Genomic DNA, 176,957 nt, shown 5'->3' on the forward strand with positions numbered 1-176,957 from the left:
GTACGGGCTCCGGCCCGTACCGCCGCCGTCTCGTGTCAGGACGCGCCCGCCCGCTCGGCCGGTGGCCGTCATATCCCGGTGGCGCCGGGCGAATCGGGCCGGGTGCGGGCGGGTGGGGGTGCGGGTCAGGGGATGACGACGACGGGGCGCTGGGCGCGGCGGGCGAGCCGGCCCGCGACCGAGCCGAAGATCCGCCCGACGATGCCGTGTGTGGAGCCCACGACGATGGCGTCGGCCGAGTACTCCCGGCCGACCTCCTCCAGTTCGTGACAGATGTCGCCGCCGCGCTCCACCAGGATCCAGGGGACCTCGGCCAGATAGTCGGCGCAGGCCAGCTCCAGGCCCAGGACCTCCGTACGGTGGTCGGGCACATCGACGAAGACGGGAGGCTCGCAGCCGGCCCAGACCGTCGTCGGCAGCCGGTTGGCGACATGGACGATGATCAGGCCGGAGCCCGAGCGCACGGCCATACCGATCGCGTAGGCGAGCGCCCGCTCACTGGAGGTCGAGCCGTCGAAGCCGACGACGACACCGTGCCGGAACGCCGGATCGCAGGAAGGGCGCGTTTCTTCCGCCGCTCGCAGATCCGACACGGGGTCGGTTACCTGCTTGCGGTCAGCGGGTTCGGGGATCTCGTGACCGGCCATCGGTGTCTCGGCGAAGAAGGTCCTCTATGGGAACGACGGGAGGGGAGAACAACAGGACAGACTGTGCGGTGCTGTGTCCGGGAATCATCTTCCCTGGCCCATACCCGTAAGGGTACGGCGACACTCCTCTCCTGCCCAGGGGCCACCGCCCCAATCGGGCGTTCCCCGGAGCATGCCTGAGGCCGTCCCGCTTGGCAATGCCGTGTGGCGTCTACAGCAGACCGGAAGTCGCCGTACGCCGGTCCCCGCCCGGACCACCTGCGACGCGGCGCGGGGTCGGCGCCGGGGGCGGGACGACCGGCGGGCGAAGGGGTGCGTTCGATCCGGCCGCGCGCTCCGGAATCCGACGTATACCAGGTCACGGCCGGGGGGCGCCGGGCGTACGGACGGCTCCCGTTCGGGTGCGGCCCATGCGGCCGAGGCACCGCGTGCCGCAGTGACCGGAAGGCGGCGGTCCTCGTTGGCTCCTCGGACACCCGCAGCCGTTCCCGCCGCCCGGAGGAAGCTTTTCGTGCCGACGCCCCCGTCCGCCGCCCAGCAGACCGCCCCGTCCGGCCCGTCCGGCGGGGAACCGGGTCCCGCGGACGTCCCGCCCGCCGCGGGCCCCGCCGATTCGGCCGACGACGTCGTCCGGTGGGCGGCCTTCAGCTGTCTGCTCGTCCCCGTCGTCCTCGTCGTCTACGGCGCGTCCGTCGGCGGCGCCGCGGCGGCGGCCCTCGGTCTGGCCGCGGTGACCGCCGCCTGCCGGATCCTGTTGCGCCGTTCCGAGCGCAACGCCGCGCGCGCAGCCCGTGAGAACACCCCGGACCACCGCGCACGCCCGGCGCGCGGGGCATGGACGGGCGTACGCCGGGGCACCGGACCCACCTCCGGACGTACTCCCGGAGAGTGAGCGGGATCCGGCCCGTTCTCATCGCCGGACCCGTATGATTTCAGCCAAGTTCGCGCGGGCGTACATCCCTTGGGGAAATGGCCTGCCAACCCCCTTGTCAGCAGGCAGGAAAGGGTCTTCGGCGAGATGCGCACCCTACGGGGACGGGCCATGCGCGACAGGCGCACTTCCCTGCGGGCCTTGCAGATGGAACGCTTCGTGATCGAATGCTTCGCGCCAAGTTGCCGAGCAGACATAGCGGGGCATGCCGAACCTGTCTCGTCGGCACCACGGGACGCAGTAGATTCGATCATGAGTATCGAAGGGCTCGGGTACTCGTGCAAAAACGAGGGGAACAGTGCAGAAGCGAACGGCCCGAAAAGAACGGGGAGACGCGAACACCGAGGGGGGCTTAGCGTCATGAGTCAGGACTCCGCCGCACCGGAGGCAGCACGAAAGCTCTCCGGGCGCCGGCGCCGGGAAGTCGTCGCGGTACTGCTGTTCAGCGGCGGCCCCATTTTCGAGAGTTCCATACCGCTCTCGGTGTTCGGTATCGACCGCCAGGACGCCGGAGTACCCCGCTACCGACTGCTCGTCTGCGCAGGCGAGGAGGGACCGCTGCGGACCACCGGCGGCCTCGAACTCACCGCGCCGTACGGGCTGGAAGCGATCAGCCGGGCGGGGACCGTCGTGGTCCCGGCGTGGCGTTCCATCACATCACCGCCTCCGCCCGAGGCGCTCGACGCGCTGCGCCGCGCGCATGAGGAGGGCGCCCGGATCGTCGGACTGTGCACGGGGGCCTTCGTGCTCGCCGCGGCCGGTCTGCTGGACGGCCGGCCGGCCACGACGCACTGGATGTACGCGCCGACGCTGGCCAAGCGCTACCCGTCCGTCCACGTCGATCCGCGGGAGCTCTTCGTCGACGACGGCGATGTGCTCACTTCGGCCGGAACGGCCGCCGGGATCGATCTGTGTTTGCACATCGTGCGCACCGATCACGGTACGGAGGCGGCCGGGGCACTCGCCCGCAGGCTGGTCGTACCGCCGCGGCGCAGTGGTGGGCAGGAGCGCTATCTGGACAGGTCTTTACCAGAGGAAATCGGGTCGGACCCGCTGGCCGAGGTCGTCTCGTGGGCGCTGGAGCACCTCCACGAACAGTTCGACGTGGAGACCCTGGCGGCCCGGGCGTACATGAGCCGACGGACCTTCGACCGGCGATTCCGTTCCCTGACCGGCAGTGCGCCGCTCCAGTGGCTGATCACGCAGCGGGTCCTCCAGGCCCAGCGGCTGCTGGAGACCTCCGACTACTCGGTGGACGAGGTCGCGGGCCGCTGCGGCTTCCGGTCGCCGGTGGCGCTGCGCGGCCACTTCCGGCGCCAGCTGGGTTCGTCTCCGGCCGCCTACCGGGCCGCGTACCGGGTCCGGCGTCCGCAGGGCGACCCCGCTCCGCCCTCGGTGGTGGAGTCGGTGGTTCCGTCGCAGGCCAGACGGGCCCCTGGTGGTCCGCCGGGGCTGCCGCCGGAGCTGGGGAAGCCTCCTCAGGGGATCTATGCGACCGGTCCGGGACGCCCGAGTCTGCCCGGCCAGCGGAGTGCGCCATAAAGTGGACGCATGAACGATCGCATGGTGTGGATCGACTGCGAGATGACCGGGCTCTCGCTGGACGACGACGCACTCATTGAGGTGGCCGCTCTGGTCACCGACTCGGAACTGAACGTGCTCGGCGACGGGGTGGACATCGTGATCCGCCCGCCGGACGCGGCGCTGGAGACGATGCCCGAGGTGGTGCGGCAGATGCACACCGCCTCGGGCCTCCTCGACGAGCTGGCGGGCGGTACGACGCTGGCCGACGCCGAGGCCCAGGTCCTGGCGTATATCCGGAAGCATGTGAAGGAACCGGGGAAGGCCCCGCTGTGCGGGAACTCCGTCGGCACGGACCGGGGCTTCCTCGCCCGGGACATGTCCGCCCTGGAGCAGTACCTCCACTACCGGATCGTGGACGTCTCCTCGGTGAAGGAGCTGGCCCGCCGCTGGTACCCGCGGGCGTACTTCAACAGCCCGGAGAAGAACGGCAACCACCGGGCGCTGGCGGACATCCGCGAGTCCATCGCCGAGCTGCGGTACTACCGCGAGGCGGTCTTCGTACCGCAGCCCGGCCCGGACTCCGACACGGCGAAGGCGATCGCCGCGAAGCATGTGGTGCCGGCGGGCTGAGAAACCTGGCACGAGCACCCCCCAGGACCCTGTACACTTTTTCTCGGCCGGTAGGGAAAGCTACCGGTCATGGTGGGTGTAGCTCAGCTGGCAGAGCACCTGGTTGTGGTCCAGGATGTCGCGGGTTCAAGTCCCGTCACTCACCCTGTGGGATCCAAGGGCCCCGGTCGAAAGACCGGGGCCCTTGGCGTTTCCGGGAGAGCGGTCGCGTCCGGGAGGGCGAGTGCTCACCGAGGGCACTCGGCAGGAGATCCAGGGGCGCGAGGAACTGCGCGACAAGCCCACGACGGGGTGCGGTCGGGACTCCGCATCGACCCCTACGGCGAGGCACCGCCCCCCGGAAAACAAAAAGGCGCGCGTCCCGGTCGGAGTGTGGGGGGATGAAGCCGACCGGGACGCGCGGTGGGGGGTGTGGTGCGATGGAACGTTGTGTACCGCCGGGGCGGTGCACAGCACGTTACCGGGCCATGAAGAAAAGAAGCGGACATTCCGGGCGGAGGCCCGTGTTCTTAGGGCGGCGTTAAGGGCCTCATCGGAACCCGTTAACCCGAGGGGGGAATCAGGGCCCGGAAAGGGCTCCCGGGGGCCATCACCCGGGGATCACGGCCGGGGCCCGACAGAGCCGGAGGGGGCTCAGTAGCCGCCGCGCGCCCGGCGGCCCGCCGGGATCAGGGTACGCGCCCGGCGCTCCTGGACACGATGCCCCCGGCGGCGCTCCTCCGGGTCGGCGGCCCGGATGTCGAGCCCGATCCAGATCCGTACCTCGGTACCGCCGAGCACCGAGCTGCCGATCCGGACGTCCCCGCCGGTGGACTCGGCGACCCTGCGCACGATGTCGAGGCCGAGGCCGGTGGAGCCGTCGCGGGCGCCGTTGTTCCCGCGGGCCAGCGCGGCGGCGGGGTCGGCGATCCCGGGGCCCGCGTCGGAGACCAGGATGATCACCGCGTCCTCGCCGTTGTGGACGTCGACCGAGAAGGCGGTGCCCTCGGGGGTGTGCCGGAAGACGTTGCCGAGCAGGGCGTCGAGGGCGGCGGCCAGCTCGGGGCGGGCGACCGGGATGCGTACGGGCCTGGCGATGCCCGCGACCCGGACCCGGCGGCCCTCGTCCTCGGCCAGCGCCGACCAGAAGTCCATCCGCTCCCTGACCACCTCGGACGCGTCGCAGCCCGCGCCGGGACCGATCGCCGTGGTCTGCGGTTTGGCCTCGCGGGCGGTCCTGATGATGATGTCGACCTCGCGCTCCAGCTGTTCCACGGCGGCCCGGGTCTGCTCGGCGGCGGGGCCCTCGCCGAGGGACGCCGCGTTCAGCCGCAGCACGGTCAGGGGGGTACGCAGCCGGTGCGAGAGGTCGGCGGCGAGTTCGCGTTCGTTGGCGAGGAGCTGGACCACCTGGTCGGCCATGGCGTTGAAGGCGATGGCGGCGGACCGCAGCTCGTTCGGCCCTTCCTCGGGTACCCGGGCCGCCAGCTTGCCCTCCCCCAGCTCACGGGCGCCGCCCGCGAGCTTCTTGGCGGAGCGGACCATCCGGACGCCGAGCCGGTCGGCGACGGCGACGGAGCCGACGATCAGCGCGACCCCGACCCCGGCGAGCATCAGCCAGGCGGTCACCACGCCCCGGGTCATGTCCGCGTTGGGGACGAACACCTCCACGACGGCGACCTTGCTGTTCCGCAGCAGGGTGGGCTGGAGGAGGGCGGAGCCGCCGTTGACCTTGGTGGTGGAGACCCGGAGCAGCCGCTGGACGAGTGCGAGGTCCGCCCGCCCGGCCCGGGGGGTCCCGATGTCCACGGCGGGCTCGTCGCCGTCCGCCGGGACGTGTACGGACATCTGCCCGGCGGTACCGGCCTGGGTGGCCTGGACGGCGACCTCCAGCGGGGCCCGCTGGGTGGTGATGGACAGGATCGGAGCGATGGCGGCGGCCTGGCGCTCGGCGTTGGAGAGCGCCCTGTCCCGCGCCATCTCCTTGACCACGAGTCCCAGTGGTACGGCGAAGGCCACCACGACCATCGTGGTGACGGCCAGCGCGACCTTGACCAGCGCCCATCTCATCTCTGATGACCTCGTTGGTGTTCCGTTGGTCCAGTGGGGGGTTCGAGCTTGACTCCGACTCCGCGGAGCGTATGCAGATAGCGCGGCCGGGCGGCGGTCTCTCCGAGTTTCCGCCGCAGCCAGCTCAGATGGACGTCGATGGTCTGGTCGTCGCCGTAGCTCTGCTGCCAGACCTCGGCGAGCAGTTCCTTGCGCGGGACGACGACGCCGGGGCGGCCGGCGAGGAAGGTCAGCAGATCGAACTCGCGGCGGGTCAGATCGAGGGGGGAGCCGTCGAGTTCGGCCTGGCGGCGCAGGGGGTCGATGGAGAGTCCGCCGACCTGGATCACCCGTGATGGCGGGACGTCCCCCACGGTGGCGCGGGATCGCCGCAACACCGCCGCCATCCTGGCGGACAGATGCTCCACGGAAAAGGGCTTGGTGAGATAGTCGTCGGCGCCGTCGTTGAGGAGCCGGACGATCTCGCTCTCGTCGTCCCGGGCGGTCGCGATGATCACCGGTACGTCGGTGATACCGCGGAGCATCTTCAGGGCCTCCGACCCGTCGAGGTCGGGCAGGCCCAGATCGAGAATGACCACGTCGAACCGGAAATGAGCAACCTCACGCAGCGCCTCCAGAGCCGTACCGACGCTCCGGACCGTGTGGGACGCCTCGGTCAGGTGCCGGATCAGGGCGGAGCGTACGAACTGGTCGTCCTCGACCACGAGCACACTTGCCATGGGCGGCAACCTACGCCATGCGGAGTACCCCGGTCCTCGGCACGCGGCCCTTCGGCCGCCGCTCCGTCCCCACCGGGGGCGGGAGTTGGCGGGATCCGGTGATCCGGTGCTACCAGGTCCCGTTGGGGACACGAACGGGGTACGTGGTGCAGTATGGCCCCGATGCGTAGAGGACTTGTACATGCCATGGCGTGGACGCTGTCCACCGGGGCGGCGGTGACGCTGTCGTGGTGGGGCGTCCACACGGTGATGTCGGGAACCGCGTACGACCGGCCGCGCGCCGTGCCGATCAACGCCGGGGAGGACCCGACCACCCAGGCGAAGCCTCAGGTCTCGGAGACCCACCGGACACCGTCGCGACCGGTCAAGAACCCGTCGAAGACGACGGACGCGCCGGAGCGCCGTACCTCGGCGGGCACCTCGGACCGGGGGGTGACGTCCGCGGAGCCGGCCGGCACCACCGGCGGCGGGGGCGGCGACACCGGCACCCGTCCGCCCGGTGTCACCGGTACGCCGGACATCGAGACGACGGGGAATCTGAAGGGCGTCACGGTCGACGGGGGCCGGGTGGTGTTCGACATGGGCCCGACATCGGCCGAGCTGGTGACGGCGACACCCAACGAAGGCTGGCGGATGCAGGTCTGGCCGGAGTCGACCTATATCCGGGTGACGTTCACCGACGACGAACGCGAGATCTCGGTCTTCGCCATCTGGAACGGCCACCCGCCGCGCCTGGACTACGACGAGCGCAAGGCCCCGTAGCCCCTGCCCGACAGGCTTGCCGTGGACACGTGTCCGTACGGTTCCTCAGTCGAACGCGCCCGGCGGCGGGGGCGGGGACGGGCGGGCCGTCGCGTCCGTGACCGGGGTCGCGCCGCCGGTGAAGCCGGCCAGGGCCCGGCCGTGTTCGACCCGGCCGGGGTGGGGGTCGCTCGCCACCCGGCGGGTCAGTTCGGCGACCGGCAGTTCGACCGCCGCGCCCACCAGGATCGCGTTCCCGAAGCGGCGGCCGCGCAGGACCGCCGGGTCGGCGGCGATGGCGAGTTCGGGGAAGACCTCGGCCGCCGTGGCGATCTGGCCGCGCAGATGGGCCAGCGGGGCGCCGTCCGTGATGTTGGCCGCGTACCAGCCGGCCGGGGCGAGGACCCGGCGTACCTCCGCGAGGAATTCGACGCTCGTCAGATGCGCCGGCGTGCGCGCGCCGCCGAACACGTCCGCGATCACCAGATCGGCCCAGCCGTCCGGGATCCGGCCCAGGGCGGCGCGGGCGTCCGCGGTCCTGACCCGGATCCGGGCCTTCGGGTCGAGGGGGAGACGGAGCCGGACGAAGTCCACCAGCGCCCCGTCCACCTCGGCCACCTGCTGGGTGGAGCGGGGGCGGGTGGCCGCGATGTAGCGCGCCAGGGTGAACGCCCCGCCGCCCAGGTGCAGCGCGTGTACGGGCCGTCCCGGCGGTGCGGCGAGATCGGCGACATGACCAAGCCGCCGCTGGTAGGCGAACGACAGCCGCGCCGGGTCGTCGAGGTCCACATGGGACTGCGGGGCGCCGTCGACCCGCAGCTCCCAGGCGCGCGGGCGCTCCGGGTCGGGCACCAGCTCGGCCGTACCGCCGTCGACGGGCGCGGCGGCCGGGCCGGTGTCCCCGGGACCAGCCGCCGCGTCGCGCCGCCCTCTGTTTCTCGCCATCCGGTCATTATCGGCCCTCCCCTCCGAAGAAGCGTTTCCTCAGAAGGTGGGCCCCGGGTCGCGCGCCGAACGGTACGCGGTGGCCCCGTACGCCGGGCCGTGGCGGGGGTACGACGGCGGGGGCGCCGTCAGCTGCAGCGGTCCACGACCTCGATCAGCCGGGCCGCCTCGCCGAGCGCCTCCCGGAGCACCTCGGGGTCGGTGACCTTCTCGGACCCCGTGGGGGGCAGCAGCCAGCCGCCGCCGTCCGGCCCCGGGGTCTCGGTACACGCGCTGCCCGGGACGTCCCAGTCGTCCGCGGTGCCGGGTGGTACGAGGAATCCGAGGGTGTCGCAGTCGTTGTCGTGCAGCACCGGGCCGACCGAGGGCACGGCCGACCGCCGCAGGATGTCCACGGCTTCGAGGCCCTGCCGGGTGGGAACGGTCACCAGATCGCACGGCTCCGGGCCGGGACCGGCGCCGGGACCGCCGGGGGCCGTGGCCCGTCCGGTCTCGCCGGTGGTCTCCGCGATACCGCGGACGTCACCGCCCCGTGCGCCGTGTCCACCTCGTCCGTCACGTCCGTCGTATCCGTCACGCCCGCCGCGCCCGTCACGGACACTGCGGACACCGCCGACCCTGGATTCCATGCCGGCTTCCAACAAGAGGATCCCCTCCTCGTACACCACGAGACACGGATTGCGCCTCCAAGATGTTCAACGCCCCGGGGCGTCAAGGGCTACGGCAACACTCCGCCGCAAAGGATGGCAGTTCATGGCAGATCCGGGGTGAGTTATCCCTTTTGCTGCCAAAGTCCCGGTGAACCACCCCACTCAGCCGGTACGTTCGGCCTCGCCGGGATCAGCGGTGCACGAGAGAGGGTCGGCCATGGCGTCGTCGGCACGGACATCGCGGCAGGCTTCACCGGTCCCCAACGACACCTTCAGGCGGCTGCGCGGACACCGCTCCCCCGGCGAGTTCGCGGCGGCCGTACGCAAGGCCGCACGGGAGATCGGCGAGCAGGTGTCCTGCGACGCCCGGTACATCGGGCGGGTGGAGGCGGGCGAGATCCGCTGCCCGAACTACGCCTACGAGCGGGTGTTCCTGCGGATGTTCCCGGGGCTCGGTCTGACGGACCTGGGGTTCACGGCGCGGGAACAGGTACGACGCGGCAGGTCGCCGGGCCGGGCGGCCCTCCCGGAGCGGGGCCGGGACCGGGACCGGGATCCGGGTGCGGCCCGGACGGCCGGAAGCGGGGACGGGAACGGGGGCGGCGCCGCGGTCGGCGCAGGCGGGGACGGGGGCGGCGGTACCAGGATCAATGACGGCAAGAACGACGAGGAGAGCGACGTGTTGCGTCGCGCATTCATGACGGGCGGCTCCGCCACGGTGGCGGCCGCGACCTTCGGCCCGGTGCTCGGTGCCGTGCTCGGCGCCCTGCCGGAGCAGGGCGCCGTACCGGGACACCGCCGGGTCGGCGAGACGGAGGTCGAGGCCGTCGAGGACGCGGTACGGCGGATCCGGCTGCTCGACGACCGGCACGGCGCCGACGGGCTCTACCAGCGGGCGGCCCAGCCGCTGCGGGCCGCGTACGCCCTGCTGGACTCCGGGGTGACCGCGCACCGCGAGACCTCCGACCGGCTGCACGCGGGCGCGGGCGAGCTGGCCATCTCCGTCGGCTGGCTGGCGCACGACTCGGGTCGGCTCGACGACGCCCGCTCCCACTACGCGGAGGCGCTGGCGACGGCCCGGATGTCCGGGGACTCCGGTATCGAGGCGCACGCCTTCTCCAACGCGTCCTTCCTCGCCCGGGACGCCGGACGCCACCGGGAGGCGGTCCGCTCGGCGCAGGCGGGCGGCCGGGCCGCGCGTGACCTGGGCTCCCCCCGGCTCCGCTCCCTCCTCGCCCTCCGCGAGGCGGGCGGCTGGGCCGGGCTCGGCGACCACGCGGGCTGCGAACAGTCCCTGGGGCGGGCGCACACCCACTTCGCGGGGGGCCCGGCGGACGCGGACCCCGAGTGGATGTCGTTCTTCGGAGAGCCCGAGCTGGAGTTCCTCCAGGCGCAGTGCTGGGCCCGCCTCGGGGACTGGCCCAGGGCGGTGCACCACGCCCGCCGGGCCGCCGCGGTCCAGGACCGCCGCTTCGCCCGCAATCTGGCCCTCTACCGCGCCGAGTTGGCCACGTCCCTGGCGCACGCCGGGGAGTACGACGAGGCCGCGGCGGCGGGCCGGGCGGCGCTGAGCCTGCTGGACGGGGTCAGATCGTCCCGTATCCAGTCCATGATCAACACAACGGCGGCACTGCTGGCCCCGTACCGGGCCGCGGAGACCGTCGGCGCGTTCCTCGACTACCGGGACGAGCAGGCGCTCAAGGTCTGAATCCGGGCCGCTTCAGCGGGGAGAGGGGGGACCGGGGCACCGGAGGACGGCGGCAGCGCTCTCGCTCGTCCGTGCCAGGATCCGAGGATGGAGACCACCGACATCACAAGCGCGACCGCGGCCGCGACATCGGTCGCCGCGTCGCTCGGCCTGCGGGCCGACGACGCGATCGTTCTCCACGACTCGAACAGGCTGACCGTGCGACTGACGCCGTGCGACGTCCTTGCCCGGGTCGCACCCGCGCGGCACGGGACCGCGCGGTTCGAAGTCGAGCTCGCTCAACGGCTCACCCGAGCCGGATGCCCGACGGGCCTCGTGGAACCTCGGGTGGACCCACTCGTGTACACACACGACGGCTTCACCGTGACGCTGTGGACCTACTACGAACCCGTGGCACCTCACACCCCACCGGTCGACTATGCCGAGGCGCTGGAGCGGCTGCACGCCGGAATGCGCGAGGTCGACGTGCCGAGCCCGCGGTTCACGGATCGGATCACGGAGGCGGAAGACGTCGTCGCCGACCCGGACCTCTCGCCGGACCTCACCGACGCGGACCGCGCGTTCCTCAGCGGCAGGCTGGGAAGCCTGCGACGGGCGATCGAGGACCGCGGCACTGCGGAACAACTGCTCCACGGCGAGCCGCATCCGGGCAATGTGCTCGGCACGAAGATCGGCCCGCTCTTCATCGACCTTGAGACATGCTGCCGCGGACCCGTCGAGTTCGACCTCGCCCACGTCCCCGAGGCGGTCTGCGAGCACTACCCGAACGTCGACCGAGGACTGCTGGACGAGTGCCGGCAGCTCGTCCTCGCGATGGTCGCGGCCTGGCGCTGGGAACGTGGCGACCGGCTCCCGAACGGGAGGCGATTCGCGGAGGAGTTGCTGCGCTCGCTGCGCGAGGGTCCTCCCTGGCCGACACTCGACACGATCACCAGGCGGCTGGACGGTCCGCGGGAATCACCGAAGGTCACCTGAAGCGGAGGTCAGGGACGCCACACCACCCGGTGCTCCGACAGGTGGTCCCACGTCGTCATCATCGCCTCCCACCCGTCGGGGAACTTGACGGTGACGCCGAGTCTGACCGGTTCGGTGGAGGGGTGGGCGTCGAGGAGTTCCGGGACGCCCGCGCGGCAGACCACGATGCAGGCGTGGCGGTGCCGCGAGGTCAGTACGCAGAGCCTGCCCGTCTCCAGATGGAACGCCGTGGCGTCGGGGCGGCCCGACAGCGGGTGGAGGACGACCGTGACGTCGAACTCACGGCCCTGGAGCCGGTTCGCCGTGTCCACGGTCACGTCGTGGACGCCCAGTTCGGCGAGGGCGGCGCGGACGGCCGCCGCCTGGTCGCGGTGGGCCGTGCCGACGGCGATCCGGTCCGCGGTGACCGGGGTCGGGTCCGCCCCGGCCACGGCGGTCGCCGCGCCCCCGCGGTCCAGCACCCGGCGGACCACCAGGGCCACGGCCCGTACCGCCTCGGGGTCCGTACGCGGTGTGCGGCGCGACGGCAGCTCCAGCAGCCCCCAGCCGGACGCCGCGGCCTCGTCGACGACCCGGTCGGCGGCCGAACCGTCGGAGGGGACGCCGAAGGTCAGCAGCCGGTCCCCGGGGCCGGTGCCGCTGCGGAAGGGCGCGTACGGATAGAACGCGTCGGAGACCAGCGGCGCGGCGGACGCGGGCAGCCTCCAGGACACCGGGAGCCGGTGCTGGGGCAGGTCGGGGTTGTGGGCGAGGAGCGTCGAGACGGCGCTCGCCGACGGGTCGTACGACAGCCCGGCCCACTGGTCGGCGCCGACGATGGAGAAGGGGTCCAACTGGCCCGGGTCGCCCACGAACAGGGCGCGTTCGAAAAGCCCGGCGACGGCGAGCAGCGCGTCGGAACGCATCTGGTACGCCTCGTCGACGATGGCGTGCGGCCAGGGCTCCACCCCGCGTACATGGCCCCACTTCGCGGCCGTGGAGACGACGACGTCCAGCCCGGCGAGATCCGCCGCCTTGGCGGACTTCCGTACGGACGGGAGCCCGTCGAGCGCCTTGTCGTACGGGTCGGGGTCGTTGCTGTGGAGCCGTCCGACGGGCAGGTCGGGGTCCTTCTCGGCGAGCCGCAGCACCAGATCGTCGACCTGGGCGTTGGTCTGGGCGATGACCATCAGGGGGCGCCCGGCCGCGGCGAGTTCGCGGGCGGCGCGGACCACGAGGGTCGACTTGCCCGCGCCGGGCGGGGAGTCCACGACGACGCCCCGGGACGTGCCGTGCAGGGTGTCCGCGAGGATCCGCCCGGTGGCGCGGGCGGCGGCGGCGCCGGGGTCGAAACCGGGGGCCCCGGGCCGGTCGGCAACGGTCGTCACAGCAGGTCCTCCGGGGTCACGGGGTCGGGGTCCTCCGCCGAGGCGGCCGGCGGTCCGCCGTGGGTCCACGGTGTGTCCTCCGGTTCGGGCAGCTGCGGTCCGCCCCGCTGGTCGTGTTCGAAGAGGGTCCAGGCGAGGAGGTCGCCCTTGTCCGGTACGGAGCCGGGCGCGGGGTCCTTGGAGCGGCCCATGCGGTCCAGCAGCCGCAGCACCAGGGATCCGTCGGGCTCCCGGGCCACCAGCTCGGCCGACTGCGGGCGGCCGTCGAGCGACCGGTAGACCTTGATCCGTTCGCCCAGGTGGGGGCGGTCGTCGGTGCGGACGGTGACCAGGGGTCGGGGGGACGGGCGCTTCGACTCGGACCAGGCCATGACGACCTCGGTGACCTCGCCGGTGAACGCCTCGCCCACGAGCCGCCGCCCGGCCAGCACCAGCGGGTCGTCCAGCGCCTCCTGGGCGTCCAGCTCGGCCTGGGCGGTCTCCCGGGTGACGAGTTTACGGGCGGCGGTCACCGCGTCGTCCCGGCGCGGCTGGGGCGGCTCCCCGGCCCTGACCCGGTCGCGGTGGCCGGTGAACGACCAGCGGTCCCGCGTCCAGCGGTCGGGCACCCGGGCGCCCTCGGGCAGCTCCCGCAGCAGGTCGACGGCGTGCCACACGGCGTGCCAGGTGGGCTCCAGCTGGGTCAGCAGCAGTCGGCGGATCTCGCGCTCGGCGACGGCCAGTTCACCGAGCCAGCCCTCGGCCCGGGCGCCCTCGTCGGCGGCTTGCAGCCGGAGCCTGAGCCGGTCGTAGCTCTCGACGGCGGGGGCAAGCAGCCGGTTGTCGAAGACCGGGTCGGTGGCGGGGCCCGCGGGCGGGCACAGCAGCTGCCCCCGGTCGTCCCGGCCCAGCTCGGCCAGGAGCGCCGCGTCGGCGCCGGACCGGTCGTGCGGCGGGTCGATCCAGGCGAGCAGCGCGCCGAGGTGCTGGTCCTCCAGGGACGACTGGCCGGTCGCCCAGTGCCGGTTGAGCAGATCGGTCGCGGCGAGCAGCAGCGACGAGCCGGGGACCCGGGCCCGCTCCGCGTAGTGGGTGAACCAGCGGCCCAGGAGGGGGACGCGCGGGGGCGCGGGGTGGGCCGCGTCGGGGTCCTGCTCGGCGGTGCGGCGGAACCGCATGGACCGCCCGAGCAGCCGTACGTAGTCGACCGCCGCCCGGCCGGGGACGAGGATCTGGGGCGCGTCGACGCAGAGTTCGGCCTCGACCTTGGTGCGCTTGCCGGTGCCCGGGTCCGTAGCGGCGCGCTCGACCGGTTCGACGTCGTCGGCGTACTCCTCCAGATACGGCAGCACGATGTCCGCCAGCTCGGCGAGGAACGCGAACCGGAGGTCGCGGTCGCGGGGCTGGGAGACGGTGAGCAGCCGGGGCGCGTCCCGGTCGGTCCCGACGAGCGCGCCGAGCGGGGCGCCCGCCTCACCCGCGGTGGTCAGCGGCACCAGGACGAGGGGCCGTTCGCCGAGCCGCCGGTGCCGCACGGTCGCGGCGGGCTGGGCCCGCCCCGACTCCAGCGCCTCCAGCCGGGCGAGAGTACCGATCAGACTCATCGCACCCCTCCCGCGCGACGTGCCCGCACCCGTGCCGACCCGGCCCCGTCGGCGCGCGGGACGTATCCGGTGGGGCGGGTGGGCGTGGCCCACGAACCATCGGTGTCCGGGCGCTCGCGTCCGGGCGCGACCGGGCGTCCGGACGCGGTCGAACGCACGGGCGTGATCGGGCGCACGGGCGTGGTCGAGCGCACGGGCGCGGACGGGGTCATCGGAGGGCTCCCGCGAGGGCTTCGGCGCGCAGGGCGGCGGCGCGGCGCAGGGCCGCGACCGCCGGGTCCGCGGGGTCGCCCGCCGTGCCCCGGGCCGCCGCCAGGACGTCGGCGACCGTCGTGAGACCGCCCAGCTCACCGCGGACCGAGCGCCCCAGGGCCTCGACCGCGCCCGCCTCCCGGGCCCGGTCCCGGCAGTGGAACGCCAGCTCGCACGCGGCCAGACATTCGGGGGCGTACGCCGCCGGGACGCAGGCGACCGCGGCCGACAGCTCGTCAGGCGACCGGTCGGGATCGAAGGTCGTCCCCTCGGGCAGCGCCGCCGCGATGTCCTCGACCCGGGTCAGCCGGGCCAGCTGGCGGCGGGTGACCGCCAGTTGCTTGCGGATGTCGACGGCCGAGCCCGTCGGCAGGTTCGAGAAGTCCTTCGGGCAGACGAGCAGCACGCTCTCCGAGATCCGCGCCCCCGGCGTCGCCGCGGCCGTGTGCTCCAGCGCCAGCGCGTACACCGCCGCCTGCCGGGCCGCCGCACCCACCTTCGCCGCGTCGGCCGAGCCGTCGAGCATCGGGAAGGACTTGATCTCCACGACCGTCCAGTCGCCGTCGGGGCCCACGACCACCGCGTCCGGTTCCAGATAGACGGGCGAGCCCGCCACCTCCAGGGCGAGCAGCGGATGCCTCAGCAGGGTCCAGCCGCCGTCGGCCGTGGCGGCGCGGAGCGCCAGCGCCGTACGGGCCGCGCGGCCCTCGGGGCCCGCCGCGGTCAGCTCGGGCAGCCGGAACCCGGTGTCGTCCGCCACCCCGAGCAGCCGCATCAGCTCGGCGCCCCCGTCGGAGACGACCCTCGCCTCGAAGGCGTTGCCCCGCATGAAGGCGAACTGCGACTGGCCGAAGGCGGCCGGGGATCCCAGCGCCGCGGCGAGGGCGGCCTTGTCCACCCCGGCGCCGTCCAGCAGCGCGCGGCGGGCACAGCCCGGATTGGCCGCGAGGGCGGCCAGCGCGCGGGCGTCGAGCGGCCTGGGGCGGATCGCGGGGCCGCGCAGCTCGGCCAGCCGCCGCCGCAGCGGCGGCGCGGACGCCTCAGGCCCGGCCGGAGCCGGACCCCGCGGCGGATCCTGCGGCGGCACCGGACCCGTCCACCGCGGCGCCGGAGGGGTGCCCCCCGAGGTCGGCGGGGCGGCTCGGGGTGTCTGCGGTGCTTGCGGTGCCTGCGGGCGAAGAGGTCCGCTGCCCTGGGATGCGCTCACCCGTCGAAGTGTGGCATCCGCCACCGACAACGGGGGTCACGACGGGGGAAGCCACGGTACGGCGGAGGTCGTTCGCCGCGCCGGTCTCCCCGGCTCCGACCGCACCACGGGTCGTACCGCCGGTCGTACCGCCGGTCGTATCGCCGACCGCTGAGGCGGCCGTGCCGACGGCCGTGACCCGCGCCCGGACCCGGTCTGCGAACCGCATCGCGGGCTTCGCCAGCAACGCGCCCAGGATCATCACGGCCAGCCCCGCGACCGCGTCGAGGAAGTAGTGGTTGGCCGTGCCCATGACCACGATCACGGTCACCGTCGGGTAGGCCACGCCGAGGGTCCGCATCAGCGGCGTACGGCCGAGGCGCCACAGGATCACACCGCACCACACGGCCCAGCCGACGTGCAGGCTCGGCATCGCCGCGTACTGGTTCGTGAAGCCGCCCATCCCGCGCGGCGCGCTGGCCTCCGCGCCCCACCAGCCGTACGAGCTGTACTGCGCCATCGTGTCGACGAAACCGTGCGCGGCGTCCAGCAGCCGCGGCGGACAGGTCGGCATCAGGGTGAAGCCGACGAGACCCAGGAGGGTCGAGACCATCAGCCACGTCCGCGCGGCGCGGTAGCGCAGGGGTCGGCGGCGGAACAGCCAGACCAGGACCACGGGCGTGACCAGGTAGTGCAGGGACGCGTAGATGAAATCGGCGGGGACGCCGATGACCGCGTGCTCCGTGAAAAGGCGGTTGAGCGGTGTCTCCAGATCGAGGGAGACCGCCTTCTCCGCCCTGAGTATCGCCAGGCCGTTGTCGACGGCGGTCGTGACGTCCCCGCGGGCGAGGAGACGGCCGGCCGAGTACGCGACGTACACCAGCGCCAGCAGCAGCAGCTCGGTCCACCAGCGCGGCCGGTGAGCCGTGGTGGCGGCCGTGGTGTGCGTCATCCGTACGTTCCCCCTCGTGCGCGTACTACCGGTGGGCCGTCGTCCGGCCACCGGCTAACCGTACGGTGTACGGACCGGTGCCGGGTCGGCGGGTACCGGCCTAGGAAGGGACGCGCGCGAGGGGGCGTCGGTTGCCTCCGGAGCGGGGACGTCCTCCCAGGGCATATGCCCCGACCATGCATGATGTGAGGACCACTGCCGATCTTCAGGGGGTCACCGCACCATGGCACCGCGCATTCTGCTCGTCCGGCACGGCCAGACCGAATGGTCCTTGCTGGGCAAGCACACCGGCCGTACCGACATCCCCCTCGTCGAAGAGGGGCGGCGCGGGGCGAAGCTGCTCGGCGAGCGGCTGCGCGGGACCCCCTGGGACGGGCTGCCGGACGTCGCCGTCCGCACCAGCCCGCTGGCCCGCGCCGCACAGACGTGCGAACTCGCCGGGTTCGGCGACCGGGCCGAGCCGTGGGACGCGCTGATGGAATGGGACTACGGCGCCTACGAGGGCCGTACGACCCCGGAGATCCGCGCGGACGGGCGGCCCGAGTGGGTCATCTGGCGCGACGGCGTCGAAGGCGGCGAGACCCTCGCCGACGTGGCGCGGCGCGTGGACGAGGTCGTGGAGTCGGTCCGCTCGGGCGACCGCGACACCCTGCTCTTCGCCCACGGGCACGTACTGCGGGTGCTGTGCTCGCGGTGGCTGGGCCTCGGACCGGAGTTCGCGGCGCGGATCGCGCTGGCCCCGGCGTCGCTGTCGGTACTGGGATGGGCGTACGGGGAACCGGCGCTGGAGGCCTGGAACGACACGTCCCACCTGGAGGCCGCCCGCTGACGGACCCGGCCTGCGGTGGCGCGGCGGACTGTATGGTGGCCCGGTGGTGGGTGCGGGGGTCGACGGCGGCGGTGCGAAGGGTCGGCGGATCCGTGGCCTGGACGCCGGGGAACGGCGGGCCAGACGCCGCGACGACCTGCTGGACGCGGCGCTGGACCTGTTCTCGGCCCAGGGCTACCAGGACACCTCGATCGAGCAGATCTGCAAACACGCCTACGTCGGGACCAAGAGCTTCTACGAGGTCTTCACCGGCAAGGAAGCCCTGTATCTGGCCCTGCTCGACCGGATCGTCGCCGATGTGACGGGCCGTCTCGCGTCGGCGCTCGACGCCCTGGAAGAGGGCGGCGACGAGCGGGAGGCCGCGCGGTCGCTCCTCCGGCTCTTCGCCGACGCCTTCGTGGACGATGTGCGAGTGGCCCGGGTGACCTTCGGCGAGGGCCGGGCCGTGACGCCGCTGGCCGAGATGCGCCGCCGTAGCAACCGCCGGATGGCGGCGTCGTTCGTCGAAGCGGTCTGGAGCCGGCTCGGCATGGCGACGGGTCCGCGGACGCGCGCGGTCGCGATGGGGCTGATCGGCGGGCTCTTCGACATCATCGCGGACTGGCTGCTGGACGCGGACGGCGACGGCGGTGTCGGTGTCGGTGTGGGCGACGCGGCGCGGCCCGCCGATCGGGGCGCCCTCGAAGAGGGCCTCGACCGCTTCTACACGGTCGTCAGCGCCGGGCTCACCGCCCCCTGACACCCTCTTTCCCCCACCGAACGGGACGGAGCGGAATCCGCGCGAGCTTTTTGGAAACGATGCCTTGTTCCTAACAAGGGCCCGTGCTGTACTTCCGGGTAACTTTCCACGAACAGGGAGTTGCCCCATGGCCAGGCTCCGCACGTTCCTGACAGCGCTTCTGCTGTCCGTACTCGCATCGACCACCCTGATCCCGACGGCGTCGGCCGCCTCGGTCGCCCCTGCCGCCGCTGCCGCCGCTGCCGCCTCGGCGTCGGCGTCCCCGCCGAGCTCGGGGTGGAACAACTGGTCCTGCCGGCCCAGCGCCGCCCACCCCGAACCCGTGGTCCTCGTCCACGGCCTCGGCGCCAATGGCACGGTCAACTTCATGACCCTGGCCCCCGCGCTCAGCGCCGCGGGCTACTGCGTCTTCTCGCCGACGTACGGCAAGACCGTCCTGGGCGGCCTGTCGGGCGGGCTCGCCCCGATGGCGGAGAGCGCCGCCGAGGTGGGCGCGTTCGTCGAGCGCGTACGTGCCACGACCGGCGCGGCGAAGGTCGACATCGTCGGCCACTCCGAGGGGACCACCGTCCCGGCGTACTACATCAAGTACCTGGGCGGAGCCACGAAGGTCGACGACTTCATCGGCTTCGGGTCCAACTTCCGCGGCACCACACTCAACGGCCTGGCGTCCCTGGCCGCCGCGCTGGGGCTCCAGGACCTGCTGACCGGCGTCGGCTGCGGGGCCTGTACGGACTATCTGCCCGGCTCCGCGTTCCTCGCCGAGCTCAACGACGGCCCCATCGCCGTGCCTGGGCCGAAGTACACCAGCATCGTCACCCGCTACGACCGCGTCGTCACGCCCTACACCAGCGGGCTGCTCACCGGGGACGGCGTCACCAACATCGTGCTCCAGGACAAGTGCAAGCTGGATTCCGCGGGCCACCTCGGGCTGGCGGTCGACCCGAATGTGACACAGCTCGTGCTGAACGGGCTCGACCCGGAGAACGCGAAGCCGTTCCGCTGCCGCCCCTTCACTACGTTCGGTATCTAGGGGCCCGGTCGCGGACGCCCCTGACACGGTCCTGCCCCTCCGGGGGTGGGGCCGTTCGTCGTCCGCGGGGCGGTGGCCGGCTTGTCGCGCAGTTCCTCGCGCCCCCGCTGTCGTGATCCATGTTGCTGGTGGGGTGCAAGGCCTTGGGGCGTCTTGTCGGCAGGCCGCGCTCCAGGACCCTGCGGGTCGCCCGGGCGGCGCGGGGCGGTCGGTCGGTCCCGGGGTCACCTCCTCGCCGCCGGCGGTGCGCGGCTTCTTGGAAACGGTCACCGCTTCCGTACCGCCGACGGCTGCGGGGGCGACCCCACACCCGCCCTCCCCACGCAGAGGGACATGACCCGTCGGCCCGGGCTCGGGGGAGAATGGGAGCCGCACGGGCAGAGATCGCGACGAGGAGAAGGAACCGCAGATGACGGACCCGCACGAGCCGCGCAAGCCGCGCCCCGCCGCCCTGCTCTTCGAGCCCGCGGAGGCCGTGGCCGATCCGGAGCGGTTCTTCGATCTGGAGGCGATCGAGGACCCCCGCGCCCTGCTCAGCCGGGCGACGGAGCTGACGCTGGCGTTCCGCGCCGCGACGGACCGGGCCGTGGAGTACCAGGCGCTGGCCGCCGCGCAGCTCGCGGATCCCCGCCGGTTCGACCGGCTGACGCCGCGGGACATCGCGGAGCGCGCGGGGTGGACCGAGGACTACACGAAGAAGATGATCGAGTTCGGTCGGGGACTGGCCCGGGACGGCGACCGCTCCTGAGGGACGCGCTGGCATATGCCGGGTGCGTAAGATACCCGCTTCCCGACCCGCGTGTCCCCGTTTCGCCGACACTCTGGAATCACTCGGTCACCGCCGGTAGACCTGGAGTCATGACCGCCTCCACGCGCGCATCGTCACGGGACGACCACCACCCATCACCGGCCGCCGGGTTCCTCGCCGGGCTGCGGGAGGAGACCGCGCGGGTGACCGCGGCCGGGGCCGACTGGCTCGCCGCCGCGAGGTCGTACCCCCGGGCGCACGGGGAGCGGCGCCCCGGCCACGGCGCGGTGCTGCGGTGCGGCACGCTCTTCGACGTGGTGAGCGCGCCCGCCGTGTTCGGGCGGCTGCTGCTGGACCGGATCTGGGCGGAGGGCCCGGGTTCGGGCCCCGTCGTGGCGCACCGGGGCAGGCTGCTGGTCTTCGCGGCGCCGGGCGCCGCCGCCCGGCTGCCCGCCCTGCTGAGCTGGGAGGAGTGGGGCAGCTTCGTACCGCCGCTGATGTACCACGGCACGGGCGACGCCGTGACCGTGCCGCCCCCGGCCGGGCCGGAGGCCGGGAAGGCCGGAAACGACAGGGACGGGGCGCCGCCGCCGCGCTGGCTGGTGGCGCCCGCGTCCCGGCATCCCTGGCTGCCGGGGCCCGATGTGCTGCTGTGGGCCTGTGTACGGGCCGCGCGGGCCGCCGGGAGCGCTCCCACAGCCTTCGCGGAGGGCTCCGGCGGACCGATTTTTCCCGGCCCGGATCCTGGTGCTAAGGTCTACGACGTCAGCAGGCGCCGCTAGCTCAGTTGGTTAGAGCAGCTGACTCTTAATCAGCGGGTCCGGGGTTCGAGTCCCTGGCGGCGCACCGACGGAGCAGGGCCCCTCGCGCGAGCGGGGGGCCTTTCTCGTACCGTGGAACAGGCCGTGGCTCACCCGGCGGCGATCCGGACATTCCATGCCCCCGTGGACGTCCGGTCCACCACCTCGATCCGGATCCGCTCCCCCGACGCCCCGGACAGGGTGAAGGTCTCCCCGACGCCCAGCGGGGCGTCCGCCAGCTTCGGATAGACGGAGCGGTCCCAGCACGCCTCCGTCTCCGGGTGGGTGTCGACGACCTCGACCGGGCCGCCGCCCGAGACCGTGTCGGCGCGTACCCGGTAGAGCAGAACGCCCTCGGCGCAGGTGTTCCGGTCGTTGCCGAAGGCGCCGCGCGCCTCGACGGCGAGTACCGTGCCGGGGCCGGTTCTGACGACGGCGAGCCGGGTACCGATCCCGCCGCCGGGCGCGGGCGCCGCGCCCACCGGGTCGAGGGTGATCAGTTCCGGCCGGGTGACGCAGCGGACGTGCCGGGACGCCAGCCAGCCGAGCTTCCACTTGTGCCAGGCGAAGAGGTCGGGGGCGAGTCCGAACTGGCTGCCCATGACGTCCCAGTCCCCGACATGGGTGTCCCAGTCGCCCTTGCCGTCGGTCGGCCGGTGGTAGAGGTCGGGCAGGTCGAAGACGTGCCCGGTCTCGTGGGCCAGGACGTTGCGGTCGGGCGGATGCCGTTCGAAGACCGTGACGACGCGCCGCAGCCCGGTACCGTCGTAGGTCATCGGCCGGTCGAAGTTGACGACCTTGGTGGCGTCGGAGTCCACTCCGGGGGCGTCGGGGTCGGCGACGAGATAGACGATGTCGTAGCGGGAGAAGTCGACGGTGCGGTCGGCCGCGCCCAGCGCGTCCCGCAGAAAGGCGCGCCGCCGGTCGGGGGCCCAGTCGCGCCGTATGGCGTACGCCGTGGAGTCCCGCGGCATCCGGACCCACGCACGTTGCGGATGGGGCCTGAGGGTGAACCGGCCGTACGAGGCCCGTTCGAAGAAGGCACTGGTGGCCGGGAAGTGGTCGGCGGCGATCCGCTCCGGTGTGGTGCGCGGTACGTGGTCAGGGAATGAAAGGAACACCATGACCGCGTCGAGGTCGCGTACCGGTTGGGGGTAGCCGTTGTTCCAGGTGTCGAGGCCCAGGGAGTGGTGTGCCGGCGTCCGGGGCAGAGCGCAGGAGAAGGACGGTGTCTGTGCGACCGCCGGCCCCGCCACCAGCGATGTCGCCGCGAGCGCCAGCAGCGATGTGACGGCGGCGGCGACGGTACGGGCCAGGCCGCGCTCGCCGCCCGTACCCCCGTTCGGCCCATCGCCCGGTCCGTCCGGGCGCGGTGGGCCCGCGCGGCCCGGTCCTCCGGTGTCGCCCCGTCCGTACAGACGCCCGCCTTCCACACTCCCGGGTGGACCCGTGGGGAACTGCTGACGCGCCACGTCGACCTCCGGCTGCGGAATGGGAGACACCTCGACCACCTTGTGGTGATTTCCTGGTGTACGACCAGTTCCGGTGCCCCAGTCGGGTGACCACACCGACACCCGTCCGCGATCGAGCCGAGACCGGCCGGCCGGCGCGCGGGTGCGGCGGCGCGGCCCGGGTGTCGGATCCGATCGAGGAGGGATCAGACCGTGTCGCAGGACCGAACGGCATCGGCCAGGCTCGCGCAGAAACGATCTGGCATTCTGCGCCGACGCGGTGCGCCCCGGTGGCGGAGGTGGAACGGCCCCGGGGGCAGCCTCTATGATCGGCACACTTTCCCCAGGTCCGTTTCCTCAGCGTTCCTGAGCTTTCCTCAACTTTCCATATCTATACCTTGCTTCCGCTGTTTGCATTATTTGCATGAGTTTCATCGGTTTCCTTGCTTTCAGGTTGTTTTTGGATCTCCGGGGATCGTTCCAGCGGCGGCGCCCCGTCCGCTGTGAACGGTCGCCGACTCGTCTGACGTATTCCGACCACATCCACGACACAACTGCACTGCGGGAGTGAAAGCGGTGAGCGGAACCCCCGAAGGAACCGGGTCCGGGCGGGACTATCGGGCCGCGTTCGACGCGGCACACCACCCCATGGCCGTGATCGGCGCCGACGGTCTCGTGACGGTGGCGAATCCGGCCTTCGCCGGGCTGTTCGGCGCCGATCCGACGGGTCGGCGGGCCGCCGATCTGGCCGGACTCACGGCCGACCACGACATCCGGCGGACCTACCGTGCCGTACTCGCCGGACGGGAGCAGCGGCTGTGCTGTACCCGGCGCGTCAAGCGGGCCGACGGCCGTACGTTCTGGGCGGAGATCGTGCTGACCCCGCTGCCGGGCGGTGCGGACGGCGGGGAGCGCGGCGCCCTGATGTGCGTCACGGACATCAGCGACCGGCGTGAGCTGGGGGCCCGGCTGCGCCATCTGGAGATGCACGACGCGGTGACCCGGCTGCCGAACCGCGCGCTGTTCTTCGAACGGCTCTCGGCCGCCGTGGAGTCGGCGGGGTACGAGCGGGGCGCGACCGGCCGGATCGGGCTCTGCTATCTCGATCTCGACGGGTTCAAGGCGGTCAACGACACCCTGGGGCACCGGATCGGCGACCGGCTGCTGATCGCCGTCGCGGACCGGCTCACCGAGTGCGCGCGGAACGCCGGCGGCGGCGCCCGGGGCGGCGGCCCGCTGGTGGCGCGGCTCGGCGGTGACGAGTTCGCGGTCCTGGTGGAGGAGTCCACGGGTACGGAGCAACTCGCCGATCTCGCCAGGTCGCTGCTGGCGGCGTTGCAGCGCCCCTTCGACATCGACGGGCAGCGGCTCGCGGTGTCAGCGTCGATCGGGGTGGTGGAGCGGTCCGCGGCCGGGACGTCGGCGACGGGTCTGATGCAGGCGGCGGACACCACCCTGTACTGGGCGAAGGAGGACGGCAAGGCCCGCTGGACGCTCTTCGATCCGGAGCGCAACGCCCACCGGATGACCCGGCAGGCGCTCTCCTCGTCGCTGCGGCCCGCCCTCGAACGGGGCGAGTTCGCGGTCGAGTACCAGCCGCTGGTGGGGCTGGCCGACGGGGTGACCAGGGGGGTGGAGGCGCTGGTCAGGTGGCACCATCCGCGGTTCGGGACCCTGCCGCCGAATCGGTTCATCGGGATCGCCGAGGAGGACGGTTCCATTGTGGAGCTGGGGCGCTGGGTGCTCCGTACGGCCTGTGAACAGGCCCGGCGCTGGCAGTTGGACCATCCGGCGGCCCGGCCGTTGTTCGTCAGCGTCAATGTCGCCGTACGGCAGGTGTGGGACTCGGACCTGGTGGCGGATGTGGCCCGCACGCTGGAGGAGACGGGGCTCGCGCCGCGGCTGCTCCAGCTGGAGCTGACGGAGTCGGCGGTGATGGGCTCGGCCGGGCGGCCGTTGCAGGCGTTGCAGGACCTGAGCGATATGGGGGTACGGATCGCCATCGACGACTTCGGTACCGGGTACTCGAACCTGGCCTATCTGAGCAGGCTCCCGGTGTCGGCGCTGAAGCTGGACGGCTCGTTCGTCCGGGGCTTCCAGGACGAGGCGCATCCGAACCCGGCCGACGAGACGATCGTGGCGGCGCTGGTGGAGCTGGCGCACCGGCTGGGGCTGACGGTGACTGCGGAGTGCGTGGAGACCGCGGGGCAGGCGGCGCGGCTGCGGCGGATCGGCTGCGACACCGGGCAGGGCTGGCTCTACTCCCGGGCGGTCCCGCCGGAGCGGATCGCCGAGCTGGTGGGGCTGACGGCGCTGCCCGCGTGACGCCGGGGTAGCCCTCACGGGCCGGGTGCCCCGGATATGGGTACCGCCCCCGCCCGGGAAGAACATCCGGGCGGGGGCGGTGTTGTGGGGGGAACACGGTGGATCTCTTGGTGGTGCTCGGGGGCCGTGTCGTGCCGTGGGGGGCGGCCCCCTTCACCGGCCGGTCAGCCGGCCGGGGTCAGCAGGGGCCCTGGTCGCGCCAGACGCCCCACTCGCCGCCGGTCCCGGGCTCGCTGCCCTGGTTCCACCACTGGGCCTTCCACTTGCGGCCGTTGTGGGAGACGACGGAGTTGGTGTTGTAGACGTCGGCCGCGGCCCAGGGGCTGCCGCAGGCCGGGGTGGGGGTCGGCGTCGGGGTCGGGGTGGGGGTCGGCGTGGGCCGGACGCTCGTACCGACCGCGGCGACGACGTCGTTCAGCAGCTTGGTCTGCTCGTCGAGGCCGATGAGGGAGTACATCATCGCCCCGCCCAGGCCCTTGCTCTTGGCGTAGGCCGCGCGGGCGTCGATGGCCCGCTTGTCCAGACCGGTGAAGAACTCGCCGTTCTTGTAGAAGTACGCGGCCTTGGCCTCGTCGTCCCAGAAGGTGGTCGCCGGGTTGTCGACGATGCCGCCGAGCTCCTTGTAGTTGGCGATACCGGCCGCCTGGCTCAGCGGACGCGGCGCGCTGCCGCCGTTGGCGGTCTGGGCGAGACCGTTCTTGGTCCCGGCCGGGACGTTCTTCCAGCCGCGGTAGTACATCTCGTACCCGAGGGTCAGCTTGTTCGCCGGGAAGCCGCCGGTAATGCCGTAGGCGGGGCTGCCGTCGATCCAGGCGCGGACCGCGTTGTCGACCGAGTACTTCTCGGTGCCGGGCGCGATCGGGTTGGTCGGGTCCGACGGCGGCGAGTACAGCGGCGACTGGTGGTACGTCGGTCCGCTGCCGTTCCAGGCGCCGTGCATGTCGTACGTCATGATGTTCGCGTAGTCGAGGTACGCGCCCACCTTGTCCGTCTCGATGTGCTTGATCTTGTCCTGGCCGGCCGGCATGGCGGCGGTCAGCAGGTACTTCTTGCCGCCGTTGGCCGCGCCGTAGGCGTCGAGCTGCTTACGGAACTCGGCCAGCAGCAGGGTGAAGTTGACCTTGTCCTCGGGCCCGTAGTGGTTGCCCAGGTGGCCGCCGTTGGAGCCGGGGTACTCCCAGTCGATGTCGATGCCGTCGAAGATCCCGGCGGCGGTGCCGGGACCGCCGTAGCCGTCGGCCTTGGGCACGTCACCGGTGAGGTACTGCTTGATACAGGAGGAGACGAGCTTCTTCCGGGACGCGTCGGTCTTGGCCGCGTCGTGGAAGTACTTGGAGAACGTCCAGCCACCGAGAGAGATGTTGATCTTCAGGTGGGGGTGCTTGGCCTTCAGCTTCTTGAACTGGTTGAAGACACCGGCGATCGGCTGGTCCCAGCGGTCGGCGACCCCGTCGACGCTGTCGGCGGCCGAGAAGGTCTTCTGGTAGTCGGCGTACGAGTCGCCCGCGCCGTCACCGGCGTTGGGGTTGTTGTCGTCGCCCGCCGCCTTGTTGGCCTGGAAGCAGGTCAGATCGGTCTGGTGGATATTGCCGAACGAGTAGTTGATGATGTCCAGCTTGTCGGCGATGCCCCGGGTGTCGAGGTGCTTCGGGTAGAAGGCGTTGCCGTACACGCTCCACTGGTCGTAGTACGCGATCTTCACGCCCGGCTGGGTGGCGGCAGCGGCGGCTGTCTTCTGGGGTGTCGCTGCGTTGCCCGTCGTGGCGAAGCCGGCCAGGACGCCTGCGGCGACTGCCGCGGTCGTCAGAGCCGCGATCAAGGGTTTGCGGGAGCGCACGAAATGCCTCCGGAGTGGGGGGAACAGGGGGTGCGGGCCCGTAGGTCGGCGTAACACGGGCCGGAGAAAGAGATAGCGATCCGGCCAGTGCCGCGTCAATGGTCTCGACCAACCTCCACCCAAAGAAGGACTAGACCAATTCATAGGCAAAAGCCCTCGTCAGAGCCGTGCGGCGAGAAAGATGAAGGTTTTCTCACCGCAACTGACGAGGGCTTTAAGTGCGGGATAAGGATGGTTTAAGGAATGGATGATCCCGGCCAATCGGACAGTTCAGGGATGAACCATCGGAAAGAAATCATCGGTCGCCGAGAGACCGGACCCGCCGCTTCCGCCCCGGCCGAGCCCGTGCTGGGAGCGCGTCCGGAGAGCGTTCGGAGCGCCTTCGGAGCACCTTCGGAGCGCGCTTGGACCCGTGCTCGGAGCGTGCCCGGCCGGCCTCAGACCGTCTTCGGCAAGTCGTAGGCGTCCGCGACGAGTTCGTACGAGCGCAGCCGCGCGGCTTCGCCGTGGACGTTCGACGTGAGCATCAGCTCGTCCGCCCCGGTCCGCTTCCGCAGCGCGTCGAGCCCGTCCCGGACGGCGTCGGGCGTGCCGTGGACGATGGTGGAGAGCCAGTCCGCGACGAACTCCCGCTCCGCGGGGGTGAAGGCGTACGACTCCGCCTCCTCCGAGGTCGGGATCAGCCCCGGCCGCCCGGTGCGCAGCCGCAGCATCGACAGCGCGCCGGTCAGCACCTGGCGGCGGGCCTCCCGCTCGTCGTCGGCGGCGAGCGCGGCCACCCCGATCAGCGCGTACGGCTCCGTCAGCAGCGCCGAGGGGCGGAACGACTCCCGGTACAGATCGAGCGCCGGGACCGTGTTGCGGGCCGAGAAGTGGTGCGCGAAGGCGAAGGGCAGTCCGAGGGCGCCCGCGAGCCTGGCGCTGAAGCCGGATGAGCCGAGCAGCCAGACCGGCGGGCGGGCCACCGGGCCCTGGACGGGGCCGGGTACGGCGTGGATCCGGGCGTACGGATGGCCGTCGGGGAAGTCGTCGTCGAGGAACCTGGTCAACTCCGCGAGCTGCTGCGGGAAGTCCTCCGCCCCCTCCCCCGGCCGCGCGGTGCGGCGCAGGGCGGCGGCGGTCGCCCCGTCGGTGCCCGGGGCCCGGCCGAGCCCGAGGTCGATCCGCCCCGGCGCCAGCGCCTCCAGCGTGCCGAACTGCTCGGCGATCACCAGCGGGGCGTGGTTGGGGAGCATCACCCCGCCGGAGCCGAGGCGGAGCCGGTCGGTGTGCGCGGCGAGATGGGCGAGGATCACGGCCGGGGAGGACGAGGCGACCCCGGGCATGGAGTGGTGTTCGGCCACCCAGTGGCGGTGGTAGCCGCGGCTCTCCGCGAGCCGGGCGAGCGCGACACTGGTCCGCAGGGCGTCGGCGGCGGTCCGCCCCTCCCCCACGGTGACGAGGTCGAGCACGGACAACGGCACGCCCGCCGAGCCGTGCGCCGTGCCCCTGACGGGGTCGGGGTCGGGGTGATGGGCGTCCTGCCTCGCGTCGTCCAACGGTTCTGCCCTTCGCACTCGGACGGAGCAAGCTGTCGCAGGAGATCAACAGGAGGTTTACTCCGTTTGTTCCCGTGACGGTGGGGGTTGTTCCCCGTGACGGCGGGGTCCGGACGCCCGGTGCGGCGGTCTCCGGGGGCGCCATCCGGCCGATGAACCGCCCGGGGCATCACGGGATCGATCCGCATATCCGCGTACGGTCCGGGTAGCCGCGCGGGCATGGCCCGACGACGACATCCCCAGGAACAACATTCGACACACCAGTCACCCATGAACCGCATGCCGCGACAACCCCGCGAACCCGGGAGCGGCCCCGGAGAAGGCCCCGGGGGCGGCCCCCCGGACGGCGGCAGACGCGGCATCGGCCGCAGGTCCCTGCTCGCCGGGGCCGCCGCACTCGGCTCCCTCGCCGCCGTGGGCGGCGCGAGCGCGTGCAGCCGGGTGGCCACCGCGGACGCCGGGGACGGCGGCAGCCTGCTGGAGCAGCTGCGCGCGAAGGGCACCGTACGGCTGGGTCTCGCCGGGGAGCAGCCGTTCGGCTACATCGGCCGGGACGGCGAGATGACCGGCTCGTCGCCGGTGATCGCCCGGCGGATCTTCCGGGCGCTGGGGGTCGAGGAGGTCCAGCCCTTCCCGACCGAGTTCGGGTCCCTGATCACCGGGCTCAACGCGCTCCAGTTCGATGTGGTCGGCGCCGGGATGTTCATCACGCCCGCCCGCTGCGACCAGGTCCTCTTCTCCGACCCCGAGTACCAGATGCTCAGCGGTTTCCTGGTCGCCAAGGGCAATCCGAAGAAGCTGCGCACCTTCGAGGACGTGGCCGAGTCGGGTGCCAGGTTCGCGACCGGGGTCGGCTACGGGGAGATCGACCACGCGAAGGAGGCGGGGGTGAAGAACATCGTCACCCTCCCCGACCAGCTCGCCGGGCTGCTCGCGGTCGAACAGGGCCGGGTCGACGTCTTCGCCGGGACCTCCGTCGCGGTACGGAACGTCGTGAAGGGCAGCCGACGGGCCGAGGTGACGCCCGAGATCACCCCGCTCCGCGACGGGGAACCGGTGATCGACGTCGGCGGCTTCGCCTTCCGCACCCCCGAGACCCGGCTGCGGGACGCCTTCAATCGCGAGCTGCACAAGCTGAGGCGCACCGGTGAGCTGCTGGATCTGATGCGGCCCTTCGGCTTCCGCGAGACGGAGATGACGAATGTACGGGCCCGGGAGAGGTGCGCCGCATGAGCGACATCACCCCGGGGCTGTGGGAGCTGCTCCTCAAGGGCGTGTGGGTCACCGTCCAGCTCACCGTGTTCAGTGCCGCCCTGGCGGTGGTCGTGGCCTTCGTCGTCGGCCCGGCCCGTACCCACCGCCGGTGGATCGTCCGGTTTCTGTCCGGGACGTATGTGGAGATCTTCCGGGGCACATCGGCACTGATCCTGATGTTCTGGATCTTCTTCGTGCTGCCGATGGGCTTCGGCTGGCAGCTGGTGCCCATGTGGGCGGCGGTGCTGTCGCTGGGCCTGACGTACGGCGCGTACGGCGCCGAGGTCGTCCGCGGCGCGGTCGCCGCGGTGCCGCCGGGGCAGCGGGAGGCCGGGGTGGCCCTCGGCTTCACCCAGGGGCAGCAGCTGCGGAAGGTGGTCGTCCCGCAGGCATGGCCGGAAATGATCCCCCCGTTCGGCAATCTCCTCGTCGAACTGCTCAAGGGCACGGCCCTGGTCTCGGTGATGGGCGTCGGCGACATCGCGTTCGGCGCGGCACTCGTCCGCAACGCCACCGGCGACAGTGCGCCGGTGTACACCGTGGTCCTGCTCATGTACTTCGTCCTGGCCTTCAGCCTCAGCCGCGGGATGCGGTCGCTGGAGCGGCGAGCCAAGGCGGGTCTCGGCCGGGAGGTCGAACCGTCGTTCACGGACCGGGTACGGGCCCGCCACCGCCGCCGGGCGGTGGCCGGTAACGACCAGGTCCCGGCGACGGGTACCGGTGCCGGAACGCCGGCCCCGGAGACACAGGCGACCGCCGGAGCCACGGCGACCGGAGGTGAGCGCTGATGACGTGGGACTGGTCCGCGGTCGGGGACTTCATGCCCCGTTTCTGGGACGGACTCCTGGTCACCCTGCAGGCCCTGGGCCTGGGGGCGCTGCTCGCCTTCGCGCTCGGCCTGGTGTGGGCGCTGGCGCTGCGTTCGCCGTACCGCGCGGTGCGCTGGCCGGTGGCGGCCGTGACGGAGTTCGTCCGCAACACTCCGCTGCTGGTGCAGCTGTTCTTCCTCTACTACGTGCTGCCGGAGTGGGGTATCACGCTCTCCGCCCTGGTCACCGGGGTCGTCGGGCTCGGGCTGCACTACTCGACGTACACCGCCGAGGTCTACCGCGCCGGGATCGACGGGGTCCCGGTGGGCCAGTGGGAGGCGGCCACGGCGCTCGGCCTGGGCCGGGTGCGCACCTGGCGTGCGGTGATCCTGCCGCAGGCGGTGCGCCGGGTCGTCCCGGCGCTCGGCAACTACGTCATCGCGATGCTGAAGGACACTCCGATGATCTTCGTGATCGGAGTGATGGACATGCTCGGGCAGGCGCGCCAGTTCGCCGCCGAGACCTTCCTGACCGTGGAGGCGTTCACGGTCGTCGGTATCGCCTTCATCGTCCTGTCCTACCCGGCATCCCTCCTTCTGCGAGCACTGGAGCGTCGTCTTGTCCGCTGACCGTCTGCTGAACAAGCCCACCGATCCCACCGATCCCACGGACACGGCCGGTCCGGCCGGTCCGGCCGATCCCGCGGGGCCCGCGGGTCCCGCGGGGCCCGGGGATCCCGCCGCCCCCGACGCCTCGGGCGGGGCCGCAGGCGCCGGCGGCACACCGGTGGCCGATCTGATCACCTTCGACGGGGTCACCAAACGGTTCGGGGACCGTACGGTCCTCGACTCCCTCGATCTGTCGGTCCACCCCGGCAAGCACGTCACCCTCATCGGCCCGTCGGGCTCCGGCAAGACCACGATCCTGCGGCTGCTGATGACCCTGCTGAAGCCCGACGACGGCACGATCACCGTCGGCGGGCGGCGGCTGTGGCCGGCGCCCGAGAAGCAGGTCCGGGAGGTCCGCAAGGACATCGGGATGGTGTTCCAGCAGTTCAACCTGTTCCCCCATATGAAGGTGCTGCGGAACATCACCGAGGCGCCCGTACACGTCCTGGGACTCTCCAAGGACGAGGCCGAGGAGCGCGGCCGGGAGCTGCTGGACCTGGTGGGCCTCGGCGAGTACACCGACAGCTATCCCAGCCGGCTCTCCGGCGGGCAGCAGCAGCGGGTGGCCATCGCCAGGGCGCTGGCGATGCGGCCGAAGGTGCTGCTGCTGGACGAGGTGACGTCGGCGCTCGACCCCGAGCTGGTGACCGGCGTACTGGATCTGCTGCGGGACATCGCCCGGTCGACCGATGTGACGATGGTCTGCGTCACCCACGAGATGAGCTTCGCCCGTGACGTCTCGGACTGCGTGATGATGTTCGACGAGGGGCGGGTACTGGAGTACGGGCCGCCGGAGAAGATCTTCTCGGACCCGGAGCACGAACGGACCCGGGAGTTCCTGGGCGCGATCCTCTGACCGGGCGGCGTCCGGGCACCGCGGGGGCGCCCGGACCTGCCCGCGGGGGTGCCGGGACCCGCCGCGGGAGGTATCGGGACCCGCCCGGGGGTACCCGGGAACGCCCGCGCGAATCGTGGACGCGCCCCTACCCCAGACCATGCCTCTGGCATATGCCAAAAACAAGAGCCCCAGCTTAGGGGGGTGACAACACCCGGCATTCCGGCCAACAGCCGTGCTTCTGACGGTTATTGCCCGCTATCGTGGTAATGGAAGCTGGCGGAGACGACCTGCTGAGGGGGAGACCGTGGCACTCAGGCCCGAGCCGGCTGTGTCGTTCCAGTCGGTGCAGTACGTGCTGCGCGTACTCGAAACCGTCTCCCGGCACGGCGGCGGTGTCACGGACGACCAGATCGCCCGGGAGACCGGACTGCCCACCGCGCATCTGACGCCGATGCTCGACATGCTCCGCCGCGAGGGGTACGTCGAGCGGCTCACCGACGGCGGCGCCTATGTGATCGGCGACTCGCTCGTCCTGCTGGGCTCGGGCCCGGTCCGCGAGCGCGCCGTGGAGGAGAAGGTCCAGCACGCCCTGGCCCTGCTGCGCGACACGGTCGGCGCCGCGGTGTACGTCAGCCGCTATATCGACGGCGAGGTGCGGATCACCCAGTACGCGGACAGTCCCCTCGCGCCCAAGGTGAACGAGTACGTGGACTTCCGTTTCGCGGCGCACGCGAGCGCCGTCGGCAAGTGCCTGCTCACCCAGCTCGACCCGAACGGCCGCCGGGACCATCTCTCCCGCCACAAGATCACCCGCTTCACCTCCAGGACGATCACGAGTGAGCGGCTGCTCTTCTCCAAGCTGGACAGCCAGCCGCCGACCGTGCCGGTCCTGGACCTCCAGGAGTACGCGGTGGGCACGGTCTGCGCCGCGGTCCCACTGACGGCGGGGGCGACGGTGGGCTGTCTGGCGCTGTCGATGCCGGTGGAACACGCCCACCGGCTGCGCGCCGCGGCCGACACGCTGAACCGCAGCGCCGCCCCGATGGCGCTCTCCCTCACCCTGTGACCCGGCCGGCCCCCGGGGTGGTCCCCGACCGGTCCCTGGTGGTCGTGAGCATCGCCGGGGACCGGGTAGTATTTTTCTCGTCAGGCGCCGCTAGCTCAGTTGGTTAGAGCAGCTGACTCTTAATCAGCGGGTCCGGGGTTCGAGTCCCTGGCGGCGCACAGATGATCACCCGAGGCGTTCCGGTTCCGGCCGGGACGCCTCGGGTGTTTTCATGCGTTCCGGGGCTCCGTCACCGCGTCCGTCCATTTGCGGGGTCCCGGGGCCCGGGGTCTCCTGGAGGGGTGGTCGCCGCGCGCCCGTGCCCTTCGGCAGACCCAGGCCCCGACCCCCGACACCGAGGTGGCGACGATGACGGCCGAGGAGAACATGCAGCTCATGCAGAGCCTCGACGACGCGTGGAACGCCCAGGACTGGGACGCCTTCGACGCCCGTCACACCCCGGACACCGTCGTGTACTGGCCCGGACAGCCCGAGCCGACCCGGGGGCGGCACGACCACCGGGCGGAGGCCGTCGAATTCTTCGCGACCTTCCCCGACAATCATGTGACCAACCGGCCGTACAAGGTCCTCATCGGCCGGGGCGACTGGACCTGCTCGGTGGCCCGCTTCACCGGCACGATGACCGGGCCGATGAAGGGCCCCGGCGGGGAGATCCCACCGACCGGCCGAGCCTTCGCCGTCGACTTCTGCACGGTGGCGCACTGGGTGGACGGCATGATCGTGGAGGAGAACCTCTTCTACGACCTGGTCGGCCTGATGCGCCAGATCGGCCTCAACGACTGAGCGGCTGCGGCACCCCGGATATCCGGGGGAGCCAGGGGCGCGGGGAACCGCGCGACAAGCCACCCACCGGGCCCCGGACCGAAGAGCACCCGCAGGCGCCGGACGGGTCCGGCCCCCGGCTCCACGACGCGGCGGCCCCCGGGAAGGGGCCGCCGCGCCGTCAGGCGTCATGCGTCAGGCGTCATGCGTCATGCGTCAGAACTGGACGTCCGAGCAGGCGTAGAACGCGTTCGGTGTGTCGTAGACGGTCCAGACCGCCACGATCACGTGCTTGCCCGAACGGGACGGCAGCGTCCCGGTGTGCGACAGGGTCTCCGGCGGCTGGACACCTCCGTAGGGGACGGTCAGGAAGGGCTGGGAGTCCAGGGACGCGCGGGTCACCTTGGAGTTCGGGTTCCAGCCCTGCTTGGTGATGAAGTACTTGAAGTCGGTGGCGCGGTGCCGTGCCGTAAAGCGCCAGCTGAAGGTGTAGCTGCCCGAGTTGACCTGTGTGGCGGGCCAGGCACCGCCGCGCGGGTCGTCGAGCTGCGAGAAGCGGCCGTTGCCGCCCGCGCAGATGGTTCCGTCGGCCGGGCCCCCGGCGGGGAAGACCTTGAGGCCCTCGACGCTCTGCGGCTCCCACTGGATGTCCCCGCAGTTCTTCACCGTGCCGTTGGCACAGAGCTTCTGGCGGCTGACCGGGGACTCCGTGTAGCCGTGGCTGTTGGCGCTGCCGGTCGCGAAGACGGTGGCGCCGGTCATGAGAAGACCGATGGCGGCAGCTGTGGTCCGTTTGCGCATGCTTGCTCCAAGAAACGTGGGGGGGGTTCGAGTGAGCCGTGCTGCACGCGTGCGTGGGGTGTGGGGGGTTGACCGTGCGATCGCGTCGTGGGGATTCCCGTGGGGGGTTCTTCCGCGAGAGGCGCTCCTTCTGCGCCACTTTCAGGTCTAGACCAACACCCAATGTATTGACCAGAGTTCGGCCTGTCCAGACCCTGAGATGCCTTCGCTTTCCGGGCCCGTAACGGGTATAGCCACCGGAAGCATGCCGTAGTTCCCGCTTCCCCTTCATCACGTGCGGCGGTACGGATCCGGCGGCACCGGGCGCCCGATGGCGGCCGGTGCGGAACTCAGTGCTCCAGGGGCGTGGACCGGCCGGTGTAGAACGCCACGGTGAGATCCTTGACGAGGGCCTTGCGCTCGTAGTCGTCGAGCTCCACCAGACCGCGCGCGGTGAGCCGGGTGACCGTGTCGTCCACCGCGTCGACCACCGAGGTCAGTACGGAGTCCCGGTGCCGGGCGTCGATCGCCGCGACCCGGCGCCGCTGGAGCGCGGCGGCGACATCGGGGGCGTAGTCGACCGCCGTCGGCTGGGCCGAGAAGACCTCGATCCCGGCGGGCGCGCACTCGGCCGCGAGCATCGCCGTCAGCGCGCCGCCCAGACCCTCGGCGCCGGCCGTGGCGGTGGGCCCGGGACCGTCCGGGCGGTCGTCCGCCGGGAACCGGGAGAGCACCCGGGCGGTCGAGGACTCCACCCGCTCGGTCAGATACGCCTCGTGGCGCTCGACCCCGAGGGCCGCGCGGGCGGTGTCCCGTACCCGCCAGACCACCAGCACCACCACCCGCAGCGCCGTACCGTCGGCGTCGACGGCGGGCATCGGCAGGCTCCGCCAGTGCCGTAGCCGTACGTCGACGCGACGGCGCCGCAGCAGCGGGTTCAGCCACATCAGGCCGGTACGCCGGACCGTGCCGCGGTACTCGCCGAAGAGCGTCAGGACGAGGGCGTGCCCCGCCCGGCCGCGGGCGACCCCGCCGAAGGTGAAGAGCGCGAGTACGACCCCGAGACCGATCAGCGCCCACAGGAGGGGGCCGAGCCCGGCGTACGGGGCCGGGGGCAGCCCGAGAAGACGGGTCGCCACCGCGGGTGTCACCCCGGCGCCCCACAGGACCAGGCCCGTTCCGGCGACCGCGCACATCCCCGCGAAGACCCCGGTCCAGCCGGGCAGCGCCGGGCCGGGGCGCTCGGTGAGACCGGGATCGGCGGTGGGCACGGGCCGGGCGGGGACGGGGACGGACGCGGGTCCTCCGGCTCCGAAGCCGGAGCGGGGGCCGAGTCCCGGTCCCGGGGCCGTGCGCGGCTGCTCGCCGGTGCCCCGGCGGCGGGAGACCACGGCCGGGCGCACGGGGAAGGTCCGGCCGACCACGTCGGTGGCGGTGTCGGTATCGGTGCAGGTGTCGTCGCGGAAGAGGAGGTGGACCGGGATCTCCGTGGTCGCCTCCGCGGCGATGACCGGGACATGGGCCCCGGGGAGCCGCGTGGGGCCCGGGCTCCCGTCGGGCTCCGATGTGGTGGTGCTCATCGTGCTGCCGCCTCCGCTGCGGGGATCGGGCGAGTGCCGGATGGGGGATTCGGGGGTGGTACGGGGGCGGTACGGGGGCCCGCCCTCAGGTCGCGGCGAAGAGGCGGCGCCAGGTCTCGGGGCCCGGGTAGCCGTCGGCTGCGGCGCCGCGCCAGCCCTGGGCCAGCTGGAACGCCTCGACATTGCGCCGGTCCGCCTCGCCCCAGACGGGCCCGGGGCCCCGGGTGTAGTGCCGGCCGAAGCCCCGCAGGACGAGCCGCTCGCCGAGCCGGGTCACGTACGGACTGGACACCCCGGGCCGGAAGACCCCGACCCCGGGAAACGGCGGCACGGCCGGAACGGCGGGCGCGACGGCCGGTACGGCGCCGACACCCTGGGCGGGCCCGGGCGCCGGGGCGGACCCGAGGGCCGCCTGGGTCACCGAAGTCACCGGCGTCACCGGGGCGGCGGGCAGGGCCTCCGCCGCGGGGATGGGCTTCCCCGTCCCGGTGGTCAGCAGCTTCCACGTCTGCGCGCCGGGGATGCCGTCGGCGGCGGTGCCCCGCCAGCCCTGCGCCTGCTGGAACGCCTGGGTTGCCCTGCGGTCGGCCTCGCCCCAGCGGGGCCCGGGCCCCTTCGCGTAGAACCGCTTGCCGCCGCGCTGCACCAGCATCTCCCCGAGCCGGGTCACATGCGCGTTGTTCGCCCCGGGGCCGAAGTGCTGCGCCCCGGGGAAGGCGTCGGAGTCGGCGGGGGCGGGCGGCGCGGGGACGGCCGGCGGGGGCGCGGTGACGGGCTCGGCGGGCTCGGCCGGGGTGGTGGCGCCCGTGATGCCCTTGTAGCGGTAGGCGAGGTACTTGGACGAGTTGTTCCAGTACGCCATCGGCGTGGTCTGCCGGCGCGTGGCCGGCTTGGTCTGCTCGTACGCCGTGTACTCGGCATGGGTGTGGTCGGTCCAGCCGCCGAAGAGCGTGACATGCGATCCGGTAGTCGGATTGTCCGGGTTGTGGAACAGCAGCATGTCCCCGGGCTGGAGCTCCTCCCGCTTGATCTCCGTACCGAACTGGGCCAGGCTGCCGGTCCACTCGTTGGCGGTCAGACCCCACGCCATGGAGACATAGCCCGAGCAGTCCTGGCGGTATCCGTCGGTCCAGTACTTCGACATGCTGTACGGGACCTTGGCCTCCACCCAGATCTTGGCCCGGTTGATGATCTCCGCCCGGGTCGTCTTGGGGATGACGGGCGCCGCCGGCTGCCCGGTCGGGCCGGGCAGCGGTCGGCCGTGCAGCTCGCCGCGTCCGCCCTGCTCGTTGTCGGGTTCGGCGGCGGTGGCGTCCGTACGGCCCGGGGCGCTCAAGGCCGCCCCGGCCGGACTCGCGGCGGTCCCCGGCGCGACGACGGAGACCGCGCCGACGGGCGCCACCGCACCACCGCCGAGCACCGCGCCCGCCGCGGTGACCACCACCAGCGCGCGCCGGCAGCCGTGGGCCGCCGGGTGCTCCCCCGCCGCGAACGCCCGGCGCTGCCGGACGCAGCCGGGACAGTCGCAGTCGGGAGCGGGTTCGTACTCCTCGAATACCGGCAGCGCCATCGGCTGGCCCCTCCACGCGTGGCTGGATCGTGATGTGTGTGGGCGGGTGAGAACACCTGCGATGGAGTGCAGTCTGGCCCATAAAAGGGACAAAAAGACCATCCGACAGGCCGGGAACGATCAGATGGGCCGGATATTGGTTCGGAGCACCCCATGCGATCCGGTAGAGTTTTCCCGTCAGCAGGCGCCGCTAGCTCAGTTGGTTAGAGCAGCTGACTCTTAATCAGCGGGTCCGGGGTTCGAGTCCCTGGCGGCGCACGCACACCGAGGCCCCCTCGCCCATGGCGAGGGGGCCTCGGTCATGCCAGGACATGCCAGGACATGCCAGGACCTGCCCGGACCGGCCGAGGCGCCGCGCCGACCGACGTCCGCGAGACCCACGAGTCGCACCCGCGGACCTAGGCCATGTCGCTCCGCGCGCCTACAGTGGCAGAAAGGCCGTCCCGCCACTGGTCCGGGTTCCCGCGTCACGACCATCCCCCTCCTCCCGCTCCGGTGCCGGGCTTCTCCCGCAGCCCGTGCCCCGCGGTCGAGGACCGGCCCGGCGGGTGGCCCGGATGAGACGGCCGCCCGCCGGGCCCGGTCGCGGACCGGAACGCAGATCGGAGCACGGACCGGAGCGCGGCCCGGCTCAGTGGCCGTCCGTGCGGCGGCGGCGATGCGCTCCCCGTACCGCGACGACGACCGCGGCCACCCCCGCCAGGACGAGTCCGACGACGGTGTGGACGGTGCCGGGCCCGGTGTCCTCGGCGGCGGGCTCACCGGTGGCGATTCCCGCGCCCGTCCCCGTACCCGCACCCGTACCGGTGCCGGTGCCGGTGCCGTCGACCGCGCCCACACCCCCGCCGACACCACGGGCCTCGACGGCGGGCGCCGGATCCGGGGCCGCCCGGGGGGTCAGCAGGGACGGCGCCACGGGCGCGGCGGCCGGGATCCGGGCCGCCGCCGCGTCGGAAACCCCGCCCGCCCCGCCCGCCCCGCCGGGCTCGTACACCCCGGCCGTCTCGCGCGCCGAACCGACGGCGGACTCCGCGGGCGCGAGGACGAGGGCGGTCGGCACCGCGGCGAGGACGGCGGCCACCCCGGCCGCACGGAGCGCGATCACAGCTGCACGCATGGTGACACCTCCTGCTGTGCCACAGCGTCACGCCTGTCGCGGCCCACCGCATCCCCGGCGCCGGGACCGCACCCCCGGCACCGGTTCTGACGTGGCACGACGCAAGCGGGGGCCGAGGTGTTCGGGTGACGCGACGCACGCCACGTCACCGGCACCGGCACCGCCGCGGGCGCCAGGGCGGCGCGCGGTCAGATCCGCTCGACGAGATCCGCGATGGAGTCCACGACCGTCGAGGGCCGGAACGGGTAGCGGTCGATGCCTTCGGGGGTCGTCACCCCGGTGAGGACGAGGAACGTCTCCATCCCCGCCTCAAGACCGGCCAGCACATCCGTGTCCATCCGGTCGCCGATCATGGCGCTGGTCTCGGAGTGCGCCCCGATCGCGTTCAGCCCGGTCCGCATCATCAGCGGGTTCGGCTTGCCCGCGAAGTAGGGGTCCTTGCCGGTGGCCTTGGTGATCAGCGCCGCGACCGAGCCCGTCGCCGGGAGGGGGCCCTCCGTGGAGGGACCGGTCTCGTCGGGGTTGGTGCAGATGAACCGGGCCCCGCCGTTGATCAGCCGGATCGCCTTGGTCAGCGCCTCGAAGGAGTACGTACGGGTCTCGCCGAGCACCACGTAGTCGGGGTCGTGGTCGGTGAGGACGTACCCGATGTCGTGGAGCGCCGTGGTGAGCCCGGCCTCGCCGATGACGTACGCCGTACCGCCGGGCCGCTGGTCGTCGAGGAACTGCGCGGTGGCCAGGGCGGACGTCCAGATGTTCTGCACCGGGACGTCGAGGCCCATCCGGTCGAGCCGGGCGTGCAGGTCCCGGGCGGTGTAGATCGAGTTGTTCGTCAGCACCAGGAACGGCTTGCCGGTGTCCCGGAGCTTGCGGATGAAGGCGTCGGCGCCCGGGATCGGCACGCCTTCGTGGATCAGGACACCGTCCATGTCGGTCAGCCAGGATTCGATCGGCTTGCGCTCTGCCATCAAGGGGGCTCCTGCCGTGCTCGGGGCGTACGGTACGGTCCCGGACCCCGCTCCGGCCGGCGGCCGGCGGTTGTCCGTGTCCCGTACGCGATGTGCGGGATGCCGGAGGCACGGCCTTGTGGCACCCCGACACGGACAGCCTAGTCAGCCGGGGGCCGGGTGTTCGAGTCCTGACCAGCGACGAACGGGTTTTACGGGGGTGTCAGAGCCGGTGTCGGGGCGGGACCGGCACCGGGACCGGCACGGATCCGTACCGGTCCCGGTGTCCGAGCGCGGGCGGCGTCAGTCCCGGGCCCTGCGCACTCCCCGCGAGATCAGGAGGAGCACTCCGCCGGCCGCCAGGACCATGCCGAGCGCCGCGGCCAGCCGGAGGGTGGAGCCGGTGCCGGTGGTGGCGAGTTCGTCGCGGGTGACGGTGGCCCCGGGCCCGCGGTCCTCCAGGACGGCGAACCGGTAGTCGCCGGACTCCCCGACCCAGTCGCCGTCGTCCCCGCGCCGCTGGACGACGGCCGCGTTGACGGTGACCTGGTTGGGCGGGGTCTCGCCGGTGAGGGCGAGCCGCACCCGGACGGTGACCGCGGACTTCGCCCGTACGGTGAAACCGCCACCCTCGGCCCGCTGGGCGCCCAGCACGCCGACGACCTCGTCGTCGCCGCTGGTCTCCAGCTGCGCGCCGCGCCAGCGCGCGGCCCCCGGATCGTAGAACTCCAGCATCATCCGGTCGGGGGTCAGCCCCCGGTCGCGGGCGGCGAAGACGAGGACCGGGTGGACCTGCCGGCACTCCCGGCCGGTGGTGTTGGTCAGCTCGACGCCCCAGGCCTCGAAGCCGCCCCCCGGGTGGTGGACGTCGGGCCCGCCGACGATCCGGGTGCCGATGGGGAAAGCCCCGCCGGACGCGCTCCCGCATCCGGCGGGCAGCCGCTCGCCCCCGGTGGCGCCGTCCGCCGGGACGGACGCGGCACCGAGGGCGACGGCGGTCCCGGCGGTGCCGGCGGAACCGGCCGCCGGGGTCACGGTCAGGGCGACGGCCGCGACCGTGGTCGCGGCGACGACGGCGAAAACGGTGCGCGTTCGCATGTCGATCGTTGGCCTTTGCGTTCGGAGGGGGCCTGCTCCCCGCCCCGGGGGACGGATCCGGCCTCGGCCCCGACGATGGCACGCGCGGCGGGGAAGGCGACGGCGCCACGACCCGCCCCGGCCGGGCGGCCCGGCGATTCCGCCCCTTCAGCGTATTGTCCGACTTTCATACGGGTTCCAACCCGGTGAACCCGGCCAGGCCCCCCGAAACGGACCCCCGAAACCGGCCCCGCTGTCGCCGATACCTCTGATGCGCGCCTCACCCCGCCGCGCCGCCGAAGAGGGGGGCGAGGACGAGTTCCGCCGCTCCCCTGGCCACCAGATGGGGGCCGCCGTTCGCGAGGGCGGCCGGGATCCCGGCCCGGCGGCCCACCTCCCGTACGAACATCTCTCCCGCGCCGGCCTCCTCGACTATCCGGCCGCCCAGCAGGACCCGGTCGATATCGAGCAGAGCGACGAGGTTGGCCGCCCCGGCGCCGAGGACGCGGGCCGCCTCCGGCAGATCGCCGCCGGCGACGGCGGCCAGACAGAGCGCCTCGATACAGCCGCGCCGACCGCAGCGGCAGGGCGGCGTGTCGGCGTCGAGCCGGATCACCTGGTGACCGAACTCCCCGGCCCCCGTCCGCCCGCCCCGGTACACGGCCCCGCCCAGGACGAGACCGGCGCCGAGGCCGGTACCCAGATGGAGATAGGCGTACGACTCCCCCGGCGGCGCGCCCGGCACCAGGCCGAGCGCGCCCGCGTTGGTGTCCTTGTCGAGCACGACGGGCATCGCGAGCCGGGCGGCAACGGCGTCCCGGACGGGGAAGCCGTCCCACTCGGGGAAGCCGGTGATCCGGAGCGTGACCCCGGCCGCGTGATCGAGCGGCCCGGGCATCGCGACCCCGGCCCCCAGGACCTGCCCCGGCCCCTCGTCCGCGAGCAGCGACTCCACCTCGGCGGCCGCGGCCTCCACGACCGCCGGGGCGCCGGTGCCGAGATCCAGCGGGGCGGTCCTCGCGGCGACCACGGCCCCGTACAGATCCACCAGGACCGCGGTCACCTCGTCCCGGTCGATCCGGAGGCCGATCGCGTGGCGCGCCCCGGGAACCAGCCGCAGGACGGTCCTGGGCTTCCCCCCGGTGGAGGCGCGCCGCCCGGCCTCGGCGACCAGCCCGTCGGCGCGGAGCCGGGCGATGATCTTGCTGACGGCCTGGGGGGTGAGCCCGGTGCGCCGGGCGAGACCGAGCCGGCTGATCCCGTGGTCGCGCGCGTCGCGGAGGTGGGCGAGGAGCAGGGCCGTGTTGTGTCCGCGCAGGGCGGGGAGGTTGGCGCCGCCGGCGGGTGTGCCGGGGAGGGTGGCCGTACGGGTGGGCTCGGCGCCGGGGGCCGGGGCGAGCCGGGGTCCCGTCCGCCGGAACGGATCGGCGCCCGACTCCGTACCGCCGGAGCTTTCCCCCCCGCCACCGATACCGATACCGCCACCGCCACCGCCACCGACCCCGATACGAGCGCCGTCACCCGGTCCCGGACCTGCGGCGGTCTCGTCGGTGCCGTCGGTGTTGTCGTGTCCCATGTCTCCCACACCCCCATTCTGACGTCCGCTTGCGCTTTGGCAACAGCGTTGCTTAAGTGACGCCATGACTGGTAACGGCACCGATACCCCCCTCGCCGTGGGACTCGTCGGCTATGGAGTCGCGGGTTCGTTCTTCCACGCGCCGCTGATCGCCGCCGCCGACGGACTGGTCCTCGACACGGTCGTCACCTCCGCTCCGGCCCGTCGTGAGCAGGCGCGGGCCGAGTTCCCGGGGGTACGGCTCGCCTCCTCCGCCGACGAGCTGTGGGGCCGCGCGGACGAGCTGGACCTCGTGGTCGTCGCGTCGCCCAACCGGACCCATGTCCCGCTGGCGACGGCGGCGCTGCGGGCCGGGCTCCCGGTCGTCGTCGACAAGCCGCTCGCCGGGACCGCCGCCGAGGCGCGGGATCTGGCGGCGCTCGCGGCGGACCGCGGACTGCTGCTCTCGGTCTTCCAGAACCGCCGCTGGGACAGTGACTTCCTGACCCTCGCCGAAGTGGTGGCCAGGGGTGATCTCGGGGTCGTACAGCGTTTCGAGTCCCGGTTCGAGCGGTGGCGGCCACGGCCGAAGGGCGGCTGGCGGGAGTCCGGTGACCCGCAGGAGATCGGCGGACTGCTGTACGACCTCGGAAGCCATGTGGTCGACCAGGCGCTGACCCTGTTCGGCCCGGCGGTCCGGGTGTACGCGGAGTCCGATGTACGGCGCGGCGGCGCCGAGACCGACGACGACACCTTCATCGCCCTCACCCACGCGAACGGGGTCCGCTCGCATCTGTGGGTCAGCTCGACCGCCGCCCAGCCGGGGCCCCGTTTCCGGGTCCTGGGCTCACGGGCCGGTTTCGTCACCTACGGCCTCGACCCGCAGGAGGCGGAGCTGCGGGCGGGCCGGCGGCCGGGGCGCGGGGAGCCGTGGGGTGTGGAGGACGAATCGCTGTGGGGCCGGATCGGGGCGGGGGACTCGCCGCCGGCCGGCGGGGGCCGTCCGGTGCCGTCCGTACCCGGCGACTATCCCGCCTACTACGACCTGGTGGCCCGCGCGCTGCGGGACGGCACACCGCCGCCGGTCACCGCCGAGCAGGCGGCGGCGACTCTGGCCATCCTGGAAGCGGCCCGTCGTTCCGCCCGAGAGGGCATCACCGTGGAGGTGCCGTCCGTATGACCCCCGCCGCCGCTCCGTCCGGCCAGCCGTCCGCGAACCCTCCCGTACCCGCGGCCGTACCCCCGGCCGGGCCGTCCGACGGGCCGTCCGCCGGGGCGCCGGTCCCCACCGTGACCGAGCTGGCGGCCCAGGAGCGGCGGCTGGTGCTGGACCGTTTCACCCATGCGGACGCGTGGGCGCTGGGCACGCTGCTGATGGAGATGGCCCGGCTGCGGAACGCGCCGGTGGCGATCGACATCCGCCGCGGCGGACAGCAGCTCTTCCACGCCGCCCTGCCCGGGTCGAGCCCGGACAACGACGCGTGGATCGACCGCAAACGGCGGGTGGTGGAGCGGTTCGGCGAGAGCAGTCTGCTGGTGGGCGCCCGCCACCGGGCCCGGGGGGCGGACTTCGGTACGGCGTCCCGGCTCGACCCCGCCGGGTACGCGGCGCACGGCGGCGCGTTCCCGCTGGCGGTGACGGGCGCGGGGGTGATCGGGACGGTCACGGTCTCCGGTCTGCCGCAGACGGAGGACCACGCGCTGGTGGTGGAGGCGCTGGAACGGTTCCAGGCGACGACCAGGACGCCGTCGGGGGTGTGACACGGCGCACACCCCGCGCGTACCCGGCGGCTACAGGGGCTGGGCCAGGGCGCCCGCCGTCGGCATGTCGCGGTAGAGGAGGACGCGTTCGACGAAGCTCCAGGTCGTACTGGTGACGATGTAGAGCGCGGCGGCGAGCGGGACGACGGCCACGGTGATCAGGGTGCCGAAGGAGAGCAGCGGCAGGAACTTCAGCATGGGGGCCATCGCCGCCGCGCCGGGCGTCGAGGGGTCGATCGCGGGGCCGGCCGCCATCTGCCGCTTCGTACGCCGGTAATTGAGCACGGCGACCACGGTGACGAGGGCGAAGAGCGCCAGATAGACGAGGCCCGCGTCGCCGAGTACACCACCGTCGTCGAGGGCGTGGGTCCAGCGGTCGCCGAGGGGCGCGGCGAAGAGGGTGTGGGTGAGCAGGGCGTTGGGCTCGCCGCCGATCGAACCGCTGGAGAACAGGTGGTAGAGGAGGAAGAACGCGGGGATCTGCAACAGGCTCGGCAGACAGCCGGAGAGGGGCGACGCCTTCTCCTTCGCGTACAGCTCCATCAGCGCCTTCTGGAGCCGCTCGGGGTTCTTGCCGTGCTTCTTGCGGAGTTCGGCGACGCGGGGGGCGAGCCGGGCGTTGGCCTTCTGGCCGCGGGCGGCGGCGCGGGACAGGGGGTGGACGGCGAGCCGGACGAGCGCCGTGAACAGGACGATCGCGGCGGCGGTCGCGGAGGTCTGGAAGAGGGGTTCGAGGAAGTCGGCGAGGCGCTCGACAAGCTGGGCGAAGACGGACAAGGGAGCCCTCCGAAGGGTCTCGTACTGCCGGGAATGTCATGACATGCGAGACATGCGGCGGGGTACGGAGAGCCTGCTGGAGTGCTGGATTCCGCCCTACGCTACCGCCGCGGCGAGCGCGCGGCCGGGGGCTCGGGGCCGGGTGCGGCCCCGGGCGTCGGGGTCGCGTTGCGGCAGGAAGGCGGTACGGCGCTCACGGTCGCGGATGGCGGTACGGACCCGGGTACGGGGTACCGGGGGCGCGCAGCGGGCGCTGATCACGGCGCCGACGACCAGGGCGGAGCCCACGGCTCCGGTCGCGGTGGCGGCGAGCGCGAGGGCGGCGACGAAGCCGCCGCCGATGCCGCCGGTGCTGTCGGCGACGAGGATCTCGAAGGCCGTGACGGCGACGACGAGGGCGACGGCGAGCGCACGGACGAGGCGGGCGGTACGGCTGCCGGCGTCGGTGACCGTCATCCCCGCTCCCCCCTCTCGTCAGCTCTCGTCGACGGGTATCGGCTTCAGGGTACCCGGACGGCCGTCACACTATCGGGCCCGGGCGGAGACCAGTTTGCCCCACACGATCAGGCGATGGGTGGAGCTGAACTCGGGGGTGCAGGTGGTGAGGGTGAGATAGCTGCCGGGTTCGCGGTATCCGGCGCCGGGGACCACGAGGGACCGGGGTACGGGCCGGATCACCCCGATGTCGCGGGGCGCGGTCCGCGGCAGCTGCTGGTCGACCTCGTAGACGTAGACGCCGTCCCGGGTCTCGATCCGGATGTCGTCACCGGGCCGGAGCCGGTTGATGTACCGGAAGGGTTCGCCATGGGTGTTGCGGTGCCCGGCGAGGGCGACGTTCCCGGGCCTGCCGGGCCGGGCGGTGCCCGGGTAGTGGCCGATGTACCCCTTGTCGAGGACGTTCCGTTTGCCGACGCCCTCGGCGACGGGGGCGGTGACGCCGAGGCGGGGAATGCGCAGAACGGCGTACGCGCGCCCGGACTCGGGCACGGGCCCGGCCCGCCGCTCCTCGGGAACGGTCACGCCCGGCGGCCCCGCTCCCTCCCCTCCCCTCTCCCCCACTTCCACCTCCACCTCCCCCGCACCCCTTTCCCTCTCCCCCTCCCCTTCCCCTTCCCGCCCCCACTCCCGTTCGAGGGACGTCACCATGCGCTCGGCCCCGGCCCGGGCCTGCCGGTTGGTCCACCACAGCTGGTGTACGACGAGGAGCAGCAGGACGACCCCGCAGGTGACGGCGGCCTCGGCACACCCCCACAGCGCCCGCGCGGCCCGGGCGCGACGACGGGACCGGCGCCCCTGGACGACGACGGGCATCCGGTGGGGCCGCTGCTGCCGTATCCGCACGGGCGCACGATAGGGCCGGCCGCCGGAGGTCACCAGAGCCGTGCGGGCCCGAACCGCCGTGCCGTCCGGTGCGGCCGCGGCAGTACGGTGTCACCCATGCGCCCCGACACGCCTGCCGCACACACCGCCGAAGCCGAGCGTCTGCTGCGTACCGCGTCGCAGTACCCCGAGGACCACGAGCCCCTGCTGCTGCGCGCCGCCGCCCATCTCGAACTGGCCGGCGACCGCGAACGCGCCTCCACCCTCTACGACGGCCTCCTCGCCGCCGACCCCGAGCACCCCCTGGCGATCAAGGCGCTCCAGGCGGCGAACCTCTGGGAGTACGGCCACGAGGCGGAGGCCCGGGCCCTGATCGCGGGCGTCCGCGCCGCGTCCCCCGCCGAACCGGCCCCGTGGGAGACGATCGCCGAGACTTTGGAGTCCCACGACGAGCTGGAGGAGTCGCACGCCTGCTACACGGAGGGCATCGAGCGGCTGCTGCCCCCCGGCGACGACGACGTCCCCTACGGCGTCCAGCCCCTGCTCACCGGCCGCCACCGGGTCCGCCGCCTGCTGGGCCGCCCCCACGACAACTGGGACCGCCTCGCGGACAAGGTCCACACGGCCCGCTCCCCGATCTCCCTCGACGAACTCCACGACCCCAACCGCCTGTGGTCCCTGGGCTCGGACAACCCGGCCGAACTCCGCGCCGAGATCGCCCGCCTCCGCTCCGAACTGGGCTCCTACCGCTCGGCGCTCTCCCGCCCCTTCCCGGTCGCGGTCCTCCACTGGCCTTCGGCGGAGCTCACCGAACTCCTCACCGCGTACCCCGCCCTCACCACCGAGTACCCCTCGCACCCGGCCCACCTGACCTCCATCGAGTCGGCCCTCCGCGAACTGTCGGCCACGGGCACCGAGAACCTGGGCATCGTGACGGCGACGGTCCCCTCGTACGAGGCGTTCGCGGCCTCGGAACAGTCCTCCCCCACCAACCCGGCCCTGCTCCCCCAATACACCACCACCCTCGCCTCCCGCGGCCGCGCCCTCCCCTGGCCCCCGCCGAAAAGCGGCCCGTGCTGGTGCGGCTCGGAAACGGCGTACCGGGACTGTCACGGCGGCCCGGCCGCGGAATGACGAGACCCGCCCCGCTCATGGTCCCGTCGTCGGCGGCCAAGTCGGCCCAGATGAGCCGGCAGAAGTCCGAGGACACCTCCTGCGAGAAGGCCGTACGAAGCCTGCTCCACGCGCAGGGACTCCGCTATCGACTCCACACCGCCGTCCCGGACATGAGACGGCGGAAGATCGACATCACGTTCGGGCAAACCAAGGTGGCCGTCTTCCTCGACGGCTGCTTCTGGCACAGCTGCCCCGTCCACGGAACGCTCCCCAAGTCGAATGCCGCGTGGTGGCGGGAGAAGCTCGACCGGAACACGGAACGGGACCGGGAGACGACGGCACATCTGGAGTCCCGGGGCTGGACGGTGCTGCGTTTCTGGGAGCACGAGGCTCCCGAGGACGTAGCCGGTCGGGTGGCCGAAACCGTACGACGACTGCGTGCGGCCCGGTCCAAGCGCGAGTGATCATGCAAGGCTTGCGGAACGCAGAGGGCGGAGTCGCACGTCGAAGCGGGTAGGGCTCCGTCGGTCGCACCGAACGGAACGTGGGGAGTGCAACGTGGGGAGACTGACGTCGGTCGAGGTGTGCGCCGGAGGCGGAGGTCTGGCACTGGGGCTGGAGCGTGCCGGGTTCGACCCGGTACTGCTGCTGGACGACCGGGACGTCGCCTGCGAGACGCTGAGACTCAACAGGCCTGCCTGGAACGTCCTGGAGATGGACCTGGTGGACTTCGACCCCGTCGACCACCCGATCAGCTACGACGTGGACCTCCTTTCGGCCGGTCTGCCGCGTGTGAAGTCGTCCGCGACGGTCAACCGCGCGGAGACGGGCAAGGAGGCGGACCTCCTGAAGGTCACCATCCAGCTGGCCTCCGCCGTGCAGTCGCGCGCCGTGCTGATCGAGAACGTGCCGGAGCTGGTGGAGAAGCCGCAGTACGCGGAGGTGCGCGAGTACGTCCGTGCGGAGCTGGAGCACCTGGGCTACCGACTCAACTGGTTCGTCCTGGACGCCGCCGACTACGGCGTACCCCAGCGGCGGAAGCAGGGGATCCTGATCGCCTTGAAGAATCCTTACGCCGATGCCTTCGAACCGCCGGTGCCCACCGTCGACGATCACATCACGGTCGGCGAGGCCCTTCGGGAGTCCATGGGGGAACGAGGCTGGACGGGGCTGGAGCAGTGGGTGGCCGGAGCCGTCCATGTCGCCCCTACCCTGGTCGGCGGATCGTACGGCAGGGGCGGCGGCGATCTCGGGCCCCGCGGGTCCAAGCGCGCCTGGGAGCGGATGGGGATCAACGGCGGCGCGCTCGGCGACGAGGTTCCGGGCCCGGACGGGGCACAGGAATCGGATAAGTCGGGCTCACCTCACAAGAAGCTCACCGTGCCACAAGCCGCCCTCCTCCAGGCGTTTCCACCGGAGTGGTCCTTCGCGGGCGGCAAGACGAATCGGTACCGCCAGATCGGACAGGCTTCCCCGCCCCTCGTGGCGGAGGCACTCGGCAGGGCCGTCGCGGCGGCCCTGAAGTCGTGATCCGACGGTCCGGGCGATCGGCCGGAGAGGGCTCCGGCCATCCCGTCCCCGGGATAGACTCGCGTCCCATGACCACCCCCGATACGCAGCAGGTCGACGCTGCGGATTTTCGTATTGTCGATCTCTTCGCGGGACCGGGTGGACTCGACGTCGCCGCAGCTCATCTGGGTCTTCCCGTGGTGGCGGGCATCGAGATCGACAAGGACGCGCGGGCCACCCGCGAGGCGGCGGGGCTGGCGACGCACGACAGGGGTGACGTCCGCGACTCGGGCCCCGACGACTTCCCGGACGCGACCGTACTCACCGGCGGCCCCCCCTGCCAGACGTATACCGTCGCCGGCTCGGGCGCCGGACGACAGGCCCTCGACGCGGTCGTGAGTCTCGCCAAGCGCATGGCCGCCCGCGAGAAGGGCCTGGCCGAGGACTTCGCGAAGTTCGGCGACGAGCGCATCGGCCTGGTACTGGAGCCCCTGCGATGGGCTCTCGCCGCGATCGACGCGGGTCGCCCGTACGAGGCGATCGTTCTGGAGCAGGTGCCCGGCGCCATGCCGGTGTGGACGGTCATGGGGAACGTCCTCAGCAGCGCCGGGTACGACGTCGCTCCGCCCGCCGTGCTGCAGACGGAGGAGTTCGGTGTACCGCAGACACGGCGCCGGGCGATCCTGGTCGCGCGGTGGCAGGGACGGGCCGAGCTGCCCGAACCGACGCACCGCCCGTACCGGAAGGGCGTCGCTCGCACGGAGGGCGACTCGCGGCGCGCGCCCTGGGTGACGATGGGCGATGTGCTCAGGAACCGCCCGGAGTCCTTCTACGTGGTCTCCAACTACGGCACCGGCGGTATCCCCACCAACCGGGGCCGTCGCGACTCCGACATGCCGTCCGCCACCGTCACCGGGAAGATCTCCCGCAATCGGGTGTATCTGCCGGACGGTACCGAACTGCCCCGTTTCACCCACGCGGAGGCGGGCCTGTTGCAGACCTTCCCCGCCGTTCACCGATGGAGCGGCAACGCCGTCGCGCAGCAGATCGGCAACGCCATTCCGCCGCGGCTCGGCGTCCACGTCCTGGCCGCGGCCCTCGGGCTCGGGGACATCGCCCTGAAGGAGGGGCTGGCCGCGGTGGACCGTTCCATGGGCCTGACCTGATCGGCCCCGCCGATCACGCCTCCTCTTCCTCCTCCTTCATCCGCCCTCTGACGGGGGCGGTCTCGAAGTACTCCGCGAACCGTTCGACGAGCAGCTCCACGGAGTCCGAGGGCACGGGGCCGTCGTCCGGGCCGTCGGGCAGCCGTCGGCGGGAGACCGGCGGCGCGGACTCGGCCTCGTCGATCCACTCCGCCAACGCATCGCCGTCGCGTTCGTCGTCCGGCGCGATGACGTCGTAGAGCAGGGTGCTGGCCGCGGTGTTCACGGCGCCGGCGAGGGCATTCACTTCGCGTCCGGTTCTCACGGAACCCCGTTGCATCAGCCGGACGACGGCCTGGACCGTGGGCCGGTGGTCGATCACGTCGAGCCTCAGAACCGTATTGAGAACGTCCTGGTTACCGCACGCGACCGCGACCGGCTCGTAGTCCGCCCCGTCCCGGAACAGCTCGGCGACCCACCACAGTCTGGCGAACGCCTGGGTGTAGTGGGCACCACTGAAGCGGGCGGGCGCCACCCGCGGCAGCTCTGCCGCGACCGGCAGATGTCTCCACAGGACGTAGTCGGGAGCGACGCAGAGGGCGAGGTGATTCCACAGACGCCGGTCGGCGGCCTCTCGGCGGGTGAGCCGCATGGTCGCGTGGAGACGGGGAGCCAACCACGCGTCGGCGTCGGTCCTTTTGTCGCCGGCGTACGTCATGGCGTCCTCCACCAGAGCTCGGATCGGCTCGACCGCGAAGCGGGCGCCGGTGCTCTCCAGAGGTATCGCGTCCTTGCCGAGCGCGATGAAGGGGGGGTTCTCCCGGCCGGACAACACCTCGGTGGTCAGATTCGTCGCGGCGTTGATATCGGCGAGCAGCGCCAGCCGAGGGGGCAATGGATCGGGCTGCCGGGTCAACGACTGTTCTCCCTCTGGGACGCTTCGAGAACGCGAACGGTGCGGCCGAGGCTCTTCGCCACCTTCGCCTTCCGCAGGGCGGCATAGTTGATCTGTGTCTGGAGCCGGCTCCACGCCGCCGGCTCGTTCCGGCGGGCGTGGACCTCGCGCAGGGCGTCGTCCTCGGACCTGTCGGGCATGACGTCGGCGAGCATCCCTCTCAGGACGTCCTCGCGCCAGTCGCCCGGCCAGGTCGGGTTTCCTTCCGGGTCCACCTCCGTGGCACCGACCGCGGCGTGGAACGCGGCCGTCCAGACATCCGTGGCGATCCGTGCGGAGAGCAGATCCCCCACCGCCCTCTCCATACCGTCGCCACCGGGTCGCAGAAGCTCCGCTATGCCGTCGAAGCCCGTGTTCACATGGACGACGGGCAGCTCGCCGGACGTGTCGACCACCCAGGGCGAGTCCTTGAGGGAGCGCAGCCATTCGTACGGACCGTCGCGGAAGTCCACTTCGTTGACTTCGAGGCCCCGCCGCCGTACCGGGCTCGGGGCGGTGAAGTCCACGATCCAGTCCTCGTCCGAACGGGCGACGACGCGGCCGGGTACGCCGCCCACGGTAGCGACGACCATCACGGAGAGTTCCGCCCGACCGCGGTGGTCGGACCGCCACAGACGTAGTTGGCCTGTCCGGTCGCCGCCGGCTCCCGGCGCGAGACGCACGCTGGTACGGGAGTTGGTGGCGGCCTCCGTCAGTACGGCGACGACCACGACGTCCGTCCAGGGCCCCTCTGCCAGCTCCTCCTCGGGCAGGGTCGCGGCGACGGTCAGCCTGGCACTCCGCCACGCACCGCGTTCGGCATGGTCCAAGGCCACCACGCGCTCGCCCTGCGAGAACGCCGACGTCTCCAGGTCGGTCCCGTCCTGCCGCACGGCGGTCACCCGGAACGTGACCCTTCCCGCGGGAGTCCGATACGGAAGGACTCTCATTCGGCGGCCCCCTTCCCCTTCTGCAGTTCGACGATCAATCCGGCGAGGTCGGCGCGGACGGGGTGGGTGGACACGTCCGTGGTCCCGGTGAACACGGCGGTCGTGGCTCCCGCGTCGAAATGCAGGGCGCCGTCCACGAAGCGGCAGTTCTCCACCGCGACGATCTCGGACCAGCCGACCGTGGGGCGCGGCCCGGAACGGACGTCGAACTTCGCCACGAGCCCCATGACCCAGGGGTCCTTGCGCCGGGGCAGTCTGACGTCCGCCCTGATCCGCCACGCCCCGGAGGCGTCGATCTCGGCGTCGAGGTCCCGGATGGCGGGGAAGCCGCCGCTTCGACCGGACCGGGGTTTGCGGTCGTCCAGAATCAGCAGGTCGCGCAGGACCGCGGGGCCGGCGGTCGGCCGGTCCGGACGCCTGCCCGTCAGGTCCCGCACCGTGGCGTAAGCGGCCGTGGTGAAGGTGGAGATCCTGCGGTGCGCGGTACGGGAGTAGACGGACAACAGCTCTTCCGTACGCCCCCACTTGTTGTGCTCGGGAGGTTCGGACGCGCGGAGGAATGCCTCGGCCTCCGCCGCCCCGGCGTCCGGCCCGGCCGCGTGACCGGCCAGGAGGACGGCCTGAAAAGCGTCGGCGCCGAGGCCGAGATCCGGTACGCGGGCCGCGCGCACGACCATGAGACCGCCCCTCATGGTGACGAGGTGGTTGGACGGACCGTCTTTGTCCTCGGCGGCGGTCACGAGCAGGGCGGCTCGGTGTTCGACGGTCTCGCGCCCGCCCCCGGGCACGGGAACCTTCAACGGGACACGGGCCAGGGCTACCTGCCCGACCTCGGTGATGCGTTCGACCGTCTCGCCGTCGAAAAAGGCCTTCAGGGCCCGGGTCCTGGAAGGCTGCCTCTTCTCGGGATCGACCCGCTCCTCCTCGACGACCACTTGTCCGTTGCGCAGCGTGCGTACCGACGCCTCCAGCAGGGGCGCGCGATCCCGCCCGGCGGTCATCGCCGCCCAGAAGTTCTCGGCGAGCCCGTCGACCAGCCGGCGATGGATCGCCTTGACGGGCTGCTCGTCCCCGTCGTCCCTCCCGTCGTCCTGCGCGGTGTCGACCGAGCCCGCCACGTCGTGGGCACCGACCACGAGAAAGGACGTGCCGGGTTCTGAGTTCTCCCGGGTCAGATGCAGCCGGGCGACCGTCTCGTCGTCGGCCCACCACGAGCGGGCGACCCCCTCGTTCCCGGGTGAGGTGTCGACCTGCCCGAACCAGGCGGGGCCGGCCCACGCACCCCCCTCGGCCCGCCGCCAGGGCAGGTCCAACCTGCCGACGACCCGCTGCCGGTAACGTCCTTCGTGGGACTCGGAAAGGGTGGAGTTGACGAGGACCATGCCGAGTCGACTGGTCGCCCACAGAGTCGCCTTGCCCAGGCCGTACGAGCCGCCCGCGGCCCGTCCGGGCGCTTCCGACTTCCGGCTCTCGAGTTGCCGTCGCACCACCGCGGCGAAGCGGCCGTCCTCGTAGTCGTCGCCCGTGAGCCCCGTGGTGTTGTAGTCGTCGACCCGCAGCAGGAGCAGTCGATCGCCCCGGGTCAGGTCCTTCAACCCCTCGGCGACCACCCGTCCGACCTTCTGGTCCTGGGCCGCCGCCGCCTCGTAATGAGGCTGCAGCTCCGCCCAACGGACCGCGGTCAGGAACTCGGCGAGCATCTCGCCGGTCAGTTCGTGGAGCGTGTAGCGGACCCGGACCGGTCGGGTCCGGACGAGCTGCTCGTCGAGGCTGTTCTGGGTCGCCTCCCGGGCCAGGACCTTGACGTCGGCCTCGAAGGCGAAGGCCGCGGCATTGCCGAAGTCCCGTCCACCGTCCTGGTGCGCGGGACGGTGGTACCAGGCGACCGGTCCGCCGCTGACGGCATCGGTGGTGCGGGAGTGCATCACCGCTATGTCGGCCCCTATGGCCGCCGCGATGGCCCGCATGGTCTCCTCACGGGGCGTGGCACGCCCCGTGATCCAGGCGGAGACGGCCGCCCGAGTCACCCCGATCCGTTGGGCGAGGTCCGCCTGCTTCAAATCGAGCATGCGCAGCTGCCGGGCGAGCCACGGACCGAAGTCCTCCGTGCCGTCCACGTTCCGCACTCCCCCTGATCGATCCCACGTCCGTCACAGGACACCAACCCTAGCAGTCGTTTGACAAACGAGCGTCTGTCTAACGACAGTTGACACCCTCCGGGCGCCCACTGGCGGAGCAGAGGGCGATTCAATCACCCACCTATGTCCCGAATTGCCTGACCGTGACGCCTCGTGGCGAGGAGCCGGGCGCGACGTGCCGAAATTTTCCGACGCAAAACCCTTGCAGCACCGAGAGTTGCCCCCCTAAGGTTTTTCGCAGCTCTATCCGACGACCCGATAAAGGGCGCCACGAGGGCATGTTCGGCATGCCCTTATTCGATTCCGGGCCATCTCCACCCGCTCAATCCTTTGCATGTAAAAGCCATCTTCCCGCCGAGGGGGATCTGCGAGCAGAACGGCTTGCGACCATCATCCGAATGTCGCTACGGTCGAAAAGGCGTCCCCCACCGTCCCGGCCCGACTCTCCGCACAGACGAGCCGTCCGTTCCCATGCCCCTCCGAGGAAAAGCGCAACCACGTGTTATTCAAGGAACCACCCCGACCAAAAGGAAGTCCTGCCATGGGAGACGACGAGCTTGCGCGAATGCGTCGCATCGTCGCCGAGTACGACTCGGTCGAGGACGCCGAACTCCGTTCGGAACTTCTCGATATGTACGGCATCACGCGCGACACCGTCATCAGGGGCCGTCGTCTGATCGCCGCGACCGAGCGCCCCGCACCGGGCGCCGATGCCCGCACGCCCCGACGCGGTGGGCGCGGCAGGCGTCGGCACGGGGGGCGGCGCCCGGCGCCGGTGGGTCCGCCGGGCCGTCCGACGCTGCGCCGTCGCCGCACGGCACCGCGGAAGGTCGTGATCACCCTACGGATCGTGGTCGAGTTCCTGTAAACCGACACGATGTCGGACGTTTTGGCTATCGTCATACGTGAGTTACGGCCGCGCCCGGGGGCGCGGCCGGCGCTCCGGTTTCCCATGTGTCGTCGACGGTCACAGAAACGGAATTCCTCGTGAGTCACACAGTTCCGACGCAGGTCGGAGCGATGTCCGAAGTCATCAAGAAAGTCGTCGACCAGTCCGAGCGTGTTCTGGAGACCTATCGAGTCGATCCCGGACTCGTCCAGGAGCACGCCAACGGCGAACGCCGGATCACTCAGGGCGGATACGGCGACCGACAGCTCTTCGAGCTGGTTCAGAACGCCGCGGACGAAATCGCGAACGACCCGAACGCGAACAAGCTGCACGCCGTCCTCACCGAAACCCATCTGTACTGTGCCAACGAGGGAACGGCCGTCACCTCGGAGGGCGCCGAGACCATTCTTCGGATGAGCGTCTCCAGAAAACGAGGCGGCCAGATCGGCCGATTCGGCGTCGGCGTCAAGTCCGTTCTCAGCATCACGGACACCCCACAGTTCTTCAGCCGATCGGGAAGCTTCGGTTTCGATCGCGAATGGTCGCGTGCACGGATCCTCGAAGCCCTGGGGGCGCCCCCCGACGCCGACCTGGAGACCCCCGTGCTCCGGATGGCACGCCCCCTGGACGCCCGACGGGAGCGGGGCGTCGACCCCGTGCTCGACGAACTGATGCAGTGGGCGAGCACCGTGGTACGTCTGCCCCTGCTGGAGGGTGCCGCGGAGGAGATGGGCCGGGACATGTTCCAGGCCAAGGACGACGAACGCCGAGAATTTCCGGCCCACTTCCAACTCTTCTCCCACCATGTCGGCACGGTGGTCCTCGAGGACCGTCGCACCATGCCGGTCAGGAGCCGCACGATCACGGTGCGGCACGAGGGGCATACCCATGTCATCCGGGAGAAGCGGACGCAGCGGGCCGAGGCCGGAAGCGAGTGGCTCGTCTTCGGTACGACGCACGAGCCGTCGCCGGCGGCCCGCGCCGGCGCGGGTGAGATGCACGACCGCGGTGTCGTCGACATCGCCTGGGCGGTTCCTGCCTACACCGAGTCCGAAGGATTGCTCGGCACCACGAAGGGGCGCGGCGAGTTCTGGTCGTTCTTCCCCACGAAATACCCGATGACACTCACGGGCGCCCTCAACGGCGCCTGGAAGACGAACGAGGACCGGCAGAACCTCCTGGACGGCAGTCCGTTCAACCAGGAACTCCTTCGAATCGCCGCTCGTCTTGTCGTCGAATCCCTCCCGGAGCTGGCCCCGCCGGAGGACCCCGGCGCATATCTGGCCCTCCTGCCGGGTCGGTGGCGCGAGTCGGAGACCCTGAACTGGGCCGACCGCGCCCTGACCACCCAGATCTGGAATCTGACGGCCCTGTTCCCGTCCCTTCCGGACCAGGACGGCACACTGAGGGTGCCGCGCGAGCTGAAGCTCCACCCCGATCAGGGCAACCGGGGCAAGCTGGCCCCGGAGTGGTTGCGGATGTGGCACACGTATCCGGGACGCCCCCGCGGCTGGGTCCATCCGTCCGTCGAGGCGAAGGAGCTCCGGTCGGGCAAGGTCGAGCACATCCTCAAGGCCGCCGACCACGGCCGGGAGTCCGTCCGTGACTGGCTGGAGGCCCTCGTCTCCGACGGTCGCCCCGAGGGTTCGGCCGTCGCCGTCCGCATTCTCGCCGACATGGTGGAGAAGGATTCCCCCTTCGCCGCGGAGGCGCGTACCGCCCGTATCGTCCTCACCGAGGCCCACGGGATGGTCGCGCCCGTGACGGGAAAGGTCTACCGCCGGTCCGTTCAGGACGGGCTCAAGGACGACCTCGTCTACGTCGACGCCCGGCTCTCCGACGACCCGTCCCTCGACGGTCCCCTCGAAAAGATCGGCATCCGGACGGCCGACGCCCGGGGCCGCTTCGCCGGCGTACTCGACCAGGGGTTCGACCACTACACGCCCCGCGACTGGACCCGCTTCTGGGAACTCTTCCGCGGCGCCGGGGGCAGCGGTGTCACAGGTGAGGTCGGGGCCAAGGTCACCGACCCCCGGGACACCCTCCACGTCCGCACCCTCGACGGCCGTTTCCACCCCATGAAGGACTGCCTCCTCCCCGGCACGGTGGTGCCGGCCGACGGCTCGCGCGACACCTCGATCGCGGTGGACCTCGGCTTCCACTCCGACGACCTGGCCGTGCTGCGCGTGTTCGGGATGACGGACCGGCCGACGGCCGGGCACCGCCCCGACGACGAGCCGTGGTTCGCGGAGTACCGGAGCGCCGTCTACGAGCAGTACTGCGCCGGGCTGCCGAGCAACGCCTCTCGGCCCCAGCAGTACCGGCTCCAACTGGAAGGCTCGCCGTTCGGCGGTCCGCTCCACCTCCTGCCGCGGCTCTCCGACGAAGGCCGGGCGGCCTTCGTCCGGGCCCTGCCCGACGAAAGCGTGGTCGAGCACTGGAGTCGGCAGTTCGGGGTCCAGGCGAACACCCGCGGCACCGTCGTCTCCCCTCTCCACTGGATGCTGCGACGACACGGCCGAGTGCCCACCTCCAAAGGCCCGCTCCCGCCGGCCGAGGCCGTCGGTCCCCAGCTGCACGCCTACGCCGATGTTCTGCCGGTCGCCGACATCAGTGTCGAGAAGGCGCGCAAGCTGCGCCTGCCGGCGACCGTCGAGGGCGTCCCGCAGGACCGGTGGGCGGACCTGTTGGAGCAGCTCCGGCGGAGCGAGGACGACTCCTTCGTCGGCCGGACGTACGTCATGCTCACCCGCCTCGGGGTGCCCTTCCCGGAGGGCGTGCCGACCCGGTGCCGTATCGGAACCGAATGGGGTGCGCGGGAGGACGGCGACATCGCGGTCGCGGCCTCGGAGGACGAGTACCGGGCGCTGCGCGCCGAACAGCTCCCCGCCCTGTGGGCGAGCGGCCCCGAGGACGTTGAGCTGATGGTCGACACCTGGGGCATGCTCCGGGTCTCCGACGTCATCAGCAAGGAGATCCGGTTCGTACAGGTCGGGGAACCGACACCGCTCAGGGACGAGTTCCCCACCCTGCGGCAACGACTGGGCGCGTCCGTCAACAACTACTCCGTGCTCCGCTGCTCCGAGGTGGAAGAGGTGGTCCGCACACCTCGTGGGGCGACCGCCACCCCCTTGGACAGCGCCGTGCAGGGGACGACCGTCCTGGTGCTCGCGTCGCTCGCTCGCCACGATGTGTTGACGGCCGCCGACCGAGGGCTCCGGTGGGGGCTCGGCGCCGCCGGCTGTCGGGCCGTTCTGGAGGCGCAGCAGCGTCAGGAGCAGGACCGCAGGGTTCAGGAGACCCTCCGTCGTGTGCGTGAGGCGGAGTCCGTCGTCGAGAAGTTGGAACACCTCCTCGGCTCGGACGCCCTTCGGGCCGGACTCCCCGTGGGTCTGCTGGACGGCGAGCTGGTCCGCTCGGGCGGTGTCGTCCCCTCGCCGCGTCGCTCGGCGCAACTCGCCCACAACGCACACGGGGACGGTGTCCTCCAGGTCCATGTACGGGATCTGACCGCCGCCTATCCCAGTCATGCGCCGTCGTCGTTCACGGGAGGCTCCACCGCCGTCCGATTCGTCGCGGATCTCGGCTTCCCCGACGCCTTCGCCGGCTCCCGGGTACCGGCGCCACCGCCGCGGATCGACGTCCGGGGACCGACGGCGTTCCCCCGGCTGCACGACTACCAGGAGCGGCTCGCCGCGAACGTCTTCGCCATGCTGGATCGGCTGACTCCCCAGCGCGGCATGCTCTCGTTGCCCACCGGGGCGGGCAAGACGCGTGTCGCCGCCGAGGCCGTCATCCGTTGGATCAAGCAGAACGAGACGCTCCCCGGCCCCGTCCTGTGGATCGCCCAGACCGAGGAGCTGTGCGAGCAGGCCGTCCAGAGTTGGAAGTTCGTCTGGGAGAAGGTGGGTGCCGAACAGCCGCTGGCGGTGAATCGTCTCTGGTCGACCAATGTGGCGGGGCCGGTGCGGGACCGACCCCATCTCGTCGTCGCGACGGACGCGAAGCTGCGGAACTGTCTGGCGACCGAGGAGTACGCCTGGCTTCGGCGGGCGGCGCTCGTCGTCGTGGACGAGGCCCATACGGCCATCGCGCCCCAGTACACCGCGATTCTCGGGGAGCTGGGCCTCACACACGCGCAAACGGACCGCCATCTGCTGGGTCTTACCGCCACCCCCTTCCGCAATACGGATGTCGAGGAGACCCGTCGACTGGTCCGACGCTTCGGCGGGCGCCGGCTGGACGACGGCGTCTTCGCCTCCGGCGACCCCTACGCGGAACTCCAGGAACTGGGCATGCTCGCCCGCGTCGAGCACAAGGTCCTCACCGGAGGGACCATCGAGCTGACGACCGACGAGAAGCAGCACGCCGAACAGCTCAGCGTGCTGTCCAAGGCGGCCGAGCAGCGGCTCGCCCAGGACCACGACCGCAACAACCGCATCGTCGAGGAGATCACGGGGATGCCGGACGACTGGCCCGTGCTGGTCTTCGCCACCTCGGTGGGGCATGCCAAGTTGCTGGCGGCGAGGCTCAACGACGTGTCGGTCAGGGCCGAGGCCGTCGACGCCACGACGTCGCCCAACGACCGTCGCAGTCGTATCGACGCCTTCCGTCGCGGACGCGTCCGGGTCCTCACCAACTACGGTGTGCTCAGCCAGGGTTTCGACGCGCCCGCCACGCGCGCCGTCGTGGTCGCCAGGCCCACGTACAGCCCGAACGTCTACCAACAGATGATCGGCCGCGGTCTGCGGGGACCGCGCAACGGCGGCAAGGACACCTGTCTGATCCTCAACGTACGCGACAACATCACGAACTACGGCAAGGAGCTGGCCTTCACCCGCTTCGAGCACCTGTGGAGCAATCGGTGAACCGTGCCTACGACGACAACCCGTCCCTCACCCCGGAACAGCGGCGGGTGGTGGAGCAGCCGTGGAACGCCCGGGTCCTGGTGACGGCGGGTGCCGGCGCCGGGAAGACGCACACGCTCGTACGCCGACTCGAAGCCCTGATGAGCGACGGCGAGGACGCGCTCGAGGCTCGTGAGATCCTCGTGCTCACTTTCTCCCGGGCGGCGGTCCGCGAGCTGCGGCGACGGATCGCGGATCACGCCGAAAGGGCCCGCCGGGTGAGGGTCCGGACCTTCGACTCGTGGGCCTACGGTCTGTTGACGAGCAGCGGTGACGACGGCGACCGAGGTGGTCAGTCCTACGACGAACGCGTTCGTCGGGCCACCGAGGCGGTCGAATCCGGCGCCGTCGACGAGAGCGAGGCCGGCCCGCCCGCGCACGTCGTGATCGACGAGGTCCAGGATCTGGTCGGGGTGCGCAGGGAAATGGTGGAGACCCTGCTGGACCGGTTCCAGGACGTCTGCGGATTCACCGTGGTGGGCGACGCCGCCCAGGCCGTGTACGGCTTCCAGGTGTCGGATCCCGACGCGCGCGCGGCGGAGACCAACTACTTCTTCGACTGGCTCCGTGCCTCGTACGGCGAAGACCTCGTGGAGCTGCACCTGCCGACGAACTTCAGGGCCGTCACCGAGGAGGCGGGTATCGCGCTCCCCCTGGGCCGGGCACTGGGGCGACTGCCGTCGGACACGGTGGGCGGCGCGCGGGAGGGCGAGTCGCTCCATCGCGAGCTGCGCGCCCGGCTGTTGACCTGTCCGGGCTTCGGGGACCTCGACGACCCCTTCACCCTCGACTCGCTCCGGGCCTATCCCGGTACCTGCGCCGTGCTGTGCCGGGACAATCGGGAGGCGCTGTCGCTCTCCCAGAGCCTGTTCGAGAAGAGGGTGCCGCATCGTCTCCAGCGGTCGGCCCGGGACCGCCCGGTGCCCCCGTGGGTCGCGGTACTGCTGGGTCGGTGCGGCTCGGGGAGTCTCGGCGAGACCGCGTTCCGTGATCTCGCGGCCGGGATCGGCGCACCGGCGGAACGCGACCTGGAACGGATCTGGCAATCGCTACGGGGGGTCGCCCGGGGGCAGCGGGGCGTCGTCGACCTCGGAGCGCTCCGACGCGCGATCGCCGAGGGGCGCTTTCCCGACGACGTGATCGTCGACGACGCGGAACCCCTGGTGGTGTCGACGATCCATCGCGCGAAGGGGCTGGAGTTCGACCGGGTGATCGTCGTCGAACCGGCGTCGATCCCGGAACTCCGGGGCCGGCACACGCACCTGGACCCGGCGGCCGAGGCACGCGCCCTGTACGTCGCCATGACGCGCCCCCGGGAGGATCTGTTCCGGATCCCCGCCCCGACGACGGTCCACCTCCGGCGCGACAAGTCGGTGGACCGTTGGTACGTGGGCGGGTGGCGTCCACGTCAACGCTTCGGTATCGAGGCGACGGGACGCGACGTGTCCCGGGAGCATCCACCGGGCACCGAGGGCTTCGAGGCCGATCCCGTGGCCGTCCAGGAGTACCTCGCGTCCTCCGTTCGCCCCGGTGACGGAGTGACGCTCCGTCTCCAGCACCGACTGCCGTCGGCCGCGGACCAGAGCCCTCCGTACACCGTCCTTCACGGCGACACCCCGGTGGGCGTCGTGTCGGAGGAGTTCCGGCGTGCCCTCCACTCGTCCCTCCGGGGCGGAGCGGGTCGGGAGATCACCTGGCCCGAGCAGATCGACGGCTTCAGGGTCGATACCACGGAGACCGTCGCGGGCAGTACGGCCTCCGCGGACCGTGCGGGGCTGGGACGGCACGGGATCTGGCTCGTACCCCGAATGTCCGGTATCGGCAGTTACGCATGGCAGGGGAAGTCCGAGGAGATGCAGGCTTCATGACACACGAGGTCGGCCGTCACGCCGAGCACTACGCCCTCCGGGAGGAGATCGTCACCGGGCTGCGTCGAGGGCTGCTGGGTCCGGGAGCCGAGGAAGAGACCCTGGAACACGACCCCCCGATCACGACCTATCCGATCGGGGTGCTCTTCCCCGGGACGGCGGAGGAATCGGCACGTCGGGAGTCCCTCGCCGAGTACGCCGTACACGACGGACCGGACACGGTACCCGTCACCCGTTTCCGCGACTCCGAAGACGCGTCGTCCGACCCCGGTGTATCACTCGCCAACGACCGCCGCCCCTCGGCCATGGGACTGACCTTCGCCGTGGATCCGGATGTTTCGAGGACGGTCGTCGTGACCACCGAGGCGGCCGTGTACGAACCCCGGGACGCGGAGGGCCGGCCGGTGGCACACCGGCGGGCCGAGGCGCGCAGCACCGACGAACAGGTCGAACGTTGGAGCAGACGCGCCCTGCGGCTGCCGACGGTGACCGTCGACGTGACGGTGCCCGGGATGCGAGCGGCGGAAGAACTGGCCGACGGTGCGGAACTGCGGATCCTGGTCCGGCGGCGGAGCGACACGAGCGGCACGGTCACCGTGACCGTCACCCTGGTCAACAGTCGCACCGTCGGCGAGCGCGAGCTGCGGGACGCCTTCTGCCTCTACCAACCACGGCTGCTCGTACACGCCCCCGACGACGCGGCGGCCTTCGTCGAACGCTCCGGACCCCCCGGGGCGCTCGGGGACGAGGAAGAGGCGATGGCGCGGCTGCTCCACCGCCACGCGCCCGCCTTCGCGACCGGACACGGCTGCGCGGCGGACTGGGACTGGACACCGCCCCGGATCGGCGAGACCGATCGCGGCAGGGCGGCTGTTCGAGAGGTGCGGACGGAGTTCGTACCCGGCTACGAAGTGCTGCTGACGGATTCCAACCCGGAGATCGACGACCGCGCCCTCACCATGCACGGGCTGGCCACACGGCCGCCGTCGGAGGTGCTCGCGGCACTGGAGGAGTTGGCCGACGGGTACGCGGAATGGATCGCCCGCAGGGCCGAGGAGGCGGCCGGCTTCGCGGGCACCGAGTTCGAGGACACGGCCCGCAAGCAGGTCCACCTGTGCCGTAAGGCCCTCGACCGCGTTCGGGGCGGGATTCGTGTCCTGCGCGAGGACCCCGCGGCCATGGAAGCGTTCCGGCTGGCGAACGAGGCGATGGCGCACCAGCGGGCACGCAGCATGTGGACCCGGTCGGAGCGGCGTGAGCCGCTGGACACGACCGCGGGCCGGTGGCGTCCCTTCCAGATCGCCTTCGTCCTGCTCTGCCTCGAGGGTGTCGTGGACCCCGAACACGAGGACCGGGGCGTGGCGGACCTGCTGTGGTTCCCCACGGGAGGCGGCAAGACGGAGGCGTACCTCGGGTTGATCGCCTTCACCACGTTCCTCCGCCGGCTCCGCCTCGGTGACCGGGGCGCCGGCGTCACCGTACTCATGCGGTACACCCTGCGCCTGCTCACGCTCCAGCAGTTCGAGCGGGCGACGATCCTGATCTGTGCCATGGAACTGATGCGCCGGGCGCAACGTGGGCGGCTCGGCGACGAGCCGATCTCCATCGGTATGTGGGTGGGTCGATCGGCGACCCCGAACACCCTCGCGGCGGCGGACCGGAGCCTCGCCGAGCTGCGCCGGGAGCGGTCGCTCCAGGAGAACAACCCGGTGCAGCTGCACGCCTGTCCCTGGTGCGGCACCCGGCTCGACGCGCACCAGTACGAGGTGGACGAGGCCGCGGTACGGATGCACGTCCGCTGCCCGGACGACGAGTGCGCGTTCCGTGAGGGCCTGCCGGTCCACCTGGTCGACGAGTCCGTCTACGACGCCCGGCCGACGCTGGTCATCGCCACGGTCGACAAGTTCGCCGCGATGCCCTGGCGCGAACGCACCGCGGCCCTCTTCAATCGGGACCGCGACGACGGCACGCCCCCTCCGGAACTGATCGTCCAGGACGAGCTCCATCTCATCTCCGGTCCCCTCGGGACGCTCACCGGCCTGTACGAGACGGCGGTCGACGTCCTCGCCGAACGACCCAAGGTGATCGCGTCCACCGCCACCATCCGTCGGGCTTCGGAGCAGGGCACCGCCCTCTTCGCCCGCTCCGTCGCCCAGTTCCCGCCCGCCGGCCTCGACTCCCGGGACTCGTGGTTCGCGGTGGAGTCCCCGCCCGGTACCAAGGCCACCCGACGGTACGTGGGGCTGCTCACGCCGAGCACCAGCCAGGCGACCCTGCTGGTCCGCACCTATGCCGATCTGCTGCACCACGCCTCGCGGACCGGCGCCCCGGACGAGGTGCGCGACGCCTACTGGACCCTCGTCGGATACTTCAACAGCCTGCGCCTCCTCTCGGCCGCCGAGCTCCAGGTGCACGACGACGTCGTGGCACATCTGGAGTATCTGGCGGAGCGGGACGGAGCGCCGAAGCGGGAGATCCGGGAGCAGACCGAGCTGACGAGCCGGGCCGACGCCGGCGACGTACCCGGTCGACTCGCCCAGGTCTCCCGGGGGCTGCCCCACCCGGAGACGGTGGACGTCCTGCTCGCCACGAACATGATCTCCGTGGGGGTCGACGTGGATCGGCTCGGACTCATGGCCGTCATGGGACAGCCCCAGACCACCGCCGAGTACATCCAGGCCACCAGTCGCGTCGGTCGGAGCCGGCCGGGGCTCGTCGTCGTCATGCTGAACTCCGCCCGCTCCCGGGACCGGTCGCACTACGAGAACTTCGTCCACTTCCACTCCGCCCTCTATCGCGAGGTGGAGGCGACCAGTGTGACCCCCTTCTCCGCGCGCTCTCGCGACCGGGGTCTGCACGCCGTGGTGGTGGCGCTGGCCCGGATTCTGATCCCCGAGGCCCGCCCCAACGACGGCGCCGGGCGGATCGACCGGTTCCGTGAGGAACTCGACTCCGTGATCCGCCCCCTGCTCCTCGACCGTGTCTCCCGGGTCGACAAGGACGAGTACGACGCCACGGCCGCGGCCTTCGACGACTTCGTCGACGACTGGGAGCGGTTGGCCGAGAGCAACGGGGGCCTGGTCTACGAGCCCCCGCGCGGCCGAAGGACACCGTCCCTCCTCGGCTCCTACGACGAACCCGACGGCAAGACGTGGCCGACGCTGTGGAGTCTTCGCGACGTCGACGCCCAGTCCGCCCTCTTCGTGGAGGCAACCCGATGACACCTCCCCCTCCCCGTCGTCGCCGCGGCGGTCCGCCCGAGCGCTCGTTCCCGCGCCGGGGCGCGGTGCGCCGTTCACAGATGATCACCACCTACGGGGTGGGGTCCCTGGTGGCCGTGGACAACGAGTCGTTCGTCGTCGCCGGGCTCGACTCGTGGAACGTCGACGGGGCGATCGTCATCGACGAGGTCCGTCTCGCCCGGGCTCTGGGCGTGTATTCGTTCCGGCTCCCGCCCGCGTCGGACGAGACCAGCAGGGACGGCGTACGGGTCCGCCGGTTCCCCCTGTGGCACTCCTGCCAGAGCTGCGAGTCGCTGGGGCACGTACGCTCCTTCAACTCCACGCCGGGCCGCAACGAGTGCGGAGAGTGTCGTGAGGACCTGGTTCCGTCCCGTTTCGTCACGGCCTGCTCCCGGGGCCATCTCGACGACTTCCCGTACTGGAAGTGGGCCCACCGAGGAAATCGCAGGGAGGGCGAGTCGGGCCTGTGCGGGGGTGAGATGAGGCTCCGTACGACCGGACGGACGGCGTCCCTGCGCTCAATTCTCGTCTCGTGCACCTGCGGCATCCCCGAGGTCTCCCTGGAAGGCGCCTTCCGACGCAGGGCGCTGACCGAACTCGGGGTGCGCTGCGAGGGGCGGCGCCCCTGGTTGAAGGGGGCGTCCCCCGAGGAGTGCCCGGAGGTACCGCGCACCCTCCAACGCGGCTCGTCGCTCGTGTGGCAGCCCGTTCTCCGCTCCGCCCTGTCGATCCCGCCGTACAGCAACAAGACCGTGGGACGCCTCTGCGAAGACGACTGGCCCCAGTTGCGACAACTTCGTACCCGTGCCGAGTTCGAGATCTACGCGAGAGCCGTCGGCGCACGCGGCAAGGGGCCGGTCTCCGTCGACACCCTGATGGCCCTGGCAGCGGCGGAGTCCGCCGAGGGGACCGGTGGAACGGAGGAGCGGACGAAGCGCCCGGAGAGCCCGGGAGTCCTTCTCCGTCGACAGGAGTACGAGCGGCTCGTCGCGGGCCATCCCGAGAGCGAGGCGGACCACGGCGAAGAGTTCGTCTGCGAGCCGCCGACCTCCGAGGCGTCCGCGTTGCGACCGTTCGGGGTGATCGATCCCATGCTGGTCAAACGGCTCCGGGAGGTCCGCGTCCTCAAGGCGTTCTCGCGGGTGGAGGACATCGAGACCAACGTCGACGTACACGAGGCCGCCCTGTCCCTGACACCCGTGAACTGGCTGCCCGCGATGGAGGTTCTCGGCGAGGGCGTCTTTCTCCGACTGGACCGGAGGCGGCTCGACGAGTGGGCCCGCGGCCCGGCGGTCGCCTCGCGGGTCGAACGCATCCGGAGCAACCACGTCCGCCGGATGCGCGAGTTCGCCCGCGACGACACCCTCGTCCCCGACTCCCCGGCCGATCCGGGCATGGTCCTGTTGCACACCCTGGCCCATGTCCTGATCAACGAGTGGAGCCTGGACGGGGGCTATCCCGCCGCGGCGCTGCGGGAGCGGTTGTACGCGGACGAGACCATGGCCGGTCTCCTGATCCACACGTCGACCAACGACTCCGCGGGGAGTCTGGGGGGGCTGGTGGCCCAAGGGGAGCCGGAGCGTCTGGTCCGCAGTCTGCGTTCGGCCCTCGGGCGGGCCGAGTGGTGTTCCGCCGATCCGCTGTGCATCGAGTCCGAGGCGGCCGGCGCGGGAAGCGTCAACCTCGCGGCCTGCCATGCCTGTGTCCTGTTGCCGGAAACGAGCTGTGAACACAGCAACGGCCTGCTGGACAGAGCACTGCTGGTAGGAACGCCCGAGGACCCGTCGATCGGGTTCTTCGGGTCGCACGTGGCCCGTTGATCGGCCGGCGGTCCGTCAGTTCTCACGGCATCATCACAACTCCGCATCATCTACACCCACAACCCCCCGTTTCCCCGTCCGGAACGACATGCTCAGGCCCACTCGGATCGGATCTGTCTGTCTTGGGGTGCACATGTCGCCGATATATGCGCGTGGGCGCATCGCTCTAACCACTGCCGCAGTTGTTGCCGCGCTGGGAGCGGTGGTCGGTTGTGGGGCTGAAACGGCTGGAAAGGAGAGCTCGGAGCCGGGGAGTACCGGAGTGACGTCCGAGGCGTCGGCGACGGGCTCCGGGCAGGGGAGTCTGTTGTTGCGCGATGACGACGCGACCGCCGTGACCGCCGAGGAGATGGTGGTCAAGGTGTTGGACAACGACGCCGTGACGCTCGCCGACGGGACCGGGAAGACGCTGGTAGAGGCGAACGGCGAGGGGAATGTCGAGGTCGCCGTGGAGAGCGGGCCCGGGAGTGGGCAGGCGAGTGTGAAGGACGGGGCGATCGTGTATACGTCGAACCCGGAGTACGAAGGGCAGGACGTGATCAACTACCGGGTCACGTTCAAGGGGGGCAAGGAGCCGGTCTCGGCAAGTGCGGTGCTGCGGATCACGGTGTCGCCCTCCGAGTAGAGGTGTGACCCCGTTCCCGGTAGCCGTCCTTACGGGGGAGAAGGTGGCGGCCACCGGGAACGGGGCGTCCGCGGCGGCCGGGGGGACAGGCCGGTCGCCACGGGTTCGGGGGCGGGTGGCCGGTTCGGAGGCGGTGGCCCCGGATCCGTACCCGCGTTCGGGTGTGCTGCTGGGAGAACGGCCCCGGGCGGGCAACGGTTCGATCCCCGGGAGAAGAATTCCGCCCGGGGATCCCTTACGGATGCGGGTCAGCCGCCGACCGCGTGTGCCACCGTGTAGATCAGCAGGCCGGCCAGCGCGCCCACGACCGTGCCGTTGATCCGGATGAACTGAAGGTCCCGGCCGATGTTCGCCTCGATCTTGCGCGAGGTGTGTTCGGCGTCCCAGCTCGCCACCGTGTCGGAGATCAGCGATGTGATCTCCCCGCGGTACGTCGTCACGACGTAGACCGCCGCGTCCTCGACCCAACCGTCGAGCTTGCCCTGCAGCCGCTCGTCCGTGGCCAGTCGCGCGCCCAGGCTCAGCAGCGACGACCGGGCCCGCAGGCGCAGCTCGCTCCGGTCGTCCTCCGAGGCGGAGATGATCATCGCGCGGACCGAGGACCAGGCGGACGCGATCACGTCCTGGACCTCGGTACGGGCCAGCAGGTCCGACTTCATCCGCTCCACCCGCGTCCGGGTGTCCGTGTCCGACTGGAGGTCGGCGGCGAAGTCGGTCAGGAAGCGGTCGATCGCGCCGCGCGCCGGGTGGCCCGGCATGTCCCGCATCTCGGTGACGAAGCGCAGCAGCTCGCGGTAGACCCGGTCGCCGATCTTCCGGTCCACGAAGCGCGGCGTCCAGCCGGGGGCGCCGCCCTCGACCGCGTCCATCACCGAGTCGGCGTGTTCGACGAGCCAGTCGTGGGCGCGGGCGCAGATCAGGTCGACGGCCCGGTGGTGGGCGCCGTCGCTGACCACCTTCTCCAGGGTCTTGCCGACTCCGGGGGCGATCTCCACGGCGTTCGCCCTGCGGGTGATGGCCTCGCCGACCACGGCCTGGACGTCGGAGTCCCGCAGAACCGTCAGCGCCCCGCGCAGGGCCGTGGACAGCTCCGCCGTGACCCGGTCGGCGTGTTCGGGTTCGGCCAGCCAGGCGCCCAGCCTGCGGCCGATGCCGAGGGCCCGCAGCCTGCCCCGTACAACGTCTTCGGAGAGGAAGTTCTCGCCGACGAAGGAGCCCAGGGATGCCCCGAGCTGGTCCTTCTTGTTCGGGATGATCGCCGTATGCGGGATCGGGAGGCCCAGGGGGTGCCGGAACAGGGCGGTGACCGCGAACCAGTCGGCGAGCGCGCCGACCATGCCCGCCTCGGCCGCCGCGGCCACATAGCCCGCCCAGGGCCCGGCGCCCGCGTTCTTCGCCCAGGTCGCCAGGGCGAAGACCAGGGCGACGAAGACGAGCAGACCGGTGGCCATCGCCTTCATCCGGCGTACGCCCCGCTGCTTCTCGGCGTCCGCCTCCGTGTAGGTGAAGGACGGCAGTCCCGAGCGTGCCCGGCCGCCCGGTGCCCCGCCCGGCGTCTTCGGTGATTCTTCCGGGTGCTCCCGGTCCGTGCTGTTCATCCTGCTCCACCCGTCCGCGCGCACCCCGTACGCATTGTCCCTGTATCAGGGACTCCCGGGGCGCACCCGGAGTTCCCGTGGCATGCCGGGCGTATGCCCGGGGCAGGGGGGTCAGCCCAGCTGGCGGTAGTCGTCGCCCTTGTCGAGACGGCCCTGGCGGCGGGCCTCGTCGCGTTCGGCCTTCAGGCGGAGGCGGTCGGCCCTGGTGCGCTTGCGGCGGACTCCGACGCCGCCCATCAGGGCCAGGCCGAGGATCCGGACGCGCGGGGCGCCGGGGTCGGGGGCGCCCTCGTCGCCGCCGCCCTCCTCGCCGAAGCCGCCCATCAGGCCGAAGCCGTTGACCTCGACGTTCAGCTCGGGCGGCACGATGACATCGATCCCGCCCATGATCGCCCAGCAGCGGATGACGACGTCGCGCTCCTCGAAGTGGGCCTCGCGGAGGTCCAGCTCGCCGCCGCCCATCACGGCGAAGGCGTTGAACGCCCTGGGGACCGTCCAGCGGCCCTTGCGGCCGAAGCCGCCCCAGACCGCGACGGCCAGCTTGGAGGTGGCGACACCGCCGATGCGGTCGCTCCAGCGCTGCGGGACGGCGGTGGGCGCGGTGGCCGGGGCCGTGGCGGCGCCGCCCGCCACCGGCAGATCGCTGACGAGCGGTTCCAGTTCGCCGTGGGTACGGGCCTTGTAGGTCGCGTCGAGGCGTTCCTCGAACTCCTCCATGGTGAGCCGGCCCTCGGCCACCGCCTCGCGGAGCTGTTCGGCGATCCGTTCGCGTTCGGTGTCCGAGGCCCGCATCTCAGGGAGTTCACTCATACCGGAAAGGATAGTCAGCCGGACATCAGGCCCCCGGACGATCCGCGTACATCCTGGCGATCACGGCCTCGATGTCCGGTTCGCGGATCGACAGATCCACCACGGGGTACGCGGCGGCGACCTCGGCGACCAGGGGCGCGGCCGACCGTCCGGCGGGGAAGGCCAGCCACTGCCGGGGGCCGTCGACCTTCACCGTACGGGCGGATTCCGTCTCCAGCGGCGGCAGCTCGCGCTCCAGGTCGACGACGAGGATCCGCTCGCTCTCGCCGATCTCGTGGAGGCCGGTGAGCGGGCCGTCGTACATCAGCCGTCCGTGGTCGATGACCATCACCCGACGGCACAGTTGTTCGATATCGGTGAGGTCGTGGGTGGTGAGGAGGACCGTGACGGACCGTTCCGCGTTGAGTTCCCGGAGGAACTCCCGGACCTTGGCCTTGGAGACGACGTCGAGTCCGATCGTGGGTTCGTCGAGATAGAGCACCTCGGGGTCGTGCAGCAGGGCCGCCGCGATGTCGCCGCGCATCCGCTGGCCGAGGGAGAGCTGGCGGACCGGGACGTCCATCAGGTCGGCCAGGTCGAGCTGGTCGACGCAGCGGTCGAGGTTCTCCCGGTAGCGCCGGTCCGGGATGCGGTACATCCGATGGACGAGCCGGTACGAGTCCCTCAGCGGCAGGTCCCACCAGAGCGTCGTCCGCTGGCCGAAGACCACACCGATCCGGCGGGCCAGCCGGGCGCGCTCGCGGGACGGGTCGATCCCGGCGACCCTGACCCGGCCGCCGCTGGGGGTGAGGATGCCGGTGAGCATCTTGATGGTGGTGGACTTCCCGGCGCCGTTGGGGCCGATGTAGCCGACCATCTCGCCGCGCGGGACCCGGAAGGAGATCCCGTCCACGGCCCTCACCTGCTGTTTCTCCCGCCGCAGCAGTCCTGTTTTGCGGCGGACGTCGAAGACCTTCTCGACGTCGGTGAGTTCGATGACGGCTTCGGTGCCGTCCGTGTCGCCGGACCGGGGGGTCTCGGTGTCCGTCGGGGTCGTGGTCACGGTCAGCTCCCTGTGCTGCGGTAGGTACGGAGGCCCGCGCGCCACGCGAGGCCGGCCAGCGCGCAGCAGCCCGCGGCGACCAGCGGCGGGGCGAAGGCGAACCACTGCGGTACGTCGACCGGGTAGGGCCGCCCCAGGATGTAGAGGCCGGGGAGCCAGCTGACGAAGGCGAGGGGGACGACGAAGGTCACACCGCGGACCAGGTCCTGGGCGAAGACCGTGGGCGGGTACTGGACCATGGTGATCCCGCCGTACGTGAAGGAGTTCTGTACCTCGGCCGCGTCCTGCGCCCAGAACTGGAACGCCGCCCCGGCCACGAACAGCGCCCCGAAGATCGTGGCGCCGCTGACCACCGCCACCGGCAGCAGCAGCACCTTCAGCGGGGTCCACGCGATGTCGACCACGGCCAGCGCGTAGCCGAGGACGACCAGGCCCTGGGTGACGCGGCCCAGCCTGCGCAGGGCGAACCGGTCGGCGGCGAGCTGGGCGAGTACGGGCACGGGGCGGACGAGGAAGCTGTCGAGGGTGCCGTCGCGGACCCGCCGCCCGAGCCGGTCGGTGGAGCCGAGGAAAAGGTCGGTGAGGCCGAAGCCGGTGGAGGCGATCCCGTAGAGGAGGGCGATCTCGCCGAGGGTGTAACCGCCGAGGGTGTCGATATGGGAGAACATCAGCACGACGGCGACGAAGTCGAAGACGCTGAAGGCGAAGCTGGCGACGAGCGTCATCGCGAAGGAGGTGCGGTAGGCCAGCGTCGAACGGATCCACATGGCCGTGATCAGCCCGTACGCGCGCAGCCCGGCCAGCGGTCCCGCGGGGTCGTACGCCTTCTCGCCCGCCGGACCGGACCGGGGTGCGGGAACGGGCGCGGGAGCCGGATCAGGAGTCGCCGCGGGGACCGGCCCGGGAATCGGCGCGGGCCGTTCCGGAATGGGCGCGGGCCGTTCCGGAATCGTCGGCTCAGCCACCCTGGACCACCACCCGGCGCGTCGCCACCGTCTGGAGCGCCCGTCCCGCCGCCAGCAGGGCGACGGCCCAGCCCGCTTGGAAGGCGTACGCCTCGATCAGTCCGGTGCCGGTGCGGACGCCGAGCAGGACATCGGCCGGGACCTGGAGGAACGACGACCACGGGAGCGCCTGGGCGATATCGCCCAGGACGCCGGGGAAGACGTTCAGCGGGAGCAGCATCCCGGAGAAGAACATCCCCACCAGGGCGCTGATCTGGGTGACTCCGGCCCCGTCCAGCAGCCAGAACGCGGAGAGCGCGACCAGGAACCGGAAGGCGAAGCTCACGATCAGCCCCAGCGCCACCGACAGCAGGAACGCGATCCAGGTCAGCGCCGACGAGGGCAGGGCCAGTTCGAAGACGAGGGCGCCGATCGTCATCGGGACGACGCCGCGGCCCAGCAGATGGAAGCAGGCCCGGCCGAGGTCCGCGGCGAGCCAGAACGCCTGGAGGTCGGCGGGCCGGTAGAGGTCGATCGCGACGTCGCCGGTACGGATCCGTTCGATCAGCTCGGTCTCGAAGCCGCCGCCCATCATGGCGCAGGCCATCAGCAGCGCCTGCCCGAGCCAGACGTAGGTGAGGGCCTGTTCGACGTCGTAACCGCCGAGGTGGGGACGCTGGTCCCAGAGGGCGATATAGGTGTAGGCGATGATGAAGCCGAAGACGGTGTTGGTGAACACCCCGGCCAGAGTCGCCATCCGATAGGCCGCGAACCGCCGGAATCCGCCGACGGCCACGACTCCGTACAGCCGCACGTGCGTTTCCCTCCCCTGTCGCGTCTCGTTGTGCCCGGTGGCGTGCCGTCGCGGTTCCCCAGAACCGTGCTGTCGCGTCGTGCCGTTGTCTCCGGGCGCCCGGCGTTCCCGGACCGTGGGCGCCGCGGGAGGCCCGGGTGCCAAAACGCAGGAGCCTAGTACGCGGCCGGGTGCCGCGCGACCCGTTTTCCCCGGCCCTCACCCGTGCGGGTCCGGGGAACAGCAGACCGAAAAGTGCAGTATGTGCCTATGAGCGAGCAGCCACCGCGACCGGGGTGGAGCCCCCGGGACGCGACCGCGTCCGGGCCCGGGCGGGAACGGACGCCGGAGTGGGAACCAGGACCGGGGCCGGGAGGGCCGGGGGCGGGGCCCGAGGCAGGGCGCGGCCCGGGCCGGAAGCCGAGGCGCCGCCGGACCGGCTGGCGGCGGGCGATCCCGACCTGGCGGATGCTGCTGGCCGGGATCGTCGTCGTGGGCGCGCTGCTCGTCGCCGCCTTCGCCGCCGGATACGCCCTGGTGCACATCCCGTCCGCGAACGCGACGGCCGTCGCCCAGTCCAATGTCTATCTGTACGAGGACGGCGGCAGGCTCGCCGTCGACGGCGAGGTCAACCGGGAGAACGTCCCCCTGGCGCAGATTCCGCTGACGGTGCAGCGGGCGGTGCTCGCCGCCGAGGACCGCGATTTCTACGCCGAACGGGCGGTCGACCCCAAGGCGATGGTCCGCGCCGCCTGGAACACCCTGGCCGGCAAGGGCAAGCAGTCCGGCTCCACCATCACCCAGCAGTATGTGAAGAACTACTACCTCGGCCAGGAGCAGACCCTGTCGCGGAAGTGGAAGGAGTTCTTCATCGCGATCAAGCTGGGCCGGGAGCAGAGCAAGAGCCAGATCCTGGCGGGGTATCTCAACACCAGTTACTTCGGCCGGAACGCGTACGGGGCGCAGGCGGCGGCGCAGGCGTACTACGGGACGGACGTGTCGAAGCTGACCACCGCCGAGGGCGCCTATCTGGCGTCGCTGCTGAACGCGCCGAGCGCGTTCGACGTCACCACCCACCCGGAGAACCGGCCCGCGGCGCTGGCCCGCTGGAACTACACGCTCGACGGCATGGTGAAGACGGGCTGGCTGACCCCGGCCGAGCGGGCGTCGATGGTCTTCCCCACCCCGCTCAGCGCCCGTCCGGCGACGGGCCTTTCGGGGCAGCGGGGCTATGTCGTGCAGGCGGTGGAGGAGTATCTGACGTCCCGGGGGATCGTGGACGAGCAGACCCTCGCGGCGGGCGGCTACCGGATCACCACGACGCTGGAGCGGCCCAAGCAGGACGCCTTCGTGAAGGCCGTGACCGAGCAGGTGACGGCGAAGCTGGATCCGGAGCGGCGGTCGGCGGACCGCAACGTACGGGTGGGCGGCGCCTCGATCGACCCGGCGACGGGCCGGGTGGTGGCGCTGTACGGCGGGGTCGACTACACCCGGCAGTACGTCAACAACGCCACCCGGCGGGACTACCAGGTCGGCTCCACGTTCAAGCCGTTCGTGCTCACGGCCGCGGTCGAGCACGGCTCCCGCACCCAGGACGGCCGCCGGATCACCCCGGCGACGGTGTACGACGGCGACGACCGGCGCCCGGTGCGGGGCTGGAGCGGGGGCCGGTACGCCCCCGAGAACGAGGACGGGACCTCGTACGGCCCGATCACCGTGGCGACGGCCACGGACAAGTCGGTGAACGCGGTCTACGCCCAGCTCGCGGTGGACGTCGGCCCGGCGGAGGTGAAGCGGACCGCGATCGCCCTCGGCCTCCCGGCGAGCACCCCCGATCTGTCGGCGTCGCCGTCGATCGCGCTGGGTCCGGCGACGGCGAGCGTGCTGGACATGGCGGAGGCGTACGCGACCCTCGCCAACCACGGGCGCCGCGGCGGGTACACGCTGGTGGCGAGCGTCAGCAAGGACGGCGCGACCGTGGTGCTGCCGGAGCGGCGGGAGCGGCGGGTGGTGAGCCGGGAGGCCGCCGATACGACGACGGCGGTGCTTCAGGGCGTCGTGGAGGGCGGTACGGGTACGGCGGCGCAGACGGCGGGCCGTCCGGCGGCCGGGAAGACGGGCACGGCGGAGGAGGACAAGGCGGCCTGGTTCGCCGGGTACACACCCGATCTGGCGACGGTGGTGGCGGTGATGGGCCAGGACCCGGAGACGGGGGTGCAGAAGCCGCTGTACGGGGCGATGGGGCTGCCCCGGATCAACGGCGGCGGGGCGCCCGCGCGGGTCTGGGGCCAGTTCACCGGGGACGCCCTGGAGGAGACCGGGATCAGGGACTTCGAGCTGGTGGTGGAGGAGGGGACGTACGACGAGGGACCCGGGTCGACGGAGCGGGCGTCGCCGGACGGGGAGACGGGGGCGCCGACGAGCGCAGGTCCGTCGGACGAGGTGTCGACCGCGCCGCCGGGGGCGAGCCCGCCGCCGGTGGTCACCGTGCCGCCGCCGCCGGAGGAGGTCCCGCCGTCGCCGCCGCCGGGGATCGGGGACGTACCACCGGCCGGCGGCGGCCCCATCGGCCTGCCGGAGGGCCCGGGCGACGTGTTCCGGGACCAGGAGCCGGGACCGGGCCCAGGTGCCGGGGCCGGGGGCGTGGCTCCCCTGCCGACCGGCCGCGCCCCGCGCCGCCCGTACTGAACCGCCCGCGCCCCGCGCCGCCCGTACTGACCGGCCCGGGGGATGAGACGGACCGAGGCGCCGCGCCCCGGGGGAAGGGTGCGGCGCCTCGGCGATGAGGGGTGCGGCTCAGTGGCCGGAGGTGGCCTTCAGGCCGACGACCGCGACGAGCAGCAGGGAGACGAAGAAGATCCGGGCCGCGGTCACGGGCTCGTTCAGGGCGACCATGCCGACGATCGCGGCACCCGCGGCACCGATACCGACCCAGACGCCGTAGGCGGTACCGATCGGAAGGGTCTTCGCGGCCTGCGCCAGCAGGAACATACTGGCGACGATGCCCGCGCCGGTGAACACGCTGGGCCAGAGCTTGGTGAAGCCCTCGGTGAACTTCATTCCGATCGACCAGCCGACTTCCAGCACACCGGCGATGATCAGCAGAACCCATGCCATGACGGCACCTCCGAGACGTCCGAGCCCTTCACGGGCTTCTTTCCAGGGGTGCGTCGTCTTTGCGGCTGACCCGGTACGGCGCGTCTCGTCGGGATGCCCCAACCTTAGCAAAGCGGGGGCAAAGGCCCCGGTGACCTGGGTCACCAGGGCCGTTTTCAGCCATCGGGGATGGTTACCACGGCCGCGACGGGCGGCCCGGCGGCGGTCAGCGCCGTGCCGGGTCCGGTGTCCAGACCGTGCCGCGTGCCTCGTACTCCAGCATCGTCTCGATCCCGAGGGCCGCGTCCGCGCCCAGTTCCCGGCGGACCAGCCGGAGGGCGAGTTCGAGGCCGGAGGTGATGCCGCCGGCCGTCACCAGATCGCCGTCGTCGACGACCCTGGCGTTCTTGAGGATCCCGCCCTGCCGCTCCAGATCGGCCCGCGCCCGGTGGTGGGTGGTGCAGGGGCGGCCCCGGGTGAGCCCGGCGGCGGAGCAGAGCATGACACCGGTGCAGACGGCGCCGATGGTGAGCCCGGGGCGTATCGCGCGGGCCAGGGCCGCGGGCAGGGTGCCGCGGGCGATCTCGGCCCGTACACCGGGGCTGTCCGCGCGGCCGTAGCCGCCGCCGGGGACGACGAGGACATCGGCCTCGTCGGGCTCCCAGGGGCCGAGGCCCCGGATCCGGGTGCCGTAGGAGGCGGTGACACCGCCGGAACCGTCGGCCGTGACATAGCCGACCTCGACCGGGCGCGGGGTGAAGAACCGGGCCGCGGCGAAGACCTCGTACGGGGCGGCGAAATCCAGCTCCTCCACGCCGTCGAACATGACGACCTGGACGCGCAGCGGTCCCGTCCGGCGGTCGGACGGTTCACGGCTGCCCGCGGCGGCCGGGGCCGTTCCGGCGGCGGCGCCGAGGGCTCCGGCGGCACCGAGCGCGGTCGAGGTACGGAGGGCGTCCCGGCGGTTCATGGGCGGCATGCGGGTCTCCTGTTCGGCGGGGGTCGGTCTCCTTCAGGAGTCGGCCCCCGCGTACGGGGAGTTCCCGCCGGGCCCGCCGGAACCATCGATCCGCCGGCGCCGTGGATCCGCCGCGGCTACAGGTAGAGCCCGGTGCTGTCCTCGGAGCCCTGGAAGCGGTCGGCGGCGACGGCGTGGAGGTCGCGTTCGCGCATCAGGACGTACGCCACACCGCGCACCTCGACCTCGGCCCGGTCCTCGGGGTCGTAGAGCACCCGGTCACCGGGCTCCACGGTCCGGACGCTCTGGCCGACGGCGACCACCCCGGCCCACGACAGCCGGCGGCCCACCGCCGCCGTCGCGGGGATCACGATGCCGCCGCTGGAGCGCCGCTCGCCCTCCGGGATGTCGGTCCTCACCAGCACGCGGTCGTGCAGCATCCTGATGGGGAGTTTGTCGTGCTGGGTACTGGTGTCTCGGGTGGTGTCGGCGCTCACGCGTGCAACCTACCCGTACTCCCGCCGGCCGGCGCCCGCCGGGGCCCCGGGAGCCGTGGGAACACGCCGGATCAGCCCTTGCTCTTACGGGACGAGACGGCGAGCAGCCCGACCAGGCCGACGACGACCAGGGCGACCGGGACGACCCGCTCCAGACGGGCGGCGCCGTCCTCGGTGACGAACCGGGCGCGTACGTTGTCGACGGTGCGCTGCACCGCGTCCAGCGCCCGGCCCTTGGCCTGGTCCACCTGGGACGCGACCTGCGCCTTGGCGTCCCCGACGATGGTCTTGGGGTGTACCCGTACCCCGATCTCGTCGAGCGTCTCGGCCAGCCGGCCGCGCCGCCGCACGATGTCCGCCTCGATCTGCGCTGGGGTCCTCGCGTCCGACACCGCGCCGCCTCCGTGGTTGGTTCCGTGGCTCGTCGGGTTCCGGTACGGATTCCCGTACGGATCCGGCGATTCTTCCTCGACAGTCTGTCAGCTCTGCCGCCGTCGCACCCCACGGCACCCCCATTACGCTCGACGGCGTACACCACGCACACCTTCCGAGGAGAGCCCGAAGAGCATGAGCGACCGTCTCGAGACCGGCGACCTTGCCCCCGACTTCACCCTGCCCGACGCGGACGGCAACGAGGTGTCCCTCGCGGACCACCGGGGCCGTAAGGTCATCGTCTATTTCTACCCGGCGGCCCTGACGCCCGGCTGCACCAAGCAGGCCTGCGACTTCACCGACAACCTGGACGTCCTGGCCGGGGCCGGTTACGACGTGATCGGGGTGTCGCCGGACAAGCCGGAGAAGCTGGCCAGGTTCCGGGAGCAGGAGGACCTGAAGGTCACGCTGGTCGGCGACCCGGAGAAGGAGGTCCTGCGGGCGTACGGCGCGTTCGGGGAGAAGAAGCTGTACGGGAAGGTCGTCACCGGTGTCATCCGGTCCACGGTCGTCGTGGACGAGGAGGGCAAGGTCGAGCGGGCCCTCTACAACGTCCGGGCGACCGGCCATGTCGCCAAGATCATCAAGGATCTGGGGATCTGACCCGACCGGTGCCCCAGCCGGTTTTCGATACCCGCCGGGGCGCCGATCACCGGCCGATATCCGGCGGGGGCGGGGCACCGCAGCCAGTAGAGTGAGCGGCGACGGGGGCCCGTACCCCAGCTGGCTAGAGGGCGCCGGTTTAGGTCCGGTGTGTCGTGGGTTCGAGTCCCACCGGGCTCATGGTCGAACGCGAGGGCGCGGCTCCCGGAAGGGGGCCGCGCCCTGTCGCGTACGACGGCACGAGTGGCGGACTTCCGGGCGGTGTCAGCCGGCGAGTTCGCGGATCACGGGCACGAGGGCCCGGAACGCCTTGCCGCGGTGGCTGATCGCGTTCTTCTCGTCGGGCGTCAGCTCGGCGCAGGTCCGGTCCATGCCCTCGGGCTGGAGGATCGGGTCGTAGCCGAAGCCGTTGGTGCCCGCGGGTACATGCCGCAGGGTGCCGAGGAGACGGCCTTCGACGACGCGCTCGGTGCCGTCGGGCAGTGCGAGGGCCGCCGCGCAGAAGAAGTGGGCGCCGCGGTGCTCGGGGTCGATGTCGGAGAGCTGCGCCAGCAGCAGGTTCAGATTGGCGAGGTCGTCGCCGTGGGTGCCGGCCCAGCGGGCGGAGAAGATGCCGGGGGCGCCACCGAGGACGTCCACACAGAGACCGGAGTCGTCGGCGACGGCGGGCAGCCCGGTCGCCTGCGCCAGGGCGTGCGCCTTGAGCAGCGCGTTCTCGGCGAAGGTCACCCCGGTCTCCTTGACATCCGGAATCTCGGGGTAGGAGGCGCTGCCGACCAGCGTGTGCGGCAGTCCCGCGGCGACGAGGATGGCCTTCAGCTCGGTGATCTTCCCGGCGTTACGGGTGGCGAGAACGATGCGGTTCATGCCCCGATTATCGACCCGCCGTCACTCCGCCCCGGGGGCGGGTCACAGGCTCCCACCCCGGAGGGTCACGGCGTGCAGACCTTGCGGATCTCCTTGCTGGCGTCCTTCAGCGGACCGATGTCGACCGTGTTCTCGTTGCTCTCGATCGCCTTGCGGATGTTGTCGAGCCCCTTGTCGAGATCCTTGACGGCCTTGTCCAGATCGGCGTTGTCCGACTTGTCGTTGAGGCTCTTCAGCTCCTTCTCGATCTCCTCCAGCGACTTCCGCGCCTCCGTCGGGTTCTCGGCGGCGTTGGAAATGGCGCTCTGGAGGTTGTCGAGACTGCTGGTGATGGCCTCGGCGGTGTCGAGGCAGTCGAGGGCGGTGTCGACGGCGTCGCACCCGGTGATGACGGGCACGGTGAGCGCGGCTGCGGCGAGCGTGACGGCGATACGGCGGCGCGCGGGCATGGCGGAGTCCTCCCCCCGGAGAAACCGGGGTCGGTCCCCGGCCTGGCCGGGCGCACGGTGGTGACCGTGCGCCCGTACTCCCGAAGACGCCGGTCCTGGCGTCGGGGGTTGCTCGCCGTGCCGTAACGCGTACGGTCGGGCGTCACCCCGTGCGGCCGGGCGCGCCTCCGTAGGTCAGGCTTCCGGCCCGTAGGTCAGGTGTCGGGCCCGTACGTCAGGCGTCGGGCCCGGCCTCTTCCAGGGCGGCGCGCTGGAGCGCGGCCAAGTCGGCGCAGCCGCCGGCGGCCAGGTCGAGGAGGGCGTTCAGTTCCTTGCGGTCGAAGGGCTCGGCCTCCGCGGTGCCCTGGACCTCGACGAAGCGGCCGTCGCCGGTGCAGACGACGTTCATGTCGGTGTCGGCGCGGACGTCCTCCTCGTAGCGCAGGTCGAGGAGGGGGACGCCGTCGACGATGCCGACGGAGACGGCGCCGACGGTGCCGGTCAGCGGCTGCCGTCCGGCGCGGATCAGCTTGCGGCCGCGGGCCCAGGTGACGGCGTCGGCGAGGGCGACGTACGCGCCGGTGATCGCGGCGGTCCTGGTGCCGCCGTCGGCCTGGAGGACGTCGCAGTCGAGGACGACGGTGTTCTCGCCGAGGGCCTTGGTGTCGACGACGGCCCGCAGGGAGCGGCCGATCAGCCGGCTGATCTCATGGGTGCGTCCGCCGATCCGGCCGCGGACGGACTCCCGGTCGCCCCGGGTGTTGGTGGCGCGCGGCAGCATCGAGTACTCCGCGGTCACCCACCCCTCGCCGCTGCCCTTGCGCCAGCGGGGCACGCCCTCGGTGAAGGAGGCGGTGCAGAGGACCCTGGTGTCGCCGAAGGAGACGAGGACGGAGCCCTCGGCGTGCTTGCTCCACCCGCGTTCGATGGTGACGGGACGGAGCTGTTCGGCGGTGCGGCCGTCGATGCGAGACATGGCCCGAGCCTATCGGCAGATCGACACTGGTCCGTCCGGTGTATTTCTCCTGGTACGGGTCCGGGGCCGGGGCCGCTCGGGGCCGGTACCCCGCGTCCGGGCCCGGGTGCCGCACCCCAGGCCCGGGTGCCGCCTCCGGGGACGTACCCCCTGAACACACGTACGGGCCCGCTCCGGTGGGTCGGAGTGGGCCCGGGCGCGGGGTGACCGGGAAGGTCACATCATGTCCTCGATCTCCGCGGCGATCGGGTCGGCGTCCGTGCCGATGACGACCTGGATCGCGGTACCCATCTTGACGACACCATGGGCCCCGGCGGCCTTGAGACCGGCCTCGTCGACCTTGGCCGGGTCGATGACCTCGGTCCGGAGACGGGTGATGCAGCCCTCGACCTCTTCGATGTTGTCGACTCCGCCGAGCGCGGCGACGATCTTCTCAGCCTTCGTGGCCATGTCTTCTCCCTGATGTTCCCCGGCGCCCTCGACGGGTCGCTCGGCGCTGCGACGGCCCGCGATCGGCCGCTTGGTCAAGGTAACGCACGGTTGGCCCAACTTCACGGGCGAGTAACCGGTTCGTACCCAATGATGACGTTCACGGTCGCGCGAATGTACCGCGACTGGTCTACACCAGTCTGCGCGACCTGCCAAACCAGGCCCGTTCGACCCCGGGAGGAAGTGCCGATGGCGTCCGAGAGTGTGGCGGCCCGGGGCCGGTCCCCCTGGAGCGGGTTCTTCCAGGGGCTCCAGAAGATGGGGCGCAGCCTCCAGCTGCCCATCGCCGTCCTGCCCGCCGCGGGCATCATCAACCGGCTCGGCCAGCCGGACGTCTTCGGTGCCGAGGGTCTGGGCTGGAACGACGTCGCCAAGGTGATGGCGGGGGCGGGCGGGGCGCTGCTCGATCCCGAGCTGGGGCTGCCGCTGCTGTTCTGTGTGGGTGTCGCCATCGGGATGGCGAAGAAGTCGGACGGCTCGACGGCGCTCGCCGCCGTCGCGGGCTTCCTGGTCTACCGGGGCGTGCTGCGGCAGTTCCCGATCGAGTGCACCCCCGGGTCGAAGGCGGCGGGCGGCGGCTGCGCCCACACCGACGGGACGTTCACCCCCTTCCTGTATCAGAATCCGGGGGTGTTCGGCGGGATCGTGATGGGTCTGCTGGCCGCGTACTTCTGGCAGCGGTTCCACCGCACCAAGCTGGTGGACTGGCTGGGCTTCTTCAACGGCCGGCGGCTGGTGCCGATCATCATGGCGTTCGTGGCGATCGCCTTCGCCGCGCTCTGCCTGTGGATCTGGCCGCCGATCGGTACCGGTCTGGAGCACTTCAGCGACTGGCTGGTCGGCCTCGGGGCCTGGGGTTCCGGGATCTTCGGTGTCGCCAACCGGGCGCTGCTCGTGATCGGTCTGCATCAGTTCCTCAATGTGCCGATCTGGTTCCAGCTCGGCAGCTACACCAAGCCCGACGGCACGACGGTGCACGGCGATATCTCGATGTTCCTGGCGGGCGACCCGGCCGCGGGCCAGTTCACCAGCGGATTCTTCCCGATCATGATGTTCGCGCTCCCCGCGGCCGCGCTGGCGATCACCCATACCGCCTTCCCGCACCGCCGCAAGGAGGTCGGCGGGCTGATGCTCTCGGTGGCGCTGACGTCGCTGGTCACCGGGATCACCGAGCCGATCGAGTACTCGTTCCTCTTCGTGGCGCCGGCGCTGTACGCGATCCACGCCGTACTGACCGGCGTTTCGATGGCGGTGACCTGGGCGCTCGGGGTCCACGACGGGTTCAGCTTCTCGGCCGGACTGATCGACTACGTGATCAACTGGAGCCTGGCGACCAAGCCGTGGCTGATCATCCCGATCGGGCTCTGTTTCGCGGTGGTGTACTACGTGATCTTCCGGTTCGCCATCACCTTCTTCAAGCTGCCGACGCCGGGGCGTGAGCCGGAGGACGTGGGCGAGCAGCAGGAGAAGGACAACGTCAAGTAACGAACACCGAACGGTGGGCGCCGCGTTCGCGGCGCCCGGAGCAGGCCCCGGCCCCCGCCGTGTGCGGGGGCCGGGGCTTTTCCGGTTTCGCGGGTGAACTCGGCCTCTTGCCCGAATTGTTACCTATGCTCCATGCCACAGAATTTCAAAGGTTTCTTATCTATCCCCGACACGTTCGGCCGTGCTACAACAGGTCTAAACCACTCAGTGGTGTAGACCAGCGGAGCGTTCCTCCTGGTCGGTCCCACTGGGCTGGGTTTCGTACCCCCGATTCCCTCAAGGCGACGCCATCCCCCTGCCCGTCCCCCTGGGCGCCGCCTTGCCCACTGGAGGATGCTCATGTCCACGGCGAGTGACGCCCCCGCGCCCCAGAAGAAGAAGGGCGCGGGCGCGATGGCTGTTATGCAGCGCATCGGCCGCAGCCTGATGCTGCCGGTCGCGGTCCTGCCCGCGGCCGCGCTTCTGGTCCGCTTCGGCCAGACCGACATGCTGGGACGCGATTCGTTCCCGGATCTGATACAGAAGATCGCCGGGTATATGTCGGCGGGCGGCAACGCGCTGCTCGACAACATGCCGCTGCTCTTCGCCGTCGGTATCGCGATCGGCTTCGCGAAGAAGTCGGACGGCTCGACCGCCCTCGCGGCCGTCACCGGCTATCTCGTCTTCAAGAACGTGCTGGCCCAGTTCACCGACAAGAACCTGCCCGAGGTCGCCAAGGTCGTCGACGGCAAGATCGTCCATGAAGCGGCGCCGGTGGATGCCAAGGTCCTCGGCGGTGTGGTGATGGGCCTCGTGGTCGCCCTGCTCTACCAGCGGTTCTACCGGACCAAGCTGCCCGACTGGGCCGGCTTCTTCGGCGGCCGCCGCCTGGTGCCGATCCTCTCCGCCTTCGCGGGTCTGCTCATCGCGATCGTCATCGGTCTGATCTGGCCGGTCCTCGGTACCGTGCTGCACAACTTCGGTGAGTGGCTGGTCGGCTCCGGCGCGGCGGGCGCGGGCATCTTCGGTGTCGCCAACCGGGCCCTGATCCCCATCGGCATGCACCACCTGCTGAACTCCTTCCCGTGGCTGCAGGCCGGTGAGTACGAGGGCAAGAGCGGCGACATCGCCCGCTTCCTGGCCGGCGACCCCGAGGCGGGTCAGTTCATGACCGGGTTCTTCCCGATCATGATGTTCGCGCTTCCCGCGGCCTGTCTCGCGATCGTCCACTGCGCCCGCCCGGAGCGGCGCAAGGTGGTCGGCGGCATGATGTTCTCCCTCGCGCTGACGTCCTTCGTCACGGGCGTCACGGAGCCCATCGAGTTCACCTTCATGTTCATCGCCCCGGTGCTGTACGCGGTCCACGCGGTGCTCACCGGTGTCTCGATGGCCCTGACCTGGGCACTCGGGATGCGGGACGGCTTCGGCTTCTCGGCGGGCGCGATCGACTTCCTGCTGAACCTGGGCATCGCGTCCAACCCATGGGGCCTGGCCCTGGTCGGGGTGGGCTTCGGAGCGGTCTACTACGTGGTCTTCCGGTTCGCGATCACCAAGTTCAACCTGCCGACGCCGGGCCGCGAGTCCGACGACGAGCTGGCGGAGCTCCAGAAGGCGGAGTCGAAGTAACCCCTCCCCTTGGTACGTGTACGGCCCCGGGCACCCTTGAGTGCCCGGGGCCGTACGCGTTCTCCGCCCGTATCTCCGCTTGTCAAACGGTGTACGAGACCCCGGCCGCGGCCAGCTCGACCGGCCCGGGGAACATCTCCCGGGCGTCGGCGAGATTGCGGCCCGCGTCGGTCCACGGCGGGATGTGGGTCAGCAGCAGCCGCCCGGCCTGCGCCCGGTGCGCCAGCTCACCGGCCTCCCGGCCGTTGAGGTGGAGGCCCGGGATGTCCTCTTTGCCGTGGGTGAAGGACGCCTCGCAGAGGAAGAGGTCCGCCCCGGCCGCCAGCTCGTACAGCGGCTCGCAGACCCCGGTGTCACCGGAGTACGCCAGCGCACGGCCGCCGTGCTCCACCCGGATCCCGTACGCCTCCACGGGATGCGCGACCCGCTCGGTACGGACGGCGAACGGCCCGATGTCGAAGCTGCCGGACTTCAGGGTGTGGAAGTCGAAGACCTCGCCCATCGCGGACGGCGACGGGGTGTCCGCGTACGCCGTGGTCAGCCGGTGCTCCGTGCCCTCGGGGCCGTAGACCGGGATCGCCGGGCAGCGCCCGCCGTCATGGCGGTAGTAGCGCGCGACGAAGTATCCGCACATGTCGATGCAGTGGTCGGCGTGGAGATGGCTGAGGAAGATCGCGTCGAGGTCGTAGAGACCGATATGGCGCTGCAACTCGCCGAGGGCGCCATTGCCCATGTCGAGAAGCAGCCGGAAGCCGTCGGCCTCGACGAGGTAGCTCGAGCAGGCCGATTCCGCGGACGGGAACGACCCCGAGCAGCCGACGACGGTGAGCTTCATGGAGCTGGGACCTCCGTGGACGGGGAGGGTGAGGGGTGCTGTCTGAGTGCCCCCTGTGCCCGGAGGCGCGGGGGATGGACCGGGTCGTGCGGTCCGTCGAGCGTAAAGCGCAAAAGGGGTGCCCGCTCCTCCTGCGCCGGGCGTTGTGGGGGAACTCACCTGGGGTGTCACCGATTCGGACGGCACAAGGGCGCGCGTACGGGGCGCGCGGAGCGTGCGATGCCCGGGGAGCGTCGGTACGGTCGATTCCGTGAACACGTCGTGGTGGCCCTACCTGGCCGGAGCGGTCGTCCTGCTCGCCCTGATCGTCGCCCTGGTCGACGCCCCCGGCCGAGGGGGCCGCCGTCCCCCGGAGCGCCGCCCGCCGTCCCGCCCCCCGGTCCTGCGGGGCCACCGCCCCCGGGCGGGCGACATCTGGTGGGCGGACGTCCCCTACGAGGACGGCCCCGGCTCCAAGGACCGCCCCTGCCTCGTCCTCCGGGTCTCCCCGAGAACGGCCCGCGTCGCCAAGATCACCAGCCGCCCCGACGCCCGGGACCGCGCGGGCGTGATCCCCCTCCCCCCGGGCACGGTCGGCGACGCCCGGGGCCGCGCGAGCTATCTGGAGACGGACGAACTCCGCGACGTCCCCCTGCGCTCCTTCCGCCGCAAGGCGGGCACGCTCCCGCCGGAGCTGTGGACACGGGTCCGGCACCTGGCGGGGTGACGGCTCCGCGTGACGTTGTATTCGATCACCCGGGCAGATCAGGCGGCGCTGCGAGCCGCCCGGACGATCAGTGTGCCGAGGTTCTTCGGATCGGGCGCCTCGAACACCTTCGCGTGGACCTCCCCGAAGCCCGCGTCGCGGAGGATCTCCTCCCACATCCGGGGCGTGTAAGCCCAGCGCAGGACCGGGGAGATCTCGCCCCGGAAGCCATTGCCGTACATTCCCTGGGCGCCGTAACACCCCTCCACGGGCGGCGCGCACGAGAACACGAGGACGCCCCGCTCGGCGAGACGCGCGCATACGGCGGGGGCCCACTCGCGGGGATCCGCGAACCACAGGGCGCCCCAGACCGAGTAGACGGCGTCGAACCGCCCGGCGTCGCCACCGGTGAGAAACCCGAGGGCGTCGGCCCGGACGAAGCGCGTCCCCGGTTGGTGCCCCCATCGCTCGGTGGCGTACTCGATCTGCCGGGGCGAGAGGTCGACTCCGACGCCTTCGATGCCTTTACGGGTCAGATGCGCGAGCGCGTCACCGGTGCCGCACCCGAGTTCGAGCACCTTCTCCGGCTGCCCCAACAACTCCTCACCGGGCCCGTGCCCGGGGTACTGGGTCCAGTCGAAGCCGTTCCGCAACGACTCCTCGACAGTGATCGGATTCTCGGCGTACCGGTCCCAGTAGCTCTCCACACTCATGCGCGGCACGCTACTCATACGACGGTCTCGATCACCGTCTCTTGTCGTTGTTCATCCGTTCGCGGACCTGCCGCAGGGGCCACCGTTCGCGAGAGCGGTGGCCCCTTCTCGCCCTAGGGCCTGTCTGACAATTCCCGTCGGACCAGCGAGCGTCCGTCGAGCTGGCAGCCCGGATATGCGCCGACATCTGGCGGGTATTGCCGGGCAGGACCTACGAGCGGCGGGCCAGCAGGTGGGCGTCGAGGAAACCCCGTTCAGAGGCCGGATCGTGGAGCAGCCGGGCGAAGGGATCGAGACCGGCATCGGCCAGCAGTTCAGCGAGGCTATCTGCCGGCCAGCTGTAGGCGGGCGCCACTTTGTGGTTGAAGCGAACCGGTTCTTGTCCGTCGGTCCCGAAGAAGGAGACCAGGAGCAGGCCATCCGGCGCCAGGACGCGTACCTGTTCGGAGAGTAGCTCCGGCAGCTCCCCCGGAGGGGTGTGGATCATCGAGTAGTGGGCCAGCACGCCGCCGAGCGCGCCGTCCTCGATCGGCAGGGATTCCATCCGCGCCTCTTGGAAGCGCAGCGCCGGATGGGCCTGCCGGGCGTGGTCGACCATGCCGGGGGCAAGGTCGAGTCCGAAGGCGTCCAGGCCCAGTTCGTGCAGCATGGCTGTCAGATGTCCGGGCCCGCACCCGACGTCCGCTGCCCGCGGGTTGCCCGTCGCGCGCACCAGTTCGGCGAAGGTGCCGATCATGGCCCGGGAGAAAGGTTGTGTCTCCAGCCGGTTTGCGAACAGCGATGCGTACAGCTCGACGACACCGTCGTAGGCCGTCCTGGTGTCGTCCTGATGATTTGCCACGGGCAGGACTCTATCTAAGGGCTGTCCCGCATAAGGACGTGAGCTGGGGGTTTGCCTGACGGTACGGTCAACACGTGGAGCCGAAGATGGTGAGCGAGTGCCCGTTGCACGGGGTCGGTGTGCGTCCTGACTACCTGGTCGGACGCCGTCTTGAGCGAGTAGTCGCCTCGTGGCACCTCTATGACTCAGAGGCTCCGTCCGGCCCACTGGACGTGTGGCTGATCGACAACAAAGCGGTTGCCACGCGCATCACGACCGGTTCGGACTGGTGCCTGATCGTGGAGGCAGCGGACCCCTTCGCGGGATACGACATGGCGGAGTCAGGCCGCGTCGAGGTGGCGCCGATCAGCGGTGAAACCCCGTTCGCGGATCACCTTGGCGAGACGGTGCTGTTAGTCAGCGAAGAAAGCGTCCCGGACAACGGGCGGATCGCGCTGGAGATCACCTTCGACTCCGGTCGTGTCCGGTGTGAGACCTGGTCCGGCGACCTTCGCCTGTCCAGCAAGTGATCAACACACCAGCCACTGCGAGAACCGTGTGAGGCTCCCGCAGTGGCTGGTGTGATCACGGCGTCGCAGCCGTCCTGGATAGCCCCGTTCACCGGGTTGAGCCCCCGCTCCTTCGGCACGTTGGTGGCACAGCTGCGGCACGAGGGGGCTGACGCGGTTCGCAGAGGCCGGCCATGGAGCCTGCCGCTGGAGGATCGGGTGCTGCTGGTCACGGCCTACTGGCGCACCAACTTGACGTTGCGGCAGCTATCAAACTGTGGCCGACACCTGGCGAGCTTCACAACACCGACCGGGACTGCTCCGGGCAGGGGTTCTGTACTGGTGTCGCGCGGTTACCGGCCTTCGCGGGGCAGGGCCGCCACGAACTCCGCGAGGGTGGTCGCTTCGGGTGGTGCCTGGTCGCGGAGGTGGTGTCGGTAGTGGTCCGCGACCAGGCGGCGCAGCCCGGCCTCGTCCGGCTCGGCACCGGTCAGCCCGAGGCGGACGCGGTGAGGCTCACCCGTCATGCGCAGGGGCCGGGCCAGCGCGTCGAATCCGCGGGTGTATTCGTCGGGCATCTCCCACCATGCTTCGGCGAGCGCCTGGTCCCGGAGGACGTACATGTAGTGGTCGTCGTCGAAGAGGATGACGGGCCCGATCGGTGAAGTCACCCGGGCAGTATCGCCGCTTCAGACGGGTGGGGTGCCGGGTGGGGACTTCGGTGTCGGCTTGGGTGGGTGGGGGCCTGGGTCCGGGGGGAGTTGGGGTCGGGGTTTTCCGTGTTTGCCCATGTCGAGTGCGCGGTGGGTGAGGCGGTAGATGCCGAGGGGTGGGAAGAGGCTGGTGCGGGGTGGGGTGTGGTCGTGGGCGCAGGGGGTGCAGAGGAGGTCGCGGGTGGTGGGGGTGATCCGTGCGATGGTCACCGGTGCGCGCCAGCACGCTTCGCACGTGGTGACGTCGGTGATCGAGCGGGGAAAGACCTGGGTGAGGATCACGCCGGAACTCCTTGCCTGGTGAGGGCGTCGAGGATGTGCTCGGGGCAGGTGTGCTGTCCGGGGTGGACCTCGACCGGGGCCGTCGTGTCCCGTCCGCAGACGGTGCACTCGGCGGTGGAGGGCTGTGGGGGCTTGGCGAGGAGCCCGTCGCGGGTCACCGGATCCACGTCCACGCCGGACCCGGCCGGGCGGCGCGTACGGCGACGGGCTGTTCGAACCGGAGCCCGTTACGCGCGATGATCAGCCGCCGCGCACCCGGCGGTGCGGCGGTTCCGGTGGTGGTGGCGGTGGCCCGCTGGCGCAGGATCTCGCGGGCTTCGTCCTGGGAGGGGCTGGTCCAGGGGCGGGTCCACGGGTCGACCGGGGGCGGGGGCTGGATGACGACGATGACGGTGGGTCGGCGGCGCGGCTTCAGCCAAGTCCGTAACCGGGCGACGAGGTCGGCGATAAAGTCGTTCATACGACGAATCAGCTCCTGTAGGGCTGGTGGGTCGAGCCCCGACGGATCCGTTAACGGCGGTTCCTCGGGGCGTCTTGGTTTCAGGTGTGGGTGGTCCCGGCCCCGCGCCGGGGGTGGTTTACGGGGCCGGGACCGGTCACCCGTGCACGGGGCGTGGGCCACCGCACACGGGAGCCTTCAGGCCCGCCCGGTCCGGCGGGGAATCCTGCGCGGCTGCGGGCACTCGGGGTGCGCGTACAACGACGGCCGCGCCCCGGACGCCGAGAACCCGAGCATCAACAGGTTCTCCTCGGCCCGTTCCACCAGCCGCCCGCAGTACACGCAGTACTCGGGGGCGATCCCGGGTTGGGGTGAGGGGTTAGTGGTCACCGTGGACCGCCTCTTCCCTATGTGTGCCAGTCGGCTTGCTGCCGTGGGCCACGTTGACCGCGTTCATCCGGTCAGCCATGTGCCCTCCTTGTGTATGGGGCCGTTCCGCCTTGTTCTGGGCGGTCGGGTTCCAGTCGGTACGGGAGGGCGGTTCGACAAGCTCTGCCATCAAGCTGCTGGCTGTCGACCCGCTCGTATAGATGTATCTGTGCCGACTCGATTACGGAGGGGCACGGAGGGGGGCATCATGGCCCGCATGCCGATCGGACAGCTCATCCGTGACTTACGCGGTGCAAGAGGCTGGACTCAGGCCCAGCTAGCCGACCAACTCGCCGTTTCCGCAGAAGAACCTCATGGTGCACCCGGACGGGACGCGGTAAAGCGCTGGGAAGGCGGGAAGGTGATTCCCGGAGACTTCTGGCTTCAACACCTGGCCAAGGTCTTCGATGTCTCTTTCGATTCGCTGAAGGGCGAAGCTACCCTCGACCGCGTGAATCGACGATCTTTCATGAGCCTTTCAGCACTCGTTGCGGCACACGGACAACTCGCGTCACAACTGGTGACGAGCATCGCCGGTCGGGACGCCACACCCCTGGCAACGATCCAGACCACGCACGGCACGGACATCGTCATCGCGTCCATGGTGGACAAGGCGTCGGTATCGCACCTCACACGGTGGATGCAGGACGCGGCAACGTCCGTGTTACGCGTCAACGCCGCTGGAGTCGTAGCCAAGTTGCCGGGTCAGGACCATGCGACCAAGGTCGCGCAGGTCCTCACCCATGACGACGAAGTGCGCCACCTCTACATGACGGCGGTGACGTCCCGCGTATGCGCCGTCGACTGGACGACAGCCGGTCGCATCGTGACCAATCCGGACGCCTACGCGCCAAGGGCACACTTCCTCGCGTCGCGATTCGCACAGGAGTCCACGAATGCCCGGGACGCTGGCGCGCGTTGGTGCTCATCCGTCATGCTGCGGGAACTGTCACCCATGATCGGATGGAACTGACTTGCTGGTCTTCGAAATCAAGAACGACGAACTCATGCAATCCGTGAACCGGCAAGCGGCCAAAGCGGGGATCACCGACGCCGCGATCGTGTCCCTCATCGGAGCCGTGGACCGGTTCACGATCTCCACCATGCCCGAGGGCGACGCCCTCAAGGACGACATCACCTCCTACGACCTGCCCGCCGAAATGACCGGCACCGGGGAGATCCGCAACGGATTCGCCCACGTCCATGCCGTCATGGGAGTCGAAGGCGACCGGGGCATCGCCGGACACCTCCACGAGGCCGACATCGGAACCCACTTCGCACGCGTCTACGTCATCCCCTGTCCCTGACCGCACAGGAGCGGGAGAGGACCAGTCGCTGACCGAAGCCACCAGAGCCCAGGAGCGGCTTCGGGACCAGCCCCTGCGGCCGTACGGCATGGAGGCCCAGATCCACCTCAGCCGCGCCGCCGCCCTGGCGGGCTCCGGGCACCCCGAAGGGGTCATGGACGCGCTCACGCCCGTACTCGTGCTGCCGGTCGAGCACCGGCTGACCACGATCACCCGACGCGTGGACGAACTCGCACTCCACTTGTCCGGGCACCGTTCGGGGGCAGGTTCGGTGTCCCTTGCCGTACGGCAGGCGTTGGAGGAGTGGTGCGCGGACTCGGTGCGCCGACGGAGGGCGATCTCCACGGGAGACGCCCCGGGCCGAAGGGACCTGGAGCGATGACGACGGCAGCACCCGAGCGGATGCGTGACCACTGGTGGTGGCGGCCCGGCTGGACCGAAGGACGCCGCTTCTACACCTGGCACCTCACCTTCGACGGACAGCCGGACGTCCACCGGTTCGCCGCCGCCTACCGCGCACTGCTCACCCCCGTCGGAGGACTCGACCCCGTCCCCGACCCATGGCTGCACCTGACCATGCAGGGCATCGGCTTCGTCGGAGACGTACCCGAAGACGACGTACACGACATCGCCGCAGCGGCACACGGACGACTGGCCTCCGTACCCGCCTTCGACCTCACCCTCGGCACCCCCGTCGTCGACCCCGAGGCCATCCTCGTCCCCGCACGGCCCGCCACACCCGTCCACACCGTCCGCGACGCCATCAGATCCGCCATCGCCGAAATCCGGGACGTACCCGAAAACGCCGACGGATTCACCCCCCACCTCTCCCTCGCCTACAGCAACACCACAGGCCCCACCACACCCTTCGAGAACGCACTCACCCACACCCACATCCCCGAAGCACAAGCCCACATCACCCACGCCGAACTCATCGTCATCCACCGCGACAACCGAATGTACGAATGGGAGACACACACCCGCGTACCCCTCGGTCAGCACGCGGCGCGCGAAGGGACGAGCAACTGACCGAGGCGGAGCCGAAGGCGCTGGCCGCACTGGGACCCCTGCGCTCTCCACGACCTGCTCGTCCCGCGACTCGCGCGCCGCGTCGAACAGGCCGTCACCGCCGGACGAGACGGGCGGCCCGCTACCTGGAACGCGGCATGACGCGTCAGGCCCAGAGCTGGCCCTGGAGTGTCTCGATCGCCGCCTCCGTGGTGGCGGCGGTGTAGACGCCCGTCGACAGGTACTTCCAGCCGCCGTCGGCCACGACGAACACGATGTCGGCGCTGCGGCCCGCCTTGACCGCCTTGTCGCCGACGCCGATCGCGGCGTGGAGGGCCGCGCCCGTGGAGATGCCCGCGAAGATGCCCTCCTGCTGGAGGAGGTCGCGGGTGCGGCGGACCGCGTCCGCCGAGCCGACGGAGAAACGGGTGGTGAGGACGGCGGCGTCGTACAGCTCGGGGACGAAGCCCTCCTCCAGGTTGCGCAGCCCGTAGACCAGGTCGTCGTAGCGCGGCTCGGCGGCCACGATCGCGACGTCCGGGACGTGTTCGCGCAGATAGCGGCCGACGCCCATCAGGGTGCCGGTGGTGCCGAGGCCCGCCACGAAGTGGGTGACCGAGGGGAGGTCGGCGAGGATCTCCGGGCCCGTGGTCGAGTAGTGCGCGTTCGCGTTCGCCGGGTTGCCGTACTGGTAGAGCATCACCCAGGTCGGATTCTGCGCCGAGATCTCCTTCGCCACGCGGACGGCGGTGTTGGAGCCGCCGGCCGCCGGAGACGAGATGATCTCGGCTCCCCACATCGCGAGCAGTTCGCGCCGTTCCTGGCTGGTGTTCTCCGGCATGACGCAGACGATGCGGTAGCCCTTGAGGCGGGCCGCCATCGCGAGGGAGATGCCGGTGTTCCCCGAGGTGGGTTCGAGGATCGTGCAGCCGGGGGTGAGCCGGCCGTCCTTCTCCGCCTGCTCGATCATATGGAGCGCCGGGCGGTCCTTGATCGAGCCGGTCGGGTTGCGGTCCTCCAGCTTCGCCCAGATGCGGACGTCGTCGGAGGGGGACAGCCGGGCCAGCCGGACCAGCGGCGTATTGCCGACGGCCGCGAGTGGGGAGTCGTAACGCATCGTGGGTCAGCGCATTCCGCCGGCGACCGCCGGAAGGATGGTGACGCTGTCGCCGTCGGTGACCTTGGTGGCGATGCCGTCGATGAAGCGGACGTCCTCGTCGTTGAGGTAGACGTTCACGAAGCGGCGCAGCTGGTCGCCGTTCTCCTTGTCCACGAGGCGGGCCTCGATGCCCGTGTGCCGGGTCTCCAGGTCGGCGAAGAGCTCGGCGAGCGTACCGCCATGGGCCTCGACGGCCTTCTCGCCGCCGGTGTACGTACGCAGGATGGTCGGAATGCGGACCTCGATGGCCATGGGGTGGACTCCAGTCGACAGTCGAAGAGGCGGGGGCGCGGCTCGGCCCCCCGCGCCAGGGGCGGTGGATCGGAAGGTCCGGACGGGAAGGGTCCGGCGGTGCTGGGTACTCGGGTCTCAGAACGGGCTCAGGGCACGGATCAGGACACGCTCAGGTACACATCGCGCTGGCGAGACGGCACAGGTCGACATGGAGCCGCGCGACGAGCAGTACGGCACCGCTCCGCGTCCTGTCACTCATGTCGTGGAGAACCATGCGGTCATCGTAACGATTCCCCATCCGGGATTCGGAATGGCATCTCGCATGGCGGACGGTTGACGCTCACCTGTCGGACGAAGGAGCGTCGAAACCGCCCAAAAGCCTCCTGAGGAGGTTCGACGAGTCCTCGGGATGTGTGGCCCTACGGCAGGCCCGGCGGGAGGTATGTGATCGTGGGCGCGCCCGTCCTCGGGTGGATCGCGACCTCGGCCGTCACCCCGTACACCTCCGCCAGCAGCTCGGCCGTGAGCACCTCCCCCGGCGGTCCCGAGGCGACGATCCGGCCGCCTTGCAGGACATGGATCCGGTCGCAGTAGTACGCGGCGAGATTGAGGTCGTGCAGGGCGAGCAGGTTCGTGGTGCCCAGCTCCCGCACCAGGCCGAGGATCTCCAGCTGGTACCGGATGTCGAGATGGTTGGTGGGCTCGTCGAGGACGAGCAGCGCCGGGCGCTGGACCAGGGCGCGGGCGACCAGGGCGCGCTGGCGTTCCCCGCCGGAGAGGGACGGGAAGGACCGGCGGGCCAGGTCGGCGATGCCGAGCCGGTCCAGCGCCTCGTCGGCGGCGCGGCCGTCGGCGGCGGTGTCGGACTCCCAGAAGCGCTTGTGCGGGGCCCGGCCCATCAGCACGATCTCGCGGACCGTGAGTTCGAACTCGGGCCTGCTCTCCTGCGGGACGGTCGCGATCCGCCGAGCCCGGTCCTTGGGGCCCATGGCGAGCAGGTCGGCGCCGTCGAGGGCGAGGCTGCCGGCCGTGGGGCGCAGGGTGCCGTAGACGCACCGCAGGAGGGTCGTCTTGCCGCTGCCGTTGGGGCCGACGAGTCCGGCGGTCTCCCCGGGGCGGATGTCGAGGTCGGCGCCGTCGACGAGGAGGCGTCCCGCGACGGCGTACGACAGTCCGCGCACCGCCAGTTCGGCGGCGGATCCGGGTACGGGCCGCGCCGTCGGACCGGGGCTCGGGGTCGTGTCCGGGGTCATGTACGGCCTCCTTCGGCGCCGTCGACCGGGCGGCGGCGCATCAGCCACAGGAACAGCGGGCCGCCGATCAGCGCCGTCAGCACCCCGACCGGGACGTCCTGCGGCGCGGCGACGGTACGGGCCCCGAGGTCGGCGACGACGAGCGCGACGGCGCCCGCGAGCGCGGCCACCGGCAGCAGGGCCCGGTGCGAGGCGCCGACCAGGAGGCGGGCCGCGTGCGGGACCATCAGGCCGATGAAGCCGACCGCGCCGCTCGCCGCGACGAGGACCGACGTCACCAGGGACACCAGGACGAAGACGGCGGCCCGGAAGCGGGCGACGTCGAGGCCGAGCACGGTCGCGCCCTCCTCCCCCACCAGCAGCAGGTCCAGCGGGCGGGCGAGGGCCAGCAGCAGCGGCAGCAGCAGGCCGACCACGAGGGTGGACAGCCATACGGAGTCCCAGCGGGCGCTGCCGAGACCGCCGAGCGACCAGTACAGGGCCTCCCGGAAGTGCTCGGGGCGGGAGGAGGCGACCAGGACGAGGGTCGTCAGCGCCGTGAAAACGTAGCTGATGGTGACCCCGGCGAGGACGAGCCGGGTCCCGGTCATCCCGCCGTCGTGCCGGGCCAGGCCGTAGACGAGGAGGAGCGCCGCGAACGCGCCCGCGAAGGCGCCCGCGGGCAGCGCCACGGCGGTGGTGGCGCCGATGCCGAGAACGAGGACGAGCACCGCGCCGGTGGACGCCCCGGAGGAGATCCCGAGCAGGAAGGGGTCGGCGAGGCGGTTGCGGACGAGGGCCTGGAGGACGGTGCCGACGACCCCGAGTCCGGCGCCGACGACGACACCCAGGAGGACGCGGGGCAGCCGGACGTCCAGCACGATCGTCCGGAACGGGCTGGGCTCGGCGCCCGGGAGCAGCGCCGCGACGACCTCGCCGGGCGGGATGCGTACGGAACCGAGCGCGAGGGCCGCGAGTACGGCGGCGGCCAGCGCGCCGAGCAGCCCCACGGCCACCGCCCCGAACCGCAGCCGGGACGGGGTCCCGGCCGCGGTCGTGTCCGCCGGCGTGGACGAGGGCGTGGACGAGGGCGTGGACGAAGGCGCGGCGGTCTTGGTCAGCACGACCCGGGGCGCGGCCGTGTCCGGCTCCGGGGCGCGGGGACCGGGTACGGCCGCCGCCCCCGGGACCGGGGCCGGGGACGGGCCGGGCCCGTCCGGTGCCGCGGGCGTCATCGGGTGAGCTGCGGGGCCAGCTTGGCGATCGCGTCCGGCGCGCGGACGCCGACGACCGCGTCCGAGAGCGGCAGGACGGCGAACTTCTTGTTCTTGATCGCCGGGACGTCCTTCAGCGCCGGGTCCTCCAGCAGCCGCTGCTTCTTCTGTTCGAGGCTCGTGGCGCCGTAGTCGTAGATCACGATCACCTCGGGCTTACGGGCCACGACCTGCTCCCAGGTCGCGTCGCCGAAGCTCTTGGGGATGTCGGCGAAGACGTTCCGGCCGCCCGCGCGGGCGATCAGCTCGTTGCCGATGCCCTTGCCGCCGACGGTGAACGCGGTCTTGTCGCCGCTGTCGTAGACGAACACGGGCACCGGTGCGGCCTGCGTCTTCTTCAGCCCGGCCGCGGTCTTCGCGACCGTCGACCTGGAAGCGGCGATCCACTTCTCGGCCCGGTCGCGGACGCCGAAGGTGCGGCCGACCTCGTCGATCTCGCGGTAGACGTCGTCGAGGGTCGTCCGCTTCTCGGTGCAGTACTCCAGATTGAGCCGGGAGTCGATACCGGACTTCTTCAGCTCCTCGCGGGTCCGGCCGTCCTTGGCCTCGAAGGCGCTGGCGTAACCGCCGTAGACGAAGTCGGGGTTCGCGGCGAGGAGCTTCTCCTTGGAGGGATACTCCTTGGCGATCACGGGGACCGACTCGTACGCCTTCGCGTAACGCGGGAGCACCTTGTCGTCGAGATAGGCGGTGCCGACGAGGGACTTCTCCAGGCCCAGCTCCAGCATGATCTCGGTGACGTGCTGGTTCATCGTGACGACCCGCTCCGGGGGCGCCTTGTACGTGGTCTTCACACCGCAGTTGTCGACGGTGTACGGGAACCCGGCGGCCGAGGCACCGGTCTTCCCCGCGTCGGAGCCGGACTTGGAACCGGAACCGGAATCCGAACCGCCGCAAGCGGTGAGGACAAGGGGGAGCAGCGCCGCTGCCGTACCGGCTATGAGGGTACGGCGGCGGGACGGGCGTCCGGACATGCTGATGGCCTCCTCCGGGGATTTCCGCGTCCCCTGGGTGGTGGAAGAGGGCGATGGGTCAGTTCCTGGCTGACGGCCGCGGACATGGGCTGGTAGGCACGTGTCAACGACCGGTTCACAGTGGCGGGACCGCACCGGATTCGCACCGGCTTCCTGGGTCCCACCGCCCCGTATGGAATTGAAGCTGCCGGGTCAGTATGCCTTGACGACCCGGATCTCCTCCTCCGTGACCTCTCCGTTCACGATCCGGAACGAGCGGAACTGGAACGGCCCGGCCGCGTCGGAGTCCGCCGTGGAGACCAGGACGTAGTGCGCGCCGGGCTCGTTGGCGTAGGTGATGTCGGTACGGGACGGATACGCCTCGGTCGCCGTGTGCGAGTGGTAGACGATCACCGGCTCCTCGCCGTTGTCGTCCATCTCGCGGTACAGCTTCAGCAGATCGCCGGAGTCGAACTCGTAGAACGTGGGCGACCTGGCCGCGTTGAGCATCGGGATGAATCGTTCCGGCCGGTCGCTGCCCTCGGGGCCCGCGACCACGCCGCACGCCTCGTCGGGGTGGTCGGCCCTGGAGTGCGCGACGATCCGGTCGTAGAGGTCCTGGGTCAGGGTCAGCATGCGGATCAGGATAAGCGGGGGCCGTCCGGACGGCGGAAGGGCCGGTCCGTATCGTGCCGCGATACGGACCGGCCCTTCTCGCATACCGGACGGCCGGACGGCTCAGCGCTTGGCGAAGGCCGCGCCGTCCGGGTTCTTCGCCCGCAGGACGAGATACGAGACCAGCAGGACGAGGGCCCAGAGCGGGGCCACGTACAAGGAGATCCTGGCGTCCTTGTCGATGCCCATCAGCACGATCACCAGGCCGATGAAGGCCAGGGCGAACCAGCTCGTCCAGGGCGCGCCGGGCGCCTTGAAGGAGGACTCGGCGACCTCGCCGCGAGCGACCTTGGCGCGGTAGCGGATATGGCTGACCAGGATCATGACCCAGGCCCACATACCGGAGATCGTGGCAAAGGAGACGATCTTGTGGAAGGCGTCGCCGGGCCACTGGTAGTTGATCCAGACACCGATCAGCATCAGGCCCGCGGAGAAGGTCGTGCCGATCAGCGGGGTGCCGTGCTTGGTGAGCCGGGTGAAGATCCTGGGGCCCTGGCTGTTGAGCGCGAGGTCGCGCAGCATCCGGCCGGTGGAGTACATCCCGGAGTTGCAGGACGACAGGGCCGCCGTGAGGACGACGAAGTTGACGATGCCCGCGCCGATCTGGAGGCCCATCTGGTCGAACGCGGCGACGAACGGCGAGACGCCCGGCTGGAAGTTGGTCCAGGAGACCACCGACAGGATCATGATCAGGGCGCCGACGTAGAAGACGGCGATCCGCCACGGCACGGTGTTGATGGCCTTGGGGAGGGTCTTCTCCGGGTCCTTGGACTCACCGGCGGTGACGCCGACCAGTTCGACCGCGAGGAAGGCGAACATCACGATCTGGAGGGTCATCAGCGTGCCGCCGAGGCCCTTGGGGAAGAAGCCGCCGTCGCTCCAGAGGAGGGAGAAGGAGGCGGTGTCCCCGGCGTCGGTGAAACCGAGGGTGATGATTCCGGCGCAGATCAGGATCATGCCGATGATGGCGGTCACCTTGATCATGGAGAACCAGAACTCCAGCTCGCCGAAGATCTTCACGGAGATCAGGTTGGCGAGATAGAGGATGATCGTGAAGCCCAGGGCCGAGATCCACTGCGGGACGTCGAACCAGTACGTCATGTACTCGGCCGCCGCGGTCACCTCGGTCATCCCGGTGACGACCCAGAAGAGCCAGTACGTCCAGCCGGTGGCGAAGCCCGCGAAGGGGCCGACGAACTCGCGCGCGTACTCGGAGAACGAGCCCGCGACGGGGCGGTACATCAGCAGTTCGCCGAGGGCCCGCATGATGAAGAAGATGACGACGCCCGCGATGGCGTACGCGAGGATGAGACTGGGCCCGGCTTTGGAGATTCCCTTGCCCGCGCCGAGGAAGAGACCGGTTCCGATGGCTCCGCCGATGGCGATCATCTGGATCTGCCGGGCACCGAGTGCCCGGTGGTAACCCTGGTCTTCGGCGGTGGCCGCCGGGGCCCCGGCCGGTTTGCCCGGCCCGTCCTTGGTGTCGTCGACCTGCACCGAGGTCATAAGCTGCTGCGCCCTTCTCTCCATGCCGATCCGCGTCCGCCGCGCCCCCCGGCGTGTCGGCTGCGGATCAGTTCCTGATCCCCCCGGATATGGATGGAGTGCCACCGGCGGTCCGCCGGCTCAAGCGCCTCCAGGGGCATGGGTGGCGCCCCTGGCGGTCGTGAAGATTTATCACGGTCCTTACAAAGATCGATCCGGCTTCTTGTGCCTTATCCCACATCCAGAACCGGACAAAAGCATCCCCGGCGAGCAAAGCACCCCGGGGATGTCATGCGATCGTTATTCGGATTTGAGCGTCCGTTGAGCGAACAACCGAACGGACGGACGGTTTACGGAGCCGGCGGCGCCCGGAGACCTCGAAGGGCCCGGAGGGCCTGGCGGACCTGGCGGACCCGGGGGCGCGAGGGACCCGCGGGCGCGGCCGGGCGGAACCCCGGCCGCGTCCGGATCACAGGACAGCGGCGGTCAGGACGGCGACGGCCAGGACCGCGAGGGTCAGGGCAGCAGGGTGCCGACGAGGGTCTCCTGAAGGACCCCGAGCCAGAGATAGGCCATCACCATCGGCTTGCGCGGATCGTCGTCCGCGAGGCGGTACAGCGCGCTCTCGTCGCCGTCCTCCTCGGTGATCTCCAGCCGGGCCCCGATCGTCAGCCGCAGATCGTTGAGGGCGCCCAGCCAGTAGCGGCACTCGTCCGGAGGCAGCTTCAGTACGGCGGCGGAGTCGCCGGACGGCTCCAGCGCGTCCAGCGCGCGGACGACGGCGAGCGCGTTGGCCCGTTTGCCCGCCCGCAGATCGTTCTCGGTGTAGCGGCGGAACTCGGAGGACGCCGCGAGCAGCTCCTCCTCGGTCATCCCGGGCCCCTTGCCGCCGGGCGCCCGGGGCGCCGTGTCGGGCCCCCGGTAGGCGTCGGGGAAGAGCCGGGCAAGCGCCGGGTCGGACGGCGCCTCCGTCGGTCCGTCGGCGAACAGCGCGGCCAGCGGGTCCTCGCCCTCGACCGGCTCGTCACCGGGCCCGATCAGCTCCAGCAGCTGGACCGTGAGGGAGCGCAGGATGGAGATCTCGACGTCGTCGAGCGCGACGGCGGCACCGCCCCCGGGCACCGGCTCGAAATGTCCCGGCATCAGCCGCGGTCCTGGGTGAGGGTCGCCCACAGGCCGTATCCGTGCATCGCCTGCACGTCGCGCTCCATCTCTTCACGGCTGCCGCTGGAGACCACGGCGCGGCCCTTGTGGTGGACGTCGAGCATCAGTTTGCGGGCCTTGTCCTTGGAGTAGCCGAAGTACGCCTGGAAGACATAGGCGACGTAGCTCATCAGGTTCACGGGGTCGTTGTGGACGAGCGTCACCCACGGCACGTCGGGTTCGGGAACGGCGGCGGTCTGCTCCGCCGACTCGGGTCGCGTGATCTCAGTGGGAGCAACACTCACCCGATCCATGCTGCCACCCAAGACGCCCGTACGCATAAACGACTCCCCATTTCGTCAGAGTGACGAAATGTGGGGTAGCATCTGGCCATGGCTGGATCGCCCGGTCCGTACGGGCGTTCGACGGCGCACTCCGCCAGGGGCGGGGAACGGCGCAGAAAGCGTGAGGTCGAGTCTTGTGAACACCGCTGACCTGGGTCTCCCGGTCGACGTACCCTCCACGGCCCTCTTCACCGACCAGTACGAATTCACCATGGTGCAGGCCGCGCTCCGGGCGGGTACGGCGCACCGGAGGTCCGTTTTCGAGGTCTTCACCCGGCGGCTGCCCGAGGGGCGGCGCTACGGCGTCGTGGCGGGCACCGGACGGGTCCTGGACGCGGTGGAGAACTTCCGCTTCGACGCGGACGTACTGGAGTTCCTGCGGGAGCGGGAGATCGTGGACGGGCCGACGCTGGAATGGCTGGCCTCGTACCGCTTCCGCGGTGATGTGTGGGGCTATCCGGAGGGCGAGGTCTACTTCCCCGGCTCGCCGGTCCTGCGGGTGGAGGGCACCTTCGCGGAGTGCGTCCTGCTGGAGACGGTGATCCTCTCCATCCTCAACCACGATTCGGCGATCGCCGCCGCGGCCTCCCGGATGGCCACGGCCGCCGGCGGCCGGCGGCTGATCGAGATGGGCGCGCGGCGGACCCACGAGCTGGCCGCGGTGGCGGCGTCCCGGGCGGCGTACGTCGGCGGCTTCGACTCCACGTCGGATCTGGCGGCCGGGTTCCGGTACGGCATCCCCACGGTCGGTACCAGCGCCCACGCCTTCACCCTGCTCCACGACAACGAGCGGGACGCCTTCCGGGCGCAGGTCGACTCCCTGGGCCGGGGGACGACGCTGCTGGTGGACACGTACGACGTCGCCGAGGCCGTCCGGACCGCGGTGGAGATCGCGGGTCCCGAGCTGGGCGCGGTACGGATCGACTCCGGGGACCTGCTGCTGGTGGCCCACCGGGTGCGGCAGCAGCTCGACGAGCTGGGCGCCCGCCATACGAAGATCACGGTCACCTCGGATCTCGACGAGTACGCCATCGCGTCGCTGGCCGCGGCGCCGGTGGACGCGTACGGCGTGGGCACCCAGCTGGTGACCGGCAGCGGTCACCCGACGTGCTCGATGGTCTACAAGCTGGTCGCGCGGGCCCGGGGCGAGGGCCCCGACGCGCCGCTGGAGCCGGTGGCGAAGAAGTCCGTGGGCGGCAAGGCGTCGGTCGGCGGGCGCAAGTGGGCGGCCCGGCGGCCGGACGCGGAGGGCGTGGCCGAGGCGGAGGTCGTCGGCACCGGACCCGTACCGGACGATCTGGTCCGTCACCAGCTGCTGGTCGAGCTGGTCCGGGGCGGCGAGATCGTGGCCCGGGAAACGCTCGACGTACCGCGCGAGCGGCACCGGGCGGCCCGGGGCGCGCTGCCGATGTCCGCGGCGCAGCTGTCGCGGGGCGAGCCGGTGCTGCCGACGGAGTACATCTGAGGGGAAGGCCCCGGCCCGCGCGGGCCGGGGCGTCCGCGTGAAAGGCGGGGCGCGGGGGGTGTGAGGGCCCGCGCCGGGGGGACGCTCCTGGATGAAGGGTCCGGCCCGCGCCGCTTACCCGGCGGCGGCGGTCGGGTAGCGCACCCCGCGCCGGGCCACCCCGTCACGTTCCGGCGGCGGTTCGCCGAACCGTCACCGAAACCTTTCTTCGAACCCCGAACCCCGAACCCCGTTCCCCGAACCCCGTTCCTCGATTCCCGTTCCCCGCTTCCGAAGGACTACCGCCATGCACCGCGCGCTGATCGTCGTCGATGTCCAGAACGATTTCTGCGAGGGCGGCAGCCTCGCGGTCGCGGGGGGTGCCGGGGTCGCGGCGGCGATCACCGACCTGATCGGTGCGAGCACCCCCGCGTACCGCCATGTGGTGGCCACCCGTGACTTCCATGTCGACCCGGGCGACCACTTCTCGGACACGCCCGACTACGAGACGTCGTGGCCGGTCCACTGTGTCGCGGGCACGGAGGGCGCGGGCTTCCATCCGAACTTCGCCCCGGCCGTCGCGTCCGGCGCGGTGAACGCGGTCTTCGACAAGGGCGCGTACGCGGCGGCGTACAGCGGCTTCGAAGGCGCGGACGAGAACGGCACCGGGCTCGCGGCGTGGCTGCGGGCGCAGGGTGTGACGGAGGTCGATGTGGTGGGTATCGCCACCGACCACTGCGTCCGGGCGACGGCGCTGGACGCGGCGCGGGAGGGTTTCACCACCCGGGTCCTGCTCGATCTGACCGCCGGGGTCTCGAAGGAGCGCACCGCGTGGGTGCTGCCGGAGCTGCGGGACGCGGGTGTCACGCTGACGGGCGAACCGGTGGTGTCACGCTGACGGGAGAGCCGGTCGCGTGACGCCGGCGGGCGAGCCCGTGGTGTGACGCCCGCCCTCACCGCGCCCGCCCGCGCTCACCGCCCTCAGACCCAGCTGCCCCGCAGCGGGCTCCGGAAGGGATGCCAGAGGACGGAGACGGGCGCCTCGTGGGGCCGCCAGAGCAGCCCGTCCGGGTGGTGCAGGACCGCCGTGATCTCGTCCGGGGTCGGCGGTTCCGCGTTCCCCCGCAGATAGACCGCTCGGAGCCCCAGATTCCGCAGCCGGGTGAGGGCGCGGGCCCGGTTCGCGGCATGGACCAGGAACCGGGCGGCCCGGCCGTCGTCCAGCGGGCTGGGCAGGTTGAGCGCGACCACGACACTGCCGTTCGGCAGTCTGCTGAATCCTCCGCCGGGCATGGTGTACCACTCCCCCGTGGGTGCGTCGGCCGGCGTCCGCCGGTCGGTGCGGAAGCCGGGTGTCAATAAGAGGCGGTCACCACGCACCTAAACACGATCGGCCGCCGCCCGCTAGAGGGCGACGGCCGATCATGCTTTGACCTGCAATTTTGCTATTTACTTGGTCGACGGACCAACCTTTACGGTGATCGTTTCACCGCTCCTCGGCTCCCGCAGGATCGAGATCTTGGTGTTGGTGTCAGTTACCTTCACACTGCCCGTCGGGTTCTCGGCGTGCCAGTAGACGCCCTTGCGGTCGTCGAAGACGCTGTTGCCCGGCCGGGCCGGGATCGTCGTCGGTACGCCGTTCTTGTGCAGCGTGACCTCGTCGTACGGCCGGGTCGAGAACGTCGAGTCGAACGTCTGGATGCGGTTGCGCATCACCGTACCGTCGGACCACTTCAGCGGTACGGCGTTCGCGTCGATCGGCAGGATCTGACCGCTCCCGGGGTGGACTCCGGTGTTGTTGTCCCGCTGGAAGGTGTCCCAGTACCAGATCATCAGGCCGTTCTGGTACGGGAAGTGCTCGACCCAGCGGTTCAGCGGCGCGGGGAAGCCGAAGTTGTACGGGCCGACCTTCAGACCGTGGTCGTACGAGACGTACTGGCGGTTCTCCGCGAGGTAGTACTGCTCGTAGTCCTTGGTGAAGGAGTCGCCGATCCGGCTGAAGCCGGCCTTCGTCCAGCCCGCGTCGTCGGTCTCGGCGCCGTCCGTGAAGAGCGGCGCGCCGTCGGCCGTGACGGTGATCTTGTCGGCGGTGAAGCCCTTCTCCGCGGTGGCGCCGTCCGTCCGGTAGTGGAACCGGAGGTCGATCTTCTTGCCGGCGTAGGCGTCCAGCGGATAGACCAGCGCGCGGTGCGCCCCGGAGCGGCCGGTGAGCGCCGGGCGGTCGCCCGCGTCCCGGGTGATGGGCCGGCCGTCCGCGGTGCCGTCGACGGCGGTCCAGTTGGCGCCGCCGTCCGTGGAGACCTCCGTATAGAGGTAGTCGTATCCGGACTCGATCTGCCACCAGGCCGACAGGTTCAGGGACGCCGACGACTTGCCGGTGAGGTCGACCGGGCGGGTCAGGGTGTTGCGCAGATCGTCGCCCATGTCGCTCCACCACTGGCGGGTGCCTTCGGCGGGCGCCACGACCGGGGTGGTGCCGGGCTTCTTCGGCAGTTCGACGATGAGCGCCTGGGGCCGCTTGGTGTTGTAGGCGGAGACCCCGAGGGTGTGGACGGAGTCCGTCGCCGCCCGGCCCTTGGTGTAGTTGAGCCAGCCCAGCTGGAGCTTGTCCCAGGCGGTCATGTCGCCGGGCAGATCGCCGATGGCCTCCTTGCCGCGGCCGAGCCACGAGCCGGAGGACATCAGGCTCCAGAAGCCGGTGGAGTTCTCGCCGCGCCCGGAGTAGTCGTACAGGTCGGGGAGTCCGAGGTCGTGGCCGTACTCGTGGGCGAAGACGCCGAGTCCGCCGTTCTCGGGCTGGACCGTGTAGTCGCCGACCCAGATCCCGGTGGTGCCGATCTGGGTGCCGCCCGCCTTGTTGTTCGCGGGCCCGGTGCGGCCGTTGTCGTCGCCGTAGGCGTACCAGCGGTGCGCCCAGATGGCGTCGGTGCCCTGGGCGCCGCCGCCCGCGGACTCGTCCTCGCCGGCGTGGACGAACTGGAAGTGGTCGAGATAGCCGTCGGGCTCGTTGAAGTTGCCGTCGGCGTCGAAGTCGTAGCGGTCCCAGACGTCGTACTGCTTCAGATCGGCGGTGATCTGCTCGTCGGTACGGCCCTGTGCCTTCTGGTCGGCGGCCCAGGCGTTGACGCCGTCGCGCACCGCGTCCCAGACGCTCTTGCAGGTGCTCTCGCCGCAGAAGTTGGAGCCGTAGCGGGCCTCGTTCCACTCGACCTTGACCCAGTCGGAGACCGTGCCGTCCACCGAGTAGCGGCCCGATGACGCCTTCTCGAAGTACGTCTTCACGGACTGCTTGGTCCGGCCCTGGGCGTCCTTGCCGGTACCGAAGTACAGGTCCTGGAAGTGGGCGCGGTTGTAGTCCGCCTTCCAGTCGGTCGCGTTGTCCTTCGTACGGTCCGGCTGCTTGATCTTGTTGTGCAGCGGTCCTGGCGTACCGCCGTACTTCTTCACCGGCGGCGCGGGTCCGTCGGGCCCGTCCGGGTCGTACATCGTGGTGTCGTCGACCTTGTCGCCGAACTCCAGCAGGATCGTGAAGATCTTGTCGGTCTTCTCCCGGCCCAGCTCGACGTACTTGCCCTTGTCGAGCTTGACGACCTTGGACGCGCCGCGCCGCTCGACGGTCGACTCGCCGCTGATGACCTGCTCCAGCGCCGTCGCGCGCTGCTGGGCCTGCCGCTTGCTGAACGGCCCGTCGAGGTCGTGGTCCACATGGTCCTTGCCGGGCGCCGGATCATGGCGCTCGATCGGCGCGGCGGCCGGGGCCGCGGCGGACCCGGTGCTCCGGTCCTCCGCCTGTGCGGTGCCGTACGCCGATGCCGTGGCGGCGGTCGCGGCGAGCGCGACGACGACCGCGGACATCCTGAGGGACCGTCCGCGGCCGTTTCTCGTGGTGGTCACGTGAGCCAAATCCTCCCCCGCGCCCCGGGCGCCGCGGATCCAGAAAAATGGGGGGTTGAAAGGGGGTTGATGGGACCGTCCGGGCGGGGGTCGCGTCTCAAGTGACCGCATTCGACCGTACGTACGGAAGAAAAGACAGTCCTTGACTTGGACATACCAACTGCCCTATGCGGGAGTGGAATTCCGGTATCCGGACGGTGACTACCGGCCGCGGCACCGGTCGCGGTGCGGTGACCCTCCGTCGACGGACGGAGACGGCCGCCGGTCAGAGCGTTGCGGGCCGGGTACCGAAGGCGATTTCAGGCCAGTCGGTACGGGGGTATCGGGCACTCGCCCCCGGGCGTGGCGGACCTCGCCCCGGGGAGGTTTCGCGACCGGGGCGGCGCGGGTACGGACTCCTCGGCCGCGGGTACGCGGAGACCGCAACGGGAACCCTCGGTACGGGCCGGGGCAGCGCCGGGACCGGATGTCAAGGGGTGTGAACCCGTGCGCCCCCCATGCTCCGGCGGTGGGTACGGAGGCACGCTTACCGTCCCGACCCGGAGGGCATCCAGCACCGTAGAGTCTCTTGACAGTGCGACCGTGTCGAGCGACACCCCCCGAGCTGTTCTTCCTTCTGTCGTGAGGACGGATCCCGTCATGCCGCGTCCGACTGCCGCACAGATCGCCTCCGGTTCGGCCACCGTCGTCTTCTCGGCGCTCGCCCTGCTGCTCTTCACCCGTACCGACCACGCCGTCGGCGTCGCCGCGATCGGGGTGGTCTCGATGGCCCTCGGTCTGCTGGTCGCCACGGCGCTGCCGATGAGCCGGGCGCTCAGGGCGGCCGGGGCGAACCGCCCCGCCGCCCCCGCCACCAGCGCGTCGTCGCCGGCCCGGCCCCGGGCGCATGCCGGGGCCGGGGCGGACTCCGGCCTCAGGTAGCCCCGCCGGGACCGGTGCCGGGCGCGGGGCCGGTCCCCTCGGGAACCTGGACCACCACGGTCTTGGCCGCCTTGTCGTGCAGACCCTGCCGATAGGGCTTGTCGGCGATGATCGTGATGATGATGACGAGCCACCAGACGCAGAAGCAGCAGACGAGCGCGGGCACCCACAGCACGGCCGCGCGGATCAGCGCCGCGCCGGTGTCCGGGGTGCTGCCGTCGTTGAGCATGGCGACCCGCAGCCGCAGCAGCTTCTTGCCGATGGTCTGGCCGGTCCGCTTCACCATGAGCGTGTCGTAGGCGACATAGGCGACGAGGGAGATCAGCGACCAGAGCCACTGACGCCCCGTGTTGAGGTCGCTGGTGATGTCGTTCCAGTCGTCACCGCTGCCCGAGGTGGACCAGCCGCCGGCCAGCAGCGAGATCAGGAACAGCGGAATGAAGATGATCAGCGCGTCGATCACCCGGGCGGCGAGCCTGCGCCCGAAGTCGGCGAGCGGAGGCATGCCCGCGAGCGGATCGGGGGTCCCGCCGTACGGGCCACCGCCGTAGGGACCGCCGCCGTACGGGGGCGGCGGAGTACCGCCCGCGCCGCCGTAGGGGCCCGTTCCGCCGTACGGACCACCGCCCTGGCCGGGACCGTACGGTGAACCGGGCGGTGGGCCCTGCGGCGGCGGGGGCGGCGGCTCACCCGACGGCGGCTGCTGCCCGGGCGGCGGCTGCCACGACGGCGGCTGCTGCGGCGGCTCGGAACCACCGCCCTGCCCGCCGGAGCCCGGCGGCTGCTTGCGGAACGGATCGTTCTCGGGCGGGCCGTCGTGCCCGGGGCCGCCCGGTCCGGGGGGCGGTGGCTGATCGTTGCTCATGACGGCAGTGCAACCCGTGCCCGGGATCCCCGCAAAAGGACGCACGCCGTTCGGGGGACGGCGGCGCCTCGGGCCGGCGGGACCCGGTCAGCCCTGGACGAAGGTGCGCGCGGCCTTGTCGTGCCAGCACTGCCGCCAGGGCCGGTCGAAGAGGCACCACACCACATTGACCACGCCCAGGACGATCAGCCCTAGTACCCCGTAGACGAGCCAGCGGCGCAGGGCGGCGCCGAACGTCGGCGGCTCGTGCGACTCGATGTCCACGACCGAGAGACCGCAGAGCTTCTTCCCGAGGGTACGGCCCCATTTGGCGGTCGGCAGCGCCTCGTAGAGCGCGCCGAGCACCAGGAGGGCGGCGAGCACCACACCGAACTGGACGCCGGTGGTGCCGTCCAGAAGCCAGACCGTGACGGTCTCCCCGGACTGCTTCGCCGCCTCGATCTTGCCGTCGATATGGTCCATCGCGCCGGTCACCATGGGGACGGCGACGGCGCCGACGAGCGCCCCGAGCACCACGGTGTCGATGAGCCGGGCCACGAGCCGCCGCCCGAGGCCGGCGGGCCGGGCCGCGGCCTGGGCCTGCGCGATGGCGAGGAAGGGGTCGTCGACGGGCGGCTTCCACGGAATGACCGGTCCGTCGGCGCTCGCGGCCGGCTGCGGGGCGGGGTGGGGCGCGGGCTGCGGAACCGGCTGCGGGACCGGCCGGGGCTGCTGCGCCCAGGACGCTCCGCCCCCGGCGGGCACCTGTGTCACGGGCGTCTGCCGCGCCGCCTGCTCGGGCACGACCGGCCGGGGCTGGACGTGGGGCTGGGGTTGCGGCTGGGGCTGGGGCTGCGGTTCGGGAGCCGGTACGGGTGCGGGCGCGGGCTCCCGTACCACCGGAAGCGGCGGGGGCGCGGCCTGGGCGGCCGGTTCCTGCGCCCGGGGACGTACGGCACGAATGGTGACCGTGCCGTCGGTCACGGGCCCGGCCGGTACGGACCGCTCGCCCACGCCCTCCGGCTCGGCCGGCGCGGCCGGAGTGGTGGGCGCGGTGGGCCGTACCGCCGTCGGATCGGCCCCACCGGACTGCGCCGGTACGCGTCCCTCCGCTCCCGGACTCCCCCAGGCGACCCGGTCGCCGTCGGCACCGAAGCCGCTCTGCCGCGAGGAGTCCGCCTGCCAGGCGCTGGCGGGCTCGGTCCTGACCGGCTGCCCTTCGGGCTCCTCGTCCAGGAAGACGGGCCCGGTCTCCTCCACGGCGGGCACCACGGGCTCGGCGACGGGTCCGGCCGCGACGGGTCCGGCGGGCACCGTCTCCCCGGCCCCGCCACCGCTTTCGTCCGCCGGAGCGGGCCGACTGGTGCCCGGCACCCAGGCCAGACCATTCCAATACCGAACATATCCAGGGATGGACGGATCGGGGTAGAAGCCCTGCGCGGGGCTGCCGTCGCCGCCGTTCGGGGTGGGGGCGCTCATCACCGTGGTCCCGTATCTCCTCGCGAGCCTGGTTGCAACCCTCCACATCTATCAGACCCTTGGCCCCACCCGGGCCCGTCCCACGGTAACGACCCCGAACCGGTGTGTCCGAAAGTGACCTGCGACGGCCTGTGACGGCCCGCGCCGCCCTACGACGGTGCGCTGTCCCGCCGGGGATGCGGCAGGGCGACGCCCCGGCCCACCACCAACGGACCGGCGTCGGCCGGGATGTTGTCGGCGAGCAGCGTGAACGCCTCGTCGAGCGAGTCGGTCTCGCCCAGCCCGGTGAGGGTCGGTACGCCCCGTACGTAGTACCGGTCGTTCTCCAGGTAGTAGACGGTGCCGCCGACGAGGCTGTAGGGCGATTCGCTGCTGAGGCTGAAGTACAGCACCCCGTGGCTGACGCCGACGAACAGACGGCGCAGACGCGGTTCGGCGTACGCGGCGCGGACCACGTCGAGACGGACCAGGTCGTCCGACTCGCCCTCCGCCAGCAGATACTCCCAGCGCGCCGCCACGATCTCCTCGGCGGTGAGGGTGGTGTCGTCCTGTTTCACGGGCTTCTCCTGATCGTGCGCTGTCGCCGGCCCGGCGACCGGGGCGGGGTCCGCCCCGATGGTGCCTCGATTCTCCCGTCCTGGAAAAAAATCTTCGCGAAGTCGCGTCATAGTCGGGCGGCGGGCCGCTCTCACCCGTGTGGGCCCGCGATGGGGCCCTTGGCGACGAGGAGAGAAGGCCCCCATGCACTCCGTGGTGGAACGCGAACTGGAGCTTCGGCTGGTGCTGTCGGCGGAGCGGAGCATCCCGGTGCCCGCGCGGCTGACGTATCGGACGGACGACCCCTATGCCGTGCATATCGCCTTTCATATCGGCTCGGATTCCCCGGTGAAGTGGACCTTCGCCCGGGAGTTGCTGGTGGAGGGGGTGTTCCGGCCGTGCGGGCACGGGGACGTACGGATCTGGCCGACCAAGATGGACGGGCGGAATGTGGTGCTGATGGCGCTCAGCTCACCGGACGGGGACGCGCTGCTGGAGGCGCCGTCGGCGGTGGTGTCGGCCTGGCTGGAACGGACGTTGCGGGTGGTGCCGCCGGGGGCCGAGTCCGGGAATCTCGGTATCGACGACGGGATCGCCGGGCTGTTGGCCCACCACTCGGCGGACGGGCGGGGCCGGTGCGGCGGTACCGAGGGGGACGCGGAGGACGGCGATGCGTGACGCGGATCGCGCGCGGGACGGGGCGTCCACGGCGCCCCGCCCCGTGAGAAGTCCGGTGCGCGGCGGATCAGACGGTGGTGGTCGTGCCCGGCGGGGTGAGGAACTCCAGCGCGTGGCCGTCCGGGTCGTCGACGTAGAAACCCCGGCTGCCCGAGCGGAGGTAGGTCGCCCCGGGCTCCTCGTGCCGGGGGTCGGCCCAGTACGGCAGGCCGCGCTCGACGACCTTCGCGAGGATGGTGTCGAAGAGGGTGTCCGGGACCTGGAAGGCCAGATGCTGGGAGACGATCTCCCCTTCGACGTCGAGATAGTCGAGGGTGAGGCCGTCCTCCAGGGTGAGGGCCGCGAAGGGGCCGTTCTCCCACGGCTCGGAGCTCTCGATGAGTTCGGCGAGGAACTCGGCGCCCCGGAAACGGTCGTGACTCCTGACGATGGTGTGGTCCAGACGGGCGGACATGGCTGCTCCTTCATCGGATTCGGGCGGCGGGCTGTGCTCCGTCGTGGCCGCGCCGGAGACCTCTCCACCGTAGGAGCGGCACCCCTTCCCGGACCATCGGGCCTTCGCCCTAGGGCGCTCGGCCCGCACTCGGACGCCGGGTGCTTAGTTCCTCAACTCCCCCCTCTCCGACCGGAGTCGGACGGCGCGGTGCCGGGTGGGGCTGATGCCGCGCAGCCGTTTGAAGGCGACGCTCAGGGCGAAGGCGTTGGCGTAGCCGACGCGGCGGGCGATCCGCTCCACCGTGTCGTCGGTACCGAGCAGCAGATCGGCGGCCGAGTCCACCCGCCAGGAGGCGAGGTACGTCATCGGGGGCTCGCCGACCTGCTCGGTGAAGTGCCGGGCGAGGGCCGCGCGGGAGACGCCGGTACGGACGGCCAGATCGGCGACGGTCCAGCGGTGGGCGGGCTGTTCGTGGAGGAGCCGCAGCGCCGGACCGGCGACGGGGTGCTCCCAGGCCCGGTACCAGGGCGGCGCCTCGGCGCCCGGGCGGTCGAACCAGGCGCGGAGGGCGGCCAGGAGCATCAGGTCGAGCAGCCGGTCCAGCATCGTACGGCGGCCGGGGCGCGGGGTGCCGATCTCGGTGGTGACCAGGTCGAACAAGGGCCGGTCGAAGTCGGCGGCGGGGACGACGAGGACCTCGGGCAGGGCCCGCAGCAGCCGGTCGCTCACCGTACCCGGGGCGTCGTAGGCGCCGCTGAGCAGGACCGCCTCGCTCCGGGGCGGCAGCCGGGGGGTGCGAGGGTCGCGGGGGTCCTCGCACCCGCCACCGTCATCGCCACCGCCACCGCCACCGCCACCGCCACCGCCACCGTGATCGTGACTCGCCGCCGGTTCGCCCGTGCCGACGACGATCTCCACACCCTCGCCCCCGGCGTCCGGCGGGCAGTACGCGGCGCCGGTGATCAGGGTGCGCGGCGGGGCCCCGGGATCATCGGCGACGGTGTACGCGGCCGGGCCCCGGACCACCGCGACATCGCCTTCCCCGACGGGCACCGGCTCCCCGGCGTCCGGCACGATCCATCCCGCGCCGCGCACCATCGCCAGCAGCGTCAGCGGCGCGCCCCCGTCGAGCCGCAGCGACCAGGGGCCGTCGAGGCAGGCGCAGCGGATCAGGGCGCCCCGCGCCCGTACACCGTCCAGCAGCTCCGCCATGACATCGACGCCGGACGTTTCCGTACCCAAAGGCAAAGCCATAGCCATACGGCCCAGGGTAAGACGCTGAGACATGGAACTGAGAGTGTGAGCGATGGATCGTCCAGCCGATCGGCGATTGGCTGGGGCCATGACACAGCAGACGACACAGCAGACGGCACAGGGGAATCAGGCCGCCCGGCACATCCTGGTCCTCGGCGGGACCGGTACCACCGGGCGCCGGGTCGCCGCCCGGCTCGGGGCCCTCGGTCACACCGTCCGGATCGGCTCCCGTTCCGGCGGGCCCGCGTTCGACTGGGCGGACGACACCACCTGGGGCCCGGTACTGGCCGGGATCGACACGGTGTATGTCGTACCGGCCGATGGCGAGCGGCTGACCAGGCCGTTCCTCGCCCGCGCCGAGGAGGCGGGCGTGGTGCGGGCCGTTCTCCTGTCGGGGCGCGGGGTGGACGTACCGGAGTACATGGGTGACGGAAATCCTTCAGGCGTGACCCATATCGACGGGGACGCGGCGATCCGGGAGACCGGACTGGAATGGACGGTGGTCCGGCCGACCTGGTTCGCGCAGAACTTCAGTGAGGGTTTCTTCCTGGACGCGGTCCGCTCCGGTGAGCTGCGGCTGTCCGCCGGGGACGGCGCGACGCCCTTCGTGGACGCGGAGGACATCGCGGATGTGGTGGTGGCGGCGCTGACCGGGGACGGGCACACCGGCCGGACGTACGAACTCTCCGGGCCGCGCGCCCTGACGTTCGCCGAGGCGGCGGCGGAGATCACCACCGCCTCGGGGCGCCCGGTGCGCTACACACCCGTGGATCCGGCGGAGTTCCGGGCGGGGCTGGTCGCCGACGGGTGGGGCGAGGAGGACGCCCGGTGGTACGACGACTCGCTCTCACCGCTGCGGCGGAACATGGACGCCCATCTCTCCGACGGCGTACGGGAGGCGCTGGGCCGGGCGCCCCGTGACTTCACCGCCTTCGTGACGGACGCGGCGAAGGCGGGGGCCTGGGACTGAGACCTCACAGGGCCCCGCACCCCGGGTCCCGGGGCGCGGGGGCACGGACCCCCGCGCCCCCGCGCCCCACACCCCCACACCCCGCGCCCCCGCACCCCCGTCAGAACAACTTGCCCGGGTTCAGGATCCCCAGCGGGTCGAACGTCCGCTTGATGCCCCGCTGCAACTCCACCCCCACCGGCCCCAACTCCCGGGCCAGCCACTCCTTCTTCAGGACCCCGACCCCGTGCTCCCCGGTGATCGTGCCGCCCAGTTCAAGACCGAGGGCCATGATCGCGTCGAAGGACTCCCGGGCACGCCGGGTCTCGTCCGGGTCGTGGTGGTCGAAGCAGACGACGGGGTGGGTGTTGCCGTCGCCCGCGTGGGCGCAGACCCCGATCGTCAGACCGAACTTTTCGGCGATCGCCGCCGTGCCGTCGATCATCTCGCCGAGCCGGGACCGGGGGACGCAGACGTCGTCGATCATCGTGGCGGGCTTCAGGGACTCCAGGGCGGGCAGGGCCGTCCGGCGCGCCTGGAGGAGGAGTCGCGACTCGGCGGGGTTGTCGGCGGGCACGATCTCGGTCGCGCCGGCGGCGGCGCACAGTTCACCGACCGCGGCCAGGTCGGCCGCCGGGTCCGGGGTGTCGAAGGCGGCCAGCAGCAGCGCCTCGGTGGTCTCGGGGAGGCCCATGTTGCCCAGGGTGTTGACGGCGCGGATCGTGGTCCGGTCCATCAGCTCCAGCAGGGACGGGGTGTGGCCGCTCGCCATGATGGCGCAGACGGCTTCGCAGGCGGCCGCGGCGCTGGGGAACTCGGCGGCCAGAACCAGCTGCTCCGGCGGCTTCGGCCGCAGCGCGAGCACCGCCTTCACCACGATGCCCAGACTGCCCTCGGAGCCGACGAAGAGCCGGGTCAGGTCGTATCCGGCCACGCCCTTCGCGGTTCTGCGGCCGGTGGTCAGCAGCCGGCCGTCGGCGAGGACGACGTCGAGGCCGAGGACGTACTCGGCGGTCACCCCGTACTTGACGCAGCACAGTCCGCCGGACGCGGTGCCGATGTTCCCGCCGATCGTGCACGTCTCCCAGCTGGAGGGGTCGGGCGGATAGGTGAGCCCGTGCTCGGCGACGGCGCGCGCGAGCGCCGCGTTGACCACACCGGGTTCGACGACGGCGATCCGGTCGACCGGGCTGATCTCCAGGACGCGGTCCATCTTGGTGAGGGAGAGCACGATCCAGCCGTCGGCGGCGTTGGCGGCGCCGGAGAGCCCGGTACGGGCACCCTGCGGGACGACGGGGACGCGCAGGGCGGTCGCCGTCCGCATCACGTGCTGGACCTGTTCGACCGTGCGCGGCAGGACGACGACGGCGGGGGTGCCCGCGTCGCAGAAGCTCGCCATGTCGCGTCCGTAGGAGACGGTGACGTCCGGGTCGGTGAGCAGCGCCTCGGGGGGCAGTCCCGCGGCGAGCCGGTCGAGGAGTTCGTCGCGCGAACCGCCGAAGGGCCCGGCGGCCCGGTCGGGGGCTCCGCCCGGCACGGTGACAACGTCGTCGTGATCCATGGTTCCAGCCTCGCACCGACCGCCATCGGTGTGAACCCGTGCCCGCTCGCCCAGGAGGATCGTCGTACCGGAGGGACCTCCGACGCAGCATGGGCGGTATGAGCACTGTGAGCGGAGCGGACGGGCCCGGCGGATTCGACGGATTCGGCGGAACGGGCGACCCGGACCACGACAGGAACGACGAGGCCGATACGCGGGGGCTGCTCTCGGTCCGCCGGCCGAAGGGCGAGGCCGCGAAGAACGCCGCCGTCGGCGCGCTGGTCGCCGCGACCCTGCTCACGGGTGTGGTGCTCGCCGTCCCTTCCGCGCCGGAGGGGCCGCCGCCGCTGCCGGGGCCGCTGGCCCGGGCGCAGACGGCGGCGCAGGCGGGCGCCCCCGCGACCCCGGCCGAGCTGAACGCGCTGATCGCCGACCGGGAGGCGTGGCTGCGGACCCATCCGCGTGACGAGGAGTCGTGGGCGGTGCTCGGGGCGGCGTACGTCGAGCGGGGCGCGCGGCGCGGTGACTGGTCGGCGTACGGCAAGGCGGAGCGGGCGCTGAAACGGTCCCTCACCGTACTGCCGGGGGAACGCGGCAATACGGAGGCCCTGCTCGGTCTCGCCCAGCTGGCCAACGCCCGCGGCGACTTCACGGCCGCCCGGGACTACGCGACGCTGGCCCGCAAGCAGAAGCCGCGCCGCTGGACGGTGCACCGGGCGCTGGTGGACGCGTACGGCGGACTCGGCGACAAGAAGAAGGTGGAGAAGGCCCTGGGCTCGGTCCAGAGCCTGTACGACGGCGCCCAGGCGCGGAGTCTGGCGGCCCGGGTCTACCGCGACCTGGGCTGGCGCGAGGACGCGGCGGCGACCGCCCACGACGCGGTGGGGGCGGCGAACGGTACCGCCGAGAAGGCGGTGGCGCTGTGGTGGCTGGGCGAACTGTCGTGGGAGCGTGGCGAGCCCGCCGACGCGGTGACCAGCTTCGACGCGGCGCTGCGGCTGGTGCCCGAGCTGCACAGGGCGCTCGCGGGGCGGGCGCGGGCGCTGACCGCCCTGGGCCGTACCGACGACGCCGTACGCGACTGGACCGCGGTACTGGCGAGGACGCCGCTGCCGCTGTACGCGCTGGAGGCGGGCGAGCTGTACGAGTCCCTGGGCCGGGACGCCGACGCCGACGCGGCCTACGAACGGGTGCGGGTCCTGGCGGACCGGGCCGCGGCGCACGGTGTGAACGAGGGCCTGGCGCTGGCCCGCTACGAGTCCGACCACGGGGACACGGGCGACGCGGCGGAGGCGGCGCGGCGGCTGAAGGCGGAGTGGGACCGGGGGCTGCGCAGCCCCCGGGCGGCGGACGCCCTGGCCTGGGCCCTGTTCAAGGCGGGCCGGGCGAAGGAGGGTCTGCCGTACGCGGTCCGGGCCACGAAGGAGGGCCCGCGCAGCGCGTGGGCGGCGTACCACCGCGGTGAGATCGAGCGGTCGCTCGGAATGTACGGGGCGGCCCGCCGCCATATCGGCGAGGCGCTACGCACCAATCCGGAGTTCTCGCCCCTGCTGGCCCCCGAGGCCCGCGCGTCGCTGGCGACCCTGGGCGATCCCCCGCCCGGCGGCCCGCGGAAGATGACGGGCCGGGAGGGGCTCGGGGCATCCGGTTCGACGGGCACGCCGGCGGGGCAGCGGCGGTGGCTCGGGACGGCGGGCCCGTCAACGGGTACGGGCGCGGGTACGGGTACGGGCGGTACCCGTTGACGAGTGGGGCCGGGGGCGGGGCCGGGGCCGGTCAGGGCTTGGCGTAGACGATCAGGTTGTCCACGGTGTGGCCCTGGTCGTCGTACGCCCCGTCGCAGGTGACGAGGCGCAGCTCCGGACCGTTGGTGGGGCCGTACACGCGCTGGGTGGGGAAGGCGTTCTTCTTCACGGTCTCGGTGCCGGTGACCGTGAAGACCCGGGTCCCGCCGCGCTCGTCGCGGATCGTGATCTTCGAGCCCTTGGTCAGCTTCTTGAGGTTCCAGAAGACGCCTGGCCCGTTGCGGGTCTCGTTGTGCCCGATGACGACGGCGGCCCCCTTCTGCCCCGGGATCGCGCCGCCGGTGTACCAGCCCGCCGTCATGCCCTTGTCCGGGGGCGGCACCTCCACGGTCCTGTCGGCGTTGAGCCCGAGGGGCATCAGGGCGCTGTCGACCCCGATGGCGGGAATGGACACCCGGACGGGGTCGGCGGCGGACGCGGGCTTCTTCCCCCCGGCCGGCTTCCCGTCGGCGGGCTTCCCGGCAGGTGTGGTGGTACGCGTATCGGTTGACGCGGTCGAAGCGGTTGAACCGGACGAGCCGGACGAGCCGGATGAACAGCTCGTCAGGGCGAGGGCGCAGACCACGCCGACGGCGAGCCGGACGAGCGCGCGCTGACGGCGCATCGGATGACCTCCTGGGTGTTCTTCGATACGGCGATACGGCGATACGGGGTTACGGCGCGGGAACCCGCGGCGGTGACGGGGAACCGCCGCGGGTGACCGGTGACCGGTAACCGGTAACCGGTGACCGGTGACCGGTGACCGGAGTCCGATGGGGGTCGGATCAGCGCGCGTCGCCGTGCGCGGCGCGGCGGCGCAGCACGACGGTGCCCGCGGCGGCGAGGCCGAGGGCGCCGATCGCGGAGCCCGCGACCAGGGCGGTGGAGTTGGTGCCGCCCTGCTCGGCGACGGGCTGCTCACCGGCGGCGACGCCGCCGCGCGGGGTCACGGCCGGGTCGAGGCTCACGGCGTCCTTGCGGTCGGTGACCTTCTGCTTGAGGCAGAGCTCGACGACCTTGTCCGCGGACTTGTCCTTGGCGGTGGGCGTGACGCGGCAGTCGCCGGCCTCGCCGGCCTTGACGACCTCCACCTTCGGCGTCGGGTTGCTGTCGGCGACGGCGGCCGTGCCGCCGGCGAGCACGGCCCCGAGGGCGGCGGCGGTGACGGCGAAGGCCCGAAGGGCGCGGCGAGAGGAGTAAGCGGTCATACGGTGGGCTCCGTTTCGGAAGGCTGGATCGGTACGGCCCCAGGCTCACCAACGCGTATGAGGAACTTGTCAGACTCTCGTCGCCCCGCTGTCAGCCTTCCCGGCGATCCTGTAACGGACGGGTGCCGTCGCCGGCGGGGGCGACGGGCAGCCGGAGGGTGAAGACGGAGCCCTTCCCGGGTGTGCTGCGCGCCGATACCGAGCCGCCGTGCGCCTCCGCGAGTCTGCGGACGATCGCCAGACCGAGACCGCTGCCGCCGGTCCGCCGGTTGCGCGACTTGTCGGCCCGCCAGAAGCGGTCGAAGACGTACGGCAGGTCTTCGGCGGCGATCCCGGCGCCGGTGTCCGCGACCTCGATCGTCAGCGCCTCGGGCCCGTCCGGCGCCGCCCGCAGGGTGACGGAGCCGCCGCGCGGGGTGTGGCGTACGGCGTTGGAGACCAGGTTCCCCACGGCCTGCCGGAGCCGTACGGGATCCGCCGCCAGCTCCGGCAACTCCTCCTCCACCGGGTCGGGGACGGCGACCGTCAGCCGGACGCCCGCCGTTTCGGCCCGGGGTGTGTGCGCGGCGGCGACCTGGGCGAGCAGGTCCCCGGCCCGTACGGGCTCGGGCCCGAGCCGCAGCTCACCGGCGTCCGCCTGGGCCAGGTCCTGGAGGTCGTCGATGATGTGCTGGAGCTGGACGGCCTCTTCGAGCAGCAGGGAGACGAACGCGGCGTCGGGCTCGGCGATCCCGTCCTGCGCGCCCTCCAGCCAGCCCCGGATCGTACTCAGCGGTGTACGCAGTTCATGGGCGACGTCGCCGACCATCTCCCGCCGCTGGTTCTCCAGCCGGGCGCGGTGGGCCGCCATGTCGTTGAACGCGGCGGCCAGCCGGCCGATCTCGTTGTCGGACCTGACGGGTACGGGTACGGGCGCCGCGCTCTCGCCGCTCTTCATCAGCTGGGCGGCGGATGTGAGCGCCCGCAACGGCCTGACCAGCCGGGTCGCGGCCAGCACCGAGGCGCCCACGGTCAGGGCGAGGACGAGGGCCGCGACGCCCGCGATCCGGGCGGTGTTGTCCGGGGAGAGGTCGAAGCCGGGGACGGTGGCGCCGCCGTCGTGGTCGCCGATGTAGAGCTGTGCGGGCGCGGATACGTAGGAGCCGAGCTGGTCGCGGCGGGCGGCGTCGACGCAGTTCTCGACGATGCTGTCCACCTTGTGCGGGGTGCGGACGCCCCCCTGGACGATCTCGATCCGGGGCTTCTCCCCCGCCGCCTCGGCGGCCCGCTTGCGGGGCTCGTCGAGCATGACCATGGACGGCGGCTCCTTCTGCGCGGCGTCACCGACGACGATCCGGGGCTCCCCCTCCACGCCGTGTTCGAGCCGGAGCGGGATCGGATCGCGGTCGTTGCGGCGGAGGCAGGCGTCGGAGAGCTTGTTCAGCTCGGTGATCGCCGTGCGCTCGGTGGCCGACAGCGGCGCCGCCCGCCCCAGACCGCACAGCCCCCGGCCGTTGACGTCGGTGCCGTAGTCGATGGAGGTCGTCAGATCCGCCGCGCCGACGTAGGAGCGTCCGGCGGGGGTGGTGAGGCGCTCGGCGGTGATGTCGAAGTCCCGCAGACAGGACACGATCGAGTCGGTGGCCTTACGGGAGCGTTCGCGTTCGGCCGCCGTCAGCCGGAAGGGTCCGACGGCGCGCGGGTCGATACCGCCCTGTCCGCCGCCGCCGGTACTGATCGGGCTGCGGGTGCCGGAGTTCTGGCCCTCCCGGTCGGCGGCCTGGACGAGGGCGATATCGGTATTGAGGGGGTTGATGACGGCGGAGGGGATCTCGGGCAGCTCGGGCGGCGGCCGTTCGGTCGCCGAGTCGGCGATGACGAGCCCGGTCCGGGGGTTGACGAGCGCGATCCGCCGGTCGTACGTCTTCGACAGCTCGGCGACCTGCCGTTCGACACCGTCCCACTGGGCGTTGGTGGCGGCGTGGCCGAGGAGGTCGCGGTAGATCCGGGCGTCGTCGGCCAGGTTGCGGCCCTGTTCGCGTTTGATGGCCCCGGATGTGGTCTGGGCGGCGAGCCAGGCGGTGGCGGCGACGGAGCAGACGGCGACAAGAGCGGAGACGGTCAGCAGTCGCCACAGCAGGCTCTTGCGCAACGGCAGCCGTCCGGCGTCGCGCGCGGCCCGCGCCTTACGAGGCACGGCCGCCGCGTCCCGTACGACCTTGCGCGGTACCGCTTTGTCCTGCATCGCTTCGGGCGGGCTCCGGGTCCACCAGCTTGTAGCCGACGCCGAAGACCGTCACCAGCCGCTGCGGCTTCTTCGGCGCCGGCTCGACCTTCTTCCGCAGATTCATGACATGGACGTCCACGGTCCGGTCGCCGATGTAGCGGGTGTAGCCGTGGAGTTCCTGCAGGAGCCGCTGGCGGGTGAAGACCCGGCCGGGCTCCGCCGCCATCGCGGCCAGGATCCGGAACTCTCCGGGCGTGCACTCGATCCGGCCGCCGTCGACGGTGACCTCGTGCCGCTCCGGGTCCACGACCAGCGCCCCGACGGTCAGCAGGTTCTCGTCGACGGCCGGGGCGACGGCCGCGGGCCGGGCCGTCCCCCCGGCCCGCCGCAGCAGGGTACGGACCCGGGCCATCAGCTCCCGGGGGCTGTAGGGCTTGGTCATGTAGTCGTCGGCGCCGAGGTCGAGCCCGAGCAGCAGATCGTCCTCGGTGGAGCGGGCGGTGAGCATCAGGACGGGCAGCTCGTACGACTCGGCCCGCAGGATCCGCAGCACGTCGAGGCCGTCGATCCTCGGCATCATCACATCGAGGACCAGCAGATCCGGTGGCCGGTGGCGGACGGCCTCGACGGCCGCGCGCCCGTCGTCCACGAGCGTGACGCTGTGGCCTTCCCGCAGAAGGTAGCGGCGGACCAGTTCGGCCTGCTTCTCGTCGTCCTCGGCGATCATCACATATGCGCACACGCCGACGATCGTATGCAGAGGCGGAGATCGAACGCGGGGGCGGTACGGAACCGGTGGCCCGTACCGCACCCTGTGTCAGAGGTTGCCGCGCTTCTCCTGCTCGCGCTCGATGGCCTCGAACAGCGCCTTGAAGTTGCCCTTCCCGAAGCCCATCGAGCCGTGGCGCTCGATCATCTCGAAGAAGACCGTCGGCCGGTCCTGGACCGGCTTGGTGAAGATCTGGAGCAGATAGCCGTCCTCGTCGCGGTCGACGAGGATCTTCAGCTCCCGCAGGGTCTCGACGGGGACGCGGGTCTCTCCGGCCCACTCGCCGAGGGTGTCGTAGTACGAGTCGGGGGTGTCGAGGAACTGGACGCCGCCCGCGCGCATGGCCCGTACCGTCGCGACGATGTCGTTGGTGGCGAGCGCGATGTGCTGGACACCGGCGCCGCCGTAGAACTCCAGATACTCGTCGATCTGGGACTTCTTCTTGGCGATCGCGGGCTCGTTGATCGGGAACTTGACCTTGAGGGTGCCGTCGGCGACGACCTTCGACATCAGGGCGGAGTACTCGGTGGCGATGTCGTCGCCCACGAACTCCTTCATATTGGTGAAGCCCATGACCTTGTTGTAGAAGCCGACCCACTCGTTCATCCGGCCGAGTTCCACATTGCCGACGCAGTGGTCGATCGCCTGGAAGGTCCGGCGGGCCGGGGGCGCCACGACCGGGTCGGCGGCGGCGAAGCCGGGCAGATAGGGGCCGTCGTAACCGGACCGCTCGACCAGGGTGTGCCGGGTGCTGCCGTAGGTGGCGATCGCGGCGAGTACGACGGTGCCGTGCTCGTCCTTCACCTCGTACGGCTCGGTCAGGCCGGTGGCGCCGTGCTCGACGGCGTAGGCGTACGCGGCCCGGGCGTCGGGCACCTCGATGGCGAGGTCGACGACGCCGTCGCCGTGGGCCGCGACATGGTCGGCGAGGAAGCCGCCCCACTCGGTGGACCGCTTGATGACGGAGATGAACACAAAGCGGGCCGAGCCGTTCTCCAGGACGTAACTCGCGCTCTCGCGGCTGCCGTTCTCCGGTCCGGAGTAGGCGACCAGCTTCATGCCGAAGGCGGTGGAGTAGTAGTGCGCGGCCTGCTTGGCGTTGCCGACGGCGAACACGACCGCGTCCATTCCCTTCACCGGGAAGGGGTCGGCCTCGCGCGCGGTGGTGGGGTGGTGATCGATGGTCTCAGTCATAGTCGCAGACTCCACCCGTTCCACAAGGTGCGCAATAGTTCGTCATTCCCCTGGGCAATCTGCCCACCCCGGGTCCACCATGGGGACACTTTCTGTACAGGATGACCATCGGGGAGACCTCATGGCGATCGATCATCTGGACGGTCGGCTCATCGTGCTCCTGGCCCGGGAACCGCGGATCGGGGTACTGGAGGCGTCCCGCCGGCTGGGGGTGGCGCGCGGCACCGTCCAGGCACGGCTGGACCGGCTGCGGACGAACGGGGTGATCCGGGGCTTCGGCCCGGACGTGGACCCGGCGGCGCTCGGCTATCCGGTGTCGGCGTTCGCGACGCTGGAGATCAAGCAGGGTCAGGGACCGGACGTACGGGCGCATCTGGCGTCGGTCCCTGAGGTGCTGGAGCTGCATACGACGACGGGCGAGGGGGACATGCTCTGCCGCTTGGTGGCCCGGTCGAACGCGGACCTCCAGCGGGTGATCGACCGGGTGGTGGGCTTCGCGGGGATCGTCCGGGCGTCGACGGCGATCGTGATGGAGAACCCGGTGCCGCTGCGGATCATCCCGCTGGTGGAGCAGGCGGCGGCGGACGGCGAGATCTGACGGCCTCCCGGCGGGGTCTCCGATAGTTGCAAACAACCCGTTGCACAAACATGCTTGCAAAGCTACCTTTGCAAGCATGTCCGACGCGCAGCACGAGACAGCCGACCCCCCTGCCACCACCTCCGGGGCCTCCCCCTCCGACATCCCGTATCCGGCCATCCCCCCGGGCTACCGCCCCCTCGACCCCCGGTCGCTGCGCGGGCTCGCCCACCCGCTCCGGATCCGCCTGCTGGCGAGCCTGCGACACGACGGCCCGGCCACCGCGTCCCGGCTGGCCGAGCGGCTCGGCGAGTCCAGCGGGGCGACCAGCTACCACCTGCGGCAGCTCGCCGCGCACGGCTTCGTCACGGACGACCCGTCGCGCGGCAAGGGCCGGGAGCGGTGGTGGCAGGCGGCGGAGGGCGGGACGTCCATCGACCACTCCCTGTTCACCGACCCCGACCCGGCGGTCAGGGGCGCGGCGGACCTCTTCATCCACGAGATCGGCCGGATGCACGGCGAGGAGGTCGCGACCTGGCTCGGTACGGCGCACGAGTGGCCCGAGGCCTGGCGGCGCGTATCGGATCTGAGCGACTTCACCCTTCGGCTGACCCCGGAGCGCGCCCGTGAGCTGCGCGACCGGGTCCATGAACTGATCGAGAGCTACGCCGACACCGATACCGCCGCGGCCGGGGAGCCGGTGCCCGGTGAGGAGTCCGTACGCATGCATCTGCATCTGCTCCCCCGGACGTCCGCCGCGGGGCCCGGGGCGGCGGCCACCACACCCGACGGGGAGGAACGATGAGCGACCTCAATCCGGAGATCCGGCTCCGCCTGCACGCCGAACGGTCGGAGCGGCTGCGCCGCAGCGCCGACGCGGCGTCCCTGGCGGCCCGGGTCAGGGCGGCCGGACCGCCGGCGGCGCTGCGGGTACGCGCGGGCTGGGCGCTGGTCCATCTCGGCCTTCAGCTGATCCGCCCGGAGGAGACGGAACAGTGCCCCGGGACGGCGCGCCTCCCGCGTCGTACGACAACGCCGAAGGCGGCCTGCCCGGAACGGGTCAGCAGGCGGGAACCTTCTCGCCCTTCTCCAGGGCGCGCAGGGCGTCGACCGCGCCCTTGAGGGTCGCGACGGGGATCAGCCGCAGTCCCTTCGGCTGTTCGGCGACGGCGTCCGAGCACTCGTCCTCGGGTACGAGGAAGACGCTCGCGCCGTCGCGCTCGGCGGCCTGGGTCTTGAGCGATACGCCGCCGACCGGGCCGACCGTGCCGTCGGGGCTGATGGTCCCCGTCCCGGCGACGGTACGGCCGCCGGTGAGATCGCCGCCCGCGCCGTCGCCGTCGAGCTTGTCGACGATCCCGAGGGAGAACAGCAGCCCGGCGCTGGGCCCGCCGATGTCCTCCAGGCGGAGGCTGACCTTCACCTTGGCGGGGTCCTCGCCGAGAAAGCGGAGGGCGGCCTTGGTGGCGTCGTTCTGCGACTCCTCCATGGCCTCCAGATTGATCTTCTCGATCTGCTTGTCGGACTTCCCGGACGGGTAGACCGCTTCCTTGGGCAGCACGGTCCGGTCGGTACGGAACCAGCTGTCGACGAGTTCGCCGACGCCGATGTCGGTGGACGGGCCGGTCGCGACGATGGTCGTCATCCGCAGCTCGCCGGAGGTGTTCCGGACCGGGGCGCCCTCGATGGAGATCACCGGATCGCCGTTGTGCTCACCGAGGACGTCGGCGGTCGACCCCGGCTGCGCGATCACGAACGGCAGCGGGGCGAAAGCGGCCGTGGCGAGCAGCGCGACGACGGGCACGGCGCTGAGGGCGACGGCGCGGGCACGGGTGCGGACGAGGCTGGAGATCACCCGGTCAATCTATCCGGGCGACGGGGTGTCCCGGGCCCCGTGCCCGGCATCGCCGTACGCCCCCGGTCGCGCGCGGCCGCCGCCGCACCTCTTCGTGACGTGCCCTTCTCCCCTACCTCAGGGCGTCGGCGACTTCCCGGGCGGCGTCGACGACCCGGGGCCCGACCCGTTCGGGGATGGTCTCCGAGAGCATGACCACCCCCACGCTCCCCTCTATCCCGGTCACCCCGACGAGGGGCGCGGCGGCTCCGCTGGCACCGGCCTCCAGTTCGCCGTGGGTGAGGGTGTAGCCGGGACCGTCCCCGGACCCCAGGCGGGCGGTGAGGATCGCCTTCCCGGCGGCGCCCCGGTCCAGCGGATGCCGGAACCCCGCCCGGTAGGCGACGTGATAGTCGGTCCACGTGGGCTCGACGACGGCCACGGCGAGGGCCTCGGCGCCGTCGACGAGCGTGAGGTGGGCGGTGGCCCCGATGTCCTCGGCGAGCGCGCGCAGGGCGGGCATCGCGGCCTCCCGCACCAACGGATGCACCTGCCGCCCCAGGCGCAACACCCCGAGCCCGACCCGGGCCCGCCCTCCGAGATCCCGGCGGACCAGAGCGTGCTGCTCCAACGTGGCGAGCAGCCGGTACACGACGGTGCGATTGACACCGAGCCGGGCGGACAGTTCGGTGACGGTCAGCCCATGATCGGTATCGGCGAGCAGTTTGAGGACACGCAGTCCCCGGTCGAGCGTCTGGGAGGTCTCCGCGGTCACGAGGCCCTCTCCTTCGGAGTGAGTGACGGCGAAACCCCCCGGCTGACGCGACACCGTCCCGCCGGCGACGCACCGAAGGCCCGCCGGCAGGCCATGGCACACCGGATGGGCTCCGCGGCTTCACTGCCACGGGGCGCATGTTTTGGTGACGGGGACAGTATCGACCGGGTCCGCTCAGCGGAAGCCCTCGTCCAGAATCCGGTCCCCGCAGGGGTTCCCGCGCCCGGTTGGCCGTGGTTTGCGGCTTCCGATCACGGCGATGGCACGTCCTGTGCCGGGTGGCCGCGTTCCCAGCTCGTACGGAGCTGAAGATCGGTATCGTCGGGGCTCAACGGGGTTGTGGGGGCGGATGGTTGGCGCGGTTGGGCGCGGTGGTGGCGGAGTCGTCGCCACCGATCGCGAATGCCGGATTCCGCCGGGAAGAGGCCAGGTCGGGAAGGGTAGGCCCCGCGCGGGCGGGGATGGTCCCCAGGACACCACCGGCCGCGCCGAGCGCACCGGGTAGGCCCCGCGCGTGCGGGGATGGTCCCTGCTTCATCGAGTCCATGCCGTCCGCCCCGGAGTAGGCCCCGCGCGTGCGGGGATGATCCCTTGGGTCCCGGCCCGCGACGGGGGCTCAGGCCAGGGCCCCGTTTCGTCCCGGCCGCAGGCGCCCCAAGCACCCACGGCCGGGGGCCTAAATCCGACGCGTACGCCGCATCGATCCGGCGGCCGTCCGCCCCGGGACGGGCCCGGTGCAGCGCCGGCACTGCTGTGGTCCGGTGCTAGCCACGGGCGGCGGCCCGGGACGCGGCACGGATCCGGTCGATCGTCGCCTGCACCAACGGCGACAGGGGCACGGTGACGATCGGCCCCTCCGGCGCCGGGCGGTCCCGGGGCGGCAGATCCGGGGAGACCGCGCCCCCGCACACACGCGGCAGCCCCGCCCGCTCCGGCTCCGCCGGGGGCAGGCCGGGGAACCCTTCGGCCATGGCGAACCGCGGCACACCGAGAGCCCGCAGGAACCTCCGGTCGCCGGAGAACTCCGTACGGGCGTGGAGCCAGCGATGGTTGTCGATGAGATACGCCTGCCCGGCGGAAAGGGCTACGCGGTGCTGAGCCGCCGCGATCGCGGCACGCAGGTCGTCCAGATGGGGCTCCGTCGGCGGACTCCAGTGCGCCAGGCGGTCGAAGCGCAGCCGGATGCTGACGCGTCCACCGGGGTGGCGGGTGAACACCTGAGAGGCGTGGCCGCTGCTCGTGCCGTAGTACACCGACCCCGGCCTGAAGAACTGCTCCACCGCCTCGGCCGACAGTGCGCCCAGTACCTCCCGGCCGTCCGCCAGCAGACACTCCCCGCCGGTGTCCGCAGCCTTCTGGCAAGCCATGAGCATCAGCCGCGGAGGCTTCGTTGTCTGCGCCCGCTCGGAGTGCGGGTCGAGCGCAGCGGTTCCGAATCCGGCGTAGCCGGGGCGGCCGTGGTGGCGGACGACGTGCTGGATGGCCGTCAGGCCGTCCGGGCCGCTGTCCGGGTGCGGCCAAGGAACGAGGATGCGCCCGGCGGCGGTAAGGACGTCCGATCGCGTCGGCATCCCGTCCAAGAGGACCATCCCGTGCGTCCGCAGCTGCGCGAGGACGGCGGGCATCGACGAGGGATGTTTCACGTCGTGCGGAGTGAACACAGGTGTTGTCGCTACAGACATGTCGGCTCCTGTCGGCTGCTGGTGGGAGCACTCTTCGGCCCGGTACCGGCTCCCGTCGAGCGACGGATTGTCGACTCGGACAAAACTCACCAACTGCCCCTTCGATCAAGGCCGCGTGCTACGTTCCGAGCATCCGCTCACGCAGCGCACATCGAGGACCCTCATGCCTTACACACCCTCCCTGTGGCCCGTCTCCATCAAGGCCGTAGCCCTGGACAGTCAGGGGCGCGTACTGCTGCTGAAGAACGAGCGGGAGGAGTGGGAACTGCCCGGTGGGCGACTGGAACTCCCCTCGGACGACGACCCCGGAGACGACAGCCCGGAGCGCACGGTCGAACGTGAGCTCCGGGAGGAGACCGGCTGGACGGTCAAGGCCGGGCCCCTCATCGAGGGCGGTGTCTGGGTCTACGAGCCCGTCCCCGGACGCCGAGTGCTCATCGTGACCTACGGCTGCACGGTCCTGACCCCTGACCAGGAGCCTGTCCTCAGCCACGAGCACAAGCAGATCGGACTCTTCACCCCGGACGAGGTCCCGCACCTCAACATGCCGCAGGAGTACAAGGAGTCCGTCGCGGCGTGGGTCAGGCGGTGATCGCCGGTGGGCGCAGGAACCCACGCGACGTGGCACTGGGCGACACCACGGGCCCAGAGGCTGCTGGCGAAGGGTGATCTCGGGGAGATCCTCCGCTTCTACCGGTCGGTGCACGGCCTGACGCAGACCCGTCTCGGCCGGCAGCTCGGATACGACAAGACGTACGTCTCGGCGCTGGAGATCGGCAAACGAACCCTCGACGACGTGGGATCCCGCCGACGGCTGTGCCGACAGCTACGGCTACCACCACACGTCCTGGGCGTCACCGACACGTCGGACACCGACCACAGAGCCATGATCCGGTTCGGGGAATCCACCGTCCGGCTTGCCGAGATCGCCCGCCAGTCCGGGCACGCCGCGGCGGCGGTGGAGGAGCTGTGGCCTGTGGTCGCCCGCCTTGAGGCCCGGGTCGACGACGGCCACACCGAACGCGAGGTCTTACGTCTGCTCGCCCACGCCCGGGTCGGTCTCGGCGTCGCCCTCGGCAACGTCCTCCCCGAAGAACGCCTCAGCACAGCGGCCCACTGGACCGCGAAGAGCACCCACATCGCCGACTACTTCGACGATCCGGTCATGTCCTCATACGTCCTGCGGATGCACGGCAACGAACTCCGAAAGGCGGGTCTCACCGGGGCCGCCGTCGAGCGCCTCCGCCGCGCCGCCACCGTCGCGCCGACACTGGCCGCCCGCGCCGCGGCCCTCCCTCTCCTGGCAAGAGCAGCAGGCGCCCTCGGAGCCGCCGGGCTCTTCGACCGGACCATCGACGAATGTCACAGGCTGCTGAACTCGGTCGACCACACCAGCCTCTTCAACCCCTTCGCCCTCCACGAGATCCGGATGCGCGGCCTCATGGCAACCGGCCGGACACGGGAGGCGATACTGCTGGTCGACGGCCGCCCGACTCCCACGACGGCGGTAGCGCCGCAATGGCGCGTGATCGAGCTGACCACCGTCGGCCGCGTACGGCTCCTCGGCGGCGACCCGCGCGGGGCAGCTGATTGCCTCACCGCCGCGACGCGCGAAGCCACGGTCCAGCGGCTACCTCATCAGCTCCAGCGGATCATGAGAGCTGCTGGAGCCCAACAGCCCGAGTGCCGCGACACTGCCGGAGCAGCCCTGGAGTCCCTCAAGCGGGAGCTTGCCGCCTGACCACATTTCACCAGGGAGCGCGCCTTCCCCACCAAAGGCGGGGAGGGGGCGCGGGGGTGCCGGGCATCGGCCAGCCCCGGATCTCTCAGATCCTGCGTGGCATCACGAAGAACAAGCAGGCCCCTGCCGCTCGTCGGTCACGGGTATGCGGAGCCACCGGAAGAGACTGGTTTCGAGGGACACGTCGCCGGTCGCCGTATCCAAGGTGACCCCGGCACCGGAAATGACCAGCAGGTCCCCTTGCGCGACCAACAAGTCCGGCCACGTGAGCGCCCCCGCGCCCACCAGCCTTACTCGGATCAAGGGAAACCCGTCCGGGGACCGAACCTCGACGCAGGACCGCATACACACTGCTCTCCAGTCCCGCCCGGCGACGGACGCTGCCGCGAACCCGCCCTCCACACTCACGAAACCGAGCTGCTCCACCAGTTCGCCCGGCGTGAGACGACGGCCGTCCCGGATCGTCACGTCCGTCGGAATCTCCACCGCCAAGCCCTGGACCGAAGTCCCGTCTTCCAGCGGCAGCTCCACTGCTACAACTTTCCCGGGAAGCTCTGGGATCTCCGGGGGCTGGGTCCCTTCATCCATGCCACAAGGGTGGCAGGCCCTCGCCGGGATGGCACCAGTCCGGGCATGTCCTCAACTGCGGCGCCAATGCAGCCGACCCCCCGCCGCCACTCCGCGTACGCCATCCTCGTCGCCGCACCGAAGTCGCCGCCGACCAGGGACCGATCGAGCAGGCCATGAGCCCCGCGTGTGCGGGGACGACACTTGTTGACCTGCGGTTCTTTCAGCGGTCAGCGGGCATTTCATTCAGTTGGCACGAGGGACTGCGTCCGCTGACGAGGCTCGTGACGCGAATAGCGATCATCGGTAGCGCGCTCCTCCAAAGTGGGTTACTGGCACACGCTTGCTGGCCGCTGCCCGGGCGTAGCTCACGGCTCAACACCGCCGAAACCGCAACGGTATGCCGAGCTGATCGCCACGTACCCGGCGGGCGATCTGTAGCAAGCACCCGCTGCTCCTGAAGTTCACCACATCCGCAGGGCTCCAGGTGCCATCACGGCTACTCGGCGGATCGGTGGTCCACCCACGCCTGGGCGGTCCCTTCCATTTCGCGCAACCACGTCTGCTCGGGGAACCTCTCCGCGCGGTGCCGGAACATCCTGAGGTTGGCCCTGGCGAACGCGTCGATACCCCGGCGGTCCGCCTTCGCCCAGGCCGGGATCCGGGCCACCAGGTCCTCGGCGGCCTCCGGACTGTGGCCGGCGGCGATGAGTTGTAGCACCAAGAATGAGGGGTCGATGAAGGCAGCGCCCCGAGTCGGCCAGGACCAGTCCACCGCCCAACTCCCTTCCGCGCCTACCAGAAAGTTCCCGGGCGCCACGTCGCCGTGGATCAGGCTGTCGCCCCGGAACAGCTGAGCTTCCGCTGTGTCGGCTGTGAAGGCGTCCCACCGCGTTTCGGGCCAGTCCACGACCAGGGCAGGCAACGGGATCTCCCCGATCCGGCCGAGCAGGTCCAGCACGGCCAGCAGGTCCGGGGAACCGGGCTCGAAGCGACTCGGCTTCCCCTCGACCCGCTCAAAGCCCAAGGCCATCCACCGGTCGTTCTCCGTGTACCAGCGCAGGCTTGGGGAGACCGTCCGGACGGAGTCGTTGATCAGTCGCTCACGGACGAGCGAGTCCCGGCGCCCCCCTTCCCGATTCCTGGTTCCCTTCACGAAGAAACGCCCGAGGCCGCCGTCAATGAGCGCCAGCACATCGGATGTGAATCCGCGCTCGGTGGGCTTCAGCTCCTTGACGGGGCCTGTGAAGGGCTCCACTAGGGCCAGGAAATCGGAGTCGGGGAGGCGTTCGTTCATGCGTCAGCTTCCTTGCGAAGGAGTTCCTCGGAGCGCAACTGGACGCCGGCAAACCGGGTTGCCCGTTCGGTCCGGTTCCGGGCGGCGGGCCGGGACGGGAGCGTACGGCCCGGACTGGCCCGGGATCCTCGGACCAGGGTTGCGCCACTCCAAGGACTGACCAACCCGGCCCAGGATCGGTCCTAAAGGATGTCCCACTCCATCATGTCTTCCTGCTCCCGGATCCCCTTGATGCGGCGGCGGACCTCGGCGAGGGAACCCGGGGTGTGGTGGGACTTCCGGGCGTTGGTAGCGATCATCCGTAGCTCTCGGATGTCCCGGAGAACGGGGTAGCCGGGCCAGACAGTGATGTCCAAGCCGTAGGCATCGGCGAAGCCCTCGTAATGCCGGGTGCCGTAGCCGAAACGGCGACAGTGGATCTCCACCGTGACGAGATCCCACTCGGGCTGACCGAAGGCGACGGTGTCCCAGTCGCACAGCACGGTCCGCCCTTGTTCCGTGTCGTGCAGGGCATTGCGGTGTTGGGGATCACCTTGCACAAGGCACGGGGGCAGGTCGTAGGTAACCCGGTCGAGACCTTGTTCGAGTTCATCCGCCCAGTTGGTGAGGAACGCGCGGTCGTCGGGGCAGAGCGTGCGGGCAGTCGCAAGAGACCGCCGGATGGCGCTGAGGTTGTCGAGTCGGCGTATCGATATCGGTGGGGTGGTCAATCGGTGGAGATCCGCGAGAGGAGCGGCAAGGTCCGCTGCGGTGACGGGTCGGGCAGGTTGGGGAAGGTAGTTCCAAACGGTCGCCAGGGCGCCTTGTTGCAGCCGGACAGGCTGCCGAATTCCGGGGCGGAGCGGCACTGTGGGGAATCCCAGCTCCTGGAGCCAGCAGACGAGGGTAGCGGTGCGCTCAACGGCCTGGGGCGCAGTCCCCTTCCGGGCGATCTTGAGAACGACATCACCGAGGCGGATCACGGCATTGGTGTGGCCGCGCAGGAGGTGTGGCTCGCTGCCGTCGAAGTCGAACTCGTCGCATGCCTGCACGACCAGGGCATTGACCTCGTCACTGGTGTAGCCACCAGGAAGATGGGATTCCGTCATGGCTCCGGACTAAAGCAGTAGATCAGCAGTCAGCGCTCGGAAACGGCGAAGCTGTCATCCTCTCCGGTTCGCGGCAGCCAACACCACCGTCAGGTTTGTCCTTTGAGGACGTCGACCGCGCGTTCGTCGAGTTCCGCCGCGCAACGAACACCGCGTGCGCGGAAGGGGTAAGTTCCCGCTGGAGACGGGTGACCGCCTTGCCGGTACGTGTGGAATGGACTCCGCCGCGGCTCGCGGCGGACAGCATCTGCCGACGAGCCTCCTCGTTGCGGAAGTTGCCTCGAACGAAGGAGGCGACGTCGTCGGAGAGGTACTGAACGAGGGCGCTGCGTCCGTGGCGTCCGCCATGGCGTTCGTCCATCTCCGTGAAGAAGTGGATCATGTCACGCACGGCGGCGACTTCCGGCATGCCAACGCCGCGTCCGGTTCGAACCGCTGCGGTCCGGTCGGCCATCTCCTTGAGACGGGCGAGCGGAAGCACGGCGGCGGCCATCGAGTACGCCGACGATGTCAGGAGTCGGCGGCGATCCCATTCGTACAGCCGTATCGGTGTCACCCCCCTCGACCTGGCCTCGTCGGCCTTTGAGTGCGCGTTTCGCCGCTATCGGCCCCAGCGCCCCAAGGCGAGCGGGCACAAGGGTTGCGCGGTTGTACGGAGGTTGTCATCGCGCCCCGTTCGTGAACCGGCGTTGATCTCTTTGCCGGGTTCTTGACCAGGGCCGCTGATCGCATACCGTGCGGCCCCGGGCGAGGACATCGTTGGCTCGAAGACTGGGGAAGTTCAGGGTAAGCAACGGTGGCGAGCTGGCATGCTTCCGACTGTCGTATGTCAGAACGGAGCAACATGATGTCGTACGGTTCCGCACAGGACTCGAAGGACGTCGGGATCCGCATCCACGAGTTGCGGATGTTACGCGGCTACTCCCTCTCCGAACTCGGACGACGAGCGAATGTATCGCCTTCGATGTTGTCCAGGATCGAACGGGGAAGCCGGGTACCGAGTGAGCAGATCGTTTCAGCGGTCGCCCGGGCGCTCAGCGTCAGCGTCACGGTGTTGCACGGGCAGCCGTATATCGAGCAACTCCGCAAGGACCAGCTCGATCGCGTCATAGCTCCGTTGGGAGTGGCGCTGGACGACTGGGACATCTGCCCGGGACCGGACGATCCCGCCCCTCGGCCCCTGGCTCAACTCGGGAAGGAAGTCCGGAGGGTACAGGCTCTGCGGACGAACGCCGAGTACGGAGAACTCGCCGGGCGTCTGCCCGGCCTTCTCGGCGAACTGGCGCACGCGACTCTCCTACGGGAAGCACCAGGAGCGGATCGGGAACTCGCCTATTGGCTTCAGACGGAGGCGGCGCTCGGAGCCTTCAGTGTTGCCTACAAGTTCGGCTACATGGACCTGGCGAGGCTCGCCCTGGCGCGGATGGCTGCCGCCGCAGCCCAGTCGGGCGACCCCCGCCAAGTAGCCGCAGAACGAGTCAAGCGCGTCATGCTCCTCGCAGAGGGCCCCGCGTTGGAACGTGGACTTCGACTCGTCCAACAGGGCCTGCGAGATCTCGACCCCGACGGAACCCAGGAGACACAGGCCGTACGCGGAGGACTGATCCTCAAGGGCCTGCAACTCCATGGCTTGCGTGGAGACAGGACAGAGCTGGAAATCTGGCTCGAAGAGGCGCGGGGAGTAGCCCGGGAGACGGGCGAAACCAACCACTACCTGTTCGTATTCGGGCCGACCAACGTGGAACAACATGCCATCGAGGCCGCCGGTGACCATGACGAGCACGGCCTGGCAGTCGAGTTGAGCACATCCGTACGGCTACCGGACGGCTATCCGGCGGCACGAGCAGGGGTCTACTGGATCGATACCGCGAGGTCTCAGGCATTGACGGCGCGGCATGACGAAGCCGTGCATTCCCTGGAGAAGGCAAAGGCCGTGTCTCCACAGCAGACGCGGTATCACCCCACGGTTCGTTCGACGGTGGGAGTCCTTTTGCGGTCCCGCCCACGCGCTTCCGACAGGTTGCGGGCATTCGCACAGTGGAGTGGCGTGTAGCGGGCGCCCTCTGCGAAGTCAAGGATCCTGGCGTTGACTCCTTGTCAACGCCAGGGTCTTTCCTTTTCGCAAGGCTGGTCTACGACATCAAGGCGCCCCGGCGGACCTGTACCTCGCCAGGTGGTCCGAACCGGGGCTCGACCGACCAGCTTTGCGAAGGAGCTGATCAGCCGTATGCGTGACTCTATCGCCCATGCGTTCGCCCTTGTACGGGACTTACTGCGATTCCGCGACCGTGCCCCGGGGCGCCACTCCGCCGCGTATTTCGCCGGCCTGCCCGCCCCCGTCCCGCCGCCGTATGTGAGCCCGTGGTCGCGGCCGTGGACGGGGCCGACGAAGGAGCAGGCACAGGAGTTCTTCCGTACGCAGGCGGAGACCACACCCCTGGAACGGGGGTGGATGAGGTGACCCTGGAGAGCCTGTTGGCCGAGCCTCGGCCTGTCGTCGATGCGGTGGTGTGCGGGGCCTGTGGGCGGGAGACGGCGGCGCCGGTGGAGGTGCGGCCGGGTGTTGTCGCCTGTCCGGAGCACGTTCTCGATGTGTTCGAGAATCGGGTGGTGGCCCGGTGACCGGTATGGAGCTTCCGGTGTTCCGGGGGCGGGTGGTGCCGTGGATCACGCCGTGGTCCGGGGCGCCGGAGCTGCCCGAACCCCTGGTCCACGCCCCTGGCGGGCGGGGGATCGCCTACGCCGACGAAGGCGTGCACGACCGCACGTACGACGGGGTGCTGCTCGCGCGTGGGCGGGGGCGGCGTTCCACGGATGCGGGTGGGTATCCGCTGTACGACCAGGTCGATCCCCGGCGCCAGCACAAAGCCGCCGACCAGCTCCTGTGCCAGGTCTGCGGGCGGAAGCCGCCCCACTCCCGCGAGGGCCGGCTGTGGCTCCTCGCAGGCGTTGACGAAGCGGTGGAGGAAGCGCTGACCCTCACCCCGCCCATCTGCCCCACCCCCTGCGCCGTACTCGCCCTCCGGCAGTGTCCGGCGCTCGCAAAAGGGCATACGGCGGTACGGGTGCGCTACCCCAGGCCGTGGGGCTACCACGGCACCCTCCACACCCCCGGCACCACCCCACACCCCGCAGCCCTGCCGCACGAAGACCCCCGACTGCCCTGGCTCCTCGCCGAACGCGCCGTCACCCGCCTCATCGGCTGCACCCCCACCCACCTCCCATGAAGCCCGTGAGCAGCGCCCGCGTCCACCACGCCGCCCTCGGCGACCCGGCCGAAGCACGCGACAGCTACCCCGGGGACGAGGCTCTGGTGCGGCAGCTCGTGGGTATCGGGTATCCCGTCCATGCCGTCGCCCGGGCCACGCGCGCCTTCCACCTCCGCGCCGTGTCCTTCGTGACCGCCGGGCTCGGTATCGGGCAGATCGTGGAGATCGGACCCGGGCTGCCACCCCACACCACGCCCGCCACCCACCACATCGTCACCCGGCACCACCACACCCGGACCCGCGTCCTGTACATCGACCACGACCCCGAAGTCACCGCCCACCTCAACACCGCCTACGAAGACGCCGGAAGCGGAATCCGGTCCCTCACCGGCGATCTGCGCCAACCCGACGACATCCTCACCGACATCGCCCTCCACCTCGACCTGCGGAAGCCCGTCGCACTCGTCGCCACCGGCGTCCTCGACCAGATCGCCGACCACGAACAACCGCACGCGGCCGTACGCCGCCTCCTCAACGCCCTCCCCACCCGCAGCGCCCTCGTCGCCACCCACCTCACCCACGAACACGACCCCCAGACCATCCACCGGGCCGCACGCCTCCTGACCGACGCAGGGCTCCCGACCTACCCCCGGGGCTTCGAGGAGATCGCCGCCTTCTTCACCCACCTCACCCCCATCGGCCCCGGCCTCGTCCCCACCGCCCAATGGCACCCCACCCACACCGACAACCACGCACCACCCACCGACCACACCTACAGCGCCATCGGACACCTCACCTGAAAGAACCCTCCGTGCACACCATCCGCGTCACCGGCGAGATCCGAATCCAACCGCCCCTCCCACAGCACCTGACACAGCCGACTCCGTACCACCCCGACAACCCCGAAACCCCGCCCTACGGCTGCGACCTCATCCTCCACCTCGACACCACCGGCAACGCCACACACCTCACCACCCGACGCCACGACACCCACGCCCTCACCCAGCAGATCCAACACGCCCTCAACACCTTCCCCGACCACACCTTCACCGGCCACCTCCACTGCCACGGCAACCAACCCGGAAACCAATGGCACATCACCATCACCAACGGACACGCCAAAGCCATCCCGGCGGCGGCGAACTCAGGGCCCAGGACGGAATCTCTGCCGACCGGCGGATAGGTACGGGCCACGCGGGCCGATTCTGTGCCGATCGGCGGATGGGAACGCGCGGGCCCCGAGACCAGGCTTGAGGGAGTCAACCGGCCTCGTCGCCGGGATCGCCGCCGGCTCAGGGGAGTTCAGCATGCGCGCCACCACCATCGCCGTCCCCGTAGGAACACGCGGCGGCGTCCCCCGAGGCATTCGGGTCGCGGCGCACGCCGCCGCGTGGAGTCTGGTGCCGTCGGGGGTGTGGCGGGTCGCCATCGCACTGGGGTGGGACGCCGGGTTCACCGAGGGGGTCCTGATGGCCGGGAACTTCCCCGGCCGGGGGTCCCTGTATCTGATCGGGCTCAGTCTGTTCGCCGAGGCGGTCGGGCTGCTCACCCTGGGGCTTGTGCAGCGGTGGGGCGAGGAGCTGCCCCGCTGGGTACCGGTCCTGGGCGGGCGGAGGATTCCCGTGGCGGCCGCGGTGGTTCCGGCGTCGGTCGGCGCGGCGCTCGTCACCTGGGTCACCTTCGCCGGCGCTCTCAACTGGAACGACGCGGACAACATGGGCGCGCCGGGGTCGCCCGATGGTGTCGACTACTGGCTGATGACCGCCTGCTATCTGCCGATGCTGGCCTGGGGGCCGCTGCTCGCGGTGGTGACGGTGGCCTACTACCGGCGGCGGCGCCGGGAGAGGTGACCCAGCACCTCGGCGGCGCCGTCCTCGGCGGCGATGCCGTGGGCGAGTTCGGCCGCGCGGCGGCGGTGGGACGGCTCGGACAGGCACTCCGTGATCGCGGCCCCGAGGGATTCGGCGGTGAGTTCCCCGAACGGCAGGGGCCGGGAGGCGACTCCCAGCCGGTGGAGCCGGGAAGCCCAGAAGAGCTGGTCGGCCATCACCGGTACCGGCACGGCGGGCACCCCGGCCCGCAGTCCGGCCCCGGTCGTACCCGCTCCCGCGTGGTGGACGACGGCCGCGGTACGGGGGAACAGCCAGTCGTGTGGGACGTCGCCCACGGTCAGGACGTCGTCGGTACGGTCGCCGCCGGTCAGCCCGGCCCAGCCCGCCTGGACCACGGCCCGTACGCCCGCCCGCCGCACCGCCCCGGCCACCAGTGCGCCGAGCCGTTCCCCGTGGCCCGGTGCCATGCTGCCGAACCCGATGAACACCGGCGGCGGGCCCGCCCCGAGGAAGTCGACGAGATCGGCCGGGGGTTCCCAGCGCTCCGGCCGCGCGGGCCACCAGTAGCCCGTCACCCGGGCCCGGGACGGCCAGTCGTCGGGGCGCGGCACCACCAGGGGGCTGAAGCCGTGGAAGACCGGTGCGTCGTCGCCCCGTACCGGTGGCGCGTCGGCGGGGAGTCCGAAGCGGGTACGCAGCCGGGTCACGGCGTCCGCGAAGAGCCCATCCGCGCGGCTCAGGACCGCCCGGCCGGCGGCGCGGTTCCCCTCGGGGCCCAGGTCGTCGGTGTCCGGTGCGCCGGGCAGCGGGAAGGCGCCGGTGGCGAAGGCCGGTACGAGATAGGTGCCGACGACGGGGACTCCGTACGCCTCACCGACCGTCCGGCTGAGCGGTCCCGGGCCGAAGGGGGTGAGCACCAGATCGGTACCGCCCGCCACGGCGTCCGCCACCCCGTCGGCGAGCCCGTCCACGTACACCCTGGTCGACGCGCGGGCCTCGGCCCGCGACGCGGCCCGGGCCCAGTCGCGGATCAGTGCCTCCGGGTCCCCCGGCACCGGCCGGAAGCCGAGGCCGCAGCCGCCGACGAGCGCGGCGAAGGACGGATGGGCGGCGACGGCGACCTCATGGCCCGCGTCCAGCAGACGCCGGCCCAGGCCCGTGAAGGGCGCGACATCTCCACGGGAGCCGGCCGTGACGATCAGAATCCGCATAGGGGGATCCCGACCGTCACGGCCGGTTCCCGCGTCAGCGCATCCGTGTCGCCCACTCCTGCACCTTCTTGATCCGTTCCCGGATCTGGCCCGCCGTCGCCTCCGCGCTCGGGGGCCCGCCGCAGACCCGGCGGAGTTCGGTGTGGATCACACCGTGGGGCTTGCCGCTCTGGTGGACGTACGCGCCGACCATCGTGTTCAGCTGCTTCCGCAGCTCCAGCAGCTCCTTGTGGGAGACCACGGGGCGGCGCTCCGCCGGGAGTTCCAGCAGATCGGCCTCGGTGTCGGGCTTCTTGCGGCTGTGGGCGATCTGACGGGCCTGGCGCTTCTGGAGGAGCATCTCGACCTGGTCGGGTTCGAGGAGGCCGGGGATGCCGAGGTAGTCCTGCTCCTCCTCGCTCCCCGGGTGCGCCTGCATACCGAACTCGGCGCCGTTGTACATGACCCGGTCGAAGACGGCGTCCGATTCCAGCGCCTCGAAGGGGAGCTGGTCCTGTTCGCCGGTGTCCTCGTCCTGGGCCTTGTTGGCCTCGTCCATCTCCTTCTCGGACTCGGCGTACGGGTCCTCGTCGCCCTCCTTCTTCGGGCGGTCGAGGACGTGGTCGCGCTCCACCTCCATCTCGTTGGCGAAGCCGAGGAGCATGGGGATGGTGGGGAGGAAGACGGACGCGGTCTCGCCGCGCCTGCGGGAGCGGACGAAGCGCCCGACGGCCTGGGCGAAGAAGAGGGGGGTGGAGATGGTGGTCGCGTACACCCCGACCGCCAGCCGGGGGACGTCGACACCCTCGGACACCATCCGGACGGCGACCATCCACCGCTCGGTGCTCTCGCTGTACTCGTCGATCCGTTTGGACGCGCCCGCGTCGTCGGAGAGGACGACGGTCGCCTTCGTCCCGGTGATCTCCCGGATGAGTTTGGCGTACGCCCGCGCCGAGTCCTGGTCGGCGGCGATCACGAGGCCGCCCGCGTCCGGGATGGACTTGCGGACCTCGGTGAGCCGCTGATCGGCGGCGCGCAGCACATTCGGCATCCACTCGCCGCGCGCGTCGAGCGCCGTCCGCCACGCCTGGGAGATCGCGTCCTTGGTCATCGGCTCGCCGAGGCGGGCCGCGATCTCGTCACCGGCCTTGGTGCGCCAGCGCATATTGCCGCTGTACGAGAGGAAGATGACGGGTCGCACGACGCCGTCGCCGAGGGCGTGTCCGTAACCGTAGGTGTAGTCGGCGGAGGAGCGGCGGATACCGTCGTTGCCCTCCTCGTAGGTGACGAAGGGGATGGGGTTGGTGTCCGACCGGAAGGGCGTACCGGTCAGCGCCAGCCGCCGCGTCGCCGGGTCGAACGCCTCCAGACACGCCTCGCCCCACGACTTGGAGTCGCCCGCGTGGTGGATCTCGTCGAGGATGACGAGGGTCTTCCGCTGCTCGCAGCGGTTGCGGTGGAGCATCGGGCGGACTCCGACGCCCGCGTACGTCACGGCGACGCCGTGGTACTCCTTGCTCAGCGGACCGGCGCTGTAATCCGGGTCCAGCTTGATCCCTATCCGCGCCGCCGCGGCGGCCCACTGCTTCTTCAGATGCTCGGTCGGGGCGACGACGGTCACCTGCTGGACCACATGGTGGTGGAGCATCCAGGACGCGAGCGTCAGCGCGAAGGTGGTCTTCCCGGCGCCGGGGGTGGCGACCGCGAGGAAGTCCCGCGGCTGCTCCTGCACGTACTTGTCCATGGCCCCCTGCTGCCAGGCGCGCAGCTTGCCCGCCGTGCCCCAGGGGGCGCGGCCGGGATAGGCCGGGGAGAGGTGGTGTGAGTGGGAGGCGGTAGTAGTCACGGTCTCCGGTGCGGCGGGTCGTCGGGCGGCGGGCGTCGGGCGGTGTGCGGCACTCAGTCGGGCGGTGTGCCGCGGGCGGCTCTCAGTCGGTCGTCGGGCGGTCGGCGGGCGAGTCGTCGGCCGGGCCCCGGCAGGGGCTCGGTATGACAACCGGGCCACCCTACCGGTGCCTCCGATGCGGTCCGGGCCGGACGAGGCCGGGGCCTCGGCGGGTGCGACCTACCTCACACGAAGTCGCCTCCGCTGCCCTGCGCGCCGGCCCGCAGCTCCCGGAGCCGTACCGCGATCTCCGGCATCTCCGCCACCGTGCCCGACGCGACACCCACGACCAGGTCGTACGCGGCGTCCTGGTCGACGTCGCGCATGTCCTCGCCGTTGAGGTGGAGGAAGACGGCCGTGGAGAGCCAGGCCATCCGCTTGTTGCCGTCGACGAGGGGGTGGTTCACGGCGAGAGCGTGCAGCAGCGCCGCCGCCTTCCCGAAGGTGTCGGGGTACGCCTCCACGCCGTACATCCGCGCCCCGGGCCGGTGGACGGCCGAAGCCAGCAGGCCCGCGTCCCGGACGCCCACGGGCCCGCCGAAGCCGATCTCGGCGAGATCCCCGGCCTCGGCCTCCGTCAGCAGTCTCGGTCCCGGTCCCATTCCCTGTCCCGGTCCCCATCCGAGTCCCACGGCCTACTCCCCCAGCCGTCGCAGCAGCCCGGCCTGGCGGCGGGCGTACTCCGTGCCGATCCGGCGGACCTCCGGGCGGTCCTCCGCCGTCGCCCGGGCCAGATAGTCGTCGAGCGCGGCGAGCACGAGCGTGTGCGGGTCGGCTCCGGCGGCCTCGGCGCGGGCGGCCAGGGCCTCGTACCGGTCGGCGGTGAGGCGGAGTTCCATCGTGGTCATGGGGCGAAGGTAGCGGGCGGGCGGACCGGAGCCGTACGGGTTTTCCCGGGTACGGCGGACCAGTGGCCCCTTACGCCGTCGCCGTCGCCGTCGCCGTCGCCGCCACCGGTGGAGCCTTCACCCGCGTCGCGACCCACGCGCCGATCAGGGCGACCACCGCCATCGGGAGGAAGACCACCGCGAACGCCGCCGGGTGGGATCCGCCGGAGGACTCCGCCGCCGTGGTGGCGTGGTGGGCGACCGAGCCGCCGCCGAGCGCCGCGAAGGCCGCGCCGCCCGCCGCCAGCAGCATGATGTTGGAGAGGCCGTCGGAGATCTGGAGGGACGCCGAGTTGGCCCCGGCCTCCTCGGGGGCGGAGAGCTTCAGGAGCATCACGCTGGTCGACGCGATGACCATGCCCATACCGAAGCAGCCGACGGCCCAGCCCACGGCGAGGGTCCACACGGGGACGGAGTCGATGAGGACGAGGGGTGCCGCCGCGATGGCCGCCGCGCACAGGACCATGCCGGTGGACATCAGGCGTTCCCGGTACGGCTCCACCCGCGGCCGGGACTGGAGGAAGGAACCCAGCGCCCAGGTGAGGCCGCCGGCGGCCAGGGAGAAGCCCGCCATCGTCGGGGAGAGGCCGCGCTGGGTCACCAGCATCAGCGGGATGAACGACTCGGCGGCGATGAAGGAGCCCGCGGCCACGCCCCGCAGCAGGACCACGGACGGCAGTCCGCGCGCGGCCAGGTAGGTGCCCTTCGGGAGCAGGCCCAGGACGGCGGGCACCAGCAGCGCCGCGCCGGCCGCAGCCGGGATCAGGGAGAGCCAGGCCAGGTCCTGCGCCGAGTACTGGAGCAGTCCGGCGCCGACGGAGATGCCCAGCGCCAGCCGGGTCCTGCGGCGGTCGAACGGCTGCCGGGGCGCGTTCGGATCCGCGGGGCCCGAGGCCATCCGGCGGATCGCGGGCAGCGCCAGCGCCAGCGGGAAGACCACGAGCGCGGGGATGCCGAGGAACACCCAGCGCCAGCCGAGCTGCTCGGTGACCGTCCCGGAGGCCAGCGGGCCGACGATCGACGGGATGATCCAGCTCGCGGCGAAGGCGGCGAGGATCTTGGGCCGCAGATGTTCGGGGTAGGCCCGCCCGATGACCACGTACAGGCTGACGATCACGAGGCCGCCGCCGAAGCCCTGGACGGCGCGGCCGAGGATGAACAGCCACATCGCGTTCGCGGTCCCGGACAGCACCAGGCCGGCGCCGAAGGCGGCGATACCGGTGGCGAGGGGGCGCAGCGGCCCGTCCCGGTCGGCCCACTGCCCGGCCAGGACCATCGCGAGGAGGCTGGTGGTGAAGTAGGAGGAGAAGGCGAAGGCGTAGACCTCGACGCCGTTCAGCTCGCGGGCCGCGACGGGCATCGCGGTACCGACGGCGGTCGCCTCGAAGGCGATCAGGAGAACGACGGCGATGATGCCGATACTGAGCGCCCGGTAGGTACTGTCGAGTACCCCGTCGCCCTTGCCGTCACCCTTGCCGTCGCCCCCCGGTCCTGGCCCGGTGTCCACGGCGACCGGACCCTCCTGGATCGGGGACCGCGCCGGGGATACGGGGGATATGACGGGGCCTGCGGGCTGTGGGGTGACCTCCGGGTCACGGGGTTCGAGGGCGCTCATCAGCCAAGGGTAAGTGGCTTAGGCAACTATGGGAGCTGTCGCGGGGCGGGGATCGGGCTGGTCCGTTGGTCCTACGCCTCCGAGAAGGTGTCCGCGGGAGCCGGGCAGGTGCCGGGCGCATACCGGGGAGGCGTATGTGAACGGAGCATGGCGGTCGTATTGCGGGGCGCGTGGATCTCTTGGCCCGCGCGGGCGGCGCCCCCTACGGTCGTGGCCAGGGAGACCACCGCGACACCGGCGGGGGAACCCCACGACCGTGTACCCGAGTGGTTCAGGGCCTCGTCTGCAAAACGAGTCACGCCGGTTCGAATCCGGTCACGGTCTCGGGACGCGCGCTTCATGGCGGGCGGACCATGGCAACACGGGAAACGGGTCCGGTCGTCCCCCACGGCGGAGGGTGGACGGCCGGACCCGTGGCGTGTCCGTACCCCGTGGCATGTCCGCCGCCCGGTACGACGGAGCGCCCGGCACCCGTCGCGTACGGGGCGTACGGCGCCCGAGGCGCCCGGCGACTCAGACCCGTGCCTCGTCCAGTTTCCCCAGGATGGCGTCCACGGTCTCCTCGACCGTCAGACCGCCGGAGTCCAGCCACAGCCCGATCGCCGGCGTCTCGTCGCGCAGGACCGCGTCGAGACCCTCGGGGGTCCAGCCGAGGCCGTAGCCCGTCTTCGCCCGCGCCTCCTCCCGCGCGGCGATCACATCCGGCCGGGGCGCGAGGACGACGACATAGAGGGGGCGGGTACGGACCATGGCCACGTACTCCGGCAGCGCGTCGCCGATCACGATGTCCTGGACGACGGCCGTCCAGCCCGCGTCCGCGTACAGATCGGCGGTGTGCGCGGAGATCCGGTGACGCAGCCGCAACTGCTCCCGTACGACGTCACGGGCGTCCGCGTCGGCGCTCATCTCCGCCGCACCGGACACCATCATCCGGCGGAAGGCGTCCCCACGGACATGCGCGGAACGGGGCAGCCGCTCGGCCAGGGCCTGGGCGACGGTGGACTTCCCGGCGGCCATGACGCCGGTGACGAGGACGACGGAGGAGTCGAGGTGCCGGAGGTGAGCGGAGTCGGTCATGGGGTGACGCTAAGCGGCGGGGCGGGGGCCGTTCCACGGTTTTTGGGTACGGGGCCGGTGTCGGGCGGGCAGGTGGAGGTGGTCAGGGGCGCTGGGGGTCCCCCCGCACCGGCGGCCCGGCGGCACGGGGCCAGGGGGCTACCCCTGGACCACGGCCGCCTGGGGGCGGATGGGGAGGCGGTTGACCGGGCGGCCCGTCGCGGCGCGGACGGCCGCCGCCACCGCCGCCGGCGACGTCACCACCGGCACCGCGCTCGCCGCCTTCGCGCCGAACGGCGCCACCACGTCCCGTTCCTCCACGAGCTTCACGATCCGGATGTCCGGCGCGTCGAGCGCCGTCGGCAGGGCGTAGCCCGTCAGGTCGGGGCGGCGTACGACACCCCGGTTGGTGCGGAGGTTCTCCGTGAGCGCCGTGCCCACACCGAGGGTGACACCGGCCTCGATCCGGACGGCGAGCTGCGCCGGGTTGAGGATCCGGCCCACGTCCTGGGCGACCGCCATCTCCACGACCCGGATCGAGCCGAGTTCGATGTCGACGTCGACGACCGCGCGGACCGCGCAGAACGCGAGGCCGACGAAGGCGTCGCCCTGCCCGGTCTCGTCCAGCGGCTCGGTGGGATGCGGGCGGCATTGCGCGGTGGCCCACAGCTCCTTGCCCTCCAGCGCCTCGGCGACGGTGACCGAGAGCACCCCGTCGTACGAGGTGATCTTGCCGTCGGCGATCTGGAGCAGCTCCGTGGACATCCCGAACTGATGCGCCAGCGGCTGGAGGAGCTGGGTGCGGACCATCTTCGCGGCCCGCTCGACCGCGCCGCCGGAGACCCAGGTGTGCCGTCCGTGGCAGGCCGGGCCCGCCGGGGGCTGGTCGGTGTCGACGGAGGCCACATGGACCTCGTCGACCCCGAGGGTCTCCTGGACGATCTGCCGGGCCAGGGTGGTGAAGCCGGAGCCGGTCTCCACCGCCGCGCAGATGACGGTCGCGATGCCGTCCTGGACCTTGACCGTGGCCGTGGACACCTCGTCGGTGCCTTCGGCGCCCAGCATATGGACCATGCCGAGGGCGTAGCCGACGCCCCGGCGCACGGCGGCCGGTTCCCCGGCGCCCTCGGGTCCGCCGGGGAGGAGCCAGTCGTCCTCGGGCGAGTCCTTGGGGAGCGGCGGGAGCGGATGGTCGCGTACCGCTTCCAGCAGTTCGGCGACGGGCGCGGGGCAGGTCACGGTCTGGCCGGTGGGGAGGATGTCCCCGGTGGCGAGGACGTTGCGGAGCCGCAGGTCGGTCGGGTCGAGGCCGAGCTTGTTGGCCAGTTTGTCCATCTGCGCCTCATAGGCGGCGCAGACCTGCATGGCGCCCTCGCCGCGCACATGGCCCGACGGGGGGTTGTTGGTACGGACCGCCCAGCCCTCGATGAAGGCGTGCGGGACGACGTACGGGCCGCAGGCGAAGGCGACGGCGGCGGCCAGCGACTCGGACGACGAGTCGGCGTAGGCGCCGGAGTCCAGCAGCAGTTGGGCCTCCACCTTCACCAGGCGGCCCTCGGCGTCGGCGTGGTGCCGGTAGCGCAGGAGCGTGGGGTGGCGGTGGGCGTGCCCGAGGAACGACTCGTCGCGGGTGGCGGTGAGCTTCACCGGGCAGCCGGTGCGCAGCGCCAGCAGTCCGAGGGGGAGCTGGAAGCCGGGGTCCTCGCGGTCGGAGGTGGCGCCGGGCACCCCGGTGACGACGACCTTGACCCGGTCGGGGTCGAGGCCGAAGCAGGCGGCGGCCAGGTCGCGGTCGGTGTGCGGGTCGGTGGAGGCGACGTACAGTTCGACGCCCCCGTCGGGGCGGGGTACGGCGAGTCCGGCCTCGGCGCCGACGGGCGCGGGGTCCTGGCGGCCGATGCGGTACAGCCCCTCGACGATCACGTCGCCGGTGATGTCGGGGTCGCCGTAGCGCAGCGGGATATGCCGGATGAGGTTGCCGTCGGGGTGCAGCGGCGGGGCCTCGAAGGCGAGTTCCGGGTCCGTGACCGGTTCCAGGATCTCGTACTCGACGACGATGGCGAGGGCGGCGAGCCGGGCGGTGTCCGGATGGTCGGCGGCGACGGCGGCGATCGCCTCGCCGTGGTGGCGGACCAGGTCGGCGGCGAAGACGGGCCGGTCGGCGACGCGGCGGCCGTAGGCGGAGTCGCCGGGGATGTCGTGATGGGTGATCACGGCCCGGACGCCCTTCATCTCCCGCGCGGCGGAGGTGTCGACGGAGACGATCCGGGCGTGCGGGTGCGGCGAGCGGAGGATGGCCGCCCACAGCAGGCCCTCGGCCCAGAGGTCGGAGGCGTACGGGAAGGTGCCCTCGGTCTTGGCGCGGGCGTCGGCCGCGGGCAGGGACGCGCCGATGCCGTGCACGGGCGGGTCCGGTACGGGTCCCTGGGAGCCCGGGGCCGAGGCCGCCGGGAGGGTCGCCGTGGTGGTCGCGGTGGCGTCGCTGCTCACGCCATGCCTCCGTCATGGGGGTGGGGCTGCACACTACCCGCACCGGGAGGCGCCTGGTGTGGAATACGGGCTTCCGGAACGGGGGCTCCGGGGACCGGGGGGCCGCCGGGCCGGTGCTGGCCGGGGTCCGCCTCGGCCGCCGCCGCGCTCGCCTCGCGCTCGGCGACGACCTGGTCGACGGCGTCGAGCACACCGCGGTAGCCGGAGCAGCGGCAGAGATTGCCGCACAGGGCCTGCCGGGTCTCCAGTTCGGTGGGGCTGTGGTTGCCTTCCAGCAGGTCGTGGACGGTCATGGCCATCCCGGGGATGCAGAAGCCGCACTGGACGGCGCAGTTCCGGGCGAGGGCGCGCTGGACGTCGGAGGGTTCGCCGTGTTCGGCGAGGCCTTCGACGGTGCGGACCTCGGTTCCGGCGGCGGTGGCCGCGGGCACCAGGCAGGAGGCGACGAGCCGGCCGTCGACCTGGACGTTGCAGGCGCCGCACTCGCCCTGGGAGCAGCCGTCCTTGGCACCGGCGAGGCCGAGGCGCTCGCGGAGCACGTACAGCAGCGACTCGCCGATCCAGGCGTCCGTGACGGGCCGGTCGGTGCCGTTGACGCGCAGGACGTACGAGGTCGGCGGGTGCTCCTCGAAGGCGGGAACGAACGGGACTTCCGGTTCCGGTTCGGATTCCGGTTCGGACTCCGGTTCGGGTTCGGGCGCGGTGTCGGCCGCGGGTTCCGGCTCGGGATCCGCTACGTCGGCGGAGGCGTCGGGCGCCTCGGTGGCTTCGGTGGCTACGAGTTCGGCCGGTTCCGCAGCGACGGCCTCGGGCTCGGGCTCGGAATCCGCGACCGGCTCGGCCTCGTGGCCGGGATCCGCTACGTCGGCGGGGGCGTCGGCCACCGGCGGATGCTCCGGGTGGGGAGCGGGCCGCTCGACGACGGGCGCGACGGCTTCGGCGTGCTCGACCGGCTCGGCGGGCGCGGCTTCCTCGACGGGCTCCACGGACGCCACAGGCACCACAGGCACCACAGGCACCACGGGCGCGGCCTGCTCCACCGGCGCCACAGGCACCACGGGCACCACCGGCTCGATCCGCTCGGCCGGTTCGGTGTGCGGCTGTGCCACCGGCTCGGCGACGGGGTGCGCGGCCCAGGGCGCCGCGGCCCCGCCCGGCAGGGTCGCGGGGGCGTCGGAGGGCGCCCAAGGCGCCGCCGCGGCGGCCTGCGGGGCCTCCGGGTGGAGGTCCGGGTGGAGTTCGGGGTGGAGTCCGGGGTGCGGCTCGGTCATGGAGTGTCCGGACGGCGCCGGAGGGGCGTTCCACTGCTGGGCCCGGAGCATGGCCGTGGTGTACTCGCCGGTCTCCTCCGGCAGATCACCGCGGGCGACCGGGATCGTCCACTGCCCCGTGACATCGCTGGGGGCCGCGGGCCCCCGCTGGTCCACGACCTCCTGGAAGGCCCACTGGCCGGTGGCGTGCGGGTCGTCGGGGTGCGGCACGGTGCCGGACTCGGGCTCGGGCCAGCCGCCCGGCACATGGCCGGGAACCGTACCCCCGTCGTGCGGAAGACGTGCCTGCGGCGGGATCTGCGGATCGGCGACGGGTGTCAGCGGCAGGATCATCGGCGGTACGAAGCCGTGGCCCGGCGCCTCCAGCGGCGCGGCCCGCAGCTGGTCCTCCGACGGCAGCTGGACGAACGCGGTCGCCTCGTGGTCGAACGCGCCCTGGGGCATGGGCTGCCAGCCGCCGTGCCCGGAGGGCTGCGGATAGCCGGGGTGGTGACCCTGATTGTCCTGGTGACCGTGGTGAACCTGATGTTCCGGGTGACCGGGGTGGCCGGGGTGGCCCCGGTGCTCCTGGTGGCCCTCGTGGCCCTGGTGACCGAGGTGCCCCTGATCACCGGGGTGTTCGCCGCCCGGCGGGTGGTCGTTGCCGGTGTTGCTGTTATTGCCGTTGTTGTTGTTCACGACAGCGCCCTCCCCAGCGCGCGCCGGGCCAGCGCGGCGACCGTACGCCGCAGATGCAGAACCGCGGGCGGCAGCCGTTGCGGCTCCTCGCCCGGGGCGGCGGGCTCCGGGTCGGGGATGCAGGCGGCGGCGACATAGTCGCCGAAGGCCGCCAGCGCCTCGACCGCGAGACCCCGCTCGCCGTCCCAGTCGATGAGTGACGCGATCCAGCGTTCCGCTTCCAGCGGGCGCAGCGGCATCGGCGCGATGGCGCCGACGGCGCAGCGCACCCCGCGCCGCTGCGGGTCGAGGACGACCGCGACGGACGCGGTCGCCCGTCCCGGGCCGGTCCTGCCGGTGGCCTTGAGGAACACCTGGGGCGCGTGGAGCAGGGGAACGCGGACGTAGCCGACGAGTTCGGCGGGGCCCAGCAGATCGCGGCCCGCGAGCAGCTGGGCGACCGGGATCTCGCGGCGGACGCCGCCGGGCCCGGCGATGATCAGCTCGGCCTCCAGCGCGGCGAGGACGGGCAGGGTGTCCCCGGTCGGCGCGGCGGAGGCGATATTGCCGCCCAGGGTCCCGGCGTTGCGGATCTGCGGCGGTCCCGCGGCGCGCGCCGAGGCGGCGAGCGCCGGGATGAGCGCGGCGAAGTCGGGCCGTCCCATGCGGGCATGGGTGAGTCCGGCGCCGAGGAGGGCGTGTCCGCCGTCCTGGTAGCGCCAGCCGCGGATCTCGCTGATACGGCCGAGTCCGACGAGTCCCGAGGGCCGCAACTGCCCCCGGTTGACCGCGGCCATGAGGTCGGTTCCGCCCGCGACCGGCACGGCTGCGGGCATGGCGGTCAGCGCCGCCACGGCCTCGTCGAGCGAAGCCGGCAGCGTCACCGACTGCGATGTCTGCGGTGCGTGCGTGGTCACCCAGCTGCCCCTTCCCGGTGTCCGGCGTCCCGCCTGTGTTGCCGTACCGTACGTGCTCACAGCCCGGACGTGGCAACTCTGGCACATCTTCCGAGCCGACCGCCGCGAGGGTCCACGAAGGGCCTGTCCGCGACGATTGTCCCCTTCCTTGCTGGATGCACCTCTTTCAGCCGCATCACCTTTCCGCCCCCATCAGTACCCGTCGGCCACCATCGGACACCTTCACAACCATTCGGCGGGTAAAAGGCGGTGGACGGCGGATGACAGATGAATCGTACGATTCCCCCGTTGACGCCCGGGGTTCGACCGGTTCGCGGAGCGCGCGCGAGCGGCCCCCGGTCCCCCGCGCGTCGTACGCGGGGCACCGGGGGCCGGGACCGGACCGGGGACCGGCCGGGGACGGTCACACGTTCGGCGGCGCGCCCTCGCGGGGGAAGCCCTTGACGCCGGGACGCTTCTGCCAGGGCCGGGGCCCTTCGGGGCGGCGGTAGTCGACGCCGAGGGCGTCCAGCCGCGGATAGTGCGCACCCATCCGGGCGGCGAAGCCCGCGTAGTCGCGCTCCGCCGGGGCGGGCAGCGCCGACCAGGCCACCTCGGCGAAGGCGGCGAGCCGCGGGAAGACCTGGTAGTCGACGCGGGCCCGCTCCTGCATCACCTCGGTCCAGACATTGGCCTGGGTGCCCAGGATCCGGACCGCCGCCTCCGGTTCGAGGTCCGGCGGTACGGGCTCGAAGCGGTAGACGTCCTCCAGGGTGCGGACGTAGCCGATCGGCATGGGCTCGTCGGGCCCGCCGTCCTGGCGGTGGTCGAGATAGACCTGCTGCTCGGGGCACATCACCACGTCGTGGCCGGCCCGCGCGGCCTCGATCCCGCCCGCGTAGCCGCGCCAGGAGGAGACCGTCGCGCCGGGCGCGAGGCCGCCCTCCAGGATCTCGTCCCAGCCGATGAGCCGCCGGCCGCGGGCGGCGAGCCAGGTGTCGAAATGCCGGATGAACCAGGACTGGAGGCCGTCCTCGTCGCCGACGCCCAGCTCCCGGATCCGGGCCTGCGCGGCGGGCGACTCCTTCCACTGGTCCTTGGGGCACTCGTCGCCGCCCATGTGGACGAAGGGCGAGACCTCGGCCGGGAAGAGGTCGAGGACCTCCTCCAGCACGCCCTCGTAGAACCGCAGGGTCTCCTCGGTCGGGGCGAGGACGTTCGGATTGACGCCCCAGGTGTCCCAGGGGGTGAGGGAAGCGGTGTCGACGACATCGGTGTTGCCGAGTTCCGGATAGGCCGCGATCGCGGCCTGCGAGTGGCCGGGGATGTCGATCTCGGGAACGACCCGGATATGGCGCTCGGCGGCGTAGGCGACGATTTCCCGGATGTCGTCCTGGGTGTAGTAACCGCCGTACGGCTTCTCGTCCCACAGCTCCGAGAAACGGTGCCCCCATTTCGTCCGGGGCCGCCAGGCACCGGCCTCGGTGAGCTTCGGATGGCGCTTGATCTCGATGCGCCAGCCCTGGTCGTCGGTGAGATGGAAGTGGAAGACGTTGAGTTTGTGCGCGGCGAGCAGATCGAGCATCCGCAGCACGTCGTTCTTGGGCGTGAAGTGCCGGGCCACGTCCAGCATCAGACCGCGCCAGCCGAAGCGGGGCGCGTCCTCGACGGTCCCCGCGGGGAGCGCGGCGACCGTCGAACCGGCGGCGGGCGCGGCCCGGAAGGCACCCGGCCCCAGGAGCTGGCGCAGGGTCTGCGCGCCCCAGAAGACCCCGGCGCCGTCGCCGCCGCGGATCTCCACCCCGCCGGCGGTGACGGTCAGCCGGTACGCCTCGGCCGCCAGCGACGGGTCCACGGCGAGCGTGACGGTGTTGGACCCGCCGGGCTCACCGGGCGGCAGCGGCAGTCCGAGGGCGGCGCCCACGGTGCCGCGCAGCCAGCGCTCGGCGGTCCCGGTGCCGGGGCCCGCGGCGAGCTCGGTCGCGGTGTCCGGGGTGAAGCTCCCGCCCTCGGGCGCGGCCGTCACCGAGACCGGTGCCGGGATCAGCCCGGTGGGTCCGGGTGCCGCCTCTGTGTCGCTCATGCCGTTGTTTCCCTCCTGCCCGGGGTCGCCGGGCGTGACGTGTCGGCTGGTCGGTCGCCGTCGTTCCCCGTGGGTCCGTGTCGGGCCTTACCGTCCCCCGTCGGTCTTGCCGGGCCTTGTCGGGCCTTGCCGTTCCCCGTCGGCCGGTACCGCCTGTACCGGCCGTACCGGTTCTCAGTCCTTGACCGCGCCGCCGAGTCCGGAGACCAGCCGCCGCTGCACGAGGACGAAGAAGATCAGTACCGGAATGGTCATCACCGTCGACCCGGCCATGATTCCGCCCCAGTCGTTCTCGTCGGGTTTGAAGAAGACGAGGAGCGCCATCGGCAGGGTGGACTGCGAGGTGTCGCTGATGATGAACGACTTGGCGAAGAGGAAGTCGTTCCAGGTGGAGATGAAGGAGAAGACGCTGGTGGCCACGAGCCCCGGGAACACCAGCGGGAAGAGGATCTGCCACAGGAAGCGGGTACGGCTGGCGCCGTCGATGTAGGCGGCTTCCTCCAGCGCCTCGGGGACCGCCTTGACGAATCCCCGGAGCATCCAGATCGCGAACGGCAGGGAGAACGCGATGTGCGGCAGGATCAGCGACCACAGGGTGTTGAGCTGACCCAGATCCCGCATCAGGAAGAACATCGGAATGGTCAGCGCCTCGATGGGAACCATCTGCGCGACCAGGAACATGATGAGCAGGGTCGTACGGAACTTGAAGCGGAAGCGGGTGACCGCGGTGGCCGCCAGGAAGGCGATCAGCGCGGACGCCAGGACGACCGTTCCCGCGACCATCAGGCTGTTGAGGAAATAGCGCCCGAATTCCTGCTGTTCGAAGACCTTGCGGAACGAGTCGAGGGACGGGTTCAGCGTCCACGGCTTGGCGTCGGTGGACTGGATCTCGCCCGCCGGCTTGAACGCCGACAGCACCATCCAGTACAGCGGAAAGGCCACGACGACGGCGATCAGAACGGCCGACAGCTCGGCGGCGAGCCGCCAGGGACGCCGGATCAGGGGCCCCTTGCGGCGGACCGCGGCCGGGGCCGCGGGCGCCTTCTCCGATCCGTTCGCGGGAGCCTTCACGGTGCTGCTCACAGTTCTTCTCCCTGCCGTCGCATGAGCCTCAGATAGACGAGGGTGACGGCCAGCAGAATCAGCAGCATCACCACGCCGATGGCCGAGCCCAGGCTGTACTGCGAGGACGCGAAGGCCTTCTGGTACGCGTACACATTGAGGACGAGATTCTGTCCGGCGATTCCGCCGCCGGTGGTCATCACATAGATCTGGGTGAAGACCTTGAAGTCCCAGATGATCGACTGGATGGTGACGACCACCAGAATGGGCCGGAGCATCGGCGCGATGATCGTGCGCCAGATCCGCCACTGGGACGCCCCGTCCAGCGACGCCGCCTCCAACACCTCCGACGGAATCGCCTTGATGCCCGCGTACACGGTCACCATGACGAACGGGAAGGAGCACCAGACGACCTCGAAGAGGACGAGGGCGAAGGCGCTGTAGCGCCCGTACGTCCACGAGTAGTCGCCGAGTCCGAGCAGCCGGTTCACCGGGCCGTGGTCGGGGTCGAAGAGGAAGACCCAGACGGTGGAGCCGGTGATCGCCGGGGTGGCCCAGGCGCCGAGCGCCGCCATCATCAGCAGCAGCCTGGGCACCGCCCGGATCCGGGTCAGCAGCACCGCGAGGGCACAGCCGACGGCGAGGGTGGTGATCACACACGCGGCGGCGAAGACGACCGTCGCGATGAGGACGTCCCAGAACTGCGGGTCGGCGAAGAGGTCCTGGTAGTTGCCGAAGCCCACGAAGGTGGTGGGTTCGCCACCGCTCACCTGGGCCTGGGTGTATTCGAGGAACGAGATCAGACCGAGCTGGTAGATCGGGTAGACCAGCAGCCCGGCGAGGACGACGAGCGCGGGCAGCAGATACAGCCAGGGTGTCCACCCGCTGCCGCGCCGCGTGCCACCGCCCCGCCGCGCGCCGCGCGCCTTACCGTCCCTGCCGGGTCGCTTCCCGGCGGGGGCCGGGGCGGCGGTCTGCACCGCGCCCGGCTCCGCTGTCGCTTCGTGCGTCATATCGATGTGCTCTCCGGTTCGGGTTCCGGTTCCGGTCAGCCCGCGGCGGAGAACGCCGCGTCCATCTTCTTGGCGGCGTCGTTCGCGGCCGATTCGACGTTCTTCTTGCCGCTGACGACCTCCTGGAACATGGTCGGCAGGACGGTGGAGGCGTCGATCTGGCCCCAGCCGGAGGAGGCGGGGACGAACTTGGTGCCGGCGCCGAGGGTGTCGACGAACGGCTTGACGAAGGGCTCCTTGGCGGCGACCTCGGTCCGGACGTCGGTGTAGGTGGGCAGGAAGCCCATGGCGTCGAAGAACTTGCGCTGGCTCTCCTTGCCCGCGATGGACTTCATCAGCTCGACCGCGAGGGTGCGGCGGGGGCTGCTCTTGAGGACGCCGACGTTGTTGCCGCCCGCGAAGGCGGGCGCGATGTCACCGGACTTGGCGCCGGGCAGCGGGACGACCGCGTACTTGCCCTTGACGCTGCCCGCCTCGACGGCCTGGTGGCTGAAGTCGCCGCCGATGGCCATGGCGGCGGTGCCGGAGGCGAAGGCGGTCACGGTGGCGTTGCCGCCCATGGTGGCGCACTTGGCGGCGGGACAGTTGTCGTCGCCGAAGAGGGACGTGTAGGTCGTGATGCCCTTCTGGGCGGCCGGGCTGTTGATCGCGGCCTTGTACTTTCCGCCGGACTCGGTGGCGAGCTCACCGCCGTTGGCCCAGATGAACGGCATCGCGCCGTAGGTGTAGGCGCCGCCGACGGCTATGCCGTACATGTTCGGCTTGGCCTTGCGGATCTGCTTCGCCGTGGCGACCAGTTCGTCCTGGGTCGTCGGCGGCTTGAGGTTCAGCTCCTTGAAGACGTCCGTGCGGTAGTACAGGGCGCGGACGCCGACGAAGAGGGGCGCGCCGTAGACCTTGCCGTCGACGGTCACGGACTGCCGGGCGGTGGTGTCGGTCTCCTTGGCGTCGGCCCAGTCGCCGAACTCCTTGGTCACATCGGCGAGTCCGCCGTCCTTCACATATCCCGCGGTGTCGGTGTTGCCGTACTCGATGACGTCCGGGGCGCTCTTGGGGTCGTTGAACGCGGCCTTGATGCGCTGGGCACGGGTCTCGACGGGGATGTACTCCACCTCGACCTTGGTGTCCTTGTTCTTCTGGGTGAAGGAGGCGATGGCCTCGTCGACGACCTTCTTCTTGGGGTCGTTGTTGACCTCCTGGAAGAGCCACACCCGCAGGGTGCCGGTCTTCTCGTCCTTCTTGGAGCTGGTGTCGGAGGTCTGGGGCGCGCAGGCGGTGGCGGTGAAGCCGGCGAGGACGAGAGCGGTGACCGGAACGGCGATGCGGGAGCGGAGCTTCATTGGCGGTCCCTCGGGAAAGAGTGCGAAGCGCGTTGCGGCATATGCAACGCGTGTTTCGTGCTGCACAACACCGGTGAACATAGAACGGCTCAAACGCATCGACAAGTGGTCTCAACCACTCTGTGACCGGGGGAAGCATCCTGTGCAACGACCGACAAAAGGCCCGAAGAATGACAAAAAGGTCCCCGGGGCGCGTAACGTCGCGCCCCGGGGACCTCGGTCACCGCCGTACCGGCGGCGGGGATGGACTCCCGGTTACTTCTTGTCCTTGCCGCCCTTGTCGCCGCCCGGGCCCATGGACTCGTAGATCTCCTTGCAGAGCGGACAGACCGGGTACTTCTTGGGATCGCGCCCCGGCACCCAGACCTTTCCGCACAGCGCGACCACGGGAGTGCCGTCGAGGGCGCTCGCCATGATCTTGTCCTTCTGGACGTAGTGGGCGAAGCGCTCGTGATCGCCGTCGCCGTGCGACACCTGCGGCGTCGGCTCTACGAGGGTTCCCGTCCCTGTCCCGCGCTCGGGCTCAAGAGTGCTCATGAACTCCAAGGGTACCCGGGCCCCGGCGGCCCGGAACGCCACCCGCGGCCCCCGCGGGCGCGGTCTACACGTCCCGTCTCCGCAGCACCGCGAGACCCGCCGCGAGCGCCGCCGCCGTCCACGCCAGGAAGATCAGCAGCGCGGGCCCCGCACCGTACGGAATCCGCTCGTCCGCCACCGTGGCCATCAGCCGGGCCCCGGCGAGCTGCGGCAGATAGCGGGCCACCTCCGAGACCCCCGGCAGCGCCGTCAGCACATCCCCCATGATGAAGAACAGCGGTACGAGGACCGCGAGCGTCGGCACTGGGCGGCGCACCACCCCCGCCACCCCCGCCGACACCAGTCCGAGCAGGGTCAGATGGACCGCGAGACCGAGGACGGCCCGGAACGCCCCGGGATCGCCGATGGACGCGTTCAGCCCGTCGCCCATCGGGAGCTGCGCGGCGAAGAACGCCGCGAAGGCCGTCGGCAGCGCCACCGCGGCGAGCACCGCGCCCAGGACCGCGGTCTTCGCGAACCAGAACACCGTCCGGTCGGGCACCGCGGTCAGCGACGCGCGGATCTGCCCGGTGGCGTGCTCGCCGCCGACCACCGTCACCCCCAGGAACACCACGGTGAGCTGGCTGAGCGACACCCCCGCGAAGCCGTACCGCACCGGGTCGAAGGCCGGACCCCGGTAGTCCTCCGCGTTCTGCCCGATCGTCGCCCCGTACAGGAAAGCAAACCCGACGGTCAGGACGACCGTCGCGGCCAGCGTCCACCAGGTGGACCGCAGGGTCCGCAGCTTGAACCACTCGGCCGACACCGCCGCCGTGTACGCGCTCACCGGCCCGCCCCCGCCCCGGCGGACGCGCCCGCCGCCGCCGCCGTCGCCGTCAGCCGGATGAACGCGTCCTCCAGCGTCCCGCCCGGGGCCGCGTACGTCCGGACGATCTCGTCGACCGTGCCGTGCGCCAGCAGCCGCCCCCGCCCGATGACGACCACGTCGTCCACGGTGAGCGCGGCCTCGCCCATCAGATGCGAGGAGACCAGCACCGTACGGCCGTCGGCGGCCCGGCGCCGCAGCAGCCCGCGGAGCCAGACGATGCCCTCCGGGTCGAGCCCGTTCACCGGCTCGTCCAGCAGCAGGACGGCCGGATCGCCCAGCAGGGCCGCCGCGATGCCCAGCCGTTGCCCCATGCCGAGGGAGTACGTCCCCGTCCGCTTCCCGGCCGCGTCCGTGAGGCCCACCAGGTCGAGGACGTCGTCGACCCGGGAGTCCGGGATCCGGTGGGTACGGGCGATGCACCGCAGATGGGCGCGGCCGGACCGGCCCGGATGCGCCGACCGGGCCTCCAGCAGGGCGCCCACCGTCCGCAGGGGGTGGCGCAGCCCCGCGTACGGCACCCCGCCGAAGAGCGCCGAGCCGGCCGTCGGCCGCTCCAGGCCGAGCGCCGTCCGCAGCGTCGTGGACTTGCCCGCGCCGTTGGGTCCGAGGAAGCCCGTCACCCGGCCGGGCCGGGCCCGGAACGTCAGACCGTCCACGACGGTCACCGGTCCGCGGCGGCGGGTCAGCCGCTCGATGTCGAAAGGAATGTCCGTGGTCACCCCTCCACCGTGGGCCGCCGGGCCCGGCGGGCGCGTCGGGCCGGGGACGGAGCCGCCCGTCTCCGTCCCGGGACGGAGGCGCGCGGGGGTTCCCGGCGTCTACGGTCGGGGGATGACTGCCGAGCGACGGCCGGAGCGCCGCCTGGTGGCCCGGGACGCGGCGCTGGTCGCCGGGTATCTCGCCCTGACCGCCGTGACCGGGTCCGCCGCCGCCGACCGGGCGCCCCTCGTCCCCGGCCCGGTCGTCGTGCTGCTGACGCTGGCCATGGCCCTGCCGGTGGTGGCGCGCCGCCGGTGGCCGGTCCCGGTGTTCTGCGCCGTCTTCGCCACCACCTGCGCCGGGGTCCTCGTGGACGCCGTCCGCGACCCCTTCCTCCCGGCCTCCCTCGCGCTCTACACGGTCGCCGCCGAAGGGGTGCGCACCCCGTGGTGGCGGCGGTGGCTGCCGGGCCTCGCGATCCTCGCCATCGGCGGCTGCGCCCTCCTCGTCCCGCTCCGTACCGATCTCGCCCTGTGGTGGTCCGGCGGCCCCGGGCTGCTTCTCCTCGGCTGCGCCGCCCTGGTCGGCGCGTGGGAACTGGGCCGGGCCGCCCATGAGCGCCGGGCCTTCGCCGTCCGTACCGCCCGGCAGCACGCCCAGCGGGCCGTCGCCGACGAGCGGCTGCGGATCGCCCGGGAGCTGCACGACGTGGTCACCCACTCCATCGGACTGATCGTGGTCAGGGCCGGGGTCGCCAACCATGTCGTCCGCAGCCGCCCGGAGGAGGCGCACGAGGCGCTGCGGGTGATCGAGGCCACCGGCCGGGGCGCGCTCACCGAACTCCGCCACATGCTGGGCGTGCTGCGCTCCCCCGTCACCGGCGAACGGGTCCCGGCCGCCCTCGCCCCCGTCCCCGGGGTCGCCGGACTGCCCGCCCTCGCCCGCCGCTCCGGGGCCGAACTGGCCACCGACGGGCTCGAAGGACTCCCGGCCGGGGTCGGTGTCACCGTCTACCGGATCGCCCAGGAGGCGCTGACGAACGTCCTGCGGCACGCGGGCCCCGGCACCCCCTGCCGGGTCGCCGTCCGGGTCGGCCCGGCGCGGGACTCCGTACTGCTCCTCGTCGAGGACGACGGGCCGCCGTGCCGTCCGGCGCCCGAAGGCCACGGCATCGCCGGGATGCGCGAGCGGGCGGCCGTGTACGGGGGCGTGCTGACCGCGGGCCCCCGGGACGGCGGCGGTTTCACGGTACGCGCGGAGCTCCCGTACGCCCCGGAGGAACCGGTTCCGGCCGGGGGCGCGGAACAGGGGACCGGTCGATGACGACGACGGGCGAGACGGACATCCGGGTCCTCGTCGCCGACGACCAGGCCCTCCTCCGGGCCAGCCTGCGGCTCCTGGTCGACGCCGAGCCGGGGCTCACCGCCGTGGGCGAGGCCGCCGACGGCGAGGAGGCGGTCCTGCTGGCCGCCGGGACCCGGCCCGATGTGGTGCTGATGGACGTCAGGATGCCGGGCACCGACGGCATCGAGGCCACCCGCCGCCTCTGCGCCGACCCCGCCACGGCCGCCACCCGCGTTCTGATGCTGACCATGTTCGACCTGGACGCCTATGTGTACGGGGCGCTGCGCGCCGGGGCCAGCGGCTTCCTCCTCAAGGACACCCCGCCCGCCGAACTGCTGGCCGCGATCCGGGTGGTCGCGGCGGGCGACGCGCTGATCGCCCCCGCCGTGACCCGCCGTCTGATCGCCGAGTTCGCCGCCCGCCCGGGTCCCGGCGCTCCGTCACCCGGCGGCCTCGGCCGGCTCACAGGACGCGAGCGGGAGGTCCTGGAGCTGGTGGCCCGGGGCCTGACCAACCGGGAGATCGGCCAGCGGCTCCACGTCGGCCTGTCCACGGTCAAGACCCATGTCAGCCACCTTCTGGGCAAGTTCGCCGCCCGCGACCGGGCCCAGCTGGTGATCGCGGCCTACGAAACGGGCCTGGTGGTCCCCGGCACCCCGGAGCCCCGGTAGGGCGCGAGGAACTGCGCGACCGGCCGGCCACGGTCGGCTGACCGCGAACCACACCACGCCCCGGGCACGACCCGGAACCCGACCGGGGGGTCAGTTCAGGGACGGGTCGTCCGGGTACGTCGCGAACATCGCCAGCTCGCTCCGCTGCCGGCGCAGCACCGCCCGCCACAACTGCTCCGGCCGCGGCGACGACACATCGCCCGGTTCGGACTCGACGACGTACCAGGCGCCCTCGTCCAGCTCGGTCTCCAGCTGGCCCGGGCCCCAGCCCGCGTATCCGGCGAAGATCCGCAGACTGCCGAGGGCGCCGCCGAGCAGTTCGGGGGGCGCCTCCAGATCGACCAGGCCGATGGCCCCGTACACCCGGCGCCAGCCGACGGGGCCCTCGTCGCCGGGGATGACGGCGACCCCGAGGGCCGAGTCGAGGGAGACCGGGCCGCCCTGGAAGACGACTCCGGGCTCCCCGGCGAGGGGCTCCCACGGCCGGAGGATGTCGCCGACGCCGACGGGGGTCGGACGGTTGAGGACCACGCCGAGCGAGCCCTCGTCGTCGTGGTCGAGCAGCAGGACGACCGCGCGGTCGAAGTTCGGATCCGCGAGGGCGGGGGTGGCGACGAGCAGTCGCCCGGTGAGCGAGGACACCTCGGTCATGCGAGCAATGATCCCGCATGGCGGCGCGCGGCGGGACCCGGCCCTCCGGTCACGCTCCGCGCGGACCGGTCGACCCAGCGTGCTGTACCGAAATCATGACCCCTTCCCCCCTCCCCGCCCTGACGGGGCACGACCCGTGGCCCCTTACCCTTTTCACTGGCCCCCTGCCCGACCACTCCGGAACGCGAGATTCATGACCGGCACAGACGATGTACTGCTTGTCCACGGCGGAACTCCGCTGGAGGGCGAGATCCGCGTCCGCGGCGCCAAGAACCTGGTGCCGAAGGCGATGGTCGCCGCGCTTCTCGGCAGTGAACCGAGCAGACTGCGCAATGTGCCCGACATCCGCGATGTGCGGGTGGTGCGCGGACTGCTCCAGCTGCACGGGGTCACGGTCCGGCCGGGCGACGAGCCCGGTGAGCTGGTCCTCGACCCGACGTACGTGGAGTCGGCGAACGTCGCCGACATCGACGCGCACGCGGGCTCGTCCCGGATCCCGATCCTCTTCTGCGGCCCGCTGCTGCACCGGCTCGGCCACGCCTTCATCCCCGGCCTCGGCGGCTGCGACATCGGCGGCCGGCCCATCGACTTCCACTTCGACGTGCTGCGGCAGTTCGGCGCGCGGATCGAGCGGCGGGACGGCGGCCAGTACCTGGAGGCGCCGCAGCGGCTGCGCGGCTGCAAGATCCGGCTGCCGTACCCCTCGGTCGGCTCGACCGAGCAGGTCCTGCTGACGGCGGTGCTCGCCGAGGGTGTCACCGAGCTGTCCAACGCGGCGGTCGAGCCCGAGATCGAGGACCTGATCTGCGTCCTGCAGAAAATGGGCGCCATCATCTCGATGGACACCGACCGCACGATCCGGATCACCGGTGTGGACCGCCTCGGCGGCTATACACACCGGGCCCTGCCGGACCGTCTGGAGGCCGCTTCGTGGGCGTCCGCCGCGCTGGCCACCGAGGGCAACATCTACGTCCGCGGCGCCCAGCAGCGGTCGATGATGACGTTCCTGAACACCTATCGCAAGGTCGGCGGCGCCTTCGAGATCGACGACGAGGGCATCCGCTTCTGGCACCCCGGCGGCTCCCTCAACGCCATCGCGCTGGAGACGGACGTCCACCCCGGTTTCCAGACCGACTGGCAGCAGCCGCTGGTGGTGGCGCTGACCCAGGCGTCCGGGCTCTCCATCGTCCACGAGACGGTCTACGAGTCCCGGCTGGGCTTCACCTCCGCGCTCAACCAGATGGGCGCGCACATCCAGCTCTACCGGGAGTGCCTCGGCGGCTCCGACTGCCGCTTCGGGCAGCGGAACTTCCTGCACTCGGCGGTCGTGTCCGGCCCCACCAAGCTCCAGGGCGCCGATCTGGTCATCCCCGACCTGCGGGGCGGCTTCTCCTATCTGATCGCGGCCCTGGCGGCCCAGGGGACGTCCCGGGTGCACGGGATCGACCTGATCAACCGCGGCTACGAGAACTTCATGCGGAAGCTGGGCGACCTGGGCGCGAAGGTCGAACTGCCCGCCGCCACCGGCAAGGCTCTGTAGGCTCCCGGGTCCCGGGAGCCCACGGCACGGCTCCCGGGGCCCGTACGGCGCTTTGTCGGCCCTGTCCGGCCCTGTCGGCCCTTGTCGGCCCGAACGGGGGCTGGTCGGCCCGTAACGGGGCCTTCGGGGCCGTAGCGGCCCGTACCGCGGCCGAAGACGACGCAAGGGCGGTCACCATCGCATGGTGACCGCCCTTGCCGCTGTCCGGCGGCCGCACACCGCCGTACGGCGGTACGGCCGTGATCCGGCCGAGGGGTTACTTGCCCTTGGCCGCTTCCTTCAGCTTCGAGCCCGCCGAGACCTTGACGCTGTAACCCGCGGGGATCTGGATGGGGTCGCCCGTCTGCGGGTTGCGCGCGGTGCGAGCGGCACGGTGGGTGCGCTCGAAGGTCAGGAAGCCGGGGATGGTGACCTTCTCGTCGCCCTTGGCGACGACCTCACCGACGGTCTCGGCGAGGGCGGCCAGCACGGCGTCGGCGTCCTTGCGGGTCACCTCGGCGCGGTCGGCCAGCGCGGCCACCAGCTCACTGCGGTTCATGTTCTTACTCCCGTGTTTCTTCTTGCCTGTGAGGCGTGAGATCGAAGCCGATGCTGCCAGGGCCCTCTGACAGTCCCCCGGTCAGGGGGTCCGTCAGCTGACCCCGCCCTGTCCGGTGGAATCTCCCCAGGGACGCAGGTCCTCGGGCAGCATCCTGCCTCCACCAATGGCGGGAACGCCAATCCGGCACCCTCCTGGATCACACGAAAAGCGCCACCGCCCCACCGTGGTGACGTTCCGTCGACACGGCGGGGACGCAACGCAGCCGCGCGGGCCCGTGGTTCCGGCCACCCTAGATCGGCGGCGGGCGCGCCGCGTTCCACGACGCGCCGAAGGCCCGAGGTCAGGCGGGGGTGGCAGGTGTCACATCGGCACCCGCCGCCTTGGCGGCCGTACGGACGGCGCCCGCGACGGCCCCGGCGACCTTGTCGTTGAATACCGAAGGAATGATGTAGTTCGGGTTCAGCTCGTCCTCGGTGACGACATCGGCCAGGGCGGTCGCCGCGGCCAGCATCATCTCCGTGTTGACGGTCCGGGACTGTGCGTCCAGCAGACCGCGGAAGACGCCCGGGAAGACCAGGACGTTGTTGATCTGGTTGGGGAAGTCCGAGCGTCCGGTGGCCACCACGGCGGCGGTACGGCGGGCGACGGCGGGGTCGACCTCCGGGTCCGGGTTCGCGAGCGCGAACACGATGGCGTCGTCGGCCATCGCGGACACGTCCTCGGCGCCGAGGAGGTTGGGCGCGGAGACGCCGATGAAGACGTCGGCGCCGACCACGGCCTGCTTCAGGGTGCCGGTGACGCCCTCGGGGTTGGTGTTGTCGGCGATCCAGCGGAGCGGCGTACCCGGGGCCGCGTCGACCAGATCGGGACGGTCGGCGTGCACCACACCGTGGATGTCGGCCACGACGGCGTGCTTGACCCCGGCCGCGATCAGCAGCTTCAGGATCGCCGTACCGGCGGCTCCGGCGCCCGACATGACGACCCGTACGTCCGAGACGGCCTTGCCGACCACACGCAGCGCGTTGGTCAGCGCGGCCAGCACCACGATGGCGGTGCCGTGCTGGTCGTCGTGGAAGACGGGGATGTCGAGGGCCTCCCGCAGCCGGGCCTCGATCTCGAAGCAGCGGGGCGCGGAGATGTCCTCCAGATTGATCCCGGCGAAACCGGGCGCGATGGCCTTGACGATCGCGACGATCTCGTCGGTGTCCTGGGTGTCCAGGCAGAGGGGCCAGGCGTCGATCCCGGCGAACCGCTTGAAGAGGGCGGCCTTGCCCTCCATCACGGGCAGGGCGGCCTTGGGGCCGATATTGCCGAGTCCCAGGACGGCGGAGCCGTCGGTGACCACGGCGACCGAGTTCCGCTTGATGGTCAGCCTGCGGGCGTCCTCGGGGTTCTCCGCGATGGCCATACAGACCCGGGCGACACCCGGGGTGTAGATCATCGAGAGGTCGTCACGGTTGCGGATCGGGTGCTTGGACTGCATCTCGATCTTGCCGCCGAGGTGCATCAGGAAGGTCCGGTCGGAGACCTTCCCCAGGACGACCCCCTCGATGGACCGCAGTCCCTCGACGATCTCCTCCGCGTGGGAGGTGGAGGACGCCGCGATGGTGACGTCGATCCGGAGCTTTTCGTGCCCGGAGGCGGTCACGTCGAGGCCGGTGACGGATCCACCGGAGGATTCCACCGCCGTGGTGAGCTGGGAGACCGCGGTTCCGCTCGCGGGCACCTCCAGCCTGACCGTCATCGAATACGAGACGCTTGGCGCCGTTGCCATGGCCGGATCCCTCTGCTTTCCCTAGCTCTGTCGCTCCACCGCCGCGGCCCGGCACTTCGCGGGGGCCACGGCGGTGCACTCCGATGGTCGCACCTACCTGCCGGTAGCAGGTAATAGTGGTCGTATTGTTTTCGGAAAACCACTTCCACCATACGAGATCGGGGAAGGGTGAGGAAGGTATCCGGGCCGCCGCCCGGAAGAAGCCCCCCAACGCGATCAGGTCCGCGCCCCGGCGGGACGCGGACCTGATCCGACGTGCGAAAACGCTCAAACCTCAAGCTGAGTGACACCGGCCCGCCATGCTCGCCTCGCGGCAAGTGGTCGCTCGAAGCGACGAAGGTTGGGCCCGGGGGCTTGGATCGGGCCGGTGCCAACCCCAAGGCTAACAAACTGTTCTTGGTTCGCAGGCGCGTTGCCCCCTACGGCCCGAACCCGTACCCCCGCACGGCCCCACCGCCCGGACCGGCGGGCGGTTCGGCCACCGGTCCGGTGGGGCCGTCAGTCCCGCAGCAGCTCCGGCACCCCGGCCTCGTCCGGGGCGTCCGCCGCCGTCGTGACCACGGTCAGCTCCCGGGTCGCCCGGGTCAGGGCCACGTACAGCACGCGAAGGCCCGTCTCGTCGGCGTTCGCGATCTCCACGGGCGCCACCACGATCGACGCGTCGTACTCCAGCCCCTTGGCCTCCAGCGACCCGAGCGCCACCACCCGGTCGCCGAGGCCCGCCAGCCAGCCGCCGGCCTCCTCCCTGCGGCCCATGGCGACCACGACGCCGACGGTCCCGTCCACCCGGGCCAGCAGCCGCTCGGCCTCCGCGCGCACGGTCGCGCCCAGAGCCGTACCGCCGCCACCACCGCTTCCGGAGGTTCCGGAGCTTCCGGCCGGGACGAACCGCGGCACCACACCCGTCGAGCGGACCGCGGTGGGCGACACCGCCCCGGGCATCGCCCGCGCCAGCACCTTCGCCGCCAGCTCGGCGATCTCCGCCGGGTTCCGGTAGTTCACCGTCAGCTCGAACCGCCGCCGCGGCCGCGACCCCAGCGCCTCGTCCCGCGCAAGCGCCGCGTCCTGCGGCTCGGGCCACGAGGACTGCGCCGGATCCCCGACCACCGTCCAGGTCGCCTGCCGCCCCCGGCGCCCGATCATGCGCCACTGCATGGGCGTCACGTCCTGCGCCTCGTCGACGATGACATGCGCGTACTCGGTACGCTCCGCCGCCAGCCGCTCGGCCCGCTCCCGCTGGGTCTCCTCACGCCGCGGCATCAGCTCCTCCAGGCCGGTGAGCTGGTCCAGCGGGTCGTACTCCCGCTTCCGCCGCGGCCGGGCCGGGGTGCCCAGCAGGGTGCTCAGCTCGTCCAGCAGGGCCACGTCGTGCACCGACAGCGGCCCGGAGCCGTCGCGACCGGCCCGCCGCAGGGACCGGGCGACGGCCCTGACCTCGCCCGGGTTCAGCACCCGGCGCGCCCAGCGGCCCAGCCGCCGCTCGTCGGCCATCGCGGCCAGGACGGTCCGCGGGGTCAGCTCGGGCCACCAAGCGTCGAGGAAGCCCGTGAAGGAGTCCTCGGACGTGACGTCCTCGTCGAAGGAGGACCGCAGCTCGGCCGCCAGCTCGGGGTCCGCGTGCCGGTTCGCCGAACCCGACCGGGCGTACAGCGCGTCCAGCAGCAGCCGTCTGGCCCGCGGCCGCAGCAGATTGACCGGGGCGTTGCCGCCGAGGACGGTCTGCCGGATCCGCCGCAGCTCGGCGGCGTCCAGTTCGAGCCGGCGCCCGAAGACGACGACCCGCAGCAGATCGGTCCGTACCGGCGGCCTCGGCCCACCGGTCTCGTCGTCCGAGTCATCGGCATCGTCGGCGGCGGCGGTGTCGGCGGTGTCGAACGTCAGGGCCTGCTGCCCGGCCGTCGCCGCGGGTCGCGGCAGCTCCAGCGCGCCCCGCGCGGCCTTCCTGAGGACGTTCAGCATCCGCGACGAGCCCTTGACCCGCGCCACGGCCGGGGTGTCGTACGCCACCGCCTCGGCGCCGTCGACCAGGCTGCCGACCGCGCGGATCGCGACCTGCCCCTCCTCGCCCAGCGACGGCAGCACACCCTCCGTGTAGGCGACGAGCAGCGGCGTCGGCGAGACGATGAGGATCCCGCCCGCGTACCGGCGGCGGTCCTGGTAGAGCAGATACGCGGCCCGGTGCAGCGCGACCGCCGTCTTCCCGGTGCCAGGACCGCCCTCCACATGGGTGACGGACGCGGCGGGCGCCCGGATGACCAGGTCCTGCTCGGCCTGGATGGAGGAGACGATGTCGCGCATCGTATGACCGCGGGACCGGCCCAGGGCCGCCATCAGCGCGCCGTCGCCGATCACCGCGAGCTCCTCGCCGCCGAGGCTGGCGGTCAGCTCGGGCCGCATCAGGTCGTCCTCGACGCCGAGGACCTGCCGCCCCTTGGAGCGGATCACCCGGCGGCGGACGACACGGCCCGGGTCCACGGGCGTCGAGCGGTAGAACGGCGCCGCGGCCGGCGCCCGCCAGTCGATCACCAGCGGCGCGTACTCCTCGTCGAGGACCCCCATCCGGCCGATGTGCAGCGTCTCGGCGATATCGGCCGTGTTGTCGGGCCGTACGGCGTCGTCCGCGGGCTCCACCGAGGTGTACGCGCCGTCGGGGCCCCGTTTGCCGTCCTTCCCGTACAGCAGGTCGATCCGGCCGAAGAGGAAGTCCTCGTACTCGGCGTGCAGCCGGTTCAGATGCACCCCGGCGCGGAAGACCTGCGCGTCGCGCTCGGCGAGCGCGCCGGGGGTACCGACCTGGCTGAGCCGGGCCGCGTCGTGCATCAGGAACTCCGCCTCGTGGATCTTCTCCTCCAGCCGGATGTACACCCGGTCGAGGTGTTCCTGTTCGACGGCGATCTCCCGGTCGCGGACGGAATCGCCCTCCGGTCCACCGGTTTTGTCCCGGACCCGGTCGTCGGCGGACGCGCCGACCGGCTCCCGAACCGTGTCGCCGACCGAATCGCCGGCCGTGTCCGCAGCGGCGTTGTGCCTGGCCACCGAGGCCCCCTTCTGACGTGCACTGGGCAGCCGTCAACCGTACGCGAAGGGGGGCCGTCTGTCAGGCCGGGTCAGGCGTCGATCTCGACCAGTTTCTGATTGTCGAAGGTCCTGACCTCGAACCGGTCGATCTCCTCGCGGTCCATCGCCGCGCCGCCGTGCACGTACAGCGGGTACTTCGACGCCTCGGTGGGCCCGTCGGGGATGCCGTACCCCCACTTCGGGACGGACCAGGAGGTGACGACCTCCTCCTCGCCCGTCTTGGAGACCGCTACGAGATTGCACTTCAGCGGCCCTTTGACACCTTTCAGCTCCAGCACCGCCCGGGTCCCCCAGCCCTGTCGGTCCATCCCGACGGTCGCCGAGACCCCGGTCGTCGGGTCGGTCGCCCGGACCTTGTCCCGCATATCGGCGAGGACGACGTGCTCGGCGGGGGCCATGGTCGTGGGGCCCGCCCGGTCGTCGGGCGCGTCGTCGCCGGCCGCGATCAGATACGTCACCAGGGGCGCCGCGACGATCAGCGCCGCGGCCGCGGCGATCAGATATGTCCGGCGCCCGCGCCGCGCGGAACGCTCGGCCGCGACCTCGCCGAGGAGCCCGTCGAGCACCCGGGGGCCGGGCGGACCCGGCACGACGGGAGACACCGACGGCACCGGCACCCCCGGCGACCCCGGTAGCCCCGGCACGGGACCGGGCGGACCCTCCCGGCCCGGCACACCGCGCGCGCCGGGGACGGCACCCGATCCGCGGGGACGGACGGCGGCGGGTGGCACGGGGGCCTCGGCCAGCGCGGCCAGCATCGGCTCGAGCCCGGAGAGTTCCTCCAGCCGGCCCGCGCAGACACCGCACCCCGCCAGATGCGCCTCGAACGCGGACGCGTCCGCGTCGTCCAGGACACCGAGCACATACGCCCCGACGGCGTCGTGGATCGAGTCCTGCCCCCGCATGGTCATGCTGTGACCCCCCTCTCCTCCAGTGCGAGCTTCATCGAACGCAGCGCGTAGAACACCCGCGAGCGGACCGTGCCACTGGGTATGCCGAGCTTCTGGGCGGCCTCGTCGACCGTACGGCCCTTGAAGTACGTCTCCAGGAGTACTTCCCGGTGCGCGGGCGTCAAATCGTCCATCGCATCCGAGAGCGTCATCAGCCACAACGCCTTGTCTATCTCGTCCTCCGCGGGCATGACCTCCAGCGGCGACGGATCGACCTCCTGCGGCCGGGCCTGCCGGCGGCGGTGACCGTCGATGACGATGCGCCGGGCGACCGTCACCAGCCAGGGTCGGACGGAGCCGGTTGCCCGGTTGAGCTGACCGGCGTTCTTCCAGGCTCGGATGAGCGTCTCCTGCACCACGTCCTCGGCGCGCTGGCGGTCACCGGCGACGAGACGCAGCACGTAGGCGAGCAGAGGACCGGCGTGTTCGCGGTAGAGCGCCCGCACCAACTCCTCGTCGGGCCCGTCGGGTACGGACGAGAAATGGCGTGACTTCGTGCTGCGACGGCCGGCCCTCTGCGGACGGTCACCGGCCACGGCCGCATCTTTGCGCACCTGCAACCTCCCGGTCGAGACCTTGACATGGCTTCGGCTGACTGCTGTCCCCGTCCCTTACGGACGAGGGCGCCTCGGCACTCAAAGAGACCGGAAAGAGACCGGGAAAACTTCCGACTCACCTGGGAAAACGCCCCGTTCGCCCGCGTTTCCCCCACAGTTGTGCCTCAGGTGCGGGCGAGCGCCGCCTCGGCGGCCCGCCGCCGGTGCCGGGCCACCCGCTCCCGGTTCCCGCAGGTCTCGCTCGAACACCAGCGGCGCCGGCTGCCGCGGGAGGTGTCCACATACACCCGCCGGCAGCTCTCGCCCTCGCACTGCCGCAGCAGCGTCCTGGCCACCGGGTCGGTGAGCAGTTCGACGGCGTCCCGGGCGACGGCGGCGAGGAGTTCGGCGCAGTCGGGGGTCCGGGTGACCGCCCGTACGAGGGCGCCGCTGGGGTCCCGTACCGCCCGAACGGCCGGGGGCGCGCCCGCCGCCAGCGCGTTCACCCGGTCGAGGGCGGTGTCGGCGGGGGTACGGACACCGTCGGCGTGGCGCCCCTCGATCTCGGCGCGCACCACCTGGGCGAGCTGGCCGCGGAGTTCGGCGAACCGCTCGACCCAGCGGGGGCAGTCGGCGGGCAGCGGCGTCCCGGGCGGTACCAGCCGCGCCCCGACCAGCCAGCGCCGCAGCCGCCCCTCCCCGGCGAGCGGCTCGTCGACGGCCCTGCCGACCCCGCCGCCGGGCTCGCCGGTGGCGACGAGGTCGAGACAGACCCGCCCGCTGTCGAAGCGCCAGTCGTACGGATCGGGCGCCGCCGGATCCACCGGGTCGGCCGCGTATGCCGCCATGCCCCTGTCACCACCTCGGGCTCGCCACGGGTCTCGCTCCCAGAGTGCTCCTACCCTCCCGATCCGGAAACACCCCGGGCCGTGGCACCCCGAGTCCGCGCCCCGTCAAAGGACGACCCGCGGCCGACCGCGACGGAAAAGCGCCCCCTACCTCCGGAGGGCCCGGCCCGGGGCCATGTCCTCGTACCGCTCGGACGGCTCCGGCACGGCCGCCCGCGCCCCCGTCACCGCACCCGCGCCCGCGGCCGGCGGCGCCGCGCAGAACGTGGCCTCCAGGGTGCGCGGCAGCGTGTTCAGGACCGTGCCGTTGTTGGACGTGTTCGCGACCGCCGTGATCGCCCGCTTCCCGTCACCCGACGCGAAGGCGAACGTGTAGTACCCCTGCACCGTTCCGGTGTGCCCGTACACCGACACCCCGCACGACAGATCGCGCCGCCGCAGCCCCAGCCCGTACCCCTGGGTGGAGTTGACCGGCGTCCAGGTCCGCATCTCGGCCAGCGACCCGGCCGAGGTCAGCTCGCCGCGCAGCAGCGCCGAGAGGAAGGTGTTCAGATCCCGCCCGCTGGAGATCACGGCCCCCGCGCTCTGCGCCCAGGACACGGTCTGCCGGGTCGAGTCGACCAGCGGCGCCCCCGCCTCGTCGGGCCGCAGATAGCCCTTGATGTGGCGGCCCGGGACGGCGGTCGACGGGTGGACGTAGTACGTGTCGTCCAGGTCGAGGGGGTCGATGATCCGCCGCTGGTACGCGGTCCCGACATCCGTCCCGGTGAGCTTCTCGATCAGCATGCCCGCGACGACGAAGTTGGTGTTGGAGTACGAGTACGTCGTGCCCGGCGTGACCGTCGGCGGCTTCGCGAGGGAGAGGTCGAGCAGCTCGCGGTAGCCGAAGACCCGGTTGCGTACGGACTCGAAGCCGGGCACCGTCGCCGCGAACATGTCGTTGGTGTAGTCGTACAACCCGGTCCGGTGGCTGAGCAGATGACGGACCGTGATGCGCGGGTCGACCAGACCGGGGAGGTAGCTGTTCACCGGCGTGTCCAGCGCGAGCCTGCCCTCGTCGACGAGCTGGAGCAGGACGACCGTGGAGAACGTCTTGCTGACGCTGCCGATCCGGAAGCGGTCGTCGGCGCTCATCGCCCGCCCGGTGCCCCGGTCCCCGATGCCCTCGGCCTGCCGCAGGACGCTCCCCCGGTCGTCGATCCGGGCCATCGCGCCCGGTGCCCCGTTGGCCAGCGCCGCCTTGAGGGCGGCCCGCAGCGCCACCGGGTCGGGTGCGGTCGGCTCGGCGGCGCCCGCCCCCTGCCGCTCCCCGCTCCGCGCCTCGGGCGCGGCAACGGCGGAATGCGCGGGCGCGAGCACCGCGCACAGCGACAGCAGTGCGGCGCCGGCCGCGGTTCCCCTGCTCACCTTGGCTGAGACCATCGTGGTCGTTCTCCCGTCATGTCCTGGTGGCGGCGCGAACGCGACCGCCGTCACCAGCTATAGACGGCGATCTTCCGTAAGCGGTGCACCGGCGGGGGTGAACTCCCGTTATGTCGCGCCCCCCAGGCATCTCGCGCCGGTGCGCGCGCCCCTCACCGGAGCCCGTCGAGGCGGGGCTCCGACTCCGTCCGGGTCCGTTTGATCTCCTGGAATCCCGGTACGGACGCCAGCAGCAGAAAGCCGTCCCAGAGCCGCCCGGCCGCCTCCCCCGCGGGCGCGGGCGAGACCACGGGTCCGAAGAGCCCGACCCGCCCGCCGTCCGGCCCCGGCACCCCGAGTACCGGTGTGCCGACCTCCGTACCGACCAGGGCGACGGCCTCGGCGTGCGAGGCGCGGACGGCGTCGTCGTACTCCGTGGTCCAGGCCACCGACGCCAGTGCGGCCGGCAGCCCCGCGTCGGCCAGGGCCCCGGGGATCGCGTCCCAGTCCCCGTCGAGATGGAAGCGCGCGCCGAGCCCGGTGAGCAGCTCGCCCAGCGCCCGGGAGCCGTACCGCAGCTCGACGGCGGCGCAGACCCGCGCGGGCGCCCACAGATATTCGCCCCAGTCGCCTTCGGGGTCGTCGTCGCGGTGTTCGTTGAGTACGGCGAGGCTCATCACACGCCACCGTACGGAGAAGGACCGTACGGCCGAGGCTTCGACGAGCCAGCGCGAGGTGAGATAGGTGTACGGGCACACGGGGTCGAACCAGAAGTCCACATCCACCGCTCCACGTTAGGCCTTCGGCGCCGCGCCCATCACCATCAAGTCCTCATCCGGCAGCCACCACTCCCCGGCGGGCAGTTCCAGCCAGCCGTGTTCGGCTCCCAGGGCGCGGGCGGTGCGCAGCAGGGCGTCGGCCGCCGGGTGGCGCAGACCGCGCCGGTGGACGAGGGAGACCGGCGACAGCGGTACGGGGTCGGTGAGCGGCCGGAGCGCCATGCCCGGTACGTCCATGAGGACGGTACTGGCCAGGACGGACCAGCCCTGCCGCCGGACGACCCGGACGAACTCGTCGGGGCCCGTGATCTCGGGGTACGGATCGGCCATCGTGAGGGAGAAGTCGGCGAACAGCCGGGCGGCGAGGGCCGTCCACGCCGCGGTGGCCGGATTCCCGGCGGCGGCGTACAGCGGCATACCCGTGAGTTCCCGTACCGGCACTTCGGCCAGGGTGGTGAGCGGATGCCCGTCGGGGAGCAGGACGGCCATCCGCTCGTACCGCACCGGCCGGTGTTCCAGCTCCGCCCGGACCGCCGGGTCGAGTCCGGCGAACCGGCCGAACGCCACATCGAGGCGGCCCGCGACGACCTCGGCCGCCGCGCCGGTGAGCCCGGTATGGTAGCGGGCCATGAGGTCGAGGCCGGGTTCGGCCCGCCGGGTGGCGTCCAGGACGTGCTGTCCCGTACTCGGTGAGGCGCTCACATCCACCAGCAGGGGGCGCCGGGCGCCGCCCGCGACGGCGGCCCGCAGTTCGTCGTGGGCGGCGAGCACGGCCCTGGCGTACGGCAGCAGCCGCTCCCCCTCCGGCGTCAGCGCCACCCGCCGGGTGCTGCGGACGAACAGATCGGCGCCCAACCGCTGTTCGAGGCGGCGGATATCGCGGCTGAGCGCCTGCTGGGCGACGTACAGCCGGGCGGCGGCGCGGGTGAAGTGCAGCTCGCGCGCCACGGCGTCGAAGGCGCGCAGCAGCCGGGGGTCGAGGTCCTGGTCGCCCATCCCCCGGAATTTACACCGGGATTGCGTGAATCGACCCCGAACAGGTGTTGGACCACCGCCGCCGGGCGGCCGGATGCTGACCGTATGCCTCCACCCCCGTCCGCCGGGGCGCCGCGCGCCGCCGGTTATCTCCGGCTGTTCGCACCGCCCGGCGCCGCCGCGTTCACCGCGGGCGGTCTGATCGCCCGGCTGCCGTTCGCGATGTTCGGCGTCAGCGCCGTGATCATGATCGAGGAGTCCCGGGGGTCGTACGCCCTCGCGGGCGCGGTGACCGCGACGGGGCTGACGGCGACGGCGCTCGTGGCGCCCTGGACGGCCCGGCTGGTGGACCGGTACGGGCAGGCGAGAATCGCGGTCCCCGCCGCCGTACTGGCCGCGCTGGGGTCGCTGGCGCTGGTGCTCTGCGTCCGGTACGACGCCCCGGACTGGTCCCTGTTCGCGGCCTACGCGGCCACCGCGACGGCGCCGAACACCGGCGCCATGGCCCGCGCCCGCTGGGCCCATCTGCACCGGGGCGATCCGGCGGCGCTGCATACCGCGAACTCCTTCGAGCAGTCCGTGGACGAACTGTGCTTCATGACGGGCCCGGCGATCGCGGCCCTGTTGTGCTCGGCGCTCTTCCCCGAGGCGGGGACGGTGACCGGCGCCGTACTGCTGGTGGCCGGGATGCTGCTGTTCACCGGGCGGCGGTCGACGGAGCCCCCGGCGGCCCCGCGCGCCCCGGGATCGAGGTCTCCGCTGCGGACCCGCGGGATGCCGCGGCTGCTGGTGGTCTTCCTGGCGACCGGTGTGGTCTTCGGCGCGCTGGAGGTGACGACGCTGGCGTTCGTCCCGGGGCCGGCGGCCGGACTGCTGATCGGGCTGCAGGCGGGCGGCTCCTGCGCGGCGGGACTGCTGTACGGGCTCCGGCCCCGCTCGGTGGAGCCCGCCGCGCTCGTGGTCTGTCTGGCGGCGATGACGGCCCTGATGACGCTGCCGCTCCTCGCCGCCCGCTCGGGGTCGACGGCCGCCCTGGCCGCCGGGCTGCTGCTGGCGGGCGCCGCGACCGCGCCGACGATGATCACGGGAATGGCGGCGGTGCAGCGGATCGTCCCCGCGGGCCGGGTCAACGAGGGCATGACGCTCGCGGTCACCGCGATCCTGACCGGGATCGCGACGGGCGCGGCGGGCGCCGGCCGGCTCGCGGAAAGCGCCGTACCGGGGACGGGTTACGCCCTGCCGGTCGCCGCGGCGGCGACCGCCCTGGGTCTGGCGCTGCTGCGGGCCCGACGGGCACGGGTATGACGGGTATGACGGGTACGACGCGCACGACGGGCGCCGGGCACTCCGGACAGGACGCGCACGACGAAGGCCCGGCTGTCGTGACAGCCGGGCCTTCGTCTCACATGGGATGAGTGGAGATGGCGGGAATCGAACCCGCGTCCAACGGTGCAGAAACAGGACTTCTCCGAGCGCAGTCCGCTGCGATTTTCTCAGCCCCGGAGATCACACGGACAAGTCTCCGACGGGCTCAGTCACTGTTTGGTTTTCCTCTTGACCCCGTGACCGGGCCTAGAGGTTGAGTTCCCTAGTTGACGCCAGGGTCCGGGTCGGGAACACCCCCGGGCTGACGCTCCATGAGTGAAGGTTCGTCTCTACTGCTTATTAGGCAGCGAGGGCGAAGGCTTCGGAGTTATCGCGCTTGTTATTGGCGATTATTGGTTGCGACATATGGTTTACGAGATCATTGCCGCTTCCTCGGCTCGCTTCTCCTGCTTCGACATCCGCTGTCGAAACCGATCATCCCCATGTTGAGTTTTCAAGCAGTGCCGACGGCAACCCATCGGCGTGCCCCTCACCGAGGGACGTTCCCATCGTACGGGACCAACACGATCCGGTGCCAGCGCATTACCCGGCGGCCCGGATCCCGCGGCCTTCCCCGGCCTTCCCGATGCCGCCCGGCCCCGGCCGAGCACGCACCGACCCGACCCGCTCCGACCCGCTCCGGCCAGGCGCTACGCCGACCGCTGCCGCCGCCGCGCCGCCGAGATCGCCCGGTCCGACTCGCGCCGGTCCTGCCGCTCCCGCAGCGTCTGCCGCTTGTCGTACTCCTTCTTGCCCTTCGCCAGGGCGATCTCCACCTTCGCCCGGCCGTCCTTGAAGTACAGGGCCAGCGCCACGATCGTGTGCCCCGACTCCTGCGACTTCGCCTCCAGCTTGTCGATCTCCGCCCGGTGCATCAGCAGCTTCCGCTTGCGGCGGGCGGAGTGATTGGTCCACGTCCCCTGCGTGTACTCCGGTACGTGGACGTTGTGCAGCCACGCCTCGTGCCCGTCGATCTGGACGAACCCGTCCGCCAGGGACGCCCGCCCCTGGCGCAGCGACTTCACCTCGGTGCCGGTGAGCACGAGGCCGCACTCATAGGTGTCGATGATGTGATAGTCGTGCCGCGCCTTCTTGTTCTGCGCGATCAGCTTGCGACCTTTTTCCTTAGCCATAGTGCGGCCATTTTCGCACTACGACCCCACCCCCAGGCCACCCAATACCGTCTCCGCCCGCTCCTCGGCGTTCTCGCCGTCCGCCGGGGTCACGTCGGGGACGATGCCCCGGCCGTCGACCTCGTGCCCGTCGGGCGTGCGGTAGTGCCCCACGGTCAGCTCGGCCACCGAGCCGTCCGGCAGGGTGCTGGGCATCTGCACCGAGCCCTTGCCGAAGGTGCGGGTACCGACGGTGACCGCCCGGCCACGGTCCTGAAGGGCGCCGGTGACCATCTCGGCGGCGCTCATCGTGCCCCCGTCGACCAGCGCGACCACCGGGCGTCCCGTATCGCCGCCGGGCTCCGCGTACAGGGTGTGCTGCTCGCCGTCCATGTCGTACGTGGCGACCAGACCGCCGTCGAGGAAGGCGGAGGCGGCCGTGACCGCCTCGGTGATCAGCCCACCGCTGTTGCCGCGCAGATCGAGCAGGACCCCGGCACCGTCCGGCGCGTCGGCCACGGCGTCCTTCACCCGCTCGCCCGTGCCCCGGGTGAAGGACGACACCCGGATCTTCACCGCGCCGCCCGCGAGCCGCTCGACCGTCACGGACTCCGCGGGCAGGGTCGTACGGACCAGCCGCTCGGTCCAGGTACGCCCGTCGCGCTCCAGACCGAGCACCACGTCCGTCCGCTCGTCGCCCCGCAGCAGGGCGACGATCTCGGTGACCGGGCGGCCGTCGACGGGCCGGCCGCCGATCGTCCGCAGCCGGTCCCCGGTCCTGATCCCGGCCCGCGCGGCCGGCCCGCCGGGCCGTACCCGGGCGACCTCCACCCGGCCGTCGCCCGAACGTCTGGCCCACAGCCCCACCCCGGTGTACTCACCGTCGAGGGTCTGCTGGAACTTCGCGTACTCGTCCCGGTCGTAGACCGCGCCCCACCGGTCGCCGCTGCGGCTGACGACCTCCTCGGCCGCCTGCGTACCGGAGCCGCCCTCGGCCACCGCCTCCGCGGCGGCGCGCGCCACGATCTCCGGGTCGACGGTCGCCCCCACCGGACGGGCGTCCAGCGGGCGGGAGTCGTCGGCGGGGCGGTCGACCGGCAGCGCGTCGGTCACGGCACCCGCGGCCAGCACGCTCACGAAGATCAATGTCAGGGCCGCCCCGCGGCGGGAGCGGCGGGGCCGAGGGCAGAACTCAGGGCCCGGCATGCGCCCGAGTCTAGGACAAGCCTCGGGCGCCGTAAGGTCGTTGTCCGTACCGCGCCCGGGGCGGATGTCACACCTTGAGGTACTTGCGCAGTGCGATGAAAGCGGCAAGGGCGGGCATCAGCAGCCCGATCACCACGACCAGCGGCAGGGTGGACGCCACGGCGTCCCAGCCGATGAAGTTGATCAGCGGCATCTTGTCGGCGAGCGCGAGCCCGTGGTCGATCAGGAAGTAGCGGCCCGCGATCAGCATGCCCGCGGCCATCAGCCCGCCCAGCAGCCCGGCGATCGCCGCCTCCAGGATGAACGGCAGCTGGATGTAGAAGCTGGAAGCCCCGACCAGCCGCATGATGCCGGTCTCACGCCTGCGGCTGAACGCCGAGACCCGTACGGTGTTGACGATCAACATCAGCGCCACGACCAGCATCAGCGACATCAGCGCGATCGCCGCGCGGTTCATCCCGGTCATCAGATCGAAGAGGTTCCGGAGGATGTCCCGCTGATCCTCCACGGACTGCACCCCCGGCCGGCCCGCGAAGGCCGTCGCGACGACCTGGAATTTCTCCGGATCATCCAACTTCACCCGGTACGACTCCGGCATCTGGTCCGGCGTGATCGTATCGGCGATGGGCGTGTCGCCGTAGCTCTCCTGGTAGCGCTTGAACGCCTGCTCCGCGCTCTCGTAATGGATCTTGTCGACGATGTCCATCTTCTGGAGATCGGCCTTGATCTGCTCCTTCTGCCCGCCGGTCACCGCGCCCTTGGAGCACTGCGGCGAATACCGCGCGTCGGTCTTGTTGCAGAGGAAGATCGAGACATTGACCTTGTCGTACCAGTAGTCCTTCATCGTCCCGACCTGCTTGCCCAGGAGCACGGCGCTGCCGAAGAGCGCGAGCGACAGGGCGACCGAGATGATGACGGCAAAGGTCATCGTGAGATTGCGGCGGAGACCCACAGCGATCTCCGACAGGACGAACTGGGCGCGCATCGCGTGCGATCAGCCTTTCTCGCGCTGGTGGTACTGGAACGGGCCGGCCGCGGCGGTCAGTGCTGGTAGCCGTAGACGCCGCGGGCCTGGTCGCGGACGAGGCGGCCCTGATCCAGTTCGATGACGCGCTTGCGCATCTGGTCGACGATGTTCTGGTCGTGGGTGGCCATCACCACGGTGGTCCCGGTCCGGTTGATCCGGTCGAGCAGCTTCATGATCCCGATGGACGTCTGCGGATCGAGGTTCCCGGTCGGCTCGTCGGCGATCAGCAGCATCGGCCGGTTGACGAACGCCCGCGCGATGGCGACCCGCTGCTGCTCACCGCCGGACAGCTCACCGGGCATCCGGCGCTCCTTGCCGCCGAGTCCCACCAGGTCGAGGACCTGCGGTACGGCCTTGCGGATCTCACCGCGCGGCTTGCCGATGACCTCCTGCGCGAAGGCCACGTTCTCGGCGACGGTCTTGTTCGGCAGCAGCCGGAAGTCCTGGAATACGGTGCCCAGCTTCCGCCGTACCTGCGGCACCTTCCAGTTGGAGATCTTCCCGAGATCCTTTCCGAGGACGTGGACCGTGCCGTGACTGGCCCGCTCCTCCCGGAGGATCAGCCGGAGAAAGGTCGACTTGCCGGAACCGGAGGAACCCACCAGGAACACGAATTCGCCCTTGGCGATGTCCAGGGACACATCGTGCAGGGCTGGCCGGTTCTGCTTGGGATAGGTCTTGGAGACATGCGCGAATCGGATCACGGTGCACACCACGGTCGGCCGGGAGCAGAGGTGTGCGTGACACTACGCGAACCGTCCGTGAGTACGCAGTAGACGGCCGGGGTTGCGAAGATTGTCACGCCCATTTGCCCCTCCCCCGCCCGGGGGAGGAATCCGGGCCCCGCGCCGAACGGCGCCGGAGCTGGCACAGTGGTAGGGGAACAGTCGCGTGTCCTTGAGCGTTGTCCCACGAGAAGTGTGCTGACGGCCCGCGGAACGCGGCTCGCGCGCGCGGGAGGAGGAGAGCGCATGACCTATGACCGTCTGGTGTGCGCCAACTGTGCGGCCCCGGTCTCCGAGGGCCGCTGCCCGGTGTGCCGCGCGAATCGCGAGCGACTCCAGCAGGAGGGGGAGGGCCCCTTCGCGGCCCTGACCCCGGCGGCGCTGCTGACGCTCCTGGTGCTCCTGATCGCGGCCGTCGCGTTCCTGGCGACCCGCACGGCCTGACGACGCCCGAGGGCCCGGGGTGCTGTGCCGCACCCCGGGCCCTCGTCGTCGCTCTTGTCACCCGACGGTGACCGGCCGTCGTCCGGCCGGTTCACCCTGTGACGGGTTTTTCACTCAGACGGCCGCACGCCCGCCGCCGACCAGCCGCGGCAGCATCCGGAAGCCGATCCCTCCGGCGATCATGGTCGCCGCCCCGACGAGCAGGTACGTGACCTCCATCGCCCCGGTCTCGGCGAGCTCCTCCTTGGCCTCGCCCTGCTGGACGGGCTGCGAGCCGGCGTTGTTGGTGTCGGTCTGGTCGCCACCACCACCGGCCGAACCGCCGGTGGAACCGTTGGTGCCGTTGCCGCCGGTGGTCTGACCACCGTGGCTGTTGCCACCGGTGTCGTTACCGCCGTCGTCGCCACCGCCGGGGGTGCCGTTTCCACCGCCGGGAGTGCCGTTACCGCCACCGGGGGTCCCGTTCCCGTTACCACCGCCGGGGGTCCCGTTCCCGTTACCGCCACCAGGGGTCCCGTTCCCGTTACCGCCACCAGGGGTCCCGTTCCCGTTACCGCCACCAGGGGTCCCGTTCCCGTTACCGCCACCAGGGGTCCCGTTCCCGTTACCGCCACCAGGGGTCCCGTTCCCGTTACCGCCACCAGGGGTCCCGTTCCC

The 176,957-nt window shown here is 71.6% G+C and carries 168 protein-coding genes, 6 tRNA genes, 1 other RNA gene, 2 pseudogenes and 2 riboswitches; of the genes and pseudogenes, 69 read left to right on the forward strand and 108 right to left on the reverse strand.

Annotation, left to right across the window (positions count from 1 at the left end):
• Positions 1-125 precede the first annotated feature (125 nt).
• Entirely contained in the window at positions 126-647 is a 522-nt protein-coding gene (locus ACFXG1_RS01825; RefSeq protein ID WP_384719744.1) for a universal stress protein, read from the reverse strand.
• Positions 648-1,158: 511 nt separating this feature from the next.
• Between ACFXG1_RS01825 and ACFXG1_RS01830 the strand changes: the two genes are divergently transcribed.
• The 4 genes from ACFXG1_RS01830 (at position 1,159) to ACFXG1_RS01845 (ending at position 3,877) form a co-directional block, all read left to right on the forward strand.
• Positions 1,159-1,539: a hypothetical protein gene (locus ACFXG1_RS01830; RefSeq protein WP_384740280.1), complete on the forward strand. Its 381-nt coding sequence runs from the start codon at positions 1,159-1,161 to the stop codon at positions 1,537-1,539.
• A 399-nt stretch (positions 1,540-1,938) separates the two neighbouring features.
• Positions 1,939-3,120: a helix-turn-helix domain-containing protein gene (locus ACFXG1_RS01835; protein WP_384723272.1), complete on the forward strand. Its 1,182-nt coding sequence runs from the start codon at positions 1,939-1,941 to the stop codon at positions 3,118-3,120.
• 9 nt (positions 3,121-3,129) lie between these two features.
• On the forward strand, positions 3,130-3,732 hold the full coding sequence (gene orn, locus ACFXG1_RS01840; protein ID WP_384740284.1) for an oligoribonuclease: 603 nt from the start codon (positions 3,130-3,132) through the stop codon (positions 3,730-3,732).
• A gap of 72 nt (positions 3,733-3,804) precedes the next feature.
• A tRNA-His gene (locus tag ACFXG1_RS01845) sits at positions 3,805-3,877 on the forward strand.
• 488 nt (positions 3,878-4,365) lie between these two features.
• Here the strand turns inward: ACFXG1_RS01845 and ACFXG1_RS01850 are convergent.
• Both ACFXG1_RS01850 and ACFXG1_RS01855 read right to left on the reverse strand, forming a co-directional pair.
• Complete coding sequence (locus tag ACFXG1_RS01850; protein ID WP_384712699.1) at positions 4,366-5,781, reverse strand: ATP-binding protein; 1,416 nt, start codon at positions 5,779-5,781, stop codon at positions 4,366-4,368.
• Entirely contained in the window at positions 5,778-6,500 is a 723-nt protein-coding gene (locus ACFXG1_RS01855) for a response regulator transcription factor (protein WP_384712702.1), read from the reverse strand. Before ACFXG1_RS01855 ends, ACFXG1_RS01850 begins: the two co-directional genes overlap by 4 nt.
• Positions 6,501-6,686: 186 nt before the next feature.
• Between ACFXG1_RS01855 and ACFXG1_RS01860 the strand changes: the two genes are divergently transcribed.
• Positions 6,687-7,262 (forward strand): hypothetical protein, encoded by a 576-nt coding sequence (locus tag ACFXG1_RS01860; protein WP_384712705.1) that lies wholly within the window; start codon positions 6,687-6,689, stop codon positions 7,260-7,262.
• A 45-nt stretch (positions 7,263-7,307) separates the two neighbouring features.
• On the opposite strand, the gene ACFXG1_RS01865 is transcribed toward ACFXG1_RS01860, so the two are convergent.
• Complete coding sequence (locus ACFXG1_RS01865; protein WP_384740289.1) at positions 7,308-8,186, reverse strand: spermidine synthase; 879 nt, start codon at positions 8,184-8,186, stop codon at positions 7,308-7,310.
• A gap of 128 nt (positions 8,187-8,314) precedes the next feature.
• On the reverse strand, positions 8,315-8,698 hold the full coding sequence (locus ACFXG1_RS01870; RefSeq protein WP_384712722.1) for a hypothetical protein: 384 nt from the start codon (positions 8,696-8,698) through the stop codon (positions 8,315-8,317).
• A 355-nt stretch (positions 8,699-9,053) separates the two neighbouring features.
• On the opposite strand from ACFXG1_RS01870, the gene ACFXG1_RS01875 reads away from it, so the two are divergent.
• Together ACFXG1_RS01875 and ACFXG1_RS01880 are read left to right on the forward strand one after the other, a co-directional pair.
• Entirely contained in the window at positions 9,054-10,544 is a 1,491-nt protein-coding gene (locus ACFXG1_RS01875; protein ID WP_384712710.1) for a tetratricopeptide repeat protein, read from the forward strand.
• Between the two features lie 87 nt (positions 10,545-10,631).
• Positions 10,632-11,519 (forward strand): phosphotransferase, encoded by an 888-nt coding sequence (locus ACFXG1_RS01880; protein ID WP_384712713.1) that lies wholly within the window; start codon positions 10,632-10,634, stop codon positions 11,517-11,519.
• A gap of 8 nt (positions 11,520-11,527) precedes the next feature.
• Here ACFXG1_RS01880 and ACFXG1_RS01885 read toward each other — a convergent pair whose 3' ends face one another.
• From ACFXG1_RS01885 to ACFXG1_RS01900, 4 genes are all read right to left on the reverse strand, one after another.
• Positions 11,528-12,886, reverse strand: a complete 1,359-nt coding sequence (locus tag ACFXG1_RS01885) for an AAA domain-containing protein (RefSeq protein ID WP_384712716.1) — start codon at positions 12,884-12,886, stop codon at positions 11,528-11,530.
• Positions 12,883-14,469 carry a hypothetical protein gene (locus tag ACFXG1_RS01890; RefSeq protein ID WP_384740294.1) on the reverse strand — a complete coding sequence of 529 codons (1,587 nt, stop codon included), beginning with the start codon at positions 14,467-14,469 and terminating at the stop codon, positions 12,883-12,885. Before ACFXG1_RS01890 ends, ACFXG1_RS01885 begins: the two co-directional genes overlap by 4 nt.
• A 208-nt stretch (positions 14,470-14,677) precedes the next feature.
• Positions 14,678-15,808, reverse strand: coding sequence for a hypothetical protein (locus ACFXG1_RS01895; protein ID WP_384717710.1), 1,131 nt, complete (start codon positions 15,806-15,808; stop codon positions 14,678-14,680).
• Positions 15,762-16,859: a phosphatase PAP2 family protein gene (locus tag ACFXG1_RS01900; protein ID WP_384717707.1), complete on the reverse strand. Its 1,098-nt coding sequence runs from the start codon at positions 16,857-16,859 to the stop codon at positions 15,762-15,764. Before ACFXG1_RS01900 ends, ACFXG1_RS01895 begins: the two co-directional genes overlap by 47 nt.
• Positions 16,860-17,082: 223 nt before the next feature.
• Between ACFXG1_RS01900 and ACFXG1_RS01905 the strand changes: the two genes are divergently transcribed.
• From ACFXG1_RS01905 to ACFXG1_RS01930, 6 genes are all read left to right on the forward strand, one after another.
• The gene (locus ACFXG1_RS01905; RefSeq protein ID WP_384717703.1) at positions 17,083-17,688 is read left to right on the forward strand and encodes a histidine phosphatase family protein; all 606 of its coding nucleotides are present in this window, start codon (positions 17,083-17,085) and stop codon (positions 17,686-17,688) included.
• Between the two features lie 43 nt (positions 17,689-17,731).
• Entirely contained in the window at positions 17,732-18,427 is a 696-nt protein-coding gene (locus ACFXG1_RS01910) for a TetR/AcrR family transcriptional regulator (RefSeq protein ID WP_384717700.1), read from the forward strand.
• Between the two features lie 127 nt (positions 18,428-18,554).
• Positions 18,555-19,460: a lipase family alpha/beta hydrolase gene (locus tag ACFXG1_RS01915; protein ID WP_384717697.1), complete on the forward strand. Its 906-nt coding sequence runs from the start codon at positions 18,555-18,557 to the stop codon at positions 19,458-19,460.
• A gap of 409 nt (positions 19,461-19,869) precedes the next feature.
• Positions 19,870-20,208, forward strand: a complete 339-nt coding sequence (locus ACFXG1_RS01920; RefSeq protein ID WP_384717694.1) for a hypothetical protein — start codon at positions 19,870-19,872, stop codon at positions 20,206-20,208.
• A gap of 110 nt (positions 20,209-20,318) precedes the next feature.
• Positions 20,319-20,990, forward strand: a complete 672-nt coding sequence (locus ACFXG1_RS01925; RefSeq protein WP_384740301.1) for a hypothetical protein — start codon at positions 20,319-20,321, stop codon at positions 20,988-20,990.
• Positions 20,981-21,054 (forward strand) — tRNA-Lys (locus ACFXG1_RS01930). Before ACFXG1_RS01925 ends, ACFXG1_RS01930 begins: the two co-directional genes overlap by 10 nt.
• Before the next feature lie 64 nt (positions 21,055-21,118).
• Here ACFXG1_RS01930 and ACFXG1_RS01935 read toward each other — a convergent pair.
• On the reverse strand, positions 21,119-22,324 hold the full coding sequence (locus ACFXG1_RS01935) for a M6 family metalloprotease domain-containing protein (RefSeq protein WP_384711745.1): 1,206 nt from the start codon (positions 22,322-22,324) through the stop codon (positions 21,119-21,121).
• A gap of 702 nt (positions 22,325-23,026) precedes the next feature.
• Between ACFXG1_RS01935 and ACFXG1_RS01940 the strand changes: the two genes are divergently transcribed.
• On the forward strand, positions 23,027-24,784 hold the full coding sequence (locus ACFXG1_RS01940) for a putative bifunctional diguanylate cyclase/phosphodiesterase (protein ID WP_384711719.1): 1,758 nt from the start codon (positions 23,027-23,029) through the stop codon (positions 24,782-24,784).
• A gap of 178 nt (positions 24,785-24,962) precedes the next feature.
• Here the strand turns inward: ACFXG1_RS01940 and ACFXG1_RS01945 are convergent, their stop codons facing one another.
• Both ACFXG1_RS01945 and ACFXG1_RS01950 read right to left on the reverse strand, forming a co-directional pair.
• Positions 24,963-26,621, reverse strand: a complete 1,659-nt coding sequence (locus tag ACFXG1_RS01945) for a glycosyl hydrolase family 18 protein (protein WP_384711722.1) — start codon at positions 26,619-26,621, stop codon at positions 24,963-24,965.
• Between the two features lie 437 nt (positions 26,622-27,058).
• Complete coding sequence (locus tag ACFXG1_RS01950; protein WP_384711725.1) at positions 27,059-28,159, reverse strand: LLM class flavin-dependent oxidoreductase; 1,101 nt, start codon at positions 28,157-28,159, stop codon at positions 27,059-27,061.
• Positions 28,160-28,429: 270 nt separating this feature from the next.
• On the opposite strand from ACFXG1_RS01950, the gene ehuB reads away from it, so the two are divergent.
• The 7 genes from ehuB (at position 28,430) to ACFXG1_RS01985 (ending at position 33,577) form a co-directional block, all read left to right on the forward strand.
• Complete coding sequence (gene ehuB, locus ACFXG1_RS01955) at positions 28,430-29,392, forward strand: ectoine/hydroxyectoine ABC transporter substrate-binding protein EhuB (protein WP_384711728.1); 963 nt, start codon at positions 28,430-28,432, stop codon at positions 29,390-29,392.
• Positions 29,389-30,201, forward strand: coding sequence for an ectoine/hydroxyectoine ABC transporter permease subunit EhuC (ehuC, locus tag ACFXG1_RS01960; protein ID WP_384711731.1), 813 nt, complete (start codon positions 29,389-29,391; stop codon positions 30,199-30,201). Before ehuB ends, ehuC begins: the two co-directional genes overlap by 4 nt.
• Positions 30,201-30,851 (forward strand): ectoine/hydroxyectoine ABC transporter permease subunit EhuD, encoded by a 651-nt coding sequence (gene ehuD / locus ACFXG1_RS01965; RefSeq protein WP_384740308.1) that lies wholly within the window; start codon positions 30,201-30,203, stop codon positions 30,849-30,851. Before ehuC ends, ehuD begins: the two co-directional genes overlap by 1 nt.
• Positions 30,852-31,008: 157 nt before the next feature.
• On the forward strand, positions 31,009-31,746 hold the full coding sequence (locus tag ACFXG1_RS01970; protein WP_384740448.1) for an amino acid ABC transporter ATP-binding protein: 738 nt from the start codon (positions 31,009-31,011) through the stop codon (positions 31,744-31,746).
• A gap of 286 nt (positions 31,747-32,032) precedes the next feature.
• A complete protein-coding gene (locus ACFXG1_RS01975) occupies positions 32,033-32,794 on the forward strand; it encodes an IclR family transcriptional regulator (protein WP_384711740.1) in 762 nt (253 codons plus the stop codon).
• Positions 32,795-32,878: 84 nt separating this feature from the next.
• Positions 32,879-32,952 (forward strand) — tRNA-Lys (locus ACFXG1_RS01980).
• 190 nt (positions 32,953-33,142) lie between these two features.
• Positions 33,143-33,577, forward strand: a complete 435-nt coding sequence (locus ACFXG1_RS01985; protein ID WP_384711742.1) for an ester cyclase — start codon at positions 33,143-33,145, stop codon at positions 33,575-33,577.
• Positions 33,578-33,772: 195 nt separating this feature from the next.
• On the opposite strand, the gene ACFXG1_RS01990 is transcribed toward ACFXG1_RS01985, so the two are convergent.
• The 3 genes from ACFXG1_RS01990 to ACFXG1_RS02000 form a co-directional block, all read right to left on the reverse strand.
• Entirely contained in the window at positions 33,773-34,357 is a 585-nt protein-coding gene (locus tag ACFXG1_RS01990; protein WP_384720668.1) for a lytic polysaccharide monooxygenase, read from the reverse strand.
• Positions 34,358-34,686: 329 nt separating this feature from the next.
• Entirely contained in the window at positions 34,687-35,916 is a 1,230-nt protein-coding gene (locus tag ACFXG1_RS01995; RefSeq protein ID WP_384720665.1) for an SPFH domain-containing protein, read from the reverse strand.
• Between the two features lie 85 nt (positions 35,917-36,001).
• Positions 36,002-37,486, reverse strand: a complete 1,485-nt coding sequence (locus ACFXG1_RS02000; RefSeq protein WP_384740314.1) for a peptidoglycan-binding protein — start codon at positions 37,484-37,486, stop codon at positions 36,002-36,004.
• Positions 37,487-37,670: 184 nt separating this feature from the next.
• Between ACFXG1_RS02000 and ACFXG1_RS02005 the strand changes: the two genes are divergently transcribed.
• Positions 37,671-37,744: transfer RNA gene (locus ACFXG1_RS02005), tRNA-Lys, on the forward strand.
• 373 nt (positions 37,745-38,117) lie between these two features.
• Here the strand turns inward: ACFXG1_RS02005 and ACFXG1_RS02010 are convergent.
• The 4 genes from ACFXG1_RS02010 to ACFXG1_RS02025 all read right to left on the reverse strand — a co-directional run bounded on the left by ACFXG1_RS02010 (position 38,118) and on the right by ACFXG1_RS02025 (position 42,203).
• Complete coding sequence (locus ACFXG1_RS02010) at positions 38,118-38,603, reverse strand: hypothetical protein (RefSeq protein WP_384740317.1); 486 nt, start codon at positions 38,601-38,603, stop codon at positions 38,118-38,120.
• A 188-nt stretch (positions 38,604-38,791) separates the two neighbouring features.
• Positions 38,792-39,571, reverse strand: a complete 780-nt coding sequence (locus tag ACFXG1_RS02015) for an HAD-IIA family hydrolase (RefSeq protein WP_384722046.1) — start codon at positions 39,569-39,571, stop codon at positions 38,792-38,794.
• A 282-nt stretch (positions 39,572-39,853) separates the two neighbouring features.
• A complete protein-coding gene (locus ACFXG1_RS02020; protein ID WP_384740320.1) occupies positions 39,854-40,648 on the reverse strand; it encodes a hypothetical protein in 795 nt (264 codons plus the stop codon).
• A gap of 259 nt (positions 40,649-40,907) precedes the next feature.
• On the reverse strand, positions 40,908-42,203 hold the full coding sequence (locus tag ACFXG1_RS02025) for an ROK family transcriptional regulator (RefSeq protein WP_384740451.1): 1,296 nt from the start codon (positions 42,201-42,203) through the stop codon (positions 40,908-40,910).
• 64 nt (positions 42,204-42,267) lie between these two features.
• Between ACFXG1_RS02025 and ACFXG1_RS02030 the strand changes: the two genes are divergently transcribed.
• Positions 42,268-43,362 carry a Gfo/Idh/MocA family oxidoreductase gene (locus ACFXG1_RS02030; protein WP_384740323.1) on the forward strand — a complete coding sequence of 365 codons (1,095 nt, stop codon included), beginning with the start codon at positions 42,268-42,270 and terminating at the stop codon, positions 43,360-43,362.
• Positions 43,359-43,943: a heme-degrading domain-containing protein gene (locus ACFXG1_RS02035; protein ID WP_384707458.1), complete on the forward strand. Its 585-nt coding sequence runs from the start codon at positions 43,359-43,361 to the stop codon at positions 43,941-43,943. Before ACFXG1_RS02030 ends, ACFXG1_RS02035 begins: the two co-directional genes overlap by 4 nt.
• Positions 43,944-43,973: 30 nt before the next feature.
• Here ACFXG1_RS02035 and ACFXG1_RS02040 read toward each other — a convergent pair whose 3' ends face one another.
• The 3 genes from ACFXG1_RS02040 to ACFXG1_RS02050 all read right to left on the reverse strand — a co-directional run bounded on the left by ACFXG1_RS02040 (position 43,974) and on the right by ACFXG1_RS02050 (position 46,031).
• Positions 43,974-44,720 carry a YidC/Oxa1 family membrane protein insertase gene (locus ACFXG1_RS02040; RefSeq protein WP_384707461.1) on the reverse strand — a complete coding sequence of 249 codons (747 nt, stop codon included), beginning with the start codon at positions 44,718-44,720 and terminating at the stop codon, positions 43,974-43,976.
• A 96-nt stretch (positions 44,721-44,816) separates the two neighbouring features.
• Complete coding sequence (locus ACFXG1_RS02045) at positions 44,817-45,176, reverse strand: DUF6412 domain-containing protein (RefSeq protein ID WP_384707464.1); 360 nt, start codon at positions 45,174-45,176, stop codon at positions 44,817-44,819.
• Between the two features lie 69 nt (positions 45,177-45,245).
• Positions 45,246-46,031 carry a class E sortase gene (locus ACFXG1_RS02050; protein WP_384707535.1) on the reverse strand — a complete coding sequence of 262 codons (786 nt, stop codon included), beginning with the start codon at positions 46,029-46,031 and terminating at the stop codon, positions 45,246-45,248.
• Positions 46,032-46,157: 126 nt separating this feature from the next.
• Here ACFXG1_RS02050 and ACFXG1_RS02055 point away from each other — a divergent pair, with 126 nt between their 5' ends.
• The 4 genes from ACFXG1_RS02055 to ACFXG1_RS02070 all read left to right on the forward strand — a co-directional run bounded on the left by ACFXG1_RS02055 (position 46,158) and on the right by ACFXG1_RS02070 (position 49,831).
• Positions 46,158-47,174, forward strand: a complete 1,017-nt coding sequence (locus ACFXG1_RS02055) for a hypothetical protein (protein WP_384707466.1) — start codon at positions 46,158-46,160, stop codon at positions 47,172-47,174.
• The gene (locus ACFXG1_RS02060; protein WP_384707469.1) at positions 47,171-47,620 is read left to right on the forward strand and encodes a very short patch repair endonuclease; all 450 of its coding nucleotides are present in this window, start codon (positions 47,171-47,173) and stop codon (positions 47,618-47,620) included. Before ACFXG1_RS02055 ends, ACFXG1_RS02060 begins: the two co-directional genes overlap by 4 nt.
• A 94-nt stretch (positions 47,621-47,714) precedes the next feature.
• Positions 47,715-48,686: a DNA cytosine methyltransferase gene (locus tag ACFXG1_RS02065; RefSeq protein ID WP_384707472.1), complete on the forward strand. Its 972-nt coding sequence runs from the start codon at positions 47,715-47,717 to the stop codon at positions 48,684-48,686.
• Positions 48,687-48,754: 68 nt separating this feature from the next.
• Positions 48,755-49,831 (forward strand): DNA cytosine methyltransferase, encoded by a 1,077-nt coding sequence (locus ACFXG1_RS02070; RefSeq protein ID WP_384707474.1) that lies wholly within the window; start codon positions 48,755-48,757, stop codon positions 49,829-49,831.
• 13 nt (positions 49,832-49,844) lie between these two features.
• Here ACFXG1_RS02070 and ACFXG1_RS02075 read toward each other — a convergent pair whose 3' ends face one another.
• The 3 genes from ACFXG1_RS02075 to ACFXG1_RS02085 are packed head-to-tail and all read right to left on the reverse strand — an operon-like array spanning position 49,845 to position 53,811.
• Positions 49,845-50,726, reverse strand: coding sequence for a DUF6339 family protein (locus tag ACFXG1_RS02075; protein WP_384707478.1), 882 nt, complete (start codon positions 50,724-50,726; stop codon positions 49,845-49,847).
• On the reverse strand, positions 50,723-51,646 hold the full coding sequence (locus tag ACFXG1_RS02080) for a hypothetical protein (RefSeq protein ID WP_384707482.1): 924 nt from the start codon (positions 51,644-51,646) through the stop codon (positions 50,723-50,725). The genes ACFXG1_RS02075 and ACFXG1_RS02080 overlap by 4 nt, the downstream gene beginning before the upstream one ends.
• Positions 51,647-51,690: 44 nt before the next feature.
• A complete protein-coding gene (locus tag ACFXG1_RS02085) occupies positions 51,691-53,811 on the reverse strand; it encodes a helix-turn-helix transcriptional regulator (RefSeq protein ID WP_384707485.1) in 2,121 nt (706 codons plus the stop codon).
• Positions 53,812-54,373: 562 nt separating this feature from the next.
• Here ACFXG1_RS02085 and ACFXG1_RS02090 point away from each other — a divergent pair.
• From ACFXG1_RS02090 to ACFXG1_RS02115, 6 genes are all read left to right on the forward strand, one after another.
• Entirely contained in the window at positions 54,374-54,700 is a 327-nt protein-coding gene (locus ACFXG1_RS02090; RefSeq protein WP_384707488.1) for a hypothetical protein, read from the forward strand.
• Positions 54,701-54,852: 152 nt separating this feature from the next.
• Positions 54,853-59,589: a DEAD/DEAH box helicase gene (locus ACFXG1_RS02095; protein ID WP_384740333.1), complete on the forward strand. Its 4,737-nt coding sequence runs from the start codon at positions 54,853-54,855 to the stop codon at positions 59,587-59,589.
• Positions 59,586-61,496: a UvrD-helicase domain-containing protein gene (locus ACFXG1_RS02100; protein ID WP_384707497.1), complete on the forward strand. Its 1,911-nt coding sequence runs from the start codon at positions 59,586-59,588 to the stop codon at positions 61,494-61,496. The genes ACFXG1_RS02095 and ACFXG1_RS02100 overlap by 4 nt, the downstream gene beginning before the upstream one ends.
• Complete coding sequence (locus tag ACFXG1_RS02105; protein WP_384707500.1) at positions 61,493-64,717, forward strand: helicase-related protein; 3,225 nt, start codon at positions 61,493-61,495, stop codon at positions 64,715-64,717. The genes ACFXG1_RS02100 and ACFXG1_RS02105 overlap by 4 nt, the downstream gene beginning before the upstream one ends.
• Positions 64,714-66,558 carry a DrmB family protein gene (gene drmB / locus ACFXG1_RS02110; RefSeq protein ID WP_384707503.1) on the forward strand — a complete coding sequence of 615 codons (1,845 nt, stop codon included), beginning with the start codon at positions 64,714-64,716 and terminating at the stop codon, positions 66,556-66,558. The genes ACFXG1_RS02105 and drmB overlap by 4 nt, the downstream gene beginning before the upstream one ends.
• A gap of 262 nt (positions 66,559-66,820) precedes the next feature.
• Entirely contained in the window at positions 66,821-67,183 is a 363-nt protein-coding gene (locus tag ACFXG1_RS02115; RefSeq protein ID WP_384707506.1) for an Ig-like domain-containing protein, read from the forward strand.
• Positions 67,184-67,431: 248 nt separating this feature from the next.
• Here the strand turns inward: ACFXG1_RS02115 and ACFXG1_RS02120 are convergent, their stop codons facing one another.
• The 5 genes from ACFXG1_RS02120 to ACFXG1_RS02140 all read right to left on the reverse strand — a co-directional run bounded on the left by ACFXG1_RS02120 (position 67,432) and on the right by ACFXG1_RS02140 (position 72,391).
• Positions 67,432-68,781 (reverse strand): DUF445 domain-containing protein, encoded by a 1,350-nt coding sequence (locus tag ACFXG1_RS02120; RefSeq protein ID WP_384740338.1) that lies wholly within the window; start codon positions 68,779-68,781, stop codon positions 67,432-67,434.
• Positions 68,782-68,892: 111 nt separating this feature from the next.
• On the reverse strand, positions 68,893-69,591 hold the full coding sequence (locus tag ACFXG1_RS02125; protein WP_384707511.1) for a DUF1707 domain-containing protein: 699 nt from the start codon (positions 69,589-69,591) through the stop codon (positions 68,893-68,895).
• 25 nt (positions 69,592-69,616) lie between these two features.
• Positions 69,617-70,567 (reverse strand): ATP-binding cassette domain-containing protein, encoded by a 951-nt coding sequence (locus ACFXG1_RS02130; protein ID WP_384707538.1) that lies wholly within the window; start codon positions 70,565-70,567, stop codon positions 69,617-69,619.
• A 68-nt stretch (positions 70,568-70,635) separates the two neighbouring features.
• Complete coding sequence (locus ACFXG1_RS02135) at positions 70,636-71,436, reverse strand: ABC transporter permease (protein ID WP_384707541.1); 801 nt, start codon at positions 71,434-71,436, stop codon at positions 70,636-70,638.
• Between the two features lie 154 nt (positions 71,437-71,590).
• On the reverse strand, positions 71,591-72,391 hold the full coding sequence (locus tag ACFXG1_RS02140) for an ABC transporter permease (RefSeq protein WP_384707514.1): 801 nt from the start codon (positions 72,389-72,391) through the stop codon (positions 71,591-71,593).
• 249 nt (positions 72,392-72,640) lie between these two features.
• On the opposite strand from ACFXG1_RS02140, the gene ACFXG1_RS02145 reads away from it, so the two are divergent.
• Positions 72,641-75,058 carry a transglycosylase domain-containing protein gene (locus ACFXG1_RS02145; protein ID WP_384740341.1) on the forward strand — a complete coding sequence of 806 codons (2,418 nt, stop codon included), beginning with the start codon at positions 72,641-72,643 and terminating at the stop codon, positions 75,056-75,058.
• A gap of 108 nt (positions 75,059-75,166) precedes the next feature.
• Here ACFXG1_RS02145 and ACFXG1_RS02150 read toward each other — a convergent pair whose 3' ends face one another.
• The 4 genes from ACFXG1_RS02150 to ACFXG1_RS02165 all read right to left on the reverse strand — a co-directional run bounded on the left by ACFXG1_RS02150 (position 75,167) and on the right by ACFXG1_RS02165 (position 77,313).
• On the reverse strand, positions 75,167-75,487 hold the full coding sequence (locus tag ACFXG1_RS02150; protein WP_384302635.1) for a DMT family transporter: 321 nt from the start codon (positions 75,485-75,487) through the stop codon (positions 75,167-75,169).
• A gap of 47 nt (positions 75,488-75,534) precedes the next feature.
• Positions 75,535-75,612, reverse strand: a riboswitch (guanidine-III (ykkC-III) riboswitch).
• An 80-nt stretch (positions 75,613-75,692) separates the two neighbouring features.
• On the reverse strand, positions 75,693-76,436 hold the full coding sequence (locus ACFXG1_RS02155; protein WP_384707544.1) for a DJ-1/PfpI family protein: 744 nt from the start codon (positions 76,434-76,436) through the stop codon (positions 75,693-75,695).
• A gap of 125 nt (positions 76,437-76,561) precedes the next feature.
• On the reverse strand, positions 76,562-76,864 hold the full coding sequence (locus ACFXG1_RS02160) for a GroES family chaperonin (RefSeq protein ID WP_384707547.1): 303 nt from the start codon (positions 76,862-76,864) through the stop codon (positions 76,562-76,564).
• Positions 76,865-76,992: 128 nt separating this feature from the next.
• Complete coding sequence (locus tag ACFXG1_RS02165) at positions 76,993-77,313, reverse strand: DUF3618 domain-containing protein (protein WP_384707521.1); 321 nt, start codon at positions 77,311-77,313, stop codon at positions 76,993-76,995.
• A 175-nt stretch (positions 77,314-77,488) separates the two neighbouring features.
• Here ACFXG1_RS02165 and bcp point away from each other — a divergent pair, with 175 nt between their 5' ends.
• Together bcp and ACFXG1_RS02175 are read left to right on the forward strand one after the other, a co-directional pair.
• On the forward strand, positions 77,489-77,956 hold the full coding sequence (gene bcp, locus ACFXG1_RS02170) for a thioredoxin-dependent thiol peroxidase (protein ID WP_384707524.1): 468 nt from the start codon (positions 77,489-77,491) through the stop codon (positions 77,954-77,956).
• Between the two features lie 105 nt (positions 77,957-78,061).
• Positions 78,062-78,136 (forward strand) — tRNA-Leu (locus ACFXG1_RS02175).
• Between the two features lie 84 nt (positions 78,137-78,220).
• Here the strand turns inward: ACFXG1_RS02175 and rdgB are convergent.
• From rdgB to ACFXG1_RS02195, 4 genes are all read right to left on the reverse strand, one after another.
• Positions 78,221-78,823, reverse strand: a complete 603-nt coding sequence (rdgB, locus tag ACFXG1_RS02180; protein WP_384707527.1) for an RdgB/HAM1 family non-canonical purine NTP pyrophosphatase — start codon at positions 78,821-78,823, stop codon at positions 78,221-78,223.
• Between the two features lie 65 nt (positions 78,824-78,888).
• Positions 78,889-79,272 (reverse strand): hypothetical protein, encoded by a 384-nt coding sequence (locus tag ACFXG1_RS02185; RefSeq protein WP_384707530.1) that lies wholly within the window; start codon positions 79,270-79,272, stop codon positions 78,889-78,891.
• 214 nt (positions 79,273-79,486) lie between these two features.
• Positions 79,487-80,227, reverse strand: a complete 741-nt coding sequence (gene rph, locus ACFXG1_RS02190; protein WP_384740346.1) for a ribonuclease PH — start codon at positions 80,225-80,227, stop codon at positions 79,487-79,489.
• Between the two features lie 216 nt (positions 80,228-80,443).
• Positions 80,444-80,782: a glucose PTS transporter subunit EIIB gene (locus ACFXG1_RS02195; protein ID WP_384716241.1), complete on the reverse strand. Its 339-nt coding sequence runs from the start codon at positions 80,780-80,782 to the stop codon at positions 80,444-80,446.
• Between the two features lie 123 nt (positions 80,783-80,905).
• Here ACFXG1_RS02195 and ACFXG1_RS02200 point away from each other — a divergent pair, with 123 nt between their 5' ends.
• Both ACFXG1_RS02200 and ACFXG1_RS02205 read left to right on the forward strand, forming a co-directional pair.
• The gene (locus ACFXG1_RS02200) at positions 80,906-82,201 is read left to right on the forward strand and encodes a PTS transporter subunit EIIC (protein ID WP_384716238.1); all 1,296 of its coding nucleotides are present in this window, start codon (positions 80,906-80,908) and stop codon (positions 82,199-82,201) included.
• Between the two features lie 339 nt (positions 82,202-82,540).
• Entirely contained in the window at positions 82,541-83,806 is a 1,266-nt protein-coding gene (locus ACFXG1_RS02205) for a PTS transporter subunit EIIC (protein WP_384716235.1), read from the forward strand.
• An 82-nt stretch (positions 83,807-83,888) separates the two neighbouring features.
• Here ACFXG1_RS02205 and ACFXG1_RS02210 read toward each other — a convergent pair whose 3' ends face one another.
• A complete protein-coding gene (locus tag ACFXG1_RS02210) occupies positions 83,889-84,641 on the reverse strand; it encodes an MBL fold metallo-hydrolase (RefSeq protein WP_384716232.1) in 753 nt (250 codons plus the stop codon).
• Positions 84,642-84,891: 250 nt separating this feature from the next.
• On the opposite strand from ACFXG1_RS02210, the gene ACFXG1_RS02215 reads away from it, so the two are divergent.
• Complete coding sequence (locus tag ACFXG1_RS02215; protein ID WP_384716229.1) at positions 84,892-85,347, forward strand: type II toxin-antitoxin system PemK/MazF family toxin; 456 nt, start codon at positions 84,892-84,894, stop codon at positions 85,345-85,347.
• A 38-nt stretch (positions 85,348-85,385) separates the two neighbouring features.
• Here ACFXG1_RS02215 and ACFXG1_RS02220 read toward each other — a convergent pair whose 3' ends face one another.
• Both ACFXG1_RS02220 and ACFXG1_RS02225 read right to left on the reverse strand, forming a co-directional pair.
• Positions 85,386-86,039 (reverse strand): class I SAM-dependent methyltransferase, encoded by a 654-nt coding sequence (locus ACFXG1_RS02220; protein WP_384716226.1) that lies wholly within the window; start codon positions 86,037-86,039, stop codon positions 85,386-85,388.
• Between the two features lie 211 nt (positions 86,040-86,250).
• Positions 86,251-86,880 carry a class I SAM-dependent methyltransferase gene (locus tag ACFXG1_RS02225; RefSeq protein WP_098893289.1) on the reverse strand — a complete coding sequence of 210 codons (630 nt, stop codon included), beginning with the start codon at positions 86,878-86,880 and terminating at the stop codon, positions 86,251-86,253.
• A gap of 74 nt (positions 86,881-86,954) precedes the next feature.
• On the opposite strand from ACFXG1_RS02225, the gene ACFXG1_RS02230 reads away from it, so the two are divergent.
• Both ACFXG1_RS02230 and ACFXG1_RS02235 read left to right on the forward strand, forming a co-directional pair.
• On the forward strand, positions 86,955-87,389 hold the full coding sequence (locus ACFXG1_RS02230) for a hypothetical protein (protein ID WP_384716223.1): 435 nt from the start codon (positions 86,955-86,957) through the stop codon (positions 87,387-87,389).
• A 42-nt stretch (positions 87,390-87,431) separates the two neighbouring features.
• A pseudogene (locus ACFXG1_RS02235) lies at positions 87,432-87,641 on the forward strand (IS5/IS1182 family transposase); the annotation flags it as partial.
• Between the two features lie 80 nt (positions 87,642-87,721).
• Here the strand turns inward: ACFXG1_RS02235 and ACFXG1_RS02240 are convergent.
• The 5 genes from ACFXG1_RS02240 to ACFXG1_RS02260 form a co-directional block, all read right to left on the reverse strand.
• Complete coding sequence (locus ACFXG1_RS02240) at positions 87,722-88,039, reverse strand: hypothetical protein (RefSeq protein WP_384740354.1); 318 nt, start codon at positions 88,037-88,039, stop codon at positions 87,722-87,724.
• An 18-nt stretch (positions 88,040-88,057) separates the two neighbouring features.
• Entirely contained in the window at positions 88,058-88,360 is a 303-nt protein-coding gene (locus ACFXG1_RS02245; RefSeq protein ID WP_384724438.1) for a hypothetical protein, read from the reverse strand.
• On the reverse strand, positions 88,360-88,521 hold the full coding sequence (locus tag ACFXG1_RS02250) for a hypothetical protein (protein ID WP_384724434.1): 162 nt from the start codon (positions 88,519-88,521) through the stop codon (positions 88,360-88,362). The genes ACFXG1_RS02245 and ACFXG1_RS02250 overlap by 1 nt, the downstream gene beginning before the upstream one ends.
• Positions 88,518-88,823, reverse strand: a complete 306-nt coding sequence (locus ACFXG1_RS02255; RefSeq protein WP_384724432.1) for a hypothetical protein — start codon at positions 88,821-88,823, stop codon at positions 88,518-88,520. Before ACFXG1_RS02255 ends, ACFXG1_RS02250 begins: the two co-directional genes overlap by 4 nt.
• A 177-nt stretch (positions 88,824-89,000) precedes the next feature.
• Positions 89,001-89,192 (reverse strand): hypothetical protein, encoded by a 192-nt coding sequence (locus ACFXG1_RS02260; protein WP_384715449.1) that lies wholly within the window; start codon positions 89,190-89,192, stop codon positions 89,001-89,003.
• Between the two features lie 256 nt (positions 89,193-89,448).
• On the opposite strand from ACFXG1_RS02260, the gene ACFXG1_RS02265 reads away from it, so the two are divergent.
• From ACFXG1_RS02265 to ACFXG1_RS02280, 4 genes are all read left to right on the forward strand, one after another.
• The gene (locus ACFXG1_RS02265) at positions 89,449-90,204 is read left to right on the forward strand and encodes a helix-turn-helix domain-containing protein (protein ID WP_384715446.1); all 756 of its coding nucleotides are present in this window, start codon (positions 89,449-89,451) and stop codon (positions 90,202-90,204) included.
• A gap of 1 nt (position 90,205) precedes the next feature.
• The gene (locus tag ACFXG1_RS02270; RefSeq protein WP_384715443.1) at positions 90,206-90,538 is read left to right on the forward strand and encodes a PCC domain-containing protein; all 333 of its coding nucleotides are present in this window, start codon (positions 90,206-90,208) and stop codon (positions 90,536-90,538) included.
• A gap of 88 nt (positions 90,539-90,626) precedes the next feature.
• Positions 90,627-90,920 carry a hypothetical protein gene (locus tag ACFXG1_RS02275; RefSeq protein WP_384715440.1) on the forward strand — a complete coding sequence of 98 codons (294 nt, stop codon included), beginning with the start codon at positions 90,627-90,629 and terminating at the stop codon, positions 90,918-90,920.
• Between the two features lie 20 nt (positions 90,921-90,940).
• A complete protein-coding gene (locus tag ACFXG1_RS02280; RefSeq protein WP_384715455.1) occupies positions 90,941-91,567 on the forward strand; it encodes a 2'-5' RNA ligase family protein in 627 nt (208 codons plus the stop codon).
• A 145-nt stretch (positions 91,568-91,712) separates the two neighbouring features.
• Here ACFXG1_RS02280 and ACFXG1_RS02285 read toward each other — a convergent pair whose 3' ends face one another.
• From ACFXG1_RS02285 to clpS, 10 genes are all read right to left on the reverse strand, one after another.
• The gene (locus ACFXG1_RS02285) at positions 91,713-92,663 is read right to left on the reverse strand and encodes a PLP-dependent cysteine synthase family protein (RefSeq protein WP_384715437.1); all 951 of its coding nucleotides are present in this window, start codon (positions 92,661-92,663) and stop codon (positions 91,713-91,715) included.
• A 6-nt stretch (positions 92,664-92,669) separates the two neighbouring features.
• Positions 92,670-92,957, reverse strand: coding sequence for a MoaD/ThiS family protein (locus ACFXG1_RS02290; RefSeq protein WP_384715434.1), 288 nt, complete (start codon positions 92,955-92,957; stop codon positions 92,670-92,672).
• A 151-nt stretch (positions 92,958-93,108) separates the two neighbouring features.
• Positions 93,109-93,213, reverse strand: coding sequence for a putative leader peptide (locus ACFXG1_RS02295; protein ID WP_384715431.1), 105 nt, complete (start codon positions 93,211-93,213; stop codon positions 93,109-93,111).
• A 145-nt stretch (positions 93,214-93,358) separates the two neighbouring features.
• Positions 93,359-94,192 (reverse strand): ABC transporter ATP-binding protein, encoded by an 834-nt coding sequence (locus ACFXG1_RS02300; RefSeq protein ID WP_384715428.1) that lies wholly within the window; start codon positions 94,190-94,192, stop codon positions 93,359-93,361.
• Positions 94,189-95,406, reverse strand: a complete 1,218-nt coding sequence (locus ACFXG1_RS02305) for a FecCD family ABC transporter permease (protein ID WP_384740363.1) — start codon at positions 95,404-95,406, stop codon at positions 94,189-94,191. The genes ACFXG1_RS02300 and ACFXG1_RS02305 overlap by 4 nt, the downstream gene beginning before the upstream one ends.
• Complete coding sequence (locus tag ACFXG1_RS02310) at positions 95,403-96,419, reverse strand: ABC transporter substrate-binding protein (RefSeq protein ID WP_384715425.1); 1,017 nt, start codon at positions 96,417-96,419, stop codon at positions 95,403-95,405. Before ACFXG1_RS02310 ends, ACFXG1_RS02305 begins: the two co-directional genes overlap by 4 nt.
• Before the next feature lie 38 nt (positions 96,420-96,457).
• Positions 96,458-96,606, reverse strand: a riboswitch (cobalamin riboswitch).
• Positions 96,607-96,611: 5 nt separating this feature from the next.
• Positions 96,612-97,034, reverse strand: a complete 423-nt coding sequence (locus tag ACFXG1_RS02315) for a Mov34/MPN/PAD-1 family protein (RefSeq protein ID WP_384715422.1) — start codon at positions 97,032-97,034, stop codon at positions 96,612-96,614.
• Between the two features lie 102 nt (positions 97,035-97,136).
• Positions 97,137-98,579 (reverse strand): amino acid permease, encoded by a 1,443-nt coding sequence (locus ACFXG1_RS02320; protein WP_384709393.1) that lies wholly within the window; start codon positions 98,577-98,579, stop codon positions 97,137-97,139.
• A 495-nt stretch (positions 98,580-99,074) separates the two neighbouring features.
• Positions 99,075-99,701: a DUF2017 domain-containing protein gene (locus tag ACFXG1_RS02325; protein WP_384709390.1), complete on the reverse strand. Its 627-nt coding sequence runs from the start codon at positions 99,699-99,701 to the stop codon at positions 99,075-99,077.
• Positions 99,701-100,015, reverse strand: coding sequence for an ATP-dependent Clp protease adapter ClpS (gene clpS / locus ACFXG1_RS02330; RefSeq protein WP_384709400.1), 315 nt, complete (start codon positions 100,013-100,015; stop codon positions 99,701-99,703). Before clpS ends, ACFXG1_RS02325 begins: the two co-directional genes overlap by 1 nt.
• Before the next feature lie 166 nt (positions 100,016-100,181).
• Between clpS and ACFXG1_RS02335 the strand changes: the two genes are divergently transcribed.
• Positions 100,182-101,510 carry a nicotinate phosphoribosyltransferase gene (locus ACFXG1_RS02335; RefSeq protein WP_384709387.1) on the forward strand — a complete coding sequence of 443 codons (1,329 nt, stop codon included), beginning with the start codon at positions 100,182-100,184 and terminating at the stop codon, positions 101,508-101,510.
• A gap of 286 nt (positions 101,511-101,796) precedes the next feature.
• The gene (locus tag ACFXG1_RS02340; protein ID WP_384709384.1) at positions 101,797-102,387 is read left to right on the forward strand and encodes an isochorismatase family protein; all 591 of its coding nucleotides are present in this window, start codon (positions 101,797-101,799) and stop codon (positions 102,385-102,387) included.
• Positions 102,388-102,470: 83 nt separating this feature from the next.
• Here the strand turns inward: ACFXG1_RS02340 and ACFXG1_RS02345 are convergent, their stop codons facing one another.
• Positions 102,471-102,782: a hypothetical protein gene (locus ACFXG1_RS02345; RefSeq protein ID WP_384709382.1), complete on the reverse strand. Its 312-nt coding sequence runs from the start codon at positions 102,780-102,782 to the stop codon at positions 102,471-102,473.
• A 156-nt stretch (positions 102,783-102,938) separates the two neighbouring features.
• The gene (locus ACFXG1_RS02350; RefSeq protein ID WP_384709397.1) at positions 102,939-105,344 is read right to left on the reverse strand and encodes an immune inhibitor A domain-containing protein; all 2,406 of its coding nucleotides are present in this window, start codon (positions 105,342-105,344) and stop codon (positions 102,939-102,941) included.
• Between the two features lie 678 nt (positions 105,345-106,022).
• On the opposite strand from ACFXG1_RS02350, the gene ACFXG1_RS02355 reads away from it, so the two are divergent.
• Positions 106,023-106,304: a hypothetical protein gene (locus ACFXG1_RS02355; protein WP_384709379.1), complete on the forward strand. Its 282-nt coding sequence runs from the start codon at positions 106,023-106,025 to the stop codon at positions 106,302-106,304.
• Here the strand turns inward: ACFXG1_RS02355 and ACFXG1_RS02360 are convergent.
• From ACFXG1_RS02360 to ACFXG1_RS02370, 3 genes are all read right to left on the reverse strand, one after another.
• On the reverse strand, positions 106,297-107,169 hold the full coding sequence (locus ACFXG1_RS02360; RefSeq protein WP_384709376.1) for an RDD family protein: 873 nt from the start codon (positions 107,167-107,169) through the stop codon (positions 106,297-106,299). The genes ACFXG1_RS02355 and ACFXG1_RS02360 overlap by 8 nt on opposite strands.
• An 87-nt stretch (positions 107,170-107,256) precedes the next feature.
• Entirely contained in the window at positions 107,257-108,627 is a 1,371-nt protein-coding gene (locus ACFXG1_RS02365; protein ID WP_384740372.1) for an RDD family protein, read from the reverse strand.
• Between the two features lie 149 nt (positions 108,628-108,776).
• Complete coding sequence (locus ACFXG1_RS02370) at positions 108,777-109,184, reverse strand: DUF6193 family natural product biosynthesis protein (RefSeq protein WP_384709368.1); 408 nt, start codon at positions 109,182-109,184, stop codon at positions 108,777-108,779.
• 184 nt (positions 109,185-109,368) lie between these two features.
• On the opposite strand from ACFXG1_RS02370, the gene ACFXG1_RS02375 reads away from it, so the two are divergent.
• Complete coding sequence (locus tag ACFXG1_RS02375; protein WP_384709365.1) at positions 109,369-109,842, forward strand: SsgA family sporulation/cell division regulator; 474 nt, start codon at positions 109,369-109,371, stop codon at positions 109,840-109,842.
• A gap of 67 nt (positions 109,843-109,909) precedes the next feature.
• Here the strand turns inward: ACFXG1_RS02375 and ACFXG1_RS02380 are convergent, their stop codons facing one another.
• Positions 109,910-110,296: a VOC family protein gene (locus tag ACFXG1_RS02380; RefSeq protein WP_384709362.1), complete on the reverse strand. Its 387-nt coding sequence runs from the start codon at positions 110,294-110,296 to the stop codon at positions 109,910-109,912.
• Between the two features lie 144 nt (positions 110,297-110,440).
• Positions 110,441-111,538 carry an AraC family transcriptional regulator gene (locus ACFXG1_RS02385; RefSeq protein ID WP_384709359.1) on the reverse strand — a complete coding sequence of 366 codons (1,098 nt, stop codon included), beginning with the start codon at positions 111,536-111,538 and terminating at the stop codon, positions 110,441-110,443.
• An 82-nt stretch (positions 111,539-111,620) separates the two neighbouring features.
• Between ACFXG1_RS02385 and ACFXG1_RS02390 the strand changes: the two genes are divergently transcribed.
• Positions 111,621-112,502, forward strand: a complete 882-nt coding sequence (locus ACFXG1_RS02390) for an NAD(P)H-binding protein (RefSeq protein WP_384709356.1) — start codon at positions 111,621-111,623, stop codon at positions 112,500-112,502.
• Between the two features lie 100 nt (positions 112,503-112,602).
• Here ACFXG1_RS02390 and ACFXG1_RS02395 read toward each other — a convergent pair whose 3' ends face one another.
• The gene (locus tag ACFXG1_RS02395; protein ID WP_384709353.1) at positions 112,603-114,042 is read right to left on the reverse strand and encodes an FAD-binding oxidoreductase; all 1,440 of its coding nucleotides are present in this window, start codon (positions 114,040-114,042) and stop codon (positions 112,603-112,605) included.
• A 98-nt stretch (positions 114,043-114,140) separates the two neighbouring features.
• On the opposite strand from ACFXG1_RS02395, the gene ACFXG1_RS02400 reads away from it, so the two are divergent.
• A complete protein-coding gene (locus ACFXG1_RS02400; RefSeq protein WP_384709350.1) occupies positions 114,141-115,766 on the forward strand; it encodes a tetratricopeptide repeat protein in 1,626 nt (541 codons plus the stop codon).
• A 31-nt stretch (positions 115,767-115,797) separates the two neighbouring features.
• Here the strand turns inward: ACFXG1_RS02400 and ACFXG1_RS02405 are convergent, their stop codons facing one another.
• The 5 genes from ACFXG1_RS02405 to hppD form a co-directional block, all read right to left on the reverse strand.
• The gene (locus tag ACFXG1_RS02405; protein WP_384740378.1) at positions 115,798-116,430 is read right to left on the reverse strand and encodes a class F sortase; all 633 of its coding nucleotides are present in this window, start codon (positions 116,428-116,430) and stop codon (positions 115,798-115,800) included.
• 160 nt (positions 116,431-116,590) lie between these two features.
• Entirely contained in the window at positions 116,591-117,013 is a 423-nt protein-coding gene (locus tag ACFXG1_RS02410) for a hypothetical protein (protein ID WP_384740381.1), read from the reverse strand.
• A 91-nt stretch (positions 117,014-117,104) separates the two neighbouring features.
• Positions 117,105-119,237, reverse strand: a complete 2,133-nt coding sequence (locus tag ACFXG1_RS02415) for a sensor histidine kinase (RefSeq protein ID WP_384714885.1) — start codon at positions 119,235-119,237, stop codon at positions 117,105-117,107.
• The gene (locus ACFXG1_RS02420; RefSeq protein WP_384714906.1) at positions 119,179-119,946 is read right to left on the reverse strand and encodes a response regulator transcription factor; all 768 of its coding nucleotides are present in this window, start codon (positions 119,944-119,946) and stop codon (positions 119,179-119,181) included. Before ACFXG1_RS02420 ends, ACFXG1_RS02415 begins: the two co-directional genes overlap by 59 nt.
• Before the next feature lie 90 nt (positions 119,947-120,036).
• Entirely contained in the window at positions 120,037-121,182 is a 1,146-nt protein-coding gene (gene hppD, locus ACFXG1_RS02425; protein WP_384714888.1) for a 4-hydroxyphenylpyruvate dioxygenase, read from the reverse strand.
• A gap of 121 nt (positions 121,183-121,303) precedes the next feature.
• On the opposite strand from hppD, the gene ACFXG1_RS02430 reads away from it, so the two are divergent.
• Both ACFXG1_RS02430 and ACFXG1_RS02435 read left to right on the forward strand, forming a co-directional pair.
• Positions 121,304-121,780 carry an Lrp/AsnC family transcriptional regulator gene (locus ACFXG1_RS02430; RefSeq protein WP_384714891.1) on the forward strand — a complete coding sequence of 159 codons (477 nt, stop codon included), beginning with the start codon at positions 121,304-121,306 and terminating at the stop codon, positions 121,778-121,780.
• Between the two features lie 76 nt (positions 121,781-121,856).
• A complete protein-coding gene (locus tag ACFXG1_RS02435) occupies positions 121,857-122,564 on the forward strand; it encodes an ArsR/SmtB family transcription factor (protein WP_384714894.1) in 708 nt (235 codons plus the stop codon).
• Positions 122,565-122,819: 255 nt separating this feature from the next.
• On the opposite strand, the gene ACFXG1_RS02440 is transcribed toward ACFXG1_RS02435, so the two are convergent.
• The 3 genes from ACFXG1_RS02440 to ACFXG1_RS02450 form a co-directional block, all read right to left on the reverse strand.
• Complete coding sequence (locus ACFXG1_RS02440) at positions 122,820-123,614, reverse strand: PDZ domain-containing protein (protein ID WP_384714900.1); 795 nt, start codon at positions 123,612-123,614, stop codon at positions 122,820-122,822.
• 112 nt (positions 123,615-123,726) lie between these two features.
• Positions 123,727-124,368 (reverse strand): IclR family transcriptional regulator, encoded by a 642-nt coding sequence (locus ACFXG1_RS02445; protein WP_384714903.1) that lies wholly within the window; start codon positions 124,366-124,368, stop codon positions 123,727-123,729.
• 764 nt (positions 124,369-125,132) lie between these two features.
• The gene (locus tag ACFXG1_RS02450; RefSeq protein WP_384715395.1) at positions 125,133-126,050 is read right to left on the reverse strand and encodes a TauD/TfdA family dioxygenase; all 918 of its coding nucleotides are present in this window, start codon (positions 126,048-126,050) and stop codon (positions 125,133-125,135) included.
• A gap of 163 nt (positions 126,051-126,213) precedes the next feature.
• On the opposite strand from ACFXG1_RS02450, the gene ACFXG1_RS02455 reads away from it, so the two are divergent.
• A complete protein-coding gene (locus tag ACFXG1_RS02455) occupies positions 126,214-126,642 on the forward strand; it encodes an NUDIX domain-containing protein (protein WP_384715398.1) in 429 nt (142 codons plus the stop codon).
• A 6-nt stretch (positions 126,643-126,648) separates the two neighbouring features.
• Positions 126,649-127,791 (forward strand): helix-turn-helix transcriptional regulator, encoded by a 1,143-nt coding sequence (locus tag ACFXG1_RS02460; RefSeq protein ID WP_384715401.1) that lies wholly within the window; start codon positions 126,649-126,651, stop codon positions 127,789-127,791.
• Between the two features lie 102 nt (positions 127,792-127,893).
• On the opposite strand, the gene ACFXG1_RS02465 is transcribed toward ACFXG1_RS02460, so the two are convergent.
• From ACFXG1_RS02465 to ACFXG1_RS02480, 4 genes are all read right to left on the reverse strand, one after another.
• The gene (locus tag ACFXG1_RS02465) at positions 127,894-128,379 is read right to left on the reverse strand and encodes a hypothetical protein (protein ID WP_384715404.1); all 486 of its coding nucleotides are present in this window, start codon (positions 128,377-128,379) and stop codon (positions 127,894-127,896) included.
• 478 nt (positions 128,380-128,857) lie between these two features.
• Positions 128,858-129,655, reverse strand: coding sequence for a protein kinase (locus ACFXG1_RS02470; protein ID WP_384715407.1), 798 nt, complete (start codon positions 129,653-129,655; stop codon positions 128,858-128,860).
• 182 nt (positions 129,656-129,837) lie between these two features.
• Positions 129,838-130,743 (reverse strand): phosphotransferase family protein, encoded by a 906-nt coding sequence (locus ACFXG1_RS02475; RefSeq protein WP_384715410.1) that lies wholly within the window; start codon positions 130,741-130,743, stop codon positions 129,838-129,840.
• A gap of 22 nt (positions 130,744-130,765) precedes the next feature.
• Positions 130,766-131,299 (reverse strand): hypothetical protein, encoded by a 534-nt coding sequence (locus ACFXG1_RS02480; protein WP_384740391.1) that lies wholly within the window; start codon positions 131,297-131,299, stop codon positions 130,766-130,768.
• Positions 131,300-131,569: 270 nt separating this feature from the next.
• Here ACFXG1_RS02480 and ACFXG1_RS02485 point away from each other — a divergent pair, with 270 nt between their 5' ends.
• From ACFXG1_RS02485 to ACFXG1_RS02515, 7 genes are all read left to right on the forward strand, one after another.
• The gene (locus ACFXG1_RS02485; RefSeq protein WP_384715416.1) at positions 131,570-132,796 is read left to right on the forward strand and encodes a helix-turn-helix domain-containing protein; all 1,227 of its coding nucleotides are present in this window, start codon (positions 131,570-131,572) and stop codon (positions 132,794-132,796) included.
• A 174-nt stretch (positions 132,797-132,970) separates the two neighbouring features.
• Positions 132,971-133,204, forward strand: a complete 234-nt coding sequence (locus tag ACFXG1_RS02490) for a hypothetical protein (RefSeq protein WP_384715419.1) — start codon at positions 132,971-132,973, stop codon at positions 133,202-133,204.
• Positions 133,201-133,365 (forward strand): hypothetical protein, encoded by a 165-nt coding sequence (locus tag ACFXG1_RS02495; RefSeq protein ID WP_384740396.1) that lies wholly within the window; start codon positions 133,201-133,203, stop codon positions 133,363-133,365. Before ACFXG1_RS02490 ends, ACFXG1_RS02495 begins: the two co-directional genes overlap by 4 nt.
• 5 nt (positions 133,366-133,370) lie before the next feature.
• A complete protein-coding gene (locus tag ACFXG1_RS02500) occupies positions 133,371-133,970 on the forward strand; it encodes a hypothetical protein (protein ID WP_384740398.1) in 600 nt (199 codons plus the stop codon).
• Positions 133,971-133,975: 5 nt separating this feature from the next.
• A complete protein-coding gene (locus ACFXG1_RS02505) occupies positions 133,976-134,752 on the forward strand; it encodes an SAM-dependent methyltransferase (protein WP_384740400.1) in 777 nt (258 codons plus the stop codon).
• An 11-nt stretch (positions 134,753-134,763) separates the two neighbouring features.
• On the forward strand, positions 134,764-135,135 hold the full coding sequence (locus ACFXG1_RS02510) for a hypothetical protein (RefSeq protein ID WP_384740403.1): 372 nt from the start codon (positions 134,764-134,766) through the stop codon (positions 135,133-135,135).
• Between the two features lie 124 nt (positions 135,136-135,259).
• Positions 135,260-135,802 carry a hypothetical protein gene (locus tag ACFXG1_RS02515; protein ID WP_384724337.1) on the forward strand — a complete coding sequence of 181 codons (543 nt, stop codon included), beginning with the start codon at positions 135,260-135,262 and terminating at the stop codon, positions 135,800-135,802.
• Here ACFXG1_RS02515 and ACFXG1_RS02520 read toward each other — a convergent pair.
• The 5 genes from ACFXG1_RS02520 to ACFXG1_RS02540 form a co-directional block, all read right to left on the reverse strand.
• Positions 135,775-136,995, reverse strand: a complete 1,221-nt coding sequence (locus ACFXG1_RS02520; protein WP_384740407.1) for a glycosyltransferase — start codon at positions 136,993-136,995, stop codon at positions 135,775-135,777. The genes ACFXG1_RS02515 and ACFXG1_RS02520 overlap by 28 nt on opposite strands.
• A gap of 34 nt (positions 136,996-137,029) precedes the next feature.
• Positions 137,030-138,820: a DEAD/DEAH box helicase gene (locus ACFXG1_RS02525; RefSeq protein ID WP_384713289.1), complete on the reverse strand. Its 1,791-nt coding sequence runs from the start codon at positions 138,818-138,820 to the stop codon at positions 137,030-137,032.
• A gap of 224 nt (positions 138,821-139,044) precedes the next feature.
• Positions 139,045-139,461, reverse strand: coding sequence for a type II toxin-antitoxin system death-on-curing family toxin (locus tag ACFXG1_RS02530; protein WP_384713286.1), 417 nt, complete (start codon positions 139,459-139,461; stop codon positions 139,045-139,047).
• 33 nt (positions 139,462-139,494) lie between these two features.
• Positions 139,495-139,707, reverse strand: coding sequence for a CopG family transcriptional regulator (locus ACFXG1_RS02535; protein WP_384713284.1), 213 nt, complete (start codon positions 139,705-139,707; stop codon positions 139,495-139,497).
• Between the two features lie 70 nt (positions 139,708-139,777).
• Positions 139,778-141,361, reverse strand: coding sequence for an MFS transporter (locus ACFXG1_RS02540; protein WP_384740411.1), 1,584 nt, complete (start codon positions 141,359-141,361; stop codon positions 139,778-139,780).
• A 252-nt stretch (positions 141,362-141,613) separates the two neighbouring features.
• On the opposite strand from ACFXG1_RS02540, the gene ACFXG1_RS02545 reads away from it, so the two are divergent.
• Positions 141,614-141,685: transfer RNA gene (locus ACFXG1_RS02545), tRNA-Cys, on the forward strand.
• Between the two features lie 189 nt (positions 141,686-141,874).
• On the opposite strand, the gene ACFXG1_RS02550 is transcribed toward ACFXG1_RS02545, so the two are convergent.
• The 11 genes from ACFXG1_RS02550 to ACFXG1_RS02600 form a co-directional block, all read right to left on the reverse strand.
• Positions 141,875-142,438, reverse strand: a complete 564-nt coding sequence (locus tag ACFXG1_RS02550) for an AAA family ATPase (protein ID WP_384713278.1) — start codon at positions 142,436-142,438, stop codon at positions 141,875-141,877.
• A gap of 138 nt (positions 142,439-142,576) precedes the next feature.
• Positions 142,577-144,907, reverse strand: a complete 2,331-nt coding sequence (locus ACFXG1_RS02555; RefSeq protein WP_384713276.1) for a xanthine dehydrogenase family protein molybdopterin-binding subunit — start codon at positions 144,905-144,907, stop codon at positions 142,577-142,579.
• Positions 144,904-146,622, reverse strand: coding sequence for a 2Fe-2S iron-sulfur cluster-binding protein (locus tag ACFXG1_RS02560; protein ID WP_384713295.1), 1,719 nt, complete (start codon positions 146,620-146,622; stop codon positions 144,904-144,906). Before ACFXG1_RS02560 ends, ACFXG1_RS02555 begins: the two co-directional genes overlap by 4 nt.
• A gap of 230 nt (positions 146,623-146,852) precedes the next feature.
• The gene (locus ACFXG1_RS02565; protein ID WP_384740415.1) at positions 146,853-147,752 is read right to left on the reverse strand and encodes an FAD binding domain-containing protein; all 900 of its coding nucleotides are present in this window, start codon (positions 147,750-147,752) and stop codon (positions 146,853-146,855) included.
• A 403-nt stretch (positions 147,753-148,155) separates the two neighbouring features.
• Positions 148,156-149,814, reverse strand: a complete 1,659-nt coding sequence (locus ACFXG1_RS02570) for a beta-N-acetylhexosaminidase (protein WP_384740418.1) — start codon at positions 149,812-149,814, stop codon at positions 148,156-148,158.
• Between the two features lie 174 nt (positions 149,815-149,988).
• Positions 149,989-150,816: a carbohydrate ABC transporter permease gene (locus tag ACFXG1_RS02575; RefSeq protein WP_384715365.1), complete on the reverse strand. Its 828-nt coding sequence runs from the start codon at positions 150,814-150,816 to the stop codon at positions 149,989-149,991.
• 77 nt (positions 150,817-150,893) lie between these two features.
• Positions 150,894-151,889 (reverse strand): carbohydrate ABC transporter permease, encoded by a 996-nt coding sequence (locus ACFXG1_RS02580; RefSeq protein WP_384715329.1) that lies wholly within the window; start codon positions 151,887-151,889, stop codon positions 150,894-150,896.
• Between the two features lie 35 nt (positions 151,890-151,924).
• Entirely contained in the window at positions 151,925-153,229 is a 1,305-nt protein-coding gene (locus ACFXG1_RS02585; RefSeq protein WP_384715326.1) for an extracellular solute-binding protein, read from the reverse strand.
• Between the two features lie 255 nt (positions 153,230-153,484).
• Positions 153,485-153,766: a DUF3039 domain-containing protein gene (locus tag ACFXG1_RS02590; protein WP_384715323.1), complete on the reverse strand. Its 282-nt coding sequence runs from the start codon at positions 153,764-153,766 to the stop codon at positions 153,485-153,487.
• 64 nt (positions 153,767-153,830) lie between these two features.
• Positions 153,831-154,592, reverse strand: coding sequence for an ABC transporter permease (locus ACFXG1_RS02595; RefSeq protein ID WP_384715320.1), 762 nt, complete (start codon positions 154,590-154,592; stop codon positions 153,831-153,833).
• Positions 154,589-155,341 carry an ABC transporter ATP-binding protein gene (locus ACFXG1_RS02600; protein WP_384740461.1) on the reverse strand — a complete coding sequence of 251 codons (753 nt, stop codon included), beginning with the start codon at positions 155,339-155,341 and terminating at the stop codon, positions 154,589-154,591. The genes ACFXG1_RS02595 and ACFXG1_RS02600 overlap by 4 nt, the downstream gene beginning before the upstream one ends.
• Positions 155,342-155,465: 124 nt before the next feature.
• Here ACFXG1_RS02600 and ACFXG1_RS02605 point away from each other — a divergent pair, with 124 nt between their 5' ends.
• Both ACFXG1_RS02605 and ACFXG1_RS02610 read left to right on the forward strand, forming a co-directional pair.
• A complete protein-coding gene (locus ACFXG1_RS02605; RefSeq protein ID WP_384740423.1) occupies positions 155,466-156,656 on the forward strand; it encodes a sensor histidine kinase in 1,191 nt (396 codons plus the stop codon).
• Entirely contained in the window at positions 156,653-157,348 is a 696-nt protein-coding gene (locus ACFXG1_RS02610) for a response regulator (protein ID WP_384723813.1), read from the forward strand. Before ACFXG1_RS02605 ends, ACFXG1_RS02610 begins: the two co-directional genes overlap by 4 nt.
• Positions 157,349-157,438: 90 nt before the next feature.
• Here the strand turns inward: ACFXG1_RS02610 and ACFXG1_RS02615 are convergent, their stop codons facing one another.
• Positions 157,439-157,999, reverse strand: coding sequence for a YqgE/AlgH family protein (locus ACFXG1_RS02615; RefSeq protein ID WP_384740427.1), 561 nt, complete (start codon positions 157,997-157,999; stop codon positions 157,439-157,441).
• 193 nt (positions 158,000-158,192) lie between these two features.
• Here ACFXG1_RS02615 and murA point away from each other — a divergent pair, with 193 nt between their 5' ends.
• Entirely contained in the window at positions 158,193-159,539 is a 1,347-nt protein-coding gene (murA, locus tag ACFXG1_RS02620; protein ID WP_384723500.1) for a UDP-N-acetylglucosamine 1-carboxyvinyltransferase, read from the forward strand.
• A 256-nt stretch (positions 159,540-159,795) separates the two neighbouring features.
• On the opposite strand, the gene ACFXG1_RS02625 is transcribed toward murA, so the two are convergent.
• The 9 genes from ACFXG1_RS02625 to ACFXG1_RS02665 form a co-directional block, all read right to left on the reverse strand.
• Complete coding sequence (locus ACFXG1_RS02625; RefSeq protein ID WP_004571953.1) at positions 159,796-160,077, reverse strand: HU family DNA-binding protein; 282 nt, start codon at positions 160,075-160,077, stop codon at positions 159,796-159,798.
• A 343-nt stretch (positions 160,078-160,420) separates the two neighbouring features.
• Positions 160,421-161,854, reverse strand: a complete 1,434-nt coding sequence (locus tag ACFXG1_RS02630) for an NAD-dependent malic enzyme (protein ID WP_384723046.1) — start codon at positions 161,852-161,854, stop codon at positions 160,421-160,423.
• Between the two features lie 498 nt (positions 161,855-162,352).
• Positions 162,353-164,749 (reverse strand): HelD family protein, encoded by a 2,397-nt coding sequence (locus ACFXG1_RS02635; protein ID WP_384712755.1) that lies wholly within the window; start codon positions 164,747-164,749, stop codon positions 162,353-162,355.
• A gap of 212 nt (positions 164,750-164,961) precedes the next feature.
• Positions 164,962-165,843, reverse strand: coding sequence for an anti-sigma factor family protein (locus tag ACFXG1_RS02640; RefSeq protein ID WP_384712725.1), 882 nt, complete (start codon positions 165,841-165,843; stop codon positions 164,962-164,964).
• A complete protein-coding gene (locus ACFXG1_RS02645; protein ID WP_384712728.1) occupies positions 165,840-166,442 on the reverse strand; it encodes a sigma-70 family RNA polymerase sigma factor in 603 nt (200 codons plus the stop codon). Before ACFXG1_RS02645 ends, ACFXG1_RS02640 begins: the two co-directional genes overlap by 4 nt.
• Before the next feature lie 161 nt (positions 166,443-166,603).
• Positions 166,604-167,266, reverse strand: coding sequence for a CGNR zinc finger domain-containing protein (locus ACFXG1_RS02650; RefSeq protein WP_384712731.1), 663 nt, complete (start codon positions 167,264-167,266; stop codon positions 166,604-166,606).
• A gap of 147 nt (positions 167,267-167,413) precedes the next feature.
• Entirely contained in the window at positions 167,414-168,688 is a 1,275-nt protein-coding gene (locus ACFXG1_RS02655; RefSeq protein WP_384740433.1) for a serine hydrolase domain-containing protein, read from the reverse strand.
• 152 nt (positions 168,689-168,840) lie between these two features.
• Positions 168,841-169,452, reverse strand: coding sequence for a disulfide bond formation protein DsbA (locus ACFXG1_RS02660; RefSeq protein WP_384712740.1), 612 nt, complete (start codon positions 169,450-169,452; stop codon positions 168,841-168,843).
• Between the two features lie 9 nt (positions 169,453-169,461).
• Entirely contained in the window at positions 169,462-170,442 is a 981-nt protein-coding gene (locus ACFXG1_RS02665; RefSeq protein WP_384712743.1) for a LysR family transcriptional regulator, read from the reverse strand.
• An 84-nt stretch (positions 170,443-170,526) separates the two neighbouring features.
• Here ACFXG1_RS02665 and ACFXG1_RS02670 point away from each other — a divergent pair, with 84 nt between their 5' ends.
• On the forward strand, positions 170,527-171,726 hold the full coding sequence (locus ACFXG1_RS02670; protein WP_384712746.1) for an MFS transporter: 1,200 nt from the start codon (positions 170,527-170,529) through the stop codon (positions 171,724-171,726).
• A 108-nt stretch (positions 171,727-171,834) separates the two neighbouring features.
• Here ACFXG1_RS02670 and ssrA read toward each other — a convergent pair.
• The 5 genes from ssrA to ftsE all read right to left on the reverse strand — a co-directional run bounded on the left by ssrA (position 171,835) and on the right by ftsE (position 175,835).
• Positions 171,835-172,229: a transfer-messenger RNA gene (gene ssrA, locus ACFXG1_RS02675) on the reverse strand.
• Positions 172,230-172,436: 207 nt separating this feature from the next.
• Positions 172,437-172,919 carry an SsrA-binding protein SmpB gene (gene smpB, locus ACFXG1_RS02680; RefSeq protein WP_384712749.1) on the reverse strand — a complete coding sequence of 161 codons (483 nt, stop codon included), beginning with the start codon at positions 172,917-172,919 and terminating at the stop codon, positions 172,437-172,439.
• A gap of 18 nt (positions 172,920-172,937) precedes the next feature.
• A complete protein-coding gene (locus tag ACFXG1_RS02685; protein ID WP_384740439.1) occupies positions 172,938-174,104 on the reverse strand; it encodes a S41 family peptidase in 1,167 nt (388 codons plus the stop codon).
• Positions 174,105-174,171: 67 nt separating this feature from the next.
• Positions 174,172-175,089 (reverse strand): permease-like cell division protein FtsX, encoded by a 918-nt coding sequence (ftsX, locus tag ACFXG1_RS02690; RefSeq protein WP_384722913.1) that lies wholly within the window; start codon positions 175,087-175,089, stop codon positions 174,172-174,174.
• 56 nt (positions 175,090-175,145) lie between these two features.
• A complete protein-coding gene (ftsE, locus tag ACFXG1_RS02695; protein ID WP_384722910.1) occupies positions 175,146-175,835 on the reverse strand; it encodes a cell division ATP-binding protein FtsE in 690 nt (229 codons plus the stop codon).
• 267 nt (positions 175,836-176,102) lie between these two features.
• On the opposite strand from ftsE, the gene ACFXG1_RS02700 reads away from it, so the two are divergent.
• Positions 176,103-176,300, forward strand: a complete 198-nt coding sequence (locus tag ACFXG1_RS02700) for a hypothetical protein (protein ID WP_384740444.1) — start codon at positions 176,103-176,105, stop codon at positions 176,298-176,300.
• A 114-nt stretch (positions 176,301-176,414) separates the two neighbouring features.
• Here the strand turns inward: ACFXG1_RS02700 and ACFXG1_RS02705 are convergent.
• Positions 176,415-176,957, reverse strand: a pseudogene (locus tag ACFXG1_RS02705) (hypothetical protein); the annotation flags it as partial.

This window comes from Streptomyces sp. NPDC059248, assembly GCF_042753905.1.
In the GTDB taxonomy this organism is placed as follows: Bacteria; Actinomycetota; Actinomycetes; order Streptomycetales; family Streptomycetaceae; genus Streptomyces.

What these genes read in the sequence shown, in the direction of transcription:
- ACFXG1_RS01825 (WP_384719744.1), bottom strand. Translation starts at nt 647, where the DNA reads ATGGCCGGTCACGAGATCCCCGAACCCGCTGACCGCAAGCAGGTAACC.
- ACFXG1_RS01835 (WP_384723272.1), top strand. Translation starts at nt 1,939, where the DNA reads ATGAGTCAGGACTCCGCCGCACCGGAGGCAGCACGAAAGCTCTCCGGG.
- orn (WP_384740284.1), top strand. Translation starts at nt 3,130, where the DNA reads ATGAACGATCGCATGGTGTGGATCGACTGCGAGATGACCGGGCTCTCG.
- ACFXG1_RS01850 (WP_384712699.1), bottom strand. Translation starts at nt 5,781, where the DNA reads ATGAGATGGGCGCTGGTCAAGGTCGCGCTGGCCGTCACCACGATGGTC.
- ACFXG1_RS01855 (WP_384712702.1), bottom strand. Translation starts at nt 6,500, where the DNA reads ATGGCAAGTGTGCTCGTGGTCGAGGACGACCAGTTCGTACGCTCCGCC.
- ACFXG1_RS01860 (WP_384712705.1), top strand. Translation starts at nt 6,687, where the DNA reads ATGGCGTGGACGCTGTCCACCGGGGCGGCGGTGACGCTGTCGTGGTGG.
- ACFXG1_RS01865 (WP_384740289.1), bottom strand. Translation starts at nt 8,186, where the DNA reads ATGGCGAGAAACAGAGGGCGGCGCGACGCGGCGGCTGGTCCCGGGGAC.
- ACFXG1_RS01875 (WP_384712710.1), top strand. Translation starts at nt 9,054, where the DNA reads ATGGCGTCGTCGGCACGGACATCGCGGCAGGCTTCACCGGTCCCCAAC.
- ACFXG1_RS01880 (WP_384712713.1), top strand. Translation starts at nt 10,632, where the DNA reads ATGGAGACCACCGACATCACAAGCGCGACCGCGGCCGCGACATCGGTC.
- ACFXG1_RS01890 (WP_384740294.1), bottom strand. Translation starts at nt 14,469, where the DNA reads ATGAGTCTGATCGGTACTCTCGCCCGGCTGGAGGCGCTGGAGTCGGGG.
- ACFXG1_RS01900 (WP_384717707.1), bottom strand. Translation starts at nt 16,859, where the DNA reads ATGACGCACACCACGGCCGCCACCACGGCTCACCGGCCGCGCTGGTGG.
- ACFXG1_RS01905 (WP_384717703.1), top strand. Translation starts at nt 17,083, where the DNA reads ATGGCACCGCGCATTCTGCTCGTCCGGCACGGCCAGACCGAATGGTCC.
- ACFXG1_RS01915 (WP_384717697.1), top strand. Translation starts at nt 18,555, where the DNA reads ATGGCCAGGCTCCGCACGTTCCTGACAGCGCTTCTGCTGTCCGTACTC.
- ACFXG1_RS01920 (WP_384717694.1), top strand. Translation starts at nt 19,870, where the DNA reads ATGACGGACCCGCACGAGCCGCGCAAGCCGCGCCCCGCCGCCCTGCTC.
- ACFXG1_RS01925 (WP_384740301.1), top strand. Translation starts at nt 20,319, where the DNA reads ATGACCGCCTCCACGCGCGCATCGTCACGGGACGACCACCACCCATCA.
- ehuB (WP_384711728.1), top strand. Translation starts at nt 28,430, where the DNA reads ATGAACCGCATGCCGCGACAACCCCGCGAACCCGGGAGCGGCCCCGGA.
- ehuC (WP_384711731.1), top strand. Translation starts at nt 29,389, where the DNA reads ATGAGCGACATCACCCCGGGGCTGTGGGAGCTGCTCCTCAAGGGCGTG.
- ehuD (WP_384740308.1), top strand. Translation starts at nt 30,201, where the DNA reads ATGACGTGGGACTGGTCCGCGGTCGGGGACTTCATGCCCCGTTTCTGG.
- ACFXG1_RS01985 (WP_384711742.1), top strand. Translation starts at nt 33,143, where the DNA reads ATGACGGCCGAGGAGAACATGCAGCTCATGCAGAGCCTCGACGACGCG.
- ACFXG1_RS01990 (WP_384720668.1), bottom strand. Translation starts at nt 34,357, where the DNA reads ATGCGCAAACGGACCACAGCTGCCGCCATCGGTCTTCTCATGACCGGC.
- ACFXG1_RS01995 (WP_384720665.1), bottom strand. Translation starts at nt 35,916, where the DNA reads ATGAGCACCACCACATCGGAGCCCGACGGGAGCCCGGGCCCCACGCGG.
- ACFXG1_RS02000 (WP_384740314.1), bottom strand. Translation starts at nt 37,486, where the DNA reads ATGGCGCTGCCGGTATTCGAGGAGTACGAACCCGCTCCCGACTGCGAC.
- ACFXG1_RS02010 (WP_384740317.1), bottom strand. Translation starts at nt 38,603, where the DNA reads ATGCGTGCAGCTGTGATCGCGCTCCGTGCGGCCGGGGTGGCCGCCGTC.
- ACFXG1_RS02015 (WP_384722046.1), bottom strand. Translation starts at nt 39,571, where the DNA reads ATGGCAGAGCGCAAGCCGATCGAATCCTGGCTGACCGACATGGACGGT.
- ACFXG1_RS02020 (WP_384740320.1), bottom strand. Translation starts at nt 40,648, where the DNA reads ATGCGAACGCGCACCGTTTTCGCCGTCGTCGCCGCGACCACGGTCGCG.
- ACFXG1_RS02025 (WP_384740451.1), bottom strand. Translation starts at nt 42,203, where the DNA reads ATGGGACACGACAACACCGACGGCACCGACGAGACCGCCGCAGGTCCG.
- ACFXG1_RS02030 (WP_384740323.1), top strand. Translation starts at nt 42,268, where the DNA reads ATGACTGGTAACGGCACCGATACCCCCCTCGCCGTGGGACTCGTCGGC.
- ACFXG1_RS02035 (WP_384707458.1), top strand. Translation starts at nt 43,359, where the DNA reads ATGACCCCCGCCGCCGCTCCGTCCGGCCAGCCGTCCGCGAACCCTCCC.
- ACFXG1_RS02045 (WP_384707464.1), bottom strand. Translation starts at nt 45,176, where the DNA reads ATGACGGTCACCGACGCCGGCAGCCGTACCGCCCGCCTCGTCCGTGCG.
- ACFXG1_RS02050 (WP_384707535.1), bottom strand. Translation starts at nt 46,031, where the DNA reads ATGCCCGTCGTCGTCCAGGGGCGCCGGTCCCGTCGTCGCGCCCGGGCC.
- ACFXG1_RS02055 (WP_384707466.1), top strand. Translation starts at nt 46,158, where the DNA reads ATGCGCCCCGACACGCCTGCCGCACACACCGCCGAAGCCGAGCGTCTG.
- ACFXG1_RS02060 (WP_384707469.1), top strand. Translation starts at nt 47,171, where the DNA reads ATGACGAGACCCGCCCCGCTCATGGTCCCGTCGTCGGCGGCCAAGTCG.
- ACFXG1_RS02070 (WP_384707474.1), top strand. Translation starts at nt 48,755, where the DNA reads ATGACCACCCCCGATACGCAGCAGGTCGACGCTGCGGATTTTCGTATT.
- ACFXG1_RS02090 (WP_384707488.1), top strand. Translation starts at nt 54,374, where the DNA reads ATGGGAGACGACGAGCTTGCGCGAATGCGTCGCATCGTCGCCGAGTAC.
- ACFXG1_RS02095 (WP_384740333.1), top strand. Translation starts at nt 54,853, where the DNA reads ATGTCCGAAGTCATCAAGAAAGTCGTCGACCAGTCCGAGCGTGTTCTG.
- ACFXG1_RS02105 (WP_384707500.1), top strand. Translation starts at nt 61,493, where the DNA reads ATGACACACGAGGTCGGCCGTCACGCCGAGCACTACGCCCTCCGGGAG.
- drmB (WP_384707503.1), top strand. Translation starts at nt 64,714, where the DNA reads ATGACACCTCCCCCTCCCCGTCGTCGCCGCGGCGGTCCGCCCGAGCGC.
- ACFXG1_RS02120 (WP_384740338.1), bottom strand. Translation starts at nt 68,781, where the DNA reads ATGAACAGCACGGACCGGGAGCACCCGGAAGAATCACCGAAGACGCCG.
- ACFXG1_RS02125 (WP_384707511.1), bottom strand. Translation starts at nt 69,591, where the DNA reads ATGAGTGAACTCCCTGAGATGCGGGCCTCGGACACCGAACGCGAACGG.
- ACFXG1_RS02145 (WP_384740341.1), top strand. Translation starts at nt 72,641, where the DNA reads ATGAGCGAGCAGCCACCGCGACCGGGGTGGAGCCCCCGGGACGCGACC.
- ACFXG1_RS02150 (WP_384302635.1), bottom strand. Translation starts at nt 75,487, where the DNA reads ATGGCATGGGTTCTGCTGATCATCGCCGGTGTGCTGGAAGTCGGCTGG.
- ACFXG1_RS02155 (WP_384707544.1), bottom strand. Translation starts at nt 76,436, where the DNA reads ATGAACCGCCGGGACGCCCTCCGTACCTCGACCGCGCTCGGTGCCGCC.
- ACFXG1_RS02160 (WP_384707547.1), bottom strand. Translation starts at nt 76,864, where the DNA reads ATGCTGCACGACCGCGTGCTGGTGAGGACCGACATCCCGGAGGGCGAG.
- bcp (WP_384707524.1), top strand. Translation starts at nt 77,489, where the DNA reads ATGAGCGACCGTCTCGAGACCGGCGACCTTGCCCCCGACTTCACCCTG.
- rdgB (WP_384707527.1), bottom strand. Translation starts at nt 78,823, where the DNA reads ATGAACCGCATCGTTCTCGCCACCCGTAACGCCGGGAAGATCACCGAG.
- ACFXG1_RS02185 (WP_384707530.1), bottom strand. Translation starts at nt 79,272, where the DNA reads ATGCCCGCGCGCCGCCGTATCGCCGTCACGCTCGCCGCAGCCGCGCTC.
- rph (WP_384740346.1), bottom strand. Translation starts at nt 80,227, where the DNA reads ATGTCTCGCATCGACGGCCGCACCGCCGAACAGCTCCGTCCCGTCACC.
- ACFXG1_RS02200 (WP_384716238.1), top strand. Translation starts at nt 80,906, where the DNA reads ATGGCGTCCGAGAGTGTGGCGGCCCGGGGCCGGTCCCCCTGGAGCGGG.
- ACFXG1_RS02205 (WP_384716235.1), top strand. Translation starts at nt 82,541, where the DNA reads ATGTCCACGGCGAGTGACGCCCCCGCGCCCCAGAAGAAGAAGGGCGCG.
- ACFXG1_RS02210 (WP_384716232.1), bottom strand. Translation starts at nt 84,641, where the DNA reads ATGAAGCTCACCGTCGTCGGCTGCTCGGGGTCGTTCCCGTCCGCGGAA.
- ACFXG1_RS02220 (WP_384716226.1), bottom strand. Translation starts at nt 86,039, where the DNA reads ATGAGTGTGGAGAGCTACTGGGACCGGTACGCCGAGAATCCGATCACT.
- ACFXG1_RS02255 (WP_384724432.1), bottom strand. Translation starts at nt 88,823, where the DNA reads ATGAACGACTTTATCGCCGACCTCGTCGCCCGGTTACGGACTTGGCTG.
- ACFXG1_RS02265 (WP_384715446.1), top strand. Translation starts at nt 89,449, where the DNA reads ATGCCGATCGGACAGCTCATCCGTGACTTACGCGGTGCAAGAGGCTGG.
- ACFXG1_RS02275 (WP_384715440.1), top strand. Translation starts at nt 90,627, where the DNA reads ATGGAGGCCCAGATCCACCTCAGCCGCGCCGCCGCCCTGGCGGGCTCC.
- ACFXG1_RS02280 (WP_384715455.1), top strand. Translation starts at nt 90,941, where the DNA reads ATGCGTGACCACTGGTGGTGGCGGCCCGGCTGGACCGAAGGACGCCGC.
- ACFXG1_RS02285 (WP_384715437.1), bottom strand. Translation starts at nt 92,663, where the DNA reads ATGCGTTACGACTCCCCACTCGCGGCCGTCGGCAATACGCCGCTGGTC.
- ACFXG1_RS02290 (WP_384715434.1), bottom strand. Translation starts at nt 92,957, where the DNA reads ATGGCCATCGAGGTCCGCATTCCGACCATCCTGCGTACGTACACCGGC.
- ACFXG1_RS02295 (WP_384715431.1), bottom strand. Translation starts at nt 93,213, where the DNA reads ATGGTTCTCCACGACATGAGTGACAGGACGCGGAGCGGTGCCGTACTG.
- ACFXG1_RS02300 (WP_384715428.1), bottom strand. Translation starts at nt 94,192, where the DNA reads ATGACCCCGGACACGACCCCGAGCCCCGGTCCGACGGCGCGGCCCGTA.
- ACFXG1_RS02305 (WP_384740363.1), bottom strand. Translation starts at nt 95,406, where the DNA reads ATGACGCCCGCGGCACCGGACGGGCCCGGCCCGTCCCCGGCCCCGGTC.
- ACFXG1_RS02310 (WP_384715425.1), bottom strand. Translation starts at nt 96,419, where the DNA reads ATGTCCGGACGCCCGTCCCGCCGCCGTACCCTCATAGCCGGTACGGCA.
- ACFXG1_RS02315 (WP_384715422.1), bottom strand. Translation starts at nt 97,034, where the DNA reads ATGCTGACCCTGACCCAGGACCTCTACGACCGGATCGTCGCGCACTCC.
- ACFXG1_RS02320 (WP_384709393.1), bottom strand. Translation starts at nt 98,579, where the DNA reads ATGACCTCGGTGCAGGTCGACGACACCAAGGACGGGCCGGGCAAACCG.
- ACFXG1_RS02325 (WP_384709390.1), bottom strand. Translation starts at nt 99,701, where the DNA reads ATGCCGGGACATTTCGAGCCGGTGCCCGGGGGCGGTGCCGCCGTCGCG.
- clpS (WP_384709400.1), bottom strand. Translation starts at nt 100,015, where the DNA reads ATGGATCGGGTGAGTGTTGCTCCCACTGAGATCACGCGACCCGAGTCG.
- ACFXG1_RS02340 (WP_384709384.1), top strand. Translation starts at nt 101,797, where the DNA reads ATGCACCGCGCGCTGATCGTCGTCGATGTCCAGAACGATTTCTGCGAG.
- ACFXG1_RS02345 (WP_384709382.1), bottom strand. Translation starts at nt 102,782, where the DNA reads ATGCCCGGCGGAGGATTCAGCAGACTGCCGAACGGCAGTGTCGTGGTC.
- ACFXG1_RS02350 (WP_384709397.1), bottom strand. Translation starts at nt 105,344, where the DNA reads ATGTCCGCGGTCGTCGTCGCGCTCGCCGCGACCGCCGCCACGGCATCG.
- ACFXG1_RS02355 (WP_384709379.1), top strand. Translation starts at nt 106,023, where the DNA reads ATGCCGCGTCCGACTGCCGCACAGATCGCCTCCGGTTCGGCCACCGTC.
- ACFXG1_RS02360 (WP_384709376.1), bottom strand. Translation starts at nt 107,169, where the DNA reads ATGAGCAACGATCAGCCACCGCCCCCCGGACCGGGCGGCCCCGGGCAC.
- ACFXG1_RS02365 (WP_384740372.1), bottom strand. Translation starts at nt 108,627, where the DNA reads ATGAGCGCCCCCACCCCGAACGGCGGCGACGGCAGCCCCGCGCAGGGC.
- ACFXG1_RS02375 (WP_384709365.1), top strand. Translation starts at nt 109,369, where the DNA reads ATGCACTCCGTGGTGGAACGCGAACTGGAGCTTCGGCTGGTGCTGTCG.
- ACFXG1_RS02380 (WP_384709362.1), bottom strand. Translation starts at nt 110,296, where the DNA reads ATGTCCGCCCGTCTGGACCACACCATCGTCAGGAGTCACGACCGTTTC.
- ACFXG1_RS02385 (WP_384709359.1), bottom strand. Translation starts at nt 111,538, where the DNA reads ATGGCTATGGCTTTGCCTTTGGGTACGGAAACGTCCGGCGTCGATGTC.
- ACFXG1_RS02390 (WP_384709356.1), top strand. Translation starts at nt 111,621, where the DNA reads ATGACACAGCAGACGACACAGCAGACGGCACAGGGGAATCAGGCCGCC.
- ACFXG1_RS02395 (WP_384709353.1), bottom strand. Translation starts at nt 114,042, where the DNA reads ATGGATCACGACGACGTTGTCACCGTGCCGGGCGGAGCCCCCGACCGG.
- ACFXG1_RS02400 (WP_384709350.1), top strand. Translation starts at nt 114,141, where the DNA reads ATGAGCACTGTGAGCGGAGCGGACGGGCCCGGCGGATTCGACGGATTC.
- ACFXG1_RS02405 (WP_384740378.1), bottom strand. Translation starts at nt 116,430, where the DNA reads ATGCGCCGTCAGCGCGCGCTCGTCCGGCTCGCCGTCGGCGTGGTCTGC.
- ACFXG1_RS02410 (WP_384740381.1), bottom strand. Translation starts at nt 117,013, where the DNA reads ATGACCGCTTACTCCTCTCGCCGCGCCCTTCGGGCCTTCGCCGTCACC.
- ACFXG1_RS02415 (WP_384714885.1), bottom strand. Translation starts at nt 119,237, where the DNA reads ATGCAGGACAAAGCGGTACCGCGCAAGGTCGTACGGGACGCGGCGGCC.
- ACFXG1_RS02420 (WP_384714906.1), bottom strand. Translation starts at nt 119,946, where the DNA reads ATGATCGCCGAGGACGACGAGAAGCAGGCCGAACTGGTCCGCCGCTAC.
- hppD (WP_384714888.1), bottom strand. Translation starts at nt 121,182, where the DNA reads ATGACTGAGACCATCGATCACCACCCCACCACCGCGCGCGAGGCCGAC.
- ACFXG1_RS02430 (WP_384714891.1), top strand. Translation starts at nt 121,304, where the DNA reads ATGGCGATCGATCATCTGGACGGTCGGCTCATCGTGCTCCTGGCCCGG.
- ACFXG1_RS02435 (WP_384714894.1), top strand. Translation starts at nt 121,857, where the DNA reads ATGTCCGACGCGCAGCACGAGACAGCCGACCCCCCTGCCACCACCTCC.
- ACFXG1_RS02450 (WP_384715395.1), bottom strand. Translation starts at nt 126,050, where the DNA reads ATGTCTGTAGCGACAACACCTGTGTTCACTCCGCACGACGTGAAACAT.
- ACFXG1_RS02455 (WP_384715398.1), top strand. Translation starts at nt 126,214, where the DNA reads ATGCCTTACACACCCTCCCTGTGGCCCGTCTCCATCAAGGCCGTAGCC.
- ACFXG1_RS02465 (WP_384715404.1), bottom strand. Translation starts at nt 128,379, where the DNA reads ATGGATGAAGGGACCCAGCCCCCGGAGATCCCAGAGCTTCCCGGGAAA.
- ACFXG1_RS02470 (WP_384715407.1), bottom strand. Translation starts at nt 129,655, where the DNA reads ATGAACGAACGCCTCCCCGACTCCGATTTCCTGGCCCTAGTGGAGCCC.
- ACFXG1_RS02475 (WP_384715410.1), bottom strand. Translation starts at nt 130,743, where the DNA reads ATGACGGAATCCCATCTTCCTGGTGGCTACACCAGTGACGAGGTCAAT.
- ACFXG1_RS02485 (WP_384715416.1), top strand. Translation starts at nt 131,570, where the DNA reads ATGTCAGAACGGAGCAACATGATGTCGTACGGTTCCGCACAGGACTCG.
- ACFXG1_RS02490 (WP_384715419.1), top strand. Translation starts at nt 132,971, where the DNA reads ATGCGTGACTCTATCGCCCATGCGTTCGCCCTTGTACGGGACTTACTG.
- ACFXG1_RS02500 (WP_384740398.1), top strand. Translation starts at nt 133,371, where the DNA reads ATGGAGCTTCCGGTGTTCCGGGGGCGGGTGGTGCCGTGGATCACGCCG.
- ACFXG1_RS02515 (WP_384724337.1), top strand. Translation starts at nt 135,260, where the DNA reads ATGCGCGCCACCACCATCGCCGTCCCCGTAGGAACACGCGGCGGCGTC.
- ACFXG1_RS02520 (WP_384740407.1), bottom strand. Translation starts at nt 136,995, where the DNA reads ATGCGGATTCTGATCGTCACGGCCGGCTCCCGTGGAGATGTCGCGCCC.
- ACFXG1_RS02530 (WP_384713286.1), bottom strand. Translation starts at nt 139,461, where the DNA reads ATGGGACCGGGACCGAGACTGCTGACGGAGGCCGAGGCCGGGGATCTC.
- ACFXG1_RS02535 (WP_384713284.1), bottom strand. Translation starts at nt 139,707, where the DNA reads ATGACCACGATGGAACTCCGCCTCACCGCCGACCGGTACGAGGCCCTG.
- ACFXG1_RS02540 (WP_384740411.1), bottom strand. Translation starts at nt 141,361, where the DNA reads ATGAGCGCCCTCGAACCCCGTGACCCGGAGGTCACCCCACAGCCCGCA.
- ACFXG1_RS02550 (WP_384713278.1), bottom strand. Translation starts at nt 142,438, where the DNA reads ATGACCGACTCCGCTCACCTCCGGCACCTCGACTCCTCCGTCGTCCTC.
- ACFXG1_RS02560 (WP_384713295.1), bottom strand. Translation starts at nt 146,622, where the DNA reads ATGCCCCAGGGCGCGTTCGACCACGAGGCGACCGCGTTCGTCCAGCTG.
- ACFXG1_RS02570 (WP_384740418.1), bottom strand. Translation starts at nt 149,814, where the DNA reads ATGAGCGACACAGAGGCGGCACCCGGACCCACCGGGCTGATCCCGGCA.
- ACFXG1_RS02580 (WP_384715329.1), bottom strand. Translation starts at nt 151,889, where the DNA reads ATGACGCACGAAGCGACAGCGGAGCCGGGCGCGGTGCAGACCGCCGCC.
- ACFXG1_RS02585 (WP_384715326.1), bottom strand. Translation starts at nt 153,229, where the DNA reads ATGAAGCTCCGCTCCCGCATCGCCGTTCCGGTCACCGCTCTCGTCCTC.
- ACFXG1_RS02590 (WP_384715323.1), bottom strand. Translation starts at nt 153,766, where the DNA reads ATGAGCACTCTTGAGCCCGAGCGCGGGACAGGGACGGGAACCCTCGTA.
- ACFXG1_RS02605 (WP_384740423.1), top strand. Translation starts at nt 155,466, where the DNA reads ATGACTGCCGAGCGACGGCCGGAGCGCCGCCTGGTGGCCCGGGACGCG.
- ACFXG1_RS02610 (WP_384723813.1), top strand. Translation starts at nt 156,653, where the DNA reads ATGACGACGACGGGCGAGACGGACATCCGGGTCCTCGTCGCCGACGAC.
- ACFXG1_RS02615 (WP_384740427.1), bottom strand. Translation starts at nt 157,999, where the DNA reads ATGACCGAGGTGTCCTCGCTCACCGGGCGACTGCTCGTCGCCACCCCC.
- murA (WP_384723500.1), top strand. Translation starts at nt 158,193, where the DNA reads ATGACCGGCACAGACGATGTACTGCTTGTCCACGGCGGAACTCCGCTG.
- ACFXG1_RS02625 (WP_004571953.1), bottom strand. Translation starts at nt 160,077, where the DNA reads ATGAACCGCAGTGAGCTGGTGGCCGCGCTGGCCGACCGCGCCGAGGTG.
- ACFXG1_RS02630 (WP_384723046.1), bottom strand. Translation starts at nt 161,854, where the DNA reads ATGGCAACGGCGCCAAGCGTCTCGTATTCGATGACGGTCAGGCTGGAG.
- ACFXG1_RS02640 (WP_384712725.1), bottom strand. Translation starts at nt 165,843, where the DNA reads ATGACCATGCGGGGGCAGGACTCGATCCACGACGCCGTCGGGGCGTAT.
- ACFXG1_RS02650 (WP_384712731.1), bottom strand. Translation starts at nt 167,266, where the DNA reads ATGGCGGCATACGCGGCCGACCCGGTGGATCCGGCGGCGCCCGATCCG.
- ACFXG1_RS02655 (WP_384740433.1), bottom strand. Translation starts at nt 168,688, where the DNA reads ATGGTCTCAGCCAAGGTGAGCAGGGGAACCGCGGCCGGCGCCGCACTG.
- ACFXG1_RS02665 (WP_384712743.1), bottom strand. Translation starts at nt 170,442, where the DNA reads ATGGGCGACCAGGACCTCGACCCCCGGCTGCTGCGCGCCTTCGACGCC.
- ACFXG1_RS02670 (WP_384712746.1), top strand. Translation starts at nt 170,527, where the DNA reads ATGCCTCCACCCCCGTCCGCCGGGGCGCCGCGCGCCGCCGGTTATCTC.
- smpB (WP_384712749.1), bottom strand. Translation starts at nt 172,919, where the DNA reads ATGGCTAAGGAAAAAGGTCGCAAGCTGATCGCGCAGAACAAGAAGGCG.
- ACFXG1_RS02685 (WP_384740439.1), bottom strand. Translation starts at nt 174,104, where the DNA reads ATGCCGGGCCCTGAGTTCTGCCCTCGGCCCCGCCGCTCCCGCCGCGGG.
- ftsX (WP_384722913.1), bottom strand. Translation starts at nt 175,089, where the DNA reads ATGCGCGCCCAGTTCGTCCTGTCGGAGATCGCTGTGGGTCTCCGCCGC.
- ACFXG1_RS02700 (WP_384740444.1), top strand. Translation starts at nt 176,103, where the DNA reads ATGACCTATGACCGTCTGGTGTGCGCCAACTGTGCGGCCCCGGTCTCC.